The 224516-nt window shown below is 69.8% G+C and carries 212 protein-coding genes, 5 tRNA genes, 4 pseudogenes and 1 riboswitch (1 of these 222 cut by a window edge); of the genes and pseudogenes, 73 read left to right on the plus strand and 148 right to left on the minus strand.

The genetic code is table 11. The features are described from left to right. The 11 genes from KA711_03365 to KA711_03415 form a co-directional block, all read right to left on the minus strand. Positions 1–236: the 5' end (the start) of a hypothetical protein gene (locus tag KA711_03365; protein ID MCM0608022.1), read on the minus strand. It extends 14182 nt beyond the left edge of the window; only the first 236 of its 14418 coding nucleotides appear in the window; its start codon is at positions 234–236; its stop codon lies beyond the left edge, outside the window. 230 nt (positions 237–466) lie between these two features. Then, positions 467–1609 carry an HD domain-containing protein gene (locus KA711_03370; protein MCM0608023.1) on the minus strand — a complete coding sequence of 381 codons (1143 nt, stop codon included), beginning with the start codon at positions 1607–1609 and terminating at the stop codon, positions 467–469. A gap of 149 nt (positions 1610–1758) precedes the next feature. Then, positions 1759–3000, minus strand: coding sequence for a hypothetical protein (locus KA711_03375; protein MCM0608024.1), 1242 nt, complete (start codon positions 2998–3000; stop codon positions 1759–1761). Positions 3001–3008: 8 nt separating this feature from the next. Further along, positions 3009–3776: a type II secretion system protein gene (locus KA711_03380; protein MCM0608025.1), complete on the minus strand. Its 768-nt coding sequence runs from the start codon at positions 3774–3776 to the stop codon at positions 3009–3011. Then, entirely contained in the window at positions 3755–4336 is a 582-nt protein-coding gene (locus tag KA711_03385) for a prepilin-type N-terminal cleavage/methylation domain-containing protein (protein MCM0608026.1), read from the minus strand. The genes KA711_03380 and KA711_03385 overlap by 22 nt, the downstream gene beginning before the upstream one ends. Positions 4337–4446: 110 nt before the next feature. Further along, on the minus strand, positions 4447–5601 hold the full coding sequence (locus tag KA711_03390; protein ID MCM0608027.1) for a type II secretion system F family protein: 1155 nt from the start codon (positions 5599–5601) through the stop codon (positions 4447–4449). Further along, positions 5598–7430, minus strand: coding sequence for a Flp pilus assembly complex ATPase component TadA (gene tadA / locus KA711_03395; GenBank protein ID MCM0608028.1), 1833 nt, complete (start codon positions 7428–7430; stop codon positions 5598–5600). Before tadA ends, KA711_03390 begins: the two co-directional genes overlap by 4 nt. Next, positions 7427–8092: a hypothetical protein gene (locus KA711_03400; protein ID MCM0608029.1), complete on the minus strand. Its 666-nt coding sequence runs from the start codon at positions 8090–8092 to the stop codon at positions 7427–7429. Before KA711_03400 ends, tadA begins: the two co-directional genes overlap by 4 nt. Continuing rightward, complete coding sequence (pilO2, locus tag KA711_03405; GenBank protein MCM0608030.1) at positions 8082–9425, minus strand: type 4b pilus protein PilO2; 1344 nt, start codon at positions 9423–9425, stop codon at positions 8082–8084. The genes KA711_03400 and pilO2 overlap by 11 nt, the downstream gene beginning before the upstream one ends. Continuing rightward, positions 9422–11188 carry a hypothetical protein gene (locus tag KA711_03410; protein MCM0608031.1) on the minus strand — a complete coding sequence of 589 codons (1767 nt, stop codon included), beginning with the start codon at positions 11186–11188 and terminating at the stop codon, positions 9422–9424. Before KA711_03410 ends, pilO2 begins: the two co-directional genes overlap by 4 nt. 16 nt (positions 11189–11204) lie before the next feature. Then, on the minus strand, positions 11205–12032 hold the full coding sequence (locus KA711_03415) for a TcpQ domain-containing protein (GenBank protein ID MCM0608032.1): 828 nt from the start codon (positions 12030–12032) through the stop codon (positions 11205–11207). A gap of 313 nt (positions 12033–12345) precedes the next feature. On the opposite strand from KA711_03415, the gene KA711_03420 reads away from it, so the two are divergent. The 4 genes from KA711_03420 to KA711_03435 all read left to right on the plus strand — a co-directional run bounded on the left by KA711_03420 (position 12346) and on the right by KA711_03435 (position 15455). Beyond that, positions 12346–12663, plus strand: a complete 318-nt coding sequence (locus tag KA711_03420) for a hypothetical protein (protein MCM0608033.1) — start codon at positions 12346–12348, stop codon at positions 12661–12663. Between the two features lie 21 nt (positions 12664–12684). After that, on the plus strand, positions 12685–13194 hold the full coding sequence (locus KA711_03425) for a hypothetical protein (GenBank protein MCM0608034.1): 510 nt from the start codon (positions 12685–12687) through the stop codon (positions 13192–13194). Beyond that, a complete protein-coding gene (locus KA711_03430; protein ID MCM0608035.1) occupies positions 13191–13721 on the plus strand; it encodes a lytic transglycosylase domain-containing protein in 531 nt (176 codons plus the stop codon). The genes KA711_03425 and KA711_03430 overlap by 4 nt, the downstream gene beginning before the upstream one ends. A gap of 168 nt (positions 13722–13889) precedes the next feature. Further along, positions 13890–15455, plus strand: a complete 1566-nt coding sequence (locus KA711_03435) for a hypothetical protein (protein MCM0608036.1) — start codon at positions 13890–13892, stop codon at positions 15453–15455. Between the two features lie 214 nt (positions 15456–15669). Here KA711_03435 and KA711_03440 read toward each other — a convergent pair whose 3' ends face one another. The 38 genes and pseudogenes from KA711_03440 to rpsL all read right to left on the minus strand — a co-directional run bounded on the left by KA711_03440 (position 15670) and on the right by rpsL (position 41218). Next, positions 15670–16587: a M48 family metallopeptidase gene (locus tag KA711_03440; protein MCM0608037.1), complete on the minus strand. Its 918-nt coding sequence runs from the start codon at positions 16585–16587 to the stop codon at positions 15670–15672. 11 nt (positions 16588–16598) lie between these two features. Continuing rightward, positions 16599–17373, minus strand: a pseudogene (locus KA711_03445) (1-acyl-sn-glycerol-3-phosphate acyltransferase). 16 nt (positions 17374–17389) lie between these two features. Then, positions 17390–18406 (minus strand): D-glycero-beta-D-manno-heptose 1,7-bisphosphate 7-phosphatase, encoded by a 1017-nt coding sequence (gene gmhB / locus KA711_03450; protein ID MCM0608038.1) that lies wholly within the window; start codon positions 18404–18406, stop codon positions 17390–17392. A 1705-nt stretch (positions 18407–20111) separates the two neighbouring features. Then, complete coding sequence (glyQ, locus tag KA711_03455; GenBank protein MCM0608039.1) at positions 20112–21044, minus strand: glycine--tRNA ligase subunit alpha; 933 nt, start codon at positions 21042–21044, stop codon at positions 20112–20114. A 121-nt stretch (positions 21045–21165) separates the two neighbouring features. Then, entirely contained in the window at positions 21166–21564 is a 399-nt protein-coding gene (gene rplQ / locus KA711_03460; protein ID MCM0608040.1) for a 50S ribosomal protein L17, read from the minus strand. A gap of 158 nt (positions 21565–21722) precedes the next feature. Continuing rightward, positions 21723–22724 (minus strand): DNA-directed RNA polymerase subunit alpha, encoded by a 1002-nt coding sequence (gene rpoA / locus KA711_03465; GenBank protein ID MCM0608041.1) that lies wholly within the window; start codon positions 22722–22724, stop codon positions 21723–21725. Between the two features lie 164 nt (positions 22725–22888). Beyond that, on the minus strand, positions 22889–23512 hold the full coding sequence (gene rpsD / locus KA711_03470; protein ID MCM0608042.1) for a 30S ribosomal protein S4: 624 nt from the start codon (positions 23510–23512) through the stop codon (positions 22889–22891). A gap of 228 nt (positions 23513–23740) precedes the next feature. Further along, a complete protein-coding gene (gene rpsK / locus KA711_03475; GenBank protein MCM0608043.1) occupies positions 23741–24145 on the minus strand; it encodes a 30S ribosomal protein S11 in 405 nt (134 codons plus the stop codon). 51 nt (positions 24146–24196) lie between these two features. Further along, positions 24197–24562 carry a 30S ribosomal protein S13 gene (gene rpsM, locus KA711_03480; protein MCM0608044.1) on the minus strand — a complete coding sequence of 122 codons (366 nt, stop codon included), beginning with the start codon at positions 24560–24562 and terminating at the stop codon, positions 24197–24199. Between the two features lie 15 nt (positions 24563–24577). Then, positions 24578–24691, minus strand: coding sequence for a 50S ribosomal protein L36 (gene rpmJ / locus KA711_03485; protein ID MCM0608045.1), 114 nt, complete (start codon positions 24689–24691; stop codon positions 24578–24580). Between the two features lie 33 nt (positions 24692–24724). Next, a complete protein-coding gene (gene infA / locus KA711_03490) occupies positions 24725–24943 on the minus strand; it encodes a translation initiation factor IF-1 (GenBank protein MCM0608046.1) in 219 nt (72 codons plus the stop codon). 2 nt (positions 24944–24945) lie between these two features. Next, the gene (gene secY, locus KA711_03495) at positions 24946–26256 is read right to left on the minus strand and encodes a preprotein translocase subunit SecY (protein ID MCM0608047.1); all 1311 of its coding nucleotides are present in this window, start codon (positions 26254–26256) and stop codon (positions 24946–24948) included. Positions 26257–26294: 38 nt separating this feature from the next. After that, the gene (gene rplO / locus KA711_03500) at positions 26295–26729 is read right to left on the minus strand and encodes a 50S ribosomal protein L15 (GenBank protein MCM0608048.1); all 435 of its coding nucleotides are present in this window, start codon (positions 26727–26729) and stop codon (positions 26295–26297) included. Then, positions 26729–26926, minus strand: a complete 198-nt coding sequence (gene rpmD / locus KA711_03505) for a 50S ribosomal protein L30 (protein ID MCM0608049.1) — start codon at positions 26924–26926, stop codon at positions 26729–26731. The genes rplO and rpmD overlap by 1 nt, the downstream gene beginning before the upstream one ends. A gap of 20 nt (positions 26927–26946) precedes the next feature. Further along, positions 26947–27465, minus strand: a complete 519-nt coding sequence (rpsE, locus tag KA711_03510) for a 30S ribosomal protein S5 (protein MCM0608050.1) — start codon at positions 27463–27465, stop codon at positions 26947–26949. A 28-nt stretch (positions 27466–27493) separates the two neighbouring features. Continuing rightward, the gene (gene rplR, locus KA711_03515; protein ID MCM0608051.1) at positions 27494–27856 is read right to left on the minus strand and encodes a 50S ribosomal protein L18; all 363 of its coding nucleotides are present in this window, start codon (positions 27854–27856) and stop codon (positions 27494–27496) included. Between the two features lie 11 nt (positions 27857–27867). Then, a pseudogene (rplF, locus tag KA711_03520) lies at positions 27868–28403 on the minus strand (50S ribosomal protein L6). A gap of 13 nt (positions 28404–28416) precedes the next feature. Then, positions 28417–28812 carry a 30S ribosomal protein S8 gene (gene rpsH / locus KA711_03525; GenBank protein MCM0608052.1) on the minus strand — a complete coding sequence of 132 codons (396 nt, stop codon included), beginning with the start codon at positions 28810–28812 and terminating at the stop codon, positions 28417–28419. 27 nt (positions 28813–28839) lie between these two features. Further along, complete coding sequence (gene rpsN / locus KA711_03530; protein MCM0608053.1) at positions 28840–29145, minus strand: 30S ribosomal protein S14; 306 nt, start codon at positions 29143–29145, stop codon at positions 28840–28842. Positions 29146–29164: 19 nt separating this feature from the next. Next, entirely contained in the window at positions 29165–29752 is a 588-nt protein-coding gene (gene rplE, locus KA711_03535; protein MCM0608054.1) for a 50S ribosomal protein L5, read from the minus strand. A 2-nt stretch (positions 29753–29754) separates the two neighbouring features. Then, the gene (rplX, locus tag KA711_03540) at positions 29755–30084 is read right to left on the minus strand and encodes a 50S ribosomal protein L24 (GenBank protein MCM0608055.1); all 330 of its coding nucleotides are present in this window, start codon (positions 30082–30084) and stop codon (positions 29755–29757) included. Between the two features lie 12 nt (positions 30085–30096). Beyond that, positions 30097–30465, minus strand: a complete 369-nt coding sequence (gene rplN, locus KA711_03545) for a 50S ribosomal protein L14 (GenBank protein ID MCM0608056.1) — start codon at positions 30463–30465, stop codon at positions 30097–30099. A gap of 194 nt (positions 30466–30659) precedes the next feature. Continuing rightward, positions 30660–31175: a peroxiredoxin gene (locus KA711_03550; protein MCM0608057.1), complete on the minus strand. Its 516-nt coding sequence runs from the start codon at positions 31173–31175 to the stop codon at positions 30660–30662. Positions 31176–31288: 113 nt separating this feature from the next. Continuing rightward, a complete protein-coding gene (gene rpsQ, locus KA711_03555; GenBank protein ID MCM0608058.1) occupies positions 31289–31552 on the minus strand; it encodes a 30S ribosomal protein S17 in 264 nt (87 codons plus the stop codon). Positions 31553–31560: 8 nt separating this feature from the next. Then, entirely contained in the window at positions 31561–31785 is a 225-nt protein-coding gene (gene rpmC, locus KA711_03560) for a 50S ribosomal protein L29 (GenBank protein MCM0608059.1), read from the minus strand. Positions 31786–31796: 11 nt separating this feature from the next. Continuing rightward, complete coding sequence (rplP, locus tag KA711_03565; GenBank protein ID MCM0608060.1) at positions 31797–32213, minus strand: 50S ribosomal protein L16; 417 nt, start codon at positions 32211–32213, stop codon at positions 31797–31799. Positions 32214–32215: 2 nt separating this feature from the next. Next, positions 32216–33094, minus strand: a complete 879-nt coding sequence (gene rpsC, locus KA711_03570; GenBank protein ID MCM0608061.1) for a 30S ribosomal protein S3 — start codon at positions 33092–33094, stop codon at positions 32216–32218. Positions 33095–33097: 3 nt separating this feature from the next. Next, the gene (rplV, locus tag KA711_03575; GenBank protein ID MCM0608062.1) at positions 33098–33433 is read right to left on the minus strand and encodes a 50S ribosomal protein L22; all 336 of its coding nucleotides are present in this window, start codon (positions 33431–33433) and stop codon (positions 33098–33100) included. Positions 33434–33444: 11 nt separating this feature from the next. Beyond that, on the minus strand, positions 33445–33720 hold the full coding sequence (rpsS, locus tag KA711_03580; protein MCM0608063.1) for a 30S ribosomal protein S19: 276 nt from the start codon (positions 33718–33720) through the stop codon (positions 33445–33447). Between the two features lie 11 nt (positions 33721–33731). Further along, positions 33732–34556 (minus strand): 50S ribosomal protein L2, encoded by an 825-nt coding sequence (rplB, locus tag KA711_03585; GenBank protein ID MCM0608064.1) that lies wholly within the window; start codon positions 34554–34556, stop codon positions 33732–33734. Then, on the minus strand, positions 34556–34891 hold the full coding sequence (rplW, locus tag KA711_03590; GenBank protein MCM0608065.1) for a 50S ribosomal protein L23: 336 nt from the start codon (positions 34889–34891) through the stop codon (positions 34556–34558). Before rplW ends, rplB begins: the two co-directional genes overlap by 1 nt. Before the next feature lie 67 nt (positions 34892–34958). Beyond that, positions 34959–35594: a 50S ribosomal protein L4 gene (gene rplD, locus KA711_03595; protein MCM0608066.1), complete on the minus strand. Its 636-nt coding sequence runs from the start codon at positions 35592–35594 to the stop codon at positions 34959–34961. A gap of 2 nt (positions 35595–35596) precedes the next feature. Further along, positions 35597–36265 carry a 50S ribosomal protein L3 gene (rplC, locus tag KA711_03600; protein ID MCM0608067.1) on the minus strand — a complete coding sequence of 223 codons (669 nt, stop codon included), beginning with the start codon at positions 36263–36265 and terminating at the stop codon, positions 35597–35599. 165 nt (positions 36266–36430) lie between these two features. Next, the gene (rpsJ, locus tag KA711_03605; protein MCM0608068.1) at positions 36431–36742 is read right to left on the minus strand and encodes a 30S ribosomal protein S10; all 312 of its coding nucleotides are present in this window, start codon (positions 36740–36742) and stop codon (positions 36431–36433) included. Positions 36743–36751: 9 nt separating this feature from the next. After that, a complete protein-coding gene (tuf, locus tag KA711_03610; protein ID MCM0608069.1) occupies positions 36752–37942 on the minus strand; it encodes an elongation factor Tu in 1191 nt (396 codons plus the stop codon). Positions 37943–38042: 100 nt separating this feature from the next. Then, positions 38043–40148, minus strand: coding sequence for an elongation factor G (gene fusA / locus KA711_03615; protein MCM0608070.1), 2106 nt, complete (start codon positions 40146–40148; stop codon positions 38043–38045). Between the two features lie 78 nt (positions 40149–40226). Continuing rightward, on the minus strand, positions 40227–40697 hold the full coding sequence (gene rpsG, locus KA711_03620) for a 30S ribosomal protein S7 (GenBank protein MCM0608071.1): 471 nt from the start codon (positions 40695–40697) through the stop codon (positions 40227–40229). 143 nt (positions 40698–40840) lie between these two features. After that, positions 40841–41218, minus strand: coding sequence for a 30S ribosomal protein S12 (gene rpsL / locus KA711_03625; protein MCM0608072.1), 378 nt, complete (start codon positions 41216–41218; stop codon positions 40841–40843). A 128-nt stretch (positions 41219–41346) separates the two neighbouring features. Here rpsL and KA711_03630 point away from each other — a divergent pair, with 128 nt between their 5' ends. After that, positions 41347–41760, plus strand: a complete 414-nt coding sequence (locus KA711_03630) for a putative toxin-antitoxin system toxin component, PIN family (protein ID MCM0608073.1) — start codon at positions 41347–41349, stop codon at positions 41758–41760. Positions 41761–41806: 46 nt separating this feature from the next. Here KA711_03630 and rpoC read toward each other — a convergent pair whose 3' ends face one another. The 22 genes from rpoC to KA711_03740 all read right to left on the minus strand — a co-directional run bounded on the left by rpoC (position 41807) and on the right by KA711_03740 (position 64006). After that, entirely contained in the window at positions 41807–46036 is a 4230-nt protein-coding gene (gene rpoC, locus KA711_03635) for a DNA-directed RNA polymerase subunit beta' (GenBank protein MCM0608074.1), read from the minus strand. Positions 46037–46057: 21 nt separating this feature from the next. Continuing rightward, positions 46058–50179, minus strand: a complete 4122-nt coding sequence (gene rpoB / locus KA711_03640) for a DNA-directed RNA polymerase subunit beta (protein ID MCM0608075.1) — start codon at positions 50177–50179, stop codon at positions 46058–46060. A 313-nt stretch (positions 50180–50492) separates the two neighbouring features. Beyond that, positions 50493–50870 carry a 50S ribosomal protein L7/L12 gene (gene rplL / locus KA711_03645; GenBank protein MCM0608076.1) on the minus strand — a complete coding sequence of 126 codons (378 nt, stop codon included), beginning with the start codon at positions 50868–50870 and terminating at the stop codon, positions 50493–50495. A 51-nt stretch (positions 50871–50921) separates the two neighbouring features. Then, positions 50922–51443 carry a 50S ribosomal protein L10 gene (gene rplJ, locus KA711_03650; GenBank protein ID MCM0608077.1) on the minus strand — a complete coding sequence of 174 codons (522 nt, stop codon included), beginning with the start codon at positions 51441–51443 and terminating at the stop codon, positions 50922–50924. Between the two features lie 267 nt (positions 51444–51710). Next, positions 51711–52412 (minus strand): 50S ribosomal protein L1, encoded by a 702-nt coding sequence (gene rplA, locus KA711_03655; protein ID MCM0608078.1) that lies wholly within the window; start codon positions 52410–52412, stop codon positions 51711–51713. Positions 52413–52416: 4 nt separating this feature from the next. After that, the gene (gene rplK / locus KA711_03660) at positions 52417–52851 is read right to left on the minus strand and encodes a 50S ribosomal protein L11 (protein MCM0608079.1); all 435 of its coding nucleotides are present in this window, start codon (positions 52849–52851) and stop codon (positions 52417–52419) included. A 71-nt stretch (positions 52852–52922) separates the two neighbouring features. After that, complete coding sequence (gene nusG / locus KA711_03665; protein ID MCM0608080.1) at positions 52923–53501, minus strand: transcription termination/antitermination protein NusG; 579 nt, start codon at positions 53499–53501, stop codon at positions 52923–52925. Between the two features lie 26 nt (positions 53502–53527). After that, entirely contained in the window at positions 53528–53914 is a 387-nt protein-coding gene (secE, locus tag KA711_03670) for a preprotein translocase subunit SecE (protein ID MCM0608081.1), read from the minus strand. A gap of 116 nt (positions 53915–54030) precedes the next feature. Then, a tRNA-Trp gene (locus tag KA711_03675) sits at positions 54031–54106 on the minus strand. 17 nt (positions 54107–54123) lie between these two features. Then, entirely contained in the window at positions 54124–55314 is a 1191-nt protein-coding gene (tuf, locus tag KA711_03680; protein ID MCM0608082.1) for an elongation factor Tu, read from the minus strand. A 58-nt stretch (positions 55315–55372) separates the two neighbouring features. Next, positions 55373–55447, minus strand: a tRNA-Thr gene (locus KA711_03685). Between the two features lie 92 nt (positions 55448–55539). Beyond that, positions 55540–55613: transfer RNA gene (locus KA711_03690), tRNA-Gly, on the minus strand. Between the two features lie 38 nt (positions 55614–55651). Continuing rightward, positions 55652–55737: transfer RNA gene (locus tag KA711_03695), tRNA-Tyr, on the minus strand. A 35-nt stretch (positions 55738–55772) separates the two neighbouring features. After that, on the minus strand, positions 55773–56516 hold the full coding sequence (locus tag KA711_03700; GenBank protein ID MCM0608083.1) for a uracil-DNA glycosylase: 744 nt from the start codon (positions 56514–56516) through the stop codon (positions 55773–55775). A gap of 7 nt (positions 56517–56523) precedes the next feature. Further along, positions 56524–57321 (minus strand): indole-3-glycerol phosphate synthase TrpC, encoded by a 798-nt coding sequence (trpC, locus tag KA711_03705; GenBank protein ID MCM0608084.1) that lies wholly within the window; start codon positions 57319–57321, stop codon positions 56524–56526. A gap of 23 nt (positions 57322–57344) precedes the next feature. Further along, entirely contained in the window at positions 57345–57854 is a 510-nt protein-coding gene (locus tag KA711_03710; protein MCM0608085.1) for a hypothetical protein, read from the minus strand. Between the two features lie 16 nt (positions 57855–57870). Beyond that, entirely contained in the window at positions 57871–58908 is a 1038-nt protein-coding gene (gene trpD, locus KA711_03715; GenBank protein ID MCM0608086.1) for an anthranilate phosphoribosyltransferase, read from the minus strand. Between the two features lie 12 nt (positions 58909–58920). Further along, entirely contained in the window at positions 58921–59928 is a 1008-nt protein-coding gene (gene ltaE, locus KA711_03720) for a low-specificity L-threonine aldolase (GenBank protein ID MCM0608087.1), read from the minus strand. Next, positions 59925–60494: an aminodeoxychorismate/anthranilate synthase component II gene (locus tag KA711_03725; protein ID MCM0608088.1), complete on the minus strand. Its 570-nt coding sequence runs from the start codon at positions 60492–60494 to the stop codon at positions 59925–59927. The genes ltaE and KA711_03725 overlap by 4 nt, the downstream gene beginning before the upstream one ends. A 79-nt stretch (positions 60495–60573) precedes the next feature. Beyond that, the gene (locus tag KA711_03730; protein ID MCM0608089.1) at positions 60574–62061 is read right to left on the minus strand and encodes an anthranilate synthase component I; all 1488 of its coding nucleotides are present in this window, start codon (positions 62059–62061) and stop codon (positions 60574–60576) included. Between the two features lie 157 nt (positions 62062–62218). Continuing rightward, positions 62219–63325, minus strand: coding sequence for a saccharopine dehydrogenase NADP-binding domain-containing protein (locus KA711_03735; protein ID MCM0608090.1), 1107 nt, complete (start codon positions 63323–63325; stop codon positions 62219–62221). A 135-nt stretch (positions 63326–63460) separates the two neighbouring features. Continuing rightward, positions 63461–64006 (minus strand): hypothetical protein, encoded by a 546-nt coding sequence (locus tag KA711_03740; GenBank protein ID MCM0608091.1) that lies wholly within the window; start codon positions 64004–64006, stop codon positions 63461–63463. A 185-nt stretch (positions 64007–64191) separates the two neighbouring features. Between KA711_03740 and KA711_03745 the strand changes: the two genes are divergently transcribed. Then, entirely contained in the window at positions 64192–64626 is a 435-nt protein-coding gene (locus KA711_03745) for an Lrp/AsnC family transcriptional regulator (protein ID MCM0608092.1), read from the plus strand. Positions 64627–64644: 18 nt separating this feature from the next. Here the strand turns inward: KA711_03745 and rpe are convergent, their stop codons facing one another. Next, entirely contained in the window at positions 64645–65307 is a 663-nt protein-coding gene (gene rpe / locus KA711_03750) for a ribulose-phosphate 3-epimerase (protein ID MCM0608093.1), read from the minus strand. Positions 65308–65344: 37 nt separating this feature from the next. Here rpe and apaG point away from each other — a divergent pair, with 37 nt between their 5' ends. After that, positions 65345–65734 (plus strand): Co2+/Mg2+ efflux protein ApaG, encoded by a 390-nt coding sequence (gene apaG, locus KA711_03755; GenBank protein MCM0608094.1) that lies wholly within the window; start codon positions 65345–65347, stop codon positions 65732–65734. 158 nt (positions 65735–65892) lie between these two features. On the opposite strand, the gene KA711_03760 is transcribed toward apaG, so the two are convergent. Both KA711_03760 and KA711_03765 read right to left on the minus strand, forming a co-directional pair. Beyond that, positions 65893–66990: a sensor domain-containing diguanylate cyclase gene (locus tag KA711_03760; GenBank protein ID MCM0608095.1), complete on the minus strand. Its 1098-nt coding sequence runs from the start codon at positions 66988–66990 to the stop codon at positions 65893–65895. 47 nt (positions 66991–67037) lie between these two features. Next, positions 67038–67586, minus strand: a complete 549-nt coding sequence (locus KA711_03765; GenBank protein MCM0608096.1) for an Lrp/AsnC family transcriptional regulator — start codon at positions 67584–67586, stop codon at positions 67038–67040. 159 nt (positions 67587–67745) lie between these two features. On the opposite strand from KA711_03765, the gene KA711_03770 reads away from it, so the two are divergent. From KA711_03770 to KA711_03790, 5 genes are all read left to right on the plus strand, one after another. Next, positions 67746–71327 (plus strand): indolepyruvate ferredoxin oxidoreductase family protein, encoded by a 3582-nt coding sequence (locus KA711_03770; GenBank protein ID MCM0608097.1) that lies wholly within the window; start codon positions 67746–67748, stop codon positions 71325–71327. A 17-nt stretch (positions 71328–71344) separates the two neighbouring features. Next, complete coding sequence (locus tag KA711_03775) at positions 71345–72181, plus strand: NUDIX domain-containing protein (protein ID MCM0608098.1); 837 nt, start codon at positions 71345–71347, stop codon at positions 72179–72181. A 154-nt stretch (positions 72182–72335) separates the two neighbouring features. Further along, positions 72336–73460, plus strand: coding sequence for a TRAP transporter substrate-binding protein (locus KA711_03780; protein MCM0608099.1), 1125 nt, complete (start codon positions 72336–72338; stop codon positions 73458–73460). Positions 73461–73565: 105 nt separating this feature from the next. Next, positions 73566–74186 carry a TRAP transporter small permease subunit gene (locus KA711_03785; GenBank protein MCM0608100.1) on the plus strand — a complete coding sequence of 207 codons (621 nt, stop codon included), beginning with the start codon at positions 73566–73568 and terminating at the stop codon, positions 74184–74186. Beyond that, entirely contained in the window at positions 74183–76324 is a 2142-nt protein-coding gene (locus KA711_03790) for a TRAP transporter large permease subunit (protein ID MCM0608101.1), read from the plus strand. Before KA711_03785 ends, KA711_03790 begins: the two co-directional genes overlap by 4 nt. A 94-nt stretch (positions 76325–76418) precedes the next feature. Here KA711_03790 and KA711_03795 read toward each other — a convergent pair whose 3' ends face one another. After that, the gene (locus KA711_03795; protein ID MCM0608102.1) at positions 76419–76928 is read right to left on the minus strand and encodes an Rrf2 family transcriptional regulator; all 510 of its coding nucleotides are present in this window, start codon (positions 76926–76928) and stop codon (positions 76419–76421) included. A gap of 159 nt (positions 76929–77087) precedes the next feature. On the opposite strand from KA711_03795, the gene nhaR reads away from it, so the two are divergent. Continuing rightward, complete coding sequence (gene nhaR / locus KA711_03800) at positions 77088–78011, plus strand: transcriptional activator NhaR (protein ID MCM0608103.1); 924 nt, start codon at positions 77088–77090, stop codon at positions 78009–78011. Between the two features lie 22 nt (positions 78012–78033). Here nhaR and glk read toward each other — a convergent pair whose 3' ends face one another. Then, entirely contained in the window at positions 78034–79083 is a 1050-nt protein-coding gene (glk, locus tag KA711_03805; protein MCM0608104.1) for a glucokinase, read from the minus strand. A 231-nt stretch (positions 79084–79314) separates the two neighbouring features. On the opposite strand from glk, the gene KA711_03810 reads away from it, so the two are divergent. The 6 genes from KA711_03810 (at position 79315) to KA711_03835 (ending at position 90310) form a co-directional block, all read left to right on the plus strand. Next, positions 79315–81219 carry a glucokinase gene (locus KA711_03810; protein ID MCM0608105.1) on the plus strand — a complete coding sequence of 635 codons (1905 nt, stop codon included), beginning with the start codon at positions 79315–79317 and terminating at the stop codon, positions 81217–81219. Between the two features lie 36 nt (positions 81220–81255). After that, positions 81256–81350, plus strand: a riboswitch (S-adenosyl-L-homocysteine riboswitch). Between the two features lie 19 nt (positions 81351–81369). Continuing rightward, positions 81370–84126 carry a methionine synthase gene (gene metH, locus KA711_03815; GenBank protein ID MCM0608106.1) on the plus strand — a complete coding sequence of 919 codons (2757 nt, stop codon included), beginning with the start codon at positions 81370–81372 and terminating at the stop codon, positions 84124–84126. A 188-nt stretch (positions 84127–84314) separates the two neighbouring features. Beyond that, positions 84315–86069, plus strand: coding sequence for a DUF1800 domain-containing protein (locus KA711_03820; protein ID MCM0608107.1), 1755 nt, complete (start codon positions 84315–84317; stop codon positions 86067–86069). Positions 86070–86155: 86 nt separating this feature from the next. After that, complete coding sequence (locus KA711_03825) at positions 86156–87658, plus strand: DUF1501 domain-containing protein (protein ID MCM0608108.1); 1503 nt, start codon at positions 86156–86158, stop codon at positions 87656–87658. Between the two features lie 268 nt (positions 87659–87926). Further along, positions 87927–88907 (plus strand): hypothetical protein, encoded by a 981-nt coding sequence (locus tag KA711_03830; GenBank protein ID MCM0608109.1) that lies wholly within the window; start codon positions 87927–87929, stop codon positions 88905–88907. Between the two features lie 29 nt (positions 88908–88936). After that, a complete protein-coding gene (locus KA711_03835) occupies positions 88937–90310 on the plus strand; it encodes an MATE family efflux transporter (protein MCM0608110.1) in 1374 nt (457 codons plus the stop codon). A 7-nt stretch (positions 90311–90317) separates the two neighbouring features. On the opposite strand, the gene KA711_03840 is transcribed toward KA711_03835, so the two are convergent. The 8 genes from KA711_03840 to KA711_03875 form a co-directional block, all read right to left on the minus strand. Beyond that, complete coding sequence (locus tag KA711_03840; protein ID MCM0608111.1) at positions 90318–90698, minus strand: hypothetical protein; 381 nt, start codon at positions 90696–90698, stop codon at positions 90318–90320. Between the two features lie 20 nt (positions 90699–90718). Further along, on the minus strand, positions 90719–90883 hold the full coding sequence (locus KA711_03845; protein ID MCM0608112.1) for a hypothetical protein: 165 nt from the start codon (positions 90881–90883) through the stop codon (positions 90719–90721). A gap of 42 nt (positions 90884–90925) precedes the next feature. Then, the gene (locus KA711_03850) at positions 90926–92464 is read right to left on the minus strand and encodes a tryptophan 7-halogenase (protein ID MCM0608113.1); all 1539 of its coding nucleotides are present in this window, start codon (positions 92462–92464) and stop codon (positions 90926–90928) included. 107 nt (positions 92465–92571) lie between these two features. Then, positions 92572–95388 carry a TonB-dependent receptor gene (locus KA711_03855; protein MCM0608114.1) on the minus strand — a complete coding sequence of 939 codons (2817 nt, stop codon included), beginning with the start codon at positions 95386–95388 and terminating at the stop codon, positions 92572–92574. Between the two features lie 544 nt (positions 95389–95932). Next, positions 95933–96463 (minus strand): class IV adenylate cyclase, encoded by a 531-nt coding sequence (locus KA711_03860; protein MCM0608115.1) that lies wholly within the window; start codon positions 96461–96463, stop codon positions 95933–95935. A gap of 14 nt (positions 96464–96477) precedes the next feature. Then, the gene (locus KA711_03865) at positions 96478–97122 is read right to left on the minus strand and encodes a DsbA family oxidoreductase (protein ID MCM0608116.1); all 645 of its coding nucleotides are present in this window, start codon (positions 97120–97122) and stop codon (positions 96478–96480) included. A gap of 25 nt (positions 97123–97147) precedes the next feature. Further along, positions 97148–98029, minus strand: a complete 882-nt coding sequence (locus tag KA711_03870) for an ABC transporter permease (protein ID MCM0608117.1) — start codon at positions 98027–98029, stop codon at positions 97148–97150. A gap of 51 nt (positions 98030–98080) precedes the next feature. After that, entirely contained in the window at positions 98081–98749 is a 669-nt protein-coding gene (locus tag KA711_03875) for an arylesterase (GenBank protein ID MCM0608118.1), read from the minus strand. Positions 98750–98903: 154 nt separating this feature from the next. On the opposite strand from KA711_03875, the gene KA711_03880 reads away from it, so the two are divergent. Further along, positions 98904–99164 (plus strand): hypothetical protein, encoded by a 261-nt coding sequence (locus tag KA711_03880; protein ID MCM0608119.1) that lies wholly within the window; start codon positions 98904–98906, stop codon positions 99162–99164. 572 nt (positions 99165–99736) lie between these two features. Here KA711_03880 and KA711_03885 read toward each other — a convergent pair. After that, positions 99737–100795: a hypothetical protein gene (locus KA711_03885; protein MCM0608120.1), complete on the minus strand. Its 1059-nt coding sequence runs from the start codon at positions 100793–100795 to the stop codon at positions 99737–99739. 292 nt (positions 100796–101087) lie between these two features. On the opposite strand from KA711_03885, the gene KA711_03890 reads away from it, so the two are divergent. Continuing rightward, entirely contained in the window at positions 101088–101276 is a 189-nt protein-coding gene (locus KA711_03890; protein MCM0608121.1) for a LysR family transcriptional regulator, read from the plus strand. A gap of 90 nt (positions 101277–101366) precedes the next feature. Here KA711_03890 and istB read toward each other — a convergent pair whose 3' ends face one another. From istB to KA711_03905, 3 genes are read right to left on the minus strand one after another with little or no spacing between them, the layout of a single operon-like run. Next, on the minus strand, positions 101367–102128 hold the full coding sequence (gene istB / locus KA711_03895; GenBank protein ID MCM0608122.1) for an IS21-like element helper ATPase IstB: 762 nt from the start codon (positions 102126–102128) through the stop codon (positions 101367–101369). 13 nt (positions 102129–102141) lie between these two features. Next, a complete protein-coding gene (gene istA / locus KA711_03900; protein MCM0608123.1) occupies positions 102142–103602 on the minus strand; it encodes an IS21 family transposase in 1461 nt (486 codons plus the stop codon). Then, a complete protein-coding gene (locus tag KA711_03905) occupies positions 103595–104017 on the minus strand; it encodes a hypothetical protein (GenBank protein MCM0608124.1) in 423 nt (140 codons plus the stop codon). The genes istA and KA711_03905 overlap by 8 nt, the downstream gene beginning before the upstream one ends. A 735-nt stretch (positions 104018–104752) precedes the next feature. Here KA711_03905 and KA711_03910 point away from each other — a divergent pair. From KA711_03910 to KA711_03925, 4 genes are all read left to right on the plus strand, one after another. Next, positions 104753–105541, plus strand: coding sequence for a hypothetical protein (locus tag KA711_03910; GenBank protein ID MCM0608125.1), 789 nt, complete (start codon positions 104753–104755; stop codon positions 105539–105541). A 126-nt stretch (positions 105542–105667) separates the two neighbouring features. Further along, complete coding sequence (locus KA711_03915) at positions 105668–105964, plus strand: tyrosine-type recombinase/integrase (protein MCM0608126.1); 297 nt, start codon at positions 105668–105670, stop codon at positions 105962–105964. Then, positions 105961–107853, plus strand: coding sequence for a tyrosine-type recombinase/integrase (locus tag KA711_03920; GenBank protein ID MCM0608127.1), 1893 nt, complete (start codon positions 105961–105963; stop codon positions 107851–107853). The genes KA711_03915 and KA711_03920 overlap by 4 nt, the downstream gene beginning before the upstream one ends. Positions 107854–107935: 82 nt before the next feature. Next, positions 107936–108706: a hypothetical protein gene (locus KA711_03925; GenBank protein MCM0608128.1), complete on the plus strand. Its 771-nt coding sequence runs from the start codon at positions 107936–107938 to the stop codon at positions 108704–108706. Between the two features lie 277 nt (positions 108707–108983). On the opposite strand, the gene KA711_03930 is transcribed toward KA711_03925, so the two are convergent. Beyond that, positions 108984–109445, minus strand: coding sequence for a hypothetical protein (locus KA711_03930; protein MCM0608129.1), 462 nt, complete (start codon positions 109443–109445; stop codon positions 108984–108986). Positions 109446–109447: 2 nt separating this feature from the next. Next, positions 109448–109738, minus strand: a complete 291-nt coding sequence (locus KA711_03935; protein MCM0608130.1) for a DUF4258 domain-containing protein — start codon at positions 109736–109738, stop codon at positions 109448–109450. A 415-nt stretch (positions 109739–110153) separates the two neighbouring features. On the opposite strand from KA711_03935, the gene KA711_03940 reads away from it, so the two are divergent. Beyond that, positions 110154–111383 (plus strand): fatty acid desaturase, encoded by a 1230-nt coding sequence (locus KA711_03940; protein ID MCM0608131.1) that lies wholly within the window; start codon positions 110154–110156, stop codon positions 111381–111383. 47 nt (positions 111384–111430) lie between these two features. Here the strand turns inward: KA711_03940 and KA711_03945 are convergent, their stop codons facing one another. Beyond that, entirely contained in the window at positions 111431–112219 is a 789-nt protein-coding gene (locus KA711_03945) for a transposase (protein ID MCM0608132.1), read from the minus strand. A 159-nt stretch (positions 112220–112378) separates the two neighbouring features. On the opposite strand from KA711_03945, the gene KA711_03950 reads away from it, so the two are divergent. Continuing rightward, positions 112379–114115: an IS1634 family transposase gene (locus tag KA711_03950; GenBank protein MCM0608133.1), complete on the plus strand. Its 1737-nt coding sequence runs from the start codon at positions 112379–112381 to the stop codon at positions 114113–114115. 405 nt (positions 114116–114520) lie between these two features. Here KA711_03950 and uvrA read toward each other — a convergent pair whose 3' ends face one another. Further along, positions 114521–117433: an excinuclease ABC subunit UvrA gene (gene uvrA, locus KA711_03955; GenBank protein ID MCM0608134.1), complete on the minus strand. Its 2913-nt coding sequence runs from the start codon at positions 117431–117433 to the stop codon at positions 114521–114523. A gap of 110 nt (positions 117434–117543) precedes the next feature. Here uvrA and KA711_03960 point away from each other — a divergent pair, with 110 nt between their 5' ends. Beyond that, a complete protein-coding gene (locus KA711_03960) occupies positions 117544–118506 on the plus strand; it encodes a CysB family HTH-type transcriptional regulator (GenBank protein MCM0608135.1) in 963 nt (320 codons plus the stop codon). Here KA711_03960 and KA711_03965 read toward each other — a convergent pair. The 8 genes and pseudogenes from KA711_03965 to KA711_04000 all read right to left on the minus strand — a co-directional run bounded on the left by KA711_03965 (position 118503) and on the right by KA711_04000 (position 126843). Continuing rightward, positions 118503–119558 carry a sulfate ABC transporter ATP-binding protein gene (locus KA711_03965; protein MCM0608136.1) on the minus strand — a complete coding sequence of 352 codons (1056 nt, stop codon included), beginning with the start codon at positions 119556–119558 and terminating at the stop codon, positions 118503–118505. The genes KA711_03960 and KA711_03965 overlap by 4 nt on opposite strands. A 33-nt stretch (positions 119559–119591) precedes the next feature. Beyond that, positions 119592–120494, minus strand: coding sequence for a sulfate ABC transporter permease subunit CysW (cysW, locus tag KA711_03970; protein MCM0608137.1), 903 nt, complete (start codon positions 120492–120494; stop codon positions 119592–119594). Next, complete coding sequence (cysT, locus tag KA711_03975) at positions 120491–121330, minus strand: sulfate ABC transporter permease subunit CysT (protein MCM0608138.1); 840 nt, start codon at positions 121328–121330, stop codon at positions 120491–120493. Before cysT ends, cysW begins: the two co-directional genes overlap by 4 nt. A gap of 7 nt (positions 121331–121337) precedes the next feature. Beyond that, positions 121338–122336: a sulfate ABC transporter substrate-binding protein gene (locus KA711_03980; protein ID MCM0608139.1), complete on the minus strand. Its 999-nt coding sequence runs from the start codon at positions 122334–122336 to the stop codon at positions 121338–121340. Positions 122337–122536: 200 nt separating this feature from the next. Next, a pseudogene (locus KA711_03985) lies at positions 122537–122826 on the minus strand (DUF1775 domain-containing protein). Positions 122827–122834: 8 nt separating this feature from the next. Beyond that, the gene (locus tag KA711_03990; protein MCM0608140.1) at positions 122835–125207 is read right to left on the minus strand and encodes a TonB-dependent receptor; all 2373 of its coding nucleotides are present in this window, start codon (positions 125205–125207) and stop codon (positions 122835–122837) included. A 141-nt stretch (positions 125208–125348) separates the two neighbouring features. Then, on the minus strand, positions 125349–125750 hold the full coding sequence (locus KA711_03995; protein ID MCM0608141.1) for a DUF2946 domain-containing protein: 402 nt from the start codon (positions 125748–125750) through the stop codon (positions 125349–125351). Positions 125751–125826: 76 nt separating this feature from the next. Beyond that, positions 125827–126843: a sulfate ABC transporter substrate-binding protein gene (locus KA711_04000; GenBank protein MCM0608142.1), complete on the minus strand. Its 1017-nt coding sequence runs from the start codon at positions 126841–126843 to the stop codon at positions 125827–125829. A gap of 233 nt (positions 126844–127076) precedes the next feature. On the opposite strand from KA711_04000, the gene KA711_04005 reads away from it, so the two are divergent. Further along, positions 127077–129290: a PhoX family phosphatase gene (locus KA711_04005; protein MCM0608143.1), complete on the plus strand. Its 2214-nt coding sequence runs from the start codon at positions 127077–127079 to the stop codon at positions 129288–129290. 50 nt (positions 129291–129340) lie between these two features. On the opposite strand, the gene KA711_04010 is transcribed toward KA711_04005, so the two are convergent. The 14 genes from KA711_04010 to KA711_04075 form a co-directional block, all read right to left on the minus strand. After that, a complete protein-coding gene (locus KA711_04010; protein ID MCM0608144.1) occupies positions 129341–129946 on the minus strand; it encodes a c-type cytochrome in 606 nt (201 codons plus the stop codon). 2 nt (positions 129947–129948) lie between these two features. Then, complete coding sequence (locus KA711_04015) at positions 129949–130371, minus strand: DsrE family protein (GenBank protein MCM0608145.1); 423 nt, start codon at positions 130369–130371, stop codon at positions 129949–129951. Positions 130372–130397: 26 nt separating this feature from the next. After that, entirely contained in the window at positions 130398–132152 is a 1755-nt protein-coding gene (gene soxB, locus KA711_04020; GenBank protein MCM0608146.1) for a thiosulfohydrolase SoxB, read from the minus strand. A 70-nt stretch (positions 132153–132222) separates the two neighbouring features. After that, complete coding sequence (soxX, locus tag KA711_04025) at positions 132223–132888, minus strand: sulfur oxidation c-type cytochrome SoxX (protein ID MCM0608147.1); 666 nt, start codon at positions 132886–132888, stop codon at positions 132223–132225. Between the two features lie 18 nt (positions 132889–132906). Beyond that, the gene (soxA, locus tag KA711_04030; protein MCM0608148.1) at positions 132907–133719 is read right to left on the minus strand and encodes a sulfur oxidation c-type cytochrome SoxA; all 813 of its coding nucleotides are present in this window, start codon (positions 133717–133719) and stop codon (positions 132907–132909) included. A gap of 113 nt (positions 133720–133832) precedes the next feature. Beyond that, positions 133833–134144 carry a thiosulfate oxidation carrier complex protein SoxZ gene (gene soxZ / locus KA711_04035; GenBank protein ID MCM0608149.1) on the minus strand — a complete coding sequence of 104 codons (312 nt, stop codon included), beginning with the start codon at positions 134142–134144 and terminating at the stop codon, positions 133833–133835. A 43-nt stretch (positions 134145–134187) separates the two neighbouring features. Then, a complete protein-coding gene (gene soxY / locus KA711_04040; GenBank protein MCM0608150.1) occupies positions 134188–134646 on the minus strand; it encodes a thiosulfate oxidation carrier protein SoxY in 459 nt (152 codons plus the stop codon). Between the two features lie 40 nt (positions 134647–134686). Further along, entirely contained in the window at positions 134687–135787 is a 1101-nt protein-coding gene (locus KA711_04045; GenBank protein ID MCM0608151.1) for a c-type cytochrome, read from the minus strand. Then, positions 135771–137198, minus strand: a complete 1428-nt coding sequence (gene soxC, locus KA711_04050) for a sulfite dehydrogenase (protein MCM0608152.1) — start codon at positions 137196–137198, stop codon at positions 135771–135773. Before soxC ends, KA711_04045 begins: the two co-directional genes overlap by 17 nt. Positions 137199–137769: 571 nt before the next feature. Further along, complete coding sequence (locus KA711_04055) at positions 137770–138150, minus strand: heavy-metal-associated domain-containing protein (protein MCM0608153.1); 381 nt, start codon at positions 138148–138150, stop codon at positions 137770–137772. 68 nt (positions 138151–138218) lie between these two features. Next, positions 138219–138881, minus strand: a complete 663-nt coding sequence (locus tag KA711_04060) for a hypothetical protein (GenBank protein MCM0608154.1) — start codon at positions 138879–138881, stop codon at positions 138219–138221. A gap of 130 nt (positions 138882–139011) precedes the next feature. Then, positions 139012–139404 carry a hypothetical protein gene (locus KA711_04065; GenBank protein ID MCM0608155.1) on the minus strand — a complete coding sequence of 131 codons (393 nt, stop codon included), beginning with the start codon at positions 139402–139404 and terminating at the stop codon, positions 139012–139014. A gap of 41 nt (positions 139405–139445) precedes the next feature. Then, the gene (locus KA711_04070) at positions 139446–139871 is read right to left on the minus strand and encodes a BLUF domain-containing protein (protein ID MCM0608156.1); all 426 of its coding nucleotides are present in this window, start codon (positions 139869–139871) and stop codon (positions 139446–139448) included. A 14-nt stretch (positions 139872–139885) separates the two neighbouring features. Then, entirely contained in the window at positions 139886–140626 is a 741-nt protein-coding gene (locus tag KA711_04075) for a GTP cyclohydrolase I (GenBank protein ID MCM0608157.1), read from the minus strand. A 112-nt stretch (positions 140627–140738) separates the two neighbouring features. On the opposite strand from KA711_04075, the gene rsmB reads away from it, so the two are divergent. The 5 genes from rsmB to KA711_04100 all read left to right on the plus strand — a co-directional run bounded on the left by rsmB (position 140739) and on the right by KA711_04100 (position 145907). After that, entirely contained in the window at positions 140739–142109 is a 1371-nt protein-coding gene (gene rsmB / locus KA711_04080) for a 16S rRNA (cytosine(967)-C(5))-methyltransferase RsmB (protein ID MCM0608158.1), read from the plus strand. 75 nt (positions 142110–142184) lie between these two features. Then, positions 142185–142745 carry a DUF4390 domain-containing protein gene (locus KA711_04085; GenBank protein ID MCM0608159.1) on the plus strand — a complete coding sequence of 187 codons (561 nt, stop codon included), beginning with the start codon at positions 142185–142187 and terminating at the stop codon, positions 142743–142745. Further along, positions 142742–145045 (plus strand): HAMP domain-containing protein, encoded by a 2304-nt coding sequence (locus KA711_04090; GenBank protein MCM0608160.1) that lies wholly within the window; start codon positions 142742–142744, stop codon positions 145043–145045. Before KA711_04085 ends, KA711_04090 begins: the two co-directional genes overlap by 4 nt. A gap of 5 nt (positions 145046–145050) precedes the next feature. Beyond that, positions 145051–145779, plus strand: coding sequence for a response regulator (locus KA711_04095; protein MCM0608161.1), 729 nt, complete (start codon positions 145051–145053; stop codon positions 145777–145779). Between the two features lie 52 nt (positions 145780–145831). Further along, positions 145832–145907: transfer RNA gene (locus KA711_04100), tRNA-Phe, on the plus strand. A gap of 53 nt (positions 145908–145960) precedes the next feature. On the opposite strand, the gene KA711_04105 is transcribed toward KA711_04100, so the two are convergent. From KA711_04105 to KA711_04120, 4 genes are all read right to left on the minus strand, one after another. After that, positions 145961–146824, minus strand: coding sequence for a nucleotidyl transferase AbiEii/AbiGii toxin family protein (locus KA711_04105; GenBank protein MCM0608162.1), 864 nt, complete (start codon positions 146822–146824; stop codon positions 145961–145963). Further along, the gene (locus tag KA711_04110) at positions 146821–147426 is read right to left on the minus strand and encodes a type IV toxin-antitoxin system AbiEi family antitoxin domain-containing protein (protein ID MCM0608163.1); all 606 of its coding nucleotides are present in this window, start codon (positions 147424–147426) and stop codon (positions 146821–146823) included. The genes KA711_04105 and KA711_04110 overlap by 4 nt, the downstream gene beginning before the upstream one ends. Positions 147427–147787: 361 nt before the next feature. Continuing rightward, entirely contained in the window at positions 147788–148309 is a 522-nt protein-coding gene (locus tag KA711_04115; protein ID MCM0608164.1) for a type II toxin-antitoxin system YhaV family toxin, read from the minus strand. Further along, on the minus strand, positions 148306–148635 hold the full coding sequence (locus KA711_04120) for a type II toxin-antitoxin system PrlF family antitoxin (protein MCM0608165.1): 330 nt from the start codon (positions 148633–148635) through the stop codon (positions 148306–148308). The genes KA711_04115 and KA711_04120 overlap by 4 nt, the downstream gene beginning before the upstream one ends. Positions 148636–149149: 514 nt before the next feature. Between KA711_04120 and KA711_04125 the strand changes: the two genes are divergently transcribed. The 3 genes and pseudogenes from KA711_04125 to KA711_04135 all read left to right on the plus strand — a co-directional run bounded on the left by KA711_04125 (position 149150) and on the right by KA711_04135 (position 150917). Beyond that, positions 149150–149407, plus strand: a complete 258-nt coding sequence (locus tag KA711_04125) for an XRE family transcriptional regulator (GenBank protein ID MCM0608166.1) — start codon at positions 149150–149152, stop codon at positions 149405–149407. Then, positions 149407–150559 (plus strand): annotated as a pseudogene (locus KA711_04130) (type II toxin-antitoxin system HipA family toxin). The gene KA711_04125 and the pseudogene KA711_04130 overlap by 1 nt, the downstream one beginning before the upstream one ends. A 43-nt stretch (positions 150560–150602) precedes the next feature. Beyond that, the gene (locus tag KA711_04135) at positions 150603–150917 is read left to right on the plus strand and encodes a DUF59 domain-containing protein (GenBank protein ID MCM0608167.1); all 315 of its coding nucleotides are present in this window, start codon (positions 150603–150605) and stop codon (positions 150915–150917) included. Between the two features lie 26 nt (positions 150918–150943). On the opposite strand, the gene KA711_04140 is transcribed toward KA711_04135, so the two are convergent. Then, complete coding sequence (locus tag KA711_04140; GenBank protein MCM0608168.1) at positions 150944–151924, minus strand: aldo/keto reductase; 981 nt, start codon at positions 151922–151924, stop codon at positions 150944–150946. Positions 151925–152189: 265 nt separating this feature from the next. Here KA711_04140 and KA711_04145 point away from each other — a divergent pair, with 265 nt between their 5' ends. The 3 genes from KA711_04145 to KA711_04155 all read left to right on the plus strand — a co-directional run bounded on the left by KA711_04145 (position 152190) and on the right by KA711_04155 (position 155175). Beyond that, positions 152190–153107 carry a PliI family lysozyme inhibitor of I-type lysozyme gene (locus tag KA711_04145; protein MCM0608169.1) on the plus strand — a complete coding sequence of 306 codons (918 nt, stop codon included), beginning with the start codon at positions 152190–152192 and terminating at the stop codon, positions 153105–153107. Between the two features lie 109 nt (positions 153108–153216). Next, the gene (locus KA711_04150) at positions 153217–153906 is read left to right on the plus strand and encodes a histidine phosphatase family protein (protein MCM0608170.1); all 690 of its coding nucleotides are present in this window, start codon (positions 153217–153219) and stop codon (positions 153904–153906) included. 60 nt (positions 153907–153966) lie between these two features. After that, the gene (locus tag KA711_04155; protein MCM0608171.1) at positions 153967–155175 is read left to right on the plus strand and encodes an FAD-dependent monooxygenase; all 1209 of its coding nucleotides are present in this window, start codon (positions 153967–153969) and stop codon (positions 155173–155175) included. Between the two features lie 87 nt (positions 155176–155262). Here the strand turns inward: KA711_04155 and KA711_04160 are convergent, their stop codons facing one another. Continuing rightward, a complete protein-coding gene (locus KA711_04160) occupies positions 155263–156081 on the minus strand; it encodes a carbon-nitrogen hydrolase family protein (GenBank protein ID MCM0608172.1) in 819 nt (272 codons plus the stop codon). A gap of 179 nt (positions 156082–156260) precedes the next feature. Between KA711_04160 and glnE the strand changes: the two genes are divergently transcribed. The 4 genes from glnE to KA711_04180 are packed head-to-tail and all read left to right on the plus strand — an operon-like array spanning position 156261 to position 161287. Next, on the plus strand, positions 156261–159071 hold the full coding sequence (gene glnE / locus KA711_04165) for a bifunctional [glutamate--ammonia ligase]-adenylyl-L-tyrosine phosphorylase/[glutamate--ammonia-ligase] adenylyltransferase (GenBank protein MCM0608173.1): 2811 nt from the start codon (positions 156261–156263) through the stop codon (positions 159069–159071). Further along, positions 159064–159669, plus strand: coding sequence for a hypothetical protein (locus KA711_04170; GenBank protein MCM0608174.1), 606 nt, complete (start codon positions 159064–159066; stop codon positions 159667–159669). The genes glnE and KA711_04170 overlap by 8 nt, the downstream gene beginning before the upstream one ends. Beyond that, positions 159666–160586 carry a DMT family transporter gene (locus KA711_04175; GenBank protein MCM0608175.1) on the plus strand — a complete coding sequence of 307 codons (921 nt, stop codon included), beginning with the start codon at positions 159666–159668 and terminating at the stop codon, positions 160584–160586. Before KA711_04170 ends, KA711_04175 begins: the two co-directional genes overlap by 4 nt. A gap of 38 nt (positions 160587–160624) precedes the next feature. Then, positions 160625–161287, plus strand: a complete 663-nt coding sequence (locus tag KA711_04180; protein MCM0608176.1) for a glutathione S-transferase family protein — start codon at positions 160625–160627, stop codon at positions 161285–161287. Between the two features lie 77 nt (positions 161288–161364). Here KA711_04180 and KA711_04185 read toward each other — a convergent pair whose 3' ends face one another. Then, positions 161365–162228, minus strand: a complete 864-nt coding sequence (locus KA711_04185) for a ferritin-like domain-containing protein (GenBank protein MCM0608177.1) — start codon at positions 162226–162228, stop codon at positions 161365–161367. A 107-nt stretch (positions 162229–162335) separates the two neighbouring features. After that, positions 162336–163271, minus strand: a complete 936-nt coding sequence (locus KA711_04190) for a MerR family transcriptional regulator (protein MCM0608178.1) — start codon at positions 163269–163271, stop codon at positions 162336–162338. Between the two features lie 599 nt (positions 163272–163870). Here KA711_04190 and KA711_04195 point away from each other — a divergent pair. The 8 genes from KA711_04195 to KA711_04230 are packed head-to-tail and all read left to right on the plus strand — an operon-like array spanning position 163871 to position 170856. Next, positions 163871–165190: an FAD-dependent oxidoreductase gene (locus KA711_04195; GenBank protein MCM0608179.1), complete on the plus strand. Its 1320-nt coding sequence runs from the start codon at positions 163871–163873 to the stop codon at positions 165188–165190. 38 nt (positions 165191–165228) lie between these two features. Then, positions 165229–165966 carry a DUF1365 domain-containing protein gene (locus KA711_04200; protein ID MCM0608180.1) on the plus strand — a complete coding sequence of 246 codons (738 nt, stop codon included), beginning with the start codon at positions 165229–165231 and terminating at the stop codon, positions 165964–165966. A 29-nt stretch (positions 165967–165995) separates the two neighbouring features. After that, on the plus strand, positions 165996–167234 hold the full coding sequence (locus tag KA711_04205; GenBank protein ID MCM0608181.1) for a class I SAM-dependent methyltransferase: 1239 nt from the start codon (positions 165996–165998) through the stop codon (positions 167232–167234). 2 nt (positions 167235–167236) lie between these two features. Then, entirely contained in the window at positions 167237–167782 is a 546-nt protein-coding gene (locus tag KA711_04210; protein ID MCM0608182.1) for a chalcone isomerase family protein, read from the plus strand. Continuing rightward, positions 167779–169038, plus strand: coding sequence for an MFS transporter (locus tag KA711_04215; protein MCM0608183.1), 1260 nt, complete (start codon positions 167779–167781; stop codon positions 169036–169038). The genes KA711_04210 and KA711_04215 overlap by 4 nt, the downstream gene beginning before the upstream one ends. Next, the gene (locus KA711_04220; GenBank protein ID MCM0608184.1) at positions 169035–169589 is read left to right on the plus strand and encodes a DUF3833 domain-containing protein; all 555 of its coding nucleotides are present in this window, start codon (positions 169035–169037) and stop codon (positions 169587–169589) included. The genes KA711_04215 and KA711_04220 overlap by 4 nt, the downstream gene beginning before the upstream one ends. Positions 169590–169592: 3 nt before the next feature. Continuing rightward, a complete protein-coding gene (locus KA711_04225; protein MCM0608185.1) occupies positions 169593–170411 on the plus strand; it encodes an SDR family NAD(P)-dependent oxidoreductase in 819 nt (272 codons plus the stop codon). A gap of 13 nt (positions 170412–170424) precedes the next feature. Continuing rightward, positions 170425–170856, plus strand: coding sequence for a nuclear transport factor 2 family protein (locus KA711_04230; protein MCM0608186.1), 432 nt, complete (start codon positions 170425–170427; stop codon positions 170854–170856). A 34-nt stretch (positions 170857–170890) separates the two neighbouring features. Here the strand turns inward: KA711_04230 and KA711_04235 are convergent, their stop codons facing one another. The 9 genes from KA711_04235 to KA711_04275 all read right to left on the minus strand — a co-directional run bounded on the left by KA711_04235 (position 170891) and on the right by KA711_04275 (position 180010). Then, entirely contained in the window at positions 170891–171379 is a 489-nt protein-coding gene (locus tag KA711_04235; GenBank protein ID MCM0608187.1) for an energy transducer TonB, read from the minus strand. Between the two features lie 88 nt (positions 171380–171467). Continuing rightward, entirely contained in the window at positions 171468–172433 is a 966-nt protein-coding gene (corA, locus tag KA711_04240; protein MCM0608188.1) for a magnesium/cobalt transporter CorA, read from the minus strand. Positions 172434–172471: 38 nt separating this feature from the next. Next, positions 172472–173734, minus strand: a complete 1263-nt coding sequence (locus KA711_04245) for a class I SAM-dependent RNA methyltransferase (GenBank protein MCM0608189.1) — start codon at positions 173732–173734, stop codon at positions 172472–172474. Positions 173735–173737: 3 nt separating this feature from the next. After that, positions 173738–175246: an RNA polymerase factor sigma-54 gene (locus KA711_04250; protein MCM0608190.1), complete on the minus strand. Its 1509-nt coding sequence runs from the start codon at positions 175244–175246 to the stop codon at positions 173738–173740. A gap of 108 nt (positions 175247–175354) precedes the next feature. Continuing rightward, on the minus strand, positions 175355–176134 hold the full coding sequence (gene lptB, locus KA711_04255; protein MCM0608191.1) for an LPS export ABC transporter ATP-binding protein: 780 nt from the start codon (positions 176132–176134) through the stop codon (positions 175355–175357). Then, entirely contained in the window at positions 176131–176760 is a 630-nt protein-coding gene (lptA, locus tag KA711_04260) for a lipopolysaccharide transport periplasmic protein LptA (protein ID MCM0608192.1), read from the minus strand. Before lptA ends, lptB begins: the two co-directional genes overlap by 4 nt. 95 nt (positions 176761–176855) lie before the next feature. Beyond that, complete coding sequence (locus tag KA711_04265; protein MCM0608193.1) at positions 176856–177509, minus strand: thiol:disulfide interchange protein DsbA/DsbL; 654 nt, start codon at positions 177507–177509, stop codon at positions 176856–176858. 111 nt (positions 177510–177620) lie between these two features. Continuing rightward, a complete protein-coding gene (locus KA711_04270) occupies positions 177621–178262 on the minus strand; it encodes an SPOR domain-containing protein (protein ID MCM0608194.1) in 642 nt (213 codons plus the stop codon). After that, complete coding sequence (locus tag KA711_04275; GenBank protein ID MCM0608195.1) at positions 178259–180010, minus strand: arginine--tRNA ligase; 1752 nt, start codon at positions 180008–180010, stop codon at positions 178259–178261. The genes KA711_04270 and KA711_04275 overlap by 4 nt, the downstream gene beginning before the upstream one ends. A gap of 134 nt (positions 180011–180144) precedes the next feature. Between KA711_04275 and KA711_04280 the strand changes: the two genes are divergently transcribed. Both KA711_04280 and KA711_04285 read left to right on the plus strand, forming a co-directional pair. After that, positions 180145–181503 (plus strand): protein kinase, encoded by a 1359-nt coding sequence (locus tag KA711_04280; GenBank protein MCM0608196.1) that lies wholly within the window; start codon positions 180145–180147, stop codon positions 181501–181503. 130 nt (positions 181504–181633) lie between these two features. After that, positions 181634–181879, plus strand: coding sequence for a hypothetical protein (locus KA711_04285; protein MCM0608197.1), 246 nt, complete (start codon positions 181634–181636; stop codon positions 181877–181879). Between the two features lie 10 nt (positions 181880–181889). Here KA711_04285 and KA711_04290 read toward each other — a convergent pair whose 3' ends face one another. Continuing rightward, positions 181890–182798: a LysR family transcriptional regulator gene (locus KA711_04290; GenBank protein ID MCM0608198.1), complete on the minus strand. Its 909-nt coding sequence runs from the start codon at positions 182796–182798 to the stop codon at positions 181890–181892. Positions 182799–182946: 148 nt separating this feature from the next. Here KA711_04290 and KA711_04295 point away from each other — a divergent pair, with 148 nt between their 5' ends. Next, complete coding sequence (locus tag KA711_04295) at positions 182947–185151, plus strand: malate synthase G (protein MCM0608199.1); 2205 nt, start codon at positions 182947–182949, stop codon at positions 185149–185151. Positions 185152–185196: 45 nt separating this feature from the next. Here KA711_04295 and KA711_04300 read toward each other — a convergent pair whose 3' ends face one another. Continuing rightward, a complete protein-coding gene (locus KA711_04300) occupies positions 185197–185868 on the minus strand; it encodes a GntR family transcriptional regulator (protein MCM0608200.1) in 672 nt (223 codons plus the stop codon). A gap of 148 nt (positions 185869–186016) precedes the next feature. Between KA711_04300 and KA711_04305 the strand changes: the two genes are divergently transcribed. Both KA711_04305 and KA711_04310 read left to right on the plus strand, forming a co-directional pair. After that, positions 186017–187771: a thiamine pyrophosphate-binding protein gene (locus KA711_04305; GenBank protein ID MCM0608201.1), complete on the plus strand. Its 1755-nt coding sequence runs from the start codon at positions 186017–186019 to the stop codon at positions 187769–187771. Continuing rightward, positions 187768–189348 (plus strand): AMP-binding protein, encoded by a 1581-nt coding sequence (locus KA711_04310; GenBank protein MCM0608202.1) that lies wholly within the window; start codon positions 187768–187770, stop codon positions 189346–189348. The genes KA711_04305 and KA711_04310 overlap by 4 nt, the downstream gene beginning before the upstream one ends. 81 nt (positions 189349–189429) lie before the next feature. On the opposite strand, the gene KA711_04315 is transcribed toward KA711_04310, so the two are convergent. Genes KA711_04315 through modA form a run of 3 tightly spaced genes read right to left on the minus strand, consistent with a single transcriptional unit; the run spans position 189430 to position 192087 of the window. Continuing rightward, positions 189430–190581 carry an ABC transporter ATP-binding protein gene (locus KA711_04315; GenBank protein ID MCM0608203.1) on the minus strand — a complete coding sequence of 384 codons (1152 nt, stop codon included), beginning with the start codon at positions 190579–190581 and terminating at the stop codon, positions 189430–189432. 23 nt (positions 190582–190604) lie between these two features. Continuing rightward, positions 190605–191273: a molybdate ABC transporter permease subunit gene (gene modB, locus KA711_04320; GenBank protein ID MCM0608204.1), complete on the minus strand. Its 669-nt coding sequence runs from the start codon at positions 191271–191273 to the stop codon at positions 190605–190607. A gap of 16 nt (positions 191274–191289) precedes the next feature. Next, positions 191290–192087, minus strand: coding sequence for a molybdate ABC transporter substrate-binding protein (modA, locus tag KA711_04325; GenBank protein MCM0608205.1), 798 nt, complete (start codon positions 192085–192087; stop codon positions 191290–191292). Between the two features lie 89 nt (positions 192088–192176). Between modA and KA711_04330 the strand changes: the two genes are divergently transcribed. The 3 genes from KA711_04330 (at position 192177) to KA711_04340 (ending at position 195083) form a co-directional block, all read left to right on the plus strand. Next, positions 192177–192545: a LysR family transcriptional regulator gene (locus tag KA711_04330; GenBank protein ID MCM0608206.1), complete on the plus strand. Its 369-nt coding sequence runs from the start codon at positions 192177–192179 to the stop codon at positions 192543–192545. A gap of 550 nt (positions 192546–193095) precedes the next feature. Further along, positions 193096–194223, plus strand: a complete 1128-nt coding sequence (locus KA711_04335; protein MCM0608207.1) for a hypothetical protein — start codon at positions 193096–193098, stop codon at positions 194221–194223. Between the two features lie 11 nt (positions 194224–194234). Then, a complete protein-coding gene (locus KA711_04340) occupies positions 194235–195083 on the plus strand; it encodes an alpha/beta hydrolase (GenBank protein ID MCM0608208.1) in 849 nt (282 codons plus the stop codon). 203 nt (positions 195084–195286) lie between these two features. Here the strand turns inward: KA711_04340 and KA711_04345 are convergent, their stop codons facing one another. The 3 genes from KA711_04345 to KA711_04355 all read right to left on the minus strand — a co-directional run bounded on the left by KA711_04345 (position 195287) and on the right by KA711_04355 (position 199122). Further along, positions 195287–196978: an ABC transporter ATP-binding protein gene (locus KA711_04345; protein ID MCM0608209.1), complete on the minus strand. Its 1692-nt coding sequence runs from the start codon at positions 196976–196978 to the stop codon at positions 195287–195289. A 112-nt stretch (positions 196979–197090) separates the two neighbouring features. After that, complete coding sequence (locus KA711_04350) at positions 197091–198161, minus strand: ABC transporter permease (GenBank protein MCM0608210.1); 1071 nt, start codon at positions 198159–198161, stop codon at positions 197091–197093. Between the two features lie 22 nt (positions 198162–198183). Further along, positions 198184–199122, minus strand: a complete 939-nt coding sequence (locus tag KA711_04355) for an ABC transporter permease (GenBank protein ID MCM0608211.1) — start codon at positions 199120–199122, stop codon at positions 198184–198186. Between the two features lie 57 nt (positions 199123–199179). Between KA711_04355 and KA711_04360 the strand changes: the two genes are divergently transcribed. From KA711_04360 to KA711_04375, 4 genes are all read left to right on the plus strand, one after another. Next, complete coding sequence (locus KA711_04360) at positions 199180–201120, plus strand: bicyclomycin resistance protein (GenBank protein MCM0608212.1); 1941 nt, start codon at positions 199180–199182, stop codon at positions 201118–201120. 82 nt (positions 201121–201202) lie between these two features. Further along, on the plus strand, positions 201203–203044 hold the full coding sequence (locus KA711_04365; GenBank protein ID MCM0608213.1) for a bicyclomycin resistance protein: 1842 nt from the start codon (positions 201203–201205) through the stop codon (positions 203042–203044). Between the two features lie 62 nt (positions 203045–203106). Beyond that, positions 203107–204906 carry a bicyclomycin resistance protein gene (locus KA711_04370; GenBank protein MCM0608214.1) on the plus strand — a complete coding sequence of 600 codons (1800 nt, stop codon included), beginning with the start codon at positions 203107–203109 and terminating at the stop codon, positions 204904–204906. Between the two features lie 151 nt (positions 204907–205057). Continuing rightward, on the plus strand, positions 205058–207160 hold the full coding sequence (locus KA711_04375; GenBank protein MCM0608215.1) for an acetoacetate--CoA ligase: 2103 nt from the start codon (positions 205058–205060) through the stop codon (positions 207158–207160). 197 nt (positions 207161–207357) lie between these two features. On the opposite strand, the gene KA711_04380 is transcribed toward KA711_04375, so the two are convergent. The 3 genes from KA711_04380 to alr all read right to left on the minus strand — a co-directional run bounded on the left by KA711_04380 (position 207358) and on the right by alr (position 210555). Continuing rightward, the gene (locus KA711_04380) at positions 207358–208875 is read right to left on the minus strand and encodes a carotenoid oxygenase family protein (protein MCM0608216.1); all 1518 of its coding nucleotides are present in this window, start codon (positions 208873–208875) and stop codon (positions 207358–207360) included. Continuing rightward, positions 208872–209324, minus strand: coding sequence for a DUF2141 domain-containing protein (locus KA711_04385; GenBank protein MCM0608217.1), 453 nt, complete (start codon positions 209322–209324; stop codon positions 208872–208874). The genes KA711_04380 and KA711_04385 overlap by 4 nt, the downstream gene beginning before the upstream one ends. 133 nt (positions 209325–209457) lie before the next feature. Then, a complete protein-coding gene (alr, locus tag KA711_04390; protein MCM0608218.1) occupies positions 209458–210555 on the minus strand; it encodes an alanine racemase in 1098 nt (365 codons plus the stop codon). Positions 210556–210694: 139 nt separating this feature from the next. On the opposite strand from alr, the gene lplT reads away from it, so the two are divergent. The 4 genes from lplT to KA711_04410 all read left to right on the plus strand — a co-directional run bounded on the left by lplT (position 210695) and on the right by KA711_04410 (position 214640). Further along, complete coding sequence (gene lplT, locus KA711_04395) at positions 210695–211972, plus strand: lysophospholipid transporter LplT (GenBank protein ID MCM0608219.1); 1278 nt, start codon at positions 210695–210697, stop codon at positions 211970–211972. Between the two features lie 3 nt (positions 211973–211975). Then, positions 211976–212845, plus strand: a complete 870-nt coding sequence (locus KA711_04400) for a DMT family transporter (GenBank protein MCM0608220.1) — start codon at positions 211976–211978, stop codon at positions 212843–212845. Between the two features lie 101 nt (positions 212846–212946). Next, positions 212947–213447, plus strand: coding sequence for a glutathione peroxidase (locus KA711_04405; protein ID MCM0608221.1), 501 nt, complete (start codon positions 212947–212949; stop codon positions 213445–213447). Positions 213448–213449: 2 nt separating this feature from the next. Continuing rightward, on the plus strand, positions 213450–214640 hold the full coding sequence (locus tag KA711_04410; GenBank protein ID MCM0608222.1) for an aspartate/tyrosine/aromatic aminotransferase: 1191 nt from the start codon (positions 213450–213452) through the stop codon (positions 214638–214640). A gap of 13 nt (positions 214641–214653) precedes the next feature. On the opposite strand, the gene KA711_04415 is transcribed toward KA711_04410, so the two are convergent. After that, on the minus strand, positions 214654–215586 hold the full coding sequence (locus tag KA711_04415; protein MCM0608223.1) for a LysR family transcriptional regulator: 933 nt from the start codon (positions 215584–215586) through the stop codon (positions 214654–214656). A 130-nt stretch (positions 215587–215716) separates the two neighbouring features. Here KA711_04415 and KA711_04420 point away from each other — a divergent pair, with 130 nt between their 5' ends. After that, on the plus strand, positions 215717–215968 hold the full coding sequence (locus KA711_04420) for a hypothetical protein (GenBank protein MCM0608224.1): 252 nt from the start codon (positions 215717–215719) through the stop codon (positions 215966–215968). A gap of 73 nt (positions 215969–216041) precedes the next feature. Here the strand turns inward: KA711_04420 and KA711_04425 are convergent, their stop codons facing one another. After that, positions 216042–217091, minus strand: coding sequence for an ornithine cyclodeaminase (locus tag KA711_04425; protein ID MCM0608225.1), 1050 nt, complete (start codon positions 217089–217091; stop codon positions 216042–216044). Positions 217092–217225: 134 nt separating this feature from the next. On the opposite strand from KA711_04425, the gene KA711_04430 reads away from it, so the two are divergent. Next, positions 217226–217651 carry an Lrp/AsnC family transcriptional regulator gene (locus KA711_04430; GenBank protein MCM0608226.1) on the plus strand — a complete coding sequence of 142 codons (426 nt, stop codon included), beginning with the start codon at positions 217226–217228 and terminating at the stop codon, positions 217649–217651. Between the two features lie 68 nt (positions 217652–217719). Next, complete coding sequence (locus tag KA711_04435) at positions 217720–218676, plus strand: ABC transporter permease (protein ID MCM0608227.1); 957 nt, start codon at positions 217720–217722, stop codon at positions 218674–218676. Positions 218677–218740: 64 nt separating this feature from the next. Here KA711_04435 and KA711_04440 read toward each other — a convergent pair whose 3' ends face one another. Further along, positions 218741–219154 (minus strand): hypothetical protein, encoded by a 414-nt coding sequence (locus KA711_04440; GenBank protein MCM0608228.1) that lies wholly within the window; start codon positions 219152–219154, stop codon positions 218741–218743. A gap of 219 nt (positions 219155–219373) precedes the next feature. Here KA711_04440 and KA711_04445 point away from each other — a divergent pair, with 219 nt between their 5' ends. After that, the gene (locus KA711_04445) at positions 219374–219733 is read left to right on the plus strand and encodes a phage holin family protein (protein ID MCM0608229.1); all 360 of its coding nucleotides are present in this window, start codon (positions 219374–219376) and stop codon (positions 219731–219733) included. Positions 219734–219767: 34 nt separating this feature from the next. Here the strand turns inward: KA711_04445 and KA711_04450 are convergent, their stop codons facing one another. Continuing rightward, the gene (locus KA711_04450) at positions 219768–221336 is read right to left on the minus strand and encodes a M48 family metalloprotease (protein ID MCM0608230.1); all 1569 of its coding nucleotides are present in this window, start codon (positions 221334–221336) and stop codon (positions 219768–219770) included. Between the two features lie 146 nt (positions 221337–221482). On the opposite strand from KA711_04450, the gene moaC reads away from it, so the two are divergent. Continuing rightward, positions 221483–222007 (plus strand): cyclic pyranopterin monophosphate synthase MoaC, encoded by a 525-nt coding sequence (gene moaC, locus KA711_04455; protein ID MCM0608231.1) that lies wholly within the window; start codon positions 221483–221485, stop codon positions 222005–222007. Here the strand turns inward: moaC and KA711_04460 are convergent. Both KA711_04460 and KA711_04465 read right to left on the minus strand, forming a co-directional pair. Next, positions 222004–223767, minus strand: coding sequence for an O-antigen ligase C-terminal domain-containing protein (locus KA711_04460; protein MCM0608232.1), 1764 nt, complete (start codon positions 223765–223767; stop codon positions 222004–222006). The two genes, moaC and KA711_04460, sit on opposite strands and share 4 nt — an antisense overlap. A gap of 250 nt (positions 223768–224017) precedes the next feature. Next, positions 224018–224455 carry a prepilin-type N-terminal cleavage/methylation domain-containing protein gene (locus tag KA711_04465; GenBank protein MCM0608233.1) on the minus strand — a complete coding sequence of 146 codons (438 nt, stop codon included), beginning with the start codon at positions 224453–224455 and terminating at the stop codon, positions 224018–224020. Positions 224456–224516: the final 61 nt, after the last annotated feature.

Genomic DNA, 224516 nt, shown 5'->3' on the forward strand with positions numbered 1-224516 from the left:
ATCAGCTCAAAGGCCTCGGCCTCGCGGTCGGAGAATACGATCTTGAAGGCGGGATTGAGCGCCGCCTGCAGGGCCGCCCCCTTGAGCAGCATCTGCTCGCCGCCCCGCAGCAGCAGGATGATGTCGGTGCCGGCGATCTGGACCCTCTCGACGCGCGAAGAGGCGATCGGCAGCACCAGCGCGAGGTCGGTGCCGGAGGTGGGGACGGTGAAAACGGTGATCTTGCTGGTGCTCATGGCTTCTTCGACTCGGCTTGGGCCCTTGTGAGGACGGCTTTCAACAACAGGCGGCATTCCAGCGAGGGCCAGCGGCGCACCCATCGGGCTTGTGCGGGAGATGCATCTCGCTTGCGGCAGGCAAATGGCGCTTGCCGCGGACCCGGGAATGGAGCCTTAGCGATCGGGGACTACAGATGGATCATTGCATGGTCCATGACGGGGCTGGAGGCGGCCGTTCGCAGCTTGCATCAGGACAGCGGCGAAACACTACTCGGAATGGCCGTCGCCCGCCCGTGGGCGGGGCCGGCCACCCAGCGGGTGGCCTCTTCGACGGGCGCCTCGGCGGGCAGGGAATCGAAATGTACCTTGACGCGGATGAGGCTGGCCAGGCTGCGGTCGACCGCGGCCACGACCTCGGGGTCGAAATGGCGGCCGGCCTCGTTGGCGAGGTGCTGCAAGACGGTGTCCAGGCCCCAGGCGCGCTTGTAGCGGCGCTCGCTGGTCAGGGCGTCGAAGGCATCGGCCACGGCGACGATGCGTGCGCTCAGCGGTATGTCCTTGCCCGCCAGGCCCAGGGGGTAGCCGCCGCCGTCCCAGCGCTCGTGGTGATGCAGGGCCACTTCGGCGCCCACGGCGAAGACCTCGCCCTCCTGCTCGCGCAGGATTTCGTAGCCGAAGATGGGGTGTTGCTTCATCAGGCCCCACTCGTGTTCGTCGAGAAGACCGGATTTCCTCAAGATGGCCTCAGGAATGCCGATCTTGCCGATGTCGTGAAGTGGGGCTGCCAGCAGGATGAGGCTTTGGAAATGCTGCGATTGACCGCAGGCCTGCGCCAGAACCGCCGCGTAGTGGGCCATGCGCACCGTGTGGTAGCCGGTTTCCTCGTCGCGGAAGGCGGCCATCCGCTCGAGGCAACGCAGGGCCTGCAGGTCTTCGTTGGACACCGACGCCGGCATCGGCCGGGCGTACTGCCAGGCGCTGGCCTCGCCCCAGGAGGCGCCGATGCCGCTGAGCCTGGCTTCGACCCGGTCGACGATGGTCGAGGGCGAGGCCGGCAGGCGGATGACCTCGGCCGCGCCGGCCCGGGCGGCCACGACCTCCAGCTCGGATTGCGCACTGCCGGTGATGAGAACGTACTGCGTGGGCGCCAGGGGGCGCTGGCCGCGAGCCTGCTTGATGAGCTCCAGGCCGTCGAGATCGGGCATCTGGTAGTCGGTGAGGACCAGATCGGGCTCGATCTGGACGCAGTGCTCCAGGGCCTCGGTCGGGTTGTGGAAGGTCAGCACCCGGCGGGCGGGATCCTTGCCGAGGATGCGGCGGAACTGCTGCAGCACAACCTCGTTGTCGTCGATGACGACGATGGTCTGCGGTTGGGCGGCAGGTTGCGACATGGTGAGCGATCTAATCGTTGTATGGTATTGAACCACACAAAGTGTAGTTCCATAGCCATCAGTAACGATTGTCGTATCGCAAACGACGCCGGCTCAGGCGTGAGTTAGCGCACAGTTGGTGTCCAGTTGGTGCCCAGTTGGTGCCCAGTTCACTGGGGGCGGAATGTGCTGACAGAAATGGTTCCACCCACGATGACGCTGCCGCACTGCAGGTTAGACATCAAAACGAGTGCACCCTGAGGTGGCACCGGCAACTGCAGCGAGGCGCTGCGCGTGGTACCGACGGGGGCGCTGGAGAGGTCTTCCATGCGCGCAAGCTCCAGGTTGGAGCCCTGCTCTACAGCCATGAGTGAGTACTTACCTTGACACGCAGGGTCGCTGCTGAAGCCGCCGCTGGCGGAGACCAGCCAGGTCCGGTCGGTGGTGGTGTTGGTGATCACCTTCTGCCCCACAAAGGGTCCCCCCGTCTCGGGGACCCACTGCCCCCCGGTGGCCACCGGGGGCAGGAGCGCGAGCAAGCCGCCGCCCCGGGACTGGCAGGTGAGCAGACGCCCGGTGCCGGCCTCCTCGACGATGAGCCCGAGCGTGGTGCAGGCGTCACCGGCGCTCGACGAGCCCGGGGCTGTCGACGCCCGCAGGCCCGCGATGGCGCCCGTCATCGTGCCGCCGGCCCGCGGCAGCATGGCGGCCAGGTCGCTGCTGCTGTAGCCCCCCATCACCGCCAAGATGGCGGGCTGGCTGCCCAGGGGGTTGGGCACGGTCTTGTCGACCGGGTTGGGCTCGTTCGGGTCATCCGGGCCGACGAGCAGGTCGCCGGGTTGGGCGAGCGTGGAGTAGCCCACGGGGGCCCGCAACAGGCTGGCCGCCTGGGCAGCCAAGACCACATCGGCGCCGCCCGAGGCCAGAGAGGATTTCAGCGGCCCATTGCTGTAGACCATCCACTCGATGTTGGTGAGCGAGGGGTTCGCGGGCACCGGCACGACGGTCACCTGCACCAGGACGCCGTTGTCCATCAGGCCCGGCACGACGCTGGAAAAGCCCGCGGGCAGCAGCTTGGCGGCCTCCAGCTCGCCCACCAGCGGCGCCATCAGGTCGACCACGGCGCTGCCCGACGGGGCCGGGCAAGGCGCAAGCGGCGACCCTTGGCGCTGGACCGCGCAGGCGTCGATCTCCGTGCGCCGCTGCAGCACGTAGGAGCGCATGGCCTGGTCGACCTGGGCGATGACCGAGGCCACCCGCTGCGCGGCATGCGCCCTGACGGTCTGCACCGCCACCGTGGCGGCCGCTGCCGTCAGCACCGCGGCGATGCCCACCGCGATCATGGCCTCCAGCGTCATGGAGCCGCGGCTGCGCCGGGGCGCGGCTCGGGGCAAGGGGGCGGCGCGCGACATGGTGCCGCTCAGCGGGTGTAGTAGGCGATCACCGCTGCGGTCCCGGTGCCGCAGGCGGTGCCGAGCAGGCTCAGGTTGAGCCCGGTGGTCCTGGACCGCACCTGGGTCGGCGAGTCATCCAGCGGATCGAGGTCGGAGGACATCACGTCGATGCGGTAGGCACCGATCAGCGCCGCGCCCACAGAGCGGCAGGTGCCCGCCGGCAGGTTTTTGCTGATGATTGTGATGAAGGCCCCGTTCACCTCATCGGGCTCGACCGCGATTTCACCGCCGTAGAGGTTGTTCAGCGTCGGAGTGGGCGTGCCGAACCCGGCGGTCACCATCGCCTTGGGAAAGCAGTTGTTGTTCACGGCCACGGCGGTGGATGCCGGGCCGCTGCCGGGCGCCCCCAGGTAGCCGGGGTCACGCGCGTAAAGCGACCGCAGGCAGTTCGCGGCCGTGTCCAGCACGCGGGCTTCTTGTGCACCCTTGGCTGCGAGGTACGTGGTGTAGCCATAGGTGGCAATGGTGATCAGCACCGAGATGACGCCGATCACGACCAGCATCTCAAGCAGCGTGACACCTCGATCTTGCAGCAGGTGGCCCGAGCCGGGCGGCTTGTTCGTCCTCATGGTCGACTCCATCAAGAGCGGTGGGCAGGCCGCGCCTTGCAGGGCGAAGGCCTGCCCTTTTTGAACAAAGCGGTCGCCCTTAGCGCGCCGCCCAGCGTACTGGGCAGGCGCAACAAGGAGCCTTGAAGTGAAAGCTTCTGCGATCAGCGCGTGAAGGTTGCCCACACACGAGCTGCCGAACCGGAACCGCAGGTCGTACCGACGGTCCCCTTGTTGGCGGCAGCGTCGCTTGAACCCTTGACGCTGGACACGGCCAAAGTATTGTCTTTGCTAACCTCGATCACAGAAGCACCCACCAGCGATGTGGCGAGTGCGCGGCAGACGTCAGCAGGCAACGTAAGCGTTTTGATCGTGAAAGTTTCGCTGCTGGTGCCGGACGCAACAACCTCAATGGCGCCGCCATAGTTGTTCTTGACGGCGGCGCCAGCGGTACCAATGCCGGTGACATTCATCCGCGGGAAGCAGTTGTTGTTGGCAGCGACTACTTCGTCCACACCGGTGAAGGTGGCGTTGTTGGAATACAGCGTCCGCACACACTGGGCTGCGGTGTCGATGATGCGGGCTTCCTGCGCGCCCTTGGCCGCGATGTAGGTCGAGTAGCCGTAGGTGGCGATGGTGATCAGCACCGAGATGACGCCGATGACCACCAGCATTTCCAGCAGGGTGACGCCGCGGGCCCGGGCCTTGTCCAGACCCCGACGGGCCGTCTTGAACACGTTCTTCATTTCAATCTCCTGGCATTCAAGAGGCTTCAGCGCAGCCCCCGTCGCGCGGACACACCCTTCTTGGCTCTCCAACCGGGCCGCCGGTGTGTCCGGCGGCGGCCCGGCAACGCTCAGCGGGCGGCTGCCGGGGCTGGCTGCCCCGAGAAACCGCCCATGGAGTTCATGTTGATCTTCACGGTCTGCAGCACGAGGCTGAAGACCACCCAGATGATGACGACGCCCACCACCCCGAGCACCAGGCTCTGGATGGCCTTGGCGCCGCGGCGGATGGACTTGGAGGCGCGGTCCAGCGCCTGGTCGGCGCGCGACGAGATGGCGGCCTCGGGCGTGCCGTAGCGGCCCACCAGCAGCAGGGCGTCCACCGTTTCGCGGTCGAGCAGGCCCACATCGAAGGCGTCGATGGGCCGGGCCGGGTGCAGCACGAATCCGTCAAGCACGCGGTCGATGTAGCTGGCCAGCCAGGGGTCTGAGAGCGCCCGGATGGCGCCGAGCGCGTCAGACGGCTTGGGCCGCGACTCCAGCTGCGCCGCCAGGCCCTTGAGAAAGGCCGCCGCCCGGTAGGCGCGGTAGATGGCGTAGGGCGCCACCCAGCGGTCGCACCAGCGCCGCGCCGGGCCCTGCCAGTTGGCCAGCGACCACAGGAAGGCCACCCCGGCGATGACGCTGACGACGACGATCGGCAAGGTCCAGCCCTTGATGAAGCCGGCCAGGATGATGAGCGCCGTCTGGTCCGCGGTGCGGATCCTCGGGTCGATCATGGGGCCGATCATGTCCACCATGGTGGGCACGCCAAAGGCCAGCAGGCAAAAGCCGAGGAAGGCGTAGACCAGCGGCATGGACAAGAGACGCCAGGCCTCGTCGCGCAGCGTGCGCTCGTCCTTGGCCAGGGTGTTCAGCACGCGCAGGCCGTCGACCAGGCGACGCCCGCCTTCAAAGGCCGAGAGCAGGGCCACGTCGCCCGGCGGCGCCAGGTGCGCCAGGGCCACCGAGACGCTGTGGCCCTGCTCCATGCGCAGCACCACGTGGCGGAAGCCCTGCGCCAGCGGGCTGCCGCGGCGCTCCAGGATGTCGGCATGGGCCAGCAGTGCGTCGCGCGGGTGCGCGCCGTTGGCGATGACGTCGATGAGGTCTTCGTAGATCTCGTGGCGCACGGCGGCAAAGCGCCGCCGCATCCCGGCGCCGGCGGCGGACTGGCGCAGCGCGCGCCAGGTGGCGCCGGGGCCGCCGGCCAGCAGCAAGGCTGGTGAGGTGCTGAGGCTGCTCATTCGCCGGCCCGCCCGAGTTGCTCTTCGACGGTGTCGATGGCCAGCACGCCTTCCACGACGTGGTACAGGGCCACCTCGGCGATGGTCTTGCCCAGCGTGACCGGCTCGTCGAAGCGCGCCGCGCGCTGGGCACGCCAGTCGTTGGCGGCGTCGATGAGCTTGGCGTCGGCGATGAGCTCGCGCTGGCGGGCCGTGGGCTCCAGGGTCTCGGCCACCACGATGACGCCCTTGGCCCCGGCGCGGCAGTGCGGGCAACCGTGGCGGTTGCGCACGAAGAAGCGGTCGGGATCGAGCTGCAGCGTACGGTAGGCGTCGAGACGGGCGGCCAGCGCGGGATCGCTGCCCCAGGCCTCGCGGGCCGGGATGCGGCAGTGCGGGCACAGGCGCGGCAGCAGCTTCTGGTAGACGATGCAGGCCAGCATGTCGGGGCCGGCCACGGCTTCGGGCAAGAGGCCCATCAGGCGGCTGGTGAGGCGGTCGATGGCGCCGAAGGCGCTGGGCGCGTGCAGCGTGGCGTAGAGCTTGTGGCCGGTGAGGTTGAGCTCCTGCCAGACGTGGGCGGTCTCGGCGTCGCGGATCTCGCCGAGCACGATGAGGTCGACGTCCATGCGCATCAGGCTGCGCAGCGCGGGCACGAAGGGGTTCTCGGCCGCGGCCGATTCGGCCGAGCGCGGCACCGGGAACTGGCTGACGTTGAGGATGCGGCCCTCGGGCGGGTCTTCCACGGTGGCGGCGAACTGCCGGCCGGCGACGATGCCGGGGTGGGTGGCCAGCAGGGCCGTCATGGAGGTGGTCTTGCCGCTGCCGGTTTCGCCGACGAAGAGCACGCTGCCGCCGGGGCCGTGGCCGTGGCGCACCAGCAGATCGATCTGGTCGGGCAGGTAGCCGAGCTGGACGAAGTCGTTGGAGGCCAGGGCCTTGCCGTCGTAGTTGAGCAGGCGCAGCACGGCGTCGAAGCCGTAGCGCTCGGGGGCGCTCTGGAAACGCAGCTCGGCCGAGCGCACGCTGGGCGGCATGCGGATGAAGCCGGCCTGCCGGAAACCGGGCTGGAAGGCCCCTTCGCCACGCGCCACGCTGCGGCCGTCGCACTTGGCGTACAGCGCGCCCACCAGCTGGTAGGCCTCGCGCGGGTTGAGGTACTCCTGGATGACGATCTCGCCGTCGACGCGGAAGCCGACGTAGCTGCGCTCGGACTCGGCACCGGCCACGGCGCTGTCGCGCACGCGGATGTGGATGTCGGAGGCGTTGAGCTGGATGGCGCCCAGGATCCAGGCCTCGATGTGGCGGTCGAACACCGTGCCGGCGGTCTTCTCGCGCCGCTCGGCCACGTTGGTGGGGCGCGCGGTGAGCTCGCTGAGCGCACCGACCTCGATGAGGTGTTCGGCCGTGATGTCGACCTTGTGCCGCGAGCCCAGGGCCAGGCGGAAGGCCTGCAGCGCCACCGTGCCCCTGACAGTGGGCAGGTAGACGAGCACGCCCTGGCGGCGCGAGCGGCTGCCGCGGGCCCGCGGCAGCAGCAGGCAGACCATGGCACCGGCCATCAGCTCACGTTCGGCCGGCGAGAGCAAGCCGCGCGTGTCGGCCGTGTCGCCGAACAGGCCCAGGTGGACGGGTACGCGGCGGCGCAGCTCGTCCAGGCTGGCGATCGGCTCGGCTGGGGCGTAGGCCGGCAACGTGGCCGCGGCGTCGCTCGGGTCGTCAGCGGCTGCGGCGGCCGCAGCGGCCGTGGCGACCGCGGGCGCGTCGGCGCGGGGCGGCGTTCGCCCCGGTCGCCAGGCGCCGGGCTTGAGCGAGCGCAGGCCGGAGGTGAATTGGGTGCGCCAGGTCATGGCTGGAGCGTGGCCCGCGGTTCCGGGCCCGGGGTGGTGGCCGCAACACTGAGCGCAGCGGCCGGCGTGGCGCCCGCGAAGTCGAGCACGACGGTTGCGGTGCCCGTGCGCCGGTTGGCCTCTTGGGTGGTGCGCGTCATTTCGACCCGGCCCTCGGCCGGCAGGATGGCCCGCAGCGTCCAGCCGCTGGCGCCGAGCGGCTGGCCGGCCCGCGCCAGGCTGTGGTCGACGTCTTGCCAGCGGACGACGGCGACCTCGCGGCCGGGGCGGCCCAGGATGGCCACCAGCCGGGGCTGCTTGGAGCCGGCCGCCCCATCGCGCGGTGCGAGGGCGGCCTCCAGCACGATGCCGCCCTGGGGCAGCGGGCCCGGCGAGGCTTGCAGCGCGGCGCGCACCGCGGGAGTCAGCTCGGGGGTGGAGGCGGGCGCGCGCCGCTTGCGGTCGGCTTCGATCAGGGCGCGCAGCGCATCAACCCCTGCAGGCGAAGCGGCTGCGGGCGTGGCGGGCGCGGAAGCCGCCGGGGCCCCGGCGGGGGCACGACCGGCCGAGGCCGCGGACGCGGGCGCGGGCTGCGCCAGGGCCTGCAGCGGCACCAGGAAAGGGGCCAGGATCAGCAAGCAGGCGGCCACCGTGCGGCGGGCCTTGCGGGTGTCACTGGACATAGAAGTCTCCTGCAATGCGTATCGTGGGCACAGCGCCGCCGCCGGCGCCGCCGAGCAGCGGGCCGCCGGTAGCCGGGAAGCTGAGGCTCACGCTGGTGGCCGAAAAGCTGGCCGGCCACAGGCCCAGCACCTGCGTCAGCCGGTCCAGGGGGCCGACGAGCGTCCAGCCGCCGACCTTGAGGCTGCGGTCTCCTGCCTCGGAAAACTGCGAGCCAGCGCCGCCTTCTGAGCCCAGGGGCACGGGGGTGCTGAGCGAGGCGTCGAGGCCGAACTCGCGCAGGAGCTGGAACTGCGAGCCGACGATGGCCATGAACTGCGGGAAGGACTGGACCTGGCTGGTGTTCACCGTGGCCGCCATCGGCTGCAGCCGGGCGCGCGTGGTCAGGCCCCGCAGGTCGGACGACAGCGTGATGTCGGCATCGTCGATCGGAAAGTTGGTGCGGAAGTCAAGGAAGGTGGCGGTGCCTTCGCGCGTCCACTGCAGCTCGCAGCTGCCCGTGCCGCCGGGGACCACCTTGCAGTGGACTTCCTTGAGGCTCCAGCCGCGCACGTCCAGCGGCGTGCGCGCGACCGTGCCCAGCACCTCGGAGACGACCGTGTCCACGGGCACGAGCGGGCGGGCCTGCAGGGCCGTGCGCACGCGGGCGGCGCGCTGGGTGACAGGGTTGGAGGTCAGCCGCGCTTGTTCTTCGTCGCGGGCGGCCTGGGCCTTCTCGTGCCATTGCCAGCCGCCCACCAGGGCCAAGACGGCGGGAATGGCCACGATCAAGGTGCGCTGCGCGGCCGGCATGGGCGGCAGGGCCTGCAAGGTCCCGCTGTCCCAGGCCTGCGGCACGACGGGCAGCTCCAGCAGGTGAAGCTGGATCCCTTCGGGCAGCGCCTGCTCCACGCCGTGGAGCCCGGGCTCCGCGCACACGGTTTGCAGGCCGTGCAGATCAAGCTGCCGCGCCAGCTCGCGCAGGATGGCCTCGGGGGGGCCGACAAGGTCCAGGCCGGGCGCCGGGCGCCCCTGGAGCGCGACCACGAGCGACCACTGCGCGTCCGTGATGCGGAAGACATAGGCAGCGGAGTCGCTGCGCATCCGGGCCAGGGCCGAGGCGAAGGCAACGAGCTTGGCCGCCGGCTTGACGCCGCGCGGCAGCCGCGCAAAGCCGGTGACGCTGTGGGGATCGGCATCGGGGGCCGGATGGACCACATAGCGCTGTGAACGCTGCGCCAGGCCGCGCTGGCGGATCTCGGCCGCGGTCATCGGCCGCTGGCTATAGACCCAGTCAAGCCCGAAGACCAGGCCGACGCCGTGCCAGTCGAGAAGCTGGGTGGCGCTGCGGTTCATCGCGGGTTGGCCACCGTGGCGCGCATGATGATGACCAGGCGCTCCCGCGTCGTGCGGCCGCGCGCCGAGGTGCCGATGACGCCGCGGGGGTCGAGCGCGTTGCGCTGGCCTTCGTCGTTGGTGAACTCGTAGGCCTGGAAGGCGACGTACTCGCCGGAGCGCAGGATCACGGGGTTCTGGCTCGTCATGTACGAGACGTTCGGCGACTGCACCGTCTGGTTGCCGGACGTGAAGGTGTTGAGCGAGTCGAGGTTGGAGATCGACAGCACCATGTCGACGAGGATGCGGTCGCCGGACAGCATGGACGGGATGACCCGGAACACGAAGCCGGTGTTGACGACGGACTGCGTGATGCCGGGCTGCGTCACCACCGTGGTGCCGCCGGAGGAGGTGGAGCCGCCGGACGTGGTCTGCGACACGTAGGACAGGCTCTGGGCCTTCTGGAAGGTGACGGGGAAGTTGTTGCGCGTGAGCTGCTGCCCGGCATGCAGCGTGCGGGCGTTGCCGATGCGGGCAATGGCCGAGGCCAGGGCGGTGCCGATGTCGGCCGAGTTGTTGAGGACGACCCCGCCGCCTTGGGAGGAAGCCAGGGACTGCGGCGACAGCAGCCGCATGCTGACGTTCGGGTAGGCCGAGAGGATGTTGCGGAACACGCCGTCCCAGGCAAGGCCGAAGTCTTCGGACTCCTCGGTGGAGACGGACATCACGCGCACGTCCAGCACCAGCATCTTCGAAAGCATGGTGTTGTGCTCGTCGACGATGCGGGCCACGCGGTCCAGCGTGGCGCGTGTGTCGCGCACCAGCAGCGAGCTGGTGGTGCTGGAGTAGACGGCCGAGCCACCGGCCGTGAGCACGGTGCGCACCTTGCACTCGAGCGAGGCCCAGCTGCCGACGCCGCCGGACCCGTTTTGCGAACCGCCGGACCCGCCGCCGGCGCCGCTGCCGCCGGCGCCACTGCCGCCCGAGCCGGCACCGCACTGAGACTGGTTGACGTTGCCGCCACTGCCGCCGCCCGCGGGGGCCGACGAGGAGCCGCCGGGCCCGCCCTGGCCGCCGCTGCCACCCAGGGGCCCTACCGCAAAGGGAACCGATTCGAACTGCGCCGGCAGGTCTTCGATCTGGAAGGAACGGCTGATGAAGCGCGAGAAGTGGATCTCGCCGCCCTCGTAGGCCCACTCCACCCCGGCCATGGCCGACAGCGAGGACAGCACCTCGCGCACCGAGCCCACCAGGTTGACCTCCAGCCGCGGCAGCTGCGCGAAGGCGCCGTCGAGCGTGGCCTCGGCCCGCAGGGCCTCGGTGCGCACCGGTGACACGCCGGTGCGGTCGCCCGAGCCTGCCGCGCCCTGCGCGGAGACCGGGCCCGAACCCTCGGTGCGGCGGGTCAGGTCGGGATCCAGCCGCACCGGCAGGTGGAGCTGGCTGGACAGGACGCGGGCGATCCGGGGCAGCGACACCGGCTCGTTGCCGAACTGCAGGGTGATGGGGCTGTCGAAAACGGGCGGCAGGGTCGCCTCTTCGCGCACCGAGGCCCCGGTGGAGATGGAGGCCCGGGTGACGAAGGGCACGTCATCGCGCCGGAAGCTGGCGACAGCCGGTGGGCCGTTGCGCGGATCGACCACCGGTGCCGGGGCCGCGGCGGGCGGGATCGGCAACTGGTTCTGGCCTTCGATGGCACGTCGCTGGGGCGCCGAGGTGCAGGCAGTCAGCCCGTACGACAAGGCCAGCACAGCGATGGCGGCAAGGGAGGGTGAGACGCGCATGGATCGACTCATGGGGTCAACGAGCGTTCGCCAACATGACACGCACGACGTTGTTGCGGTAAGCGACGATCGCCAGTGGCGTGTCGGCTTGCGCCAGGGTCTTGGACAACTGCTCGAGGGCTTGCCACAGGTTCCCCTTGAACACGGCGTCGGCGTTGACGGCGACGGTCTGCGGCGCGTCCCAGACAACCTGCACGCAGGCAGGCGCCGCCCAGCGCTCCAGGGCCTTGCGCAGCGAACCGTCGGAGCGGAAGACGTGCCACTCGCGGGGGGCCTCAGGGTCGATGCTGGGCCGGCGCAGCACGCGCACCTCGCGCGCCGGCACGTCGACGACGGCCGTCATGCCGTCGAAGCGGCGCACCACGTCATCCATGACTCGCAGCCAGTCGGGGCCGGCCGCCCATTCGGTGATGGCTTGCTGCGGCACGCAGGCGGCCGCTCGGACGTTGTACTCGGGGGGTACCAGCGTGCGCAGCGCGTCCGCCAGAGTGCGGTCGACGCCGGACTGCCGGACGGGACGCTGCACGGGCGCGCCGACCACCGCGACCCGGCGCAGCGGCACCGTTCGCGGCACCGCCTCGGACGGCCGGGCGGGCTCGGCCTCGATGGCGAGCCAGAAGTCGATGCGCCGGCCGGCCGTGTCGATGCGGGCGTTGACGCCCTTGCCGGCGAGGGCCGAGGCCAGCAGGCGCTGCCAGTCGGCCCCGGCGTTCCAGCGGACCTGAAGTGTTGCGAGTTGGCGACGGACGCCCGGGCTCACCACCACCTGGAAGCCGTCCGGCACGAGAGTGGCCATGGCCAGCGCAAGGTTGCCCGCTCCGGCCTTGGTGATGGGCGGCGACAAGGCGACGGCGCCAGGGGGCGCATCGCCGAGGTAGACCAGGGGCTGCTCGGAAGCAGGCTTGGCGCTCTCCGACGGCCCGACGTCGGCCGCCGAAGCGCCCGCCGCGAAGGCCAGAAGGACCCCCCCCAGGCCGAGCGCCGCCGCGACCGTGGCCGGCCCTCGCCCAGCGCCCGGCAGGGGCTTGGATGTCGGCCTCGGCCCGTGGGCGGAGAAGCGGTGGCAGCGAAAAAGTGCTTTCAATTCAGTGATTTGCTGATGTAAGCTCAAAACACACTTTAACCACACATCAATCGTTTGGCAATGGGGATTGCAGATGAATGCGATGCAGCGAGCTAAGCGCCTCGAATCGATGGCCCGTCCGCTGGAGCACGGCAGCACCGACGCGAATCCACCTGGAAAGGGGTTGGCCTCGGGTTCAGGCCTTGAACAGAATGGCCGCCCTGGTGGGCTCGTGGTGGTGGCGCCCTTGCGCGGGGCGCAGTCCACGCAGCCCAGGCAACAAGGTCCACGCAATTGGGCCTACCGCTTGCGGGCCGGCCTGGTGGTGGTGCTGGCGCTCGTCGGCCTGATCATGCTGGCCACGCAGGTGTCCATGGTTGTGGTTCCGGCGCAACAAGCGGCCACCCCTTGATGCGACGGCAATGGAGTGCGGATGGGTCTGGACACCTTTGTTGTGGCGATGTCGCAGTTCCTGAGCACCTGGCACGCCTGGCTGCTGGTGCTGCCGGGCACCGTGCTGTCGCTGGGTATCCTGCTCACCGGTGCCCGGATCGGGCTGGTCGGCGGGCTGCACGTGCTGGGCTGGGCTGGGCTGGTCGTGCTGACCCTGCTGTTCTCCGTCTATGAGCCCACCCCGGGTGGCGGCATCGGACTGCGGTCGCCGCCGCTGGTGGCCATCACCATCGTGCTGTTCATCCCCTTGCTGCGCAGGGTCGGCGCGGCGGTGGCGGGCGCCGCGACCTTTCTGAGTGCGTTGACGGTCGACTTGGTGATGAACTGGTCGCACCTGCATCGGGGGGTGATCACGGCAGAAAACGTGATGAGCTCGATCGGCGCCGGCGGCTGGCTGGAGCGGCTGTGGCTGGATCCGCTGGTGGTCGTCATCGCAGCCCTGGCCCTGGGAGCCGCCCGGCCGCAGCCGATGGAATGGAGCCGGACTTGAGGCTCAGGGCCCGTCGACTGCTGGCGGCGCTGGGCTTTGCAGCCCTGGCCGGAACGGCGGGGGCCGACACGCTGCGGGTGCCGCAGTGCCTTTGGAGCGCCGCGGTGCACCACAACGTGCCGCCCCTGGCGCTGTGGGGGATGGCCGCGGTCGAGAGCGACTTCCGGGCCGATGCCGAGAACCGCAACCGCGACGGCAGCCTCGACCTGGGCATCGCCCAGGTCAACTCCGTCCACTGGCCCCGGTTGAGGGCTTACGGCATCGACCCGCACGCCCTGCGCGAGCCCTGTCTGAACCTCTACGTGCGGGCCTGGCTGTACCGCGAGAAGATCGTGCGCCACGGCAACACCTGGCAGGCGGTGGGAGCCACCCACTCCGAGACACCGCCCCTGATGGCGGCCTACGCGCAGCGCGTGGCCAACCGCATCTCGCGCGCCTGCGGCCGGTCGATGGAGGCCTGCCGCGTCGCCAGCCTGACGTTGCCGGCCGAGCCCGCGGACGACCCGAGCCCGGGATCAACCCGCTGACCCGCACGCCGGCCCGCTCATCGGCCCCAGCGGGGCAGGGGCATGGCTCAAGTTCCGTGGCAGGCGACCGAAACCACTGCGAACGCGTGTTTTCGGTCATGACCCCCATCGGATAGGTATCGATCAGCCATGAAACAAAAGGCCCCCCACTTCGGTGCGATCGCCCGCATGGGCGTGCGCTCCCAGATCATTGCGCTGGTCACAGGCGCTCTCGTTGCCGTGGCCGCGGTCGCCAGCGTGGCGTACCTCGATGCCAAGTTGGCATTCGGCACGGCGCAGCAGGCTTTCGTGGCCAAGGACGTGACGGCCGACATCCTGCCGCCGCCCCTGTACCTGATCGAGCTGCGGCTGGTGCTGTCGCAGGCGGCGGAAGGCTCGCTGACACCCGCCAAGGCGCAAGACGAGTTCGGCCGGCTGCAGAAGGAATACCTCGCGCGGGTGACGCACTGGCAGGAAAACCCGCCCTACGGCCTTGAACGCGAACTGCTGGGTGCGCAGCACCAGGCCGGGCTGGACTTCCTGAAGTCGGCGGCCGGGGTGCTCGATGCCGTCAGCCGAGGCGCGGACCCGCAGGGCATCAAGACCGCGCTGGAGGGTGCGCACGAGGTCTACAGCCGGCACCGCGAGGGCGTCGACGCCACGGTGAAGTCGTCCCTGGCCTTCGCCGACCACGCCATGGCCGAGGCCGCCGACGTCAAGGCGACCACACCCTGGAAGATCGGCGGCGGGCTGCTCGTCGCCGGCCTGCTGCTCGCGGGCCTGGGGCTGACCGTCCTGCGCGCCATCTGGTCCAACCTGGGCGGCGAACCCCGGGACGCAGCCGCGGTGGCCATGGCGGTGGTCAGCGGCAATCTGTCGACGCCCATCGCCATGCTGCCCGGCGACCAGCACAGCCTCATGGCGCAGATGAAGACCATGCAGGACAGCCTGGCCGGGCTGGTCTCGCGGGTGCGGTGCAACGCCGAGAGCGTGGCCACCGCGAGCCAGCAGATTGCGCAAGGCAGCACCGATCTGTCGGCGCGCACGGAGCAACAGGCCTCGGCGCTGAAGCAGACGGCCGTGGCCATGGAGCAGCTCGGCGCCACCGTGAGCCAGAACGCGGACAACTCGCTGGAGGCCAACCAGCTGGCCCGCACCGCGTGCGAGCGCGCCGTCAAGGGTGGCAGCGTGGTCGCCGACGTGGTGGGCACGATGCGGGCGATCAACGAGTCTTCGGGGCGCATCAGCGACATCATTGCCGTCATCGATGGCATTGCCTTCCAGACCAACATCCTGGCCCTGAATGCGGCCGTGGAGGCGGCGCGTGCCGGTGAGCAGGGTCGGGGCTTCGCGGTGGTGGCCTCGGAGGTGCGCAGCCTGGCGCAGCGCAGCTCGACCGCGGCCAAGGAGATCAAGTCACTGATCACGGCCAGCGTGGAGCAGGCCGAGCGGGGCGCGGGCCTGGCCGACCAGGCCGGCAACACCATGCAGGAGGTGGTGGAGGCGATCCGCAAGGTGACGGACATCATGGCCGAGATCAGCACGGCGAGTTCCGAGCAGCGCCTGGGCGTGGCCCAGGCCAACGGCGCCGTCAACGACATGGATGCCGCCACGGAGCGCAATGCGTCCCTGGCCGAAGAAAGTGCGACGGCGGCGCAGAGCCTGGCGGATCAGGCGAGGGCGCTGGTTGGCACGGTGGCGGCTTTCCGCGTGGACAACGACCCGCGCGCACGGGCCGAGCCGGCTCTGTCGTAGCCCCTGGCCCTTGCGGCCGGGTGCCGCAGGCGGCTGGAAAAAAACCGGGCACGCGGCCTCCCAGCCCCGTGCCCGCCAAGCCCGCACGGGCCGTGCCCGGCCCCGCGTGATGACAGCGGGGACCAGTGTCGCGGCAGTGCGGCGGCGCGCCATCCACCGTTCGGTGGATGGCACAGCACGCCGAAACCCTGAGGGGCGCGCGGGCCGGTCTGTCTCAGCCGTCCAGCAGCGGCAGCACCTCGTGCCGCAGCGCACCGCGCGCCTGCTCGTAGCCCGGCAGCGCGGTCCGCACCACCGCCCAGAAGGCGGGGGAGTGGTTCATCTCGCGCAGGTGGGCCAGCTCGTGCGTGACCACGTAGTCGATGACGGGCATCGCGAAGTGCACGAGCCGCCAGTTCAGGCGGATGCGGCCGTCGGCACTGGCGCTGCCCCAGCGCGTGGCGGCCGAGCTGAGCGACAGCCGGGTCATGCGCACACCCAACCGCTCGGCGAACACGGCGCAGCGCTCCTCGAAGATGCGCCGCGCCTGGCGCTGCAGCCAGCTCTGAACGAGGTCGCGGACCTGCCCGGGCGCCGCGTGCTGCGGCAGGCCCAGGTGCAGCGTCAGGCGCGGCACGCCCGGCAGGGTGGCGGCGTCGGTGTGCAGCACGGCACCGGCCACGCGCGGGTCGAGCACCAGGATCACCGACTCGCCCAGAAAGGGCAGCTGCCCGCCCTCGCGCCACTCGACGCGGTGGGCCCGCACGCGCGCGGCGCGCTCGCGCTGCTCCTGCAGCTTGCGCAGGATCCAGGCCGCCTTCTCGCGCAGCGCCGACTCGATCTCGGCCTGGCCCAGCCAGCGCGGCGCGCTGACGCTCAGCCCCTCGGACCCGACGACGAAGCCGATGCTGCGGCGGCGCGAACGCCGCAGCTCGTAGGCCACGCGGTGGCCGGCGAGCAGGGCCTCGCGGTGGGCCCGCGGGTGCGGGTAGGCCGGGGCCTGGGCGGGTGCCAGCGGCGGGGGCGCGGGCCGCGGACGTTCGGGGTGGCTCGGGGTGCTCTGGGGCGCAACGGCGGGCGGCGGGGCCTCGCCGAAGAGCGAAAGCTGCTCGGGCGGGGCGTGCGCTGCAGGGGTGGCCGGGCCACGGGGCATGGCCGCGGATTCTAGGTTCGGTCCGATTTCACGGACATGGCGTACGCCTCGGGGTCGAGCCGGCGCATCTCGGCCTCGATCCAGGCCTCGACCTCGCGCATCAGCTCCTCGGGCTCGCGGCCGGCGCTGTCGATGGGTCGGCCGATCGACACGTCGACCACGCCCGGCCGCAACAGGAAGCTCTTGCGTGGCCAGCAGCGCGCGCTGGTGGCTGCGATGGGGACGATGGGCACGCCGGTGGCAATGGCCAGCCTCGACGCGCCCGCCTTGTAGACGCCCTGGCTGGCCGCGCTCGCTGCGCGTGCCCTCGGGGAACATGATGACCCAGATGCCTTCGGCCGCCAGCCGCCGGCCCTGCTCGGCCACCTTGTTCCAGGCCTCGGCACGCCTGCTGCGGTCGATGTGGATCATGTCGAGCCGGCCCATGGCCCAGCCGAAGAAGGGCACGTAGAGCAGCTCGCGCTTGAACACGTAGGCCAGCGGGTGCGGCATCAGCGTGGGGTAGAAGAAGGTCTCCCAGGTGCTCTGGTGCTTGGAGGCCAGCACCACCGCGCGGCGGTGCTCGGCCGCGGTGGGCAGGTGCTCCAGGCCCTGCACGCGGACACGGATGCCGCAGATCACACGCGCGCCCCAGATCGCCATGCGCAGCCACTGCATCGTGATCCAGTACAGGCGCTCGCCGCGCAGGAAGATCGACATCAGCAGCGACAGGATGGCCCAGGGCACCACGGTGGCGGCCATCCAGGCGATGAACAGCAGCGAACGCAGGGCCCAGAGCAGCTTCATGCGGCGGCAGCGGTGCTCAGGCGCCTGGCGCAGCGACGGCAGCGTCGGGCGCATGGTCGCGGTGCAGCAGGTGGTCGACAAAGGCATCGAGGCTGGCGTGCACGCGCGAGCCCGGCACCTGCGCCTGCAGGCTGTGCAGCGCCTCGGGCAGCAGGCCGGCGGCGCGGCCGCTGCGCACCAGGTGGGGCTCGCAGCCGGCATCGGCGGCGGCGACGAGATCGCGGGCGGTGTCGCCGACCATCGGCACCTGGGCCAGGCCGACGCCGTAGCGGCGGCCGATCTCCAGCGGCATGCCCGGCCTGGGCTTGCGGCAGGCGCAGTCGTCCTCGGGCGTGTGCGGGCACAGGAAGATCGCGTCGAGCCGGCCGCCCGCACGCTGCAGCAGGCGGTTCATGTGGGCGTGCACGGCGTTGACGGCACTCATGTCGATCATGCCGCGGCCGATGCCGCTCTGGTTGGTGGCCACCACCACGTGCCAGCCGGCGTGGTTGAGCCGCGCCACGGCCTCCAGGGCCCCGGGCACGGGCACCCACTCCTCGGGCGCCGTGACGTGGCCCTCGCGGAACTGGTTGAGGATGCCGTCGCGGCCCAGGATCACGAGCTTGAGGCTGTGCATGGCGCGGGCTCCTAGGCCGCGAGGCGCGAGAGATCGGCCACGCGGTTCATCGCGCGCTGCAGCCTGCCCAGCAGGGCCAGGCGGTTGGCGCGCAGCGCGGCGTCGTCGGCGTTCACCATCACGGCGTCGAAGAAGGTGTCGACCGGCGCCTTGAGCTGCGCCAGGGCCTGCAGGCTGGCGGTGTAGTCGCCGCGCTCGAAGGCGGCGTCGGCCTGCGGCGCCACCGTGCGCAGCGCCGCGGCCAGGGCCTGTTCGGCGCTCTCGCGCAGCAGCGCAGCATCCACGACATCGGGCACGGCGCCCTCGGCCTTCTTGAGGATGTTGCCCACGCGCTTGTTGGCCGCGGCCAGCGCGGCGGCCTCGGGCAGGGCGGCGAAGGCGCGGACGGCGGCGAGGCGGCGCGGGATGTCGCCCCAGCGCGCGGGCTGCAGCGCCAGAACGGCGTCGACCTCCTGCGCGCTGGTGCCCTGCTCGCGCAGCAGGCCGACGAGGCGGTCGATGATGAAGTTCAGCAACTCGTCGCGCGCCGACGTCTGTGCCAGGGGGAAGGCGGCGAAGGCGGTCTTGAGCAGCGCGGGCACGGCCAGAGGCAGGTCGCGCTCGATGAGCATGCGGATCACGCCCAGCGCATGGCGGCGCAGCGCGAACGGATCCTTGTCGCCCGTGGGCCGTTCGCCGATGGCGAACAGGCCCACCAGCGTCTCGAGCTTGTCGGCCAGCGCGACGACCACGCCCGCCTCGCCCCGCGGCAGGGCGTCGCCCGCGAAGCGCGGCTTGTAGTGGTCCTCGATCGCGAAGGCGACGGCCTCGGACTCGCCGTCGTGGCGCGCGTAGTAGCCGCCCATGATGCCCTGCAGCTCAGGGAACTCGCCCACCATGTCGGTGAGCAGGTCGGCCTTGGCCAGCAGCGCGGCGCGGTCGGCCTGCGCGGCCAGGGCCTGGCCGCCGAGCTGCGCACCGAGGCCGCGCGCGATCGAGCGCACGCGCTCCACCCGCTCGCCCTGGCTGCCCAGCTTGCCGTGGTACACCACCTGGGCCAGTTGCGGCACGCGGCTGGCGAGGGTGCGCTTGCGGTCCTGGTCGAAGAAGAACTTGGCGTCGGCCAGCCGCGGCTTGACGACGCGCTCGTTGCCCTGCACCACCCGGCTGGTGTCGGCCGGGCGGATGTTGCTCACCACCAGGAAGCGGTTGGTGAGCCGGCCGGCCTCGTCGAGCAGCGGGAAGTACTTCTGGTTGGCCTTCATCGTGAGGATGAGGCACTCGGGCGGCACGGCCAGGAACTCGGCCGGGAATTCGCACACCAGCACGCTCGGCCGCTCCACCAGCGCCGTGACCTCGTCGAGCAGCGCCTCGTCGTCCACGGGCTGGGCGCGGTGCAGCGCGGCGGCTTGCTGGAGCTGGCGTTCGATCTCGGCGCGGCGCTGGGCGAAGCCGGCGATCACCGCGCCCTGCTCGGCGAGCTGGCGCTCGTAGTGGTCGGCATCCTGCAGCACGATGGGGTCGACCAGGGCCTCGAACCGGTGGCCGTGGGTCTGGCGGCCGGCCTGCAGGCCCAGGGCCTGCACGGGCACGACGTCGGCCCCATGCAGCGCCACCAGGCCGTGGGCCGGGCGTACGAAGTGCACGCTGGTCCAGCCGTCGGCCCGCTGGTACTGCATGAGCTTGGGAATGGGCAGCCGGGCGATGGCCTCGTCGAGCGCCGCCTGCAGCCCGGCGGCCAGCGTGGCGCCGGGCACGGTGCTGTCGAGGAACAGCGCCTCGGCCTTGCCGTCGCTGGCGCGGCGCAGCGCCGGCACGGCGCTGGCGTCGGCGCCCAGCGCGGCCAGCTTCTTGAGCAAGGCGGGCGTGGGCGAGCCGTCGGCGGCCAGCGCCACGGCCACGGGCATCAGCTTGACCGACTGCGCGCGCGCGCTCGCCACCGCGTGCACGGCGCTGATGTGCGCGGCCAGTCGGCGCGGGCTGGCGAAGACGTTCAGTGCGGCGTGCTCGCCGGCCAGGCCCGCGGCCTTCAGGCCCGCCAGCAGCGCGGCACCGAAGGCCGCGCCGAGCTTCTTCAAGGCCTTGGGAGGCAGCTCCTCGACAAAGAGTTCGACGAGCAGGTTCTTCGTGGTGCCCGCCATGCTCAGGCCGCCTTCCGGGCCCGTTGCGCCAGGACCTCGTCGGCCCAGGCGCGCGGCGCCAGCGGGAAGCCCAGGCGCGCACGGCTGTCGAGGTAGCTCTGCGCGACGCTGCGCGCCAGATGGCGGATGCGTCCGATGTAGGCGGCGCGCTCGGTGACGCTGATGGCGCCGCGGGCATCGAGCAGGTTGAAGCTGTGCCCCGCCTTGAGCACCTGCTCGTAGGCCGGCAGCGCCAGCTGCTGCTCCATCAGGTCGCGGGCCTGCCGCTCATGGGCGCCGAAGGCGCCGAGCAGGAACCCGACGTCGGCATGCTCGAAGTTGTAGGTGCTCTGCTCGACCTCGTTCTGGTGGTAGACGTCGCGGTAGAGCAGCCGCCGGCCATCGGGCGACTCGGTCCAGACGAGGTCGTAGACGTTCTCCACGCCCTGCAGGTACATGGCCAGACGCTCCAGGCCGTAGGTGATCTCACCGGTGATGGGCCTGCAGTCGATGCCGCCGACCTGCTGGAAATAGGTGAATTGCGTCACCTCCATGCCGTTGAGCCAGACCTCCCAGCCCAGGCCCCAGGCGCCGAGCGTCGGGTTCTCCCAGTCGTCCTCGACGAAGCGGACGTCGTTGACCCTGAGGTCGAATCCCAAGGCCTTGAGACTGCCCAGGTAGAGATCGAGGATGTCGGCCGGCGCCGGCTTGAGCACCACCTGGTACTGGTAGTAGTGCTGCAGGCGATTGGGGTTGTCGCCATAGCGGCCGTCCTTGGGGCGGCGGCTGGGCTGCACGTAGGCGGCCTTCCAGGGCTCGGGGCCGAGCGCGCGCAAAAAGGTGGCGGTGTGGCTGGTGCCGGCGCCGACTTCCATGTCGTAGGGCTGCAGCAGTGCGCAGCCTTGGGCGTCCCAGTAGCTCTGGAGCTGGAGGATGATCTGCTGGAAGGTGAGCATCGGGGACAAGGCCGGTGTCAGGCGCGGCTCGGCAGTTTACGGGCGGCGGACGTGAAAACGCCGAAGCGGTGAGGCTCCGGCGTGCGGCGGCAAGCGGGTGGCGCCACCGGGGCGCGGGCCCTCACTCAGCGGCTTCGGCTGTGCCTTCGGCGGCCACCGGCTCGGGGCGGTCCACGAGCTCGACGAAGGCCATGGGTGCGTTGTCACCGACGCGGAACCCCATCTTCAGGATGCGCGTGTAGCCACCCGGGCGCGCCTTGTAGCGCGGACCGAGCTCGTTGAACAGCTTGCTCACCACGTCGCGGTCGCGCGTGCGGTTGAAGGCCAGGCGGCGGTTGGCCAGCGTGGCGTCCTTGCCCAGCGTGATGAGCGGCTCCACCACGGCCCGCAGCTCCTTGGCCTTGGGCAGCGTGGTCTTGATGGCCTCATGCTTGATCAGTGAGTTGGCCATGTTGCGGAGCATGGCCAGGCGGTGCGAGGTGGTGCGGTTGAGCTTGCGGGGGCCGTTGCGGTGGCGCATGGTGCGTTCCTTTCCTTATGAATTGCCCACGGCCGGATCAGGTACCGCGGGGTGCACGTTGCTCTTGGCCAAGCGAACGCCGGGAATCCGGCTTCGCCGGGCCCTCGGCGTTGCCCCCTTGAGGGGGGGCGGCCGAAGGCCGTAGGGGGTGGGCCGATTCAGCGCTTGTCCAGGCCCTGCGGGGGCCAGTTCTCCAGGCGCGCGCCAAGCGTGAGCCCGCGCGAGGCCAGCACTTCCTTGATCTCGTTGAGGCTCTTGCGGCCCAGGTTCGGCGTCTTCAGCAGCTCGGTCTCGGTGCGCTGGATCAGGTCGCCGATGTAGTAGATGTTCTCGGCCTTCAGGCAGTTGGCCGAGCGCACGGTGAGCTCGAGCTCGTCAACCGGGCGCAGCAGGATCGGGTCGATATTGGCGCCACCGGATTTGTCACGCTGCACGGCACCCAGGGTGTCGCCGATGCTGGTGCCCGGGTCGATCTGCGCAAAGAAGGCGAGCTGCTCGACGAGGATGCGCGCGCTCTGGCGGATGGCCTCCTCGGGGGCGATGGCGCCGTTGGTCTCGATCTCCATCACCAGCTTGTCGAGGTCGGTGCGCTGCTCGACGCGAGCGTTCTCGACGGCGTAGCTCACGCGCTTGACGGGCGAGAACGAGGCGTCCAGCACGATGCGGCCGATGCCCTTGGTGGGCTCGTCGCCGTAACGGCGCAGGTTGCCCGGCACGTAGCCCCGGCCCTTTTCGACCTTGATCTGCATGTCGAGCTTGCCGCCCTGGCTCAGGTGGGCGATGGCGTGCTCGGGGTTGATGATCTCCACGTCGTGGGGCGTCTGGATGTCGCCGGCCGTCACCGGGCCCTCGCCTTCCTTGCGCAGCACCAGCGTCACTTCGTCGCGGTTGTGCAGGCGGAAGACCACGCCCTTGAGGTTGAGCATGATGTGGACGACGTCTTCCTGCACGCCGTCGATCGCCGAGTACTCGTGCAACACGCCGGCAATGGTCACCTCGGTCGGCGCGTAGCCCACCATCGACGACAGCAGCACGCGGCGCAGTGCGTTGCCGAGGGTGTGGCCGTAGCCGCGCTCGAAGGGCTCGAGTGTTGCCTTGGCGCGATGGCCGCCGAGCGGCTCGACCTGGATGGCCTTGGGCTTCAGAAGGGTGGTTTGCATGAGCTCTGTAGTGTTCCTGTCAAGACCCTCGGCTCGTTACACCGATAAGGCTGTAGGACCGCGCCGGGCGGGGTGTGGGCCGCTTCGCGCCCGGCGCGCGAAGCACGGCGGGACCGTCGCACCCCGAGGCGGCAAGCCCGCGGAGCGCACGGTCCCAGACGGGGTCAGCGCGAGTACAGCTCGACGATCAGCGCTTCCTTGATCTCCTGGCCGTACTGGTCACGGTCGGGGACCTTCTTGAACGTGCCTTCCATCTTGGTGGCGTCGACCGAGACCCAGTCGGCCAGGCCGATGCCTTGCGCAAGCTTGAGCGCATCGACCACGCGCAGCTGGTTCTTGGCCTTCTCGCGCAGCGCGATCACGTCGCCCGGCTTGACCATGTACGACGGGATGTTGACGACCGCGCCGTTGACGGTGAGCGCCTTGTGGCCGACGAGCTGGCGCGCCTCGGCGCGGGTGCTGCCGAAACCCATGCGGTAGACGACGTTGTCGAGGCGGCTCTCGAGCAGGGCCAGCAGGTTGGAGCCGGTGTTGCCTTTGCGGCGCTCGGCCTCCGCGAAGTAGCGGCGGAACTGGCGCTCCAGCACGCCGTACATGCGCTTGACCTTCTGCTTCTCGCGCAGCTGCATGCCGAAGTCCGAGGTGCGGCTGCCGCTGGTGCGGCCGTGCTGGCCGGGCTTGCTGTCGAACTTGGCCTTGTCCGTGATGGAGCGGCGGGCGCTCTTCAGGAACAGGTCGGTGCCTTCGCGGCGGGAGAGTTTGGCCTTGGGGCCGAGCAGACGTGCCACTTGCGGGTCCTCTTGGTTCGAATCTGACGCGGCAGCTCGCCGGCCTCGCGGCCGGCGGCCCGCGCGAGTCGGCGGCACGGAGGGCACGCCGACGGTGGGCTTGGTGGTGAACGGCGAAGGGCGAACCCTTCAGAGTAGCCACCGGCTTGCACCCGCTGTTGTCAGCGGACTGTGCTCACCGGCGCGGGAAACCTTCTATTGTACGGCGTCGGACAGGCCGAAGCCGGGTCAGATCCTGCGGCGCTTCTGGGGGCGGCAGCCGTTGTGCGGGATCGGCGTCACATCGCTGATGCTGTTGATGCGGATGCCCAGCGAGGCCAGCGCGCGCACGCTGCTCTCGCGGCCGGGACCGGGGCCCTTGATGCGCACGTCGAGGTTCTTGATGCCCTGTTCCTGCGCGGCGCGGCCGGCCACCTCGGCCGCCACCTGGGCTGCGAACGGGGTGCTCTTGCGCGAGCCCTTGAAGCCCTGGCCACCGCTGGAGGCCCAGGCGAGCGCGCCACCCTGGCGGTCGGTGATCGTGATGATCGTGTTGTTGAACGACGCATGCACGTGCGCGATGCCGTCCGCGACGTTCTTGCGGATCTTCTTGCTCACGCGGCGCGCGGCGGTGTTGACGGGTGCCTTGGCCATGTTCTCGACTCTTTCAGTGTGCGGTTGCGCAGGCGTTGTGGATCGCGGCGATCACTTCTTCAGCGCAGCGGCACTCTTCTTCGGGCCCTTGCGGGTGCGGGCGTTGGTGCGCGTGCGCTGGCCGCGCACGGGCAGGCCGCGGCGGTGACGGAAGCCGCGGTAGCAGCCCAGGTCCATCAGGCGCTTGATGCTGATCGACAGCTCGCGGCGCAGATCGCCTTCGATCGTGATCTTGCCGATCTCGTCGCGGATCTTCTCCAGATCGGCGTCGGTCAGATCCTTGATCTTCTTGCTGTACGGGATGCCGACGTTGTCGCAGATCTTCTGCGCCGTCGTGCGGCCGATGCCGTAGATCGACGTGAGGCCGATCTCGGTGTGCTTGTGCGGGGGGATGTTGATGCCGGCGATGCGTGCCATGTCGTTTCCTCTCGATCAACCCTGGCGCTGCTTGTGGCGCGGGTCGGTACAGATCACGCGCACCACACCCTTGCGGCGGATGATCTTGCAATTGCGGCACATCTTCTTGACGGAAGCGGCGACTTTCATGGTCTTCTCCTAGGCCCGATCTTGCGATTCGGTTTACTTGGCCCGGAACACGATGCGTGCCCGGGTCAGGTCGTACGGCGTCAGCTCGACGGTGACCTTGTCACCGGGCAGGATGCGGATGTAGTGCATGCGCATCTTGCCGCTGATGTGCCCCAGCACCACGTGGCCGTTCTCGAGCTTCACGCGGAAGGTGGCGTTGGGGAGGTTTTCCAGGATCTCCCCCTGCATCTGGATGACGTCGTCCTTGGCCATGTTCAGCTGGGCTTGAAGTTGGCCTTCTTGAGGAGCGAGTCGTACTGCTGGCTCATCACGTAGCTCTGCACCTGGGCCCAGAAGTCCATGGTGACGACGACGATGATCAGCAGGCTGGTGCCCCCGAAGTAGAACGGCACGCTGTATTTGAGCACCAGGAACTCCGGCAGCAGGCACACGGCGGTGATGTACACGGCGCCGGCCAGCGTGAGGCGGCCGAGGATCTTGTCGATGTACCTTGCCGTCTGGTCGCCCGGGCGGATGCCGGGGATGAAGGCGCCGCTCTTCTTGAGGTTGTCGGCGGTCTCGCGGCTGTTGAACACGAGGGCCGTGTAGAAGAAGCAGAAGAACACGATCATCGCGGCGTACAGCATCACGTAGATCGGCTGCCCGGGCGACAGCGCCGCCGAGAGGTCCTTCAGCCACCGCATGCCGTCGCCCGTGGCGAACCAGCTCACGACCGTGGCCGGCAGCAGGATGATGGAGCTGGCGAAGATCGGCGGAATCACGCCGCTCATGTTGAGCTTGAGCGGCAGGTGCGAGCTCTGGCCGCCGTAGACCTTGTTGCCCACCTGGCGCTTGGCGTAGTTGACGAGGATCTTGCGCTGGCCACGCTCCACGAACACCACGGCGAAGGTGACGAAGATCACCAGGGCGATGATGAGCAGGCAGGCCGGAATGCTCATTGCTCCCGTGCGCACCAGCTCGAACAGACCCGCGATCGCCGAGGGCAGACCGGCGATGATGCCGGCGAAGATGAGAATGGAGATGCCGTTGCCGATGCCGCGCTCGGTGATCTGCTCGCCCAGCCACATGAGGAACATCGTGCCGGCGACCAGACTCACCACGGTGGTCATGCGGAAGCCGGAGCCGGGGCTCATCACCGTGCCAGCCGCGCCCTCCAGCGCGAGCGCGATGCCCAGCGCCTGGAAGATGGCCAGCACCAGCGTGCCGTAGCGGGTGTACTGCGTGATCTTGCGCCGCCCGGCCTCGCCTTCCTTCTTGAGCGCCTCCAGGGTGGGCACGACGTAGGTCATCAGCTGCATGATGATGCTGGCGCTGATGTACGGCGTGATGCCCAGGGCGAACACCGAGAAGCGCGCCAGCGAGCCGCCGCTGAACATGTTGAACATGTTCAGGATGCCGCCGCTCTGGCCGGCGAACAGCTGCTGCATCGCCTGCGGGTCGATGCCCGGCACGGGAATGTGCCCGCCGATGCGATAGACCACCAGCGCAAGCAGCAGAAAGATGATGCGGCGACGCAGGTCGCCGAACTTTCCGCTCTTGGCCAGCTGGTTGGCGGATGTGACCACGGGTACGGGATTCCTTCTCTGAAGAGGGGCGTGAACCTTCAGGCCGCGATCGAGCCGCCGGCGGCCTCGATGGCGGCCTTCGCACCGGCAGTGGCGCCGATGCCCTTGAGCACAACCTTGCGGCCGAGCTCGCCCGACTTGATCACCTTGACCGTCTTCACGCGCTGGCCCACGAGGCCGGCGGTCTTCAGCGTCAGCAGATCGACTTCTTCGCCCTCGAGCTTGTCGAGGTCGGCCAGGGTGACCTCACCGTTGTACAGGAGCTGCGCGCTCTTGAAGCCGCGCTTGGGCAGGCGGCGCTGCAGCGGCATCTGGCCGCCTTCGAAGCCCACCTTGTGGTAGCCGCCGGCACGGCTCTTCTGGCCCTTGTGGCCGCGGCCAGCGGTCTTGCCCAGGCCCGAGCCGATGCCGCGCCCGACACGGCGCCGCCCCTTCTTGGAGCCGTCCGCCGGCTTGATCTTGTTCAGTTCCATCAGAGCACCTGCACGAGGTAGTCGACCTTGTTGATCATGCCGCGCACGGCCGGCGTGTCTTCGAGCACCTTGGTGCTGTTCAGCTTGCGCAGGCCCAGACCGCGCACGGTGGCGCGATGCGACTCTCGCGTGCCGGCGATGCTGCGCACGAGCTTGACGGTGACCGTCTTCTTTTGCGACGAGCCATCGGTGGTCATGTCGGTTCTCCTTGGCCGGCTCAGTTGAAGAGCTCTTCGACCGTCTTGCCGCGCTTGGCGGCGATCTCGCCCGGCGTCGACAGGCGCTTGAGTGCGTCGAGGGTGGCACGGACCATGTTGTACGGGTTGGTCGACCCGTGGCTCTTGGCCACGATGTCGGTGACGCCCATGACCTCGAAGACGGCGCGCATCGGGCCGCCGGCGATGATGCCGTCGCCGGGCTTGGCCGGCGCCATCAGCACGCGGGCCGCGCCATGCTCGCCCTCGACCTTGTGGTGGATCGTGCCGTTCTTCAGCGCGACCTTGATCATGTTGCGGCGGGCCGACTCCATGGCCTTCTGCACCGATACCGGCACTTCCTTGGCCTTGCCCTTGCCCATGCCGATGCGGCCGTCGCCGTCGCCCACCACGGTGAGGGCCGCGAAGCTGAGCGTGCGACCACCCTTCACGACCTTGGTGACGCGGTTGACCGCGATCATCTTTTCCTTGAGCCCGTCGTCGTTGCCTTCGGCCTGGGCGCGGGGAGTGAACTTAGCCATCTTGGATATTCCTCTGCTCAGGCGCTCGTCAGAACTGCAGGCCGGCTTCGCGCGCGGCCTCGGCCAGCGCCTTCACGCGGCCGTGGTACTGGAAGCCCGAGCGGTCGAAAGCGACCTTCTCGATGCCGGCGGCCTTGGCCTTCTCGGCGATGCGTTTGCCCACCAGCGTGGCGGCAGCGACGTTGCCGCCGGTGCCGGTGAGCTGTTCGCGCACTTCCTTCTCGGCGGTGCTCGCGCTGGCCAGCACCTGCGTGCCGTCGCCCGAGAACACGCTGGCGTAGATGTGCAGGTTGGAGCGGTGCACGGCCAGCCGCGCAACGCCCTGATCGGCGATGCGCAGCCGGGTTTGGCGCGCCCGGCGCAGGCGTTGTTCTTTCTTCGTGAGGCTCATGGCGCGGCTCCTTACTTCTTCTTCGTCTCTTTGAGCACCACGCGCTCATCGGCGTAGCGGATGCCCTTGCCCTTGTAGGGCTCGGGCGGACGGAAGGCGCGGACTTCCGCCGCCACCTGGCCCACGGCCTGGCGGTCAGCCCCGCGGATCACGATCTCGGTCTGCGTCGGGCAGGCCACCTTCACACCGGCGGGCATGTCCTTGACGACCGGGTGCGAGAAGCCGATCTGCAGGTTCAGCTTGTCGCCGGCAGCCTGGGCGCGGAAGCCCACGCCCACGAGCGTCAGCTTCTTCTCGAAGCCCTTGCCGACGCCGCCTTGACCATGTTGTTGACGAGCGCGCGCATCGTGCCGCTCATGGCGTCGGCGGCGGCGCTGTCGTTGGCGGGCGCGAACATCAGCTTGCCGCCGTCGTTCTTGACGGTCACCAGCGGGCTCATGGGACGCACCAGCGTGCCTTCCTTGCCCTTGACGGTGATGCTGTCGGCCGAGATCGCCACGTCCACGCCTTGCGGCACGGCGATCGGCATCTTTCCTACGCGGGACATTCTTCGGCTCCCCTTATGCGACGTAGCAGAGGACTTCGCCGCCGACACCGGTGGCGCGCGCCTTGCGATCGGTCATCACGCCACGCGGTGTGGTGACGATGGCCACACCCAGGCCGTTCATGACCTGCGGGATGGCGTCGCGGCCCTTGTAGATGCGCAGACCAGGACGGCTGACGCGCTCGATGCGTTCGATCACCGGGCGGCCGGCGTAGTACTTCAGGGCGACTTCGAGCTCGGACTTGCCAGCCTCGCTCTTGACGGCGAAGCCGTCGATGTAGCCCTCGTCCTTGAGAACCTGCGCGATCGCGACCTTCAGTTTCGACGACGGCATCGTGACGGCCGCCTTCGCCACGCTTTGCGCGTTGCGGATGCGGGTCAGCATGTCGGCGATGGGATCACTCATGCTCATGAATATTGCTCCTGCTCTTCGCCGCGCTTACCAGCTGGCCTTGACCATGCCGGGGATGTCGCCCTTGAACGCGAGTTCGCGGATCTTGTTGCGCGCCAGGCCGAACATGCGGAAGGTGCCCCGCGCGCGGCCTGTGAGCGCGCAGCGGTTGCGCAGGCGCGTCGGATTGGCGTTGCGCGGCAGCTTCTGCAGCTCCAGGCGGGCGGCGTAGCGCTCCTCGTCGCTCTTGGTGGCGTCGTTGGCGACACCCTTGAGCTCGGCGTACTTCTTCGCGTACTTGGCGACCAGCTTCTCGCGCTTTTGCTCGCGCTGCTTGACGGACAGTTTGGCCATGGTTCTTCCTCGGTCGCCTTCAGTTCTTGAACGGGAACTTGAACGCTGCGAGCAGCGCCTTGCACTCGTCGTCGTTCTTGGCGCTGGTCGTGATGCTGATGTTCATGCCGCGAATCGCGTCGATCTTCTCGTACTCGATTTCCGGGAAGATGATCTGTTCCTTGACCCCGATGTTGTAGTTGCCGCGGCCGTCGAAGCTGCGGCCGCTGATGCCGCGGAAGTCGCGCACGCGGGGCAGCGCCACCGTGACGAAGCGGTCCAGGAACTCGTACATGCGGATGCCGCGCAGCGTGACCATGCAGCCGATGGGCACGCCGTCGCGGATCTTGAAGCCGGCGATGGCCTTCTTGCTCTTGGTGACCACGGGCTTCTGGCCGGCGATCTTGGTGAGGTCGCCGACGGCGTTGTCCATCACCTTCTTGTCGCTCACCGCCTCGGACACGCCCATGTTGAGGGTGATCTTCTCCAGGCGCGGCACTTGCATCACCGAGGTGTAGCCGAACTTCTTCATCAACTCGGGGACGATCTTCTCGCGGTAGATCGCCTGCAGGCGCGCGCTCTTCACCGCGTCGGCCTTCCCGGCAGGGACAGCTTGGGTCTTCGCCATGATTACGCCTTGATCTCTTCGCCGCTGGACTTGTAGACGCGGTAGCTCTCGGGCTTGCCATCCTTGCCAGGGCGGCTCTTGATGCCGACGCGATCGGCCTTGCCGGCGGCAGCGTTGTAGATGGCGACATTGCTCTGGTGGATCGGCATGGTCTTGTCGATCACGCCGCCGGTCGTGCCCTTCAGCGGATTGGGCTTGGTGTGCTTCTTCACGACGTTGACGCCATCGACCACGATGTGGTCGTCGTCGACGCGGCGCGACACCGTGCCGCGCTTGCCCTTGTCGCGACCGGTGATCACGATGACCTGGTCGCCCTTCTTGAGCTTGTTCATGTCAGAGCACCTTCACAGAACTTCGGGGGCCAGCGACACGATCTTCATGAAGCGCTCGGAGCGCAGCTCGCGCGTGACCGGGCCGAAGATGCGCGTGCCGATGGGTTCGAGCTTGGCGTTGAGCAGCACGGCGGCGTTGCCGTCGAACTTGATCAGCGAGCCGTCCTGGCGGCGCACGCCCTTGGCGGTGCGCACGACGACGGCACTGTAGACCTCGCCCTTCTTGACACGGCCCCGCGGCGCGGCTTCCTTGATGCTGACCTTGATGACGTCGCCGATGCCGGCGTAGCGCCGCTTCGAGCCGCCGAGTACCTTGATGCACATGACGGACTTCGCGCCCGTGTTGTCGGCCACGTCAAGCCGCGATTGCATTTGGATCATGTCGTATCCCGACTTCGGCACGCCGCGGCACATGGTGTCAGGACACCGCCGCCCGCATGCCCAGTCTCGGGCCCGTGTTGGGGTTTGAGGCCGGTGCCGCCGCGCTTCTGATGAGCACGCCGCCGCCGGCGAAGCCTTGCAGTATCACACAAAAGCGAAGGCTGCGTCAAGCAGCCTGCTGCCAGCAGGTGGGGTCAGCTCTTCAGGGCGCGGGCCTGCGCCAGCAGCGTGGCGGCGTCACTCACCTCGAACTTGCCCGGACCCTCGACGTTGAGCGCCTTCACGACGCCATCGGCCACCAGCATCGAGCAGCGCTGGATGCGCACGCCCATGCCGCGCGCCGTGAGGTCCAGCGTCAGCCCCGTGGCCGCGGCGAAGGTGGCGGAGCCGTCGGCCATCATGCGCACCTTGCCGGCGGTCTTCTGGTCGCGGCCCCAGGCGCCCATGACAAAGGCATCGTTGACCGAGACACACCAGATCTCGTCCACACCGGCCGCCTTGAACGCCTCGGCGTGCTCCACGAAGCCCGGGACGTGCTTGGCCGAGCAGGTGGGCGTGTAGGCGCCGGGCAGGGCGAACACAGCGATGGTCTTGCCGGCCGTGGTCTGGGCAATGTCGAAGCTGTTGGGGCCGAGCGAGCAGCCGTTGCCCTCGACCTCGATGAACTCCTGCAGGCTGCCCGCGGGCAGCTTGTCTCCGACTTTCAGCATGGGGTCTCCTTCTCGGTGGCGTCCGCGCGGGGCGGGCATGAAAAAACCGGAAGCGCGAGTGTCCGCGTTCCGGTTGGTCGGGGCAGCCGCGAGGGCTTCGCGGCCGGGTTTCGTCAGACGAGCCTGGCCTTCTCGACCAGGCGCGTCACGGTCCACGACTTGGTCTTGCTGATCGGTCGGCCTTCGGAGATCTCGACCACGTCACCGAGCTTGTACTCGCCCTTCTCGTCGTGGGCGTGGTACTTGCTGCTGTGGCCGACGATCTTGCCGTACAGCTCGTGCGCCGTGCGGCGCTCGACCAGCACGGTCACCGTCTTGGCGCGCTTGTCGCTGACGACGCGGCCGATCAGGGTGCGGCGGTTCTTGGCTTGGATCAGGGTCTCGCTCACTTGGCGACCTCCGTCGCGGCGGCCTTGGCGGCAGCTCGCTTCTTCTCGGCGATGATGGTCTTCACCCGGGCCACGTCGCGCTTCACATTGCCGAGCTGGGCGTGGTTGGTGAGCTGTTGCGTCGCCTTCTGCATGCGCAGGCCGAAGTGGGCCTTCAGCAGCTCGGCGACTTCCTTCTCGAGCGCCGCGATGTCCTTGGCGCGCAGTTCAGATGCCTTCATGGTGGGCTCCTTCAGGTGCCGACCTGGCGCGCCACGAAGGTGGTGCGCAGGGGCAGCTTGGCGCTGGCGAGCTGGAAGGCCTCGCGGGCAAGCTGCTCGGGGACGCCGTTGATCTCGTACAGGACCTTGCCCGGCTGGATCTCGGCCACGTAGTACTCGGGGTTGCCCTTGCCGTTGCCCATGCGCACCTCGGCCGGCTTCTGCGAGATCGGCTTGTCGGGGAAGATGCGGATGAAGATGCGGCCGCCGCGCTTGATGTGGCGGCTGATGGCGCGGCGGGCGGCCTCGATCTGGCGCGCCGTGATGCGGCCACGCTCGGTGGCCTTGAGGCCGAACTCGCCGAACGAAACGGCTGCGCCACGGGTTGCAATGCCCGTGTTGCGGCCCTTGTGTTCCTTGCGGAACTTGCGACGTGCGGGTTGCAGCATCGTCAGTCTCCTTGGGTGGGACCGCCGGCCGGGGCGGCCTTGCGGACGCGCTTCACGGCAGGGGTCTTCGGCGCGTCGCCGGCAGGCGTGGCGGCAGCCGGGGCGGCATCGGCACGGGGGGCGCGATCGACACCACCGGCGGGGGCACCGGGGCGGCCACGGCCGGCACCCGGGCGGCCATCAGGGCGCGGGCCACGGCGGTCGCGGCGCTCGTTGTCGGCGTCGGTCTTGGGCAACTGCGGGGCCTCGCCGTTGGCCAGGCGGTCACCGCGGTAGACCCAGACCTTCACACCGATGACGCCGTAGGTCGTCTTGGCTTCGGAGAACCCGTAGTCGATGTCGGCGCGCAGCGTGTGCAGCGGCACGCGGCCTTCGCGGTACCACTCGCAGCGGGCGATCTCGATGCCGTTCAGGCGGCCCGACGACATGATCTTGATGCCCTGGGCACCCAGACGCATGGCGTTCTGCATCGCGCGCTTCATGGCGCGGCGGAACATGATGCGCTTCTCGAGCTGCTGCGTGATGCTGTCGGCGATCAGCTGGGCATCGACCTCCGGCTTGCGGATCTCTTCGATGTTGACCGCCACCGGCACGCCCAGGCGCTTGGCCAGCTCGGCCTTGAGGTTCTCGATGTCCTCGCCCTTCTTGCCGATCACGACACCCGGCCGCGCCGAGAAGATGGTGATGCGGGCGTTTTTGGCCGGACGCTCAATCAGGATGCGCGAGACTGCGGCGCTCTTGAGCTTGGTCTTGAGGTAGTCGCGGACCTTCAGGTCTTCGGCCAGCATCGTGGCGAAGTTGCCCTTGCTGGCGAACCAACGGCTCTGCCAGGCGCGCGTGACGGCGAGGCGGAAACCGGTCGGGTGGATCTTCTGTCCCATGAATCAGTTCCCCACGGTCACGTAGATGTGGCAGGTGCCCTTGCTGATGCGCGCGCCGCGGCCCTTGGCCCTTGCGGAAAATCGCTTCAGCACGGCGCCCTGCTCGACGTAGATGCTCTTGATGCGCAGCTCGTCGATGTCGGCGCCGTCGTTGTGCTCGGCGTTGGCCACGGCAGAATCGACCGCCTTCTTGATGATGCCGGCGGCCTTCTTCTGCGTGAACGACAGGATGTTCAGCGCCTGGTCGACCTTCTTGCCGCGAATCATGTCGGCCACCAGCCGGCCCTTGTCGGCCGACAGGCGCACGCCACGAACGATGGCCTTGGTTTCGGTTGCCATGGTGCGGCTCCTTACTTCTTGGCCTTCTTGTCCGCGGGATGACCCTTGAACAAGCGGGTGAGGGCGAACTCGCCGAGCTTGTGGCCGACCATCTGGTCGGTCACGTACACCGGCACGTGCTGCTTGCCGTTGTGCACAGCCACCGTCAGGCCGATGAACTCGGGCAGGATGGTGCTGCGGCGCGACCAGGTCTTGATCGGCTTCTTGTCCTTGATGGCGGCGGCCTTCTCGACCTTGGCCAGCAGGTGGTGGTCCACGAAGGGACCCTTCTTGAGCGAACGGGTCATGGCTTACGACCTCACTTCTTGCGACGCGAGACGATCATCGTCTGCGTGCGCTTGTTGTTCCGCGTGCGGTAACCCTTCGTCAGCGTGTTCCACGGCGACACCTGGGGCTGCGCCTCGCCGGTGCGGCCTTCGCCGCCGCCGTGCGGGTGGTCGATCGGGTTCATCGCGACGCCGCGGACGGTCGGGCGGATGCCCTTCCAGCGGATGGCACCGGCCTTGCCGTACTGGCGCAGGCTGTGCTCCTCGTTGCTGACCTCGCCGATCGTGGCGCGGCAGTCGATGTGGATCTTGCGCACCTCACCCGAGCGCAGCCGAACCTGGGCGTACACGCCTTCGCGCGCCATCAGCGTGACGCTGGTGCCGGCCGAGCGGGCGATCTGCGCCCCCTTGCCGGGCAGCATCTCGACGCAATGGATCGTCGAGCCCACAGGGATGTTGCGGATGGGCAGCGTGTTGCCGGCCTTGATCGGCGCCTCGGCCCCGCTCAGCAGCGTGGCACCGGCTTCGACGCCGCGCGGGGCGATGACGTAGCGGCGCTCGCCGTCGGCGTAGCACAGCAGCGCGATGTGGGCGGTGCGGTTCGGGTCATATTCGATGCGCTCGACCTTCGCCGGGATGCCGTCCTTGTTGCGCACGAAGTCGACGACGCGGTAGTGGTGCTTGTGGCCGCCACCCTTGTGCCGCATCGTGATGTGGCCGTTGTTGTTGCGGCCGGACTTCTGCTTCTGCGGCTCGAGCAGCGTGGCCTCGGGCTCGCCCTTGTGCAGGTGCTTGTGCACCACCTTCGTCACGGCACGGCGGCCGGGCGACGTGGGCTTGACTTTGACGATGGCCATTACGCGGCCTCCCCGGAGAAGTTGAGCTCCTGGCCCGGCTTCAGCGCGACATACGCCTTCTTGACGTGGTCGCGGCGGCCGATGGCACGCCCGAAGCGCTTGACCTTGCCCTTTTGCACGGCGGTGCTGACCGAGGCGACTTCGACCTTGAACATCAGCTCGACGGCGGCCTTGATCTCGGGCTTGGTGGCGTCGCGCAGCACCTTGAACATCACCTGGTTCTGCTTCTCGCCGATGCGGGTGGCCTTCTCCGAAATGATCGGAGCGACCAGCACCTGCGCCAGGCGGCCTTCGTCGAACTTGCGCTCGGCGGGCGTCGGGTTGATGCGGCTCATTGGGCCCCCTTGGCGCTGCGCGCCGTCCCCCCGAGGGGGAATTCGCACTTGAAGCGGTTCTGCGTGCTCATGCGAGCATCTCCTTGAGCTGCTCGATCGCGCCCTTGGTGACCAGCACCTTCTTGTAGAAGACGAGGCTCAGCGGATCGGCGTAGCGCGGCTCGACGACGAGCACGTTGGCGAGGTTGCGGCTGGCCAGCGCGACGTTGTCGTCGATCTGGTCGGCGATCACCAGCACCGAGTTCTTGTTGTCCGTGCCCAGGCCCATGGCCTTGAACTTGGCGGCCAGCAGCTTGGTCTTGGGGGCTTCGAGGCTGATGCCGTCGACCACCGCCAGGCGACCATCACGGGCCAGCTGCGAGAGGATGGACGCCATGCCGGCGCGGTACATCTTCTTGTTGACCTTCTGCGAGAAGTTCTCGTCAGGGCGGTTCGGGAAGATGCGGCCGCCGCCACGCCACAGCGGCGAGCTCGTCATGCCGGCGCGGGCGCGGCCCGTGCCCTTCTGGCGGAACGGCTTCTTGGTGGAGTGCTTCACCTCGCCGCGGTCGAGCTGGGCGCGGGTGCCCTGGCGCGCGTTGGCCTGGAAGGCAACAACCACCTGGTGGACAAGCGCCTCGTTGTAGTCGCGTGCGAACACGGTGTCGGGCGCATCGACCTTGGCGGTGGCCTGGCCCTGGTCGTTCAGGAGTTCGAGTTGCATGGTCAGGCCCCCTTCTTCGCGCGGACCTTCACGGCCGGGCGCACGACCACATGGCCGTTCTTGTGGCCCGGGACGGCACCGCGCACCAGCAGCAGCGAACGCGCCTCGTCGACACGCACGATGTCGAGGTTCTGCACGCTGACCGTCTCATCGCCCATGTGGCCGGTCATCTTCTTGCCCGGGAACACGCGGCCCGGATCCTGCGCCATCGAGATCGACCCCGGCACGTTGTGGCTGCGGCTGTTGCCGTGCGACGCGCGCTGAGAGCTGAAGTTGTGGCGCTTGATGGTGCCCGCGAAGCCCTTGCCCAGCGAGGTGCCCTGCACGTCGACCTTCTGGCCGGCGGCGAAGATGGTGACCGGGACCACGGCGCCAGGCTGGTGCTGCCCGGCGACTTCGGCGGTGACGCGGAATTCCTTCAGCACCGTGCCGGCCTCGACGCCAGCCCTGGCCAAGTGGCCGGCCTCGGGTTTGCTCACGCGGCTGGCCTTGCGGCTGCCGAAGGTGACCTGCAGCGCGTTGTAGCCGTCGGTGGCGGCGGTCTTGACCTGCGTGACGCGGTTGTTGGACACGTCGAGCACCGTCACGGGGATGGCGTCGCCATCGTCCGTGAAGATGCGCATCATGCCCACCTTGCGGCCCAGCAAGCCGAGCTGTTCGCTCATGCTCATGCGTCTTCCCCAGCGCCAGCCCTTGCGGCGGGCGCCTTGTTCACGATCCCGACATCGATTGGTCGGGGCGGATAATCTGTCCGAAGGCCGGAGCCGACGGCAGAAAAGCCTGCGAGTATAGCAATTGCGGAGGGATCCGCAACGCCGCCCTCGCGGGCGGCTGCGTCATTGCAGCTTGATTTCGACGTCGACGCCCGCGGGCAGATCGAGCTTCATCAGGGCGTCGACCGTCTTGTCGGTCGGGTCCACGATGTCCATCAGGCGCTGGTGCGTGCGGATCTCGAACTGGTCGCGGCTCGTCTTGTTGACATGCGGCGAGCGCAGGATGTCGAAGCGCTGCATGCGCGTCGGCAGGGGCACGGGGCCCTTGACGATGGCACCGGTGCGCTTGGCGGTGTCGACGATTTCGAGCGCGCTCTGGTCGATGAGCTTGTAGTCGAAGGCCTTGAGGCGGATGCGGATCTTCTGCTTGGACATGTCCGCCCCTTATTCGATGATCTTGGCCACGACGCCCGAGCCCACCGTGCGGCCACCCTCGCGGATGGCAAAGCGCAGGCCCTCTTCCATGGCGATCGGCGCGATCAGCTTGACCGTGATGGCCACGTTGTCGCCCGGCATCACCATCTCCTTGTCCTTCGGCAGCTCCACCGCCCCCGTCACGTCCGTCGTGCGGAAGTAGAACTGCGGACGGTAGTTGTTGAAGAACGGCGTGTGCCGGCCGCCCTCTTCTTTGGAGAGCACGTAGATCTCGGCCGTGAAATGCGTGTGCGGCTTGATGCTGCCCGGCTTGCACAGCACCTGACCCCGCTCCACCTCTTCACGCTTGGTGCCGCGCAGCAGGATGCCCACGTTGTCCCCAGCCTGCCCCTGGTCCAGCAGCTTGCGGAACATCTCCACGCCCGTGCACGTCGTCTTCAGCGTCGGCTTGATGCCCACGATCTCGATTTCCTCGCCAACCTTGATCACGCCGCGCTCCACCCGACCCGTGACCACCGTGCCACGACCCGAGATCGAGAACACGTCCTCCACCGGCATCAGGAACGCGCCGTCAATCGCACGGTCCGGCGTCGGGATGTAGCTGTCCAGCGCGTCGGCCAGCCGCATGATGGCGCCTTCGCCGAGCTCGCCCTTGTCGCCTTCCATCGCCAGCTTGGCGCTGCCCTTGACGATCGGCGTGTCGTCACCCGGAAAATCGTACTTGGACAGCAGCTCGCGCACTTCCATCTCGACGAGCTCCAGCAGCTCCGCGTCGTCGACCATGTCGCACTTGTTCAGGAACACGATGATGTACTTCACGCCCACCTGGCGCGCCAGCAGGATGTGCTCCCGCGTCTGCGGCATCGGGCCGTCAGCGGCCGAGCACACCAGGATCGCACCGTCCATCTGCGCCGCGCCCGTGATCATGTTCTTCACGTAGTCGGCGTGCCCCGGGCAATCCACGTGCGCGTAGTGACGGTTGGCCGTCTCGTACTCCACGTGCGCCGTGTTGATCGTGATCCCCCGCGCCTTCTCCTCCGGCGCCGCATCAATCTGGTCGTAGGCCTTGGCCTCGCCGCCAAACTTGCTCGCCAAAACCGTCGTGATCGCCGCCGTCAGCGTCGTCTTGCCGTGGTCCACGTGACCGATCGTGCCCACGTTCACGTGGGGCTTGGTGCGCTCGAACTTACCCTTGGCCATTGCTGGTTTCCTTGCAGAAAGAACGTTGCCAGTGCGTGTTTAAGGTCTTCGCGCATCGCCGGGCCACTGGCAGCCCGACCCCGTGGCCGAAGACCGTTGATCAGTTCTTGCCGCGCGCCGTGATGATGGCGTCGGCGACGTTCTTGGGCGCTTCGGCGTAGTGCTTGAACTCCATCGTGTAGGTCGCCCGGCCCTGGCTCATGGAGCGCAGCGTGGTGCTGTAGCCGAACATCTCGGACAGCGGCACCTCGGCCTTGATGACCTTGCCACCGCCGGGCATGTCGTCCATGCCCTGCACCATGCCACGGCGAGACGACAGGTCGCCCATCACCGAGCCGGCGTAGTCTTCCGGCGTCTCCACCTCGACGGCCATCATCGGCTCCAGGATCACCGGCTGGGCCTTGCGGCAGCCGTCCTTGAAGCCGATCGACGCGGCCATCTTGAATGCGTTTTCGTTCGAGTCCACCTCGTGGTACGAACCGAAGGTGAGCGTCACCTTCACGTCCACCACCGGGTAGCCGGCCAGCACGCCGTTCGGCAGGGTGTCTTCGATGCCCTTCTTGACCGCGGGAATGAACTCACGCGGCACGACGCCGCCCTTGATGGCGTCGACGAACTCGAAGCCCTTGCCCGGCTCCTGCGGCTCGACCTTCAGCACGACGTGGCCGTACTGGCCCTTGCCGCCCGACTGGCGCACGAACTTGCCTTCGACATCGGCCACCGACTTGCGGATGGTCTCGCGGTAGGCCACCTGCGGCTTGCCGACGTTGGCTTCCACGCCGAACTCGCGCTTCATGCGGTCGACGATGATCTCCAGGTGCAGTTCGCCCATGCCGGAAATGATGGTCTGGCCCGACTCTTCGTCGGTGCGCAGGCGGAACGAGGGGTCTTCGGCAGCCAGACGGCCCAGCGCGATGCCCATCTTCTCCTGGTCGGCTTTGGTCTTGGGTTCGACGGCCTGGCTGATCACCGGCTCCGGGAAGATCATCTTCTCGAGCGTGATCACCGATTCCGGGTCGCACAGGGTTTCGCCCGTGGTGACGTCCTTCAAGCCCACGCAGGCTGCGATGTCACCGGCCAGGATCTCCTTGATCTCTTCGCGCTGGTTGGCGTGCATTTGCAGGATCCGGCCGATGCGCTCCTTCTTGCCGCGGATCGGGTTGAAGACCGAGTCGCCGCTCTTGAGCACGCCCGAGTAGACGCGCACGAACGTCAGCTGACCGACGTAGGGGTCGGTCATCAGCTTGAAGGCCAGTGCGGCGAACTTCTCGTTGTCGTCGGCGTTGCGCGTGATCAGCTTGTCGTCTTCGTCGGTGCCCGGCACGGGCGGCACGTCCACAGGCGACGGCAGGAAGTCGATCACGCCGTCGAGCATGCGCTGCACGCCCTTGTTCTTGAATGCGGTGCCGCAGAACATGGGCTGGATCTCGGCCGCCAGCGTGCGCGAGCGGATGCCGGACTTGATCTCCTGCTCGGACAGGTCGCCCGACTCCAGGTACTTGTTCATCAGGTCTTCGCTCGACTCGGCAGCCGCTTCGAGCATGTTCTCGCGCCACTTCTGGGCATCGGCCTGCAGCTCGGGCGGGATCTCCTTGAACTCGAACTTCATGCCCTGCGAGGCCTCGTCCCAGTAGATCGCCTTCATCTTGATGAGGTCGATCACACCGGTGAAGTTCTCTTCCGAACCGATGGGGATGACGATGGGCACCGGGTTGGCCTTCAGCCGCGCCTTCATCTGGTCGTGGACCTTGAAGAAGTTGGCGCCGGTGCGGTCCATCTTGTTCACGAAGGCCAGGCGCGGCACCTTGTACTTGTTGGCCTGGCGCCAGACGGTCTCGGACTGCGGCTGCACGCCGCCCACGGCGCAATACACCATGCAGGCGCCGTCGAGCACGCGCATCGAACGCTCGACCTCGATGGTGAAGTCGACGTGCCCGGGCGTGTCGATGATGTTGAAGCGGTGCTCAGGGAAGGACATGTCCATGCCCTTCCAAAAGCAGGTGGTGGCGGCCGACGTGATCGTGATGCCGCGCTCCTGCTCCTGCTCCATCCAATCCATGGTGGCCGCACCGTCGTGCACCTCACCGATCTTGTGGTTCACACCGGTGTAGTACAGGATGCGCTCGGTGGTGGTGGTCTTGCCGGCATCGATGTGCGCGCTGATGCCGATGTTGCGGTAGCGCTCGATGGGGGTCTTGCGGGCCATGAACTTTCTCCAAATGCAGGGGCCGCCGACGGGCTAGTACTAACCCGATGGGCGGCCGGAACGCAGGATGCGGCGGGTTTAGAAGCGGAAGTGCGAGAACGCCTTGTTCGCTTCGGCCATGCGGTGCACTTCGTCGCGCTTCTTGCACGCGCCGCCACGGCCTTCGCTGGCCTCGAGCAGTTCGTTGGCCAGGCGGGCGGCCATGGACTTCTCACCGCGCTTGCGCGCGCTTTCTTTCAGCCAGCGCATCGCCAGTGCCTGACGGCGAACCGGGCGCACTTCCACGGGCACCTGGTAGTTGGCGCCACCGACACGGCGGCTCTTGACCTCGACCATCGGCTTGATGTTGTTCAGCGCGACCATGAAGACCTCGAGCGGGTCCTTGCCGGCCTTCTGCTCGACCTGATCGAGGGCGCCGTAGATGATGCGCTCGGCGACGGCCTTTTTGCCCGACTCCATGATGACGTTCATGAACTTCGAGAGGTCGACGGACCCGAACTTCGGGTCGGGGAGGATCTCGCGCTTGGGGACTTCGCGACGGCGTGGCATGGCACTCTTCCTTTTCGGGGTTCAGTCGGCTGCCACGGCGTGGCGGCCACGGAGCAGCATCAGGCCGCTCCACTTACTCGGCAGGCCGTTCGCCTGCCGCGGGGGCGAAGGCCGGTCAGGCCTTCTTCGGACACGAAGGCCGGTCAGGCCTTCTTCGGACGCTTCGCGCCGTACTTCGAACGCGACTGTTTGCGGTCCTTGACACCTTGCAGGTCAAGGCTGCCACGAACGATGTGGTAGCGCACGCCGGGCAGGTCCTTCACGCGGCCGCCGCGCACCAGCACCACACTGTGCTCCTGCAGGTTGTGGCCTTCGCCGCCGATGTACGAGATGACCTCAAAACCGTTGGTCAGGCGCACCTTGGCCACCTTGCGCAACGCCGAGTTGGGCTTCTTCGGGGTCGTGGTGTAGACCCGGGTGCAGACACCGCGTCGCTGCGGGCTGTTCTGCATGGCCGGCGACTTGGACTTCGTGGTCTCGACCTGGCGGCCGTGGCGCACGAGTTGATTGATGGTCGGCATGAACGCTCTTTCTCTTTTCGAGACGGTAACTCGGTGGCGTCGACGCTCTGCGATTGGAGCGGCGAACGAAAGTGCACCCTGACCCGCGGCCAAAGCGCGAAAAGCCCGCGAGTATAGTGCGTCCGCCCATGCCCGACAAGCCGCTGGCCGTGATCGACACCCAGGTGCTGCTGGACTGGCTGTTGTTCGCCGATCCGTCGGTGACACGCTGGGTGACTGCGATCGAGCGGGGCGAGGTCTGCTGGATCGCCTGCGTGGCGATGCGCACCGAGTTCGCGCACATGGTGGGCCACCCACGATTCGCGCGCTGGCAGCCAGAGAGTGAGCGAGCGCTTTCCATCTTCGACCGCCATGCCGAGATGCAGCCCGACCCGGCCGCCAGATCGTCCTGGCTGCGCTGCCGCGATGCCGACGACCAGGTGTTCATCGACCTGGCCCTCGCGCACCGAGCGCGCTGGCTGCTCACCCGCGACAAGGCGCTGCTGAGTCTGGCCCGTCCCGCCCGGGTGCTGGGCGTCGAGATCCTGAAACCCCAGCCATGAGAAAGGGCGGCCGAAGCCGCCCTTTGTGCTGCGAGGGAACGCCCCGTCAGTCGGCCGAGCCTTCGCCCGCAGCCGTGGCCGCGTCCACACCTGCCAGTTGCACGGCAGCCAGTTCCTCGGCCTCCTGCATGGCGATGGCGCGGCGCTCCGACTCGTCCATCTCTTCCTTGACCTTGCGGGCCTGGTGGAAAGCCATGCCGGTGCCCGCGGGGATCAGGCGGCCGACGATGACGTTTTCCTTCAGGCCACGCAGCTCGTCGCGCTTGCCCATGATGGCCGCCTCGGTGAGCACGCGGGTAGTCTCCTGGAACGAGGCCGCCGAGATGAAGCTGTCGGTCGACAGCGAGGCCTTGGTGATGCCCAGCAGCACGTCGGCGTGCGTGGCCGGCAGCTTGCCCTCGGCGCGCATGCGGTCGTTGGTGTCCAGCAGCTCCGAGCGCTCCACCTGCTCACCAGCGATGTAGCCGGTGTCCCCGGTGTTCACGATCTGTACCCGGCGCAGCATCTGGCGGACGATCACTTCGATGTGCTTGTCGTTGATCTTCACGCCCTGCAGGCGGTAGACGTCCTGCACCTCGTCAACGATGTAGCGCGCCAGTTCCTCGATGCCCAGCAGGCGCAGGATGTCCTGAGGATCCGCCGCGCCGTCGACGATGAGTTCGCCGCGGTTCACCACCTGGCCCTCGTGCACCAGGATGTTCTTCTCCTTGGGCACCAGCACCTCGTGGACGCGGCCCTCGGGATCGGTGATCTGCAGGCGGTTCTTGCCCTTGGTCTCCTTGCCGAAGCTCACCGTGCCGGTGATCTCGGCCAGGATGCCCACGTCCTTGGGCGATCGGGCCTCGAACAGCTCGGCCACCCGCGGCAGGCCGCCGGTGATGTCGCGTGTCTTCTGGCCTTCCATCGGAATGCGGGCCAGCACCTCGCCGGGGGTGAGGTCTTGCCCGTCACGCACCTGGATCAGCGCGCCGACCGGGAAGCCGATGGTCACTGAATGGTCGGTGCCCGGGATCTTGACCTCGCTGCCCGCGGCATCCATCAGCTTGACCTGCGGGCGCACGACCTTGGCCGCGCCGCGGCGCTTCGGGTCGATGACCACCAGCGTCGACAGGCCCGTGACCTCGTCGACCTGCTTGGCCACCGTCACGCCTTCCTCGACGTTCTCGAACTTCGCCCGGCCGGCGAACTCGGTGATGATCGGCCGGGTCAGCGGGTCCCAGTTGGCCAACACGGTGCCGGCCTTGACGGGCTGGTCGGCCTTCGCGGTGAGTGTGGCGCCGTACGGCAGCTTGTGACGCTCACGCTCGCGGTGGTGGTTGTCGAAGATGACGACCTCGCCCGAACGCGAGATGACGACCAGGTCGCCCTTGCCGTTGGTCACGTAGCGCATCGTGGCGTTGAAGCCGACGACGCCATCGCTCTTGGCCTCCACCGCGTTGGCCACCGACGCGCGCTGCGCGGCACCGCCGATGTGGAAGGTGCGCATCGTCAGCTGCGTGCCGGGCTCGCCGATGGACTGCGCGGCGATCACGCCGATGGCCTCACCCACGTTCACCAGGCCGCCACGGCCGAGATCCCGGCCGTAGCACTTGGCGCAGATGCCGAAGCGGGTGTCGCAGGTGAGTGCCGTGCGCACCTTGACCTCGTCCACACCGGCGGCCTCGAGCGCGTCGATGGTGTCCTCGTCCAGCATCTCGCCGGCCGGCACCATGACCTCCTGTGACTCGGGGTGCAGCACCTCGGTGGCCGTGACGCGGCCGAGGATGCGGTCGCGCAGCGATTCGATCACCTCGCCGCCTTCGACCAGCGCCCGGCGGTTCATGCCGTTCTGAGTGCCGCAGTCGTCTTCCGTGACGACCAGGTCCTGGGTCACGTCCACCAGACGGCGCGTCAGGTACCCTGAGTTCGCTGTCTTCAGCGCCGTGTCCGCCAGGCCCTTGCGGGCGCCGTGCGTGGAGTTGAAGTACTGCAGCACGTTCAGGCCTTCACGGAAGTTCGCCGTGATGGGCGTCTCGATGATCGAGCCGTCGGGCTTGGCCATCAGGCCGCGCATGCCGGCGAGCTGGCGGATCTGCGCCGCGCTGCCGCGGGCACCCGAGTCGGCCATCATGTAGATGGAGTTGAACGACTCCTGGTCGACTTCCTTGCCGTGGCGGTCCTGCACCTTCTGCTTGGACAGCTGGGCCATCATGACCTTGCCGACCTCGTCGCCGGTCTTGCCCCAGATGTCCACGACCTTGTTGTAGCGCTCGCCGGCCGTGACGAGACCCGAGACGTACTGCTGCTCGATCTCCTTCACTTCCTTTTCGGCGCGCTCGATCAGACCCGGCTTTTCCTTCGGCACCAGCATATCGTCGATGGCGATCGAGATGCCGGCGCGCGTGGCCAGCCGGAAGCCGTTCTGCAGCAGCTTGTCGGCGAAGACCACCGTCTCCTTCAGGCCGCACTTGCGGAAGCTGACGTTGATCAGCTTGCTGATCTCCTTCTTCTTGAGCGCCTTGTTGATGTTGGCGAACGGCAGGCCCTGGGGCAGGATCTCGGACAGCAGCGCGCGGCCCACGGTGGTGTCGACGAGCTTGGTCTCGGGCGTGAACTCACCCGTGGCCTTGTCCTTGACCCACTCGGTCATGCGCACACTGATCTTGGCCGTGATCTCGACGACGCCGTTGTCGAGCGCGCGCTGCAGCTCCAGCAGGTCGGCGAAAACCATGCCTTCGCCCTTGCCGTTGATGCGCTCACGCGTGGCGTAGTACAGGCCCAGCACGACGTCCTGGCTCGGCACGATCGAGGGCTCGCCCGAGGCCGGGAACAGCACGTTGTTGGACGCCAGCATCAGCGTGCGGGCTTCCATCTGCGCCTCAATGGACAGCGGCACGTGCACGGCCATCTGGTCGCCGTCGAAGTCGGCGTTGAAGGCCGAGCACACCAGCGGGTGCAGCTGGATGGCCTTGCCCTCGATCAACACCGGCTCGAAGGCCTGGATGCCGAGGCGGTGCAGCGTCGGGGCGCGGTTCAGCAGGATCGGGTGCTCCTTGATCACCTCTTCCAGGATGTCCCACACCACCGGCGTGCCGCTCTCGACTTCCTTCTTCGCGGCCTTGATGGTGGTGGCGATGCCCATCGCCTCCAGCCGGCTGAAGATGAAGGGCTTGAACAGCTCGATGGCCATCAGCTTGGGCAGGCCGCACTGGTGCAGCTTGAGCGTGGGGCCGACGACGATGACCGAACGGCCCGAGTAGTCGACGCGCTTGCCCAGCAGGTTCTGGCGGAAGCGGCCGCTCTTGCCCTTGATCATGTCGGCCAGGGACTTGAGCGCGCGCTTGTTGGCGCCCGTCATCGCCTTGCCGCGGCGGCCGTTGTCCAGCAGCGAGTCCACCGCTTCCTGCAGCATGCGCTTTTCGTTGCGCACGATGATTTCCGGCGCCTTCAGCTCCAGCAGCCGCGCCAGGCGGTTGTTGCGGTTGATGACGCGGCGGTAGAGGTCGTTCAGGTCGCTGGTGGCGAAGCGGCCGCCGTCCAGCGGCACGAGCGGGCGCAGGTCCGGCGGCAGCACCGGCAGCACGTCCATCACCATCCAGTTGGGCTTGATGCCACTCTTCTTGAAGGCCTCGAGCACCTTCAGGCGCTTGGAGTTCTTCTTGATCTTGAGCTCGGAGCCGGTCATGTCGTTGCGGATCTTGTCGATCTCCGCATCGATGTCCATTTCCTCGAGCAGCTTCTTGATGCCCTCGGCACCCATCAACGCGACGAACTCGTCACCGAACTCGACGCGCTTGGCCTCGAAATCGTCCTCGGTCATGATGCTGAACTTCTTCAGCGGCGTCATGCCCGGGTCGACCACGACATACGCCTCGAAGTACAGCACGCGCTCAATGTCGCGCAGCGTCATGTCGAGCACCAGGCCCAGACGCGACGGCAGCGACTTCAGGAACCAGATGTGCGCGCACGGCGCGGCCAGGTCGATGTGACCCATGCGGTCGCGGCGCACTTTGGTCTGCGTGACCTCGACGCCACACTTCTCGCAGATCACGCCGCGGTGCTTGAGGCGCTTGTACTTGCCGCACAGGCACTCGTAGTCCTTGATCGGACCGAAGATCTTGGCGCAGAACAGGCCGTCCCGCTCAGGCTTGAAGGTGCGGTAGTTGATGGTCTCGGGCTTCTTCACCTCGCCGAACGACCAGCTCCGGATCTTCTCCGGGGACGCCAGGCCGATCTTGATGGCATCGAAATGCTCATCCGGGGTGAACTGCTTGAAAAGGTCGAGTAGTCCCTTCATGGCTTTCTCCGTCCTTCCTGATTAGTTGCGCTCGAGTTCAATGTCGATGCCAAGGGAGCGGATCTCCTTGACCAGGACGTTGAACGACTCCGGCATGCCGGCTTCGATGGCGTGCTCGCCCTTGACAATGCTTTCGTACACCTTGGTGCGGCCGTTCACGTCGTCGGACTTCACCGTCAGCATCTCCTGAAGGATGTAGCTGGCGCCGTAGGCCTCGAGCGCCCAGACCTCCATCTCGCCGAAGCGCTGCCCGCCGAACTGCGCCTTGCCGCCCAGCGGCTGCTGGGTCACCAGGCTGTAGGGGCCGGTGGAGCGGGCGTGCATCTTGTCGTCGACGAGGTGGTGCAGCTTGAGCACGTGCATGTAGCCCACGGTGACCGGGCGTTCAAAGGCGTCGCCCGTGCGGCCGTCGTGCAGGACGGCCTGCGTGCGGCTCTCGGTGAGGCCCTTGCGCACGCGCAGCTCCTCCGGGTAGGCGAGCTTGAGCATGGCTCGGATCTCCTGTTCGGCCGCACCGTCGAACACCGGGGTGGCGAAGGGCACGCCGTGCTGAAGGTTGTGCGCCATCTCGAGAACCTGCGCATCCGACAGCTCCTCAAGGCGCTCGCCCTTGCCGCCGCTCTTGTTGTAGAGCTCATCGAAGAACCTGCGCAGCTCCGCCACCTTGGCCTGCTGCTGGAGCATGTCGCCAATGCGCTGGCCGATGCCCTTGCCGGCCCAGCCCAGGTGCACCTCAAGAACCTGGCCCACGTTCATCCGCGAGGGCACGCCCAGAGGGTTGAGCACGATGTCGCACGGTGTGCCGTCGGCCATGTAGGGCATGTCTTCGACGGCGACGATCTTCGACACCACACCCTTGTTGCCGTGGCGGCCGGCCATCTTGTCGCCAGGTTGCAGGCGGCGCTTGACGGCGAGGTAGACCTTCACCATCTTCAGCACGCCGGCAGGCAGTTCGTCGCCCTGCGTCAGCTTCTTGCGCTTCTCCTCGAAGGCGAGGTCGAAGGAGTGGCGGGTCTGCTCGTTGGCGTTCTTGATGCTTTCGAGCTGGTTGGCCACGTCGTCGTCGGCCGGGCGGATGTCGAACCAGTGGTACCTGTCGATGCTGGCCAGGTACTCCTCGGTGATCGTCGTGCCCTTGGCGATCTTGTTCGGGCCGCCGTTGGCCGGCTTGCCCACCAGCAGCTTCTCGATGCGGTCGAAGGCGTCGGCCTCAACGATGCGCAGCTGGTCGTTCAAGTCAAGGCGGAAGCGCTTGAGCTCGTCATCGATGATCTGTTGCGCGCGCTTGTCGCGCTGGATGCCCTCGCGGGTGTAGACCTGCACGTCGATCACGGTGCCGCTGGTGCCCTGGTCGACGCGCAGGCTGGTGTCCTTCACGTCGGACGCCTTCTCGCCGAAGATGGCACGCAGCAGCTTCTCTTCCGGCGTCAGCGTGGTCTCGCCCTTGGGCGTGACCTTGCCCACCAGCACGTCGCCGGGGTTGACCTCGGCGCCGATGTAGACGATGCCCGACTCGTCCAGGCGGGCCAGTTGCTGCTCGCTCAGATTCGGGATGTCGCGGGTGATCTCCTCGCTGCCCAGCTTGGTGTCGCGGGCCATCACCACCAGCTCCTCGATGTGGATGCTGGTGTAGCGGTCGTCGGCGACGACGCGCTCGGAGATGAGGATGGAGTCCTCGAAGTTGTAGCCGTTCCAGGGCATGAAGGCCACCAGCATGTTCTGGCCGAGTGCGAGCTCGCCCAGGTCGGTGCTGGCGCCGTCGGCGATCACGTCGCCCTTGGCCAGCGCGTCGCCGCGCTCGACGATCGGGCGCTGGTGGATGTTGGTGTCCTGGTTGGAGCGCTGGTACTTGATGAGGTTGTAGATGTCGACGCCGACCTCGCCGGCCACCGTCTCCGCGTCGTTCACGCGGATCACGATGCGGTTGGTGTCCACATAGTCCACCACGCCGCCGCGGCGCGCCGTGACCACGGTGCCCGAGTCGACCGCGGCCACGCGCTCCACGCCCGTGCCCACCAGCGCCTTCTCGGGGCGCAGCGTCGGCACAGCCTGACGTTGCATGTTGGCGCCCATCAGCGCGCGGTTGGCGTCGTCGTGCTCCAGGAAGGGCACGAGCGAGGCCGCCACCGACACGATCTGCGCCGGTGCGACGTCCATGTACTGCACGCGCTCGGGGCTCAGCAGCACCGACTCGCCCTTCTCCCGGGCGCTGACGAGCTCGTCGATCAGCTTGCCGTCCTTGTCGAGGCCGGCGTTGGCCTGGGCGATGACGTACTTGCCTTCTTCGATCGCCGAGAGGTAGTCGATCTGGTTCGTGACCTTGCCATCCATCACGCGCCGGTAGGGCGTCTCCAGGAAGCCGTACTCGTTGAGCTGCGCGAACAGGGCCAGCGAGTTGATCAGACCGATGTTCGGGCCTTCCGGCGTCTCGATCGGGCAGACACGGCCGTAGTGCGTGGGGTGCACGTCGCGGACCTCGAAGCCGGCGCGCTCCCGTGTCAGGCCACCCGGGCCCAGGGCGGAGACGCGCCGCTTGTGCGTGATCTCGCTCAGCGGGTTGGTCTGGTCCATGAACTGGCTGAGCTGGCTCGCGCCGAAGAACTCCTTTAGCGCGGCGCTGATCGGCTTGGAGTTGATGAGGTCATGAGGCATCAGGGCCTCGGTCTCGGCCTGCCCCAGGCGTTCCTTGACGGCCTTCTCGATGCGCGCCAGACCACTGCGATACTGGTTCTCGGCCAGCTCACCCACGCAACGCACACGGCGGTTGCCGAGGTGGTCGATGTCGTCGACGTCGCCGTTGCCGTTGCGCAGATCGACAAGGATCTTCACGACGTCGAGGATGTCGTCGTTGGACAGCGTCATCGAGCCTTCGGGCGTGTCACGACCGACACGCGCGTTGAACTTCATGCGGCCGACGCGGCTCAGGTCGTAGGTGTCGGCGCTGTAGAAGAGGCGGTGGAAGAGGGCCTCCACGGCGTCTTCGGTCGGCGGCTCACCGGGGCGCATCATGCGGTAGATGGCCACCCGGGCCGCCAGCTGATCGGCCGTCTCGTCGGACGCCAGCGTCTGGCTGATGTAGGCGCCCTGATTGAGCTCGTTCGTGTAGATGCACGGGATCGACTGGATTCCTGCCGCGCGCAGCTTCTTCAGCAGGCTGTCGGTGAGCTCCTCGTTGGCCTTGGCGACGATCTCGCCGGTATCGCCATCGACCACGTTCTTGGCCAGCACGCGGCCGACGAGGAAGTCTTCCGGCACGCTCAGCCACTTGGTGTCGGCCTGCTCCAGCGTGCGCACGTGGCGGGCGGTGATGCGCTTGTCCTTCTCGACGATGACGTTGCCGTTCTTGTCGGTCAGGTCAAAGCGGGCGACCTCGCCCTTGAGGCGCTCGGGCACGAACTCCAGCTGCGCGCCCGTGTCCATCAGGCGGAAGTTGTCGTTGACGAAGAAGTGCGCCAGGATCGACTCGGGGTTCAGGCCGATCGCCTTGAGCAGGATCGACACCGGCATCTTGCGGCGGCGGTCGACGCGGAAATAGAGGATGTCCTTCGGGTCGAACTCGAAGTCCAGCCACGAGCCGCGATACGGAATGATCCGCGCGCTGAACAGCAGCTTGCCCGAGCTGTGCGTCTTGCCCTTGTCGTGCTCGAAGAACACGCCGGGGCTGCGGTGCAGCTGGCTGACGATGACACGCTCGGTGCCGTTGACGATGAAGGAGCCGTAGTCCGTCATGAGCGGCACTTCGCCCATGTAGACCTCTTGCTCCTTGATCTCCTTGACCGCCTTCGCCGGGTGCGATTCACGGTCGTAGATGATCATCTGCAGCTTGGCGCGCACGGCGGCGGCAAAGGTCAGCCCGCGCTGCTGGCACTCGCGCACATCGAACGCCGGGCGTGCGATGTTGTATTCGATGAACTTCATCTCCACGAAGCCGTTGTGGCTCGTGATCGGGAACGCGGAGAGGAACGCAGCCTGAAGACCCTCGGGCTTGCGCTTGGCCGCAGGCACGTCCTTCTGCAGGAAGGCGACGTAGCTGTCGCTCTGCATGGTGAGCAGGTACGGCACCTTGAGCACGCTCGCGCGCTTGCCGAAGCTCTTGCGGATGCGCTTGCGCTCGGTGTAGGTGTAGGGGGTTGCTTGCGCCATTGAACTCTCCGTGTCGAGGGCGTGCGTCTGGCCTAGACGCAAGCCCACCGGCGACTGGCGACTCGAACATTGCGTTCGAGGCTTGGTGGCAGGCCACTACCTGCCGCTGGCGGACAACCCCGGCGTTGCACCGGAGTCCGACCAAACCCGTTCCCTGCAGTCGATTCAGAGAACACTGTGTAACCCGGCGCAGCCGGGTTACACGCTGCTCTCGAAAGGCCTGGGCCGCACCAAGCGGCCGCCGTGGATCCGGCTTTGCCGGGCCACTGGCGGCGCCCCCTTGAGGGGGAGCGCCGCAGGCGCTTCGGGGGTGTTACTTCACTTCCGCCTTGGCGCCGGCTTCCACCAGCTTCTTGAGGGCGGCCTCGGCGTCGGCCTTGGCGATGCCTTCCTTCACGGCCTTGGGCGCGCCGTCGACCAGGTCCTTGGCTTCCTTCAGGCCCAGGCCCGTGAGCTCACGCACCGCCTTGATGACGCCGACCTTGTTGGCACCGGCTTCGAGCAGCATCACGTTGAACTCGGTCTTCTCCTCGACCGGGGCGGCAGCGGCGCCACCACCACCGGCCACCGGGGCGGCCATGGCGGCGGCGGACACGCCGAACTTCTCTTCGATGGCCTTGACCAGGTCATTGAGTTCCATGACGGTCATGCTGTCCATCGCGGCCAGGAAAGCGTCTTTGTCGAATGCCATTTTGTGATCCTGTGAAACGTTGATTGATTGAACGGTTGGTGCGATCCGGCCTCAGGCGGCCGGCGCCTCGACGGCGGCTTCCGCACCGCCGCCCTTCTTCTCGGCCACGGCCGCCAGCACGCCCGCCATGCGCTGGATGGGCGACTTCAGCAGGCCCGCCACCTGGGCGATCAGCACTTCGCGGCTCGGGATGGAGGCCAGGGCCTTCACACCGTCCGCATTCAGCGCCTTGCCGGCATAGGCGCCGCCCTTGACGACCAGCTTGTCGTTGGTCTTGGCAAAGTCGGCAATGACTTTCGCCGCGGCCACGGCGTCTTCGGAAAAGCCGTAGATCAGCGGCCCGACCATGGCACCCTGGGCCACCTCGAACGGCGTGCCGGCGACGGCGCGACGGGCCAGGGTGTTCTTCAGCACGTGAAGGTACACACCCTTGGACCGCGCATCGACGCGCAGCTTGTTCAGGTTTTCCACGGTGAGGCCACGGTACTCGGCCAATGCCAGGGTCTGGGCACGTGCGGCCTGCGCCGTCACGTCCGTGATCACGGCCGCCTTCTCGTTGCGATTGAGACTCAAGGTCTGCTCCTCACACAAAAACGTGCAGCCTGGGTGTCGCCACCCTTGCCGCACACCGGTTTCAGCAGCCATCCGTTCACAGGTTCTCGAACCACGTTCAACAGCCTCTTCACGGCGGGACCGCCATCTGCGCTGGAGATTAAGGAAGGCCCCTCGCAGGGCCCGCCACCAGCGGTCTTGGATGACCCGCAGTCCCTCGCGAGGCTGCGGCCCACCACTCCTTGCCGACCTGTGCGCCTTGCGGGCGCACCGGCCGGGTTGTTCTCGTCAGGCCTGCGCGGCGATGGTCTGGGTGTCCACGCGGACCCCCACGCCCATCGTCGACGACACAGCAACCTTGCGCAGGTAGATGCCCTTGCTGCTGGCCGGCTTGGCCTTGTTCAGCGCGTCGATCAGGGCGCGCAGGTTGGAGGTCAGTTTGTCGGCGTCGAAACTGCGGCGGCCGATCGTGCCGTGCACGATGCCCGCCTTGTCGACGCGGAACTGCACCTGGCCGGCCTTGGCGTTGCGCACGGCTTGCGCGACGTCGGGCGTCACGGTGCCGACCTTCGGGTTCGGCATCAGGCCGCGCGGGCCGAGGATCTGACCCAGCGTACCGACGACGCGCATCGTGTCGGGCGACGCGATGACGACGTCGAAGTTCATGTTGCCGGCCTTGATCTCGGCGGCCAGATCGTCCATGCCGACGATGTCGGCGCCGGCGGCCTTGGCCTCCTCGGCCTTGGCACCCTGGGCAAACACGGCCACACGCTTGGTCTTGCCGGTGCCGGCGGGCATGACGACGGCGCCACGCACGACCTGGTCGGACTTCTTGGCGTCGATGCCCAGTTGCACGGCCACGTCGATGGACTCATCGAACTTGGCGGTGGCGTGCTCCTTCACGAGCGCCAGCGCGGCGTCCAGCGGGTACAGCTTGGTGCTGTCGACCTTGCCCTGCTGGGCCTTGGCCTTCTTGGTGAGCTTGGTCATGGCGTCAGACTCCTTCGACGACGATGCCGATGGAACGGGCCGAGCCCGCAATGATCTTCACGGCGCCTTCGAGGTTGGCGGCGTTCAGGTCCTTCATCTTGATCTTGGCGATCTCTTCGAGCTGCTCGCGCGTGACCTTGCCAACCTTGTCGAGGTGCGCCTTGCCGGAACCCTTCTCGATCTTGGCGGCCTTCTTCAGCAGCGCGGTCGCGGGCGGCGACTTGATGATGAAGGTGAAGCTCTTGTCGGCGAAGGCGGTGATGACCACCGGCAGCTTCATGCCGATCTCGTAACCCTGCTGCGTCTGCGCGTTGAACGCCTTGCAGAACTCCATGATGTTCAGGCCACGCTGGCCGAGCGCGGGGCCGATCGGGGGCGAGGGGTTCGCCTTGCCCGCCGGGACTTGCAGCTTGATGAAGCCGACGATCTTCTTTGCCATGACTGGCTCCTATACCGAGTGCGAACGCCGTTGCGGGCCCATCCCGCCGCGGCTCCTCGTCCGTTGAAAACTCAAACCTTCTCGACCTGCGCGAAGTCGAGCTCCACGCCGGTGGCGCGGCCGAAGATCGTGACGCTGACCTTGACCTTGCTCTTCTCGTAGTTGACCTCTTCGACCGCACCATTGAAGTCGGTGAAGGGGCCTTCCTTGACGCGCACCAGCTCGCCCACGGTCCACTCGACCTTGGGCTTGGGCTTGTCCACGCCTTCCTGCATCTGGTTGACGATCTTCGCCACCTCGGCGTCCGAAATCGGCGCCGGGCGGTTCTTGGCACCGCCGATGAAGCCTGTGACCTTGTTCGTGTGCTTCACGAGGTGCCAGGACTCATCGGCCATCTCCATCTCGACGAGCACGTAACCCGGATAGATGCGGCGCTCGGTGACCGTCTTCTTGCCGTTCTTGAGCTCCACCACTTCTTCGGTGGGCACCAGGATGCGGCCGAACTTGTCCTGCATGCCGGCGCGGTCGATGCGCTCGCGCAGGTTGCGCTCGACGGCCTTCTCCATGCCGGAGTAGGCGTGCACGATGTACCAGCGCTTGTTGCTGGCGGCGGCCGGCGCCGTGGCGGGGGCTTCGTGGGACTCGGTCATCGTCGTCTCTTCTCGTTGCACCGGACTCAGTTGCGCCAGCCGAGGATCAGGCCATAGAGCACCCACTCCAGCGTCTTGTCGGTCAGCCACAGGAACAGGGCCATCACGAACACGAATGCGAACACGTAGCCCGTCATCTGCAGGGCCTCCTTGCGGGTGGGCCAGACGACCTTCTTGGTCTCGCGGACGGCGTCGCGGCCGAAGGCGGCGAGTTGCTTGCCGCTCTCGGAGGTGAAGAACACCGCCACCGCAGCAGCCAGCAGCACCAGCAACGCGACCACGCGCACCCACAGGCTTTGCTGCGCAAGGCCGTAGAAGGCGCCGATCGAGCCAACGAGCAGCACGGCGGCGGCCGCGAGCTTGGCCTTGTCGGCGCCCGTGGAGACGGTTTCGACTTCGGTTTGGGTGGACATGGAAACGGTTCTCGTCAGCGCCCGCGATCGGTGCCTTGCATCAGGCGCAAAACCCGCAGGGCGCGGGCCTTGCGGGTTGGTGGGCTCGGACGGGTGTCCGGCGGCCCTGGTTCAGGTGGCAGGGGCGGAGGGAATCGAACCCCCGACCTTCGGTTTTGGAAACCGGCGCTCTACCAATTGAGCTACACCCCTGCGGAAAACGTGGGCCCTTATTCGATGATCTTGGCCACGACGCCCGAGCCCACCGTGCGGCCACCCTCGCGGATGGCAAAGCGCAGGCCCTCTTCCATGGCGATCGGCGCGATCAGCTTGACCGTGATGGCCACGTTGTCGCCCGGCATCACCATCTCCTTGTCCTTCGGCAGCTCCACCGCCCCCGTCACGTCCGTCGTGCGGAAGTAGAACTGCGGACGGTAGTTGTTGAAGAACGGCGTGTGCCGGCCGCCCTCTTCTTTGGAGAGCACGTAGATCTCGGCCGTGAAATGCGTGTGCGGCTTGATGCTGCCCGGCTTGCACAGCACCTGACCCCGCTCCACCTCTTCACGCTTGGTGCCGCGCAGCAGGATGCCCACGTTGTCCCCAGCCTGCCCCTGGTCCAGCAGCTTGCGGAACATCTCCACGCCCGTGCACGTCGTCTTCAGCGTCGGCTTGATGCCCACGATCTCGATTTCCTCGCCAACCTTGATCACGCCGCGCTCCACCCGACCCGTGACCACCGTGCCACGACCCGAGATCGAGAACACGTCCTCCACCGGCATCAGGAACGCGCCGTCAATCGCACGGTCCGGCGTCGGGATGTAACTGTCCAGCGCGTCGGCCAGCCGCATGATGGCGCCTTCGCCGAGCTCGCCCTTGTCGCCTTCCATCGCCAGCTTGGCGCTGCCCTTGACGATCGGCGTGTCGTCACCCGGAAAATCGTACTTGGACAGCAGCTCGCGCACTTCCATCTCGACGAGCTCCAGCAGCTCCGCGTCGTCGACCATGTCGCACTTGTTCAGGAACACGATGATGTACTTCACGCCCACCTGGCGCGCCAGCAGGATGTGCTCCCGCGTCTGCGGCATCGGGCCGTCAGCGGCCGAGCACACCAGGATCGCACCGTCCATCTGCGCCGCGCCCGTGATCATGTTCTTCACGTAGTCGGCGTGCCCCGGGCAATCCACGTGCGCGTAGTGACGGTTGGCCGTCTCGTACTCCACGTGCGCCGTGTTGATCGTGATCCCCCGCGCCTTCTCCTCCGGCGCCGCATCAATCTGGTCGTAGGCCTTGGCCTCGCCGCCAAACTTGCTCGCCAAAACCGTCGTGATCGCCGCCGTCAGCGTCGTCTTGCCGTGGTCCACGTGACCGATCGTGCCCACGTTCACGTGGGGCTTGGTGCGCTCGAACTTACCCTTGGCCATGTCTGGAGCTCCTGGCTGAAAACCGAACGAGAGAAGAAAAACTGCGGAAGCAGGAAACTGGTGCCCATGGCGGGAATCGGACCCGCGACCTCTCCCTTACCAAGGGAGTGCTCTACCACTGAGCCACATGGGCATCGTCACGGGCCTGTCGGCCTGGGGTGCGCGGCCATGTGACCGGCAGGCCCGTAACGACGACTTGAGAAACGCTGCGTGGACCAAAGCTCCTGGAGCGGGAGACGGGAATCGAACCCGCGTCATTAGCTTGGAAGGCTAAGGTTCTGCCATTGAACTACTCCCGCGACGCCGCCAGAACGAGACCGGCGCGACCGGGACTCTCTGGTGGAGGAGGCTGGATTCGAACCAGCGTAGGCGTAAGCCAACAGATTTACAGTCTGCCCCCTTTAGCCACTCGGGCACCCCTCCGGAGAGCCCGTGACTATAGCATGCCGGTGCTGCGGTCAAGCAGCCGGCGGCAGCGCCCAGCGCACGGGCGGCTGCCCTGCCGCCTGCAGAAGGCGGTTCGCCTGGCCGAAGTGCCCGCAGCCCACAAAGGGCTGCGGCGGCCGCCGCGCCGCCAGGGGCGAGGGGTGGTTTGCAAACAGCGTCACCACCGTCCGGCGTTCGGTCGGGCAGGCCCGGGTCCAGTGCTGCTGCGCGTGAGCGCCCCACAACAGCACCACGAGGGACCGGCCACGCTCCAGCAAAGCCTGGCATATCATAGAAGTAAGCGATTGCCAACCCAATGCGGCATGGCTCCCGGCCCGGCCTTCCTCGACCGTCAGCGTGGTGTTCAGCAGCAGCACACCCTGTTCCGCCCAGGCACGCAGCGAGCCGTGCCCGGGTGGTGCCAGCCCCAGATCGCGCTGGAGTTCGGCATGGATGTTGCGCAAGCTCGGCGGCACGCGGCAGTCCGGGGGCACCGAAAACGCCAGGCCCTCGGCCTGGCCCGGCCCATGGTACGGATCCTGCCCCAGAATCAGCACCCGGGTTGCGGCGCAGGGCGTGAGCTGCAGTGCCGCCAGCGGATCCGCCGGGTAGACCACGGCACCGGCGGCGATGCGGGCGTCGACGGCGGACAGCGTGCTGCGGCCCGCGTCGCTGTCGCGCCAGCGCTGCAGCAGCGGCGCCCAATCGCCGTAGAACGCCAGCGAGCCCGTCAGCCGGGCGGCGAGCGAGCCCCGCAGCGGGTGGCCGGCCGCCATGGCCGCGTCAGGCGAACAACGCGGAGAGCGCGGCGCCCGGATCGGGCGCGCGCATGAGGGCCTCGCCGACGAGGAAGGCCTGGACACCCGCCTCGCGCATGCGGCGCACGTCGGCCGGGGCAAGGATGCCGCTCTCGGTGACGAGCAAGCGGTCGTCAGGCACCCGGGCCTGCAGGTCCAGCGTCGTCTGCAGCGAGACCTCGAAGGTCTTGAGATTGCGGTTGTTGATGCCCACCAGCGGTGTCTTCAGCCGCAGCGCGCGCGCCAGCTCGGCCTCGTCGTGGACCTCCACCAGCACGTCCAGGCCCAGCGCGTGGGCGCAGGCTTCGAGCTCGGCCATCCGGGCGTCGTCGAGGCAGGCGGCAATCAGCAGGATGCAGTCGGCCTGCCAGATGCGCGCCTCGTAGACCTGCAGTTCGTGGACCATGAAATCCTTGCGCAGCACCGGCAGTGCGCAGGCGGCGCGCGCCTGCTCGAGGAAGGCCGCCGAGCCCTGGAAATGGCGCTCGTCGGTGAGCACGCTCAGGCACGCGGCGCCGCCCGCCGCGTAGGAGGCGGCGATCTCGGCCGGCACGAAGTGCTCGCGCAACACGCCCTTGCTCGGGCTGGCCTTCTTGACCTCGGCGATGACCGCAGGCCGCCCTGCGCCCACGCGGGCGCGCAGCGCCGCGGCGAAGCCGCGCTCACCCCCCGCGCGGGCGGCGGCCTCGGCCCGGGAGCGCCAGTCGGCCAGCGGCTGGGCGGCCAGGGCAGCCGCGATCTCGGCGTGCTTGACCTCGACGATGCGCTGCAGGATGTCGGACATGGGGCGATTGTCGCCGGCGGCCTTCAGACGCGCGGGCCCGTGCGCTCGACGCCGAGCCGCTGGGCCAACACGTCGGCCAGCGCGCTGATCTGCGCGATGGGCGTCGGGCCGCGCGCTGGGCGGTCGAGCAGCCGGGCGACACGGCCACGCTGGCGGTGGCGCAGGTCGATGGCCACATGCGTGCGGCGCTCGCCCGCGGCCGTCGCGATGCTCCAGCCGTCGCCGTCCAGCACGACGGCCTCGCCGCGCTGCCCCATCGGTTCGACGCGGCGAGCGGCGAAGTCCACGCGCCAGCCCGCACCCGGGCGCCGCCACAGACCGTGCAGCACCAGGCCCGCGAGCACCGCGGCCATGGCCAAGGCGGCCAGGGTGTCGCGCCAGGCCCAGTCGCTGCGGTAGGCCAGCACGCCGAGCGCCGTGCCGGCCAGGCCGAGCACGGCGCCGGTCGGGTGCGGCTCCAAGCGTGCCAGCGTCAGCACGGCCTGGCGCTGCGCCGCGGCCACCAGTTGCGGCAATGCCAATTCGGTCTTCATGCTGGCGTCCGGCGCATCAGGCCGCCGGCCGCAGGCGCTGCGTGCAGGCCACGAACTGGCTGAGCCTGGCCCTGGCCTGGCCCGAGGCCACCGCCTCGCGCGCGCGCTTCACGCCTTCGGTGACGCTGGCCGCCGTGCCGGCGCAATACAGCGCAGCCCCAGCGTTGAGCAGCACGATGTCGCGCACCGGACCCTCCTCGTTGGCCAGCGCGCGCTGGATGCAGGCCACGCTCTCCTCCTTGTTGGCCACCTTGAGCACGCGGCTGTCGTAGACCGGCAGGCCGAAGTCGCTGGGGTGCACGGTGTACTCGCGCACGCTGCCATCCTTGAGCTCGCCCACCATCGTCTCGCCCGACAGCGAGATCTCGTCCATGCCGTTCATGCCGTAGACCACCATCACGTGCTCGCTGCCCAGGCGCTGCAGCACGCGAACCTGGATGCCCACGAGATCGGGATGGAAGACGCCGAGCAGCTGGTTGGGCGCGCCCGCGGGGTTGGTGAGCGGGCCCAGGATGTTGAAGAAGGTGCGCACGCCCAGCTCCTTGCGCACCGGCGCCGCGTGCTTCATGGCCGCGTGGTGGTTGGGCGCGAACATGTAGGCGATGCCGGTCTCGGCCAGGCACTCGGCCACCTGCTCAGGCATCAGCATGATGTGGGCGCCCAGCGCCTCGACCACGTCGGCCGAGCCGCTGGTGCTGCTGACGCTGCGGCCGGCGTGCTTGGCCACGCGCGCGCCCGCGGCGGCGGCCACGAACATGCTGGCGGTGCTGATGTTGAAGGTGTGCGAGCTGTCGCCGCCGGTGCCGACGATGTCGACCAGGCCCGTGCGGTCGGCCACCGGCACGGGGGTGGCGAACTCGCGCATCACCTGGGCCGCGGCGGCGATCTCGCCCACGGTCTCCTTCTTCACGCGCAGGCCCATCGACAGTGCGGCAATCATCACCGGGCTCATCTCGCCGCTCATGATGCGGCGCATCAGCGCCAGCATCTCGTCGTGGAAGATCTCGCGGTGCTCGATGACGCGCGTGAGCGCCTCGGTGTCGGTGATGCTCATGGGGCTGGCTCCTCAGTGCAGCGCGGCGCGGATGATGGGCAGGGCGCGTTCGATGTCCTCCCGGCTCACGTCCAGGTGCGTGACCAGGCGGATGCGGTACAGGCCCGTGCAAAGCACGCCTGCGGCCCTGAGGCGCTCCACCAATCCCGCGGCCTTGGCCGGCGCCACGTCGACGAACAAGATGTTGGTCTGCGGCGTCGCCACGCTCACGCCGTCCAGGCCCTGCAGGCCCTCGGCGAGCCGCCGCGCGTTCGCGTGGTCTTCGGCGAGACGCTCGACATGGTGCTCCAGCGCATGCAGCGCCGCCGCGGCCAGCACGCCGGCCTGGCGCAGGCCGCCGCCGAGCATCTTGCGCACGCGGTGGGCGCGATCGACGAGCTCGCGCGAGCCCACCAGTGCCGAGCCCGCCGGCGTGCCCAGCCCCTTGCTGAAGCACACCGAGACGCTGTCGAAAGGCGCCGCCAGCTCGGCCACGGGCCGGCCGCTGGCCACCGCGGCGTTGAACAGGCGCGCGCCGTCCAGGTGCGTGGCCAGGCCGCGGCCGTGCACCAACGCGCAGGCCTGCTCGACGTAGGCCTGCGGCAGGATCTGGCCGCCCCAGGTGTTCTCCAGCGTCAACAGGCGAGAACGCGCGAAGTGAGCGTCATCGGGCTTGATGTTGGCCTCGATGTCGGCCAGCGGGATGGACCCGTCGGCCTGCTGCGCCAGCGGCTGCGGCTGGATGCTGCCCAGCACCGCGGCGCCGCCGCCCTCCCAGCGGTAGGTGTGGGCCAGCTGGCCAACGAGGTATTCGTCGCCGCGCTGGCAGTGCGCCATCAGGCCGCAGAGGTTGCTCATGGTGCCGGTGGGCAAGAAAAGGGCCGCCTCCTTGCCGAGCAGCGCCGCGATGCGCGCCTGCAGCGCGTTGACGCTGGGGTCGTCGCCAAACACGTCGTCGCCGAGCTCGGCGCGGGCCATCGTGTCGCGCATGGCCGGCGTGGGCCGCGTGACAGTGTCGCTGCGCAGGTCGATGGGCTTCACCGCACGTGCTCCAGGAAGTTCTTCAGCATCGTGTGGCCGTGTTCGCTGAGGATGCTCTCGGGGTGGAACTGCACGCCCTCCACCGGCAGGCCTCGGTGGCGCAGGCCCATGATCTCGCCGTCGTCGGACTCGGCCGTGACGAGCAGATCCTGGGGCAGCGACACGCGCTCGATGGCCAGCGAGTGGTAGCGGATGACCTCGAAGTGCTCCGGCAGCCCGGTGAACACGCCCTGCCCGTCGGTGCGGATGGTGCTGGCCTTGCCGTGCATCGGCACCTGCGCGCGCACGACCCGGCCGCCCAGCGCCGCGCCGATGGCCTGGTGGCCCAGGCACACCCCCAAGAGCGGCAACCGGCCGGCGAAGTGGCGGATGGCCTCGATGCAGATGCCGGCCTCGGCCGGGCTGCAGGGGCCGGGCGAGAGCACGAGATGGTCGGGCTTGAGCGCCGCGATGCCGTCGACGGTGATCTCGTCGTTGCGGAACACGCGAACCTCCTGGCCGAGCTCGCCGAAGTACTGCACCAGGTTGAAGGTGAAGCTGTCGTAGTTGTCGATCATCAGCAGCATGGCCGGGCCCCCCGTCGGGCAGCCCCAAGGGGGGCCTGCGCCCCCTCGGGGGGCAGCGAACTCAGTGAGCGTGGGGGCATCAGAACCCCTCCTCGACCAACTCCGCGGCGCGGATCAGCGCGCGCGCCTTGTGCTCGGTTTCCTTCCACTCCAGCTCAGGCACCGAGTCGGCCACCACGCCGGCCGCGGCCTGCACATACAGGGTATGGTCCTTGACGATGCCGGTGCGGATGGCGATCGCCAGGTCCATGTCGCCGGCAAAGCTGACGTAGCCGCAGGCGCCGCCGTAGATGCCGCGCTGCACCGGCTCGAGCTCGTCGATGAGCTCCATGGCCCGCACCTTGGGCGCGCCGCTGAGCGTGCCGGCCGGGAAAGTGGCGCGCAGCACGTCGAGCTGGCCCACACCCGGCTTGAGCCGGCCCTCGACGTTGCTGACGATGTGCATGACGTGCGAGTAGCGCTCCACCTCGAAGGCCTCGGTCACCTTGACGCTGCCGGTGACGGCGATGCGGCCGATGTCGTTGCGCGCCAGGTCGATCAGCATCAGGTGCTCGGCGCGCTCCTTCTGGTCGGCGCGCAGTTCGGCCTCCAGTCGCGCGTCCTCTTCGGGGGTGGCGCCGCGCGGGCGCGTGCCGGCCAGCGGGCGGATGGTCACCTTGCGGCCGCCGCCGGCGGACTCGGGCGCGCGCTCCTCGCGCACCAGGATCTCGGGGCTGGCGCCGACGATGTGGAAGTCGCCCATGTCGTAGTAGTACATGTAGGGCGACGGGTTCAGCGAGCGCAGCGCGCGGTACAGCGACAGCGGGCTCTCGGTGTAGCGCTTCTTCAGGCGCTGGCCGATGACGACCTGCATGCAGTCGCCTGCCGCGATGTAGGCCTTGGCGCGCTCCACGGCCTGCATGAGTTGCTCTTTCGAGGTCTCGCGCTCGACCGCGTACGAGGCGCCACGCTTCACGGCCGGCGCCGTGACGCTGTAGCGCAGCCGGTCGGCCAGCTCGCCCAGGCGGCGGCGCGCGCGGTGGTAGGCCTCGGGCTGGCCGGGGTCGGCCCAGACGATGAGATACAGGCGCCCCGACAGGTTGTCGATCACCGCCACCTCTTCCGTGAGCAGCAGCTGCAGGTCGGGCGTGCCGATGCCGCCGGGCTTGTGCACTTTGGCCAGCTTCGGCTCGATGTGACGCACGGTGTCGTAGCCGAAGTACCCGGCCAGCCCACCGCAGAAGCGCGGCAGGCCGGCGGCGATGGCCGGCTTGAGCCGCTCCTGCCAGCGCTCGACGAACTCGAGCGCGTTGCCTTCGTGCCGTTCGACGACGGCGCCGTCGGTCACGACTTCGCACACGCGCCCGGTGGCGCGCAGCAGCGTGCGCGCCGGCAGGCCGATGAAGCTGTAGCGCCCGAAGCGTTCGCCGCCCACCACGCTTTCGAGCAGGAAGCTGTGTCGGGCACCGCCGGCCAACTTGAGGTAGAGCGACAGCGGCGTCTCCAGGTCGGCAAAGGCTTCCTGGATGAGCGGGATCCGGTTGCAGCCCTGGCGGGCGTGGCTCTGGAACTCGAGTTCGGTGATCATGTCGGCAACTCTCGTCGTTATGGGGCCTGCAGCAGACCCGGCGGCATCGGCAGGGTCAGACCGAGCGGCGCCAGGGCCAGGCTCCCCGGCTGCTGGAGCCGGTGCGCTTGGCCGCTGTCTTGACGAGGGCGAACATGAGAAACAACACGAATTCAGTTTAGCCGATGCTCTCGACCTGCCGGCTCTGCTGGTAGGCCGCACCGAAACGGTTGGCCAGGAAGTCCGGCAGCGCCACCTGCTCCTGGCGGATGAAGCCCTGATGCGGCAGCCTGCCTTCGCGGAACAGGTCGACCGCCGCGCAGATGCCGGCGGCGGTGGTGATCTGGATGGCCGACAGCGGCGCCGTGTCGGAGCGGTCGGCGAAGATCTTGCGCGCGAACACCTCCTGCACCAGGCTGCCGCCGCGCAGTCCGCTGACGGTGACGAACACCAGCACGACATCCTGCATGGTGCTGGGGATGCTCTTGCGCAGGATGGCCTTCAGCGTCTCGGTGTCCTGGCTGAGCTGCAGCTCTTCGAGCAGCATCTTCATCAGGTCGCGGTGCCCGGGGTAGCGCACGCTCTTGTAGTCGAGCGTCTGCACGCGGCCGGCCAGCGTGTCGCACAGGGTGCCCAGGCCGCCGCTGGTGTTGAAGGCCTCGTACTCGGTGCCGTCGAGGCTGAAGTGCTCCAGGCCCTCCAGCGGCAGCACCTCGATGTTGCGGCCACCGCGGATGGCCTCGCAGGGGTGGCAGTACTCGTTGATGAGGCCGTCGACGCTCCAGGTGAGGTTGTACTTGAGGGAGTTGGTCGGGAAGGCCGGCAGCGCGCCGACCCGCATCTTCACCTCGTGCAGGGTGTCGAAGCCCTGCGCGAGGTGGTGGGCGACGATGCCGATGAAGCCTGGCGCCAGACCGCACTGCGGCATGAAGGCCGTGGGCGCGCCGTCGGCCAGCTGCTGGATGGCGCGCGTGGCGGCCACGTCTTCGGTGAGGTCGAAGTAGTGCACGCCGGCCTGGCGCGCAGCGGTGGCCGCGGTGGTGGCCAAGTGGTAGGGCAGTGCGTTGACGACCGCGTCCTGCCCGCTCAGCACGGCCCGCACGCCGTCCACGTCGGCGGTGTCGGCCCTGCGCGTGGCCACACCCGCGCAGCCTGGATCGGCGCTGATCCTGGCCAGCGCCGCGGCACTGCGGTCCACCACCGTGACGGCGTAATCGCCGCTGCCGTGAAGAAGCCGGGTGATGGTCTGGCCGATGTGGCCGGCGCCGAGCAGGGTGATGCGCATGGTTTCCTCCGAGGTGAACGAGCCGGAACTGCCGGGCAGTCTAGGCAGCGTTCATGTCGAAAGAAACGGTACGATCGTCGAAACAACGGGGTTCTTCATCGAATCGACGAGATGCACCCGACGAATCGTCACCCTCTACAGCAAGCCTTCGGCCTTGAGCTTCTTGCGGTACTCGCGGGCCTCGGCACGGCGCGCCTTCGTGGCGTCGGCCTCGTAGGCCTCCACGGCCTGCTGGCGCAGCAGCAAGGCTTCTTTCAGCGCGTCCTTGAAGCGCTTCTGGGTGTAGGTGTTCTCCGTGCCGATGTAGACGCTCTTGCGCTGCGGCGTGCGGCCAAAGCGCGGGATCAGCACCGCGAGGCTGCAGTCACGCAGGTCGGAACCCAGCCGTTGTCGCACGATAGGACCGGAGATGCCCACCGGCAGGGCGCTGCGCTTGTTGACACTGGGGCCCCGCTGCAGCAAAGACGGGGCCGGCAGTTCGGCAATGCGTTTGAGCAGCTCCTTGGTGGCCAGCCGCAAGGACTGGGCGGCACCGCTGCCGTCGTTGGTATGGTCCGAGTAGAGCTTGGTGCCACCATAGCGGAGTTGCCAGCCGTGGGTGGCGCGGTGGTCGATGCGCTGGATGCTCTGCGGCACCTCGAACACATGACCGCTGAAGATGGTGACGGTGCGCGTCTTCACATGAGGCCCCTGGATGTTTACCGGTCGAGTCTCCCCCTGAAAGGAAACGGGGCGCTCTGCGGCGCCTCGGCGAAACGCGACTGCGCTCCGGGCGAGGCCGTGCAGTTGCGGTGGAGCCGCGAATGTATTCCATGCCGGAAACGCGCTCCCTCCCGAGCTTCCCGCTCTGTGGCAGATCTGACACGATGCGGATCGACGACCTTGACCGCCGCCTGATCGCCCTGCTTCAAGGCGACGCCAGGGCGTCCGCAGCCGATCTTGCGCGCCGGCTCGGCGTCGCCCGAACCACGGTGCTGGCGCGCGTGGCCAGGCTCGAGCGCCAGGGCGTGATCATCGGCTACACCGTGCGCCTGGCCCATGACGGCGACGGTGCCGGCGTCGAGGCCTACGTCGGCATCAGCGTCTCGCCGCGCAGCGGTGCCGGCGTGACAGCGCGGCTCGCCACGCTGCCCGAGCTGCGCCAGCTCAGCAGCGTCAGCGGCGAGTTCGACTACCTCGCCCTGCTGCGCGCCGACAGCACGACGCGCCTGGACGCCCTGCTCGACGAGATCGGCGGCTTCGAGGGCGTGCTCAAGACGACCACGCACGTGGTGCTGGCACGGCGCATCGACAGGCTCTAGACCGGTGTTCCGGCCTCGTCAGCGCGCCAGCTCGGCGCGCATCGCGTCGATCACCGCCTTGTAGCTGGGCTGGTCGAAGATGGCACTGCCCGCGACGAAGGTGTCGGCGCCGGCAGCGGCTACACGGCGGATGTTGTCGACCTTGATGCCGCCGTCGACCTCGAGCCGGATGTCGCGGCCGGACTGGTCGATCAGCTTGCGGGCCTGCTCGCACTTGCGCAGGGTGTGCTCGATGAAGCCCTGGCCGCCGAAGCCGGGGTTGACGCTCATCAGCAGGATCACATCGAGCCGGTCGATCGTCCACTCCAGCACGTCCAGCGGCGTGGCCGGGTTGAACACCAGCCCGCACTGACGGCCCTCGGCCTTGATCAACTGCAGCGTGCGGTCGACGTGCGTGCTGGCATCGGGGTGGAAGGTCACGATGTCGGCGCCGGCCCTGCAGAAGGCCTGGGCCAGCGCATCCACTGGCTGCACCATCAGGTGCACGTCGATCGGCACCGCCGTGTGGGCGCGCAGCGCCTGGCACACCATGGGCCCGAAGCTGAGATTGGGCACGTAATGGTTGTCCATCACGTCGAAGTGGATCCAATCGGCCCCGGCCTCGATCACGGCGCGAACCTCCTCGCCGAGACGGGCGAAGTCGGCACTGAGCAGGCTTGGGGCGATGCGGTGGCGGGGCATGTCGGGCATTCTAGGAGGGGCTTCCTAGAATCGCGCCATGATCAAAGCCCCCCGCGCCCGCGCCGTGTTCAGCTGCAGCGTGCGCGTGCAGTACCTGCCCGAGCAGTCGCAGGAGCCTGACGGTCCCTACGCGTTTGCCTACACGGTCACCATCCGCAACAGCGGCGCCGTCGCCGCGCAGCTGGTGGCGAGGCAGTGGGTCATCACCAACGCCCGCGGCCAAGCCGAGGAGGTGCGCGGCCTGGCTGTGGTCGGCCGCCAGCCGCTGCTCAAGCCCGGCGAGCAGTTCGAATACACCAGCTGGACCCGCATCGACACGCCGCACGGCACGATGCGCGGAACCTTCTTCTGCATGAGCGAGGACGCCCACCCCTTCGACGTCCCGGTGCCCGAGTTCACGCTGGTGCACCCGAACGCGCTGCACTGACGGCGTCAACGGGGCGGCGGGGCCGGCGGCTCGTCCTCATCGTCGCGGCGCTTGCGGCCCGAGAACATCGTCCACCAGACGGCGAACAGCAGCAGCGAGAGCGCGATCAGCGCCTCCAGGATCAGCAGCCACATGGCGGTCGCGATGCGTGGACGGCGTCAGGCTGAAACGACGATGCGGCCGCTGCCCTGCGCCTTGGCTTCGGCCAGCGCGGCGGCGGTCCGTTCGAGCGTGCGCTCCATCGGCTCGCCCGCCATGTGCTCGGCCAGTCCCGCTGAGAGCGTCACGCCCACGGTGGCCGCACCGTGGACGATGCGCAGCGCCTCGAGCCGCCATTGCAAGCGCTCCAGGCCGCCACGGGCCAGCGCGGCGCGGGTGTCGCTCATCATCAACAGCAGCTTATCCCCACCCCAGCGCGCCAGCACGTCCGACACCCGCACCTGGCGCTGCGCCTCCTGGGCCAGCGCCGAGAGCACGGTGTCGCCCACCGCATAGCCGTGGGCCTCGTTCACCGGCTTGAAGCGGTCGATGTCGAGCAAGGCCAGGCAGAAGCTCTGGCCGCTGCGGATGCAGCGCTGGTGCTCCTGAGCCATGAGCCCGAGCATGTGGCGCCGGTTGATGAGGCCGGTGAGCTCGTCACGCGTGGCCGACTCGCGCAGCCTCGCCAGCGCCTGCGCCAGCTCGGCCCGTTGCTGCCGCGCGCGGTGACGGATGCGCGACAGCCGCCCGGCCAGCAGCGACACCGCCGGCATCATCGTGGCCACCAGCAGGAAGTGGCCAACCTCGATGACCAGCGGGTACAGCCGCGGCTGCGTCACCGTCATCACCGCCATCGCGCTGCCGAACAGCAGCACGGCGTACACGCTGAGCCAGCGCATCTGCCGCGGCGACACGACGAACATGCCGAACATCAGCACCACCATCACCACCGGGAAGACCGCGCCCCGGCCCGCGCCGAGCAGCGTGTAGGCCACAGCGCCACTGGAGAGCGCGAACAGGATCTGCGGCACTGTCAGCGATGGCTCTGCCCAGCGCCGCGACAGCCCGCTGCGGATGAGCACGAAGAACGCCAGCATGCCGCCCAGCGTGACCGCCGACCACAGGGCCACGGGCCGCACCGGCGCCACGCCGACGGCAGCGAAGTAGTGCATGGCCACCACGCCGGTGGCCATCAGCACCAGCGCAAGCCCCGCCTGCGCCAGCCGCACGCGTTGCACCGGGTCAGTGGTCAGGAGGGCGTCCAGCAGCGGCTTCATGGCGGGCGGCGAGCGTAGCACCGCGGCGCGGTGCGGCGCCCCGGCGTTCAGGCCGATGGCCGCAAGTGCTGCAAGGGCAGCGCGCCGCCGGTCTTGACCTCGCCGAGGCTGAAGCGGGTGTGCAGGTCCTTCACGTTGGGCAGCTTGAACAGCACATCCAGCGCCAGGCGCGAGAAAGCGTCGAGATCGGTGGCCACCACGTGCAGCTCGAAGGTGCCGGTGCCGCTGATGTAGTGACAGCCCAGCACCTCGGGCCGCGCGCGGATGGCGTCTTCGAGCGCGCGCGTGCTCTCACTGTTGTTGCGCTCGCAGTCCAGCCGCACAAAGGCCAGCACGCCCAGGCCGAGTTTGCGCCGGTCGAGCTCGGCACGGTAGCCGGTGATGTAGCCCTGCTCCTCGAGCCACTTCACGCGTCGCCAGGTGGGCGCGGCGCTCAGGCCGATGCGGGCGGCGAGCTCGGCGTTGGTCAGCCGAGCCTCGGCCTGCAGCTCGGCCAGGATGGCCAGGTCGTAGCGGTCGAGGGTCGCGCCCGGCTCGTCCACGCCAACCTCGGTTGCGGCAAGGGTTACCCCCAATTTCGGCTTCTTCGGCGTCATGGCTCCTCCTGGGGCTGCAACGAAGCATAAAGCTTGCGCACAAGGCCCAGCCGCGGGGGAAAAACGCAAGGACATGTGCGACCGATCTGCCTACACTGCCGCGCAGGCCCGGAGCTGCTGGAACACCCCGGCACCACCCCCGGGCGTGGAGACGCACGCATGAACGCTCCCTTGCCCGAACACGTCCGCAAGGCCCTGCAGGCCGCCACGCTCGACGACAAGTACAGCCTGGCCAGCGGCCGCGCCTTCATGAGCGGCGTGCAGGCGCTGGTGCGGCTGCCGATGCTGCAGCGCCAGCGCGACGTGCTGGCCGGCCTGAACACCGCCGGCTTCGTGAGCGGCTACCGCGGCAGCCCGCTCGGGGGCTATGACCAGGCGCTGATGGCCGCCAAGAAGCACCTGGCGCAGCACCACGTCGTCTTCCAGCCCGGCGTGAACGAGGAGCTTGGCGCCACGGCCGTGTGGGGCACCCAGCAGCTCGACCTGTACCCGCAGACGAAGAAGTACGACGGCGTCTTCGGTATCTGGTACGGCAAGGGCCCGGGCGTGGACCGTTGCTCCGACGTCTTCAAGCACGCCAACATGGCCGGCACCAGCCGCCACGGCGGCGTCATCGCCATTGCCGGCGACGACCACGTGGCCAAAAGCAGCACCGCAGCGCATCAGAGCGACCACATCTTCAAGGCCTGCGGCCTGCCGGTGTTCTTTCCGAGCGGCGTGCAGGACATCCTCGACATGGGCTTGCACGCCATCGCCATGAGCCGGTTCTCGGGCCTATGGAGCGGCATGAAGACCATCCAGGAGGTGGTCGAGAGCAGCGCCAGCGTCGTCGTCGACCCCGAGCGCGTGAAGCTCGTGCTGCCGGAGGACTTCGCGATGCCGCCGGGCGGCCTGCACATCCGCTGGCCCGACGCGCCGCTGGAGCAGGAGGCGCGGCTGATGGACTACAAGTGGTACGCCGCGCTCGCCTATGTGCGCGCCAACCGGCTCAACCACGACGTCATCCGCACGGACCGCGACCGCTTCGGCATCATCGCCAGCGGCAAGGCCTACAACGACACGCGCCAGGCGCTGGCCGACCTGGGCCTTGACGACTCCACTTGCCGCGCCCTCGGCATACGCCTGCACAAGGTGAACGTGGTGTGGCCGCTGGAGGCCACCATCACGCGCGACTTCGCCACGGGCCTGCAGGAGATCCTGGTGGTGGAGGAAAAGCGCCAGGTCATCGAGTACCAGCTCAAGGAAGAGCTCTACAACTGGCGCCCCGACGTGCGCCCCAACGTGCTGGGTAAGTTCGACGAACCCGAGGGGGACGCCACTGGCGGCGAATGGAGCATGCCCAACCCGAGCGAGAACGGGCTGCTGCGCGCCAAGGCCGATCTCTCGCCCGCGATCATCGCCAAGGCCCTGGCCAGGCGACTCAAGAAGCTCGGCGTGCCGGAAGACATCGAGCGCCGCATGGCACAGCGCCTGACGGTGCTCGACGCACGCGCGCGCGAGCTCGCCGTGCTCAAGACCGACACCGGCGACCGCGCTCCCTGGTTCTGCAGCGGCTGCCCTCACAACACCAGCACGCGCGTGCCCGAGGGCAGCCGCGCCGTGGCCGGCATCGGCTGCCACTACATGGCCGTGTGGATGGACCGCAGCACCAGCACCTTCACGCAGATGGGTGGCGAGGGTGTGCCCTGGGTCGGCCAGGCGCCGTTCACGACCGAGAACCACGTGTTTGCCAACCTCGGCGACGGCACCTACTTCCACAGCGGCCACCTGGCCATCCGCCAGAGCATCGCGGCCGGCGTGAACATCACCTACAAGCTGCTCTACAACGACGCGGTGGCCATGACCGGCGGTCAGCAGGTGGGCGAGCGGCCCGAGGGCCACAGCGTGCTGCAGATCCAGAAGAGCCTGGTCAGCGAGGGCGTGAAGAAGCTCGTGATCGTCACCGACGAACCGGCCAAGTACCAGGGCGCGGCGCTGGAGGCCGGCGTCACCGTGCACCACCGCGACGAGCTCGACCGCATCCAGCGCGAGCTGCGCGAGGTCCCCGGCACGACGGTGCTGATCTACGACCAGACTTGCGCCACCGAGAAGCGCCGCCGCAGGAAGCGCGGCAAGATGGTCGACCCGGCCAAGCGCGTCGTCATCAACGAGCTGGTCTGCGAGGGCTGCGGTGATTGCTCGGTGCAAAGCAATTGCCTGAGCGTGGAGCCGCTGGACACCGAGTTCGGTCGCAAGAGACGCATCAACCAGAACTCCTGCAACAAGGACTTCTCCTGCGTCAAGGGCTTCTGCCCGAGCTTCGTCACCGTCGAGGGCGGGCAGCTGAAGAAGCCCAGGAAAGAGAAGAAGGGCACGCTCGACGGCCTGCCGGCACTGCCCGAGCCGGCGCTGCCGCTGTCCGTGGGTGGCAGCGAGCGCGCATGGGGCATCGTGGTGGGCGGCGTCGGCGGCACCGGCGTCATCACCATCGGCCAGATCCTGGGCATGGCTGCACACCTCGAGGGCCGGGGTGTGGTCACGCAGGACGCCGGTGGCCTGGCGCAGAAGGGCGGCGCCACCTGGAGCCACATCCAGATCGCCAACCGCTCCGACGCCATCCACACCACCAAGGTCGACACCGCACAGGCCGACCTCGTGATCGCCTGCGACAGCATCGTCGGCGCCAGCAAGTACACCCTCACGGTGATGCAGCACGGCCGCACCTACGTGGCGCTCAACACCCACGGCACGCCGACAGCCGGCTTCGTGAAGAACCCGGACTGGCAGTTTCCCGGCAGCAACTGCGAGACCGTGCTGCGCGCCACCGTCGGCGAGGGCCTGGTGGGCGCCTTCGATGCCGAGCAGGTGGCCGAGCAGCTGCTCGGCGACAGCATCTACACCAACCCGCTGATGATGGGCTACGCCTGGCAGCAGGGGCGCATCCCGCTGAGCCTGGCCGCCATCCTGCGCGCCATCGAGCTCAACGGCGTGCAGGTCGAGAACAACAAGGCCGCGTTCGAATGGGGTCGGCGCTGCGCCCACGACCTGGCCTCGGTCACCGCCCTCTTCAAGGCGCAGCAGGTGATCCAGTTCGCCAGGAAGCCGTCGCTGGACGAGCTGCTCCAAACTCGCGTGGCCTTCCTCACCGGCTACCAGGACGCTGCCTACGCGCAGCGCTACGCCGGCTTCGTGGAGAAGGTGCGCGCGGCCGAAGCGCCGCTGGGCGGGGGCACGCCGCTGGCCGAGGCCGTGGCGCGCTACCTCTTCAAGTTGATGGCCTACAAGGACGAGTACGAAGTCGCGCGGCTGCACACCGACGCGGCCTTCACGGCCAAGATCGACGCGATGTTCGAGGGCGACTACAAGCTCGTGCACCACCTGGCGCCGCCGCTGCTGGCAAAAACCAACGAGAAGGGCGAGCTGGTGAAGCGCCCTTACGGCCCCTGGATGCGCACGGCCTTCGGCCTCCTGGCCAGGCTCAAGAGCCTGCGCGGCACGGCGCTTGACGTCTTCGGCCGCACCGAGGAGCGTCGCACGGAGCGCGCGCTCATCGCCCGCTACGAGTCCACCGTCACCGAGCTGCTGAAGACGCTCGCCGCAACCAACCGCACGCAGGCGGTGGAGATCGCGCGGCTGCCGGAGGACATCCGCGGCTTCGGCCACGTGAAGCTGCGCCACCTCAAGGCCGTGGAGCCGCGCTGGGACGCGCTGATGCAGCGCTGGCGCGCAGGACCCGTGGGCGACGGGCGCCGCGCCTTTTGAGCGCCAGGCCCGGGGCCATTCCGGCGCTGGCAGCGGCCCGCCGCGCCGTGCGACCGCGCCGCGCGGTCTGGCTGGACGGCGAGCGCGTGGGCTGCGTGGCCGAGCCGCACCTGCCCTTGCTGGCGGCCGAGGTCGGGGCGTTCGAGGTCGGCGCCCAGCGCGTAGACATCGTGCTGCCGCCAACAGAACGCCAGGCCCAGTTGGCCCGGCTGCACCACGGCTGGCACGCCCAGGGCGCCATCGTCGGCTGGCGCGACGAGCCCTACGCCCTGGCGCCGCTCGACGGCCCGGCCGCCGGCACGCCGCGCGTGGCCATCGAGCGCGCGGCGTCGCGCTTCTGGGGCAGCCTCACCTTCGGCGCGCATGCCAACGGCTTTGTGCGCGGGCCCGATGGGCGGGCGGCCGCGCTGTGGATCGCGCAGCGTTCGTCCAGCAAGCCCACCGACCCGGGCCTGTTCGACAACCTGGTGGGTGGCGGCGTGCCGCTGGGCCAGCGGCCGGCCGAGACGCTGGTGCGCGAGGCCTGGGAGGAAGCCGGCCTCGCGGCCGACCTGGCCACGCGCGCCACGCCGGTGCGCGTGCTGCGCATCGAGCGCGACATCCCGGAAGGCCTGCAGCGCGAGCGGCTTTACGCCTTCGACCTCGAATTGCCTGCGGGCCTGACACCACAGAACCAGGACGGCGAGGTGCAGGGCTTCCGCCTGCTGGCCCTGCAAGACGCCCTGGCACTGGCCCTGGGCGAGGCCATGACGGTGGACGCGGCGCTCGTGACGCTGGACTTCGCGTTCCGTCACGGCGTGCTGCCGGCCGCGCTGGCCGAGTCCTGGCGATCTTTCCTCGCCAGTCCATGCTGATTCCGCCTTGCCGGCAGCTCTGCAAGTGCTGTCGGCGCGACGCCTGGGGGAAACCCCCGGTTGCCGCAACGCGTCCGGGCGGTGACAGTCCCGCAGTTCAGCGCGTGTCCTGGACATGCCCGAATCAAGAACCCCGCCACCCGGAGACCACCCCATGAGCGACCCCTCCACCGCGGCCAAGCGCCGTGGCTTCCTGAAGACTGCCGCGGCCGGCGCCGTCGGCTCGGCCGCGATGGCCGCGCCGATGGTGTCGATGGCCCAGACCACGACCTTCCGCTTTCAGAGCACCTGGCCGGCGCGGGACATCTTCCACGAGTACGCCAACGACTTCGCCAAGAAGGTCAACGACATGGCGGGCAACCGCCTGAAGATCGAGGTGCTGCCCTCGGGCTCGGTGGTGCCGGCCTTCCAGTTGCTCGACGCGGTGAACAAGGGCACGCTCGATGGCGGCCACGGCGTGCTGGCCTACCACTACGGCAAGGCCAACGCGCTGGCCCTGTGGGGCAGCGGCCCGGCTTACGGCATGGACCCGAACATGGTGCTCTCGTGGCACTACTACGGCGGCGGCAAGGCGCTGCTGGAGGAGATCTACAAGTCGCTGAACATCGACGTGGTCTCTTTTGTCTATGGCCCGATGCCGACGCAGCCGCTGGGCTGGTTCAAGAAGCCCATCGCCAAGGTCGACGACCTCAAGGGCCTGAAGTACCGCACCGTCGGCCTGGCCATCGATGTGTTCAAGGAGCTGGGTGCTGCCGTCAACCCGCTGCCCGGCGGCGAGATCGTGCCGGCGCTGGACCGCGGCCTCATCGACGCGGCCGAGTTCAACAACGCCACCTCCGACCGCATCCTGGGTTTCCCCGACGTGGTGAAGAACTGCATGCTGCAGAGCTTCCACCAGAGCGGCGAGCAGTTCGAGATCCTGTTCAACAAGGACAAGTACAACGCCCTGCCCGCCGAACTGAAGTCGGTGATCGACTTCGCCGTGCAGGCGGCCAGCGCCGACATGTCCTGGAAGGCCATCCAGCGCAACAGCCAGGACTACATCGAGCTCAAGACCAAGGACAAGGTCAACTTCTTCAAGACGCCCGACGCCGTGCTGCGCGCGCAGCTGGCGGCCTGGGACAAGGTGACGGCCGCCAAGAGCGCCGAGCAGCCGATGTTCAAGAAGGTCATGGACAGCCAGCGCGCCTACGCCGAACGCGCCGGGTCGTGGCAGAACGACTACATGGTCGACTTCAAGATGGCCTGGAACCACTACTTCCGCGCCCGCAAGAGCTGAAGTCTCTTTCCGCCCGGCACCCGGGGGCCACCGTTGCCGCAAGGCCGGTGGCCCTCGGGCCGTCTGAGCCTTACCTGACTGTTTCCTGAATCACCGGATCACACCATGCAATCGCTGCTGCTGCGGGTCGATCGGCTGTCCACCGGGCTGGGCCAGTTCTTTGCCTGGCTCATCATCCTGCTCACGCTCATGATCACCTGGGAAGTGTTCTCGCGCTACGCGCTGAACAGCCCGCACGACTGGGCGCTCGACGCCCAGGTGATGATGTACGGCACCCTGTTCATGATGGCCGGCGCCTACACGCTGGCCAAGAACAGCCACGTCCGAGGCGACGTGCTCTACGGCTTCTTCCGCCCGCGCACGCAGGCCACGCTGGACCTGATCCTGTACGTGCTGTTCTTCCTGCCCGGCATCGTGGCGCTCACCTGGGCGGGCTGGACCTTCGCGCAGGAGTCGCTCGCCATCCGCGAAAGCACCTTCAGCGCCACGCCGCTGCCGCTGTACCCGTTCAAGTTCGTCATCCCGGTGGCCGGCGGCATGCTGCTGCTGCAGGGTCTGGTGGAGATCGTGCGCTGCGTGCAGTGCATCCGCAGCGGCGAGTGGCCCTCGCGCGAGCAGGACGTCGAAGAGGTCGACGTCGAAAAGCTCAAGGCCATGGTGCACGTGAAGGACGAGGACATCCAGGCGCTGGACAAGTTCGTCGCTCCGCAGGGGGGCACGAAGTGAAGATCCGCAAGGAACTCTGGTTCGGCTTCATCCTGATGGCCCTCATCATCGCCGGCACGGCGGTGATGCTGCTGTCGGCCGACAAGATCACCAGCGGCCACCTCGGCCTGATGATGCTGGCGCTGGTGGTGGTGGCCATCATGCTGGGCTTCCCCACGGCATTCACGCTGATGGGCATGGGCATGATCTTCACGTGGATCGCCTACGAGGAGAACACCAGCAAGACGCTCACCCTGATGGTGCAGAGCGCGTTCAAGGTGATGGGCAACGACGTGCTCATCTCGATCCCGCTGTTCGTGTTCATGGGCTACCTGGTCGAGCGGGCCAACCTGATCGACAAGCTGTTCCGCAGCCTGCACCTGGCGCTGGCGCGCGTGCCGGGCTCGCTGGCGGTGGCCACCATCTTCACCTGCGCGGTGTTCGCCACGGCCACCGGCATCGTGGGTGCGGTGGTCACGCTGATGGGCCTGCTGGCGCTGCCGCAGATGCTCAAGGGTGGCTATGACGTGCGCGTCTCGGCCGGCGCCATCACCGCCGGCGGCTGCCTGGGCATCCTGATCCCGCCCAGCGTGATGCTGATCGTCTACGGCGCCACGGCGGGCGTCTCGGTGGTGCAGTTGTACGCCGGGGCGTTTTTCCCGGGGCTGATGCTGGCGGGGCTGTACATCATCTACGTGATCCTGCTGGCCAAGCTCAAGCCCAACCTGATGCCGCCCCTGACGGCGGCGCAGCGCTTCGTGCCGCTGCTGCCCGCCGTGCAGCCGCTGGCCGACCGGGGCGCGAAGCTGGCGCTGCCGGCGCTGCTGGGCAGCGCCTTCGGCACGGCCGAGGCCGGCACACGGCAGGTGCTGCGCAAGCAGCTGTTCATCGCCTTGCTGCCGCTGGCGGTGTTTCTGGTGGTGGCCTTCACGAGCTGGCACCTGAACACGCGGCCCGGCGCGGCCCCCGCGCCGGCACCCGTGACCACGGGCGATCTGGCCACGCCTGCAGGCAGCGGTGATCTGGCCGAGCCCGCCAGCGCGGGTGGGCTGCAGGAGCCGCCCAGCAGCGAAGGGGGCCTGAAGGAGCCGCCGGCCGCTGGCGGCCTGGCCGAGCCGCCAGCGGCCGGCGGCGTGCAGGAGCCTCCCGGCGCGGCCGGCATGCAGGAGCCCCCGGGGGCCGCCCCCGCCGCCGAGGCCCCGCGCGAGCGCAGCGAGCCCACGCGCGGCTTCTGGATCGGGCTGGGTGTCGGCGCCGGTGCCCTGCTGCTGTTCTACGGCCTGCTCAGCTTCCAGCGGCTGGAGGTGTTCAAGATGCTGCTGGGCAGCTTCTTCCCGCTGCTGCTGCTCATTCTGTCGGTCCTGGGTTCCATCGTGCTGGGCCTGGCCACACCCACCGAGGCCGCCGCCGTGGGTGCCTTCGGCGGCTACCTGCTGGCCGCCGTCTACGCGGTGCTGGGCAAGGGGGCGGGCGGGCGACGGCGCATCTTCGGGCTGTGGCTGCTGCTGTGGTCACCGGCGATCGCGGTGCTCACGTGGTTCCTGCTGCACGAAGAGGGCTTCGGTGCGCCGCCGGTGCCGCTGTGGCTGGGCAGCGTGGCCGCGGTGGGCGTGCTGGGTTGGGTGTTCGCGGCCTACCGGCAGTCGGGCCTGCAGACCGAGGTCAAGGAGTCGGTGCTGCTGACGGCCAAGACCAGCGCCATGGTGTGCTGGCTGTTCGTGGGGAGCGCCATCTTTTCTGCCGCCTTCGCGCTGCTCGGCGGCCAGGAGCTGGTCGAGAAGTGGGTGATGTCGCTCAACCTGAGCAAGACCGAGTTCCTGGTGCTCAGCCAGGTGATCATCTTCATCCTCGGCTGGCCGCTGGAGTGGACGGAGATCATCGTGATCTTCATGCCCATCTTCATCCCGCTGCTCGACAACTTCGGCGTCGACCCGCTGTTCTTCGGCCTGCTGGTGGCGCTGAACCTGCAGACGGCCTTCCTGAGCCCACCGGTGGCGATGGCGGCCTTCTACCTGAAGGGCGTGAGCCCGCCGCACGTGACGCTGAACCAGATCTTCGCGGGGATGATCCCGTTCATGGGCATCCAGATCATCGCCATCGTGCTGCTGTACAACTTCCCGGCGATCGGGATGTGGCTGCCGGAGGTGCTGTACCGGTAGCGCGCCCGTGAAGACGGCCCGCGCGTCGAAAGCGACGGGCGGGCCTGGCGGACCGGGGGCAAGCGGGCCCCCGGGAAGGGCGGACGGCGGCCGCTCAGCTGCCCAGCGAACGCGCCAGCGCGAACACCGAGTTCGGCGCCGTCGTGCGCACCGGCTTGACCGCCGGTTGCGGCGCAATGGCCCGGCGCGCGGGGCGGGCCTCGACGCTGATGCCCGAGTCCTTCTGCTCCTGCACCAGGCTGGCCAGCGTGATCGTGGCCATGTGCTCCAGCATGGTGGCGTTCAGGCGCTGCCACAGCGCGCGGCTCATGCCCAGGCTGCGCTCTTCCTCGCCCTGGCTCTCCAGCGGCTCGTCGACGGCCGAGACGATATCGGCCACCGTGATGCGCTCGGCGGGCCGGCCCAGCGTGTAGCCGCCACCGGGGCCGCGTGTGCTCTCGACGAGGCCGTCCTTGCGCAGGCGACTGAACAGCTGCTCCAGGTAGGACAGCGAGATCTGCTGGCGCTGGCTGATGGTGGCCAGGGCCACGGGCCCAGCCGGCTCGCGCAGGGCGAGGTCGATCAGCGCGTTGACGGCAAAACGGCCCTTGGTGCTCATGCGCATGGGGTGTGCTCCTTGTGAAGCGCAGCGGGCTGTCGCAAGCCCTGGTGTGACACGACAACACTGAATGTAGGGTCAGGTTTTATTCGCGTAAATTCGATAATTGAATAAGTAAACTTCGTAAAAAACGCATCGTTCCACGGAACCTCCAGCCGAGTCTGCATGAACTTCAAGCACCTGCACTACTTCTGGGTGGCCGCCAAGGCCGGTGGCGTGGTGAAGGCCGGGGAGCAGTTGCACACCACGCCGCAGACGCTGTCGGCGCAGATCAAGCTGCTCGAAGACCGGCTCGGCCGGCGCCTGTTCCGCAAGAGTGGCCGGCAGCTCGAGCTCACCGAAGACGGCCGCGTGGCGCTGCGCTACGCCGACGAGATCTTCGCGCTCGGCGGCGAGCTCGAGACGGCCCTGCGCGAAAAGCGCGGCACACGCGAGCAGGTGCTGGAGCTGCGCGTCGGCCTGGAAGACGTCGTGGCCAAGTCGGTGGCCTACAAGCTGCTGGAGCCGGCGCTGGGCCTGGCCGAGCCGATCCGGCTGATCTGCACCGAAGGTGGCTTCAACGAGCTGATGGCCCAGTTGGCGCTGCACCGCGTCGACCTCGTCATCGCCGACGAGCCGCTGACGCGCAAGCTCAGCGTCAAGGCCTTCAACCACAAGCTGGGCAGCTCGACGGTGACCTTCTTCGCCGCGCCCGGGCTGGCGGCGCGGCTGCACCAGCCCTTCCCGGAGTGCCTGGACGGCGCCCCGATGCTGGTGCCGGCAGGCAGCTCGGCGGTGCGGCCGCAGTTCGACGCCTGGCTCGAGCGCGAGCGGCTGCACCCGCGCGTGGTGGCGGAGTTCAGCGACGGCGCGCTGATGAAGGCCTTTGGCCGCCAGGGCCGCGGCGTGTTTCTCTCGCCCAGCGTTGTCGAGGAGGAGACGGTGGCGCAGTACGGCGTGCAGGTGATCGGGCGCTGCGACGAGATCAGCGACGACTTCTACGCCATCACCGCCGAACGGCGCATCACCCACCCCGGTGTGGCCGCCATCACGCAGGCGGCGCGCGCAGAGCTGTTCAGCGGGGCCCGCGGCGGGGTGGCGACGGGCTGAAGCCGCCGTCACGCGCCTGCCGTCACTCGGCCGAGGATCCCTGCGCCAACGACGCGCCCGCGCCGGTGAGCGCGGCCATGGTGTCCGTGATCAAGTGCGTGGGGATGGCCTGCAGGAAAGGGCGGAAGCGGCCCTTGGCCTCGAAGCGCTCGCGGAACGACGAGCGGAAGAAGCGTTCGCCCAGGCGCGGCACGATGCCGCCGCCCACATAAAGACCGCCACGGGCGCCGACGGTGAGCGCGACGTTGCCGGCGAAACCGCCCAGCAGCGCGCAGAACAGGTCGAGCGTACGGCCACACGGCGCGTCGCTGCCGGCGATGCCGCGCTCGACGATGTGCTCGGCGCTCAGCGTGTCCGCCACGCGCCCCTCCACCGCGGCGATCGCGCCGTGCAGCACCGGCAAGCCGATGCCCGACAGCAGCCGCTCGGCCGAGACGTGTGCGAACTCGCGCCTGGCCGCCGCGAGGACGGCGCTCTCCAGATCGTCGGCCGGCGCCAGGGTGGCATGTCCGCCTTCCCCCGGCACCGCCACCCACGCGCCCCGGTGCGGCAGCAGGGCCGCCACGCCCAGTCCTGTGCCGGGCCCCACCACCGCCAGCACGCCGCCGGGGGCGGGCCGTGGCGTGCAGCCGACCGGGCGCAACTGCGACGGCTCCAGGCAGGGCAGGGCCAGGGCCAGGGCCTCGAAGTCGTTGAGCACGTCCAGGCGGTCGAGCCCGAGCTGGGCGCGGGCATCGCGGCGCGAGAAACTCCAGCCGCTGTTGGTGAGCGTGATGCGGTCATCGGCCACCGCTGTGGCCACGGCCCAGGCGGCGGCACCCGGCGCCTCGAAGCCGTTACCGAGCTGCTCGCGCAGCTCGGCCAGGTAGGCCAGGGCGGCCTCTGTCGGCCCCGCGTGCGCCGCGCACGGCAGACTGCGAACGTGCGCCACGCCGGTGCCCGGACGGGCCATCCAGCCGAAACGCGCGTTGGAGCCGCCGATGTCGGCCACCAGCCAAGGAGCCGGCGGCACCTGGGCGTGCCGGGGCGAATGCCCCGCGGAACGCCCCGCGCCGGGATGGAGATCGTTCATGGACGGCTTCGCAACAAAGGAATGGCGCGCGGACGGTAGCAAAACTACATCTATTGAACAAGCGGACAGCTTCCATCGAGCGCCCATGCGACAGCTTGACACCGATCGAATCGGGTTGACCCTGTAGTGAAGCTACAGCTTCGGCACCCAGACTTCAAGCTGCCGTCAAGCCCCCGACCTCACGCACAATCCGGTCCATCCGGCCCATCCGGCCCCGGACGGCCCCGCCGCATGACCGCCCCCTTCGACAGCCCGCGCCTGCTCGCCGACATCGGCGGCACCTACGCCCGCTTCACGCTGGAGAGGGCGGCCGGCCAGTTCGAGCATACGGCCTCGCTGCTGTGCGCGGAGCACGCCGACTTTCACGCCGCCGTCAGCGCCTACCTGCTGGGCCTGCCGCCTGGGCTCGCCGAGCGCATCGAGCACGCCGCGATCGCCATCGCCAACCCGGTGGAAGGCGACGAAGTGCGGATGACCAACTACCACTGGCAGTTCTCCATCGAGCAGATGCGCCAGCGCCTGGGCCTGCTGACGCTGGTGGTGGTGAACGACTTCACGGCGCTGGCGATGTCGCTGCCGCGCCTGGCGCCGCACCACCGCCGCCAGGTCGGCGGCGGGCTGTCGCGCGAGCGCAGCGTGCTGGGTGTGCTCGGCGCCGGCACGGGCCTGGGCGTCAGCGGCCTCATCCCGGCCGCAGAAGGCTGGGTGGCGCTGGGCACCGAGGGCGGCCACACCAGCTTTTCGCCCCGCGACGAGCGCGAGATCGCGATCTTGCGCTACGGTCTGGCGCAGTACTCGCACCTGTCGCACGAGCGGCTGCTGTCGGGGCCGGGGCTGGAGCTGATCCACCGCGCGCTGCGCGCTCACGCAGGCCTGGCCCCGCAGGCGCTGGCCGCGCCCGAAATCACGCGGCGCGCGCTCGAGGGCCAGGACGCCCTGTGCGCCGAAACGCTGCAGGCCTTCTGCGCTGTGCTGGGCAACGTGGCGGGCAACCTGGCTGTGACCCTGGGGGCGCTGGGCGGCATCTACATTGGCGGCGGCATCGTGCCGCGGCTGGGCAGCTACTTTGACCGCAGCCCGTTCCGCGCCCGCTTCGAGGACAAGGGCCGCTTCTCCGACTACGTCAAGGGCATCCCGACCTACGTGGTGACCGCCGAGCACGCCACCTTCGTCGGCGCCTCGGCCATCCTCGCGGCGCAGCTGCGCACCCTGCAGGCCGAAAACGGCTCGCCGGTCCTCGGGCAGATCGAGCGCGCCCGCGACAGCCTCTCACCGGCCGAGCGACGTGTGGCCGACCATGTGCTGGCGCACCCGCGCGCCGCCCTGGGCAACCCCATTGCCGAGATCGCGCGTGCGGCGCAGGTCAGCCAGCCGACGGTGATCCGCTTCTGCCGGAGCCTGGGCTGCGAAGGCCTGTCGGACTTCAAGCTGCGACTCGCCTCGGGCCTGAGTGCCACGGTGCCGATCACGCACACGCAGGTCACCGGCGAAGACAGCATGCTCGAGCTCGGTGTCAAGGTGCTGGGCAATACCGCGAGCTCGATCCTGGCGCTGCGCGAGCAGCTCAACCGCGAGACCCTGGCCACCGCCATCGAGCTGCTGGCTGGCGCGGCGCGCATCGAGTTCTTCGCGGTGGGCCACTACGGCGTGGTGGCGCTCGACGCGCAGTTCAAGTTCCTGCGTTTCGGCGTGCCCTGCGGCAGCCACACCGACGTGCGCCTGCAGCCGCTGGCCGCGGGCGTGCTGAAGCCCGGTGACGTGGTGGTGGCGATCAGCAGCAGCGGCCGCATCGACGACCTGCTGGCGGTGGTCGACACCGCTCACGAACGCGGCGCCAAGGTGCTGGCCGTCACCGCCAGCCAAAGCCCGCTGGCGCGCAAGGCCGACGTGGCGCTGATCGTCGACCACGTGGAAGACGTGGCCACCCACGTGCCCATGGTCAGCCGCATCCTGCACCTGCTGGTGGTCGACATCCTGGCCGTGGGTGTGGCCATGCGCCTGGGCGGCGACGCGGCGCTGCCGCAGGGCCCGGCCGCCGAACTCGACGAGGCCACCGCGCCGACCGGAGCACGCCCGGTGGCACCGGGGGTGAGCACGGCGCGGCCTTTGGCGGGACTTACTTCACACAGCCGCTGACCGCGCCGCTTCGGCCGCGCTCCTAGAATCCGTTTCCGCTTCGAGGAGCGCTGCGACGGGCCCCGCTCCCGCCAGGCTCGAGGTGGCGGCCGCCCGCACGGCCGCGGTTCAAGCAACGGCGCTCGATCTCCCCGCCCGGAGTCGAGTTGCATGAACGCGAAAGCCGTCCCCATCCTGCCGCAAGAGCCCCATGCTCCTCCGCCGATGCGCCTGTCGGGCCTGGAGCCGGTGGCCATCGGTGCAGGCACGCTGTTCGTCAACATCGGTGAACGCACCAACGTCACCGGCAGCCGCGTGTTCGCCAAGATGATCCTCGAAGGCCGCTTCGAGGACGCGCTGGCCGTGGCGCGGCAGCAGGTGGAAAACGGTGCGCAGATCATCGACGTCAACATGGACGAGGCCATGCTCGACAGCGCCGCGGCCATGGAGCGCTTTCTCAAGCTGCTGGCCAGCGAGCCCGAGATCGCGCGGGTGCCGATCATGATCGACAGTTCCAAGTGGAGCGTCATCGAGGCCGGCCTGAAGTGCATCCAGGGCAAGGGCATCGTCAACAGCATCTCGCTCAAGGAAGGCGAAGCCGAGTTCCGGCGCCAGGCCACGCTGGTGCGGCGTTATGGCGCCGCCGCCGTGGTGATGGCCTTCGACGAGAAGGGCCAGGCCGACACCTACGCGCGCAAGACCGAGATCTGCGCGCGCGCCTACCGCATCCTGGTAGAGGCGGTCGGCTTCCCGCCCGAAGACATCATCTTCGACCCCAACATTTTCGCCATCGCCACCGGCATCGAGGAGCACGACAACTACGCCGTCGACTTCATCGAGGCCACGCGCTGGATCAAGCAGCACCTGCCGGGGGCCAAGGTCAGCGGCGGCGTCAGCAATGTGAGCTTCAGCTTCCGCGGCAACGACCCCGTGCGCGAGGCCATCCACACGGTGTTCCTGTACCACGCCATCCGCGCCGGGCTGGACATGGGCATCGTCAACGCCGGAATGGTGGGCGTGTACGACGATCTTGAGCCCGAGTTGCGCGAGCGCGTGGAGGACGTGGTGCTGAACCGCCGCTGCGATGCCGGCGAGCGCCTGATCGAGATCGCCGAGCGCGCCAAGGGCCTGGCCCGTGACGACAGCGCGCGCCTGGCCTGGCGCGCCGGCACGGTGGAGGAGCGCCTGAGCCACGCCCTGGTGCACGGCATCAACGAGTTCATCACCCCCGACACCGAGGAGGCCTGGCGCGCCGTGCAGGCGCGCGGCGGGCGGCCGCTGCACGTGATCGAAGGCCCGCTGATGGCGGGCATGAACGTCGTCGGCGATCTCTTCGGCGCCGGCAAGATGTTCCTGCCGCAGGTCGTGAAAAGCGCCCGCGTCATGAAGCAGGCGGTGGCCCATCTGCTGCCCTACATCGAGGCCGAGAAGAAGGCCGTGCAAGACGCCGGTGGCGATGTGAAGCCCAAGGGCAGGATCGTCATCGCCACCGTCAAGGGCGACGTGCACGACATCGGCAAGAACATCGTCACCGTCGTGCTCCAGTGCAACAACTTCGAGGTCGTCAACATGGGCGTCATGGTCGCGTGCCAGGACATCCTGGCCAAGGCCAAGGTGGAGGGCGCCGACCTCATCGGCCTGTCCGGCCTGATCACGCCCAGCCTTGAGGAGATGCAGCATGTCGCCGCCGAGATGCAGCGCGACGATTACTTCCGGCTGAAGAAGATCCCGCTGCTCATCGGCGGCGCCACCACCAGCCGCGTGCACACGGCGGTAAAGATCGCCCCGCACTACGAGGGCCCGGTGGTCTACGTGCCGGATGCGTCACGCAGCGTGGGCGTGTGCAGCGAGCTCCTGAGCGACGAGCGCGCCGCGAAGTACATCGCCGAACTGCGCGCCGACTACGACAAGGTGCGCGAGCTGCACGCCGGCCGCAAGCAGACGCCGCTGGTGACGCTGGCCGCCGCGCGGGCCAACAAGGCGCAGCTCGACTGGGCGGCCTACGCGCCGCCGAAGCCGCGCTTCATCGGTCGGCGCGTGCTGCGCAATGCCGATCTCGCCGAGCTCGCCGCCTGCATCGACTGGGGACCCTTCTTCCAGACCTGGGACCTTGCCGGCCGCTTCCCCGACATCCTGCGCGACGAGGTGGTGGGCCACGAGGCGCAGCGCGTGTTCTCCGAAGGCAAGCGCATGCTGCAGCGGCTGATCGAGGGCCGCTGGCTGCAGGCCCACGGCGTGGTGGCGCTGCTGCCGGCCGCGACGGTGGACGACGACGTCATCGAGGTCTACACCGACGAGTCGCGCAAAGAGGTGGTCTTGCGCTGGCAGCCCCTGCGCATGCAGACCGAACGGCCGGTGGTGGAGGGCATGCGCCGCCCCAACCGCAGCCTGGCCGACTTCGTGGCACCCGCGGGCGGCCCGCCCGACTACATCGGCCTGTTCGCCGTGACGGCCGGCCTGGGCGTGGACAAGAAGGAACAGCAATTCCTTCAAGACCACGACGACTACAGCGCCATCATGCTCAAGGCCCTGGCCGATCGTCTGGCCGAAGCCTTTGCCGAGCGGCTGCACCAGCGCGTGCGCACGGAGTTCTGGGGCTACGCGCCCGACGAGGCGCTCAGCAACGAGCAGCTGATCGCCGAGGCCTACCGCGGCATCCGCCCGGCACCCGGCTACCCGGCCTGCCCCGACCACCGCGTCAAGCGCGCGATGTTTGAGGTGCTGCAGGCGCACGATATCGGCATGGGCCTCACCGAGAGCCTGGCGATGACGCCGGCCGCCAGCGTCAGCGGCTTCTACCTGGCCCGCCCCGAGGCGCGCTACTTCAACGTGGGCCGCATCGGAGACGACCAGTTGGCCGACTACGCGGCACGCGGCGCGCTGCCCGAGGCCGAGGCGCGGCGTGCGCTGGCACCGTTGCTGCCATGAAACCCCTGCCTGCCGGCCGGCGAAAAGGGGATTTCACTTCAGCAATGCGCGCCAAGCTAAAGCGCGAGAATCGAGCTCAAGCTTCTGCGGCTGGCTGCCGAAGAAGCGTCGTTCACTGACGCGCGCGCCCCCCGAAGCCGCGCGGCTTGTCCCGGGAGATGTTGATCGTGCGCCTCACCTTGCTTGCCATGCCCCGCAGGCACGTGCTGGCCCTGCTTGCCGCACTGACGGTCTCCGCCTGCGGCAGCGGCGGCGTGGCCAACCAGACCGACCCTGGCAGCCCTCCGCCTGCCAAGCCGCTGCAGCCGCCTCCGGTGGTCGCGCCGTCCGTCACGCGGGCACAGGCGGCGCGCTTCCTCACCCAAGCCAGCATGGGCCCCACCGAGGCCGAGATCACGCGCGTCGTGAACCTTGGCTACGCCGGCTGGATCGACGCCCAGCTTGCGCTGCCGGCCACCTCGCACCGCGCGTACTGGGAGGTGCGCGACGCCGCCATCCGGGCCGCCACGCCCGGGAGCACGGCGGGCCAGGACCAGGTGTACGAAAGTTTCTGGAAGCAGGCCGTCACTGGCGAGGACCAGCTGCGCCAGCGGGTGGTCTGGGCGCTGTCGCAGATCTTCGTCATCTCCTTGGCCGACAGCAACGTGGGTGGAAACCCGCGTGCCGTGGCCGCCTGGCTCGACATGCTCGGCGAACAGGGCCTGGGCAACTATCGGCAGCTGCTGGAAAGCGTGTCGCGCCACCCGATGATGGGCCTGTACCTGTCGCACCTGCGCAACCAGAAGGCCAACCCGAACACCGGCCGTGTGCCCGACGAGAACTACGCGCGCGAGGTGACGCAGCTGTTCTCCATCGGCCTCGTGGAGCTTAACGAGGACGGCACACCGCGCCTGACCGGCGGCAGCCCCACGGACACCTACAGCAACGCCGACATCAGCGGCATCGCCCGCGTGTTCACCGGTTGGAGCTGGTCCTGCCCCAACGGCACCGACAACACCTGCTTCATCGTCGGCATCGTCGACGGTGTGTCGGACCCCGACCGTGGCATCAAGCCGATGCAGGCCTTTCAGCAGTTCCACAGCATCGAGGAGAAGCGCTTCCTGAGCGCCGTGATCCCGGCCCAGACCACGCCCGACCCGCACAGCAGCCTGCGCGTCGCGCTGGACACCCTGGCCAACCACCCGAACGTCGGCCCGTTCATCGGCCGTCAGCTGATTCAGCGCCTGGTGACGAGCAACCCCAGCCCCACCTATGTGCGCGACATTGCACGGGTGTGGGCCAACAACGGCCAGGGCGTGCGCGGCGACCTGCGCGCCGTGGTGCGCGCCATCCTGCTGCACCCCGAGGCCCGCGGGCCGGCCACCGACACCAGCGGCAAGCTGCGCGAACCGGTGCTGCGGCTGGCGGCCGCGATGCGTGCGCTCGGCTTCCAAAGCGACACCGGCTGGTGGCGCGTGGGCAACACCGACAATGCGGCCACCGCGCTGGGCCAGACGCCGATGCGTGCGCCGTCGGTGTTCAATTTCTACCGCCCGGGTTACATGGCACCCGGCACCAGCAGCGCCGCGCGCGGGCTGGCGGCGCCGGAGCTGCAGATCGCCTACGAAACCAGTGCCGCCGGCTACGTCAACTACATGCGCGATGCCGTTTCGGCGGGTGTCGGCAGCAGCAACACCCTGAACGGCGTCACGCGCCGCGACATCCAGGCCGACTTCAGCGCCGAGATCGCGCTGGCCAACGTCCCGGCGGCCCTGGTCGATCGCGCGTTCTTGAGGCTGTTGCCGCACGTCACGGTGTCCGATGAGCTGCGCAACGACATCGTCGCCGCGGTCGGCTCGATCGCGCTGCCCACCAGCGGCAGCACGGCCACGGCGCTGCGCAACCGCGTCAACACCGCCCTCTTGCTGACGCTGGTCAGCGCCGAATTCCAGGTGCAGCGATGAGTGCCGACAGCCGCTACCGTTCAGTTCCCGTGCTCGACGCCGCGCAGCGCGGCGGCCGCCGCGTGTTCCTGCGCCAGGCCGGGGCGATGGGCGTGCTGGCCGGTGCGGGCGCGCCGCTGGCCTTGAACCTTCTGGCCGCCAGCCACGCCGCTGCGCAGAGCGCCACCGACTACCGCGCCATCGTCTGCGTGTTCCTGTTCGGCGGCAACGACAGCTTCAACATGGTGCTGCCCACCGACAGCAGCAGCTTTGCCGCCTACACCAGCACGCGCAACCAGGCGCCCGACTCGATCGCGCTGCTGGCGCCGGGCACGGCACCGGTCACCAGTGCGGCGGCGGGATCGCCGGCCCGGCTGGGTGGCGTGCTGCCGATCAAGCCGATCGATGCCCAGGGCCGCAGCTTTGCGCTGCACCCGTCGATGGGCGCGCTGGTGCCGCTGTTCGACACCCAGCGCCGGCTGGCCGTTCTGCCCAACATCGGGCCGCTGATCCTGCCCACGAGCAAGGCGCAGTTCTCGCAGGTCGCGCACCCCAAGCCGGCCCGGCTGTTGTCGCACAACGACCAGCAGAACACCTGGCAGGCCCTGAGCCCGGAGGGAGCGATCATCGGCTGGGGCGGGCGCATCGGCGACCTGCTCGCCAGCGGCAACACCACCGCGGCCTTCACCACCGTCTCTGCCGCAGGCAACGGCGTGTTCCTGTCCGGCCAGGTGGTGCGCCAGTACCAGATAGGCACCAATGGGCCGACGCGGGTGGCGGCCGACTCGGCCGGTCGTGTCTACGGCTCCACCGCGGTGACCACGGCGCTGGAGCGCATCGTCTCGCGCAGCCGGGGCGGCCACGTGTTGGAGGCCGACCTCTCGGTCGTGGCCAAGCGCGCCATCGAGGCCGAGCTGCTGTTGCGCAACTCTCTGGCTGCGCAGGACGCAGCCCCGTTCGGCACACCCGTCACCAGCGGCACCTACAACGCCGCCAACGACCCGCTGCTGCGCTACACCAACCCGGTCACCGGCGCGGTCGGCGTCAACAACCTGGCGCAGCAGTTCCAGGTGGTGGCACGCATGATCGACGCCAGCCGCCGCGGCGCAACGGGGGTGCGGCGCCAGGTGTTCTTCGTCAGCCTGGGTGGCTTCGACACCCACGACTTCCAGAACCGCGACCACACCGACCTCTTGGCCAGGCTGGCGCACGCGATGGTCTACTTCGACAGCGTGCTCGGCAGCCTCGGGGCGCAGGGCGGCGTCACCACTTTCACGGCCAGCGACTTCGGGCGCACCTTCACCAGCAACGGCGACGGCACCGACCACGGCTGGGGCTCGCACCAGTTCGTGATGGGCGGCGCGGTTCGGGGCGGCAGGCTGTTCGGCCAGTTCCCCGTGCTGGCCACCAAGAACGCCAACAACAGCAACTTCGACGGCAGCCCCGACCAGCTGGCCAACGGCAACCTGCTGCCCAGGACCAGCGTCGACCAGCTCGGCGCCACGCTGGCGCGCTGGATGGGCGTGTCGGAAAGCGGCGTGCAGGACATCTTCCCGAACCTCGCGAACTGGAACGTGTCGGCGCGCGACCTGGGCCTGTTCAACACCTGACGGCGGCCTCGGCCGCGCGCCGCGCGGGCGGATCGGCACGCCCGCGGCTTCTGGCCGAGCGGCACCCGGAACACCCGGTTGAGGTGCGGCGCCCGGACGCCTGCCGCCAGGCCCCGCCCCGGCCAGGCCCACCGTCTGAACGCCGCGCAGCGCGACGGCGCGCGCCCGTGCTGCCCCGGCGCGCCCGAAGGCGCAGCGGTCGACACCCGCAAGAATCCGGTCATCGGCCCGGCCTGCACGGCCCGCCTTCACGCAAGGAGACCCCCCGATGAACCTGCACGACCCGATGCGCCGCCGCCTGCTGGCCGCCGGCACGCTGCCGGCGTGGGGCTTGGCCGCGGGCTGCGCCACGCCCACGTCGCAGCCCTCATCGCAGCCCTCATCGCAGCCCGCCCCGCCACCCGCGCTGCCGAGCGTGCCCGTGGGCCGCGTCGAGCGGCTGCCCGGCCTGGCCTCGCGCCACGTCGCACCGCGCCCCGTGGACGTCTGGCTGCCGCGCGGCTACGACGGCACCCGGCCGCACGCCGTGCTGTACATGCACGACGGCCAGATGCTGTTCGACGCCCACACCACCTGGAACCGGCAGGCCTGGGAGGTGGCGCCGACGGTGCAGCGGCTCATCGACGCCGGGGCGCTGCGCGACACGATCGTCGTCGGCGTGTGGAACACCGGCCCGACGCGCTTTGCCGAGTACTTCCCGCAGGGCTTCATCGAGCACGTGCCCGAAGGAGCGGCGCGGCAGGTGCTGATGGCGCGCGGCTACGCCAGCCGGCCGCCCCTGGCCGACGCCTACCTGCGATTTCTTGTCACCGAGCTCAAGCCCGCCATCGACGCGCGCTACCGCACGCGACCCGGCCGCGAGCACACCGCCGTGGCCGGCAGCAGCATGGGCGGGCTGATCTCGCTGTACGCGCTGTGCGAGTACCCGCAGGTGTTCGGCGGCGCGGCCTGCCTGTCCACGCACTGGATCGGCGGCTTCGAGCGCAACGCCGAGATCCCGGCCGCCGGCCGCGCCTATCTGCGGCGCCGGCTGCCGGCACCCGGGGAACACCGCCTCTACATGGACCGCGGCACCGCCGAGCTCGACGCGCTGTACGACGAGGCGCAGGCGCAGGTCGACGCGCTGATGCGCGAGCGGGGCTTCGGGCCGCCGCACTTCGTGACCCGCGTGTTCGAGGGCGAGGGCCACAACGAGCGGGCCTGGGCCCGGCGCCTGGAGATCCCGCTGCGCCACCTGCTGGGCGCCTGATGGCACCGCGGTCTGCGGCCCTGCAGCGGATGAGCCCGTCTGCACGCTCGCACTCCTCTCCCCGGCTCGCGGCCCTGGCGGCGCCGCTGCTGCTGGAGCTGCTGCTGGCCTTGCTGGCGGGCATCGTGGGCACGGTGCTGGCGGCGCGCCTGTCCGATGCGCACGGCGCCGGCTTCGCGCTGGCGCACCACGTGTTCGGCACCCTGTTCCTGCTGTTCCGCATCGTGGGCGCCGGGGCCGGCGTGGTGCTGACGCAGGCGCTGGGCGCCGGCCGCCGCGACGAAGCCGACGCCGTGGCGCGTGCGCTGCTCGGCGCCAGCACCTGGATCGGCCTGGCGGTGGCCCTGCCCGCAGCGCTGGCCGCCGCGCCCTTGATGCGGCTGATGAACGCGCCGCCGGAGGTGCTGCCGCTGGCCACGACGCTCTTGGTGGCGCTGGCGCCGGTGCTGGTGCTCGACGCCTGGTGCGCCAGCCTCACCACCGTGCTGCGCAGCCACCTGCGCGCGCGCGACACGCTGGCCGTGATGACCGCGATGCAGGGGCTGCAGCTGCTGCTGATGGGGCCGCTGATGCTGGGCTGGGGCCCGTGGCCCGACGACTGGGCGCTGGGCCTGCCGGGCTTTGCGCTGGCGGTGCTGCTGTCGCGCCTGCTGGCGATCGGGCTGCTGCTGGCCTTGTGGCGGGCGCGGCTGGGCCTGGTGCCGCAGCCGGCCGACGGGTGGCGCTGGCGGGCGCCCGAGCTGCGCGCGGTGGCGCGCATCGGCCTGCCCGGCGCGGCCGAGAACGCGGCCTACCGGCTGGCCTTCCTGGTGAGCGTGGCGGTGGTGGGGCAGATGGGCGCGGCGGCGCTGGCCACGCACGCCTACGCGCAGCAGGTGATCATGGTGGTGCTGCTGTTCGGGCTGGCCACGGGGCTGTCGGTGGAGGTGATCGTGGGCCACCGGGTGGGCGCCGGCCGGCTGCACGAGGCGCACGCGCTGGTCAAGCGCGCGCTGGCGCGCGGCCTGGCGGTGAGCGTGGCGGTGGCCACGGCGGCGGCACTGCTGGGGCCGTGGCTGATGCCGCTGTTCACGCAGGACGCCGCCATCGCTGCAGCGGCGGTGACGCTGCTGTGGTGGACCGTGCTGCTGGAGCCCGGCCGCACCTTGAACCTCGTCGTCATCAACGCGCTGCGCGCTGCGGGCGACGCACGCTACCCGGTGCAGGTGGGCGCCGTCAGCATGGCCGTGGTGCTGGCCGGCGGCAGCTGGCTGCTCGGCCACGTGCTCGGCTGGGGCCTGGTGGGCGTGTGGATCGCCTACGCGGCCGACGAGTGGCTGCGCGGGCTGCTGATGTGGCGGCGCTGGGTGCGGCTGCAGTGGGTGCCGATGGCGCGGGGGAGTCGGAGGCGGTTGGGGCGCTGAGTGGGCGTCAGCGCGGCGGAATGCTGCGGACCAGGAACTTCTCCACACGGGTCCAGAAGTCGATGCGGTTCGCCGGCTTGTCATGGGCGGCACGCGCCGATCCTGCGCACCCCAGGCCAGCAGCACGGCGCGGCGGCCTGATGCGGTTGACGGCGCCCGGCAGCCGCCGGTCCACCTCGGCCTGCAGCGCCTTCATGCCCTCGTCCCGCAACCGCGTGACCTCGCCGTCGCCCTGGAGGCGGATGCCCAGCACCCACTCATCGTTGGCCACGAACTCGGGCACCAGCTCGAAACCAGCCACGGCCAGCAGCGGCTTGTCGGAGAGCCGCCCGGTGCGCGGGTCCAGCCTGTGCAGCACCTGGGTGCGCCGGGCATCGGGCGCGGCCACGTAGAAGGTGCCGTCGGAGCCTACGACATCGCCACCGAGCGCCCCGACGGCGCGAGCTTGACATCGGCCACCGGCGAGTCGGCGAAGAACGCCTCGGCTGGCACCGGCACCGGCGCCTGCGCCTGCGCGTTCCACACCGGCAGCATCAGTACGGCCACCCAGCCCACCCACCGGCTCATGTCCATGCCTTTGCTCCGCAAAGCCTCGTCACGATGAAGCCGCCCCGCTCAACGCAGCGGCGCCGCCTTGCAGTGCCGAGCGATGTAGTCCTCGTGCGTGGGCATCAGCTCCACACACTGGGCGATGACGCCCTCGACGCTGGCCAGGTACGCGGCCGTCTCGTCCTCGTCGATGAGCGCCGCCAGCGGGTGCGCCTGCGCCGGCTTGAGGCCCTGGCCCTCGAAGACCTGCAGCCAGGCGACCTCGGCGAACAGTTCGCCGGCCTCGCGGAAGATGCGGCCGCGGCTGCGGTAGAGGTTCATGCGCCGCGTGAGCGAGGCCGGCACGTCCATCGTGCGCACGTGGCGCCAGAACGGCGTGTCGTCGCGCTCGGTGAGGTGGTAGTGCAGGATCAGGAAGTCGCGGATAGTCTCGAACTCCATCCGGTTCTGGCGGTTGAACTCGTCGATGTCGGCCTGCACGAAGGCGCCGTCGGGCCAGAAGCTGATCAGCCGCGCGATGCTGGCCTGGATCAAGTGGATGCTGGTGCTCTCCAGCGGCTCCATGAAGCCCGAGCTCAGGCCCACGGCCACGACGTTGGCGTTCCAGCCCAGGCGCCGCATGCCAGTCGTGAAGCGCAGCGGCCGGGGCGCGGCCAGCGCTTCGCCGGGCAGGTGGGCCATCAGCAGCGCGGTGGCCTCGTCGTCGCTGATGAAGCGGCTGCAGTAGACATGGCCGTTGCCGATGCGGTGCTGCAGCGGGATGCGCCACTGCCAGCCCGCCGTGCGCGCGGTGGCGCGGGTGTAGGGCGTGATCGGGTGCACCGACGCGCAAGGCACGGCCACGGCGCGGTCGCAGGGCAGCCAGTGCGTCCAGTCCTCGTAGCCGGTCTTCAGCGTCTGCTCGATCAGCAGGCCGCGAAAACCCGAACAGTCGATGAACAGCTCGCCCTCGACGCGCTGACCGTTGTCGAGCGTGACGGCCGAGACGTGGCCTTCGCGGCCGGCCGCCTGCGTCTGCGCGACCTCGACGATCTTGCCCTCGATGCGCTGCACACCCCAGCCCTCGGCCAGCTTGCGCAGGTGCCGTGCGTACAGCGAGGCGTCGAAGTGAAAAGCGTGCGCGATCTCGGCCAGCGGCGAGTTGCCCAGGCTGGCGTCGGCGCGCATGAACTTGTTCGCCTTGGCCGCGGCGCGGGTGATCGAGTAACGCTCCAGCTCACTGGCACGGCCGGCGGCGCGCAGGCGGTTCCAGTACTGGTCGAAGCCCACCGTCCAGAGGTCCTGCCCGATGCGGCCGAAGCCGTGCATGTAGACCTCGCCCAGGCGGCCCCAGTCGACGAACTCGATGCCGAGCTTGAAGCTGCCCTGCGTCTCGCGCAGGAACTCGTCTTCGTCAATGCCCAGCACGGCGTTGAAGCGCTGGATCATCGGGATGGTGGCCTCGCCGACGCCCACGATGCCGATCTCGTCGCTCTCCACGAGGCGGATGCGGACGCGGTGCGCAGCCTCGCCGATGCGCAGCACCTTGGCCAGCGCGGCCGCGGTCATCCAGCCGGCGGTGCCACCGCCGACGATGACGACGTCCTTGATGAGGGTGTCTTGCATGGTGCTGCGATGCTAGACGCCAGACCCTGTTGGAAGAAGGCCCCGGCCACGCGGGTGGCAGGGGCCTTCGGGGGCTTCCGCGCGTCAGCGCGCGGCGGTGCGGTCGATCAGAACTTGTAGTTCAGGCCGACCTGGTAGTACTTGCCGTCCCTCTTGTTCTCGACCTGGTTGGACAGCACGTTCGGGTCGCCGCCGCGGTAGCGGATGAAGGGCGTGTTGTCGGCATTGCTCATCTCGCCGCGGATCGACAGGCCCTTCAGGGCGCCGCTCTGGAACTCGTAGCCGACCTGGACGTCGGTGATCGTCTCGCCCTTGATGTAGGTCAGGCGGCGGTCGCCCGCGAAGTCGGCCACCTCGCCGACGAAGTCCGAGCGCTTGCGCGCGGCCACGCGGGCCGAGAAGCCCCACTTCTCGAAGTAGACCGCGTAGTTCGTCACCCGCTCCGACAGGCCCGGCAGCGGAATGTTCGGCGTGGCCACTGAGTCCACCGACACCCCCTGGGTGGGGATGTTGATGCTGCTGGAGGTGTCAGAGTGGTTGACGAAGAACCCGAAACCGTCGAGCGCGCTGCTCACCATGTTCAGCGGGAAGTTCGCGGACAGCTCGATGCCCGAGATACGGCCGCCCGAACCGTTGACCGGCTGCGTGAAGCTGCCGATCAGGATGTCGGTCACGCCCGGGGGCGCCGGCGGGATCACAGCGCCCGGCGGCAGGAAGCGCCGGAAGTCGTAGTTGCGGTCGGTGACGCTGACGATGAAGGTCTTCAGGTCCTTGTAGAAGCCGGCGATGCCAATGTAGGCCTTGCTGCCGAAGTACTTCTCGTACGACAGGTCGATCTGGTTGGCGCGGAATGGCTCGAGCTTCGGGTTGCCGCCGCTACCGGTGAAGCGGTTCTCGTTGGCGTTGAAGTCGAAGGTGCGGCTGGCGCGCATGTCGTCGACCTTGGGCCGCGCCATCACCTGGGCCAGGCCCAGGCGCACGATGCCTGCGTTGCCGAGGTCCCAGTTCAGGTTCAAGCTCGGCAGCACATCGGTGTAGGTGGTGCCCTCGGTGAACTCCGGTGCCGGGCACACAAAGTCCGAGGTGCAGGTGCGGCGGTCGACGTTGAAGGCGCGCGAGCTCTGGTCGGTCTGCACGAACTGCAGGCCGACGTTGCCGCGCAGGCCGGCACCGAACAGCTGGCTGTCGATGTCGCCCTTGGCGTAGAAGGTATTGACCTTCTCTTCGACAAACCAGTCCTTGTTGAAGATGTCGGCGTTGAGCTTGCGCTCGACGCGGTAAATCGAGCCGACCGACTCCGACGAGTCGAACGACGCCACGCTGATGGTGCCGCCGCCCGGCATGGGGATCGCGGTGGTGGCGCTGCCCGGCACCGAGGCCGAGCCCAAGCCGGTGGTGTCACCCAGGATCACCAGGCGGCCTTCGGTGAACGAACGCTCCTTCTCGCGCTTGGATGCATGCACGCCACCTTCCACCGAGACCAGCGGGCCCCAGCTGACGTCGGTCTTCAAGGCCAGCCTGAGGCCGTTGATCACGTCCTCGACCTTGGGCAGCTTGCTGTACCCGGCCTGCGGCTGCGCGGTGCCACCCCCCCAACCCTGCACATCGGTCAGCCGGATGATGCTGCGGTCGGCGTAGTTGAGCCCGGGCGTGAATCTGGCGGTGTTCGTGAAGCGGACCGTATCCAGCTGCGCCGTGCCCAGCGTGCTCTGCGCCGTGCCGGCGGTGGTCTCGATGATGCCGCCGCGCCGCTCGGCCTTGCTGTGGCTGAGGTCGGCGATCGCCGTGAAGCCGCCCACCTTGAACTGCGTGTTCCAGCCGATGGACAGGTTCTCGTCCTTCGTGCTCTCGCTGTCGTTGCGCACGACGGCGCGCACGTTGTTGAAGACGCCGGTCGTGACGTCACTGCCGCTGGTCGTGGCTTCGGTCAGCACGCCCGCGACGTCGTAGTTGAAGGTGCCGTTCCAGGAGTCGTTCAGCGGCGCCTGGAAGCCGGTCGTCGTCTTGACCTTGTCGAAGGTGCTGTGGAAGACGTCCAGCGTGGTGTTGAAATCCTTCGATGGGCGGTACTGCAGCGTGGCGGCGACGCCGTCGCGCTTGCGGTTTTCCTGGTCGGCGAAGATGCCGAAGCCGTTGTACGGAACGTTGAGCTCGGGGTTGGCCGGGTTGCCGTTGAGGCGTGCCTTGCCACCGCCCCAGCTGTCGAAGCGTGCCGTGGAGCCGCCCTGCTCGTCGAGCCGCGCGAAGCCGATGGCCACACCGAGCTTGCGGTCCAGGAACTGGTCGACGTAGCTGATGGCGAAACGGTCGCCGTCGCCTTCGGTGCCGGCGCCGCCGACGTTGAGTTTGTTCTTGCGGTATGACAGCGCCACCTGGCGATTGGCAAAGTCGAGCGGCCGCACCGTCTGCATGTCGACCGTGCCCGACAGGCCCTGCCCGACGAGGGCGCCTTCCGGCGTCTTGTAGATCTTGACGCCACCGAGCAACTCGGCCGGGTACTGGTCGAACTCGACGCTGCGGCTGTCGCCGGTGCTGGCCTGTTCACGGCCGTTCAGCAGACTGGTGGCGAAGTCAGGCGGCGTGCCGCGGATGCTGATCTGGCTGGCGCGTCCGGCCGTGCGCTGCGCCGAGACACCCGGCAGGCGCGAGACGCTTTCGGCGATCGAGATGTCAGGCAGCTTGCCCAAGTCCTCGGCCGAGATCGCCTCGACGATCTGGTCGGCGTTCTTCTTGACGTTGATCGCACTCTCAATGCCGCGGCGAATGCCGGTGACGGTGACCACCGCGGGCGTCTCGGTGGCGGCCGGCGCAGCCTGCTGCGCCTGTGCGGCACCACCGCTGGCCAGCACGGCGGCCACGGCAGCGGCCACGGGGGTGGCTCGCCACAGCACGGCCGGGGTGCGGGCGGAGAGGGACTTCTTCATGGGTGTCTCCTGAGAGCTTCTTGGAGGTGGGGTGCGGGCCGGCCACCCGGGCTGGGAGGGGGCTGCCGTCCGCTGCCGCCGGAACGGGAACACGCTTGCGGACCCGAACTTTGTATCAAAACTAGATCATCCGTACCCCTGCGGAAACCCTAGATCGGTGCGCACGGCCCGGCCCCATGGTGCGCTTGATCGGCGATTTACCCAGAACGACGCGGCCTTCAGCGCCGAAGACACGCACCGAATTGGGGATTGTCCAAGCCATGTCCTGTCAACTTGTAGCCAAACTACAGAAGTTTGTCGGGGCGCGCCGCTGTGGCTGCACCGGCCCTCGCCCGACTGGCGCGACCAGATCCTGTGCTTCGTGATGGCCGTCCGATGGGCCGACGGCGACCCGGCCCACAGCGACCAGGACGCGGGCGAGCATCGCCCTGGCTACCGCTGGCACGCCGACGACACCCAGCCGCTGCAGGCGGCCAGCGTCCAGCTGGGCGGGCTTGGCGACCTGGCCACCGACAAGCCGGTGGCCCGACGCCGCTGCGCGCGATCAGGCCCGGGGCGGCGCGGCGGCCAGCAGGTCGAGGTAGGCGCCGGCCACGCGCGGCGCCTGGGCCAGGCCCAGCGCCTGCATCAGGGCCTCGGCCTCGGCCACGCCGTCGGCATCGGGCTCGCCCTCGCGCAGCACGACCTCGAGCTCCATGAAGTCGCCCAGGCCCTCCACCGCATCGAGGTGGATGCGCGTGCGCCCGGCCATCAGCACGCTGCGCTGCTTGCGCACGCGCCCGAGCAGGCCGAGGCCGCGCGCCAGCGCCTCGCGGCAGGCCGCGCCGTCGGCCAGCGGCACGCGCACGTAGTCGCTGCCCTTGGCCGCCGTGTCGTCGCTGCGCTGGTAGTGGATGAGCTCGGCGCTGCCGTCGGCAAACTGCCGCAGCTTCAGCCGCCCGCGGCCGGCCGGCAGCACAAAGAAGCTGTCGTCCTGCCCGAGCCGCTGCTCGGGCGCCGTGGCCAGGGCCAGCGCCCGCTGGCGCAACGCGGCCGGGTCGGCCACGCGGGCCTTGATCTCGATGTTGCGCGGCATGGCGTCGCAGGCCTTCAGTCGGCGGCGGCCAGGCGGCGGCGCAGCGCGTCCTCGAACACCTCAGGCGGCTGGCCGCCCTGGATGAGGAAGCGGCGGTCCAGCACCACCGAGGGCACGCTGCGGATGCCGGCGGCCTGCCAATCGGATTCGGCCTCGCGCACCTCGGGCGCGAAGCAGTCGCGGTCGTCGATGACGGCGGCGGCCTCGGTGGCATCCAGGCCCGCGGCACCGGCGGCCTCGAGCAGCACCTCTCGCGCGGCGGGGTTGCGGCCTTCGCCGTGGTACGCCTGCAGCAGCGCGCGCTTCATCGCGCGCTGCGGCGCCGGGCCCTGCAGGCCGGCCCAGTGCAGCAGCCGGTGGGCGTCGAAGGTGTTCCACACGTGGGCGCGCTCGCCGAACGCAAAGCCCAGGGCCGCGCCGCGCGCGCGGATGTTCTCGCGGTTGGCCGCCAGCTGCGCATCGCCCAGGCCGTACTTGGCCTTGAGGTAGGCCGCCGCATCGGCGCCCTCGGGCGGCATCTGCGGGTTCAGCTCGAAGGGCTGGAAGTGCAGCTCGATGGCCTCGGCCTCGGGGCCTAGGGCGGCCAGTGCCTGCTCCAGACTGGCCAGGCCGATGGCGCACCAGGGGCAGGCCACGTCGGAGATGAAGTCGATGCGCATGGGGTGGCGGCGGTGGCGAGGGGTGTCAGCGGCTGCGCGACAGGCGCGGATCGAGCAGATCGCGCAGCCCGTCGCCCATCAGGTTGAGGCCCAGCACGCTGAGCATGATGGCCGCGCCCGGCCACACCGCCAGCAGCGGCGCCTGGAACATCTGCGTCTGCGCCTCGGCCAGCATGCGGCCCCAGCTGGGCTGCGGCGGCTGCGTGCCCAGGCCCAGGAAGCTCAGCGCCGCCTCGGCCAGGATGGCGGTGGCAAAGCTGATCGTGGCCTGCACGATGAGCACGCCGCCGATGTTGGGCAGCACGTGGTCGCGCGTGATGGCCAGGGGGCCCAGGCCGGCGGCGCGTGCGGCCGTCACGTACTCGCGCGTCCAGATGGCCTGCGCGCTGCCGCGCGCAATGCGCGCGAACACCGGGATGTTGAAGATGCCGATGGCCACGATGCTCATCAAGAGGCCCGGCCCGTAGATGGCCGTCAGCATGATGGCCGTGAGCAGCGCCGGGAAGGCGAAGGTGAAGTCGCTGGCGCGCATCACCAGCTCGTCGAAGCCGTTGCGGCCTGCCGCCTGCGCGGCGGCGGCGGCGCAGCCCAGCGCCACGCCGATCACGAGGCCGATGCCCACGGCCACCACGCCGACGACGAGGCTGTTCTGCGCTCCCACCATGAGCTGGCTCACGATGTCGCGGCCCAGGCTGTCGGTGCCCAGCGGGTGCGCAGCCGAGGGCGGGGCCAGCTTGTTGGGGATGTCGATCTCGGCCACCGGGTGGGGCGCCCACAGCAGCGACAGCAGGGCCACCAACACCAGCGCCCCGCTGAGCACGGCGCCGACGGCGAAGCTCTTGTGGCGCCAGGCGCGGGCCCAGAAGCCGCGGGGCGGCGGGGTGGCGTCGATCACGGCCGATGGCATGGCCGCGAGTGTAGGCAGCGCGGCCGGATGGGCCGGGTTCGCGCCACCGCTTCAGCGCGACAGCAGCCCGGCGGCCTGCAGCGTGCCCAGAAGCCCGCGCGCAAAGGCCTCGTAGCCGGCGGCGTTGCCGTGGATGGCGTCGCTCTTCAGGCGCTTGTCGGCCAGCACGGTGCTCCAGCCCTGGGGGTGCAGCGGCACGCCGGCTTCGGTGGCGATGTCGGCGTACAGCGGGTGGTCGTCGAGCGAGCCCGTCAGGTGCGCGGCCAGCGTGGGCTGCGGCACGGCCACCAGCAGCGCCTGCGCGCCGGCCCCGCGCACGGCGGCGAGTGTGCGGCGCAGGTTGTCGCGCAGCGCACCCTCGTCGCCACGGCGGAGCAGATCGTTGCCGCCGATGGAGACGATCACCAGCGCCGGCCGGTGCTCGGCCAGCAGCGCGGGCAGCCGCTGCAGCGCCTGTGCCGAGGTGTGGCCCGGCACGCCGGCATTCACCACCGCCCAGCCCGTGAGGCCGGCCAGCACCGCGGGGTAGGCGGCCTCGGGCGGGGCGCCAGTGCCGAAGGTGATGGAGTCGCCCAGGGCCAGCACGGTGGCGCCGGGGGGCACGGGGGTGCCGCGCGCGGCGGCGGGCTGCTTGCTGCAGGCGCTGAACGACGCCGCGAGCGCTGCTGAGACAACCCAACGGACCGCACCGTCCAAGAAATGCCTGCGGTGCAAGAGCATGCCTTCTCCGTCCTCTGCACATGGCGACGGCTTGGCTGGAACGGTTGGCCGCATGAAGTCGATTGTCGGGCGTTCAAGCATGGATCGTAGGCGGCGCGCGCAACAGCTCGGCCGCAAGCGCGTGTGTGTTGGAATCGCAGCCGGGAGATAGGCGATGCCACTCAGTTGGAACGAAATCCGCGATCGCGCCACGGCTTTTGCGCACGAATGGCAGCACACCAAGGACGAAGACGCCGACGCCAAGAGCTTCTTGGATGCGTTCTTTGGGGTGTTCGGCGTTCGCCGCCGCAAGGTGGCGAGCTTCGAAAAGCGCGTCAAGAAGTTGGACGGCCGTGGCGGCTATGTCGATCTCCTCTGGAAGGGCACCTTGCTCATCGAGAAGAAGAGCCGCGGCAAAGACCTGGCGAGGGCCTAACAGCAGGCACTGGACTACTTCCCGGGCATCAGTGACGACGACCTGCCGCGCTGGGTGCTGGTGTCGGACTTCTGGCGATTCGAGCTGCACGACCTCGAAGACGACAAGGCCACCGCTTCACGCTGAGTGAGCTGCCTCAAGGGGTCATCCTGTTCCACTTCATCGCGGGCTGCACGCCGCAGCGTGTCGTTGGGCGCAGCAATTGCTGAGACAGGATGGCAACTCGTTTACCTGTAAAGCTCCACGCTACGCGCAGCAGGAGGTTCAAGAAGGCTGCAGCCGTTGTCGAGACTGGCGCGCAATCGCGCAGAAGTTCCTGCACAGGCCACCCTGGGCACCGATTCCCGGCCTCTGCCTTCGATGGCCCGGCCCGCAGACGCGAACTCAGCGCCACGTCCGCTCTCTGCGGGCACCACCTGCTGGTCAAGACCCTTACCAGCCGATCGACGCGATCCGAAGCTGTCGGATGACCGACCCGGCCCCTTCACGTTCCGCATCTATGGAGCAGCCGTTCGTGGCCACCGGCAGTCGGCCAGGACCAGACGCTCGTCGACCCCAACCTCAACGTCAGCTCAGGCGATCAAGGCTGTCAGTGAAGCGGAGGCCGGCGCTGCGCGCCGCAGAATCGAGGGCCTCAGCGCCCGCGATGGCGTCGGGAAGAGGTCTGCGTGACAGGTTGGTTGAGCGCCATTTGCGACCGTGGGACGCCTGCAGCGCGCGCCCAGTCCTCGGCTTCGTGCGGCGCGCAGTCCCAGTCTTTGCCGAACAGCGCCGGGCCCTGCTCGCACATCCGCAGGGCGCAACACGCCGAAGCGGGGTGGCCCGTATTCGCTAGGAGCGTGGGCGGCAGAAATCCAGCCCCGCGCCGGGGCGGCCAAAGCCACTGGCGTAGACGCGTCGCGCAGCGCGGGCTTGACGCCCGCGCCAGCGGCGCAACACCCGCCAGCGGCTTTGGCCGCCCCGGCCCTTCGGGTTGGGCCGATTTCGGGGCCCATGCGGCGTTGCCACGCTGGCCCGGGCGCACAGCCCGGGCTGCGCGCGGCGCCTGGCCTGGGCCCCGAAGTCGGCCCAACGCGGGGCTGGATTTCTGCCGCCCACGCCCCTAGGCGTTCCGCCGACAACACTGCCAGCGCCTTGAGGCGCCCGCTCTTGACCAAGGGGACGGCCGCAGCCGACGGCAGGACCGCGTACGCCAGCCGGCCGCCGACGAGATCGTTGATGGGGCTGTCCTTGTATGGAACGTGTAGGGACTTGAAGCCCAGTGCACGAGCCAGCCGCTCGGCCTGCAGATGCGGCGTGCTGCCCTCGCCCGGCGAGGGGTAGGCCACGGGCTCGGCGGCGGCCTTCGCCTTGCCTGCGAGGTCCGAAAGCGACGCCACGTCGCTGCTGGAGGGCACCAGCACGAGCCAGTGGTCCAGCAGCAGCCGCCCTACCGGCGTGAGGTCCTTGAAGAGCGCCAGCGGTGTCCGACCCTGGCTGACGAAGGCGTGGGTGATGGAATCACCCGAGCAACCGCTGACGTTGAGCGTGTGTCCATCGGCCGCCGCGGCGGCCACGGCTGCGGTGGCGATCGTGCCGCCCGCGCCAGGGCGGTTCTCAACCACCACCGGCTGCCCCAGCGAGGAGGCCATAGCTTCGCTCAGCAACCGCGTCACGACGTCTGGAGAAGAGCCCGGTGGCGCGCCAATGAGCACGCGCACGGGCTGAGTCGGGAATGAGGCCGCTGCAATCGACGTTGCCAACAGAGTAAGCGTGAGACCCCATCGAACTGACTGGGAGAGACGACGTCGGGCATGGGGAACGGAACGCATGGTGTGAGTCGTGAATTCGGGTTGGCCAATGCCGCGGGCTGTGGCCATGAATGGCAATGCTTACTTCTGTTAACCTAACTTCAGCAATTTGCTGAAGGCGTGAAAGTGCGCGATGGGCATCCACAAGCTGCGCGGTCTTGAGTACCTGGTGGCGGCGGTCGACAGCGGCAGCTTCAGCGCCGCGGCCCGTCGCCTCGGGGTGGCGACACCTTCGGTCCACCGCCTAGTGCAGGCCCTGGAGGCCGAGCTGGGCGTCTCACTGATTGATCGCTCTGTGTGGGCGCCGGTGCGAACGTGTTGAGTTCTGGCCGGTTTCGAAATGCTGAGGGGATCGCGGAGGGAGTGGCGTGATGCCGGCGCTGACGCGGCACGCAGTGGATGCCGGCGTGCTTCAGATCTCGGCGTGTGACTGGCCGCGGTAGCTCTTGCCTTCGATCACGACGGTCTCGACGTGGTGCAGCAGCCTGTCCAGGAGTGCCGAGGCCAGGGTCGCGTCGTTGTTGAAGATCCCGGCCCATTGCTTGTACGGGCGATTCGTTGTCAACAGCGTGGTGCCGCGCTCGTAGCGGTGGCTGATGATCTGGAACAGGCAGTCGGCGCCGAACTTGTCGATGGGCAGGTAGCCCAGCTCGTCGATGCACAGCACCTCGGGCTTGACGTAGGCTGCCAGCGCCCGCTTGAGGCCGCCGGCGGCCTGCGCGGTGGCCAGCGTGTTGATGATGTCGATGGCGCCGGTGAACAGCACCGAGTGCCCGCGCTGGCACGCTGCATAGCCCAGGGCCGTCATCAAGTGGCTCTTGCCCAGGCCGACGCCGGAGATGAACACCACGTTGGCGTGCCGGGCCACGAAGTCCAGGTGGAACAGGTTCTGTATCTGCGGCCGGTTGATCTTGGTGGGCCAGTTCCAGTCGAACTTGTCGATGGTCTTGAGCACGGGGAAGCGGGCCTGGCGGATGCAGCGCTGCACGCGTCGGTCCTCGCGCTGGGCGGCCTCGCCGTTGAGCAGCTCGGCGAAGTAGGCCAAGTGCGACCACTGCTTGTCGGCGGCGGCCTTGGCCAGTGGCTGGTAGTTCTCGCGCATGAACGGCAGGTTCAGCGCGGTGAGCTTGGCCTGCGCGGACAGGGCATCGGGGTGGGCGTGGCGTGCTCGCATGGTTGTCGCTCCTTCACTCACGGTCGTAGATGGACAGGTCGGGCGCGGGGATCTCGATGTCGAGCAGGTCGGCACTGCGGGTGAGCTGCAGGGCGGCGGGCTCGGCCCCGATGCGCCGGCGCGCGGCCAGGATGTGGGCGATGTACTCGGCGCTGAAGGCCTGCAGCTCCAGACCGTCGTCGATGGCGCGCTCGACGGCCTCGCGGCCGTGCATCTCGGCCAGGGCGAGGATCTGGCGCAGGTGCACCCGGGCGTTCACACGCCGGGCCTCCAGGCCCTCGCGGTAGGCTTGGGCGCGCGGCGACAGGGCCAGGAACTGCACCAGCAGGCGTTGCTCGCGGGCGCTCTTGCGCTGCTGGGCGAGTTGCTGGGCGTGCTCGGCAAGCTCGAAGTCCTTGTTGCGCTGCATGCTTCGCGCGTGGAGCGCGACGAGTTGGTCGTGGGCATAGATGCACAAGCGGTCGGCCCAGGCCTTCAGGGTCAGGCGTTGACCCACATGGCGCGAGGGCACGGAGTAGGTGTTGGAGTCCAGCGCGACGCGGAACTGCTTGTTGACGCTTGCCGTGCGCACGCGTGCGAGGTCGAACCCGACGGGGTTGAGCCGCTTGAGGCGGGCGCGCTCTTCCTCGAACATGTCCACGGGTCGGCGCTGGGTGGCGCCGTGCACGCGCACGTCGGCCACCGTGTCCACCCACAGCTGCGCGGCGGGCTGCACGGCGCTGAAGTCGATGAACTCCTGGCCGGCCAGGAAGTTCTTCTTCACGTAACCCACGCCGTTCTCCACGCGTCCCTTCTCCCAACCCGAAGCCACGTTGCAGGGGGTGATCTGGAAGCCCCAATGGCGCGAGAAGTCGAGGTACTTGGGGTTGAACACCGGCGCCTCACCGACCAGGCGCTTGAGCACGGCGGACTTCAGGTTGTCGACCATCAGCCGCGCGGGCACTGAACCGAAGGCGGCGAAGGCGTTCTCGTGGCAGGCCAGGAAGAACTCCATCTCCTGCGACACGGTGAACTCCAGGTACATGCGCCGGCTGTAGCACAGCACCATCACGAAGAAGCTCAGGCGCCGGCGCGTGTTGCCCACGGCGACGGTGCCGAACTCACCCCAGTCGAGCTGCGCGCACTCGCCCGGCTCGAAGTCCAGCTTGAGGAAGGCCGGCCGCTGTCGCGGGCGGATGCGGTGCACGTAGTCCTTGACGATGGTGATGCCGCCGCCGTAGCCGGCCTCGAGCAGCCGCTGGTAGATCTGCTGGGCGCTGTACGGGTGGGCGTCGAGCCAGCGCACGATCTGGCCCTTGAAGGCGTCGAGCTTGCTGGCGCGCAGCACGGCCTTGCGCGCTCGGAACTGTTCGGCCTGCGCCCACCGGGCGACGGTGCGTACATCCAGGCCCAGCGCTCGCGCGGTCTGCGCCACCGTGAGTTGCTGGCGCACCAGGTGGTCACGGATGCGGCAGTAGGTCTCGTAGTCAACCACGGCGCGCTCGAGCCTGCTGCAGCAGCGCGGCCAGGCTCACGGGCTGGCCGCCGGTGTTGGCCCCGGCAACGCCCGGTGGACGCGGCGCCGGGCGCTGCGCCGCCACGGTCCCCGGCAGGGCCAGCACCTGGTACAGCGGCGAGCGATAGGCGATGAGATCCAGCTCGATGAGCTGCTGGCGTGCCGCGGCGAACTGCTCGTCACTCAGGTGCAGCCGCCGGGCGAGCGTGGCCGAGCCGTAGTAGCTCAGGCCCTGGGCATCGGACACCGTGACCAGGAACAGGTACAGCGCCGCCGAGCGGGCCTCACAGCGGTCGATGAAGTGCTGCTGCACGAGCGCCTGGTCAACCCAGCTGAACTGCTCGGGGACCTGGCGCAGCCGCTCGGGCCGAAGTAGCTGCTTGATGGCCTTCACCGCACCTCCCGTTGATCACGTCGCGCCCAAGTTGTACGAGGCGCCGGGTGGTGCTGGCCATGTCATCTTGTAGCGCCGGCTGGAACAGATGGGCCACAAGCCCCGCCAGCAAAGGCGATTCGGCGATCAAGAGATCTTGTAACGCCACGGTCGGGGGCGCCCCGGGAGCCTCGACACGATTGGCCGATTCCTCAATCGAATCAGGCACTTGCAGCGGCAAGAGATCTTGTAACGCCCGCGGCGGGCGCACCCGGTCGCAGCTGTAGCCGGGATGCGCGGCGCGCCAAGCCTGGACGCGGGCGACGTGCACGGGGCCGCTGAAGTAGTCGCGGTTGGATGGCTTGGACAACCAGGCGGCCTGGCTGGCTGCCTTGCTCGCGCGCCGGCAATCGACGGCGCAGCAGTAGCGCTGACGTTCACCGCTGCGATGGTCGGGGAGGAAAAACTCCCCGCACGACATGCACTTGCGCTGTCCCGCCTTGGCCATCGTCGCTCCCCAACGAACCCGTCGAGCGCGACAACCACCTCGAGCGAACACTCGTCGGCGCAGAGTCTGAAGAAGAAGGAGAACGGAGCTGAAGAAGACCGTCAGAGACGGTGATCCGAAGAAGACGGATCAGCAAGAACACGCACGTTCAGACCGGCTGAAAGAAGACAAATTCAAGCCGGCGCCCACACTCTGGGCAGCCCTTGCGACCGAACCCCTACGCCGCGGCCTACGTTGACCGTGCGCGCGTGCTGCTGTCCGAGCTGCGCGAACTCGACGCGAGCCTGCACGACCAGAGCAGCGCGCCCCAAGGCACCATCTCGTTAGCGGCCGACAATATGGTGCGAGAGTACCTGATGCCCGACCTGTTGGCGGCGTTCCACGTGCGCTTTCCCGACATCGAGGTGCAGGTACTGGAGGCTGGCTCGGTGCGAGACCTTGCACGCCTCGGCACGGACCTGCTGATGCAGTCGGGCTGGCCGCCGCACCAGGATGCGGTGCTGCGTACGTTGACAGAGACTCGCTGGCTGATCGTCGCCACTCCGGCTTACTGGTCTCGCCAAGGTCAGCCGAAGCTGCCATCGGATCTGGCCCGTCATGGCTGCGCGCTTTACCGCACCCCTTCTGGCGAGGTGCTCAGGCGCTGGCTGTTCGAGCGCGACGGCCAGAAGCAGGCGGTGGACGTGGAAGGTTGGCTCGTCAGCGACAGCCGCAGAGTGCTCGATGGACCGCTTCTGGCTGGACAGGTGGTGGCGCGGGTCAACGATCTGTCGATACGTCGCGAACTCACTGAAGGCGGCTTGCAACCGGTGCTGTTGGACTGGACCGGCCTGCATGCGCCGCCCATCAGCCTGGTCGCCAAACGTTCGCTGACGCGCCAGCCCCGCGTCCGCGCCTGGATCGACTTCGCGGCGGAGTACACCGCAGAGCTGGCCCGCGAGCGGCTTCCCGGAGGTCTGCCGACCGTACGGCCTTCGGAGCGGCCCGAATGGTGGAAGCGACGCGTGTCGGCCGGTCCCCGAAGTACCCGCTCGTAGCCTCGCGCAGCACGAAGGGAGGCATGTTGCTGGCATGCGTCCGACCAAACCCGAATGGCTGCTTTGTGTCGTTCCCGTCAGTGGAACAAATGACGGCTCGGGTTCGGTCGCGGCGTCGAACGACCGCTGACCAGCGACACAGCCGTTTTCGTGCGTCGCCTGGCGCCGCATGACGAACCCATCGGCGTGGACGCCATCCGACGCATCGTCCGCGATGCCTTCCGGCGCGTAGGCATCCAGGATGGCCGCGGCCATGCGCTGCGCCACACCGTCGCCTGTCGGATCGTCAACCAGGGCGGCTCGATCAAGGAGGTGGCCGACGTGCTGCGGCACCGGTCGTTGAACACCTCGATGATCTACGCCAAGGTTGACCATGGCGCGCTGTCTCGCGTCGCGCTGCCGTGGCCCGGGAGCGCGACATGAGCGCCCGTGTCAGCCTGCAGGCCAGGGTCGAGCAGTACCTGGCCGAGCGACGCCTGCTGGGCTTCAAGCTCGACAACATGGCGCACCGACTGGCGAGCTTCGCGCGCTATGTGGCCAACGCCGGCCATGCCGGACCGCTCACCGTCGATCTGATGGCGGACTGGGCGCGCCAGGCCAAGGCCGGCCACGGCGACCGCGCCACCTTGGCGCGTCGGCTGAAGATGCTGCGGCCGTTCACGGCTTGGTTGCGCCAGTTCGACCCTGCCACCGAGGTGCCCGACGAAGCCGTCTTCGGTCGATTGCCAGGGCGGATGACGCCGCACGTCTACCGTGAACCCGAGATCGTCGAGTGGCTGGCCGCGGCCAGGCAGCTCGGGCCCCAGGGTGGACTGCGCCCGGCGGTGATGGAGACGCTGCTCGGGTTGGTCGCCTGCACAGGGCTGCGCATCTCCGAGGCGCTGGGCCTGCTCGATGCCGATGTCGACCTGCGCGTCGGCTTGCTGACGGTCCGGCAGAGCAAGTTCGGCAAGACACGCTTGGTGCCGCTGCATCCGAGTGCCGTCCACGCATTGGAGCGCTACCGAGATCAACGCGCGCGCCATGTGAGCACAACGCCTGAGCGGCCGTTCTTCGTTGCCAGCCGCGGGCAGTTGCTGGGGCAGCCCGTCGGGGATCGCCAGGTCCACCGCGTCTTCGGTGATCTGCGCCGCCAACTGGGATGGGTCGATCGAGGCAGCCATGGCATGCCGTTCCTCGACCACTTGGAACAAGACCGCGGCAACACGGTGCGCACCCGCAATGCCCGGCTGGCGGCGATGCGCGCGTTCCTGAAGTTCGCCGGGCACCGCGACGTCAACGCGCTGCACATCGTCGAACAGGCCCTGGGCGTGCCGATGAAGCGCTACGAGCGGCCGATGCTCGGCTTCCTGTCGCGCGAGGAGATGCTGGCGATCATCGGCAAGCCGGGTTCAAGCTGGACCAGCCAGCGCGACCATCTGCTGCTGCACATGCTCTACAACACCGGTGCCAGGGTGTCGGAGATCATCGGCGTGCGGCTGGCCGATGTCGTGCTGGAAGGTGCGGCCTGCGTGCACCTGCATGGCAAGGGGCGCAAGCAACGGACGATGCCGCTGTGGCGCTCGACGGTGAAGGCAGTTCGATCATGGTTGAGGTTCAACCCGGACCTGCTGCCAGCCTCGACGCTGCTGCCCAACCGGGATGGGCACACGATGACAAGGAACAACGTCGCGCAGCGCCTGGCGCTGGCAGTGGTGGCGGCGACTCCGAAGGTGCCCAGCCTGCGTGACCGGCACATCTGCCCGCACACCATCCGCCACACGACGGCCATGCATCTGCTGCAGTCGGGCGAGCCGATCGATGGCATTGCCCTGTGGCTTGGTCACGAGAGCCCGACGACGACGCATCAGTACACGGAGGCCAACCTGGCTCCCGACTCAAGCCCCTTGAGCCTCTTCGACTTCGGCATCCTGTGCTCGACGATGCACAACGCCTGGGTGCGTTGCACCTGTGGTCGCTTGGAGAGCCGCTACCGCTACAGCGCCGGCTTCGTCTACAACAACTACCCCTGGCCCCTGCTGCGGAGCGACAAGCACGACCGGGCTTTGGCCCAGACCGCACAAGCCGTGCTCGACGCGCGCTTGGCGCAGGCCGGCCAGACCTTGGCCGCCTTGTACGACCCAGACACCATGCCACCCGCGCTGGTGAAGGCCCACCGCGAGCTGGACCGCGCCGTCGATGCCGTCTACCTGGCCGAGTTGCCGCCTGGCATGAAGACCAAACCCAAGCTCGCGGGCGACGCCGAGCGCGTGGCGTTCCTGTTCAGCCTGTACCAGCACCTCACCGAGCTGGCCGCGCCGGCCGAGCAGTGAGTGGCACGGTCCGTCGCGCACGACGCCGCAGGCCGCGATAACCCGGAAGCGGGTTTTCCCGCAATCGCGAACAATCACACCCATGGAAGCGCAGCGCATCCGCATCGCCTTGCACGACGAGTCTGCCGGCTACGCCGTGTCGCCGGCACGCGTGCCGCTGGCCGTGCTGCGCGCCTTCGCCAAAGACGTCGACGAACTTCTGCGCGGTGATGCCGGTGATCTGCCGGCCCGCGAGCTGGAAGTCGCCGTGGTCGATGGCTCGCTGGCGATCGAGACCCAGCCCACCGCCAACCCCGGGCTGGTGCAGGACCTGCGCCTGCTGGCGAGCTCGTCCTTGATCAACGGCATGAACGGCAAGCGCAGCGCGGTGGTGGAACGCTGGCAGCGTGCCGCCCGGTCGACGCGGCAGGTGCGCTATGAGGTCACTGCAGCGTGGCTGCCCCGCTCGGTGGTGATCAGCGCCGACAGCGACTTCCACACCGACGACGCCGACCAATGGGTGCGTGTCGAACGCTACGTGCAGGGCGAGGTCTTTGAACTCGGCGGCCTGAACAACGTGAACGCCCACCTGCGCCTGGCCGATGGTTCGACCATGCTGGTGAGCGCGGCCCGCGATGCTCTGAGCAAAGACCCGAAGAACCGCCTGTTCAAGCAGGCGCTGGTGCGCATCGTCGCGGACTACAACGTGCAGACCCGCGAGCATCGCAACGCGCAGCTGCTGGGCTTCGAGCCCCAGGACAACCGGGTCGACAAGCAGGCGGTCGCGCGCATGCTGGCCCGGGGCCGGCAGGCCTGGGCCGATGTGCCCAGCGCCGCCGACTGGGTGGAAGACCTCCGGGGCAACGAAGCTTGAGCGCGTTCCTGGTCGACACGAGTTTCCTCATCACCCTGGCGGACGACTCGAATCTGTGGGGTCAGAATCTGTGGGGTCACAAATCTGTGGGGTCAAAGATCTGTGGGGTCAAGTCTCCCATCTCTCTTCCTTCCTCAACCCTCTCTGAGCCTTGGCGATCAGGCGGCTCACATGCGACAACGACAGGCCGCTGTGTCGCGCCCACTGTGTCATGGTCACGCCAGCGATCGTGTGGGCCTGCCGCAGTCGCTGAACCGGGGGCGGCGTTGAGCCGCGCTCAGGCCTCGGCCTCTTCGGTGGGTTCGGCCTTTGCCTGCCACCCCCGCCGAGGCGTGGTCTTCAGCACCAGCCGCTGGTGGATGAGCCGCTCCACGTCGTTCACGCGCTGCATCACGCGCGCGATGGTCTCGTTGCCGTCGTGCCGCTCGCTCCACAGCAGCCGCAGGTGCTTGTCGGCCAGCAGCGGGATGCGGCTGCGCTTTTCCCATAGCGCCACGCTCTGCTCCGACACGCCCAGCAATCTTCCCAGCGAGGCCTGCGACAGCAGCAGATGCTGGCGCAGGTAGCGGAACTCGGCGCCGGTCAGATGGCCCGGTTTGCGTACCAGCGTCGCGCAAATGGAGTAGATCAGGCCATCGAGGTCGTGGATCGCCGTGGCATCACCGTAGGGGGTCTTTCGCGTCTCGTAACCGTTGGCCAGCCAGACGTTCCGCAGTCCTCCGTCATCGAATTTCAACATCGTCACTCCTTCAGGTCGATCACCGTGACCACAACGACCCCGGGGTGTTCGTCGCTCACCGCGGCCACAGCCGCCAGCTCGCGCCCGGCCACGTAGTGCTCCATGCGGCACACCAAGGTACCGAGCCGAGCATCCGGCTCGGCCGGCCTGCGCAAACGCCCATTCCGCAAGACCTCGAGCACCAATGCCATGCCGATATGCCGCTGCTTCATTCGCAGCCGGCAGTGCACGGTCACGAAGACGCTGGCCGCATCAAGGCTGCGCTTCCGGATCAGCGCCTGCAACTGCGCCATCGAGAGGCTGTGCATCGAAGCCATAACCTATAAAAAGTATAGGTGACCCCGCGGCGATGCGCTACAGCATCGCGTCCCGCGCCGCCACGTCCTCGGGCGTGCCCGAGCCAGGGTCAGGTCTCGCCTGTTGCCGGAGCGGAACTTGGGGTCAGGTCTCTCCTGTTGCCTAACCACCCGCCACAGGCACATGGCGACAAAGTCTGACGGCGCAGACGCCGGAGCGCTGAACGGACTGCTCGCGCACTGGTCCGCTCGCTGGGGCTGCGGCCGGGGCCGCCGCCGCCAACGCCATCGACCCCACACCCGGCCCCATGGCCCGGCTGAACCCCCTTCTGACGCCAGGGTAGTCCTGCACCGTCTCCGCCTACCCGAAGAATGTGGCGGCAAGATCGCGCGAGAAAATCTGGAGAACCCCATGGCCTTGCACACCGGGGCGCCGAAGGCGCCGGCTGGCGGTCTCGACCCCTCGCCCACGGCGCAGCCCGGCATGACGGACGAAACCTGGGAAGGCGCGCAGGTGCGCGGCCACGTGCGCCCGGTCTCGGGCTACACGCGGGCCGACCTGGTGCGTGCGCTGGCGCGCTTCCGCCAGCTCGACACCGCCCTGGGCGTGCGCCTGCTGGTGGTGGACCTGCTGATGATCGCCGGCGGCTTCGCCCTCGTGCTGCTGGCCGATGCGCTGTGGCTGCGCGTGCTGGGCTCGCTGCTGGTGGGCTTCAAGCTCGGCGCCGTCTACACGCTGGCGCACGACGCCGTGCACGGCAACCTCGTGCGCGGCGCAGCGCTCAACCGCTGGATCGCCACCTTCTGCTACTGGCTCACCTTCCACAACTACCGGATCCGCCAGTACGACCACCTGCAGCTGGGCCACCACCCGCACCTCAACGGGCCGCAGCACGACGCCTGGCGCCCGCTGAGCCCGCAGGAGTTCGCGGCCGTGTCGCCCCTGCGGCGCGCCTGGGAGCGCTTCCTGCGCGCGCCCATCGTCGTCTCGTTCTTCGCCTACGGCGTGGCCGAGCGCTGGTGGCGCGCCGAGTTCTTCCTGCCGGCGCCGATGCCGGCGCGGCACAAGCCCGAGGCGCGCTGGCTGCAGGCCGCGGTGGTGGCCTGGATCGGGGTGCTGGTGGCGCTGGGCGTGGCCTCGGCGCAGTGGCGCGGCAGCCCGGTGTGGCTGGAGGTGCTGCTCGTCTTCGGCGTGCCGGTGTTCCTGTTCCAGACGCTGCAGGGGATGGTGCTGTACGTGCAGCACACGCACCCCGACGTGCCCTGGTTCGGCCCCGGCGATGCCCTGATCGAGCGCTTCGGGCCGGAGTCGCTGACGGTGCACGTGCAGGCGCCGCGCATCCTGGGCGCCGGCACGCACGACATCCTTGAGCACCCGGTGCACCACGTCGTGCCGGCCATCCCCTGCTACCGGCTGCACGCGGCGCAGGCCGAGCTCAGCCGGCTGCTGGGCGCGCACGCGCTGCGCACGCACCTGTTCGCCTTCCGGCGCCTGGCCCAGGTGATGCGCACCTGCAAGCTCTACGACTACGAGCACCACCGCTGGACCGACTTCGCCGGCCGGCCGACGGCCACGACCCAAGCCGCCGCGCTGCTCGCCGAGCGGGCGACGGCGCCGGCTCACCCCCCGCTGGCGGCCTGAGCGTCGCGCGGGTCAGGCGGACGCCCTTCAGCAGAGGGAGTTAGGGGTCAAGTCTCCCATCTCTCTTCCTTCCCCACCCCACTCTCTGCCTTGGCGATCAGGCGGCTCACGTGCGACAACGACAGGCCGCTGAGTCGCGCCAACTGTGTCATGGTCACGCCAGCGATCGTGTGGGCCTGCCGCAGTGCCTCGGCACGATCTCCATCGCACTTGGCGAGGTGCTCGTGCCAATCGAAAACAACCAGCGGGCGCCGCTGCGTGCGCGGGATCGGGCGTGCAGCCAGGCGCTGCGGTTCGGCCTGTGCCTGCATGCGATGAACGAAGTTTTCGTCACCCAGATAGATCTGGCCGCGCAAGGCCGTCTGCCAGAACTGGGCGTCTTCGGCCTTAGCGCCATCTACCAAGGCGCGGTAACGTCTGATCGCCAGCTGTCGATCGCGCGCCGTGGTGACTGGTCGGCCGATGAGGTAGCCATGCAGGCCGTCGGTGTCCAGCCAACTTGGCGTGGGCGTCAAGCCCAGGTGGGCGCGGCAGCTCGACCACTCCCAGTTCGCGGGCTCTGCCACCAAGTTGGCCGCCACCGGGTTGCGCTCGATGTACCGACACAAGGAGAGCAGGTACGCGTCGCGATTGACCAAGATGGCCTTGAAGCGCCCTTGGAACAGGTGCCCTACAAGGCCGTGGCGTCGATTGAACGCCTGTGTATACACCCCATTGAGGTGCCGCATGAAGCGCGAGAGATTCGACTGCCTCGTATGCACCACGAGGTGATAGTGGTTGCCCATCTGGCACCACGCCAACACCTCGGCGTCGAATCGTTCGGCCGCCTGCGCCAGCACCTCTAACCTGAAGTTCCCCGCCCCAACGTAAGGCGTGGCTGAGCCAAGTATCTGTCACGACTCACAATTTCGGCCCTTCCGGGCCTTTTTTGTGCCTGACTGTGTAGTCACTAAAAAGTGTTGCTTCTGTGCGCCTTCTGAGGCAGAATTGCCAGCATGGCATCCCGCACAGGAACCGCTCACGTCGTCACCACCAAGCGGGCGTACAAGGACAAGGTCTACTTCACCCACCTGCTGCGCCGCAGCTACCGCGAAGACGGCAAGGTCAAGAACGAAACCCTGGGCAACCTGTCCCACCTGCCCGATGCGCTGATCGACATCATCCGGCGCTCGCTGCAAGGCGAGACCTTCGTTCCCGCCTCCCAGGCCTTCGAGGTCGTGCGCTCGCGCGCCCATGGCCACGTGCAGGCCGTCGCTGTGGCCATGCAGCGCCTGGGGCTGGCCTCGGTTGTCGCGTCGCAGCCCAGCCGTGAACGCGACTTGGTGCTGGCCATGGTGGCCTCGCGCATCGTGCAACCCGACACCAAGCTGGCCACCTCCAGGCGCTGGCACAGCTCGACCCTGGCCGAGGACTTCGGCGTTGCTGACGCCACCGAGGACGATCTGTATGTCGCCATGGATTGGCTGCTGACGCGCCAGGACGCCATCGAGAAGAAGCTCGCCGCACGTCACCTGCGCGAGGGTGCATTGGTGCTGTACGACTTGTCTTCGAGTTACTTCGAGGGCAGCACCTGCCCGTTGGCCAAGCGGGGCTACAGCCGCGATGGCCGGCCCGGCACGTTGCAGGTCAACTACGGGCTGCTCACCGATGCGCGTGGCTGCCCTGTGGCGGTCTCGGTGTTCGAGGGCAATACGTCGGACAGCCTGACCTTCCTGCCCGCCGTGCAGCGTGTGCGCGAGCGCTTCGGCCTGGCGCAGGTGGTGATGGTGGGCGACCGCGGGATGGTGTCGCAAAAGGCCATCGACGAGCTTCGCGGCCAAGGCGGCATCGACTGGATCACAGCGCTCAAGAGCGTCTCGATCCGCTCCCTGGTCGAGCAGGGCCATTTGCAGCTGGGCTTGTTCGATCAGCGCAACCTGGCCGAGATCACGTCGCCCGACTATCCCGGCGAGCGCCTGGTAGCCTGCCGCAACGACGCCCTGGCCAGGCTGCGGGCGCACAAGCGTGAGAGCCTGCTGCAGTCCACCGAGGCCTTGCTGGGCCTGGTCAAGGCCAGCGTGGATGCGGGCCGGCTCACCGGGCAGGACAAGATCGGCGTGCAGGTGGGCAAGATCATCAACCGCCACAAGGTGGCCAAGCACTTCGAGCTGAGCATCGGAGATGCGGCGTTGAACTGGGCGAGAAGGCAAGACGCCATCAACGCCGAGGCGGCGCTGGACGGGCTGTATGTCATTCGCACCTCACTGGACGCCAAGCGCATGGGCGCACCGGATTGCGTGCGCAGCTACAAAGCCCTGTCCAACGTGGAGCGGGCGTTCCGATCATTGAAGACGGTGGACCTGAAGGTGCGGCCCATCCACCATCGGTTGGCCGACCGGGTGCGCGCGCACATCCTGCTGTGCATGCTGGCGTTCTACGTCGAGTGGCACATGCGCGAGGCCTGGCGCGAGCTGATGTTCGCCGACACCGATCAGGCCGCCAAGGCCACGCGCGATCCAGTAGCGCCAGCCATGCGCTCGGCTTCGGCAAGCGCCAAGGCTGCATCGAAGGTGCTCGAGGACGAGCAGCCTGCGCATAGCTTCGCAACCCTGATGGCAGAGATGTCCACCCTCGTGCGCAACACCTGCCGCGCACCGAGCGCTGGCGCAGATGCGCCAACCTTCGAGGTGCTCACCACCGCCACGGCACACCAACAGCGCGCCATGGCGCTGATACAGGCCATCCAGCCGTAGTCAGAAAACCAAACCCGAAATCCATCGCAAGTGGTTGATGGAAAAGGGCAATTCGGCTCGGGTGTGGGGGAACTTCAGTCTAACTGGCGAGACCGATCGAAATCGTCGCGATAGATCGGCTCACGCCTGTCGCCGCGTGACGTGACGTGGTACACGGCCCCGGGAAACTCGATGCGAAGCGGGCGGCTCATGGATGGTGACTTTACGGGAAATGGGAGACCTGACCCCATCTATGTCACCCCATCTATGCGTGCATCTACGGAAAATGGGAGACCTGACCCCCATTTATGTGACCCCCATTTATGACCCCCATTTACGCATTTATGTGTTTATGCACATCTATGGGAGATGGGAGACCTGACCCATGTCGACATGTCGATTTATAGGTGACTCCGTAGCAATGCGCTACAGCATCGCCCTCAGAAACCGCCCCGTATGGCTGCCCAGTTCCTCGGCCCGCGCCGCCACGTCCTCCGGCGTGCCCGCCACCACCACGCGCCCGCCGCCCGAACCGCCTTCGGGCCCCATGTCGATCAGCCAGTCGGCCGTCTTGATGACGTCGAGGTTGTGCTCGATGACGACGATGGTGTTGCCGGCGTCGCGCAGCTGGTGCAGCACCTTCAGCAGCAGCGCCACGTCGTGGAAGTGCAGGCCGGTGGTGGGCTCGTCCAGGATGTACAGCGTGCGGCCGGTGTCGCGCTTGGAGAGCTCCAGCGCCAGCTTCACGCGCTGTGCCTCGCCGCCGCTGAGCGTGGTGGCCGCCTGCCCCAGGCGGATGTAGCCCAAGCCCACGTCGAGCAGCGTCTGCAGCTTGCGCGCCAGCGTGGGCACGGCGCTGAAGAAGGTGTGCGCGTCCTCCACCGTGAGGGCCAGCACCTGCGTGATGTGCTTGCCCTTGTAGAGCACCTCGAGCGTCTCGCGGTTGTAGCGCGCGCCCTGGCACACGTCGCAGGGCACGTACACGTCGGGCAGGAAGTGCATCTCCACCTTGATGACGCCGTCGCCCTCGCAGGCCTCGCAGCGGCCGCCGCCGCTGGCCGCCGGCACGTTGAAGCTGAAGCGGCCGGCGCCATAGCCGCGCTCGCGCGCCATCGGCACCTCCGCGAACAGCTCGCGGATGGGCGTGAAGAGGCCCGTGTAGGTGGCCGGGTTGCTGCGCGGCGTGCGGCCGATGGGGCTTTGGTCGACGTTGATGACCTTGTCAAAGTGCTCCAGGCCCTCGATGCGGTCGTGCGGCGCCGGCTCGGTGTGGCTGCCGTAGAGCTTGCGCGCCACCGCCGCATAGAGCGTGTCGTTGATCAGCGTGCTCTTGCCCGAGCCGCTGACGCCCGTGACACACGTGAACAGGCCCACGGGGATGTCGATGTCCACGCCGCGCCCACCCGGCTCGCCGCGCAGGTTGTTGCCGCGCGCGCCCAGCACCTGCAGCCGCAGCGGCGCCGCACCAAAGCCCATGCCGGCACGGCGGCGCGGCACCTCGATGCGCAGCGCGCGCGCCAGGTACTGCCCGGTGAGCGAATCGGGGTTGGCGGCCACCGCCTCGGGCGTGCCCTGGGCCATGACGCGCCCGCCGTGCACACCGGCGCCCGGGCCCATGTCGACCACGTGGTCGGCGCTTCGGATCATGTCCTCGTCGTGCTCCACCACGAGCACGCTGTTGCCGATGTCGCGCAGGTGCTTGAGGGTGCCGATGAGGCGCTCGTTGTCGCGCTGGTGCAGGCCGATGCTGGGCTCGTCGAGCACGTACATCACACCGCTCAAGCCACTGCCGATCTGGCTGGCCAGGCGGATGCGCTGGGCCTCGCCGCCGCTGAGCGTGTCGGCGCCGCGGTCCAGGCTCAGGTAGTTCAGGCCCACGTCGTTGAGAAACCGCAGCCGGCTCTCGATCTCGCGCACGATCTTCTCGGCGATCTCGGCCTTGGCGCCGATGAGCCTGAGGCCGCGGAAGTAGGCCAGCGCCTCGGCCAGCGTGGCGTGCTCGATGGCGTAGATGGGCAGACCCTTGTGCGGGCCCTCCCCGTTGCCGGCGTGCTGCAGGAACACATGCCGCGCCTCGCGCCGCAGGCGGCTGCCCTGGCACTGCGGGCAGGACTTGACGGCCTGGTAGCGCGACAGCTCCTCGCGCACGGAGGACGAGTCGGTCTCGCGGAAGCGGCGCTCGAAGCTCGGGATCACGCCTTCGAAGGGGTGGCGGCGCTTCACGCTGCGCGCCTTGCCCCGGCTGCCGGAAGCGCCTGCACCTTGGGCGCTGTAGATGAACTCGATGGCCTCGTCGCCGCTGCCGTGCAGCACCAGCTGCTGCACCGCTGGCGGCAGCTGCTCGAAGGGCGTCTCGACGTCGAAGCCGGCGTGCCGCGCCACGGCCTCGAGCAGGCTGTGGGTGTAGCTGTTGCGGCGGTCCCAGCCCTTGATGGCGCCGCTGGCCAGGCTCAGGCTGGGGAAGCCGACCACGCGCTCGGGGTCGAACACCGTCACCTGGCCCAGGCCGTCGCAGGCCGGGCAGGCACCCACGGGGCTGTTGAAGCTGAACAGGCGCGGCTCCAGCTCGGGCAGCGAGTAGCTGCACAAGGGGCAGCCGAACTTGCTGCTGAAGCCATGCGCCTTGCCGCTGTCCAACTCCAGCGCGATGGCCCGCCCATCGGCGATGCGCAGCGCGGCCTCGAAGCTCTCGGCCAGGCGCTGCTTCATGTCGGGCTTGATCTTCAGGCGGTCGATGACGACGTCGATGTCGTGCTTGTCGGCCTTCTTCAGCGCTGGCAGCGACTCGGCCTCGACAATGACGCCGTCGACGCGGAAGCGCACGTAGCCGCGGCTTTGCATGTCGGCAAAGAGCTCGCTGAACTCGCCCTTGCGGTCGCGCGCCACCGGGGCCAGCACCAGGAGCTTGGTGTCTTCGGACAGCGCCAGCGCGGCGTCGACCATCTGGCTCACGCTCTGCGCGGCCAGCGGCAGATCGTGATCCGGGCAGTAGGGCGTGCCGGCGCGCGCGAACAGCAGGCGCAGGTAGTCGTGGATCTCGGTGATCGTGCCCACCGTGCTGCGCGGGTTGTGGCTGGTGGCCTTCTGCTCGATGCTGATCGCGGGCGACAGGCCCTCGATGACGTCGACATCGGGCTTGTCCATGAGCTGCAGGAACTGCCGCGCGTAGGCCGACAGGCTTTCGACATAACGGCGCTGTCCCTCGGCGTACAGCGTGTCGAAGGCCAGGCTGCTCTTGCCGCTGCCGCTCAGGCCTGTGATCACCACCAGCGCGTGCTTGGGGATGTCGAGGTCGAAGTTCTTGAGGTTGTGCGTGCGCGCGCCCCGGACGCGGAGCATTGGCGGCTCGGTCGTGGCATAGGGAGGGCGGCGCTCGGGGGGCATGGCAGGCGTAGGCAAACCCGGCATCATATCGACGCCCGACTCTTCGGGCGCCCTGCCCCACCCCGGTGAACTTCCAGCAACTCCGCGCCGTCCGCGAAACCGTTCGCCAGGGTTTCAACCTCACGCTCGTGGCCGAGGCGCTGCACACCTCGCAGCCGGGTGTGAGCCGCCAGCTCAAGGAGCTGGAAGACGAGCTCGGCGTGCTGCTGTTCCGCCGCGCCGGGCGGCGGCTGCTGGGCCTCACGCCCCCCGGCGAAGCGCTGCTGCCGGTGGTGGAGCGGCTGCTCCAGGACGCCGAGAACCTCAAGCGCGCGGGCGCCGACTTCGCCGCCAGCGACCACGGCCTGCTGAAGGTGGCCGCCACGCATTCGCAGGCGCGTTATGCGCTGCCCGGCGCGGTGCGCGACTTCAGGGCCAGCCACCCGGGCGTGACGCTGCACCTGCAGCAGGGCTCGCCGCGCCAGGTGGCCGAGGCGGTGCTGTCGGGTGCGGCCGATCTGGGTGTGGCCACCGAGGTGCTGGCCGACTTTCCCGGCCTGCTCGCCCTGCCCTGCTACCGCTGGACACACGCCGTCGTCGTGCCGCGTGGCCACGCGCTGGCGGCCGAGGCCGCCGCCGGCCGCACGCTCACACTGGCGCGGCTGGCGCAGTGCCCGCTCGTCACCTACGAGGCGGGCTACACCGGCCGGCGCCAGATCGACGAGGCCTTCGCGCGGGAGGGCCTGGCGGCCGACGTGGTGCTGCAGGCCATGGACGCCGACGTCATCAAGACCTATGTCGAGCTGGGCATCGGCGTCGGCGTGATCGCCGCGATGGCCTTCGACGAGGCGCGCGATGGGGGCCTCGCGGCCCTGGACGCGCGCCACCTGTTCCCGATGCAGACCACCCGCGTGGCCGTGCGGCGCGACGCCTTCCTGCGCGGCTACGTGTTCGACTTCATCGAGGCCTTCGCGCCCACGCTCACGCGCGCACTGCTGCAGCGGGCGCTGGCGGCGCCGGTAGGCGACGCCACCGACTTCGAAATCTAGGCCGGCGCGCGAAAACTCGTCACGCGCCGCGGCTTCAGCCACAGCTGCTGGCCGCGCTGGAGGCCCAGGCGCTGGCGCAGCGCGTGGAACTCCTCGCGCGGCAGCTCCACGTCGAGCCAGTGGCCTTGGCCGGCGGCGTCGGTGCGCTGGAACTCGATGCGCGTCTGCGCGCCCACCGTCAGCGTCTGGCTCAACGTGGCGGCCCAGGCGCCCTCGGCGGGCTCGCCGACGATCTCCAGCTCATGCGGGCGCACATAGACGGTGTCATGCGCCCCAGAACGGGCGAGCTCGCCGCCGCCCGGCGCGTGTTCGCTGCGGCCGTGGAACAGGTTCACGTCGCCCAGGAACTGCAGCACAAAGGGCGTGGCCGGGCGGTCGTACACCTCGTCGGGCTCGCCCACCTGCTCGATGCGGCCCTCGTTCATGACGACGATGCGGTCGGCCACTTCCATGGCCTCTTCCTGGTCGTGCGTGACGAACACGCTGGTCACGTGCACCTCGTCGTGCAGGCGGCGCAGCCAGCGGCGCAGCTCCTTGCGCACCTTGGCGTCGAGCGCGCCGAAGGGCTCGTCGAGCAGCAGCACCTTGGGCTCCACGGCCAGCGCGCGGGCCAGCGCGATGCGCTGGCGCTGGCCGCCGGAGAGCTGGTGCGGGTAGCGGTCGGCCAGCCAGTCCAGTTGCACCAGCGTCAGCAGCTGCGTCACCTTGCTCTTGAGCTCGGCGTCGTTGGGCCGGCTGACCTTGGGTCGCACGCGCAACCCAAAGGCCACGTTCTCGAAGATCGTCAGGTGGTTGAAGAGGGCGTAGTGCTGGAACACGAAGCCGACGTTGCGATCGCGCACGTCGGTGGCGGTGGTGTCCTCGCCGTGGAACAGCACCTCGCCCGCGTCGGGCACCTCCAGCCCCGCCATGATGCGCAGCAGGCTGGTCTTGCCCGAGCCCGAAGGCCCGAGCAGCGCCACCAGCTCGCCCGAGGGGATGGTGAGGTTCAGGTGGTCGCAGACGACGGTCTTGCCGAAGGCTTTGGTGAGATTGCGGACTTCGATGCTCATGAGGGCGGGCCTGGTTTCATTCCGAGCGGGGTGTCATTCGGCACGGTCGTGGGCTTCGCGCTTCTGCCCCTTGACACGCTGTTCGACGATGTACTTCAGCACCAGCGTCACCAGGGCCAGCAGCGCCAGCAGCGAGGCCACCGCAAACGCCGCCGCTAACTGGTATTCGTTGTAGACGATCTCGATGTGCAGCGGCATCGTGTTCGTCTGCCCGCGGATGTGGCCGGAGACCACGCTCACCGCGCCGAACTCGCCCATCGCCCGCGCGTTGCACAGGATCACGCCGTACAGCAGCGCCCACTTCACGTTGGGCAGCGTCACGCGCCAGAAGATCTGCCAGCCGCCGGCACCCAGCACACGCGCCGCCTCTTCCTGCTCGATGCCCTGGGCCTGCATCAGCGGTATCAGCTCTCGGGCGATGAAGGGCAGGGTGACGAAGACGGTGGCCAGCACGATGCCGGGCAGCGCGAAGATCACCTTCATGTCGTTGTCGATCAGCCAGGCGCCGAACCAGCCCTGCAGCCCGAACACCAGCACGTAGATGAGACCGGCGATCACCGGGCTCACGCTGAAGGGCAGGTCGATCAGCGTCAGCAGCACGTTCTTGCCGCGGAACTCGAACTTGGCGATCGACCAGGCCGCGGCCAGCCCGAAGGCCAGGTTCAGCGGCACGCTGATGGCCGCGGCGATGAGCGTCAGCCGAACAGCCGACAGCGCATCGGGCTCGACGATGGCCGCGAGGTAGACGTCCCAGCCCTTCTTCAGCGCCTCGTAGAACACGGTGACCAGCGGGATGAAGAGGAACAGCGTCATGAACGCCAGCCCCAGGCCGATGATCAGCCGGCGCACCCAGGGCGCCTCGGTGGTGGCGGCGCGCAGCACGCGCGGGCGCACGACGGCGGCCGCGGGCCCCGGCGCCACGGTGGCGGTGTTCATGCAATGCCCCCTTGCCGCCGCCGCGCCCAGGCCTGCAGCGCGTTGATGATGAGCAGCAGCACGAAGCTCGTCACCAGCATCACCACGGCAATGGCGGTGGCGCCCGCGTAGTCGTACTGCTCGAGCTTGGTGATGATGAGCAGCGGCGTGATCTCGCTGATCATGGGCATGTTGCCGGCGATGAAGATGACGCTGCCGTATTCACCCAAAGCGCGCGCGAAGGCCAGCGCAAAGCCCGTCAGCAGCGCCGGTGCCACGATGGGAAAGACCACCCGGCTGAAGGTCTGCCAGCGGTTGGCGCCCAGCGTGGCGGCCACCTCCTCGAGCTCGCGGTTCACGTCTTCGAGCACCGGCTGCACCGTGCGCACCACGAAGGGCAGGCCGATGAACACCAGCGCCACCCACACGCCGATGGGCGTGAAGCTCACCTTGAACGGCAGCCACTGGCCCAGCGTGCCGTTCTGCGCCCAGATGGCGGTGAGCGCGATGCCGGCCACGGCAGTGGGCAGCGCAAACGGCAGGTCCACCAGCGCGTCGACGATGCGCTTGCCGGGGAAGCTGTAGCGCACCAGCATCCACGCGATGAGCAGGCCGAACACGGCGTTGAGCGCCGCCGCCAGAAAGCTGGCGCCGAAGGTGAGCCGGTAGCTCGCCATCACGCGCGGCGTGGTCGTGGCATCGAGAAACTGCTGCCACGTCATCGTGAAGGTCTTCAGGAAGGCCGCCGACAGCGGGATCAGCACGATCAGGCTGATGTAGAGCAGCGCGAAGCCCAATGCCAGGTCGAAACCCGGCAGCACGGTGTGGCGCTTGAGGAGGGCGCGGGAGAGGATCACCAATGCCTCACCGGCCCTTGGCGGCGAGGATGACCTGGTCGTAGTGGCCGCCGTCGTTGAAGTGCTCGGTCTGCGCCTTCGTCCAGCCGCCGAAGACCTCGTCCACCGTGAAGGTGTTCACCTTCGGGAACTGCTTTGCATAACGCGCCAGCACCTGGGCGTTGCGCGGGCGCAGGTGGTGCTTCGCGGCAATCTCCTGGCCTTCGGGCGTGTACAAGTACTGCAGGTAGGCCTCGGCGAGCCGGCGCGTGCCGCGCCGGTCGACCACGCGGTCGACCACGCTCACCGGGTTTTCGGCCAGGATGGTGCGGCTCGGGTAGACGAGCTCGAAGTTGTCGCCGAACTCGCGCGTGATCAGCGGCGCCTCGCTCTCGAAGGTGACGAGCGCGTCACCCAGGTTGCGCTGCGCAAAGGTGGTGGTGGCGCCGCGGCCGCCGCCGTCGAGCACCGGCACGTTGGCGAAGATGCGCGTCACCAGTGCCTTGGCCGCGGCGTCGCTGGCGCCGCCCTTCACGCCCGCGCCCCAGGCCGCCAGGTAGGTGTAGCGGCCGTTGCCGCTGGTCTTGGGGTTGGGGATGATGACCTGCAGGCCCGCGCGGCCGAGGTCGCTCCAGTCGCGGATGTTCTTCGGGTTGCCCTTGCGCACCAGGATGACGGTGATGCTGGTGGTGGGGCTGGCGTTGTTCGGCAGCCGCGTCGCCCAGTTCGCCGGCACCAGGCCACCCCGCGTGTGCAGGATGTCGATGTCGTTGTGCTGGTTCATCGTGATGACGTCGGCCTCCAGGCCGTCGGCCACGCTGCGCGCCTGGCGGCTGCTTCCGCCGTGGCTCTGGTTCAGCGTCAGGTCCTGGCCGGTCGTCTTCTTCCAGTGCGCGGCGAAAGCGGCGTTGAAGTCCTTGTAGAACTCGCGGCTCACGTCGTAGCTGACGTTGAGCAGGCTGGTGGCCGACTGGGCACGCGCGGCAGGCAGTGCCAGGGCCAGCGGCAGGGCCGCGGCAGACAGCATATGACGACGGGAAAACACGGGAGGCGCCAGTCTTCAGTGAAACAAGGAGCGCGACTCTAGGCAGCCCCCTTGCATCGCCCAACGAATTCAAACGACATTGCACATTCGAAAATCGCATGTGGATGGCTACACCACCGCCCACCCTCGTGATCGTCGGCGGCGCCGCACCGACCTTGGCTCAGCCCAAGACGCAGGCAGGCTCAGTGGCGGTGTGCCTGCGCGTCCTCGGCCGGCAGCACCTCCAGCAGCGCCGCCGGTGCCTTCAAGCCGGCCCCGGCTGGGCCGGCAGCTGGCCGCGCAGCACGAACTCGTCGTGGTGCGCATCGGCCAGCGTGGCCGTGCCCTCGCAGCCGTGGCTCACGCGCAGCGTGGCCTTGTAGGGCTTGCCGGCCTGGGCCTGGGCTTCTTCGAGCGTGACATGGGCCGAGGCCGGGCCCGCGCTGGCGGCCGCCAGCGAGATGCAGAGAAGGCTGAGGTGGATGGGCGTCATGGCTTTGCTCACTGGTCGAACTTGCGTTCCGCCACGACGGTGCGCAGTGGGTAGGGGTGGAAGTTCCAGTACAGCTCGTTGCTGAGGTTGTCGATGCCCAGCGCAGCGCTCCATTGCCGCGTGGCCTGCCAGCGCAGACACAGGTCGGCCACGAGGAGCTTGCTCGCGCCTTGGTAGCGCGCGCCGTTCGGATCGCTGTTGTCGAGGCTGTTGAACTGCTGCCCGCCGTAGCGAACACCCAGGGTGCCGCTGAGTGCCTCGGTCGGCCGCCAGGTGGCCACGGCGTTGGCGCGCCAGCGTGGCACGCGCGGTTGCCACTTGCCCACGCTGGCCGGGAAGCGGCTGTTGGCGGTGATGATGGAATCGGCGAAGGTGAGGCTGCCGCTCAGGTCGAGCCGGCGCACGCCCAGGTCGCGGGCCGACGCCGCCAGCTCCAGGCCCTGGGTGCGGATGCGCTCGACGTTCTGGACGTTGGTGACGTTGGGCGTGACCGTGGTGTTGGTCTGGCTGTACAGCGCGTCACGCGTGGCCTCGGTGAACAGCGTGGCGCGCAGCGTGGCGCCCGGCTGCCAGGCCCACTCGCTGCTGAGCTCGGTGGTCCACGAGTCCTCGGGCTTGAGGTTCGGGTCGCCGTTGCTCAGCGCACCGGTGCTGGCGTTGACGCCGCCCTGGAACAGCTCGCTCACGGTGGGGAAGCGCAGCGCCCGGCCGCTGGACAGCTTCAGCGACCAGTCGTCACGCGGCTGCCAGCCCACGGCCAGCTTGGGGCTGGCGGCGGCCTCGCGGCGCGTGGGGTGGGCAAAGGCACCGGCGCCGCTGGTCGTCAGGCCGCGTTCGGCCTGCCACTGCTCCAGCCGCAGGCCCAGCACCGCCTTCCAGTCGGTGGCAAAGGCCCAGGCGTCCTGCGCCCACAGGCTGGTGAGCGAGGTGTTGCCCTCAAAGCGCGAGGCGGGGTTGCCGGCCGCTGGCGCGCCGGCCAGCCAGTCCGCCGTGGTGGAGACCTGGTTGCGCAGCTGGTGCGCGTCGCGCTGCAGGCCGAACTCGATGATGTGGCGGCCGGCGTCCCCACCGCTCGCCCCACCGGGCCGCCAGGTGCCCTTGGCGGCCAGGCTGTGCCAGCCGGTGCCGGCCTGGTCGGTGATGCGGCCGCCGGCCGGGTTGGCGGCCGTGGCCGCGGTGGCGGCCACCGGCGCCCAGGCGCGCACCTCGTCGCGGGCGTAGTCGTACCGGCTGGCCGCGAGCTGCCCGTCGAACACCCCGCGCGTGGTCTGGCGCAGCGCCAGGCCGTGCATCACGTGCTGCAGCCGCTCGCGCGTGCGGCCGAAGTCGGCGGCGCTGAGCGTGTAGCCGCGGCCGTCGATGCGGATGGCGCGCGTGCCGCCCACGCTGGTGGGGAAGTTGTCGGGCCGGATGTCCACGCGCTGGCCGCTGCCGTCTTGCAAAAAGCTCTCGGGCTGGCGCTCGACGCTGTTGTCCCAGAAACCCAGCGTGTAGCTGGCGCGCAGCGTGGGCTGCAGCCGCCAGGCCAGTTTGAGCTTGGCGTGGTCCTGCAGCGTGCGGGCCTGGCTGCTGGTGCCGATGAGCAGCCCGTCCTGGTTGAAGCGGTTCTTCTCGGCCACGGCGCCCGTCACGGCCTCGGCGCCGGCGGCCGGGGCCGCGATGCTGGGTGCGCGTGTGGCGTAGACGAGCGGGTGGCTCTCGCTGTCCTGCCGGCTCAGGTTGAACCACCAGGCGACGTCGCCCGCGCGGCTGCCGATGCTGGCGCTGGCCTGGCCGCCGCCAAACCGGCCATCGGTGCCGTAGGCGTCGTAGCGCTGCGAAAAGCCCGCCACCTTGGCGTAGGGCTCAAAGCGCGTGGGCATGCGCGTCACGTGGTCCACCACCGCGCCCACGCTGTTGCCCGGGTAGGCGGCGCTGAAGGGGCCGTAGAGCACGTCCACGCGCTCGATCTCCTCGGGCGTGACGAGGCCCCAGCGCGGCGTGAAGCTGGCCCCGTTGCCCAGCAGGTTGCTCAGCAGGATGCCGTCGGCAACCACCCGCGAGCGCGCGCTGTTGCCGGTGCCGCTGGCGCGCGTGGACAGCACGGCGTGGTCGTAGTCGCCGATGTAGCGCTTGCGCACCAGCAGGCTCGGAAAGTACTTCAGCGCATCGGCGCTGTCGGTGGCATTGATGGTGGCGTCGATCTCGGCGCCGCTGATGCCTTCGATGGTGGTGGGGATCTGCGTGGGCAGCGAGCCCAGACGGTTGGCGGTGACGCTGACGATGCCGGCGTTGCGGCTGTTGGCGGTCGGGGCGTCGATGACGTCGGCGGCGCGACTCTGCCGCTGCGCAGGAACAGGCAATGCAAGGCACAACAGGCAGGCCCGCGTGGTGGCCCGCAATGGAAAACGAACACGCACGGAAAAACTCCTGAAGCCCGCCGCGCTTTTGCCCAGAGCATGGGCTGGCGGCAGGACGAACCCAGAGGGCCTCGCATCGCAGCCACCCAAAGGGCAGGCGCGACGGGGCCGGCGACGAGGGGTTCAGCCCAGGAGCGGAGGGCCGCGCGGCTGCGCGCTGCGCCACGTGTGCGCAGTGTGTGGCGCCGTCAGGAAGCGGGTCGGCACGTACGCCGGCCCGGCCGGGGCCACGCGCCAGGCCAGGGCCGGTGCCGGCATGGGCGGCGCGTCGTGCTGCAGCCGGCACAGCGGGCAGTGCTCGGTGTGCCCGGCCTTCGAACCCGGCTCGGCGGCATTGGCCGGCGCGCCAGGCTCGGCCAGACTCACCCAGCGCAGACCCTGCGGCGTGCAGATCTCGGCCCGGTAGGTGTCATCGGCCACCACGGCCGCCAGCAACTGCGAGACCGTCGGCAACAGGCTCACCGCAAAGATCGCGACCAGCGCGATCCAGTGCGGCAAGGGCGAGTGACGGCGCTTCCCAGTCATGGCGGCGCGCGTGTAGGCGCATCACGCTGCGGGTTCGGGGCACGGCCCTCGACTCGGGCCAGGCGCCTGTCGCGACTCACTTGCGCGTGAAGATGCGGTCGAACACGCCGCCGTCGTTGAAGTGCGTCGCCTGCGCCTTGGTCCAGCCGCCGAACACCTCGTCGATGGTGAACAGGTTGACCTTCAGGTTGAAGGTGCTGGCGTACCTGGCCGCCACCTGCGGGTCGCGCGGGCGGTAGTAGTGCTCGGCGGCCAGCGTCTGGCCCTGCGGTGTGTACAGAAACTCCAGGTAAGCCTGCGCCACGGCACGCGTGCCCTTGCGGTCGACGTTCTTGTCGACCACGGCCACGGGCGGCTCGGCCAGGATGCTCAAGCTGGGCACGACGATGTCAAAACGCGTCGGGCCGAGCTCCTTCACGGCCAGGAAGGCCTCGTTCTCCCAGCTCAGGAACACGTCGCCCACGCCGCGCTCGGCAAAGGTGGTGAGCGAGCCGCGCGCGCCGCTGTCGAGCACCGGCACGTTCTTGTAGAGGTCCGCGACGAACTTCTCGGCGCGGGCCGGGTCGTTGCCGTACTTGCGCAGCGCAAAGCCCCAGGCAGCGAGGTAGTTCCAGCGCGCGCCGCCGCTCGTCTTGGGGTTGGGCGTGATCACGCTGATGCCGGGCTTGACGAGATCGTCCCAGTCCTTGATGCCCTTGGGGTTGCCCTTGCGCACCAGGAACACGATGGTGCTGGTGTAGGGGCTGGCGTTGTGCGGCAGGCGCTTTTGCCAGTCGGCCGGGATCAGCCCGGCCTTGGCGTGCAGCTCGTCGATGTCGTAGGCCAGCGCCAACGCCACCACGTCGGCGTCGAGGCCGTCGATCACGCTGCGCGCCTGGCGGCCGCTGCCGCCGTGGCTCTGGCGCACGGTGACGGTGTCGCCGGTGCGGGCCTTCCAATGCTCGGCGAAGGCTTTGTTGAAGTCGACATACAGCTCGCGCGTGGGGTCGTAGCTGACGTTGAGCAGGTTGACGGTCTTCTGCGCGAAGGCGGCCGGGGCGGCGGCCGTCAGCAGGGTGGCCAGCCAGGCCAGAAGCAGGAATCGAAGGCGCATGGCGTGAGGAGTCAGAAGAAGGGTTGACCATGCTAGGAACGGCACCCTCGATCACCAACGAAGCTTTGGGCACTTGCTGATGCGGTGGGCGCAGCAGCGCCCGCGGATCGCGCCTGCTCGGTGACTCTGGAGTGACAACCGCGTCGGCTGTCGGAATTTCGTCCCCGTCACGGCACGTTCATGAAGGCGGGCAACGATCAGGCACTTTCCGACCACCATCTGCCGAGGCCCGCATGGACACCAGCCGCACTTCGTCAACCGACTTCGTAGATCCCGACGATCTGCCCAACAACACCAGCGCCAACGCCCACTTCGGCGAGGTGCTGGACCGGGGCCTGAACCGCCGCGGCCTGCTCAAGGGCGGCCTGGGTGGCGCGATGGCCGCCATGTTCGCGCCGGTGGCGCTCACGGCCTGCGGGGGCGACGACGACGTGGTGGTGAGTCCGCCTGCGCCGCCCACCGAGACGCTGCTGGGCTTCGGCGCCGTGGCGCGCACGCTGGCCGACACCAACACCGTGCCCGCCGGCTACACGGCCCGCGTCATCTGGGCCTGCGGCGACCCCATCGCCACCGGCGTGCCGGCCTACAAGAACGACGGCACCGACACCAACTACGCGCAGCGCATCGGCGACTGCCACGACGGCATCCAGTATTTCGGGCTCAACGCTGCCGGTGCGCGCGACGACAGCGCCAGCAGCCGCGCGCTGCTGGCCATGAACCACGAGTACATCACCCCGGTGGTGCTGCACGCGGCGGGCCCGAGCGCGCGCCCGCGCCCGGCTGCGGAGGTCGACATCGAGATCGACTGCCACGGCGTCAGCGTCGTCGAGGTGGCCAAGGACGCGGCCGGGGTGTTCCAGATGGTGCCCCAGGGCAGCCTCAACCGCCGCATCACCGGCCGCACGCCGATCGAGCTGTCGGGACCGGCGCGCGGCAACGCGCTGTTCGTCACCAAGTACTCGACCGGCGGCACCCGCACGCGCGGCACGCTCAACAACTGCGGCAACGGCAAGACGCCCTGGGGCACGCTGCTGACGACCGAAGAAAACTGGAGCGGCTACTTCGCCCGCGCGGCCGGCGACCAGGCGCTGCGCAGCGCCAAGGTCAATGCCAGCTTCGCGCGCTACGGCCGCAGCGTCACCGCCACCACCTCCGCCAGCAGCCGCTACGGCTGGGAAACCGGCGGCACCGGTGACGACTACGTGCGCTTCGACACCAGCGTCACCGGCACCAGCACCGACGGCAGCGACGACTACCGCCACGAGTGGTTCTGCCAGGGCTTCATGGTCGAGATCGACCCCTACAACGCCACCAGCACGATCAAGAAGCGCACCGGCCTGGGCCGCCTGGCGCACGAGAACGGCGCCTTCGGTCTGCCGCAGGCCGGCAAGCCGCTGGCGGTGTACATGGGCTGCGACTCGCAGAACGAGTACGTCTACAAGTGGGTGTCCACGGCCACCTGGAATCCGGCCGACGCCAACGCCTCGGACCGCATGGCCATCGGCGACAAGTACCTCGACGCCGGCAAGCTGTACGTGGCGAAGTTCAACGACGACGGCTCCGGGCAGTGGATCGAGCTGAGCATCACCACACCGGCCATCGTCGCCGCCAGCTTCGGCTTCACGGAGCAGGCCGAGATGTACATCCACACGCGCATCGCCGCCGACGCCGTGGGCGCGACCAAGATGGACCGGCCGGAGTGGGTGGACGTGCATCCGACCACCGGCGAGCTCTACATCACGATGACGAACAACAGCAGCCGCCGCACCGTGCCCACCGGCACGCAGACGCTGGTGGACGCCGCCAACCCGCGCGCCTATGTCGATGTGCGCGGCGGCACGACCACGCAAAACGGCAACGTCAATGGCCACATCGTGCGCTTCAAGGATGCCAACCCCGAGTCCACCAGCTTCACCTGGGACGTGTACCTCTTCGGCGCCGAGGCCGCGGCCGATCCGACCTACATCAACCTCTCGGGCCTGACGAACGACAACGATTTCTCCAGCCCCGACGGCCTGGCCTTCACCAAGAGCACGGGACTTTGCTGGATCCAGACCGACGACGGGGCCTACGTCGACGTCACCAACTGCATGCTGCTGGCCAGCGTGCCCGGCACGCTGGGCGACGGCGAGACGAAAACGCTGAACTACGGCGGCGGCGTCAGCGTCACCACGCGCCTGGGCAAGAAGCCGACGGCGGCGACGCTCAAGCGCTTTTACGTCGGCCCCTTCGACTGCGAGGTCACCGGCCTGTGCGAGGCGCCGGACGGCAAGACCATCTTCATCAACATCCAGCACCCGGGCGAGGGCACCGCGGCGGCCGACCTGGGCAACCCTGCCAAGTACACGAGCCAGTGGCCCAGCAACGTGGGCTATGGGGCTGGCAAGCGCCCGCGCTCGGCCACGGTGGTGATCACCAAGAACAACGGGCAGCGCGTGGGCACCTGATGGCGCTGGGGCGCTCCGGGCCACTTCGGCGGCGCCGTTGTGGCCCGCGCCTACTTGAGGCCGCTGATGTAGCTGGCGACCGCCTTGGTCTCGAGCTCGGTGAGCTTGCTGGCAATGGTGTGCATCACCGCGTTGTCGTTGCTGCGCTCGCGCTGGTTGAACTGGCGCAGCTGGCGCTCGGTGTAGGCCGCGTGCTGGCCTGCCAGCCGTGGCAGCTGTGCCGTGCCCTGGCCGTTGGCGCCGTGGCAGCCGGCGCAGGCTGGCACGCCCGCGTAGGGGTTGCCGCGGGCGTAGATGAAGCGCCCCACGAGCGCCAGCTCGTGGTCTTCGATGGCGTGCTGGTGCACCGGGCGGGACTCGTAGAACTGGCCCAGCGCCAAGAAGTCCGAGGACGTGAGTCCTTCGACCATGGGCTGCATCTGCGCACTCTTGCGGCGGCCGCTGGCGTAGTCGGCAAGCTGCCGCGCCAGGTACTGCGCGTTCTGCCCGGCCAGGCGCGGAAAGAGAGAGCTTGAGCTCTCACCGTCGACGCCGTGGCAGATGAAGCACTTGCCCTCGACGATCTCCTGCGCGCGCTTGAGGTCGGCGGCGGCGGGAGCCGGCGCGACGAGCACGGCCAGGGCGGCGATGGCCGGCGCGGCAAGGCGGTGGGCCATGCTCAGGGCTTGATGTAGGCCGCACCCGCCTTCTGCAGCCGGGCGAGGCGCACCACGCCGCTGGGCGTGAACTCGGCCTCCTGAATGAACTGCTCTTTTTTCAGGCTGCGGTTCCTCAGCGTGATCTCGCAAATCTCGAACCGCACACCGCGCGCCACCAGGGCCGCAACGGGGCCGGCGTAGGGGCTGCCGGCCGGATCCTTGGCGCCTTCCATCAGGAAGTCCACGCCCTGGGCGTGCGTGACCACGGTGATCTTCGCCGTCGGGTCGACGTCCAGGTGGTTGCGGATGTTGCGCAGGCCCTTCAGGCCCTGCGCCGCGGCGTCGTCGATGTGGTAGACGACGGGGTCTTGCGCCAGGGCGTAGCCCGGTGCCGTCAGCGCAGCGGCGACGGCGGCGCTGACCATGAAGCGGCGAAAGAACATGGTGATCTCCTCGGTTGGGACGCGCATCATGCCAAGCCCGGGTTGCCCTGCATGCCCAGGAGCCGCGGCGTGTTGATGCTGCGCGCCTTGACGCGGCCACCCGGGTTGCGGCCCTGGTCCTTCAGCCAGGTCTCCACCAGGTCCCAGACCATGGGGTGGCCGGCCCGGGTGGCCTCTTCGGCCACCGGGGCCCAGCCGGCCACCTTGTAGGTCTTGCCCGCCTCCAGGGGCCGGCCCTTCAGGCGCAGGTCGGTGATGCGGCCGCCCATCTCTGCGCCGGGATCGCAGGTGTAGGTGAGGCCACCCACGCGCACCATGTCCCCGCCCTGCTGGTAGTAGGGGTCGGGGTTGAACAGGTTGTCGGCCACGTCCTCGAGCACGGTCTTGATCATCTCGCCGCTCATCTCGGTGACGGTGGCGTACGAGTAGGTGGTGGCCAGCTGGTCCATCATCAGCTCGCGCGTGATGGTCTCGCCGGGCAGCAGGCTCGTGCCCCAGCGGAAGCCGGGCGAGAAGGCGATGTCGGCGCCGCGCACGTCCATCAGCGCGTCGCAGATCAGCTGGTCCCAGCTGCCGTTGAAATTGCCGCGGCGGTACAGCAGGCCGTCGGTCACGGCGAGCTTCTCCGACAGCTTGGCCTCGAACGGGGCGCGGATGCGCGTGATCAGCGCGTCCATCTCGGCATCGGGCCTGAGCATGTTCGCGAACACCGGCAGCAGCCGCCAGCGGTGCTTGGCGATCTTGCCGTCCTTCACCTGGAAGTCCATCACGCCCAGGAACTTGCCGTTGCTGCCGGCGTTGGTGACGAGCGTGGTGCCGCCCGGGCTCTTGACGGGCACGGCCACGGGCACGCCGTCGTGCGTGTGGCCGCCGAAGATGGCGTCGATGCCGCGCACGCGGCGGGCCATCTTCAGGTCGACGTCCATGCCGTTGTGGCTGATGACGACGACCAGTTGCGCGCCCTGGGCACGCGCCTCGTCGACCGTCTTCTGCATGTTCTCGTCCTGGATGCCGAAGGCCCAGTCGGCCACCATGTAACGCGGGTTGGCAATCGGCGTGTACGGGAAGGCCTGGCCGACGATGGCCACCTGGACGCCGTTGATGGCCTTCATCGTGAAGGCCTTGAACACCGGGTCGCCGAAGTCGGTGGTCTTGACGTTCTGGGCGACGAAATCGATCTTGCCGGCGAAGTCCCGCTCGACGATCTGCGTCACGCGCTTCATGCCGAGCGTGAACTCCCAGTGGCCGGTCATCACGTCCACCGTCAGGGCCTTGCAGGCGTCGACCATGTCCTGGCCGTCGGTCCACAGCGCCGTGGCGCTGCCCTGCCAGGTGTCGCCGCCGTCGAGCAGCAGCGCGCCAGGGCGGCTGGCCTTCATGCGCTTGACGAGCGTGGCCAGGTGCGCGAAGCCGCCCACGCGGCCATAGCGCCGCGAGGCGCGCTCGAAGTCGATGGCGGTGTAGGCGTGCGCCAGCGCCGTGCCCGGGCGCACGCCCGCAGCCTTGAGCAGCTGCTCGCCCACCAGGTGCGGGATCTGCCCGCGCATGCCGCCCACGCCGAGGTTGACGCTGGGCTCGCGAAAGCGGATGGGCTTCAACTGCGCGTGGCAGTCGGTCATGTGCAGCAGGCTCACGAAGCCCGGCCCGGTGCCCAGCGGCGGCAGGTCGTACAGCGCGTCCTCGGCCCGGGCGGCGTCGGCGTCCTCATGGGCCGCCAGGTTCATGCCGGCCACCGAGGCGGCGGCCAGCACCTGCATGAATTCGCGCTTGCTGAGGCTCATGGTTTATCAGTGACTGCTGATGTTTTGATGCTGAAAAAGCCCGGCATCGCCGGGCTGGGCAGGCGCGGGCCTACTGGTTCACGGGCGACTTCGGATCGAGCAGCAGCGCCATCACGTGCGCAATCTGCTTTTCGTCGAGGATGCCCATGTGGCCGAAGCGCGGCATGTTGGAACAGGCGTTGTAGGTCTTGCTGTTCCAGATCTTCATCCAGGTGTACTCGATGATCGACTGCGAGGTCGGCGCGAGGACGTCGCGCACGCCGCGGTTCTTGCCGTAGTTGACCAGGCTGGGTCCGATGGTGCCGAAGCTGACCTCTTCCTTGCTGATCTGGTGGCAGTTGTAGCAGCTGCCGCCGTTGGCGCTGGTGGCGGTGGAGCTGTCGGTCCAGGTCAGGCCGCGGCCGTTCTGGGCGATGCGCTCGCCCTCGCGCCAGTCACCGAGGTAGAGACCGCCGGTGGGCCACTTCACGGTGCTCTTGGCCTGGGCCATCACCTCGTTGGCCACGGGCTCGGCGGGCTCCTTGTCGGATGAGCAGGCGCTCTGGCCGAGGTCCTGGCGGATGCGCTCGGCCTTGGCGATGCCCTGGTCGCGGAACGCGGCAACGATCAGCCGGTTGGCCTCGGCGTCGAGCTCGGCGGCACTGGGCAGCGCCGTCGGCGCCGGGCCGCTGGCACAGGCGGCCAGCAGCAGGGCGGCGGGCACGGCGGCGATGAGGAGGGGGGTCTTCTTGGTCATGGTGTGGCGGCTCCCCGATCAGCGTTTGATGGCCGGCGCAATGGACTGCGCGCCCTTGGCGTTGACGCCCATGTAGGTGGCCAGTGCCACGGTGATGTCGCTGCCGAAGCCCGGGAACGGGAAGCGCATCTGCCGGAAGCAGTCGTTCAGCCGCAGCTGCATGCCCCACATCTGGCCGTTGCTCACCCGGTAGGCCGGCCAGGCGGCGAAGCCGATGCCGTCACCGGGATTCTTGGTGAGGTCGGGCAGGTCCTGCAGGCGGATGCGGATGTCCTTCTGCGAATGGCAGGCCGCGCAGCTGAAGTCCATCGGGCCGGCGCGGAAGAAGAACACGCGCTTGCCGATCTCGTAGCTCTTCTTCTCTTCGGGGTGGGCCTGGGACAGGTTGAAGCGCAGGCCGCGCGACTCGGTGGCGATCCAGGTGGCCAGCGCCGTGACGTTGGCCATCTCGCCGCGGCCGAAGGGGGTGCGGGCGATCTCGGCGGCGTTGAAGCCCTGAATCGTCTCCATGCAGGAAACGAGGCGAGATTCGAGATCCTGCACCCGGCCCGTGTCGGCAAAGTAACGCGGCAGTTCCACGAACACGCCCTTGACCACGCCCGGGCCCTTGCCGAGATCGCACTGCTCCAGCGAGGCGCCTTTCGGGCCGCGCTTCTGTGCCCAGAGTTCGCGGCCTTTCATCTCGAACAGCTCGGCCGGATTGCCGTCCTCGAGCATCTTGCGGTACTCGGCGATGCCGTCGGCGGTGGAGCGCTGCTGCGCCAGCGCCGGGGCCAGGGCCGCCAGGGCCGCGGCGGCGACGACCGCCCGTGCGCGGAGGGACTTCTTCATGCGCGGGGTCTCCGGGGTTGGACTCTTCGGCTGCGACCCGCCTGCGCGGGCCTGCGCCTGAGTATGGTCATCCGGCGTGCCGCTGCACACCCGGGCATGTACCGGGTGCCGTATCAGGACACGGTCGCTTCGTCGGTGCGTTTGTCGCCCTTGTTGTCGAGCCAGTTCACGGTGATCTTGTCGCCGGCCTTGGCGCCCTTGACGTTGAACTGCAGGAACGGGTTCTTCGCGATCGACGGGCCCCACTGGGCCTGCATCACGACCTTGCCGTTGTGGCTGGCGCTGACCTCCTGGATGAACCACGCCGGAACGAGCGCGCCGGCCGCGTCGCGGCGCTGGCCGGTCTCCATCTCGTGGCTCATGAGGACGCGGACGGTGGCCTTGTCGCCGGCCATCTGGGCGCGGATGCGCATCGGGTCTGCCATGGTCTTTCTCCTTGAATCGCGGGGGGGTGGATCGAGGCAGGGCTCAGCCGCCGCAGCCGCCGAGCGTGACCTTGATCTCCTTGCCGGCGAAGAGCACGCGCCCGTCGCCCATCATGGCCACGGCGTAGACGTTCGACGACTGGCCCATCTTCACGCGTGTGTTGAAGCTCGCGTCGACGGCGTCGGTCACGTCGAAGGCCGCCGCCAGCACGCTGGGGTTCTTCTCGACGAGGATCATCATGCGCCGGACGCCCGGCAGCGTGGTGCTGCAGCCCACCGGAACCACGGCGCCGTTCTCGGCGATGTCGGGGCCGGTGATCGTGACGTCCTTGCTCTCGGCCGGTGCGCTGCCGCCGAAGGCCTTGGCCGCATCGGCCATGGTCTTGGCGTCGAACGCGGCCTTGGGCCAGGCGGCATGGGCGGTGGCGGGCAGCAGGCCGGCGGCGGCCAACAGGCCGGCGACGTGGGCGCTGGTCGACATCATCTGGCGACGGGTGGTCATGGTCATCTCCTTCACGTGTATCGGGTGCGACGCCGGGGCGTCAGGGCTTGGCGCCTTCCGCCAGCCATTTTGCGATGGCCTGGGCGTCGGCGTCGGGGAGGGCTTGTGCCGGCATCGGGATCGCGCCCCACACGCCCTGGCCGCCCTGGAGGATCTTCTCCCTCATGTAGGCCAGGGCATCCGCGCGGCCCGCGTGCTTGCGGGCGATCTCGCGCAGGCCGGGGCCGACGACCTTGTTGTCGACGCCGTGGCAGGCCAGGCAGTTGTGCTGTCGGGCCAGAGCGAGCGCGGCCTGCGTGGCGGCGCTGGGGCCGGAGTTGGCGGCGGGGGCACCGGCGGCCGCCGGGCGGGCTGCGCTGCCCGGGGGCCGGGTGGTGTCGGCGCCGACCTGCGGGCCCACCAGGCGCTGCTGCTCGGCGAGGTTGCCGTGCGCGTTGCGCGCGAAGTCCGGCAGGAAGCTCGCGACCTGGGGCTCAACCGCGCAGTGGCTCATGCAGGCCGTGGCGCGCACGTCGGGCTTGCCGCCGTTGCCCATGGTGCGGCCCGGCCACAGGCCGTGGTCGGTGGTCATGCCCTTGCGGTTGGGCATGCGGGCCTGCACCTCGGCGATGTTGGCGTCGGACATCACGAAGTTGTCCGGGACCACGCCGCCCAGGTTCAGCATGAAGGCGGTGACGGCGTAGACATCGTCGGTGCTCAGCGACTTGGGCGCGTTCCAGGGCATGGCGCGGTGGATGTAGTCCCACAGCGTGGAGACCGTGGACAGCTTCATCAGCGTGGTGCGGCCCGGGAAGCTGCCGTCACGCAGCCGCGCGACGCGGCCGCTCTGGATGTCGGCCGCCGTCGTGCCGCCCACCAGCGGCGAGAAGACCTCGTTGCTCTCGCCGAAGATGCCGTGGCAGGACGCGCACTGCGCCTCCCAGACCACCTGCCCGCGCGACACCGAGCCGCTGCCTTTGGGCAGGCCCTTGAAGTCGGGCCGAACGTCGATGTCCCAGGCCCGCACCTCCATCGGGGTGGCGGCGCGGCCGATGCCGGGGAAGGCCGCGCTCTGGGCCCACACCGCACCGGCGGCCAGCAGGGCCATCGCGGCCACGCCCAGGCGCACCAGCGGTGCGCGACGCTCACGAGAGCTGGACATTCTTCACCTCACCGCCTTCCTGAACGAGCCAGGTCTGGATCGCGTTGTTGTGATAGATCGAGCGCGTGCCGCGCACGGCCCGCAGCTGGCGGTAGGTGGGCTGCACGTAGCCCGTGTCGTCGGTGGCGCGGCTTTGCAGCAGGGCGGGCTGGCCGTCCCACACCCAGGGCAGCGTGAAGCGCGTGAGGCACTTGTCCATCACCGGGCCTTGCAGCGTGGCCCGCCGCCAGTTGCGCCCGCCGTCGACCGAGACATCGACCCGGCGCACCTTGCCACGGCCGCTCCAGGCCAGGCCCGTGATCGTGTAGTAGCCCTTGTCGAGCAGCACCTGGCCGCCGCTGGGCGTGGTGACCACGCTCTTGCACTCCTGGATGCCGCTGTACTGGCGGTGCAGGCCGTCGGGCATGAGGTCGATGTAGTGGATGGCCTCGTCCTTGGTGGCCCAGGGCTGGTCGCCGACCTCGATGCGGCGCAGGTACTTCACCCAGCTCACGCCCTGGACGCCCGGCACCACCAGGCGCAGCGGGTAGCCGTTTTCGGGGCGCAGCATCTCGCCGTTCTGGCCGTAGGCCACGAAGACCTCGCCGTTCTCGATGAGCTCCATCGGGATCGTGCGCGTCATGCTCGAGCCGTCGGCGCCCTCGGCCAGCACGTAGCGGCCGCGTCGGTAGTCCGCCCCGGCCATGTCGAGCAGAATCTTCAGCGGCACGCCGGTGAACTCGCTGCAGCTGATCATGCCGTGGCTGTACTGGCAGGTGGGCACCGCCACGTTGCCCCACTCCATGCCGCTGTTGGCGCCGCACTCGATGAAGTGAAAGCGGCTCACCGAGGGCAGCCGCATCAGCTCGTCCATCGTGAAGACCATCGGCCTCTTCAGCATGCGCTCGTCGGAGCCGTTGAGCATCAGGCGGTGCCGGCTGGGGTCGATGTCCCACCAGCCCTGGTGATGGCGCTCGAAGTGCAGGCCGCTGGGCGTGACGATGCCGAACAGGCTCTGCAGCGGCGCGAAGCTCACGCTGGCCTGCCTGGTCTGCGTCAGGCCCGGGCTCTGGCGGCGCTGCACGTTCTTCTCGTACGGGCTGGGCTTGCCGTAGCCGTCCGTGACGACGCCCTGGCCCAGGCCCGTGGTGTGCGCCGGCAGCTTGAGGATGTTCGGGTCGCCGCCGTCGGCCGGCACCGGGTTGGCCTGCGCCGTGGCACGGCTGGCGACCGCCGTGCCGCCCGCGGCCACGGCCGCCGCGAAGGCGCTGCGGATGAAGTCGCGCCGGCCCTCCCGGGCCTCGCGGAACACCGCGCGCACGCCCTCGGCGCCGATGAAGTTCTCGGGCGCCTTGATCAGGCGCCCGGGCTGTCGATGGTTCGGCTGGGGGTCGTGCACGGCAGGCCTCGTTGGCGCGGACAGTTTTAGCATCCGGATATAAGCAATTATGAATATACAGGTCGCACTCTTGCACGAAGCTGCGCGACTTCGCTTCCGGACTTAACCCTCTGCGGTGCCGCGCAGCAGGTTCGCCCCGCGTGCGGAGCCCGTCGTTCGCCCGTCGATCGCCCTTCAGCCCTGCGTCCAGCCAGGGCTGCACGAACGCGAACCAGGCGCCTCCCAGGCCAAACAGCAGCACCGAGATCCCGTACACGCGCGCCGAGCGTCGGCGCTGCGCCATGCAGGCCTGGCGCAGCGCCGGGTCCAGCGGGCAGGGCGCGTGCCGCTGCTGCCACTGCGCCGCGCCCCCCAGCGCCAGCATGCAGCGCGCCGCCGCCGAAGACCCACGCCGCTGTGCTCGCTGAGCCAGACGATCGGCGGGAACACCGTCACCAGCGTCGCCAGCGCCGCGCACCGGCGCCCAGCGTCACCAGCAGCGCCGGCAGCGCGCAGCACACCAGCGTGGACGTGCCGGCGAACAGCGCCAGCCACGACGTGGCCCGCCGCGCCGTTGCTCGGCGCTGCCTCGCTGCCCGGGCCGGCGGCGTCGAGGCCGGCCACCTCAGCGCCCCTGGCGCGGGGCGCGCGTCTCGGCGCGGATCTGGGCCACCGTCTGCGCCACCGTCTCGGTGGCGACGACCTCGTAGCCGGCTTCGCGCACCTCGCCGGCCACGCGCTCGGCGTTCAGCGTCTGGCCCGGCCGCGGCTCGACGGCGACGACCTTGTTGCGCAGGTCGATGAACACCGGGCCGGCCTCGGGCAGGGCCTTCAGACGCTTCTCGATGCCCTGGGCGCAGAACGAACAGACCATGCCGTTGACCTGCAGCTTCAGGCTTTGCGTGGCCTGCGCCAGCGCAGCGCCGGCCGGCAGCCACAGGGCGACGGCCAGCACGGCCAGGGCGCCCAGGCGGGCGGGGTTCGAGGGACGGGAACGTGCTTGCATGGAGCATCTCCTTCAAGGATGAATGCGGATGTCAGGAAGACGTGAGGGGCGGCACAGCGCGGCGGCTGTCAGTACGCCCACATCAGGTTGAACTGCGTGCCTTCGCGGTTGCGGCCGAGTTCGACGAACACGCCACGGTGGATCAGCCGCAGCATCGGCGTGACTTCGTCGCGCGAGCCGGTGGTGGTGCGCGTGCGCCGCGACTCGACGAGGAGCCAGGGCTGCACCTGCTCGTAGTCGACCTCGTAGAACGAGAAGCCGGCGCGCACCCAGGCGGTGTCGTGGCGCAGCCCGCTGCCCCGCTTGGGCTCGACGCCGGCACCGGCGTACAGCCGCGTGGTCTCGACGTCGGCCATCACCGCGGGCGACCAGAAGCCGCGCGACCCCGCCCAGCCGTGGCCGCGCGCCTGGCCGACCGCACCCACGAACCACAGGTTGGCCTGCGCGTGTGGCAGGTTCCAACGATGGACGAGGCGCGTGTACGTCAGGGCCAGCGACTCCCGCTCGTGCATGCGGGCGTGAACCCCGGCGTGCACAACCGGCTCGTGCCAGCGGGCGGCCATCGCGCCGAAGGCGTCGCGGCCGGTGACGGCGTAGTTGACGGCGGCATCGCGCTCGCCGCTGCTGTGGGTGTCGATCATCGCCATGACGCTGCCCTCGCTGGCCATCGGCAGCGCATGGGCCGCCGGTGCGAACGCAAGGGCCAGTCCGGAGACGGCGGAAGCGCCCAGCCGTCGCAGACGGCCAGGCTGGGCAGGATGGCGCATGGAGAAAACGGGCCTGGGAGCGTGGGCGGCCCGGTGCGGGTTCAGGAAGGCGGCGCAGGAGGCGGCACGCAGCGGTGCCGCCGGGGCTCGACCTTCAGCCCCGGGGGGGCCTGAACAGCAGCTCGAGCGCGCCTTCGGGGGCGGCGCCCCGCGCCGCCAGGTGCAGCGCGTTGCCCAGGGGGGCGGGCGACGCCGGGCTTGCGTCGGGCGCAGCGAAGACCGGTGCGCAGAACAGGCAGAGCCCGCAGGCGCCGCCGTGGTCTTGGGCGTCGCTGGCAGAGCCCTCATCCGCGGCGCCATGGCAAGGCGGCAGGCCCGCGCTGACGGCCGGCGCCGGCCACGCGGTGCCGGGGCTGGCCATCATGTCGGCGGCAGCCCACGCGCGCAGAGGCATCAGCGCCACCAGCAGCCACAGGCAGGCCAGCACCCACGCCGAGCGGCGGGGCCGGCTGCGGAGGCTGTGCGGGGCCATTGGCAGAACGTTCACAGGCAAAAGCGTAGCAAAGCCGGCACGAACAGGGGCGCCGATCAGGACTGGCCCACGATCGAGGCCGTGGCCATCAGCTCGTCGAACAGCGCCAGGCTCACGCGGCCGGACACCGCGAAGGGGTCCAGCATGGGCATCGCCGAGTACTTCAGCAAGAGCGTCGGGTTCAGACGCGACAGGTTCACCTGGCCCATGGTCCAGCCGGCGAAGCGGCGCTCGCCGACCTCCTCATAGGTCATGAGCTCCACCTGCGTGTGGCGCGGATCGGCGGCGATGCGGTTGTAGAGCTGGTTGACGGCGCTGCGTCCGCCCTCGAGCACCTGCAAGAAGATGCCCTCGCTGAAACAGAGCACGCCGGTGATGCCGAGGCCCGGGTTGTTGGCCTTGCTCTTCTTGAGGATGGCCACCAGTTCGAGCTGGTCGACCGAGGCGACGGCACGGCTGGCGTAGACGAGTCGGACGAGCATGGGGTGAACTCCGTTCAGGCCTGTTTGCGCGACAGCAGCGACAGGAACTCCCGCCGCAGGTTGGCGTCCTTCAGGAAGGCGCCGCGCATGACGCTGTTGACCATGGCGCTGTCGGTGTCCTTGACGCCGCGCCAGTGCATGCAGAAGTGGTCGGCTTCCATCACCAGGGCCAGGCCGTCGGGGCGCACACGCTCCTGCAGCTCGTTGGCGAGCATGGTGACGGCCTCTTCCTGGATCTGCGGCCGGCTCATCACCCAGTCGGCGATGCGCGCGTACTTGCTCAGGCCGATCAGGTTGCTGTGCTCGTTGGGCAGGATGCCGATCCAGACCTTGCCGAAGATCGGGCACATGTGGTGGCTGCAGGCGCTGCGCACGGTGATGGGGCCCACGATCATCAGCTCGTTCAGGCGCTCGACGTTGGGGAACTCGGTGACGCTGGGCATGGGCTGGTAGCGGCCGCGGAACACCTCGTCGACGTACATCTTGGCCACGCGCTTGGCCGTCTCGTGGGTGTTGTGGTCGCTCTCGGTGTCGATGACCAGCGCCTGCAGCACCTCCTGCAGCTTGGCCTGGACCTCGGCCTTGAGCTCGCTGAGCTCGCCCTCGCGCACGTGGGCCGAGATGTTGTCGTTGGCGTGCCAGCGCTGGCCGGACTGCACCAGGCGCCAGCGGATGCGCTCCGACGCCGGCAGCGCGGCGAGTTCCTCCTCGCTGCGGAAGATCCGCGGCGGGACTTGCTTGAGGGTCGTGGCCATGGCGGGGCGGGACGGCGTGTCCCGGGCTGGGGGAGGAGTGCGACATTCTGCGCCCGGAATGTCAACTTTGCTTGACGCACTGCCCTGACGCCGAAGTGCCTAGACTCCGTCGATGACCAGCCCCCACGGCCCGCCGCTGGCCCGCCTGCTCGAGGCCACCGCCGATGCCGTGGCCGCGGTGCGCGGCGGCCGGTCGCTCACCGAGGTCCTGGCGCGTGTGCCGGCCGAGTTGCGGCCGGGCGTGCAGGCACTGGCCTTCCACGCGCTGCGCTGGCTGGGCAGCGCCCTGGGCCTGCGCGAACGGCTGGCGCCCAAGGCGCCGCCGCCACCCGTCGATGCGCTGCTGCTGGTGGCGCTGGCGCTGTTGTGGCCCGCGGACGAGGCCGACACCCCGCCGCCCTATCCCGAGCACACGCTGGTCGACCAGGCCGTGGCCGCCATGCAGCAGCGGGCCCCGGCGGCCGCGGCCTTCGCCAACGCGGTGCTGCGCCGCTTCCTGCGCGAGCGCGATGCGCTGGTGGCGGCGGTGAGGCATGCGCCGCTGGGCGCCTTCAACCACCCCCTGTGGTGGATCGAGCGGCTCAAGCGCGACTGGCCCGGGCAGTGGCAGCCGCTGCTGCAGTCGGCCAACCGCAAGCCGCCCATGACCCTGCGCGTGCACGCCCGCCGCGGCAGCGGCACGGCCTACGTGCAGCGGCTCGCGGCCCTGGGCCGCGGCGCCACGCTGCTGGACGACCCGCCCTGGCAGGCCCTCGGTCGCGGCCAGGCCGTGGTGCTGGACGAGCCCTGCCCGGTGGCGGCCCTGCACGGCTTTGCCGAGGGCGAGGTCTCGGTGCAGGACGCCGCCGCACAGCGCGCCGCGCCGCTGCTGCTGCACGGTGGCGACGGCGCCGCCCCGCTGCCGCCCGGCGCCCGTGTGCTCGACGCCTGCGCGGCGCCCGGCGGCAAGACCGCGCACCTGCTGGAGCTGGCCGAGCTCGAGGTGCTGGCGCTGGACAGCGACCCAGTGCGCCTGGCGCGGGCGCAGGACACGCTCAAGCGCCTGCAGCTGAGGGCCGAGCTGAAGGCCGGAGACGCCCGTCAGCCCCGCACGTGGTGGGACGGCCGGCCCTTCGACGCCATCCTGCTGGACGCGCCCTGCACCGCCAGCGGCATCGTCCGCCGCCACCCCGACGTGCGCTGGCTGCGCCGGGCCGACGACGTGCACGCCCTGGCCCAGGTGCAGGCCGAGCTGCTGGAGGCGCTCTGGCCGCTGCTCAAGCCCGGCGGACGCCTGCTGTACGCCACCTGTTCGGTGTTCCGCGACGAGGGATCGCGGCAGATCGACGCATTTCTGCAACGCCCGCGGCCCGGCGCCCCCCGGCTCGAGAGCGCTTCGCCGGGCCATCTGCTGCCCACCCCCGACAATGCACCGAAGGGAGTCCCGGCCCGCGGCGCCATGCTGCAGGACGGATTCTTCTACGCACTGATGCACAAGACCTAGAGCCGCCTCGCCACACGCCGCGCCATGCCAGCCACGCCCGGGCTTTGTCACGCCACGCCGCAGGGCCCCGGCCGCATGCGGGGTGCCGGGCTGGGCCGGTGGCTGGCGTGCGGCCTGGCGTTGCTGCTGGCCTTGACCGTCCTGCCCGTGGCGGGGCAGGGCGTCGAGCTGCTGACGCTGCGGGCTGCGCGCAGCGACGGCGCCATCGGGCTGGAGTTCAGCGCCCGCGTGGCCTTGCCACGCGCGGTCGAAGACGCCCTGCAAAAGGGCGTGCCGATCTACTTCGTGGCCGAGGCCACGCTGATGCGCAACCGCTGGTACTGGCGCGACCAGCGGGTGGCCCGCGTCACGCGCTCGTGGCGGCTGGCCTTCCAGCCGCTCACCGGCGCCTGGCGCGTCAGCCTTGGCGGCCTGAACCAGAGCCACGCCTCGCTCGAAGAGGCGCTCAGCGCCGTGTCGCGCAGCGGTGGCTGGCGGCTGATCGAGACCGAACGGCTGGACAAGGACGCCAGCTACTACCTCGAATTCAACTACCGGCTCGACAGCTCGCAGCTGCCGGGCCCGATGCAGTTCGGCCTCGGCGGCGGCAGCGACTGGGCCGTCGGCGTGTCGCGCACCCTGCGCATCGACGCATGACCTCCTCCCAGCGCTGGTCCTGGCTCGTCAGCGGCGTGGCCACGGTCGGGGCGCTGCTGGTACTGGCCTTCGTGCTGGGCTTCGCCACACCCGAGAGCCGCTTCCACGAACGCGGCTTCGTCTGGCTGTTCTGGGTCAACGCCGTCGTCGCCGCGTTGCTGGCGCTGGTGGTGCTGCTGGTGGCGCTGCGCCTGCTGATCCGGCTGCAGCGCGGCAAGTTCGGCAGCCGGCTGCTCATCAAGCTGGCCGGCATCTTTGCCCTGGTGGGCGTGCTGCCGGGGGTCGTCATCTACACCGTCAGCTACCAGTTCGTCTCGCGCAGCATCGAGGCGTGGTTTGATGTGCGGGTGGCCGGCGCCCTCGACGCCGGGCTGGCGCTGGGCAAGGGCACCCTGGATGCGCAGGCCCTGGACCTGCTCACCAAGACCCAGGTCGCGGCCGGGCGCCTGGGCGAGGCCGGCGCCGGGCTGTCGCCGCTGGCGCTGGAGCGGCTGCGCGAGCAACTCGGCGCCAGCGAGGTGAGCCTGCTGGGCGCAGGCGGTGCGGTGTTGCTCACGGCCGGCGGCGCCACGGCCCTGGGCCCACCCGAACGCCCGGGTGCGGCGCTGCTGCGGCAGGCGCGCGCCGAGGGGACGGCCCGCGCCGTCGAAGGCCTGGACGACGAGGCGTTGACCGACCCTGCGCAAGGCCCGCGCGTGCGCGCGCTGGCGCGCGTGCAGCGCAGCCAGGTGGCGCTGTCGCCGGGCGAAGAGCGCTTCTTGATGGTGACGCAGCCGATCCCGCGGGCTCTGGCAGCCAATGCGCTGGCGGTGCAGGCGGCGTACAGCGAGTACCAGCAACGCGCGCTGGCCCGTGACAGCCTGCGCCGCATGTACGTCGGCACGCTCACGCTGACGCTGGTGCTGGCCGTGTTTGCTGCCGTGCTGCTGGCCATCGTGCTGGGCAACCAGCTGGCCCGGCCGCTGCTGCTGCTGGCCGACGGCGTGCGCCAGGTGGCGGCCGGCGACCTGACCGAGAAGCCCGTCTTCAAGAGCGCCGACGAACTCGGCGGCCTGACCCGCAGCTTCGCCGACATGACCGCGCAGATGGCCGACGCACGCGGGCAGGTGCAGCGCGGCATCGGCGCGCTCGAGGCCGCGCGTGGCCGCCTGCAGACCATCCTGGACACGCTGACCGCCGGCGTCATCGTGTTCGACCGCGACGGCCGCATCGACACCGTCAACCCGGGCGCCACGCGCATCCTGAAACGCCCGCTCTCGGTATGGCGGGGGCGCCGACTGTCCGAGCTGCCGGAGCTGCAGACTTTCGCGCTGGCCGTCGAGCAGCGCTTCGAGCTGCTGGCCACCAGCCCCGAGCTCGGCGAGCGCGACCAGTGGCAGGAGAGTTTCGAGCTGCAGCGCGGCGACGGTGCGCTGCTGAGCCTGCTGGTGCGGGGTGCCGTGCTGCCCGGCGAGCAGCGGCTGATGGTGTTCGATGACATTTCCGAGGTTGTCTCCGCCCAGCGCAGCGCCGCGTGGTCGGAGGTGGCGCGCCGCCTGGCGCACGAGATCAAGAACCCGCTGACGCCGATCCAGCTGTCGGCCGAGCGGCTGGAGCACCGGCTCGGCCCCAGGCTCGAAGGCCCCGACCAGGCGCTGCTGACGCGCAGCGTGCACACCATCGTGAGCCAGGTCGACGCGATGCAGCGGCTGGTCAACGAGTTCCGCGACTACGCCCGGCTGCCCGCTGCGCGGCTGGCGCCGCTGGACCTGAACACCCTGGCGCAGGAGGTGCTGGCGCTCTATGGCCAGGCCCAGGACAACGGGCTTCTGGTGGCTGACCTCGAGCCCGGGCTGCCGTGGATCCACGGCGACGCGACGCAGTTGCGCCAGGTGATCCACAACCTGGTGCAGAACGGCCTCGATGCCGTGGTCGACCGGCCCGACGGCCAGGTCGAGCTGGTCACGCGCAGCGCCCGCGGCGAAGACGGCGCGCTGCGGGTGGTGCGGCTGGCGGTCGTCGACAACGGCCCGGGATTCGCGGACAAGGTGCTCAAGCGCGCCTTCGAGCCCTACGTCACCACCAAGACCAAGGGCACGGGCCTGGGCCTGGCGGTGGTGAAGAAGATCGCCGACGAACACGGCGCCCGGCTGCGGGCGGCCAACCTGCACGCGGGCGACGAGCCCGACGCGCCGGTGACGGGGGCGCGCGTTTCGCTATCATTTTCCCGGTTCGCCGAGGCAGCGCCGGCCCTGCCCGGCCCGGGCCGACCCGCCATCATCAACGCAACGGGTGCGGACGGCAGCCCCCAGACACCCTAGGACTCATGGCAACCATCTTGGTCGTGGACGACGAGCTCGGCATCCGGGCGCTTTTGTCCGAGATCCTCACCGACGAGGGACACACGGTCGAGTTGGCCGAAAACGCCGCCGAGGCGCGCCAGGTGCGCGAGTCGCTGCGGCCCGACCTGGTGCTGCTCGACATCTGGATGCCCGATGTCGACGGCGTGACGCTGCTCAAGGAGTGGTCGTCGGGCGGCCAGCTCACGATGCCGGTGATCATGATGAGCGGCCACGGCACCATCGACACTGCCGTCGAGGCCACCAAGGTCGGCGCCAGCGCCTTCCTGGAAAAGCCCATCACGCTGCAGAAGCTGCTGCGCGCCGTTGATCTGGCCCTGGTCAGGCCCGGTCAGCGGGCGCTGGCCGGCGCAGCCCCGCCAGTACTGCCGGCGGCGACGCGGCCGCTGCAGCGGGTGGGCGGCTTTGTCGCCGACGACCCGGTGCCGGGGTCGGGCCCGCCCCCCACGCCCGCCGCAGCGGTGGCGGGCGCGCCGCATGACGGCCTGCGCGCCGAGCAGATCTTCAACCTCGACCGGCCGCTGCGCGAGGCGCGCGACGCCTTCGAGAAGAGTTACTTCGAGTTCCACCTGGCCAAGGAAGGCGGGTCGATGACGCGCGTGGCCGAAAAAACCGGCCTGGAACGCACGCACCTGTACCGCAAGCTCAAGCAGCTGGGCGTGGACCTGGCCCGCAGCAAACGCGGCGCCGCCTGAAGCCGGGCGCGCGGCGTGCCCGCGCTATACTGTCGGGCTTGGTTCACGCCAGGGCCTGGTAGCTCAGTTGGTAGAGCAGCGGATTGAAAATCCGCGTGTCGGTGGTTCGATTCCGCCCCAGGCCACCACCAAACACTCGTTTGCATCAGAAGAGGGACACAGCGTGCTGTTGTCCCTCTTTTCATTTCAAAGAGGACTTCGCCGCTAGCCTTAACACTGGTTCCAAGGCCGCCCGCAGTCGAACCACGATGGCAGCCAGGGGCTCGGGGGCGAGTTCGTTCTTCTTGAGGAATGCCTGCCACAGTGCCTGCCGTGATGTGTCGAGCGCGAACTCGTCGGTCATGCCGACCGGCAGTGCGGCTGGTACGGCCATGCCGCGCCGCTCGAAAGTGGCCTTCACCGCTTGCGCCTGCAGATCGATGTCCAGGGATTCGCGCTCCAGCAGCACCGACAGGTCGAGGTAATCCTTCATCCGACTGTTGGTCATGCCCAGAAGCGCGATGGCGTGGAGCTTTTCCGCGATGACGGTGTAGACGGGATAGGTGCGCAGGCGAGGCGCAGGCAGGTCATCCAGCAACACCGGATAGATCGAGTCCACCGGAGCCGGTGTGACCGCATCGCCGAAGCCGACGTCGATCTGCATCTTGCATCGCGCCTTGGCCAGCTCGCCGCCGATGAGGATGCGCGCCCCGGCGTATCCGGCGTCCTTGCGAATTTCTTCGGCGACGACCGAGGCCGGGTCAAACTCGATGCCGTCGTCCACGGCAACGCTGGCGATGTCACGGAAGGTCTGGGCCACGGATTCCAGATCGCTCGCGCCGAAGCCCAGCAGGTCGGCATCGCGCGTGGCCCGGTGCGGCATGTCGTACCAGAGCGTGAACAACAGCGCGCCCTTGAGCAGGAAGCGATCCGCGTGCTCGGATTGGCAGAGGCGATAGAGGATGCGCTCCAGCGCGAAACGCACCAGCACCTGATTGAAGTCCACGCCCTGCGCTTTGGCGACGTTGAGCAGGCGGGCGCGCACGGAAGCCGCGACGTTGCTCATTCGAAGGCCTCCAGGTAGGGGCGCATCACGTTGGCCACGCGGCAGACCTTCGCGTAACGCCACAGGTCGTCCGCCGTTGCCTTGCGCTTGGCGCGAACGTCCTTCAGCGCCTCCAGCGCCACGTCCAGGCCGATTTTGTTGCGGTGCTTGAAGCAATCCACGACCGTCTTGGCCGCGCCGTACACCCGCAGCTTCACCCCGTCGCGCAGGTGCTCCTCGACGCCCGCCGTGTAGACGTCACCGGTCATCTGAACCATCTTGACCGGCGGATAGTCGATCCGGGGCGCGTGGCTACCGCGCGGCATGGCGATCCAGATCTGGCGCGGCAGTTGTGTGGTCAGTTCGTGGAATTGCAGCGCCGTGAGCAGGCAGAACACGGCCTGCGGCACCTTGGTGGCGACGTTCACGAGACTTTCGAATTCCGATCCCTGCGCATCCGGCAGGCGGTACAGCCCGCGTCCAACCCTTTCCAGAACGCCAGCGGCGGTCAGGCGCGTCAGGACGACCCGGGGTGCATCGATGGCGTCCAGATCGCTGGCGCGCAGCAGCCCCTTCTGGTTGGCCAGATCGAGGACGCGCTGGGTATGGGTGTCGGCGAGCATGGTAGGAGCATGTTCCGTTTATTCGTCCAATGCAAGATTTCGACGAAAAAAAGGAACAGCTTCATACAGCCGTGCCCGGTTCCATTTTTGGAGATCGAACCGCAGACCGTCGCAGCCCGAACCAGCGAGGAAGTGCGCGGGGGCGCTCGCTTTTTCCCCGGACTTCCGCATGGTGTCCAATCACGCCCATGGTATCCCTGCTTCTACAGCAGGGAGGTTTCCTGTAGTGGGGAACTGCACCACCACCCCATTTCTGCGGGTTTGCGAGGAAGTGGTCGGAATCGGTAGGGGTCCAGTTCGAGCGTTGCTCCTGCCTACCCAACCCGATACGGCGAACCGCATCGCTCGGCAGGTCGAGGAATCAAGGACGTGCGCGTGCGCCGCCTGACGCCAGTCGGACAAGGCGCTCCGACTCGGCACGTGCTTCGGCCAGCAACTGCCCCCAGTCCGACGGCGGGCGACCACTGTCGAGCATCCTGCGAAACACCCGGTAGGCCTCGTCGGCGCTCTCGTAGGCCCGCAACGTGCCCTCGTCGTTGACCCAGGCGAACACGATCACCTTGGCCTGCGCGTGGAACCGGAAGAACAGCCGATGCTGCTGGAAGAACCTGGCCCGGAACCAGTGCTTGTTCTCGTCGCCGAGCGTGTTGCCCTGGCGGTACTCCGGCCGGGCAGGGTCCTGCGGAATCACCTCGACCGCCAGCTTGGCAATGGCAGCCAGGCGCTTGGCGGCGTTCTTCTTGACGTAGCCGGCCCGGTCCTTGCGCTTGAGCGCCTCGACCTGTGCGGTCAGGGCCTCGAGTTGGTCAAGAAAGATCGGGTGGGCGAAGAGGGTCCAGCCGTTGACGACCAGCGGCCTGACCTCGCCCGTTCGGCCGCTCATTCATCGTCCGCCGGCAGCGGCGCGCCCAGATCGACCTCGACACCGCCGACCAGCGCCTGGATGCGCTGAGCCAGGCCCGCATCCACGGCCTGGAGCCGCTCGGGGTGCTCGGCCAGGTCCCGGGCGAGGAAGCCGAGGAACGGCACCAGTGCAGCATCGTCACTCTCGCCGGCGGCCGCGCGCGTGAGCACGACCTCGCCGTCAGGACGGATCGTGTAGTGGATCTTGTCGCGCTTGCCCAGGCGCAAAGCCCGGCGCACCGTTTCAGGCACGGTGGTCTGGTAGCGGTCGGTCAGCGTCGATTCGACTTGCATGGTGGCGGGCATGGCGTTTCTGCAGCTGGGATGCTCGGCGCAAAGAGTAATGCATGTGCATGTCTTTTTCAATGCATATGCATTGTCTGTCTGACATCGCACCGGCAGCGATGCCAGAGACCAGGGCCATGACCAGTAGTCGCCTCGATACCGCTGATGCCCGCGGAGTGCGCAGCATCACCGCGCATCTCCGAGCCTGGAAGCAGTGCAGTTCCCATCGCGATAGGCGTGCCCCACCCAAAATCTTTTTTGTACATCAAGGACTTGCAGATGAAGGCGGGCTCCCAGGGGTTGCCATTTTTGCTGCCCAGGGGCGTTTTCTGCAAATCCCTGCAAGTCGTCCCGCGGGACGGGCGCAGAGATGTGGTGAGCGCCCATCGGAGGCAAGTCTCGCTGAGTGCCGCGAGGAACGCGCCAGCTGACGGGCGTGTCATGTGCACAATCCCAAACACAAACAACTCAGTGACTGTGATTGCATACTCGATGTGTTGACGGTCTTGCGCCGAAATAGCTGGCACGCCTGCGCATGGCCCGGCGGATTCGGCAGGCGGACGCCGCCACCCGGGCTGGGCTCTCCCGCTCGACAGCCGTGCTGCTTGAAAAGGGAGACCTCAGCCGCGCCCAGGCCCAAATCCTTCGCTACCTGGAGGCGATTGCGCCGGGGGTGAGCCTGCTGTCGCTCCTGAAGGAGGACGACCCGTCGCTGCAGGCGCTGGCCGCTCGCGAGACCACCCAGCGTGTCCGCGCCTTGAGCAAGACCGAGCTGGAACGTCTGGCCTTCTGATGGCGCGCAAAGAGTCCTTCGAGCTGGACCCGGTGAGCCTGGCGTTCGCGGGCCGTGAGGGCATCAAGGGCAAGGTGCTTTTCCCGGTCAACGGGCGGGGCGAGTTCGGTGGCATTCGAGACGCCGCCCCGACGCCTGGGGACGCCGCGTCATCGAGGCCCGGCTGAAGGTGCCCGCCAACAGCCTGATGGAAGTGCAGTACCTGCTGCACGCCGGAGGCGACCGCGTGGGTGCGCTGGACGTGCGGGAGACGCGCAGGAGTCCCGATTCGCCGTCCGCCTGCGACATGCACGCGCTGCAGTACGTGCTGCAGGCAGCAGAAGACGTCGAAAACGGCGCCCCCGTGCCGGCCAACCTCGAGAACTTCCTGGGCGCCGGGCCCTCGGCGGGCGGTGCGCGGCCCAAGGCCGCTGTGCGCGACGACGAGGGCGCGCTCTGGCTGGCCAAGTTCCGGCCAAGGGGGATCGCTTCGACGTGGCGCGGGCAGAGACCTGCGCCCTGGAACTTGCACGCCGCTGCGGCCTGGCCGTGCCCGAGGTGCGCTGCCTGGACCAGGGTGGTCGACCGGTCATGCTCATCCGCAGGTTCGACCGCTGCTGGGTCCCCGCGAACGAGCCCTTGCCGGAAGGCGCTTTGCAGGACACCCGGCCTGGCGACGGTCGGGTGGCAGGGCGGCTGCCCTTCGTCAGCGGTCTCACGTTGGTGGCTTGCAGCGAGCCCGAGTCGCCGGATAAGGCCTACGCGGACCTGGGCCGCGCCATCCGCCGGTACGTCCATCCCACCATGGTGAGGGCCAACGCCGAGGAGATGTTTGCGCGCATGGTGCTCAACATCTTCGTCACCAACGACGACGACCACTTGCGCAACCACGGCTTCGTGCGCAACCCGCGGCTCGGCGGCTGGGTGCTAAGCCCCCTGTACGACGTGGTGCCTCGCCCCGTCTTGGCCCGCGAGCGCCGGCTTCACCTCGGGGTGGGGGAGCAGGGCAAGCTCGCCACCCTGGACAACGCCCTGAGCCACTACGCCGCTTTCGTGCCGGAGCGCCCGAGGGCGGTGGGCATCATGCGCCGGGTCTGGGGCGGGGTGCGGCAGTGGAAAACCTGCTTCGAAGAGCACGGGGCGGCCGGCGGCGGCCACGAGGCTGCGGCTTGACCTGGATCAGCCCGCCGTCAGCGGCCGAGCGCATCATGCGGCCGTGGCGGCGAAGTTCATCCCCATCCAGCCGGCGGCTGTGGCAGTTCTTGTGCCGGTCGTGCCCGAGCCCGCGCTGGTCGGTCCGGCCGAGACCCTCCAGCGCGTGCTGCACGGCCTGCAGGGCGTGGTCGACCGCGAGGGCGTGAACCTGGTCGAGCGGCACTGGATCCGCTCGCTGAGCGTGCAGGACGGCGAGGCCGACCTGACGCTGACGCTGTCGCCCCGCAGCGGCGAGGCGCGCGAGTTGATGGAGCGCAGCTTCGGCGTGCTGCGCCGCCTGCTGCCCGACACCGACGTCTACGTGCACCACGCCTGAGCCTGCGCCGCAGGCTTAGTCAGTGGTCACTCCGCCAATGGCGCCGTGATGGCGTCGATGCGCGCCATCACCTCGGGCGTCAGCCGGTCCAGCAACGCCAGCGCGCCCAGGTTCTGCCGCAGCTGATCCAGCTTCGAGGCACCGGTGATCACGGTGGACACGTTCGGGTTCTTCGCCACCCAGGCCAGCGCCAGCTGCGCCAGCGTACCGCCCAGCTCGGCCGCGATCGGCTGCAACTGCGCCACCGCGGCGTTCTTGGCGGCGTTGGTCAGGCCATCGCGCAGGAAGGCCATGTTCTCCAGCGCGCCGCGGCTGCCCTCGGGGATGCCGGCCTGGTACTTGCCGGTGAGCAGGCCGCTGGCCAGCGGGCTCCACGTCGTCAGGCCGAGGCCAAGGTCGCCGTAGAAGCGCGCGTACTCCTGCTCGACGCGCTTGCGGTGGAACAGGTGGTACTGCGGCTGCTCCATCAGCGGCTTGTGCAGGTGGTGGCGCTCGGCAATCTCCCAGGCGGCGCGGATGTCGGCGGCCGGCCACTCGCTCGTGCCCCAGTACAGGGCCTTGCCCTGGGTGATGAGCTCGCTCATCGCCCACACGGTTTCTTCGATCGGCGTGTGCGGGTCGGGGCGGTGGCAGTAGATGAGGTCGATGTGCTCGAGCTGCATGCGCTTGAGCGAGCCGTCCAGCGCCTGCATCAGGTACTTGCGGTTGAGCGTGTCCTTGCGATTGACGGCCTCACCCTGGCGGTCGAGCCCCCAGAAGAACTTGGTGCTGACGACGTAGTTCAGGCGCGGCCAGGCGAGCTTCTTCAGCGCTTCGCCCATGATGGTTTCGCTCTTGCCGCCGGCGTAGACCTCGGCGTTGTCGAAGAAGTTGATGCCGGCGTCGAACGCCGCGGCCATCATCTCGACCGCCTGCCCGGTGTCGACCTGGTTGTGGTAGGTCACCCAGGAGCCCAGCGAGAAGGTGCTGACACGGAGGCCACTGCGGCCGAGGCGGCGGTATTGCATGGTGTTCGGTGGCCGAGAGTGCGTGGGAAGGGCCGCGAGCGTAGCGGGTTGCAGGGCGGAGCGGAAGCTTCCCGGCGCGCTGAACGTCAAGCCACCGACGCTGGACGCGCCGGTGTTCGAGCGCATGGGCATCTCGATGAGCCCGCCGAAGCGCCACTGCCCTACAGTGGCGCTCGGCCCTGATCACCTGAAGCGCCTGGCGGGAGGGCCAGGCCGCTGCTGATGCCGGCCGCCCCACCCGCTGCGCCCCAACAGGTTCATCACGATGAAGGCACGCGCCCGCTCCCTGCCCGCGACCGCCGCCGCGCTGGTGTTGCTCGGCAGCCTGGGCGCAACCCGCGCCGACACCGTCAACGCCCGCTGCGACATCTATCCCAAGGGCTCTGACACCGTCTCCAAGGTGGTGGCCTGCACCTACTCTCAGCGCCAGGGCCACGTGGCCATCGACCGCGCCGACGGCGTGCGCCACGAACTCAGCCCGCAGGGCGCGATCGGCCACTACATCGACGAGAAGGGCAAGAAGGCCATCCGCAGCCAGGGCCTGGGCAGCAAAGGCCAGATCTACCGGCTGGCCGGGGAGTCGATCTTTGTCTACTGGGACACCGCCGGCATGCCCGGCGGCACCGAGGCCAAGCCCGCAGATGCCAGGTCCGGCAAGTTGCCGCCCGCCGCACCGCCGCCGGTGCCGTTCGACCAGACGCTGAAGCTGCAGGGCATCAGCTTTCGTGTCGCCAGCGCCAACAGCGGTTCGATCAACGAATTGAAGATCGTGCCCAGCGGGCTGAGGATCGACAACGCGCCTGTCGTGCGCGCCATCGAGGGCCAGATCACCCGCGCCGAGGTGGCCGACCTCAACGCCGACGGCTCGCCCGAGGTGTATGTCTACATCAGATCGGCCGGCTCGGGCTCGTACGGCACGCTGGTTGCGTTCAGCGCCAACAAGCGCAAGTCGCTGAGTGAGATCCACCTGCCGCCGGTCACCGACAACGCCCGGGCCGCCCGGGGCTACATGGGCCACGACGACTTCGCAGTGGTCGAGGGCACGCTGGTGCGGCGCTTTCCGGTCTACAAGGACGGAGACCACAACGCCGCACCCAGCGGCGGTGTCCGCCAGTTGCAGTACAAGCTCAGGCCCGGCGAGGCGAACTGGCAGCTCAAGCTCGACCGCGTGGTCGAGTATTGAGCGGCGTGCCGGCAAGTCCATCGGTCGCGCCCACCGATGAGGCGGTGCAGGCCACGGCCGGTCGCGGCGGCGACAGCGGGTGCGGGGGCGTTCATCAAGAATGCATGCCATGGGCATGCTGCATCTCGTGCGCCACGGCCAGGCGCGTTTCGCCAGCGACGACTACGACCGCCTGAGCGAACTCGGCCAGCGTCAGTGCCACGCGCTCGGCCGCTGGTACGCCGCGCGCGGCCAGCGCTTTGGCGCGGTCATCACGGGCACGCTCACGCGGCACCGGCAGTCGCTGGCGGCGCTGGCCGAGGGCCTGGGCGCGCTGCCGGCAGCCACCGAGTTTGCGGCACTCAACGAATACGACAGCGAGGCGATGCTGCGCGCCGCGCTGGCGGAACCGACGCTGGCGCCGCCCGGGCCCCTGCCCGCACCGACCACCGCCGATGGCTACCGCGCGCATTTCCGCCTGCTGCGCCAGGCGCTCGCGGCCTGGACGGCCGGTACGCTGAACGTGCCCGGCATGCCAGCGCACGCCGAATGGCGCGCCGGCATCGCCACCGTGCTCGAGCACGTCCGCACGCAGACCGAGGGCGACGTGCTGCTGGTGAGCTCCGGCGGCCCCATCGCCTCCGCCACCGCGCTGGTGGTGGGCGCTGGCGGCGACGCCTGGGTGGCCTTGAACCTGCGGCTGCGCAACAGCGCCCTCACCGAGTTCGCCCTGAGCCCCCGACGGCCGGTACTGCACAGCTTCAACACGCTGCCGCACCTGCACACACCCGAGCAGGCCGATTGGGTGACTTACGCCTAAGCCTTAGCCTGAGCCTGCGCCTGACGGCTGCGCGCCAGGGCCGGCTCGGATAATGGGCCGATGAACCCGCTGCAGATCGCCGTCGTGGGCGCGGGCCCGGTGGGGCTGGCGCTGGCCTTGCTGGCCGCGCGGCGGCTGCCGCAGGCGCGCATCGCGCTGTTCGATGCCCGGCCGCTCGACCGCGACGGGGCGGCCGATCCGCGCACGCTGGCGTTGTCGCTGGGCAGCGTGCAGTTGCTTGAGCGGCTCGGCGCCTGGCAGCCCGAGGCGGCAGCGCCCATCTTCCGCGTGCACGTGTCGCAGGCGCCGGCCGGCATCACGCTGGGTGGGCTGCTGGGCCGCGAAGCGGCAGCCGTCACGCTCGACGCCGCCGAGCTGGGCGTGCCGCAACTCGGCGCCGTGCTGACCTACGGCGCGCTGTGGGCGCCGCTGCAGGCCGCCTGGCTGGCCGCGGCGGCGGCCGCGCCGCAGCGCCTGGCCACGCGCTTTGGCACGCCGGTGGCGGCGCTCAAGCCGCTGGCCGACGGTGTGGAGGTCGACGCCGGCATCGCCGAGCGCTTCGACCTCGCCGTGGTGGCCGAAGGCGGGGTGTTCTCGGAGCAGGCGCGCAAGGCCCTGGTGGCCGACTACGGACAGACGGCCTGGGTGGGCACGGCCCTGCTGTCACGGCCCGCCCAGGGCCAGGCCTTCGAGCGCTTCACGCCCGACGGCCCGCTGGCGCTGCTGCCGCTGCCGGCGGCAGCCGACGGCGTGCCGCGCGCCGCGCTGGTGTGGTGCGTGCCGACGGCCACCGACCCGGTGGCGCCGCTGGCCGAGGCCCAGCGCCTGGCGCTGCTCAACAGCCGGCTGCCGGCCGAAGCGGGTGCCGTCGTCGCGCTGTCGCCGCTGAAACGCTTTGCGCTCGGCCTCAACGCCGAGCACTCGCTGGTGCAGGCCCGCACGGTGCGCATCGGCAACGCCGCGCAGACGCTGCACCCGGTGGCCGGCCAGGGCCTGAACCTGGGCCTGCGCGATGCCTACGCGCTGGTGGACGCGCTGGCCGATGCGGCGCAGCGCGGCCGCGCGCTCGACGCCGCCCTGGCCCGCGTGGCCTTCGCCCGTGCGCCCGACCGCTGGAGCCTGATCGCCGCGACCGACTTCCTGGCGCGCAGCTTCACCTGGCAAGTGCCCGGCGCGGCGGCGCTGCACGGCCTGGGCCTGGCGGCGCTGCAGGCGCTGCCGCCGGCCAAGGCGGCGCTGGCGCGGCAGATGATGTTCGGCTGGCGCTGAAGGCCCGCGCTCAAGGTGAACCGGCGTCGCCCGGCGCCCTGACGCCCGCGCGGGCTCGGGCTGGGCGCAGCCCGGCCCTGGGAGCACTCAGAGCCTGCGGTGCCGCAACGCCGGCAACTGCGTGCGCACGGCGTTCAGCCGCGCCGGCTCGATCTCGGCGCTGACCCAGCCCTCGCCCTCGGGCAGCTGGTCCAGGATCTCGCCCCAGGGCCCCACGACCATGCTGTGGCCCCAGGTGCGGCGCCCGTTGGCGTGCGTGCCGCCCTGCGCCGCGGCCAGCACGTAGCACTGGTTCTCGATGGCGCGCGCGCGCAGCAGCAGCTCCCAGTGCGCCTCGCCCGTGGTGTGGGTGAAGGCGGCCGGCACGCACAGCAGGTCGCAGGGCGGCTGCATCAGCGCGCGGTAGAACTCCGGGAAGCGCAGGTCGTAACACACCGACAGGCCCACGCGCAGCTTGCTGCCATCCGGCAGCGGCCCGGCCTCCAGCGCCACCGGCGCCTGCCCGGCCTCGAGCACGCGGCCCTCGTCGTAGCGCTCGCGCCCGTTGTCGAAGGCGAACAGATGCACCTTGTCGTAGTGCGCCACCGCGCGGCCGTCGGGCCCGTAGACGATGCTGCGGTTGAGCACGCGGCCCTCGGCGGCACCGCGCACCGGCAGTGTGCCGGCCACGAGCCACAGGCCGAGTTCGGCCGCCAGCGCGGCCAGGAAGTCCTGCATCGGGCCGCGTCCGGCGTCTTCGGCCAGCGCCAGCTTGTCGCTGTCGCGGTGGCCGATCAGGCAGAAGTACTCCGGCAGCAGCACCAGGCCCGCACCGGCTGCCGCGGCCTGGCGCACCAGGCGCTCAGCGGCGGCGCGGTTGGCCGGCCACTCGGGCGCGGACACCATCTGCACGGCAGCGACTCTCATGTCTCGATCGTAGACGGCCCAGTCACAGATCCCCCGGGGCGGAGTGGGCGAAGGCATTGCGACTAGTCTCCGGCTGTCTCTTTGATGCGACGTGCAGACGCCGCGGCAGGCACCGGCCGGTTGTGCACAGGCCCCTGAACAACGCCGCCCGGCCCGATCAGGACGAGGGAAGTACCGCGATGTTGTCCAGCCCCCCGGCGCTGCAGGCGCTGGCCGCGCACAGCCGCTATGTGCAGCGGATCCGCCGCCGTTATGCGGCCGAGCTGCCCTGGCTGCCGGCCGGTGGCGCGCCTGACGCCACGGCCATCGTGGCGCTGGTGCAGCGGCTGCGGGACACCGGGCGCGAACTCCCAGCCGCGCTGCGCGTGGCGCGCCAGCTGGTGATGGAGCGCCTGGCGGTGCTCGACATCGAACAGGCCGCTCCGCTGGACACCGTCACCGGCTGCATGACCGATCTCGCCGAGGCCACGCTCGACATCGCGCTGGCCGCCGCGCGCGCCGAAGCCGACGCCCGCCACGGCCCCGCGCTCGGCCCCGACGGCCGGCCGGTGGATCTGTGGATCGTCGGCATGGGCAAGCTCGGCGCGCGCGAGCTCAACGTGTCCTCCGACATCGACCTTGTCTACGTCTACGAGGACGACGGCCACACGCCGGGCGACGCCGACGGCCAGCGCGCGGTGAGCTTCCACGAGTACTTCGCCTTCGTCGCCAAGCGCCTGTACGCACTGATCGGCGACAGCACCGAGGACGGCTTCGTCTTCCGCGTCGACCTGGCGCTGCGCCCCAACGGCCTGAGCGGCCCGCCCGTGGTGAGCCTGGCGATGCTGGAGGAGTATTTCCAGGTGCAAGGCCGCGAATGGGAGCGCTTTGCGTGGCTGAAGAGCCGCGTGGTGGCGCCGCGCGCGGCCGTGGCCAGCGGCCGTGCGACGGCGCTGCGCAGCCTGGTCACGCCCTTCGTCTACCGCCGCTACCTGGACTACGGCGTGTTCGAGGGTTTGCGCCAGCTGCACCAGAAAATCCGCGACGAAGCCCACCGCCGCGCCGCCGGCCGGCCCGAGCGCGCCAACGACGTCAAGCTGTCGCGCGGCGGCATCCGCGAGATCGAGTTCATCGTTCAGCTCATGCTCGTGGTGCGCGGCGGCCAGTTCCCCGAGCTGCGCACGCGCAGCACGCTCCGGGGCCTGCAGCGCCTGGCCGAGCGCGGACTGATGCCGGCCGAGACGGCCGAGCGGCTGGCCGCGGGCTACACCTTCCTGCGGCGCGTGGAGCACCGCATCCAGTTCCTCGACGACCAGCAGACCCACCTGCTGCCGGTGAACGACGAGGACCTCGGCTGGATCGCCGAGAGCCTGCGCGCCGGCTGCACCGCGGCGGCGGCGGCGCTGGCCAATCCGCTGGCGGGTCGGCCCTGCTGCGCGCTGCTCGATCACCTGGGCAGCGTGCGCGAGTTCGTCGCCGCCGAGTTCGACACCCTGCTGCGGCCCGGCGCGGACGGTGCCGCAGCCGACGGCGGCGCCGCGCGCGGCGGCTGCCGCAGCTGCGGCACAGGCCCGCTGCCGGTGGACAGCGACAAACTGCTCGAGCGCCTGCCAGCCGGGCTGGGCACCCGGCTGCGCAGCTGGTGCGCCACGCCGCGCGTGCAGCAGCTGCGCGACGACAGCCGCCTGCGCCTGGGCCGGCTGATGCAGCGCGCCGGCCGTGCCATGGCCGAGGGCCGCTGCAGCGAAGCCGCAGCGCTGCGCTTCGTCGACTGGGTCGAGCCGCTGCTGCGGCGCGAGAGCTACCTGGCCCTGCTGGCCGAGCGGCCCGAGGTGCAGCTGCGCCTGCTGCGCCTGCTGGGCCTGGCACGCTGGCCGATGCAGTACCTCATGCGCCACCCGGGCGTCATCGACGAGCTGGCCGACCAGCGGCTGGCGCACCAGCGCTTCGACGCCGCCGCCTTCCGCACCGAGCTCGCCGCGCGCCGCGCCGCCTGGCAGCGCAGCGGCGAGGACGACGAGGGGAAGCTGCTCGACACGCTGCGCCACGCGCACCACGCCGAGGTTTTCCGCACACTGGTGCGCGACGTCGAGGGCGAGCTGACCGTCGAGCAGGTGGCCGACGACCTGAGCGCGCTGGCCGACGCCGTGCTCGAGGAGGCGCTGCGATGGAGCTGGGCGCTGCTCAAGACGCGCCATCGTGCCGAGCCCGGCATCGCCGTCATCGCCTACGGCAAGCTCGGCGGCAAGGAGCTCGGCTACGGCAGCGATCTCGACGTGGTGTTCCTGTACGACGACGGCGAGGTCGACGACGCCACGGCGCAGCGTGCGCAAGAGGTCTACGGCGCCTACGTGCGCAAGCTGATCACGTGGCTGACGCTGCGCACCGGGGCGGGCGAGCTGTTCGACATCGACACGGCGCTGCGGCCCAACGGCAACTCGGGGCTGCTCGTCACCAGCCTGGCGGCCTTCGAGCGCTACCAGTCCGGCCGTGGCAGCAACACCGCCTGGACCTGGGAGCACCAGGCGCTCACGCGCGCCCGCTTCTGCGCCGGCAACCCGGCCGTGGCGGCGCGCTTCGAAGCCGCGCGCCGCGCCGTGTTGACGGCGCCACGCGACGTGCCGGCGCTCAAGGCCGAGGTGCTGGCGATGCGCGAGAGGATGCGCGCGGCGCGCCCGGTGCGCGAAGGGCTCTTCGACGTGAAGCACAGCGCGGGCGGGATGGTCGACGTCGAGTTCGCGGTGCAGGCGCTGGTGCTGGCCCACGGCGGCACACACGCGGCGCTGCTCGACAACGCCGGCAACATCGCGCTGCTGCATCGCGCCGAGGCCGCCGGCCTGCTGCCCGGCGGGGTTGGCCTCGCCGCAGCCGACGCCTACCGTGAGCTGCGCCGCGCACAGCACCGCGCGCGGCTCGACGAGCGGGCGACGCAGTTCGAAGGCGAGGCCGCCGCCGCGTTGGCCCCGCAGGCCGAGGCCGTGCGGGCGCTGTGGAAGGCCGTGTTTGGCTGAACCCGCGGTGGCGCCCCGCCGGCCCGACACCCGGGGGTGGATCGTGGTGGGGGCCGTGCTGGCCGTGGGCTCGCTGCTGGCCTGGCCGCTGCCGGCAGCCAGGCTGGACTGGCAGCCCGGACTCGCGCTCACCGAGCCCTGGCGTGCCCTCACCGCCGCCTTCGTGCACTGGAGCGAAGGCCACCTGCTCGCCAACCTGGGCGCCGCCGCGCTGGTGACGGCCTTCGGCTGGGCTGCCGTGCTGCCGCGCGCGGCGGCATGGGCCTGGCTGGCGGCTTGGCCGCTCACGCACCTGGGCCTGCTGCTGCGGCCCGAGCTGGCGCACTACGGGGGCTTGTCGGGCGTGCTGCACGCCGGCATGGCGGTGGCCACCCTGTGGCTCGTGGTCCACGCACGCGGTGTGCGCCGCGGCGTGGGCGCGGCCATGCTGCTGGGCCTGGTCATCAAGCTGCTCAGCGAAAGGCCCTGGGCCGAAGTGCTGCAGCAGGCCAGCGGCTGGGACATTGCGCTGGCGCCAGTGGGTCACACCACGGGCGCAGTGGCCGGCTTCGTCTGCGCGGCCGCGGCCCTGGTCTGGCACCAGAATCGCGGCCCATGATCACATCCCGCAAAGCCACGCTCGACGCCGTCGCCCTGGTCACGCTGGTGGTCTGCTGCGCCACCTGGGGCCTGAGCCAGGTGGCCGCCAAGGTCTCGCTGGCCGAGGTGCCGCCGCTGCTGCAGAGCGGCGTGCGCTCGCTGGGCGCGGCGCTGCTGCTGTTGGCCTGGGCCCGCTGGCGCGGCCTGGCGGTGTTCGGGCGCGACGGCACGGGGCTGCCGGGCCTGGCGGCCGGCGTGCTGTTCGCGCTGGAGTTCGCGTGCATCTTCATCGGGCTGCAGTACACCAGCGCCTCGCGCATGGCGGTGTTCCTGTACCTGGCGCCCTTCGTGGTGGCGCTGGGCATGCCGCTGATCTCGCGCCAGGAACGGCTGGCACCGGCGCAGTGGGCTGGGCTCGTGGTGGCCTTCGGTGGCGTGGTCTGGGCCTTTGCCGAGGGCTTCGTCTCACCGGCCGTCGGGCCGCGCCAGTGGCTCGGCGACCTGCTCGGCATCGCCGCCGCCGTGCTCTGGGGCGCCACGACGCTGGTGCTGCGCGCCACCCGGCTGTCGACCGCGTTGCCCGAGAAGACGCTGCTGTACCAGCTGGTGCTGTCGGGCGTGGCGCTGACCGCCGCTTCCCTGGCCCTGGGCGAGCCCTGGCCCTCCCGGCTGAGCGCCACGGTCGCCTGGGCGCTGGTGTTCCAGGTGGCCGTCGTCACCTTTGCCAGCTACCTGGCCTGGTTCTGGCTGGTGCGCCACTACGTGGCCACCAAGGTGTCGGCGTTCACGCTGCTCACGCCCGTGTTCGGGCTGCTGGCCGGCGTGGGGCTGCTGGACGAGCCGCTGACGCTGCGCCTGGGTGTGGCGCTGGTGGCAGTGTGCGCGGGCATCTGGCTCGTCAACCGCGCGACAGCCCCGGCACCGCGCGCTGCCTAGACTGCGCAACCTCGAAAGCCACCGACGGAGACGACCCCATGATCACGCTGTGCGGCATGACGCTGTCCAACTACTATGGCAAGGTGAAGCTGGTGCTGCTTGAAAAGGGCCTGCCGTTCACCGAGGAGGTGGTGCCGACGCGCTCCCGGGACGAGGCCATCCTGGCCGCGTCGCCGCTGGGCAAGATCCCGTTCGTGCGCCTGCCCGACGGCAGCGCGCTGTGCGAGAGCCAGGTGATCTGCGACTACCTCGAAGCGGCCCACCCGAGCCCACCGCTGGTGCCGGCTGACGCCCTGGCCGCCGCCAAGGTGCGCGAGCTGTGCGCCTTCATGGAGCTGTACGTCGAGCTGGTGGGCCGCGACCTCTATGCCCAGGCCTACTTCGGCGGCACGGTCGACGACACCACGCAAGCGCGGGTGAAGAAGCAGCTCGAGCGCAACCTGGCAGCGCTCAAGCGCTTGGCCCGCTTTGCACCCTACGCCGCGGGCGAGACCTTCACGGTGGCCGACTGTGCGGCCTATGCCACGCTGCCCACGGTGGCCGGCGCCACCAAGGCCGTCTACGGCGACGACCTGGTGGCCGCCGCCGGCATCGACTGGAAGGCGCACCTCAAGCTGATGGGCCTGCGGCCCTCGGTGCAGCGCGTCAACGCCGACCGCAAGCGCGACCAGGAGGCCGCGGCCGCAGCGCGTTCCGCCTGAGCGGCCCCAGGGCCGGGCTGCGGCGAGCCGGCCCCCCGCGGGTCAAGGTGCCCGCCGAAGCCGGATCAACTTGAAGCTCAGGCGGCCGATGGCGCCGCCGCGGCACGCAGCGCCAGCTGCGCCGCCACTTCCTTGCGGAAGCGGTTGAGCTCCTGCACGCTGGCGAAGCTGCGCTCCATCAGCAGGCCCATGTTGTGCAGGATGCGCTCGACGACCTTGTTCTCCCACACGGCGTCGAACTGGATCTGCTTGTCGAGCCACTGCTCGAGCCAGGCCGGATCGGGCAGACGGCTCTGGATGGTGTCGCGCGGGAAGAGCTGCGCGTTGACGTGCAGGTTGGTCGGGTGCAGCGCCTGGGCCGTGCGGCGCGCGCTGGCCATCAGCACGCCCACCTTGGCAAACGCCGCGCGCGCCTCGTCACCGAATCGGTTGAGCGCGCGCTTCATGTAGCGCAGGTAGGCGCCGCCATGACGAGCCTCGTCGCGCGCCAGCGTCTCGTAGATGGCCTTGATCACCGGCTCGGTGTGCCACTCGGCGGCGCGGCGGTACCAGTGGTTGAGGCGGATCTCCCCGCAGAAGTGGAGCATCAGCGTTTCGAGCGCCGGCGCGGGATCGAACTCGAAGCGCACCGCGTGCAGCTCCTGCTCCGTCGGCACGAGATCGGGCCGGAAGCGGCGCAGGTACTCCATCAGCACCAGCGAGTGCTTCTGCTCCTCGAAGAACCACACGCTCATGAACGCCGAGAAGTCGCTGTCGTCGCGGTTGTCGCGCAGGAACATCTCGGTGGCCGGCAGCGCCGCCCACTCGGTGATCGCGTTCATCTTGATGGTCTGCGCCTGCTCTTCGCTCAGACGGCCGGCGTCGAAGCGGTCCCAGGGGATGTCGGACTCCATGTTCCAGCGCACGGCTTCGAGCTGCTTGAAGAGTTCGGGGTAAAGCATGGGCGAACGCGGTGGCGCGACGTCGTGGCAGAGGGTCGAGATTCTAGGGATGGGATCCGCGTCAAGCTGCCGACACCGGGCCGATGGCACCGCGGGCGCTCGGGCGTTCAGGCGGACTCGCCTGCCCGCCGCAGTGCCGCCGGCACCTCGACCAGCGACGAAAACGGCTCCACGCCGGCCACCGGCCGACGGTGCAGCACCGGGGCACCACCGCCGGCCCACAGCCGCACGCCGGCTGGCAGCTTGACGCGCAGCTCAGCCAGGCCGTCGACGATCTGGTTCGGGTTCATGCAGCCGGTGAAGCTGAGCGCAACGATGTCGCTGTGCAGCGCGCTGGCGGCCAGCGCGATGTCCCACAAGGGCGTCTGCGTGCCCAGGCTGACGCAGCGGCAACCCTCCAGCGCCAGCACCGCCTCGGCCATCAGCAGGCCCAGGCCGTGCGGCTCGCCAGGGAAGGTGGTCAGCAGCACCCGCGGCGGCGCGGCGCTGACGGGCTCGGGCACGCTGGCGATGGCGGTGCGCAACACCACCTGCACGGCCTCGGTGTAGAGGTGCTCCTCGAAGACCTCGAGTTGACCGCGGAGCCAGGCGTCGCCCACAGCGGCGTTGAGCGGCCCCACCACCTCGTTGACGAAGCGCGCCACGCCCACCCGCGACAGCAGCCGCGACAACTGGCTGCGCAGGCGCGGCACCTCGTGGTTGCGGATCAGCGCCAGATGCTCGCGCAGGTCGTCGGCGCCCAGGGCCAGCTCCGACGCCCGCAACGGCTGGTCCACCGTCTGTTCGCTGATGGCCTGCAGCTGCTCCAGCGGCTGCGTGACGACGCGGCCCGGGCGGTGTCCGGCGTCGAGCAGCCGCTTGATGATGCGAAGCTTTTCGACGTCAGCCAGGGTGTAGGCACGCTCGCCCAGCGCATCGCGGCCGGGGTTCGGGAAGCCATAGCGGCGCTCCCAGACGCGCAGCGTGTCCTTGCTCAGGCCGGTGTCGCGCTCGACGGCAGCGATCGACAAAGTGATGGCAGCCTGGCGGGCGCGGTCGTTCAAGGAGTCCCCCAACAAACGCACATCCTGCGGCGCCTACGGCCGGCGCCACTCTTGCGTCCTGGACAAATGGCCCACGACGGGCCTGAACTCGGCAGATGAAGCAAGGCCGACACGCTTTGAACAAGACAAATGTCCGAAGTGCCGGATCCTGCCACAGTTGGGCCTGGGGCTTTCCAAGGGTTTACACAGCGGCCCGAATGGGGTTGAATACCGCTTAGTCATGGAACGACTGTATAGTTATTGTTTTGGCGCAGCTCCGCTCACCCCAGCAGCTGCCCTTGCGCGAAGGCCCTCATGACCACAACGCCCCGAACCCGTTTCCGTCATCGCCTGCATCGGCCGTGCCGCCGGGGATCGCTGCTGACAAAAGTTTTTTGTGCGTGGCACCCGGGGGAGGTGGAACTTTCCCGACGACTGACCCTCTCAATCAGCACCCCGGTGCTCGAGCGGTGCCGGGCAGTCCACGTTTCCCTGTCGTGCGGACGGCCGGCCAAGCCGGCTGCAATCCCCGGGCGGTTCTCCTCCTCCTCCCTCCCTCCCTCGTTCGCCCGGGGGCGCCGCACGACAGCTTTCTTTCGCCGGCTCGGCGGCGCTGTGGCATGAAGCGCGTCGCCGTCATCGGCTCCGGCATCGCCGGTCTTGGGGTGGCCTACACGCTGGTGCGCGACGCCGGTCACCCGACGCAGGTCACCCTGTTCGAGGCCGGCCCCCACTTCGGCGGTCATGCCAACACGGTCGACGTCACGCTCGATGGCATCACGCACGGTGTCGACACCGGTTTCCTGGTCTTCAACGAGCGCACCTACCCGAACCTGATCCGCCTGTTCGCCGAGCTCGGCGTCGAGACGGCGCGCTCGGACATGTCGTTTTCGGTGCAGGCGCGCCAGGACGGCCTGGAATGGAGCGGCAGCAACCTCGGCACGGTGTTCGCGCAGAAGCGCAACCTGCTGCGTCCGCGCTTCCTGGGCATGCTGGCGGACCTGCTGCGCTTCAACAAGCTCAGCACAGACATCGCCCGGCGCGACGCCGAAGCCGAGCTGCAGGAGCCCATCGGTGACTTCCTCGACCGCCACCGCTTCGGCAGCGCCTTCCGGGAGTGGTACTTCCTGCCAATGATCGGCTGCATCTGGAGCTGCCCAACCGACCAGATGCTGCGCTTCCCCATCGGCACGATGATCCGGTTCTGCCACAACCACGGCCTCATCCAGGTGAGCCGCCGGCCCCAGTGGCACACGGTGACCGGCGGCTCGCGGAACTACGTGCAGCGCATGCTGGGCTCGATCGCCGACGCACGGCTGAACACCCCGGTTCGACAGGTGCGTCGGCTGCCCCCGGCCAGCGGTGCCTCGGGCGTGATGGTGGCCACCGACCAGGGCAGCGAGCGCTTCGACGAGGTCGTGATGGCCTGCCACGCCGACCAGTCGCTGGCGCTGCTGGCCGATGCCACGGCCGACGAGCAGCGCGTGCTCGGCGCCATCCGCTACCACCCCAACCGCGCGGTGCTGCACACCGACGTCTCGGTGCTGCCGCGGCGCCGCCGGGCCTGGGCGGCCTGGAACTACGCACGCGCTGCCGATGCCGGCCGCGAGCAGGCCGCCGTGTGCCTGCACTACCTGATCAACCGGCTGCAGCCGCTGCCCTGGCGGCAACCGGTGATCGTGTCGCTGAATCCCGACCCGGCCCACGAGCCCGACTCGCGGCACGTGCTGCGCGAGTTCGCCTACGCGCATCCGGTGTTCGATCGGGCCGCGGTGGCCGCTCAGCGTGAGTTGCCCGGCATCCAGGGCCGATCGCGCCTGTGGTACTGCGGGGCCTGGGCGCGCTACGGCTTCCACGAAGACGGCCTGATGTCGGCGCTGTCGGTGGTCGAGGGGCTGCGCGCGCGCTGGCGCGCGGCGGATGGGAAGGCCGCCGCGTGAGCGACACGGCCGGCCCCAGCCTGACAAAGGCCGTGCCGATGCTCGGCCGCGGCGTCGTGCTGCACCGGCGGCTGCGGCCGCGCGTCAACGCGTTCCGCTACGGCACCTACTTCCTCATGCTGCCGATGCACGCGATGGCGCCCGAAGGCGTACCGGGGCTGCCGCGCAACGGCTTCGGCTGGCTGTCGTTCCACGACGCCGACCACGGCGACGGCCGCAGCGACGCGCGCGCCTGGCTCACCGAGCTGCTGGCCGGCGAGGGCGTGCACGACGCCGACGGCGAGATCTGGCTGCACACCTACCCGCGCGTGCTGGGCTACGTGTTCAAGCCGGTGAGCTTCTGGCACTGCCACCGCGCCGACGGCTCGCTGGCGGCCGTGGTGGCCGAGGTCAACAACACCTTCGGCGAACGCCATTGCTACCTGCTCACCGGGCCTCAGCTGGCCTGGGGGCGCGAGCTCACGGCGGAAAAGGTGTTTCATGTCTCGCCGTTCTGCAGCGTCCAGGGCCGCTACCGCTTCCGCTTCATGCGCACCGCCAGCCGCGTGGTGGCGCGCGTCGACCACGACGACGACGCTGGTGCGCTGCTGCAGACCAGCGTCTCCGGCACGCTCGAGCCCATCACGCCCGCGACGGTGCGGCGCGCCTTCTGGGGCCATCCGCTGATGACGCTCGGCGTCATCGCTCGCATCCACTGGCAGGCGCTGAGGCTGTTCGCCAAGCGTGTGCCCTTCTTCAGCAAGCCCACGCCGCCCGAGCGTTTCGTCACGCGCTAGGGCCCGTTTTCTTCCGGATCGTCGACGCCATGAGCCTGTCCACCACCTCCACCGCCGGTCGCTTCGAATTGCCCGCCACGGCCCCCGCCGCGGCGCGTGCCGTGCTCAGCCTGCTGCAGGGTCTGCAGCAGGGCACACTGGACCTGCAGTTCCCCGACGGCAGCCAGGCCCGCCTGGGCCACGGAGCCGAACCCCGCGCGGCGATGCGCCTGCTGGACTGGCAGGTCTGCGGCGCCGCATTGAAGAGCGGCGACATCGGCTTTGCCGAGAGCTGGATCGCCGGCCACTGGAGCAGCCCCGACCTGGTGGCGCTGCTCAAGCTCTTCATCGCCAATCGCGACGCCGTCGAGCAGGTGATCTACGGCACCTGGTGGGGTTCGCTGGCGCACCGACTCAAGCACCTGCTGAACCGAAACTCGCGCCAGGGCAGCCGCAAGAACATCCACGCGCACTATGACATCGGCAACCCGTTCTACCGCCTGTGGCTGGACGAGACGATGAACTACTCCAGTGCGCTGTTCGACGGCAACCTGGCCCAGCCGCTGCCCCAGGCACAGAGGGCCAAGGTGCGGCGCGCGCTCGACGAGTGCGGCCTGCAGCCGGGCCAGCGGCTGCTGGAGATCGGCTGCGGCTGGGGCGCCCTGGCCGAGACGGCGGCGCTGGACTTCGGCGCCCGCGTCACGGGCGTGACGCTGTCGACCGAACAGCTCGAGTACGCGCAGCAGCGCCTGGCCGCGGCCGGCGTCGCCGCGCAGGCCGACCTGCGGCTGCAGGACTACCGCGACCTCAACGACGAGCCCTTCGACGCCATCTGCTCGATCGAGATGTTCGAGGCCGTGGGCCGCGAGTACTGGGAGAGCTACTTCGCCACGCTGCGCCGCCAGCTCAAGGCCGGCGGCCGCGCGTGCATCCAGAGCATCACCATCCGCGACGATCTGTTCGAGCGTTACGTCAAGAGCACCGACTTCATCCAGCAGTACATCTTCCCGGGCGGGCTGCTGCCCAGCCGCAGCGCGTTCAAGACGCAGGCCGAAAGAGCCGGTCTCGTGGTGATCAACGAGCGCTGCTTCGGCACCGACTACGCCGAGACGCTGCGCCGCTGGCGCGTGGACTTCCTGGCCCAGGACGGCCCGCTGCGCCAGCTGGGCTTCGACACTCGATTCATGCGCATCTGGGAGTTCTACCTGGCCTACTGCGAGGCGGCGTTTGCCACCGGCAACACCGACGTCGTGCAATTCACGCTGGTCAACCCGGCACTCAAGGGCTGACCATGCGGCGCCGCCACTGCCTCGTCGCCCTGGCCGCCGCCGCTGCAGGGGCGCCGCACACCTGGACCCAGGCCGCGGCGGTGCCGCCCGAATTGGCGGCCGCCTTGCCCGGCGCCACGCTGCAGGGCAGCGGACGCCTGCGCTTCTTGGGCCTGGCGATCTACGACGCCCGGCTGTGGCGCGGCGCCGCGCCGCTGGGCGCCGACTGGACGGCCGCACCGCTGGCCCTGGAGCTGATCTACCTGCGCAATCTGGTGGGCCGCCAGATCGCCGAGCGCTCCCTCAAGGAAATGCGCCGCCAGCGCGAAATCAGCGACCACGAGGCGGCGCGCTGGCTGGCCGCCATGGTGCAGATCTTCCCCGACGTGAAGGAAGGCGATCGCATCACCGGCTTCCTGCTGCCTGGGGTGGGTGCACGATTTGCCATCAACGGCGCCGTCAAGGGCGAGGTGCGCGAGCTTGAGTTTGCGCGGCTGTTCTTCGGCATCTGGCTGTCCGAGCAGACCTCCGAGTCGACGCTGCGCCGCGGCCTGCTGGGCCTGGCATGACCGCGCCCGCCTGGCGCGGCGGCTGGGCCCAGGGGCTGACCTACGGCGGCCTGGGCCTGCCGCTGGCCTTCGTGGCGCTGCCGCTGTACGTGGTGCTGCCCAACCACTACGCCACGGCGTTTGGCATCCCGCTGGCCACGCTGGGTGCGCTGTTGCTGGCGGCGCGCCTGGTCGATGCCATCGCCGACCCCGTGATCGGGCGCCTGGCCGACGGCTGGTTCACCAGGCCGGCAGCCGTGGTGATGGCGGTGGCAGCCGCCGCCGCGCTGGTGCTGGCGATCGGCTTCCGGGGCCTCTTTTTCCCCCTTGTAGAGGGCACGACGGCGCTGCTCGTGTGGTGCGCGCTGGTGCTGTGCGTCACCTACCTGAGCTACAGCGTGCTGGCCGTGGTGCACCAGGCCTGGGGCGCACGGCTGGGCGGCGACGAAGGACAGCGCGCGCGCATCGTGTCCTGGCGCGAAGGCCTGGCGTTGGTGGGCGTGCTGGTGGCCAGCGTGCTGCCCTCGGTGGCCGGGCTGGGCGCCACGACGGTGGTGTTCGCGCTGCTGTTGGCCCTGGGCGTGGCGCTGCTGGCACGCGCACCGCAGCCGGCGCTGGGCCGCGTGCCGGCCGCGCCACCCAGCTTGGCCGAGCCGCTGCGCGTCGGCGCGTTCCGCCGCCTGCTGCTGATCTATCTCGTCAACGGCGTGGCCAGCGCCATCCCGGCGACGCTGGTGCTGTTCTTCATCAGCGACCGATTGCAGGCCAAGGCCCTGGAGCCGCTGTTCCTGGCCAGCTACTTCGCCGCCGGTGCCCTGAGCATGCCGCTGTGGGTGCGTCTGGTGGGCCGGATCGGGCTGGCGCGCGCCTGGCTGGCCGGCATGGTGCTGGCCATCGTGGCTTTTGTCTGGGCGGCGCTGCTGGGCGAGGGCGACGTGCTGGCCTACACCCTGGTGTGCATCGCCAGCGGCGTGGCCCTGGGCGCCGACCTCACGCTGCCCGGCGCGCTGCTGGCCGGCGTGGTGCAGCGCGCCGGCCACAGCGAGCGCCTGGAGGGCGCCTACTTCGGTTGGTGGAACTTCTGCACCAAGCTCAACCTGGCGCTGGCCGCCGGTGTCTCGCTGCCCCTGCTGCAGGCCTTCGGCTACGAACCCGGCAGCCGCAGCCCCGAGGCGCTGCAGGCGCTCACCCTGGCCTACTGCCTGCTGCCCTGCGTGCTGAAGCTGGCCGCCACCACGCTGCTCTGGACCCTGTGGATCCGCAAGGAGGAACCATGAACACCCGAACCCCCGACCCGCTGCGCCGAGGCGCACTGGCCGCATTGCTGGCCAGCACGGCGCTGGTGCTGGGCTGCGCCAGCCCGACGCCGGCCGACTACGCCGCCGAGAAGCCCGTGCTCGACCTGAAGACCTACTTCAACGGCGAGCTCGTCGCGCACGGCATCTTCACCGACCGCAGCGGCAAGGTCGCGCGCCGCTTCATCGTGCAGATGACAGGCACCTGGAACGGCAACCAGGGCGTGCTCGACGAGCGCTTCATCTACAGCGACGGCAAGACCGAACGCCGCGTCTGGCGGCTCACCGACCTCGGCAACGGCCGCTGGGAAGGCCGTGCCGACGACGTCGTGGGTGTGGCCACCGGCGTGAGCTCCGGCAACGCACTGAACTGGCGCTACACGCTGGCCCTGCCGGTGGACGACAAGGTCTACGATGTTCAGTTTGACGACTGGATGTACCTGGTCGACGACAAGGTGATGCTGAACAAAGCCGAGATGAGCAAGTTCGGCATCCGGCTCGGTGAAGTGACGCTGTCGTTCACCAAGAAGTAGCCCATGCCCTTGAACCCCCGCATCGACACCTGGACCGGCCGCGTGGTCTGGATGGTGGGCGCGTCCACCGGCATCGGCCGTGCCACCGCGGCGCGCCTGCATGCGGCCGGTGCGCGGGTGATCGTCTCGGCGCGCAAGAAGGACGCCCTCGACCGCTTCGTCGCCGAGCACCCGGGCGCCGAGGCCATGGCGCTGGACGCAACCGACGAGGCCGCGATGCGCGACGCCGTGGCGCAGATCGTGGCCCGCCACGGCCGCGTCGATCTGGCCTGCTACTGCGCCGGCATGTACACGCCGATGCGCGCGCAGGCCTTCGACCTGGCCATCGCCAAGGCCCACATGGCCGTCAACTACACCGGCGCCCTGGTGATGCTGGACGTGCTGCTGCCGCAGCTGCTGCGGCAGGCCCGCGGGGCCACGGACGCGCCTGGCGGCGTGGGCGCTGGCGCGGCCGGTGGGCACATCAGCCTCGTCAGCAGCGTGGCCGGCTTCCGCGGCCTGCCCAAGTCACTGGCCTACGGGCCGACGAAGGCGGCGCTGATCAACCTGGCGGAGACCCTGTACCTGGACCTTGCGCCCGAAGGCGTGGGCATCTCGGTCATCAACCCCGGTTTCGTCGAGACGCCGCTGACGGCGGGCAACGATTTCCGCATGCCGGCGCTCATCACGCCCGATGCAGCTGCCGAGGCCATCGTGCGCGGCTGGGAGGCGGGGGACTTCGAGATCCACTTCCCAAAGCGCTTCACGTTGTTCCTCAAGGGCCTGCGCCTCCTGGGCTACGGGGCCTACTTCGCCGCCGTGCGGCGCTCCACCGGCCTGTAAGGCCCGCCGCCCGATGCCCGCACCGGCCGACCTCAAACCCTTCGTGGCCTACTTCGAACAGCTCAAGCGCGAGGACCTGCCGCAACTCGGCCGCTTCTACGCCGCCGACATCCGCTTCAAGGACCCCTTCAACGAGGTCGTCGGCGTGGAGGCCGTGGCCGGCATCTTTCACCACATGTTCGACTCGCTCGACGAGCCACGTTTCATTGTGCGCGACGTCGTCGTGCAGGGTGAGCAGGCCTTCCTCGCCTGGGACTTCGTGTTCCGCATGCGGCGCTTCAAGCGCGGTGAACAGCGCGTCCGCGGCGGCTCGCACCTGCGCTTCGGCGCCGACGCCCGCATCACCGAGCACCGCGACTACTGGGACGCCGCCGAGGAGCTCTACGAGAAGCTGCCGGTGCTGGGCGGGCTGATGCGCTGGCTTAGGCGCAGGGCCGCTTCCTGATGCATCGCCATGCGGGACCGGCGACCGCCGTCGCTCACCTGTCGCGCTGTCCTTCGGTGAGCGTGTGGGTCTGGAACTGGCCCGACTTGTCGACGAAGTAGGTCTCGATGAACTTCGCCTTTCCGCCACCGGCCGCCAGCTTGACCGGTGCCGGGTAGGGGCTGGCCTTGCGGATCAAGGCCAGGATCCAGGGGCTGACTTCGTCGGCCGCCGGCCGCCGGATGACCCCCACGTCGACCACGTTGCCCTGCGCGTCGAGCTCGATCTCCACCATCATCACGCCATGCAGCAGCGGGGGTAGCTTGCCGCGGTGCACGCGCATGGGAAAGCAGTTGTAGAGGTGGCGCGCGGCGTCGATGCGGAACTCCCGCTCGACTTCCTGTTGCGAGGGCTGCGGCTCCTTGCACGTGGGCGCCGGGACCATGCTGAACTGGGCCTGGGCCGCAGGCGCCAGCAGCACGGCGGCGGCGGCCGTCACGGCCAGGGCCAGGGCGCGCCTGGCGGCGCGCCGAGACTTCTTCATCGGGGCGGGTACTGGGTGACGCATCGGCACTCCCTGTCGATCGCTGGGTTATACCGCCGTTCGCTTTCAGCACCCGGCCCTGCGCCTCTCAGCGCAGCCAACCCTTGCGCCGGAAGTAGATGATGGGCGCGGCCACCGACAGCGCCATCAGCCCCAGCGCGAACGGGTAGCCCCAGGGCCAGGCCAGCTCGGGCATGCGCGCGAAGTTCATGCCATAGACACTGGCGATCAGCGTCGGCGGCAGCAGCGCCACGCTGGCCACCGAGAAGATCTTGATGATCTTGTTCTGGTTGATGTTGATGAAGCCCACGGTCGCGTCGAGCAGGAAGTTCATCTTGTCGAACAGGAACGCGGTGTGGCTGTCGAGGCTGTCGATGTCGCGCAGGATCTGGCGTGCCTCCTCGAACTGCTCGGCGCCCAGCATGCGGCTGCGCATCATGAAGCTGAGCGCGCGCCGCGTGTCCATCACGTTGCGCCGGATGCGGCCGTTGAGGTCTTCCTCGCGGGCGATGGCGGCCAGCGCCTCGGCGGCGGCGCGGTCGTCGACGTCCTGGCGCAGCACGCGCGCGCTGACCCGCTCGAGGTTGTCGTAGATGCCTTCCAGCGCGTCGGCCGAGTACTCGGCGTCGGCGTCGTAGAGCTTGAGCAGCACGTCCTTGGCGTCCTCGATCAGCGCCGGGATGCGGCGCGCACGCAGCCGCAGCAGCCGGAACACCGGCAGGTCCTCGGCGTGGATCGAGAACAGCACGCCCTGATGCAGGATGAAGGCCACGCGCACATTGCGCGCCGGGCCCTCGTCGTTGTCGATGAGGAAGTCGGAGCGGATGTGCAGCTCGCCGTTGTCCTCTTCGTAGAAGCGTGCCGACTCCTCGAGGTCATCGTCGACGGCGTCCTTGGGGATCGTCAGGCCGAAGCGCCCCTCCACCCAACGCGTCTCGTCGCCGCTGGGGGCCTCCAGGTCCACCCACACCGGGCGGGCGCGGGCCAGCGCATCGGTGCTGTCGATCTCCTCCTGGAAGAGCCGACCGTGGGTGAGCGAGAAGACGTTGAGCATGGGCGGCGGGATCATAGGCCCGAGCCGCGCCGTCGGGCTCAGCCGGGTCGAGCGCCGCGGCCCGGCCCGGCGCCGGCCGTGATGTCGAAGCGGAACAGGCGGCACTCGATGGCGCCGTTGAACAGCGGCACGCGGCGCGACTCCTTCATGCGCACCAGGCCGGGCAGCTTCATGTCCGGGCTCAGCAGCCAGGCGGTCCAGCCCGCGTGGTGGCGCTTCCAGTGCGTGGCCAGGCCGCCGAAGAACTCGGCCGAGCTGCCGCCGCCCTCGAAGCCCTCGCGGCCCGGCCGGGCCGCGTGTTCAAGCCCCCGCGAGACCACTTGGCCCGTGCCGACGCCGGATCCCTTGGGCGCGATGCGCTCGCCGTACGGCGGGTTCATCAGGATCGTGCCCTGCGGCGACGGTGGCGGGCGCTGCTGCGCATCCGCCGTCTTGAACTCGATGGCGCCGGCCACCCCGGCGCGCTCGGCGTTGCGGGTGGCGAAGTCGGTCATGCGAAAGCTCACATCACCGGCAAACACCGGCACCGACGGCGCGTGCACGCGCGCGCGGGCCTGCTGCTGCATCGCCGCCCAGGCCGCGCGCAGCGGCGGCGTGGCAAAGGGCCGCTGACGCTCGAACGCAAAGGGGCGCTGGCCGCCCGGCGCGATGCCGCAGGCCAGCTGTGCCGCCTCGATGGCGATGGTGCCGGCGCCGCAGCAGGGGTCGAGCAGGGGGCCATCGGCCGCGCGGCCCTGCCAGCCGATGGCGGCCAGCATCGCCGCGGCCAACGTTTCCTTCAGGGGCGCCTCGCCGGTGGCCTCGCGCCAGCCCCGCTTGAACAGCGGCTCACCCGAGGTGTCGGCGTACAACGTGGCGTGGTCGGGGCCGACGAACAGGGCCACCGGCAGGTCGGGCCGGTGGGTGTCGACGCTCGGGCGCGCGCCGTGGCGCTCGCGCAGCGCATCGCAGATGGCGTCCTTGATGCGCAGCGCGGCGAAGTTCAGGCTCTTCAGTGGGCTCTTCATGGCCTGCACGTCGACACGCAGCGAGTGCTCGGGCGTGAGCCAGCGCTCCCAGTCGACGCGCCGGGCCAACGCGTACAGATCGTGCTCGTCGCGGTAGGGCCCGTCGGCCAGCGGCAGCAGCACGCGCGTGGCCAGGCGGCTTTCGAGGTTGAGGCGCATCGCCGCGGACTCGTCGCCCTCGGGCGCGTCGACCCAGACGCCGCCGCGCGCGGCCTCGCAGCGGCCTCCGGTGATGACCGCGGCCTCGTCGGCCAGCAGGCGCTCGACACCGCCGGCACAGGGCAGGAACAGCATTTCTCAGGCCTGCCTGCGCAGCCCGGCGGGCGCGATCTTCAGCGCCTCGCGGTACTTGGCCACGGTGCGGCGCGCCACCTGGATGCCCTGCTCCTCGAGCATGGCGCTGAGCTGGTTGTCCGACAGCGGCTTGCCGGCGTCCTCGGCGCTGACGAACTGCCGGATCAGCGCCCGTACGGCGGTGCTGCTGGTGTTGCCGCCAGCGTCGGTGGACAGGCTGGAGCCGAAGAAGTGCTTCAGCTCGAAAGTGCCCTGCGGCGTGTTCATGTACTTGGCCGTCGTCACGCGCGAGATGGTGCTTTCGTGCAGGCCCAGCTCGTCGGCGATCTCGCGCAGCACCAGCGGCTTCATGGCAATGGGGCCGTGCTGCATGAAGCCCTTCTGCCGCTCGACGATGGCCTGGCTGACACGCAGGATGGTGTCGAAGCGCTGCTGGATGTTCTTGATGAACCAGCGCGCCTCCTGCAGCCTGGACGAGAGTCCCGGATTGGCATGGCCGCCGCGCAGGCCCTTGGCGGCCTGCGCATACAGGTCGTTGATGCGCAGCCTGGGCATGACGTCGGCATTGAGCGTCACGGCCAGGCCGCGGCCGGTCTTGCGCACGATCACGTCGGGCACGATGACGTTGGCCTCGGCGGCGGTGTACGGCCGGCCGGGCTTGGGCTCGCAGCGACGGATCAGCTCGTGGGCCTCGCGCACGGTGTCTTCGTGGCTGCCGGTGAGCGCGGCCAGCCGCCGGTAGTCGCGCCGCGCCAGCGGTTCGAGATACTGCTCGGCGATGCGCAGCGCCACCTGGCGCGCCGCGCCGTGCGGCAGGGCCTTGAGCTGCAGCTTCAGGCACTCGGGCAGCGAGCGCGCGCCGACGCCGGGCGGGTCCAGGCTCTGCAGCATGCACAGGCCGATGCGCAGCCGGTCGACCAGCTGCTCCCGCGCCCCGGGGTCGTCCAAGCCCAGCATCTCGGCCAGGCGTTCGGCCACTTCCTCCAGCGGGTCGGCCAGATAGCCGTCGGCGTCGAGCGACTCGATGAGCACCGCCACCGCGGCCAGGTCCTCCGGCTGAAGACGCAGGCCCACGAGCTGGGCGCGGAGGTGATCCTGCAGGCTGCCGGCAGCGGCTCGCCGGTCGTGCGCCTCGCCGTCGTCGTCGCCCTCGCCCGCGGCGACGCTGCCCGAGGGGATCTCGCGAATGCCGTCGAAGTCATCGCCCTCGGTGCCGTTCTCCCAGTCGTCGCGCAGCGCGGTGCCGAACTCCTCGGCCCCGAGCTCAGCCGCGCCCTCGGCCGGCTCGGCGTCGGCCTCGGCCGGGCGGTCGGCGCTTTGCCGCTCCGGCGGCGTCTCGTAGGGTGTGGCGGGCGTGTCCTCCTCGAGTTCGAGGAAGGGATTCTGGTCGAGCAACTGCCCGACCTCCTGCTGCAGCTCCAGCGTCGACAGCTGCAGCAGCCGGATGGACTGCTGCAGCTGTGGCGTGAGCGCCAGATGCTGCGACTGCCGCAGCTGCAGCGTCGGCTTCACGAGCGGCTCCTGGCCGAGCCCACGTGTGCACCCGGCGCTGCCGGACGGCAGCGAGAGCCACCCCGGGGGGTGGCGAAGGCGCGTAGCGACAAGCCTCCGGGCCCCATCTCACATCTTGAAGTGTTCGCCGAGGTAGACCTTGCGCACCTCGCTGTTGGCGACGATCTCGTCGGGCGTGCCCTCGGCCAGCACGCGGCCCTCGCTGATGATGTAGGCACGGTCGCAGATGCCCAGCGTCTCGCGCACGTTGTGGTCGGTGATCAGCACGCCGATGCCACGCGATCGCAGGAAGCCGATGATCCGCTGGATCTCCATCACCGCGATCGGGTCGACGCCCGCGAATGGCTCGTCGAGCAGGATGAAGCGCGGCGTGGTGGCCAGGGCGCGCGCAATCTCCACGCGCCGCCGCTCGCCGCCCGACAGGGCCGGCGCGGGCGAGTCGCGCAGCTTCTCGATCGACAGCTCGTGCAGCAGTTCCGACAGCCGCCGCTCGATCACCGCTTCAGCCAGCGGCCGGCCGTCGGGGCCGAGCTGCAGCTCCAGCACCGCGCGGATGTTCTCGGCCACCGTCAGCTTGCGGAAGATGCTGGCCTCCTGCGGCAGGTAGGACAGCCCCAGGCGCGAGCGGCGGTGGATCGGCAGGTTCTGCACCTCGGCGCCGTCAATGCGGATGACGCCGTCATCGGCGCGCACCAGGCCCACCACCATGTAGAAGGTGGTGGTCTTGCCGGCACCGTTGGGGCCGAGCAGGCCCACCACCTCGCCGGCCGCCACCGCCAGGTGCACGTCTTTCACCACCACCCGCGGCCCGTAGCTCTTGCGCAGGCGCTCGGCCTGCAGCCGGCTGGTCGTGGCCTGGGGCACGGGCGGGGCGGTGGTTTCGCTCACCGCGGCGCGGCGGCGGGCCGCTCTCCGAGCTGGCGGCTGGGCTGCAGCGGCGGCACCGGCACGGCCGGAGCCGAGGCCGGCGGGTCGGCACGCGGGCTCAGCACAGCACGCACGCGGCCACCCGGGTTGGTGGCGGTCGCGGCGCCGCCCTCGACCCGGAAGACCTCGGCCGTGTTGTCCCAGAGGATGCGCTCGCCGATGATCTCGTCGGCCACCGTGCCGCCGCGCAGCCGCCACACGGCGCCGTTGCCCAGCAGGCGCAGCGTGTCGGCACGGCCGTCGAACTCGATCCGGTCGGCCGTGCCCTCGACCGTCTCGTCGACGCCGTCGCGCTTCTGGCGCCAGCTGGCCGGCCGGCCGGCGCTGCCCGAGGCGCTGGCGGCGCGGAAGCCGTCGGGCAGCGTGCGCAGCTCCACCCGTTCGGCCCGCAGCAGCATGCTGCCCTGCGAGACAACGACGTTGCCGGTGAGGACCAGCACCTGCCGCTGCAGGTCGAGCACGGCGTCGCGGGCGGCCTCGACGACCATGGGCTGTTTGCGGTCGGTGCGCTCGGCCCAGGCCGGCCCGGCCACGAGCAGCACGCCGGCAAGCAGGAACGCGATGGACGGGCGGGGGGGCGACATCATTGCGGCATGAAACTTGCATTCAGTATAGCCACAGCTTAGCCCCCGGCCCGGCAGGGGCCGAAGGCTGCGTGGCCTGCCGCCGCGCCCCAGGGCCGTCAGGGCCTCTGACGCGCCAACTGGATCAGGAAGTCGACCACCTGCAGCACCCGCTCTTGGCTGCCTGCCAAGGAGGCCGCAGTGTAGAAGCGGCCCTGCACGCCAACCGCAGGCACGCCGTCGATCTTGTAGGCATCCGTCAACTGCTTGGCCCGCGTGGCCTTGGTGCTGACGCTGAAGCCCTTCATGGCCTGCACCAGCCTGTCGCCGTCGACGCCGTTGTCCCTGGCGAACTTTGCGACGTCGCCTTCGCTGTTGAGTCGCTGGCCCTGCTGGTGCACGGCGTTGAAGACCTTGCGGTGCAACGCGGGCAGCACCCCGATCTCTTCCATCGCGTAGAACAGCCGGGCATGGAACTGGTGGGGCGCCATGAAGCTCACCGGGACTTGCCGGAAAGCCACGTCGGCGGGCAGCCGCTTGACCCAGGCCTCCAGGGCGGGCTCGAAGGCATAGCAATGGGGGCAGCCGTACCAGAAGAACTCCACCACCTCCACGGCCTTGCCGGCCGGCAGACTCAGGGGTGCGGGCGAGCCGAGCCGGACGTAGTGGGTGCCTTCGCGGGGCGAGCCCTGCGCCCGGGCTGCCCCGTGCAAGGCCAGGCTCAGGCCGGCGCTGGCGGCCGCGATGCGCTTGGAAAAGTCACGCCGTTGCATGGAAGGAAGCCTTTCGTCGGAATGCTGTGTCGGGAGGATGACGGCAGCGGCGATGGAGTGCCGCGGGGACCGGCCGGTTCCGTGCAGGAAGCGGCGTGTTGGTGAAGGGGTTCAGGGCTTTTCGACGCGCACGATCTGCGCCTCGATGCCGGCGTCGACGAGCTTTTGCTGTTCGGTGTCGGCCTCGGCGCGCGTGCCGAAGGGCCCGATGCGCACGCGCCAGACCGTGCGGCCCGCCTGTTCGCGCTCGCTGACGCGGGCCGTCCAGCCACCCAGTCCGAGGTGGGCCTTCTGCTGCTCGGCATCGTCGGCGCGCGTGTAGGCACCGGCTTGCACGAAGAATACGAACGGCTCCGCCGCCGCGGCGGCCGAGGCCGGCGACAGCGCCGTCTTGGGCGCAGCGGCGGGGCTCTGCCCGGCCAGGATGGCCGCCGGGTCGCGCACCGGCGGCACGGGCGCGGCAGGCGCTGCCCCGACCGCAGAAGCCGCCCCTGCCGGCACCGAGGAGGCCGCTCGTGAGGCAGTGGCTGCGCTGGCAGCCCGCTGCGCCGCCGCGCCACCGAGCGCGGCATTGGGGTCCCAGCCCCGGTTGCGCGCGGCCTCGGTCTGGTCCTGCTCGGCCGTCCGCTGCGGCACCTTGTCGATGAAGGGCATCGGCGCCTTGGTGATGTACAGCGCCACGGCCAGCGCCAGCACCAGGCCGATCAGCAGCCCGACCACCAGGCCCAATGTGAAGCCGCCCTTCTGGTTCATGCCACAGCTCCCTGGGGGGGCGACTCGCGGTGCATGGCCCGGGGCGCGGACACGCCCAGCACCGCCAGCGCGTTCTTCAGGACCTGCGCGGTGGCCGCCAGCAGGGCCATGCGCGCACGCGCCAACGGCGCGTCGTCGACGAGGAAGCGCTCGGCGGCATAGTAGGCGTGGAAAGCGGCGGCCAGGTCGCGCAGGTAGAAGGCCACATCGTGCGGCGCGAACTCGGCCGCCGCACACGACAGCATTGCCGGGTACTCGGCCAGCCTCAGCATCAGCGCAGCCTCGCTGTCGGCGGTGAGCAGGGCCAGGTTCGCCGCGGCGACGTCGCGCTCCAGGGCCTGCCGATCGCCGGCCGCGATGCCGCGCCCGGCGGCGTACTGCGCCAGCACCGAGCAGATGCGGGCGTGCGCGTACTGCACATAGAAGACCGGGTTCTCGTCGTTGGCCTTCAGCGCCAGGTCGATGTCGAACACGAACTCGGTGTCGGACTTGCGGCTGATGAGGAAGAAGCGCACCGCGTCGCGGCTGGTCCAGTCGATCAGGTCGCGCAGCGTCACGTAGCTGCCGGCGCGCTTGGAGATCTTCACCTCCTGGCCACCGCGCATCACCGTGATCATCTTGTAGAGCACGTAGTCGGGGTAACCGGCGGGGATGCCCGCACCCGCCGCCTGCAGCCCGGCGCGCACGCGCGCCACGGTGCCGTGGTGGTCGGTGCCGTGCACATTGATGACCTTGGTGTAGCCACGCTCGAACTTGGCCAGGTGGTAGGCCACGTCAGGCACGAAGTAGGTGTAGCTGCCGTCGGACTTGCGCATCACGCGGTCCTTGTCGTCACCGCAGTCGGTGGTGCGCAGCCACAGCGCGCCGTCCTTCTCGTAAGTCTGGCCGCTGGCCACCAGGCGCCTGACGGTGTCCTCGACGCGCCCGTCGGCGTACAGGCTGCTCTCGAGGTAGTAGTGGTCGAAGCGCACGCCGAAGGCCTGCAGGTCAAGATCCTGCTCGTGGCGCAGGTAGGCCACGGCGAACTGGCGGATGCCGTCCAGATCGGCCACGTCGCCGCTGGCCGTGTAGGCCCGGTCGTCGGCGGTCACCGACTTGCGTGCCGCAAAGTCCGCGGCGATGTCGGCAATGTACTCGCCGTTGTAGGCCGACTCGGGCCAGTCGGCGTCGCCAGGCTTGCGGCCCTGCAGCCGCGCCTGCGTGCTGGTGGCCAGGGTTCCGATCTGCACGCCGGCGTCGTTGTAATAGAACTCGCGCAGCACCTCCCAGCCCTGGCTCTGCATCAGGTTGCAGATGCAGTCGCCGAGCGCGGCGTTGCGGCCGTGGCCCACATGAAGCGGGCCGGTGGGGTTGGCCGAGACGAACTCCACCATCACGCGCTGGCCCTGGTGGCGGGCGCTGGTGCCAAAGCACTCGGCGGCGGCCAGCACCTCGGCCACGACGGCCTGCTTGGCCGCAGGCAGCAGGCGCAGGTTGACGAAACCGGGGCCGGCGATCTCCAGCGACTGCACCCAGCGCTGCACGGCCGGCTGCTGCTGCAGGCGCTGCACCAGTTCGGCCGCGATCTCGCGCGGGTTCTTCTTGAGGGCGCGCGCCAGCCCCATGGCGCCGGTGATGGCCAGGTCGCCGTGGCTGGCCTGCCTGGGGTTCTCGAACGTGGCGTCGGGCGCGGCCTGGCCGGTGCCGGCCACCAGCTGCGCGAACACCGTCTGCAGCGCGTCGCGCAGGGCCTGCGTGGCTTCGATCATGGGGCGGGATTCTACGGGGGGGCGTCGAACTGGCGGCTCCACGGCCGCCTGTTCAGCGCTTCGCGCGCCGCCCGCGCGGGCAGCATCGGCAGCCTGTGTCGTCCCGTCACGCCCTCCCCGCCCTGGCCCTGGCCCTGCCCACGGCCACGCCCGACGCCGGGCCGGCCGCCGACCCGGGGCTGCCGTCGCGCATCGGCAAGTACGTGGTGCAGGCCAAGATCGGCGAGGGCGCCACCAGCGAGGTCTTCCTCTGCCACGACCCCTTCAACAACCGCAAGGTGGCGGTCAAGCGCGTGCGCAGCCACGGCCTGGCCGACAGCCGCGAGCAGCACTTCCAGCAGCGCTTCTTCGCCGCCGAGGCCGCGCTGGTGGGCCAGCTCCAGCACCCCAACGTCGTGCAGATCCTGGACGCGGTGGCCGATCCGGAGACGCCCTATCTGGTGATGGAGTACGTCGACGGCGTGACGCTGCGCCGCTTTGGCCGCGCCGACCGGCTGCTGCCGGTGCAGCAGGTCATCGAGATCGGCTTCAAGTGCGCGATGGCGCTGGGCTACTGCTTCCGCCAGGGCCTGATCCACCGCGACGTGAAGCCGGCGAACCTGCTCGTCAGGCTCGACGGCGAGCGCATCGCCGACGTCAAGGTCACCGACTTCGGCAGCGTCTTCAACACCGCCGCCGACCAGACCCAGGTCTACCGCGTCGGCAGCCTGGCCTACATGTCGCCCGAGCAGCTCGACGGCGACGCGCTGGACTGTCGCGCCGACATCTACTCGCTGGCCGTGGTGCTGTACCACCTGCTGGCCGGCCGGCCGCCCTTCGACGCACAGCAGCAGGCGGCGCTGATGCACCAGATCTACCACGTCCAGCCACCGCCGCTGGAGGCGCTGCGCGAAGGGCTGCCCAAGGCCCTGGTGGACCTGGTGGAGCAGTGCCTGGCCAAGCACCGCGAACTGCGCCCCGCCAGCTGGGACGCGTTCGCGCACGCCCTCAGCGCGGCCGGGGCCGAGTGCCGGGGCAGCGCGGTCGATGGCCGCGGCGTGCAGCAGGAGGTGCTGGACTCCGAGCGCTTCACGCTGCTTCGCGGCCTGGAGTTCTTCGCCGACTTCGGTGACGTCGAGCTCTGGGAGGTGGTGCACCGCGCTGCCTGGCTCCGCCACGGCCACGGCGACGCGCTATACCGCAAGGGCGAGGAGGGCTCGAGCTTCCACATCGTCACCCAGGGGCGGGTGGACGTCTACCGGGACGGGCGCAACGTCGCCAGCCTGGGCGCCGGCAGCACGGTGGGGGAGATGGCCTACCTCGCGCCGAACCCGGCGCTGCGGCGGCACACGGTGGACATCCTCGTGTCCCAGCCCGCCACCACCCTGTCGTTCACGCCCGACAGCCTCGAGCGGCTGGGCCTGTCCACCCGGCACCGCTTCGACAAGGCCTTCATCAAGGTGCTGGTGCGCCGGCTGCACGAGGCGCAGGAGGCGGCGGCGCAGCGGCGTTGAACGCTGCGCCGGCACGCCGGCTGTCGCAGGGCCGCAGTGGACTGCACCGCGCCGGTCTGGTGCAATGGCTGCCGTTCGGGCCATGGATGGCCCACCCGTCAAGGAGTGCCCTGTGTTCAAGCCCTGCCTGATGGCCGCCTGCGTCGGCCTGCTGATGTCCACCAGCGCCTATGCGGGTGACTGCGCCAAGACGGCCGACGAGAAGAAGCTCGCTGGCGCGGCGCGCGCCAGCTTCATCAAGAAGTGCGAGAAAGACACGGCGCCCACACCAAGCGCGGCCTGCGAGAAGAGCGCCACCGACAAGAAACTGGCCGGCGCCGCCAGGACCAGCCACATCCGCAAGTGCATGGCCGACGAGGCGGCCAAGAAGCCCTGAATCCGGCCGTTCAGGCGGCGGCCCAGTAACCGGGGTCGCCGAAGCTGTGCTTCACGAAGTCGATCCACAGCCGCACACGCAGCGGCAGGTGGCGGCGTTGCGCAAACACGGCGTAGATGCCGTTGGGCGGCGCGGCGTAGGCTTGCAGCAGCGGCACCAGGCGGCCGGCGGCGATGTCGCCCTCGACCTCCCAGGTGCTGCGCCAGGCGATGCCCAGGCCCTGCACGCACCAGCGGTGCAGCACCTGGCCGTCGCTGCAGTCGAGCCGCCCACTGGGCCGCAGGTGCGTGAGCTCGCCGTCCACCAGGAAAGCCCAGCCGCGCGTCTGGCTGGCGTCGCTGCTCAGCGTCAGGCACTGGTGCCGGGTGAGTTCGGCCGGTGAAGCCGGCGTGCCGGCACGCGCCAGGTAGTCGGGCGCGGCCACGCACAGGCGGCGGTTGTCGGCCAGCCGCAGGCTCACCAGGCTGCTGTCGGGCAGGTCGCCCACGCGGATGGCGCAGTCGAAGCCCTCGTTGACGATGTCGACCACGCGGTCCGAGAGGTTCAGGCTCAGGCTGACCTCGGGGTGCTGCGCCAGGAAGCCCGGCACCAGCGGCGCCACGTGGCGGCGGCCGAAGCCGGCCGGCGCCGTGATGCGCAGGTGGCCACTCGCCTTCACGCCGCCGGCCGTGACACTGGCCTCGGCATTGCCCAGGTCGGCCAGCAGGCGCTGGCAGTGCTCCAGGAAGGCGCTGCCCTCGTGCGTGAGCGTGATGCGGCGCGTGGTGCGCACCAGCAGCTTCACGCCCAGGCGCTCTTCGAGCGCGTCGATGCGGCGGCCGATGACCGCCGGTGCCACGCCCTCGGCCAGCGCGGCGGCCGTCAGGCTGCCCTTGGTGGACACGGCCACGAAGGATTCGATCTGCTTGAGGCGGTCCATCGCAGAGCTGATTATGCGTGCTGGACGCACGAATAAATGCCTTCAAGCCCACTTAATCATCCGAGAGTTGCTGAATACAGTTCGTGCCATCGCCCTGAAAGCCGTCCTCTTCGACGCCTGCGGCACCCTGTCCGACTGGAGACCTGCCATGCGCACGCCCATCCATTCCCTGCACGTCGACGCCGCGCTGGCCGCCTTCGTCAACGACGAGGTGCTGCCCGGCACCGGTGTCGACCCTGCTGCCTTCTGGGCCGGCTTCGACGCCCTCGTGCGCGACCTGGCGCCCAGGAACGCCGCCTTGCTGGCCGAGCGCGACCGCCTGCAGGCCGAGCTCGACGCCTGGCACGAGGCGCACCCGGGTCCGATCGGCAACATGCCGGCGTACAAGGCCTTCCTCAAGCGCATCGGCTACCTGGTCGAGGCACCCGCCGACGTGGCCTGCACCACCGCCCACGTCGACGACGAGCTCGCCCGGCTCGCCGGCCCGCAGCTGGTGGTGCCCATCCTGAACGCCCGGTACGCCCTCAACGCCGCCAACGCGCGCTGGGGTTCGCTGTACGACGCGCTGTACGGCACCGACGTGATCCCCGAGTCGGGCGGCGCCGAGAAGGGCACCGGCTACAACCCGGTGCGCGGCGCCCGGGTGATCGACTACGCGCGCCGGGTGCTGGACCAGGCCGCGCCGCTGGCCGGCGCCTCGCACCGCGACGCCGCCGGCTACCGCGTCGAGGGCGGCCGCCTGGTGGTGGCACTCAAGAACGGCGGCAGCACCGGCCTGGCCGATCCCGCCGGCTTTGCCGGCCACCAGGGCGACGCCGCGGCGCCGAGCGCGGTGCTGCTGCGCCACCATGGCCTGCACCTGGAGATCCGCATCGACCGCAACCACGCCATCGGCAAGACCGACGCGGCCGGCGTCGCCGACCTCGTGGTCGAGGCGGCGCTGTCGACCATCCTCGACCTCGAGGACTCGGTGGCCGTGGTCGACGCCGCCGACAAGGTGCTGGCCTACCGCAACTGGCTGGGCATCCTGCGCGGCACGCTGGTGGAGGAGGTCACCAAGGGCGCGCGCCGCTTCACCCGGCGGCTGGATGCCGACCGGGCCTACACCGGCGCCGACGGCCGGCCGCTGGTGCTGCACGGGCGCTCGCTGCTGTTCGTGCGCAACGTCGGCCACCTGATGACCCACCCGGCCATCCTGTGGGGCGACGGCAAAGAGATCCCGGAAGGCATCCTCGACGCCGTCATCACCAGCACGATCGCGCTGCACGACCTGAAGCGGCTGGGCACGCCGGGCCTGCACAACTCGCGCACCGGCAGCGTCTACGTCGTCAAGCCCAAGATGCACGGCCCGGCCGAGGTGGCCTTTGCCGGCGAGCTGTTCGGCCGCGTCGAGCAGCTGCTGGGGCTGCCGCAGGACACCGTCAAGCTCGGCATCATGGACGAGGAGCGGCGCACCAGCGTCAACCTGCGCGCCTGCATCGCCGCGGCGGCCAGCCGCGTGGCCTTCATCAACACCGGCTTCCTCGACCGCACCGGCGACGAGATCCACACCGCCATGCGCGCCGGCCCGATGGTGCGCAAGCCGCGCATGAAGATGGCCAACTGGCTGCGCGCCTACGAGTTCAACAACGTGCAGATCGGCCTGGCCTGCGGGCTGCGGGGCCGCGCGCAGATCGGCAAGGGCATGTGGGCCATGCCCGACCTGATGGGCGAGATGATGAAGGACAAGGTCTCGCACCCGCAGGCCGGCGCCAACACCGCCTGGGTGCCGAGTCCGACGGCAGCCACGCTGCATGCGCTGCACTACCACCAGGTGGACGTGACCGCGCTGCAGCAGAGCATGGAGGCCTTCGCGCGGCGCCCCGACGCGCCGCAGATCGAGGCGCGTCTGCTCGACGCCATCCTGCAGGTGCCGGTGGCGCTGGTGCCCTTCTGGACGCCGCCGGAGGTGCAGCAGGAGCTGGACAACAACGTGCAGGGCATCCTGGGCTACGTCGTGCGCTGGGTCGACCAGGGCGTGGGCTGCAGCAAAGTGCCCGACATCAACGGCGTGGGCCTGATGGAAGACCGCGCCACGCTGCGCATCAGCAGCCAGCACATCGCCAACTGGCTGCGCCACGGCGTGGTGACGGCCGAGCAGGTGCACGCCAGCTTCCGCCGCATGGCCGCGGTGGTGGACGGCCAGAACGCCGGGGACCCGCTGTACGAGCCCATGGCCGGACACGGGGACACCAGCTGCGCCTACCGCGCCGCGCTCGACCTGGTGTTCCTGGGCGAGCAGCAGCCCAGCGGCTACACCGAGCCGCTGCTGCATGCGTGGCGGCTCAAGAAGAAGGCGGCGCAGGCGGGCTGAAGCCGCTGCCCGGGCCGCCGCTGAGGCCGCTGCCCTGGCCGCCGCTCAGGGCGCTGCGGGTGCCTGTGCCCGCAGCCGCGCCAGCATGTAACCCGCCGCCTGCGTGAGGTGCTCGCGCGCCAGCGCCTCGGCACGGCCGCCGTCGCCCGCGGCCACGGCGGCCAGGATGGCGGCGTGCTGGTCCCAGATGTCGCGCGGCTGCTTGTCGCGCACCAGCACCTCGGCCATGGCGCGCTGCAGCTGCGTCCAGTGCGCGGCCAGGGCCGGCGCGATGAGCGCATTGCCCGACAGCGCGTACAGGAAGCGGTGGAAGGCCTGGTCCGCGGCCACCATGGCGGGCAGGTCGCCCGCGGCCACGGCGGCGCGCCCGGCGGCCACCAGCGCAGCGCCTTCGTCCGCCGCGCGGGCGGCGCCGCGTTCGGCGGCGCGCCGCGCGGCCAGGCCCTCGATCACCGCGCGCAGCTCGTAGACCTGCTCGATCTCGTCGGCCACCAGCGGCGCCACCTCCAGGCCGCGGCCCGGCGCCTCGCGCAGCACGCCCTGCTCGCGCAGCAGCAGCAGCGCCTGCTGCACCGGCTGGCGCGACACGCCCAGCTGCTGCGCCAGCTGCTCCTGGATCACGCGGCTGCCGGCGGGCCAGCGGCCGGTGGCGATCTCGTCGAGCACGGCGTCGCGCACCTGCTCGGCCAGGGAAGGAGCCACGGCCATCGACTTCATGCCGGGGAGTGTACGCCGACCGCCTCTTGCTGAACTCTGAATTCAGAGTTCTAATCCTCGCCATCCAAGGTTCCACGGTCCGTGGTTCCCGTAACCCGTCCCCAACCTGCGCCCACCGACCCCCGGGCGCCCACCGCCGGAGGGCCCGATGGCCGAGAACCCGCACCGCAGCGTCGCCGAATGGGTGGCGCGTTTCCTCGTCGCCCGTGGCGTGGACCGCATCTACGGCCTGCAGGGCGGCCACATCCAGCCCATCTGGGACTGGCTGCACCGCCTGGGTGTGAGGATCGTCGACGTGCGCGACGAAGGCGCGGCCGTGCACATGGCGCACGCGCACGCCGCGCTGAGCGACGCCCGCGGCCCGGGCGGCGTGGGCGTGGCCATGGCCACCGCCGGCCCGGGCGTGACGAACTGCGTCACCGCCCTCACCAACGCCCACCTCGAGCGCGTGCCGGTGCTGCTGATCGGCGGCTGCCCGCCGCGCCCGCAGGACGACCTGGGCCCGCTGCAGGGCATCGCCCACGCCGACATCCTGGCGCCGGTGACGCGGCAGTCGCGCACGCTGCGCACCGCCGACCAGATCGTGCGCGACCTCGACAAGGCCTGGGCCCTGGCCCTGGGCGACGGCGGCGCGCCGGGGCCGGTGTACCTGGAGATCCCCACCGACGTGCTGCGCGAGACCGTGCCCGCCGCGGTGGTGCTGGAGGAGCACCTGCGCCCGCAGCACCGCCCGCCGCTGGCGCCCGATGCGGGCCTGGTGGCGCAGGCCGCGGCCGTGCTGCGCGCGGCCCGGCGCCCGCTCGTCGTCACCGGCCGCGGCGCCCGCGCCTCGGCCGGCTGCGCGGCGGCGCTGCACCGGCTGCTCGACGCAACGGGCGCCGTCACCCTGGACACCCAGGAAAGCCGCGGCCTCGTCGACCCCGGCCACCCGGCGGTGGTGGGCGCCGTGCGCGCCCGCGCCATGCAGGAGGCCGACTGCGTGCTGGTGGTGGGCCGCAAGCTCGACTACCAGATGGCCTACGGCTCGCCCGCCGTCTTCAAGGCGGCGCGCTTCCTGCGCATCGCCGACCACGCCGACGAACTGCGCGACAACCGCCGCGGCGAGGTGGAGCTGCTGGCCGACCCGGCCCTGGCGCTGGCCGCGCTGGCGCAGGCCGTGGGCGAGCCGGCGCCCGGGCTCGACCGCGCCTGGGCCGGCGCGCTGCGCGCCGAGCACGACAAGCGGGCCGCGAAGCACGTGCAGGCCATGGCCACCGCCGCCAACGGGGCCGACGGCCACATCCACCCCAACCGCATCTTCGCGGCGCTGCGCGGGCAGCTGGCACCCGACGCGATCACCATCGCCGACGGCGGCGACCTGCTGAGCTTTGCGCGCATGGGCCTGGAGACACGGCACTACCTCGATGCCGGCGCCTTCGGCTGCCTGGGCGTGGGCACGCCCTACGCCGTGGCTGCGGCGCTGCTGCACCCGGGCCGGCAGGTGGTGGCCATCACGGGCGATGGCGCCTTCGGCATCAACGCCATGGAGATCGACAGCGCGCAGCGCCACGGCGCGCGCTGCGTGTTCATCGTCAGCAACAACGCGGCCTGGAACATCGAGCGGCTGGACCAGGAGGTGAACTATGGTGGCCGCGTCGTGGGCACCACGCTCGCGTACAGCGACTACGCCGCGATGGCGCGCGCCTTCGGCCTGCACGCCGAGCGCGTGACCGACGCCGAGCGGCTGCCCGGGGCGATTGCCGACGCGCTGGCGCACGCCGCCCGCACCGGCCCGGCGCTGATCGACGTGGTGACGACGCAGCACGCGCTGTCATCGGATGCCGGCAAGGGCCTGGGCTGGGTGCCCGACCGCCAGGCGCTCACCGCCTGGGACGAGGCCGAGCAGGCGCGGAGGCTCACGTGAACGCCCCCGCGCTGCTGTCGCTGTCGGACTCGGTGGCCGCCCACGCGCGCACGCAGCCCGCGCAGCCGGCGGCACGCGACTCGCGGCGCGCGCTCAGCTGGGCGCAGTGGGACGAGCGCGCCAGCCGGCTGGCCAACGCGCTGCTGGGCCTGGGCCTGGCCAAGGGCGACCGCGTGGCGCTGCTCGGGTACAACGCGCTGGAGTGGCTGGAGCTGTACGCCGCGCTGTCGCGCGCCGGGCTGGTGGCGGTGCCGATCAACTTCCGACTCGCCGCGCCCGAGGTGGCCTACATCGTGCAGCACGCCGAGGCTCGGGCCTTCATCGTGCAGGACCGGCTGCGCAGCGTGGTGGAAGGCCTGCGCGGCGATCTGCCGGTGCCGCCGCAGGCCTGGGTGCTGTGGGGCCACGGCGCGCGGCCCGGCTCTGGCCACGAGGGCTGGCAGGACTACGAGGCGCTGATCGCCGCCGCATCGCCCGCGCCGCCCGCCGTCGCGGTGCAGCCCGGCGACCTGTTCGCGCTGATGTACACCTCGGGCACCACCGGCCGCCCCAAGGGCGCGATGCGCAGCCAGGGCGGCAACGCGCTGATCGCGCTGTGCACGGCGCTGGAGTTCGGCCTCACGCGCGACGACACGGGCCTGCTGGTGATGCCGCTGTGCCACGCCAATTCGCTGTACTTCGGCGTGACGTTTGCGATGCTGGGCGCGCAGATCGTCGTCGACGACCGCGCGAGCTTCGACCCCGAGGCGCTGCTGGCCACGCTCAGCCGCGAGCGCATCAGCTTCACCTCGCTGGTGCCGACGCACTACGTGATGATGCTCGAGCTGCCCGAGGCCACGAAGGCGCGCCACGACCTGGCGCGCGTGGGCAAGCTGCTCATCTCGTCGGCCCCGGCGCGGCGCGAGACCAAGCTCGGCGTGATGCAGCTGTTTCCCAATGGCCGGCTGTTCGAGCTGTACGGCTCCACCGAGGCCGGCTGGGTGACCGTGCTGCGGCCCGACGAGCAGCTGGCCAAGCTCGGCTCGGTGGGGCGCGAGTGGGCCGGCACCGGCGCCATCCGGCTGCTGGGCGCCGACGGCACCGAGGTGGCCGACGGCGAGGTCGGCGAACTCTTCTCGCGCACACCCTGGGTCTTCGACGGCTACTGGCGCAACCCCGCCAAGACGGCCGAGAGCTTTGCCGGCGCCTGGTGCTCGGTGGGCGACCTGGCCCGGCGCGACGCCGACGGCTACATCCACCTCGTTGACCGCAAGAGCCACATGATCATCAGTGGCGGCGAGAACATCTACCCGTCGGAGGTCGAGGCCGTGCTGGCGCAGCACCCCGCCGTGCAGGACGTGGCCGTGGTGGGCCTGCCCGACACGAAGTGGGGCGAGACCGTGTGCGCCGCCGTGGTGCCGCGCCCGGGCGCGCCGGTCGACCTGCAGGCGCAGCTCGACGTGCTGTGCCGCGAGCGGCTGGCCGGCTTCAAGCGCCCGCGCGCCTGGCGGCTGATCGCACCCGAGGCGCTGCCGCGCACGGCCACGGGCAAGGTGCAGCACCGCCTGCTGCGCGAGCGGCTGCTGCAAGGGGCTTGAGCCCTGCGGCGGGCTCGGGGCGAGCTGGGGCTGCCTCCGTTCGGGCCGAGCCTGTCGCACGCCCGGATGCGCCCCGGGCCCTCAGGCGCGCAGCGGCATCAGGTGCACCTGCGCGAGGTCGAAAACCACCGCCAGCGCCTGCCCGGCCTGCAGGCCGCGCCGCTCGCGGCCCGACAGCGTCAGCATCAGCGGCTGGCCGCCGGCCACCGCCAGCGTCAGGGTGGCCATGGTGATCTCGCCCTGGTGGCGCACGGCGTCCACGCGCGCCGCGAAGTGGCCGCCCTGGCCTGCGGTGTGCACGTCGGCCAGCGTGATCGCATCGCCCGGGATCACGAAGGTCACCGCGCGGTCGCGCGACATGCGGCCCTTGTCGCGCACGCGCAGGCGCACGGCCGCGTCGCCCGTGGCCGCATCGCCCCAGCGCAGCCAGCCCCAGCCGGGATCGGCGCCATCGCCGCCCTCCCACCAGCCGGGCCAGCGGTTGGCGATGCCCACCAGGTCGGCCACGCGGGCCGTGCGCGGGGCGCGGTGCACGAGCTCGGGCGTGCCGCTTTGCAGCACCCGGCCGGCGTCCATCACCACCAGGCGGTCGGCCAGCAGCCGGGCCTCGTGCAGGTCGTGCGTCACCAGCACGATGGGCACGGCCAGTTCGCGGCGCAGGTCGGCGATCAGGCGGTACAGGCCCTGGCGGGCCATCATGTCCACGGCCGAGAAAGGCTCGTCCAGCAGCAGCAGCTTCGGCGCGCGCGCCAGCGCGCGGGCCACCGCCACGCGCTGCTGCTGCCCGCCCGAGAGCTGCGCCGGCCGGCGGTGCATCAAGCCGTCCGTCAGCCCCACGTGGGCCAGCCAGCGCGCGGCCTCGCGCTCGCGCTCGGCGCGGGGGCGGTGCAGCAGCGACAGCGCCACGTTGCCCAGGGCGCTGAGGTGCGGCATCAGCGCGTAGTGCTGGAACACCAGGCCCACGTGGCGCTGCTGCGGCGGGCGCCACAGGGGCTGCGCGCCGTGTTCCCCGGCATCACCCCCGATGTCGCACCAGGTCTCGCCGCCCACCTGCACCCGGCCCTGCTGCGGCTTCATCAGCCCGGCGGCCACGCGCAGCATCGAGGTCTTGCCGGCGCCCGAGGGGCCCACCAGCGCCAGCAGCTCGCCCGGCGCGGCCTCGATGCGGCCGTGCAGCGGCATCGGCCGCTGCTGCTCGACCTCGAGCACCAGGCCCTGGGCGGCGGCGTCCATCACCGGCGCGCTCAACGTCGCACTCAACGTCGCGCTCCAGCCGACAGCCGCGCCGTGGCGAAGAACGACGCCGCCACCGCCAGCAGCGACAGCAGCAGCAGCACCAGCGCCATGCGGTCGGCGCTGTGCAGGTCGAAGGCCTGCACGCGGTCGTAGATGGCGATGGCGATGGTCTGGGTTTCACCCGGGATGCTGCCGCCCATCATCAGCACCACGCCGAACTCGCCCAAGGTGTGCACGAAGGTCAGCACCATGGCCGAGAGGATGCCGGGCCAGGCCAGCGGCAGCTCCACGCGCCACAGCGTCTGCCACCCACCCAGGCCGCTGCAGGCGGCGGCCTCGGCCAGATCACGCGGGATGGCCTCGAAGGCACGCTGCACCGGCTGCACCATGAACGGGATGTTGACGATGACGGACGCCAGCACCAGCCCGCCAAAGCTGAAGGTGAGCGGCAGGCCGAGCCCGTTGAACACGCGCCCCAGCGGCGAGGCGCCGCCGAAGGCCACCAGCAGGTAGTAGCCCAGCACGGTGGGCGGCAGCACCAGCGGCAGCACCACCAGGGCCTCGATCCAGGCCTTGCCGCGCCAGGGGGTGCGTGCCAGCCAGCGGCCCAGCCACAGGCCCAGCGGCAGCAGCACCAGCAGCGTCACCGCCGCCAGCTCCAGGCTCAGGATCAGCGCCTGCCAGTCGATCATGCAGCAGCACCCGTCAGGCGCCCGGCGGCGTGTAGCCGTGGCGCCGCCACACGGCGTGCGCCGCGGGCGCGAGCACGAAGTCGTGGAAGGCGCGCGCCGCCGCGGGGGCACCCTGGATCAGCGCCAGCCGCTGCGTCAGCGGCGCGTGGAAGCTCGCGGGCATCACGGCCGCGGTGCCGGCCGCCGCCACCGCCGGCACCAGCGTGAGGGAGTGCGCCACCAGCCCGCCCTGGGCCGAGCCCGAGAGCGCGAACTGCACCGCCTGCGACACGTTCTCGGCGATCACCAGGCGCGGCCGGGCGAGATCCCACAGGCCCGCGTGCTGCAGCGCCTCGCGCGCGCGCTGGCCGTAGGGCGCGTGCTCGGGGTTGGCGATGGCCAGCCTGCTCACGCGGCCGTCGCGCAGCGCCGCACCCAGGCCGCGCAGCTCGGCATCCACCGGCAGCGGCGAGCCGTGCGGCGCCAGCAGCGCCAGGCGGCCCAGCGCATAGACGCGGCCACGGTCGGCCGCGCCGCCCAGCGTGCGGCCGGCCTCGGCCACGCGGAACACCGTCTCCTCGTCGGCCGAGACGAACAGGTGAAAAGGGGCGCCCTGCAGGATCTGCGCGACGAAGTTGCCCGAGGAGCCAAACACCCGGCGCAGCGCTCCGCCGCCCGCGCGCTCGAACTGGGCCGCCAGCTCCTCGATGGCCGGCTTGACGTTGGCCGCCGCGGCCACGGTGGCGGGGGCCTGCGCCACGGCGCGGCCGGGCGCCAGCGCGGGCAGCGTGGCGGCCAGCGGCAGGCCCAGCAGGGTGCGGCGGTCGATCATGGGCGGCTCCGCTTGATATCTTCTGTGATGGATATCGCTGTACGAGTATATCGACGCCGCCGCGGCCCGGGCCGCGACACAATCGCGGCATGGCCGACACGCCCGCCGCCACCGACGCCCCGCGAGCCCGCGTGCGCGTGCACCTGGGCCCGGAGCTGATGCTGGGCCCGGGCAAGGCCGAGCTGCTGGAGGGCATCGCCGCCACCGGCAGCATCGCCGAGGCCGGCCGGCGCATGGGCATGAGCTACCAGCGCGCGTGGTCGCTGGTGAGCACGCTCAACGCCGGCTTCGCCGAGCCGCTGGTGGAACGCCGGCGCGGCGGCAGCGGCGGCGGCGGTGCCCGGCTCACGCGCGGCGGCGAACGCGTGCTCGAGATCTACCGCGCCATCGAGCACGACTGCCAACGCGCGGTGGACAAACGCGCCGCGGCGCTGGCTGTGCTGCGGGACGGGGGCTGAGGGCCAGCGCGACGACGGCGGCGGCGCTGGCGCCCAACCCCAGGCGGTGCCGGCTCACAAACTTGCGAAGCAGGTAGGCGGCCCGCGGGCGCTGTGCCGCCACCGGGCGGCCGTCGCGCCAACGCCCTGCCCGGTGCGCGTGCGAGCGCGACAAGGAGCTTGAACTCTGCCGTGGTCAAGGCAAGCGCGCGCTTGGGCCACGGGCTTCGTGCACTGGTACAACCTGGAGCATCGTCACAGCGGCATCCGATACGTCACGACGGCACAGCGCCACGCAGGCCAGGATCGGGAAGTCCTGCGAGCCCAACATCAGGTCTACATCCGGGCCCGCCAGGACAACCCGCGGCGGTGGTCAAGTGCCACGCGCAACTGGTCGCACATCGACACCGTGACCCTTAACCCAGAACGAACGGAGGTGGTCACCGCTGCGGTCGCGCGCGGCAATGGCAGCCCTTTGGCCGCTTGATGACGCGACAAGTAGCTTGACGCGCGCCGGTCGCGGGACTTAGCCCGGAGGCGCTATGCTCCCCAAGACGCGCAACGCGGCGGAGTGGTCGCCGAAAACTTCAGCATTGTCATGAATGATCCATTTGCAAACTTCGGCATGAAGACGGTGATCGCCAACCTTGGGTTCGGCTGGCGCAGCCCGATGCGCACCCTGGCTTGCCTGGTGGGGCTGGCGGTGGCCGGCTGCGGAGGCGGCGGCGGCGGCGGCGGGCCGCCTCCAATCGATCCCGCTCCGACGTCGGTCGAACGCCAGATCCTGGCAACCACCACGGACAACAGCATCCTGGCGATCCCGGCTTCAGGGGAGAGTCCCCACTGGGCGATCAATCCGTCTCCCACGGTTGCGGCGAAGGGTCGCCTGCTGGTGTTCCTTCCCGGCACCCTGGGCAAGCCGGGCCAGTACACCTACATCCTCCGGGCCGGTGCATCACGCGGGCTGCACGCCGTGGGCATCAATTATCAGAACCAGACGGCCATGGGGGCGCTGTGTCAGTTCAGCCCCGACCCGACCTGCTTTTGGAGTGCGCGCAACCACGTGATCTTCGGGACGGGCGCGCCCGTTCCCAACCAGACGTTGGTGTCACCAGCTGATTCCGTTGTGAATCGGCTGGCCAAGTTGATCCTGTGGCTGGACACTCAACACCCCGCAGAGGGTTGGGGACAGTACCTGCTCGCCGACAAAACCATCGACTGGAGCAAGATCGTCTTGGCCGGTCACTCGCAAGGCGGAGGACATGTGGGCGTGCTTGCCAAGAGCGTGTCCCTGTCCCGAGCCGTGTACTTCTCCTCCCCGGAAGACTGGAACGGGTTCACCGACAGCCCGGCGAACTGGACTCTGGTTCGGCCCAATGTCACACCCTCAACGAAGCAATACGGGTTCGGGTCGGATCGCGACACCCTGGTCCCCAACGCACATGCATTCGCTCACTGGGACAACCTGGGACTGGCCCGACCTGCGGCCGGACCGCTTCCTGTCGAGGACGCGAGCGGGGCGCTGCAGAGCTCTCGGCAGCTGCGCACCGGGCTTCCGGCGAATCCCGACAGCGCGGCGCTGGGACCGGCGCTTCGTGACCATGGGATCACCGTCCTGGACACCTCCACGCCTGTGGCCGCCTCGGGCAAGCCGTTGTTCGATGTGAATGGAGTCTGGTCTTATCTGTGCTTCGACTAGGAGCCTGGGCCATGTCCTTGATTCGCTTCGCCGCAGGCTGCGCCGTCCTCTACGGCCTCGCAATGCCCACGGGCGCTCAGGAGACCTTGACGCTCAAGCGCTCGGACTCGAAGGACGTGGCAGTCTCGGCCTACTTGCCCAAGGGAGTGGCTTGCAACGGCTGGGCCGTCATATCGCCCGGCGCCGGTGGCTCTGAGACGGGTTACCGCTACCTGGGCGAAGCGCTTTCCTCCTTGGGCTATCTGGCCGTGGTTGTGGGGCACCAGGAGAGCGGCCGTCGCGCAGTTCTCGAAAACGTTCGCGAGAGCGGCCTCCGGGCCGGTCTTGAGGAGCTGATCACCGAACCCGAGGCCTACCGTGCCAGGTTCCAGGACATTGCCGCTTCCGGGCAATGGGCCCGGGCCCGTTGCGCGTCCAGCATGTCCATCCTCATCGGTCACTCGATGGGGGCCGCCACCACCCTGATGGAGGCGGGTGCAAAGAACAAGGTCGGCATCCAGGGCAGTGACTCGTACAGCGCCTACGTGGCGATCTCGCCGCAAGGTGCCGGGATCATCTTTCCCGCCGGCGCCTGGGAGGGCATCACGAAGCCCGTTCTGATGCTCACGGGAACCCGCGACAAAGAACTCGGGGGGGCCTCGTGGGAGGTGCGGACCGAGCCATTCAGCAACATGAAACCCGGCTGCAAGTGGCTCGGCGTCCTTGACGGTGCGACCCACATGAACTTCGCGGGCTTTGGCGCATCGCGCAAGACTGAGGCTCGCACGGTCCAGGCGATCGGCGCGTTCCTGGAAGGCGTCACCCGCGGTGATTGCAGCCTGGGAGGCCGGATCGCGGGCGTCGAACTCACTCGAAAGTGAAGACGGCGGGCCCCCTGGCAAGGGCCGAGCGTTTCTGCCGCGAATCGAGGTTCAGCCCGGGTGCGCCCCTCCTCGGCCTCGTAAAGCAGACATCGGCCGGGCTGGGCCCCTGGCCGCTCGCCCCCATCCTCATGGCCGCGGCCTGAGTGCACGCCCGATGCAAGGTCAAGCCTGCGCCAGGCATGGAGAGTCCTCGGGACTGTTCAAGTCTGCGCGGAGTACCCCCGCGGAATTGCCGCCAGCAGCCGCTTGGTGTAGTCCTGCTTGGGCGCCGCCAGAATCTGCTCCGCGCTGGCCTGCTCGACCACCTGGCCGTCCTTCATCACCAGCACCTCGTCAGAGATGAAGCGCACCACCGCCAGGTCGTGGCTGATGAAGACGTAGCTCAGGCCGAACTCGTCCTGCAGGTCGCGCAGAAGATTCAGCACCTGGGCCTGCACGCTCACGTCGAGCGCGCTCACGGCCTCGTCGAGCACCAGCACCTCGGGGTTGAGCGTGAGGCAGCGCGCAATCGCCACGCGCTGGCGCTGGCCGCCCGAAAACTCGTGCGGGTACTTGCCGAAGGCGCGGCCGTCCAGGCCCACCTTCTCGAGCAGCGTGCGGGCGCGCTGCTCGCGCTCGGCGAGATCCTTGCCGATGCTGTGGATGGCCATGGGCTCCACCAGCGTCTGGCCGATGGTGAAACGCGGGTTCAGGCTGGCATACGGGTTCTGGAACACCACCTGGATGCGGCGGCGCATCACCTGGCGCTCCCTGTCCGACAGCTTCAGCAGGTTCTGGCCGTCGAAGATGACCTCGCCGCTGGTGGGCTCGTGCAGGCGCAGCAGGGTCAGGCCCATGGTCGTCTTGCCGCTGCCGCTTTCGCCCACCACGCCCAGGGTGTGGCCCTTGCGCAGCTGGAAGTTGACGTTCTGCACGGCCTTGAACTCGCGCTTGCCGAACAGGCCCTGCTTGAGCCAGAAGCTCTTGGCCAGGCTCTTGACTTCCAGCACCACGGGCGCGTTCGGGTCCTTGGCCTTGGCCTGCGGCTGCGCAGGGCGGCCCGCAGTCCCTGGAGGATGACCGCGCTGCGCGGCCATGTGGTCGTCGATCACCATCAGCCGCGCCGGGTTGCCCTCCAGGCTGGGGCGGCAGGCGAGCAGGGCCTTGGTGTAGGCGTCCTGCGGGCTCTCGAAGATCTGCTTCACGGGCCCTTGCTCGCGGATCTGGCCGTGGCGCATGACCACCACCTTGTCGGCGATCTCGCCCACCAGGCCCAGGTCGTGGCTGATGAACAGCACGCTCATCTGGTGGCTGGTCTTGAGCTTGCCGAGCAGCTCGAGGATCTGGCGCTGGATGGTGACGTCCAGCGCCGTCGTGGGCTCGTCGGCGATCAGCAGCTTGGGCTCGCAGGCCAGGGCCATGGCGATCATCACGCGCTGTTGCTGGCCGCCGGACATTTCGTGCGGGTAGGCCTTCAGGCGCCGCGCGGGCTCGGGGATGCCGACCTCGTTGAGCAGCTCCTCGGCACGCTTCCAGGCCGCAGCCTTGCCCAGGCCCATGTGCTTCATCAGCGGCTCGCACAGCTGCGCGCCGACGTTGAGCACCGGGTTCAGCGAGCTCATCGGATCCTGAAAGACGCAGGCGATCTCCTTGCCGCGCATCTTCTGCAGCGCGCCGAGGCCGAAGCCCAGCAGATCGGCGCCCTTCCAGAGGATGCGGCCGGTGCGCTCGGCGTTGTCGGGCAGCAGGTTCAGCACGCTCATCGCGGTGACGCTCTTGCCCGAGCCCGATTCGCCCACCAGGGCCACGGTCTGGTTGGCGTCGATGTCGAAGGACACGCCCTTCACGGCCTCGGCGCGCACGCCCTTGCCCATGCGGAAGGCGACGCGCAGGTCTTGAATCGAAAGCAACATCAGCAGCTCCAGGACAGTCGGCCAAGCGGCCGCCGCGGAACCGGCTTCGCCGGGCCGCTGGCGGCGCCCCCTTGAGGGGGAGCGGCGCAGCCGCTACGGGGGTGGTCCATGTTCATTCCAAACCACGCAGCTTGGGGTCGAGCGCGTCACGCAGCGCATCGGCCATCAGCGAAAACGCGGTCACGAACACCGCCATGAAGAGCGTGGCCGCGGCCAGCTGCCACCAGTGGCCCAGGATCAGCTCGCTCTGCGCCTCGGCCAGCATGGTGCCCCACGACACCTGGTCCACACGCACGCCCAGGCCCAGGTAGCTGAGGATGACCTCGGCCTTGATGAAGGCCACCGTGAGCAGGCTCATGCGCACCAGCACCACGTGGCTCACGTTGGGCAGGATGTGCTTGAACATGCGGCTCATGCTGCTGGCGCCGATGGCCTCGGCCGAGCGCACGTACTCGCGGCTGCGGTGCTTGATGAACTCGGCGCGCACCTGGCGGTACATGCCCGTCCAGCCCGTGAGCGCCAGGATGATGACCACGCTGCCCACGCCGCGCCCCACCACCGCGGCGAAGGCAAAGATGAGCAGGATGTTCGGGATGCTCTCGAAGACGTTGTAGACCCACTCCAGGAAGTCGGCGATCTTGCCGCCGAAGAAGCCGCCGAAGGCGCCGAGCAGCACACCGATCGTGGTGGCCGCGATGGCCGCCGCCAGGCCCACGAAGACGCTGATCTCGGTGCCCTTGATGGCCTTGGCCAGCACGTCGCGGCCCAGGCGGTCGCCGCCCAGCGGCAGCGTCTCGGCCTTGGGCACCTCGGCCGTCTGGAACTGCTTGGCACGCTCGTCCCACTCGGCATAGCGCGGAGCCAGCGGGTCCACGGCCGAGAGGTCGACGTTGGGGCCCTGGGGCACCTCGATGGCGCCCGTGGCCTGCTTGGGCGCCGGCCCCATGAAGCTGGGCGGCGCACTGGGCACGCCGACCTCGGCCTGCCAGTTCTTGGCCACCAGGCCCAGGGCGGCGAGCACGATGAGCACGAGGAAGGCGAGGACGACGATCGCGCTGCCCAGGCCTACCCGGTCGGCCCGGAAGCGGCGCCAGGCCGCGGCCCAGACGCTCTCGCTCTTCTGCAGCTCGGTGCCGGCGGCGCCGTCGGCCGACTGCGTGGTGATGTGGGCTGCGGTGTTCATGCCATTGGCTCCATCAGCGCCATCACTTCAGCACGACCCGCGGGTCGGCGACCTTGTAGGCCAGGTCGGTGAGCAGGTTGATGAACATGGTCAGCACGGCGAGGTAAATGGTGACGGCCTGGATGACGGGGAAGTCGCTGCGGTTGACGGCCAGCAGCACCTCGCGGCCGATGCCCGGGATGGAGAAGAACACCTCGATCAGGAAGCTGCCGACGAAGATGCCCGGCAGCAAGAGGCCGATGTTGGTGAGGATGGGAATCGTGGCGTTGCGCAGCACGTGCCGGAACAGCACCGTGTTCTCCGTCAGGCCCTTGGCGCGCGCGGTGCGCACGTAGTCCTGGCCCAGCTCATCCAGGAAGAAGCTGCGGTACAGCCGCGTCTGCGGCGCCAGGCTCACCAGCAGTGCCAAAAACACCGGCAGCGGCACGTAGGTGGCGAGGTTGGTCCAGAGCTTGTCGCTCCAGCCCTGCACCGGGAACCAGCCGAGCTGGAAGGCGAACACATACTGGCCCACGATGACGTAGACCAGGAAGCTGATGGACAGCGCCACCGTGGTGATGACGGTCAGCGTGCGGTCGGTCAGGCTGCCGCGCTTGTAGGCCACGTACATGGCAATCGGGATCGCCAGCAGCACCTCGAGGACGAGGATGGGCACCATCACGGTCAGCGTCGCCGGCAGCCGGGTGGCGAACAGGTTGCTCACGGCCTCGTTGGTGGCCCAGCTCTTGCCCCAGTCGAAGGTGACGATCTGCTTGACGAAGATCCACAGCTGGACCCAGATGGGCTCGTCCAGGCCCAGGGTCTGGCGGATCGCGGCGATCTGCTCCGGGCTGGCGTTGAGGCCGCCCAGCACCTCGGCCGGGTCGCCGCCGAAGTACTTGAAGAGGAAAAACACCAGCAGGATGACGCCCGCAAGTGTCGGGATCATCTGCCAGAGGCGACGTATCAGGTAGGCAGCCATCGGATCGGTTCTCCAGCCGGCAGCGTCGCTCGTGGCGTACCAGCCCGGGTTTTCGGAATGCGCGAGTGTAGGGTGGGCTCCAGGGCCACTCCTCGGGTGATTTCCCCCCGGGCGGCGAAGCAAGCCACGCTTGGCGCATGCCCGGCGCGCCCTAGACTTCGGTGCGTGAAAGCACTGCTCTGGATTTTCTTTCTGGCTGGTCTGGCCGCAGGCTTAGGGCCGGCCACCGCGCAGCATCGGGAGCAAGCCTCCGGCATGACCGCCGCGCCCAAGACCGTCCGCGTGACCTTCCAAGCACCCGAGACCGGCTTCGACCCGCCGCGGATTTCCGACGTCGTCTCCGCCGCGGTGATCGCCAGCCTCTTCGACGCGCCCTTGACCTACGACCTGCTGGCGCGCCCGGTCCGGCTCAAGCCGAACACCGCGACCGCGCTGCCCGAGGTCTTTGATGACCACACACGCTTTGTCTTCCGCATCAGGCCGGGCATCCTGTTCACCGAGCACCCCGCCTTCAAAGGCCAGCCGCGCGAGCTGACTGCGCACGACTACGTCTACAGCATCAAGCGCTACTACGACCCCATCACGCGCAGCCCGACGCTGTTCCATTGGGAGAACGCCGGGCTTCTGGGGCTGTCGGAGCTGCGCAAGAAGGCGCTGGACGGCGGCCAGCCCTTCGACTACGACACCGGTGTCGAAGGCATCCGTGCGCTGGACCGCTACACCTTCGAGGTGCGCACGGCACAGCCCGCGCCGCGGCTGCCGTATCTCTTCGCCACGCCGCCGGTATCGGGCGCCGTGGCGCGCGAGGTGGTGGAAAACCACCCGCGCGACCAGATGACGCCCCCGGTGGGCACTGGCCCGTTCCGCCTGGCGAGCTGGACGCGCAGCGCGCGCATCGTGCTGGAACGCAACCCGCTGTACCGGCACGGCGTGCACAACGAGACCGCCAGCGAGCCCGATGGCCGGGTAGACCCGCTGCGGCGCGAGATCGCCGAGACCTTCCGCGGGCGCCAGCTGCCGATGGTGGACCGGGTGGAGATTTCCATCATCGAGGAAGCCCAGCCGCGTTGGCTGGGCTTCCTCAACGACGAGCTGGACCTGCTATGGGTGCCGCCGGAGTTCATCAGCCAGGCCGCGCCCAACAGCCAGGTGGCGCCCAACCTGGCGCGGCGCGGCGTGCAGATGCGGCAGTACGTGATCCCGATCACCCGGCACGTGTACTTCAACATGGAGCATCCGCTGGTAGGCGGGTACACGCCCGAACGCGTGGCGCTGCGGCGCGCGCTGGCACTGGCCTACCACGCCGATCGCGAGATCGCGCTCGTGCGCCACGGCCAGATGGTGCCGGCGCAAAGCCTGCTGCCGCCGGGCGTGAGCGGCTACGACCCGACGCTCAGGAGCGAGATGGCCCAGTACAGCCCGGCGCGCGCGAAGGCCCTGCTGGACCTCTACGGCTACCTGGACCGCAACGGCGACGGCTGGCGCGAGCAGCCCGACGGCAGCCCGCTGGTGCTGGAGCTCACCACCGAACCCAGCCAGCAAAGCCGCGCGCTGCAGGGGCTCTGGAAGAAGGCGATGGACGCGGTGGGCGTTCGGATGAATTTCCGCGTCGGCGTCTGGCCCGAGAACATCAAGGCCAGCCGGGCTGGCCGGCTGATGATGTGGACCACCGGCTGGAGCGCGGCCATCCCCGACGGCACCTACTTCATGGACCTGCTGTACGGCAAGAACAAGGGCCAGGCCAACTACGCCCGCTTCGACCTGCCGGCCTTCGACGCGCTGCACCTGCGCCAGCGCGTGATGCCCGACGGCCCCGAGCGCGACGCGCTGATCCAGCAGGGCATGAAGATCGCGCTGGCCTACATGCCCTACGTGGCCAGCGGCCACGACGTGCAGACCTGGCTGGTGCAGCCGCGCGTGCGCGGCTACGTGCCGCACCCGTTCATCCGCGACTTCTGGCGCCATGTGGACGTGGTGGTGGACACTGCAGCCCCCTGAGATCGCAGGAGCTCTAAGCATGAAGCTGTTTTCGCTGCTCGGTGCGCTGGCGCCGACCGTGACCCGCTGCCGGGCCCTGGCCATGCCCATGGCCCTGGCCCTGGCGCTGCCCTTGGCGCTGCTGCCTGCTGCCGAAGTGCAGGCCCAGCGCAGCGCAGCCGCCGATGGCAAGAAGGTGCTGCGCTATGCCTTCCGCATCGCGGAGACGAACTTCGACCCGGCGCAGATCACCGACCTGTATTCGCGCACGGTGGCAGCGGCCTTCTTCGAGGCGCCTTTCGAGTTCGAGTACCTGGCCAAGCCCGCGCGCATGCGGCCGGCCACTGCGGCCGGCATGCCGGAGATCAGCGAAGACTTCAGGACCTTCACGATCCGCATCCGCCCGGGCATCTACTTCGCCGACCACCCGGCCTTCAAGGGTCAGAAGCGGGAGCTGGTGGCCGAGGACTACGTCTACAGCCTCAAGCGCCACTACGACCCGCGCTGGAAGAGCGGCAACCTCTACATCCTGGAGAACGCCAAGATCCTGGGGCTCTCGGAGTTGCGGCGCAAGGGGCTGGACGAGAAGAAGCCCTTCGACTACGACACTCCGGTGGCAGGCCTGCGCACGCTGGACCGCTACACCTTCCAGATCAGGCTGGCGGAGCCGGCGCCGCGGTTCATTCTGAGCAACTTCACCGACGGCTCCTTCACCGGCGCGCTGGCGCGCGAGGTGGTGGAGTTCCACGGCGACAAGATCGGCGAGCACCCGGTGGGCACCGGCCCCTACGTGCTGGCGGACTGGAAGCGCAGCTCGCGCATCGTGCTGGCGAAGAACCCGAACTTCCGCGAGCTGTTCTACGACGAGAACCCGCCCGCGGGCGACAGCGCCGAGGCCAGGCGCCTTCAGGCCATCGCGCAGCAGTTCAAGGGCCGTCGGCTGCCGCTGGTCGACGAGGTGCAGATCTCGATCATCGAGGAGAACCAGCCGCGCTGGCTGGCTTTCCTGAACGAGGAGCACGACCTGCTGGAGGAGATGCCCGCCGATTTCGCCAACACCATCATGCCCAACAACCAGCTGGCGCCCAACCTCGCCCGCAAGGGGCTGCGGGCGGTGCGCTACGCGCGGGCGGATGTGGCCGTCTCGTACTTTGCGATGGAACACCCTGTCGTGGGCGGTTACGAGCCGCACAAGGTGGCGCTGCGTCGCGCCATCGCGCTGGCGGTGGACGTGGACCGCGAGATCCGCATCGTGCGACGCGGGCAGGCCATCCCGGCGCAGGGGCCGATCGCGCCGAATGTCTTCGGCTACGACCCGCAGTTCAAGTCGGTGATGAGCGATCACAGCTACGGCCGCGCCAAGGCGCTGCTGGATCTGCACGGCTACCTCGACCGCAACGGCGACGGCTGGCGCGAGCAGCCCGACGGCAGCCCGCTGGTGCTGGAGTACAGCACGCAGCCGGACCAGCAAAGCCGCGCCCTGATCGAGCAGTGGAACCGCAACATGCGCGAGATCGGCATCCAGATCACCTTCAAGACCGCCAAGTGGCCGGAGAACCTCAAGAGCAGCCGCGGCGGCCAGCTGATGATGTGGGGCGTGGGCTGGAGCGCAAGCCAACCCGATGGCGACACCTTCCTGGCGCTGGGCTACGGCCCGAACAAGGGCCAGGCCAACCATGCCCGCTTCAACCTGCCGGCCTTCAACAAGCTCTACGAGCAGCAGCGCGGGATGCCCGACGGCCCCGAGCGCAAGGCCGTGATGCAGGACGCAGCGCGGCTGATGATCGCGTACATGCCCTACAAAGTGCATGTGCACCGCGTCTTCACCGACATCGCGCAGCCCTGGGTGACGGGGTACCACCGCAACATCTTCGTGCGCGACTTCTGGAAGTACCTGGACATCGACCTGCAGGCCCAGGGGCAGCGCCGCGGGGCCGGGCTGTGAGAGGCCTGAAGCGACGCGACACACTGGCGCTGGTCGGCGGCGCCGCCGGGCTGTCCGCAGGCCTGGGTGCGCTGGGCGCCCTGGGTGCAGGCCCGGCAGCGGCCCGGGTGGGATCGGCCCGCCGTGGCGCCACGGCGGACCAGCGCGTGCTGCGCTATGCCTTCCCAATTGCCGAGACCGGATTCGACCCGGCGCGCATCAACGACGTCTACTCGCGCACCGTCACCGCACACATCTTCGAGGCGCTGTACACCTACGACCACCTGGCTCGCCCGCCGCGCGTGGTGCCGCTGACGGCCGCGGCAATGCCCGAGCACAGCGAGGATTTCCGCACCTGGACCTACCGTGTTCGGCCGGGCATCTTCTTCGCCAGGGACCCGGCCTTCAAGGGCCAACCCCGGGAGCTGGTGGCCGAGGATTTCGCCTACGCGCTGAAGCGCTACATGGACCCGGCCACCAAGAGCCCGCTGACGGCCAGCATCGCGAGCCTGAAACTGCTGGGCCTGAACGAGCTGCGCAAGCAGGCGCTGGACGGCAAGCAGCCTTTCAGCTACGACCGTCCGATCGAAGGCCTGCGTGCGCTGGACCGCTACACGCTGCAGTGCAGGCTGGCCGACCCGGACCCACGCTTTTACGAGTACATGGCCACCAGCGACCTCTTCGGCGCCGTGGCGCGCGAGGTGGTGGAAGCCTACGGCGACAAGATCGCCGAGCATCCGGTGGGCACCGGCCCCTTCAGGCTGGTGAGCTGGCGGCGCAGCTCGCAGATCGTGCTGGAGCGCAACCCCGACTACCGCGAGCGCCTGTGGGAAGCCCAGCCCGCCGCGGACGATGCCGAGGGCCAGGCCATCGCGGCCAAGCTGCGCGGCCGTCGCCTGCCGCTGCTGGACCGGGTGGAGATTTCCATCATCGAGGAAACGCAGCCGCGCTGGCTCAGCTTCGTCAACGGGCAGCAGAACCTGATCGACCGTGTGCCGCCGGACTTCATCAACGTGGCGATGCCCGGGCGCGCGGTGGCGCCGAACCTGGTCAAGCAGGGCATCCGCGGCAAGTTGACGCTGGTCAGCGACATCGTGCTGACCTACTTCAACATGGAAGACCCGGTGGTCGGCGGGCTGGAGCCGCACAAGGTGGCGCTGCGCCGCGCGATCAGCCTGGGCACGGACATCGAGCGCGAGATCCGGCTGGCCCGGCGCGGCATGGCGATCCCGGCACAGAGCCCGGTGCTGCCGCACCTCAGCGGCTACGACCCGGCCTTCAAGAGCGAGGCCAGTGAATACAACCCGTCGCGCGCGAAGGCCCTGCTCGAACTGCACGGCTGGCGCGACCGCAACGGCGACGGCTGGCGTGAGCAGCCCGACGGCAGCCCGCTGCGGCTGCGCCTGGCCACACAGCCGGACCAGACCAGCCGCCAGCTCGACGAGCTGTGGAAACGCAACATGGACGCCATCGGCATCCGCATCGAGTTCCAGACCGCGAAGTGGCCCGAGAACCTGAAGGCCGCGCGCGCCGGCAACCTGCAGATGTGGGGCGTGGGCAGCAGCGCCAGCGGCGGCGACGGCCTGGGCATGCTGACGCGCTACCACGGCCCGCAGGCCGGCAACCAGAACCTGGCACGCTTCCGCTTCCAGCCCTTCGACGAGATCCACGAGCGCATGAAGGTGCTGCCCGACGGCCCCGAGCGGCTGGCGCTGTTCGAGCAGGCCAAGCGCATCGCCATCGCCTACATGCCCTACAAGCTGCACTGCCACCGCTTCGTGGCCGACATGATGTGGCCCGAGGTGCAGGGCTACCGTCGGCCGGTCTACTGGAACGAGTGGTGGCACATGATCGACGTGGACCCGGCGCTGGCGCAAGCCTGACGGCGCCCGGCGCGCAGCGACCCCGCACCGCCTGCGGCAACCACGGACGATGAAGCGCCGCGACACGCTGGCCCTGGGTGCGCGGCTGGCTGCGGCACCCGCTGCAGGAGCTGCGGTTCCTGCACGCGGACATTCAGACGGACCCCGAGCGATGACGACTGCACTGCCCGTTCCCCGACTCACCCGCTACCGCGCCTGGCTGGCCGCCGAGCACGGCCTGCGCTTCGACGACTACGAATCGCTCTGGCGCTGGAGCACCACCGAGCTCGACGCCTTCTGGGGCTCGCTGTGGCGCTGGTTCGACATCGAGTCGCCCACGCCGACCGCGCCCGGCGCGGCCGTGCTGGCCGACGCGCGCATGCCCGGCGCGGTGTGGTTCCCCGGCACGCAGCTGAGCTTCGTGCGGCAGGTGCTGCGCCACGGCCCCGCGGCGCACGCGGCCGGCCACCCGGCCGTGGTGTGGCACACCGAGCAGATGGCCGAGATCGGCTCGGCGCCGGCCGAGCTGCCCTGGCCCGAGCTGCAGCGCCGGGTGGCGGTGTTCGCCACCCGGCTGCGCGCGGCCGGCGTGCAGCGCGGCGACCGCGTCTGCGCCATCCTGCCCAACCGGCCCGAGGCCATCGTGGCCTTCCTGGCCACCGCCAGCCTGGGCGCCATCTGGAGCATCTGCAGCCCCGACATGGGCCCGGTGGCCGTGCTCGACCGCTTCCGCCAGATCGAGCCCGTGGTGCTGGTGGCGACCGACGGCCAGGTGTGGGGCGGCGTGGCGAGCGACCGCCGTGCCGTGCTGCACGAGGTGCTGGCCGGGCTGCCCAGCGTGCGCCACCTCGTCTTCCAGGCCGACGTCGACCCCGGCGCCGACGCGGCGGACTTCGCGGCGCCGCACCGCCGCGCGCACCGCTGCGCCGACTGGACCGCGGGCGAGCCACCCGCCGGCTGGGCGCCCGAGTGGCTGCCCTTCGACCACCCGCTGTGGATCGTCTACAGCAGCGGCACCACCGGCCTGCCCAAGCCCATCGTGCACGGCCACGGCGGCGTGATGCTCGAGATGATGAAGGGCGGCGCCCTGCACAACGACGTCGCGCCCAGCGTCGAGTTCGGCGAGCGCTTCCACTGGTTCAGCAGCACCGGCTGGATCATGTGGAACGCGCAGCTGGGCGCGCTGCTGGGCGGCACCACCGTCTGCCTGTACGACGGCAACCCGGGCGGCCCCGTGGCGGGCAGCGGCCGGCCGGCCGACTGGGGCACGCTGTGGCGCTTTGCCGCGGCGGCGGGCGTCACCTGGTTCGGTGCCGGCGCGGCGTTCTATGCCAGCTGCCTGAAGGCCGGCGTGGTGCCGCAACAGCAGGCCGACCTGTCGCGCCTGCGTGCCGTGGGCAGCACCGGCAGCCCGCTGTCGGACGAGGCCTACGCCTGGCTGTGGGCGCACATGCCGCGGCCCGGCGGCCAGCGCATGTGGATCAACCCGATCAGCGGCGGCACCGACTTCGCCGGTGCTTTCGTCGCCGGCAACCGCGAGCTGCCGGTGCACCAGGGGCAGATGCAGTGCCGCAGCCTGGGCGCCGCGGTCGAGGCCTGGAGCGAGGACGGCCGGCCCCTGCTGGGCGAGGTGGGCGAGCTGGTGTGCACGAAGCCGATCCCGTCGATGCCGCTGTACTTCTGGGGCGACGAAGGCGGCCGCCGTTACCACGACAGCTACTTCGACATGTTCCCCGGGGCACCCGGTCGGTCTCCCGTCTGGCGCCATGGCGACTGGATCCGCCTCGTGCCGCACCCGGAAGACGGCGCCGTGGGCGCGGTGATCTACGGCCGCAGCGACGCCACCATCAACCGCCACGGCATCCGCATGGGCACGGCCGAGCTGTACCGCGCCGTCGAGGCCGAGCCCGAGGTGCTGGACAGCCTGGTGGTGGACCTGGAGTTCCTGGGCCGCGAGAGCTGGATGCCCCTGTTCGTGGTGCTGCGCGAGGGGCTGGTGCTCGACGAGGCGCTGGTGGCGCGGCTGAAGGGCGCCATCCGCACGGCACTGTCGGCGCGCCACGTGCCCAACGAGATCGTGCAGGTGGCGGCCATCCCGCGCACGCTGTCCGGCAAGAAGATGGAGCTGCCGGTGAAGAAGCTGCTGCTCGGCGCCGACCCGGCCCGGGTGATGAACCGCGACGCGATGGCCAATGCCGAGTGCGTGGCCTGGTTTGTGGCCTACGCCGGGCGGCTGGGCGCGGGGGGTCGGCCTGGGCCCGCCCTGGGCGGGTGACGAAGGCTTGCGGCAGCGGGACCGCGCCTCGGGCCGGGCGGCAGAGGCGATGTCAGGCTGACGGCCCAATGTGATGCCCTCCGCGGCTACGCGGCGGAGCCCCTCTTGCGCAGGCTTGCGCCGACAGTTGAAGAGGCTCAGGCGAACGCCCGCCTGGCAGGCTCGGGTTGATGGCCCGAGCCCAGTGGGCCGCGATGTCAGGCCGCCGCGAAGTTGCCGTGGAATCCCAGCGGCAGCGCATAGGGCAGCACGGCCTGGGCCACCGGGCCGTCTTCGACGCGCGCGGCATCGAGAAGGTTCAGCACCGTGGCCTGGCGCTTCGCGTCGAAGGTGGTGCCCAGCAGCCAGGCGTCGAGCTCGCCGCGGCCCCCGGGCTTGGGCACGAACACGTGTTCCTCGGCGATGGCGTTGCGGCCGTAGTCGAAGCGGCGCGTGCGGCCCGTGGCGGTGTCGAGCAGCTGCACGCCGTGGAAGACCGACAGCGCGCGCGGCGCGCCCCAGTCGGCGGCGAACACGATGTGGCGCGCCGCCTCGCCCACGCGCTGCGGGTGGATGCGCGGGAACTCCACGCCGCCCTCGCTGCCCGGCAGGCGCTCCACGCGCGCGCGGCCGGTGGTCATGTCCAGGCGCGCCAGGCACACCTCGGCCGGCCCGTCGTCGTGCGGCCGCCCGGCCATCAGCGCCACGGCGCCCTCGTCCATGAAGCGCGCATCGGCCGCGCCCACGTAGCTGAGCACGATCTCGCCGTCGGCCGTCTCGTGCGCGTTGCCGATGTGGAACAGCATCTGCGGCGGCAGCTCGAACACGCGCTGCGTCGTCACGTCGTCCTTCTGCATCACCAGCACGCGCAGCGGCTCACCGGGGCTCATGGCAAAGCGGCGGCGGCCGCCCTCGGTGGGGGCCCTGAAGTCCAGCTTCAGGGGCGGCAGTGGCAGCACGAGGTGGCGCGCCGTGACGGCCATGTCGTGCGCCATGCCACCCGGAAACGGCGAGGCCGTGAGCTGCACCTTCACGAGGCGGCCGTCGGGGGCGATGTGCCAGGTGACGATCCGGTCGCCCACGTTGCCGATGTTCCACAGGTGGCCCTGGGCATCGAGCTTGGGGTGGGCCGAGAACGGCACCTGGGCGAGCTCAGGCCGCCAGGCCACGGGGCCCTGGGTGGACAGATCCTCCGGGCTCAGGCCGTAGGCCGAGCCGCCTTCCCACATCGCCAGCACGCGGCCGGCGTGCTCGATGGCGCTGGTGTTGGCGCTGTTGAAGCTGTCGGGCCCGCCCGCGGGCGGCTGGCCCGGGAAGGACGTGCCCAGCGCATTGACGACGAAGCGGCCCGCGGCCTGCTCCTGGCGCAGCTTGACGGTGCGCACCAGCCGCCCGCGGTGCACGACGCGGCCGTCGCCGATGCGGAACTGCTGCACCATGCCGTCGCCGTCGAACCAGTGGTGGTAGCGCTGGCCGCCGCGCTGCAGCAGCGCCGGGCCGTTGCGGTAGAAGCGGCCGCGCAGCGCGGCCGGCCAGCGGCCGATGAGCTGCGCCTCGGCGTCGCGGTCGCCGGTGCGGTCGTCCACGCCGAGCAGCGGCGTGAGCAGCGGCTGCTTCGCGGCGGCCGCGGCAAAGTCGGCGGCGCTCGCCGCCGCGCGGGCCTCGCGGCCCAGCAGCAGCGCCGGTGCGGTGGCGGCGGCCAGCACCGCCTGGATCAGCCCGCGCCGCGTGCTCACGTCGACATCCTCACCACGATGACGCTGCCGTCGAGCTTGACGCGGCCCGTCTCCCAGCTCGGGCCGAAGGTGCCCGGCGTGCCCGACGAGCCCCAGGGCTCGGTGGGCAGGCCCACGATGTTGGCGCCCATGCGGCCGTCGCTGTCCAGGTCCTGGAACAGCGTCAGCGCCACCTCGGTGCTGCCGGCCATGCCGCAGAGCTGGAAGCGCATCGTGGCGCCCTCGCCCGCCGGCAGGCGGAGCTGGGCCAGCGGCTTCTTGCGGTAGCTGTCGGCGCTGCCGAAGGCGGCCACCATGAGCTGGCCCTGGTTCGGGCGCACGTTCTGCACCTCCACGGTGGCGCAGCCGTCCTGCGCCTGCGCGGGCGGCGCGGTGGCCAGCAGCGCGGCGCCCAGCAGCGACAGCGCGGCGGTGGAGATCACGGCGGACAGGGCGGCGGCGGACTTCATGCGGGGCTCCATCGGGTGTTGATGGACGACATCGTGGCCCGGGCGCCGGCCGCCCGCCGCCGTGCCGCGACGGACGTACGGCCCTCGTCGCGAAACGCCGCCTCCGCGGCGCGAACGGCGCCCGCGCGGCGCCTCAGTCGGCCGTGCGCACCGGCACGCGCGGCGCCACCGCGCACATCAGCTCGTAGCCGATGGTGCCGGCGGCGTGCGCCACCTCGTCGATGGCCAGCACCGCGCCGCCCGGCCCGCGGCCCCACAGCGTGACGCTGCTGCCGATGCCGGCCCCGGGGCAGGTGCTCAGGTCCACGGCCAGCATGTCCATCGACACCCGGCCCACGGTGCCCGTGCGCACGCCGTCCACCAGCACCGGCGTGCCCGTGCCGGCGTGGCGCGGGTAGCCGTCGGCGTAGCCGCAGGCGGCGATGCCGATGCGCTGGGCACGCTCGGCGGTGTAGCGGCTGCCATAGCCCACGGTGTCGCCGGCCTGCAACTGCTGGGTGGCGATGAGCCGCGTGTGCAGCGTCATCGCGGGCTGCAGGTCCCAGTCGGCAAAGCTGCGCTCGGGAAAGTCCGGCGCGCTGCCGTAGCTCAGCACGCCCGCACGCACCCAGTCGTTGTGCAGCCCCGCGTGCGCGCCGTGGCGCAGGATGGCCGCGCTGTTGGACAGGCTGCGCTCGCCCGGCAGATCGGCCGTCACCTCGGCGAACGCAGCGAGCTGGTGGGCGATGCCCCGCGGCGCGTCGGCATCGGCGAAGTGCGTCATCAGGCTCACCTCGTCCACCTGCGGCAGCGCGTTCAGCCGCGCCCAGGCGCTGCGATAGGCCTGCGGCGCGAAGCCCAGACGGTTCATGCCGCTGTTCATCTTGAGGAACACGCGGTGCGGCTCGTGCGTCTTGTGCGCGGCCAGCCAGTTGATCTGCTCGCTGCAGTGCACCACGTGCCACAGGCCCAGGCGCGAGCACAGCTCCAGGTCGCGCGGCTCGAAGCAGCCCTCCAGCAGCAGCACCGGCCCGCGCCAGCCGCACCCGCGCAGGCGCTCGGCCTCGGCCAGGTCGAGCAGCGCAAAGCCGTCGGCGGCCTTGAGCCCCTCGAAGCTGCGTTCGATGCCGTGACCATAGGCGTTGGCCTTGACCACCGCCCACACCCGCGCGCCGGCGGCCTGGCGCCGTGCGACGGCCAGGTTGTGGGCCAGTGCGGGCGGGTGCACGAGGGCTTCGATGGGGCGGGGCATGGCGTCACAAGGGCGTGGAACCCCCATGCTATAACCCGCCCGCCTTCAGGGCCGGGCGACGCTTCCGGACCGGCGACGACACGGAGACATCGGCGAGAGCCGCCTGCATCATGGCGGCGCCAGCGCGGCGCGCGACACGATGAAAAAAGGCTTCTCGACCATCATGTCGGCGCAGTTCTTCAGCTCGCTGGCCGACAACGCGTTGCTGGTGGCGGCCGTGGAGCTGCTGCGCACGGCCCAGGCCCCGGCCTGGCAGGTGCCGGCGCTGGCGCCGATGTTCGCGTTCTTCTACGTCGTGCTCGCGCCTTTTGTCGGGGCCTTCGCCGACAGCATCCCCAAGGGCCGGGTGATGTTCATCAGCAACGCATTCAAGATCGTGGGCTGCCTGATGATGCTGTTCGGCAGCCACCCGCTGCTGGCCTACGCGGTGGTGGGGCTGGGCGCGGCGGCGTATTCGCCGGCCAAGTACGGCATCCTCACGGAGCTTCTGCCGCCCTCGCAGCTGGTCAAGGGCAACGGCTGGATCGAGGGCCTCACGGTGGGCTCCATCGTGCTGGGCATCCTGCTGGGCGGGCAGCTCATCGGCCCGCACATCTCGCCGCTGCTGCTGGGGCTGGATCTGCCGCTCGTCGACACCGCCATCGACACCGGCCCCGAGGCCGCCATCTGCGTGATCGTGCTGCTGTACCTGGCAGCCACGGGCTTCAACCTGTACATCCCGCGCACCGGGGCGCCGCTGATCCCGATGGACGGCGTGCTGCACCTGGTGAAGGACTTCTCGCGCTGCAACAGCCGGCTGTGGGCCGACAAGCTGGGCCAGATCTCGCTGGCCACCACCACGCTGCTGTGGGGCATCTTCGGCAACCTGCGGCTGATCGTGTTCGCCTGGGCCGCGGCGGCGCTGGGCTACACCACGGCGCAGGCCTCCAACCTGGCCGGCGTGGTGGTGATCGGTTCGGTGGTGGGCGCCGTGGTGGCCAGCTTCATCACCAAGCTCGACCGCGCCACCAACGTCATCCCGCTGGCCATCAGCGTGGGCTTCCTGATGATCGGGCTGGTCTACATCCACACGCTGGCGCAGGCGGTGCCCTTCCTCATCGTGATGGGGGCGATCTGCGGCTTTCTCATCGTGCCCATGAACGCGCTGCTGCAGCACCGCGGCCACAACCTGATGGGCGCCGGCCGCTCGATCGCGGTGCAGAACTTCAACGAGCAGGCCTGCATCCTGGGCCTGGGCGCGCTGTACGTGGTGATGACGCGCTTCGGGTTGTCGGCCTTCGGCGCCATCTTCGTGTTCGGCTTGCTGGTGGCCGTGACGATGGAGCTGATCCGGCGCTGGCACCGTCACAACACGGTGCAGCACGCCGACGAGGTCGAGCGCCTGCTGGACATGGCGCGCACGGACAGGCACCACTAGCCGATGCGCCGCACCTTGCTGTGGCTGCCGGTGGCGGCCCTGATGGTGAACGCCTTCACCTGGGGCGTGAGCTGGTGGCCGTTGCGCCAGCTCGAGGCCCAGGGCCTGCACCCGCTGTGGGCCACGGTGCTGATCTACGCGCTGGCGGTGGCGCTCATCGTGGCCTTGCGCCCGGCGGCCGTGGCGCACCTGCTGAAGACGCCGGTGCTGTGGGTGCTGGTGCTGGCCGCCGGCACCACCAACGCCACCTTCAACTGGGCCGTGACCATCGGCGACGTGGTGCGCGTGGTGCTGCTGTTCTACCTGATGCCCCTGTGGGCGGTGCTGCTGGCGCGGCTGCTGCTGGACGAGCGGCTCACGCCGCTGGCGATGGCCCGCGTGGCCATGGCACTGGCCGGCGCCGCGGTGGTGCTGTGGCCGCAGGGCGGCGGCCTGCCGCTGCCGCAGAGCCTGCCCGACTGGCTGGGCGTGATCGGCGGCTTCGGCTTCGCGCTCAACAACGTGATGCTGCGGCGCGAGGCCCACCAGCCCGAGGCGGCACGGGCGCTGGCAATGTTCTTCGGCGGGGCCGCGGTGGCCGGCGTGCTGGCCGCGGCGCTCAGCGCCCAGGGCTTGGTGGCCCTGCCGCCGGCCCCGGCCTGGGGCTGGGTGGCCGGCTCGGTGGTGCTGGCGGTGTTCTTTCTGGGGGGCAACCTGGCGCTGCAGTACGGCGCGGCGCGGCTGCCGGCCAACGTGACGGCGGTGGTCATGCTGACCGAGGTGCTGTTCGCCAGCGTCTCGGCCGTGCTGCTGGGGGCCGGGCGGATCACGCCGACGCTGGCGCTGGGCGGGGCGCTGATCCTGGGCGCTGCCTTGCTCTCGGCCCGCCGCTGACAGCACCGCAAGGGCGCGCGGCGCCCGCGTCGGCATGAGGGCCGGGCGCGGCGATAGGATGCCGGCCTCGCCAGCCCTGGCCCGCGCGGGCCCAAGCCGCCATGTCCTCGACCGTCTACGACTTCGAAGCCCTGTCCATCACGGGCGAGAAGAGCCACCTGTCCAGCCAGCGCGGCAAGGTGCTGCTGATCGTCAACACCGCCAGCGCCTGCGGCTTCACGCCGCAGTTCGGCGGCCTCGAGAAGCTCTGGCAGGACTATCGCGAGCGGGGCCTCGTCATCGTGGGCTTCCCGAGCAACGAGTTCGGCGGCCAGGACCCCGGCAGCAACGACGAGATCGCCAGCTTCTGCCAACTGAACTTCGGCGTGAGCTTCCCGATGATGGCCAAGGTCAAGGTCAACGGCGGCGAGGCGCACCCGCTGTGGCAGTGGCTCAAGGCCGAGGCGCCGGGCGTGCTGGGCACCGAGGGCATCAAGTGGAACTTCACCAAGTTCCTGGTCGGCCGCGACGGTCGCGTGAGAAAGCGCTACGCCCCGAACGACGCGCCCGAGAAGCTGCGCGCCGACATCGAAAAGGCCCTGGCCGAGAAGGCGCCGCAATGAGCCTGTTCAGCCACGTGGAGCCCTACGCGGGCGACCCCATCCTGAGCCTGAACGAGGCCTTCCAGAAGGATCCGCGGGCCGACAAGGTCAATCTGTCCATCGGCATCTACTTCGACGACGCCGGCCGCATCCCGGTGCTGGACTGCGTGAAGCAGGCTGAAGCGCAGATGCTGGCCGAAGGCGGCGCCAAGTCCTACCTGCCCATCGAAGGCTCGGCCGCCATGCGCAGCGCCGTGCAGGGCCTGCTGTTCGGCGCCGAGCACCCGGCCGTCAAGGCCGGCCGCGTGGCGACGCTGCAGACCGTGGGCTCCAGCGGCGGCCTGAAGGTCGGTGCCGACTTCATCAAGCGCTGGCTGCCCGCGAGCGGCCTGTGGGTGAGCGACCCGACCTGGGACAACCACCGCGCCATGTTCGAGGGCGCGGGCGTGCCCGTGAGCACCTACCCGTACTACGACGCGGCCACCGGTGGCGTGCGCTTCGCCGAGATGTGCGCCGCGCTCGATGCGCTGCCCGCCGGCAGCATCGTGCTGCTGCACGCGTGCTGCCACAACCCGACCGGCGTGGACCTGAGCGCTGCGCAGTGGGCCGAGCTCGTGCCGCTGCTCCAGCGCCGCGGGCTCATCCCTTACCTCGACATCGCCTACCAGGGTTATGGCGAGGGCATCGAAGAAGACGCCTGGGCCATCCGCGCCGTGGCCGACGCCGGCCTCACGGCGTTTGTGGCCAACTCCTTCAGCAAGAGCATGAGCCTGTATGGCGAGCGGGCCGGCGCACTCAGCGTGGTGTGCGAGACGCCCGACGAGGCCGAGCGCGTGCTCGGGCAGATGAAGGCCACCGTGCGCCGCAACTACAGCAGCCCGGCCATCCATGCCGCCGGCATCGTGAGCCGCGTGCTGGGCGATGCAACGCTGCGCGCCGCCTGGCACGCCGACGTGGCCGCCATGCGCACGCGCATCCAGGCCATGCGGCGCTCGCTGCACGGCGTGCTCAGCGCCAAGCGCCCGGGGCGTGACTTCGGCTACATCCTCAGCCAGCGCGGCATGTTCAGCTACACCGGCCTGGGCGCGGCGCAGGTGGACCGCCTGCGCGAGGAGTTCGGCGTCTACCTCGTGCGCTCCGGGCGCATCTGCGTGGCGGGGCTGAACACCGGCAACGTGGAGCGCACGGCCACGGCGATGGCGGCGGTGCTGTAGCGGCAACAGCGGCTCAGCCGCCCGCGGCCTGCCGCACCTGCTGCCGCAGCCAGCGGTGCGCGGCGTCGGCATCGCGGCGCAGGTGCCAGACCATCTCGACGTGCACCGGGTCCAGCGCCAGCGGGATCTCGCGCACGGCCAGCGACTCGGCCACGCCGGTGGCGCCGATGAAGCTCTCGGGCAGCACCGCCAGCAGCTCGCTGGCACTGACGACGCGGCCGGCGGTGGCGAACTGGTTCACCGTCAGCACGATGCGGCGCTTGTGGCCGAGTGCGGCCAGCGCCTGGTCCACCAGCCCGAAGGGCCGGCCCGAGAAGCTGACGAGCAGGTGGTGCGCCGCGACGAAGTCGGCCAGCGCCAGGGGCCGGCCGGCCAGCGGGTGGCCCTGCCGCATCACGCACACATAGCGCGTGTCGTACAGCCGCTGGTGGCGCAGGTGCGCGGTGTCGCCCTGGGCCACCAGGCGCGTGATCAGCGCCGGGAAGAAACCCACCGCGAGATCGGCCTCGCCGCTGTCGAGCAGCGCCGTGGGGTCGCGCGTGGTCAGCGGCAGCACGCGCAGGTTGGCGCGCGCGCCGGTGGCCTCGATCACCTGCACCAGCGGCGGCGCCAGGAGCGAGGCGGTGGAGTCGGCCATGGCCAGGTGGAACTGGTGTTCGTCGCGCGCGGGGTCGAAGTCGCCCGGGGCCAGGCTCTGGCGCAGCGCCGCCAGCGCGTCGCGCACGGCGGGCCACAGCGCCTCGGCGCGCGGCGTGGGGCGCACGCCGTGGGCGGCGCGCTCGAACAGCTCCTCGCCCAGGTGCTCGCGCAGGCGCTTGAGCGCGTGGCTCACGGCCGGCTGGGTCATCGCCAGCGTGGCCGCGGCGCGCGTCAGGCTGCCCTCGGCCATGGTGGCGTCGAACACGCGCAGCAGGTTCAGGTCGAGCGTGCGGAAGTTGGGCGCCATGCCAGGTTCAAGAGATATATGTTCTGTTTATACCTTACATGGACAACATTCAGTTGAATGGCATTGGGGTTACCACTAATCTCTCGCCCATCGAACTGCCGATCGCAGCTTCACCCGAAAGGCGAACGCCATGACCACCGTCACCGTCCACACCCCCGCCCACGTCGCCGAGCCCCGCGGCGCCCGCGTCGCCGTGGCAGCCGTGCTAGCGCTGCGCGAGGCCTACGCCAGCTTGCGCCAGGGGATGGCCCGGCATCACGCCTACCGCAGCCGCATGGCCGAAGCGGCCCGCGTGCGGGCGATGGCCCGCGAGGTGGCCCGCCACGACCCGCGCGTGGCCGCCGAGATGCTGGCCGCGGCCGACCGGCACGAGCGGGGCTGATCGAGCCTGCCCGCGCGCACGAAAGGGCCGCCCAAGGGCGGCCCCTTTCGTTGCAGAGCGTGCGCTGACTTCGTCAGGCCGCTTTCAAGGCCGAGCGCTTGGCCGGCGCCGGCAAGAGTTGCGCGTACAGATCCTTGGGGTCGGCCAGCGCCGGGATCAGCGCCAGCGGCTGCCCCAGCCCCAGCTCGGCAGCCAGCTGCTGCACCAGGCGCAGCGCCGAGTAGTCCTCGAGCGCAAAGCCGACCGAGTCGAACACCGTGATCTCGTCGGCCCGCTGCCGCCCCGGCGCCTGGCCGGTGAGCACGCGCCAGAGCTCGGTGACGGCAAAGTGTGCCGGCATCTGCTGCAGGTCGCCCTCGATGCGCGTCTGCGGCTCGTACTCCACGAACACGCTCGCGGCCTCCAGCACGCCGGGGTGCAGCTCGGTCTTGCCGGGGCAGTCGCCGCCGACGGCATTGAGGTGCATGCCGGGCTCCAGCATGTCGGGCTCGATGATCACGGCGTTGCGCTTGTCGGCGGTGATGGTGGTGACGATGTGTGCGCCGCGCACGGCCTCGGCGGTGCTGGCGCAGACCGTGAGCGCCAGGCCGGGCACGGAACGCAGGTGGCGCACCAGCTTGGCCGTGGCGGCGGGGTCGGTGTCAAAGAGGCGCAGCTCGCGCACACCCAGCCCGTGGTGGAAGGCCAGGGCCTGGAACTCGGCCTGTGCGCCGTTGCCGATGAGCGCCATCGTCCGCGCACCCGGCCGCACCAGCGCCCGCGCCGCCACGAGCGAGGTGGCGGCCGTGCGCAGCGCCGTGGTGAGTGTGAGCTCACTCAGCAGCAAAGGCTGGCCGGTGGTCACGTCGGCCAGCACGCCGAAGGCCATCACCGTGGGCAGGCCGACGGCGCCGTTGCCCGGGTGGCCGTTGACGTACTTGAAGCTGTAGCGCTCGGCGTCGGCCACGGGCATGAGCTCGATGACGCCCAGCCGCGAATGCGCGGCCACACGCGGCACCTTGTCGAACTCGGGCCAGCGGCAGAAGTCGGCGGCGATGGCCTCGGCCAGGCGCTCCAGCACCGCGGGCAGGCCGTGCGCGGCCACGATGTGGGCGATGTCCTGGGGGGCGAGGAAGGTCGTCATGGGGCTGGTGCTTGAAGGGGCCTTGCGGCGACAGAAGGATTCTTCGCGGCCCGGCTGGCAAGCAGAAGCGCCAGAAGTGCGTCTGATGCGTCAAGCTTCTGCCATTTCAGCAGCGACGGCTGCCACAATGCATCATGGACTCGACCGACCTGCAACTGATCGCGTTGCTGCGCCAGAACGCCCGCGCACCCGTGGCCGAGCTTGCGCAGCGGCTGCGCGTCTCGCGCGGCACGGTGGCCAACCGCATCCGCAAGCTCGAGGACGAGGGCGTGCTCGTGGGCTACACGGTGCTGCTGCGGCCCGACGTCGAAACGCAGCGCATCACCGCCTGGATGAGCATCACGGTGGAGGGCAACCAGACGCGCGAGGTGATCGCCCACCTGCTGGGCGAGCCCGGCGTGGCCGCGCTGCACGACACCAACGGCCGCTGGGACCTGCTGGCGGAGCTGCGCGCACCCCACCTCGGCGAGCTGGCCGCGGTGCTGGAGCGGGTGCGGCTCATCAGAGGCATCGCCGGCACCGAGACCAGCATCCACCTGCAGACCTACAAGCTCACCTGAGGGCCTGTGCAGCCCTGCATCGCGCCCGCGCCGGCGGGGCACGCGGCCCTCGGGCATCATCGCCGCCGATGGGCCCCTTCCTGCTGCGCCGCCTGGTCACCTTCATCGCCACGCTGGCTGTGGCCTCGGTGGTGGTGTTCGCGGTTCTGGAGCTGCTGCCGGGCAACGCCGCGCAGGTGATCCTGGGCGACAGCGCCACGCCGGAGTCGCTGGCGGCGATGGAAGCCCAGCTGGGCCTGGACCGCCCCGCGCTGGCGCGCTACGCGCAGTGGCTGGGCGGTTGGCTGGGCGGCGAGACGGCGACCAGCCTGAGCTACGGCGTGCCCACGGCCGAACTCATCGCGCAGCGGCTGCAGGTGACGCTGCCGCTGGCGCTGATCGCCATGCTCATCACCGCCGTCGTGGCGTTGGTGCTGGGCGTCTACGCAGCCTCGCGCCACAACAGGCTGGGCGACGTGGGCGTGATGGCGGCCAGCCAGATGGGCATCGCGATTCCGAACTTCTGGTTCGCGATCCTCTTGATTCTGCTGTTCGCGGTGCACCTGCAGTGGGTGGACGCGGGCGGCTTCCCTGGCTGGCACGCGGACGACGGCGGTGGCTTCTGGCTCGGCCTGCGCGCGCTCGTCCTGCCGGCCATCGCGCTGGCCGTGGTGCAGGCGGCCATCCTCGCGCGCGTCACGCGCTCGGCCGTGCTCGACGTGCTGCTGGAGGATTTCGTTCGCACCGCGCGCGCCAAGGGCCTCACGCAAGGCCAGGCGCTGCGCCGCCATGTGCTGCGCAACGCGATGATCCCGGTGCTCACGGTGGGCGGGCTGCAGTTTGCCAACCTCATCACCGGCACCATCGTCGTGGAGAGCGTGTTCGTGCTGCCAGGCATCGGCCGGCTCGTGTTCCAGGCCATCGCCAACCGCGACCTCGTGGTGGTGCGTGACGTGGTGATGCTGCTGGCGGCGCTGGTGATCGTCGTCAACTTCGTCGTCGACCTGCTGGTGGCCTGGATCGACCCCAGGCTGCGCACGAACTGAGCAGAAAAAAAGCCCGCGCCTTGCGACGCGGGCCCTGCAGCAGCGCTGCCTCAGGATCGGGTGATCACTTGAGGTGCTTGCTGATCTCCTTGGTCATCGCGAACATGCTGATCGGGCTGGTGCCGACCACGGCCTTGAGCTTGGCGTCCGCGTTGATCATGGTCTTCTTGACCTTGTCCTGCAGGCCGTTCTTCTTGATGTACTCCCAGACCTTCTTGGTCACGTCGGTGCGCGGCAGGGCCTTGTCGCCAATGACGGCAGCCAGCGCGGCGCTGGGCGTCATGGGCTTCATGAAGGCGGCGCTGGGGGTGCGCTTCTTGGCCGGCGCGGCCTTCTTGGCCGGCGCGGCAGCCTTCTTGGCCGGGGCGGCGGCCTTCTTGGCGGGCGCCGCCTTCTTGGCCGGGGCGGCCTTCTTGGCCGGCGCAGCCTTCTTGGCCGGGGCGGCCTTCTTCGCGGGAGCTTTCTTCGCAGTTGCCATGTGGGTGTTCTCCATCAGTGGATGAGGGATGCCGCTTGCGGTGCGGGTGCGATGAACCGCGCGAGGCGCGCTTCATGAACCCATCTCATGATCGTCAAACGAGCGAGCGCGATGGTAAGGCCTCTCACGAGGGAGTAGAAGCGCTTTTCCTAGGTAAAAGCCTCGTTCCGCCCCGTGGAGCGCCTCGTCGCGGCATCCGCGCCACGGTATCGTCGCGTCATGAAGCTGATCGCGCGTTGGTTGCTGCTCGCCGCAGCGCTGCTGCTGGTGGCCCACCTCTACGCCGGCGTCACGGTGGCGAGCTTCGGCTCGGCCCTCATCGCCGCTTTCGTGCTGGGGCTGTTCAACACGCTGGTGCGGCCACTGCTGGTGCTGCTGACGCTGCCGGTCACCATTCTCACGCTGGGCCTGTTCCTCTTCGTGATCAACGCGCTGATGTTCTGGGCCGCCGCCTCGGTGCTCGACGGCTTCGGCGTCACCGGCTTCGTGGCCGCGCTGGTGGGCTCCTTGCTGTACAGCCTGTGCGGGCTGGTCATCGACGCCGCGGTGGAGCGCATCTTCAGCCGCCCGAGGGACTGAGCGCCCTGGCGCCGCGCGGGCGGTGGATGCGGGTTTACGGCGGCCCGCCGCGGGCCTCGAGCTGCAACTCGCGGCGCTGCGCCACCAGCTGGCGCAGCCGCACGTCGATGACCGAAGCCTCGATGAAGTCCTGCGGGCCGGCATCGTCGCGCGATGCCTGCTGCGCGACGCGGAATCGGTCGATGGCGCCAGGCAGATCGCCCAGCGCCGCGCGCGCCTCGGCGGCGGCGCGCAGCGACCGCAGCCGCTGGCCCAGGGCCTCGGCCGTGCCCGACAGCCGCTCCCAGGCGGTGGCGTCGTGCCGGTGCTCGGACAACCAGGTCTGCAGCGTCTCGGTGCTCGCGCGCAGGGCCTGGGCCTCGCTGCCCGGCCGCGCACGGTGCAGATCGAGCAGCAGCTGCGCCCGCATCAGCATCGGGGCACGCGCGGCGCTGCGCGGGGCGTCGGCCGGTGCCGGTGGCAGCGCATCCAGCAGCGCCAGCGCGCCGGGCGTGTCGCCGGCCGCCTGGCGGATCTCGGCGTGCATGAGCGCCAGCGCGCGCTCGGCATGAAGGTCGCGCCTGGGCAGCGTGGCGGCCATCTCCCGCGCCTCGGTGGCCTGGCGTTCGGCGCGCGCGGGGTCGTTCAGCCGCTGCGCCGCCATCGCCCCGGCCATCCGCGCCGCGATGCGCTCCACCACCAGCGGCGACGAGCTCTGGCCCGACAGCCGCGCCAGGCTCTGCGCCCCCGGGTCCATCAGCACGCGGGCGCGGGCCTGCATCAGCGCGTGCAGCAGCGTCGGCTCGGGCAGCGGCATCGGCGCGGCCAACACGCGCGTGCGGGCCTCGGTGATGCGGTCCATCGTGAGCGGGTGCGTGCGCAGGTAGGGGAAGCTGTTGTTGTCGTTGATGCGGCTGGCGAGGTCGAGCTTCTCGAACATCTGCGCCATGCCGGCGGGGTTGAAGCCGGCTTCGGCCAGCAGCCCGAAGCCGACCCGGTCCGCCTCGCGCTCCATGGCACGCGTGAAATTGAGCTGCGTCTGGATGGCCGCGGCCTGCCCGCCCATGATGGCGGCATTGGCGCCGTCGATGGAGGTGCCGCCGCTGCCGCGGCTGGCCGCCAGCACGCCCAGCAAGAACCCGGCCACCGCCAGCAGCGAGGCCTGCTGCTGCGGCGCGATGCTGCGCGCGATGTGGCGCTGGGTGACGTGCGTGAGCTCGTGGGCCAGCACCGAGGCCAGCGCATCAGGAGTGGAAGTCAGCGCGATGAGGCCGAGGTGCACACCGACATAACCGCCGGGCAGGGCAAAGGCGTTCACGCTGCGGTCGTTGACGAGAAAGATGTCCCAGGCAAACGCGGCGTCGACGTCGGGCTCGATGTCGCCGCGCGCGCGCGCGGCGCGCAGCAGCGGCGCATACAGCTGCTGCACGTAGTCGAGCAGGATGTGGTCGTCGAGGAAGGCGGGGTCGCGCCGGCCCTCGCGCAGGATGGCGTCGCCGATGCGGCGCTCCTGGTTGACGGAGAGGTCGGCCGAGGCGCCCTCGCCCAGGGCCGGCAGGCGCACGGCGTTGGCCGGTGCCGCGGCCGGCTGCGCCCAGGCCGGCGCGAGCGACGAGGCCGCCATCAACGCCGCCAGCGCAGCGGCGCCCAGGCGCGAACGGGTGGGCAGTGGGACTTTGGGGAGGGCCAGGTTCAACGGCGTCCTTCGCGGGCTCGGCCACGGGGGCCGCTGGCTATCATGACACCGCCCCGTTGCTGAACGTGAAGACCATGCCCCACCCCGACGAAACCCACGCGGCCGACCCGCCGCTGACACACTTCGACGCCCAGGGCCAGGCGCACATGGTCGACGTCGGTGCCAAGGCCGAGACGCACCGCGTGGCGCGTGCCACCGGGCGCATCCGCATGCTGCCGGCGACCTTCGCGCTGGTGGCCGCGGGCCAGGCCCGCAAGGGCGACGTCATCGCCGTGGCGCGCATCGCCGCCATCCAGGGCGCCAAGCGCACAGCCGAGCTGGTGCCGCTGTGCCACCCGCTGCCGATCACGCGCGTGGCGGTGGACTTCGAGCTCGACGCCGACGCCCATGCGGTGCAGTGCACGGTGCAGGTGGAGACCTTCGGCCGCACGGGCGTGGAGATGGAGGCGCTGACGGCCGTGCAGGTGGGCCTGCTCACGGTGTACGACATGCTCAAGGCCGCCGACCGCGGCATGGTGATGGACGGCATCCGCGTGCTGGCCAAGAGCGGCGGCCAGAGCGGCGACTGGGTGGCCGCACCCGCCCAGGACGGCGGCTAACGCGCATCCTGCACGAAGTCGCGCCACGCCGGCGTTGCATCGGGCGGGGGCTGGCACTGGAAGGCCGCGACGGCCGAAGCCGGGCTGGCGCAGGGCGCGAAGAAGCCGGCGGCATCCGGCCTGCGGAACTCGCGCAGCCGCGCCACCAGGTGGCGTGCCGCGGCGTCGTCGCCAGCGGCCGCCCGTTCGCGCGCCCAGGCCATCATGAAGCGCGTGTCGAGCAGGTAGTGGCTGGCCCGCGCCACGGCCGCCTCGCGGTCGTCGACGGGGACGTTCGAGGTGGCCGCGGCGTAGTCGGCGTGGTGGCCGAAGAACACGCTGCGCTGGCCGGCCTGCACGCGCTGCTGCAGCGGCGGCGCGCTGGGTGAGGCCTTGAAGATCTCGCTGACGCGGCGGTAGTCCCAGGTGCTCAGCGAGGCGCCCGACAGCAGCAGCAGCGCAGCGGCCATCAGCACCCAGGCCGCAGGGCGGCGCTCGGCCAAGGTGGCCGGGGGCGGCGCGGCATCGTCGGGGAGGCGCAGCGCCACCCCCAGCGCGAAGGCCGCCGGCAGCAGGAAGTAGCTGTACCAGAGCGGGTACTCCAGCAGGCTGTGCAGGCCTATCATGAGCACCACCAGCACGGCGCCACGGCGCGCCACCCCGTCGTCGCCCGGCTGCTGCCAGGCGCACAAGGCGGCGCGGCCGAAGGCCCCGAGCAGCAGCGCCAGCACCACCGTGGCCAGCGGCAGGCCGAGCTCCACGGCCAGGTGCAGCGGCAGGTTGTGGGCATGGTCGAAGAACGCGGTCGGGCGGGCCGGGAACGGCGTCAGCGTCCAGGCGAGATTGAACTGGCCCCAGCCGACGCCGAACCACGGCTGGGCGCGGATGAGCGCCAGCGTGTCGGCCCAGATGGCGAAGCGCGAGCTGGAGATGTCGGTCTCGGCCAGGCGCGCGGCGCCCCCGAAGGCCTGCTGCGTGCTGGCGGCCCACTGCGACATCAGCCACCAGGCCAGCGCATAGACCAGCGGCGCGGCCAGCAGCAGCAAGCGGCCCGGTCGCGCGGCGCGGCGGTCCAGCAGGCCCCACAGCGCCAGCAGCAGCACGCTGACCAGCCCCGTGCGTGAGGCCGTGAGCACCACGGCGAACACCATCGCCGCCAGCAGCATGCCGCCAGCCTGCCAGGGCAGGCGGCGCAGCTCCACGAGCACGACGATGGCGATGCAAGCCCACATCAGCACGCTGCTCAGGTGGTTGGGCTGGCGCAGGTTGCCCACGGCACGGCCCACCAGGCCCGAGGCCGCGATCCATTGCCCGTCGGCCCAGGCCGGCATGAACACCTGAATCAAGGAGATCCCCACGTTCAGCACGCCGGCCAGCAGCAGGCCCCAGCAGAACAGCGCGAACACATCGCCCACGGCCGGCCCGCCCGAGGCCACCCGCCCGGCCTGCAGCAGCAGCACCGCGGCGGCCAGCGTGCACAGCGACGACAGCGCCAGCGAGGAAGGCAGCGAGCCGGGCCCCCACGACCAGGCCACGGCGGCCATGAGCAGGCCGATGGCCAGCTCGGGCGCGCCCAGCCGCAATCGCCGCGCCGCGGGTGCCAGGGTGAGCACGAAGGCCGCCCACAGGCCGAAGGCGAGGGCCTGGTTGAGGAAGGTCGGGGAAGGGGCGACGTTGTAGGCGACGAGGGTGGGGACGGTGGCGGCGAGCAGCGCCGCAGCAGCGGCGAGTCTTCGCGAAGCCGCATCGCCGGGGTACAGCGCCAACGCAGGCTCCCTCATGAACACGCCTGATGCACGTCCCGGAAAGAGCCTACAGCTGCTGGGAGATCGTGTGCAGAACGCTGGAGGGCCACGGGCGCAAGCCTACGCCACTCGCCGAGTCGGCGCGTTCCACGGGTCGTGACGCCGAAGGCACCGCGCTGCGACCGCACAAACGACCGAAGGCGACCGGTTGGTCGCCTTCGGTGGCCGGCAGCTCAGCGCTGGGGGCCTGTGGACCCCCACTGCCGGCGCCGGGAGTCCCTCTTGCTCAGTTCTTGACGTAACCCGCGGTAACGCACTGACCGCTGTAGGTCCAGTTCAAGCGCTCACCACCGGCCACGGGGGTGAGGGTGCAGGTCTCGGTGGCGAGAATGCCTTTGTAGGCGCGCGGCGTCGCGGTGATCACGCCGTCAACAACGTCGATCTGGGAAAGCGCTCCGACCGTGCTGGTCGCGGGGGTGGGCGGCAGGCCGCCCGTGGTAGCACCCCCGTTGGCTGGAGCGTCCATCTCTGTCAGCGGCGTACCCGCCTGGAAGTTTTCGGCAACCGCCAACTTGAACGGGGCCATGGCCGCCACGATTTCGCTGTAGGCGGCGCGCTTCATGTAGTTCTGATAGGCCGGCAGCGCCACCGCCGCCAGGATGCCGATGATCGCCACGACGATCATGAGTTCGATGAGGGTGAAACCTTGCTGAACACGCTTCATGGACAGACTCCCGGAAAAAGGGTTGGGTGGAGGACACGCCCCATGAACGCAGGGGTCGTGC

Source organism: Ideonella sp. WA131b, assembly GCA_023657425.1.
In the GTDB taxonomy this organism is placed as follows: domain Bacteria; phylum Pseudomonadota; class Gammaproteobacteria; order Burkholderiales; family Burkholderiaceae_C; genus Rubrivivax.

What these genes read in the sequence shown, in the direction of transcription:
- rplV (MCM0608062.1), bottom strand. Translation starts at nt 33,433, where the DNA reads ATGGCAACCGAAACCAAGGCCATCGTTCGTGGCGTGCGCCTGTCGGCC.
- KA711_03965 (MCM0608136.1), bottom strand. Translation starts at nt 119,558, where the DNA reads ATGAGCATCGAAGTCCGCAATCTCACCAAAGCCTTCGGCAAGACCGTC.
- KA711_04105 (MCM0608162.1), bottom strand. Translation starts at nt 146,824, where the DNA reads ATGAGCAACGTCGCGGCTTCCGTGCGCGCCCGCCTGCTCAACGTCGCC.
- lptA (MCM0608192.1), bottom strand. Translation starts at nt 176,760, where the DNA reads ATGATGTCGCCCCCCCGCCCGTCCATCGCGTTCCTGCTTGCCGGCGTG.
- KA711_04265 (MCM0608193.1), bottom strand. Translation starts at nt 177,509, where the DNA reads ATGCAACGGCGTGACTTTTCCAAGCGCATCGCGGCCGCCAGCGCCGGC.
- KA711_03440 (MCM0608037.1), bottom strand. Translation starts at nt 16,587, where the DNA reads ATGCCCCGTGGCCCGGCCACCCCTGCAGCGCACGCCCCGCCCGAGCAG.
- istB (MCM0608122.1), bottom strand. Translation starts at nt 102,128, where the DNA reads ATGCGAGCACGCCACGCCCACCCCGATGCCCTGTCCGCGCAGGCCAAG.
- rpoC (MCM0608074.1), bottom strand. Translation starts at nt 46,036, where the DNA reads ATGAAGGGACTACTCGACCTTTTCAAGCAGTTCACCCCGGATGAGCAT.
- KA711_04085 (MCM0608159.1), top strand. Translation starts at nt 142,185, where the DNA reads ATGCGGGGTGCCGGGCTGGGCCGGTGGCTGGCGTGCGGCCTGGCGTTG.
- KA711_04445 (MCM0608229.1), top strand. Translation starts at nt 219,374, where the DNA reads ATGAAGCTGATCGCGCGTTGGTTGCTGCTCGCCGCAGCGCTGCTGCTG.
- rplL (MCM0608076.1), bottom strand. Translation starts at nt 50,870, where the DNA reads ATGGCATTCGACAAAGACGCTTTCCTGGCCGCGATGGACAGCATGACC.
- KA711_04145 (MCM0608169.1), top strand. Translation starts at nt 152,190, where the DNA reads ATGAAGGCACGCGCCCGCTCCCTGCCCGCGACCGCCGCCGCGCTGGTG.
- KA711_03855 (MCM0608114.1), bottom strand. Translation starts at nt 95,388, where the DNA reads ATGAAGAAGTCCCTCTCCGCCCGCACCCCGGCCGTGCTGTGGCGAGCC.
- KA711_04245 (MCM0608189.1), bottom strand. Translation starts at nt 173,734, where the DNA reads ATGCTGTTCCTGCCCTGTGCCGGCGGTGTCGAGCGCCTGCTGGCCGAC.
- KA711_03375 (MCM0608024.1), bottom strand. Translation starts at nt 3,000, where the DNA reads ATGTCGCGCGCCGCCCCCTTGCCCCGAGCCGCGCCCCGGCGCAGCCGC.
- KA711_04290 (MCM0608198.1), bottom strand. Translation starts at nt 182,798, where the DNA reads ATGGACCGCCTCAAGCAGATCGAATCCTTCGTGGCCGTGTCCACCAAG.
- KA711_04435 (MCM0608227.1), top strand. Translation starts at nt 217,720, where the DNA reads ATGGGCCCCTTCCTGCTGCGCCGCCTGGTCACCTTCATCGCCACGCTG.
- KA711_03745 (MCM0608092.1), top strand. Translation starts at nt 64,192, where the DNA reads ATGCGGATCGACGACCTTGACCGCCGCCTGATCGCCCTGCTTCAAGGC.
- rpsJ (MCM0608068.1), bottom strand. Translation starts at nt 36,742, where the DNA reads ATGTCCAAGCAGAAGATCCGCATCCGCCTCAAGGCCTTCGACTACAAG.
- rpsG (MCM0608071.1), bottom strand. Translation starts at nt 40,697, where the DNA reads ATGCCACGCCGTCGCGAAGTCCCCAAGCGCGAGATCCTCCCCGACCCG.
- KA711_03935 (MCM0608130.1), bottom strand. Translation starts at nt 109,738, where the DNA reads ATGGCGCAGTTGCAGGCGCTGATCCGGAAGCGCAGCCTTGATGCGGCC.
- KA711_04215 (MCM0608183.1), top strand. Translation starts at nt 167,779, where the DNA reads ATGACCGCGCCCGCCTGGCGCGGCGGCTGGGCCCAGGGGCTGACCTAC.
- KA711_04160 (MCM0608172.1), bottom strand. Translation starts at nt 156,081, where the DNA reads ATGAGAGTCGCTGCCGTGCAGATGGTGTCCGCGCCCGAGTGGCCGGCC.
- rpoB (MCM0608075.1), bottom strand. Translation starts at nt 50,179, where the DNA reads ATGGCGCAAGCAACCCCCTACACCTACACCGAGCGCAAGCGCATCCGC.
- KA711_04275 (MCM0608195.1), bottom strand. Translation starts at nt 180,010, where the DNA reads ATGATCGAAGCCACGCAGGCCCTGCGCGACGCGCTGCAGACGGTGTTC.
- KA711_03830 (MCM0608109.1), top strand. Translation starts at nt 87,927, where the DNA reads ATGAACCTGCACGACCCGATGCGCCGCCGCCTGCTGGCCGCCGGCACG.
- KA711_04405 (MCM0608221.1), top strand. Translation starts at nt 212,947, where the DNA reads ATGTCCTCGACCGTCTACGACTTCGAAGCCCTGTCCATCACGGGCGAG.
- KA711_03825 (MCM0608108.1), top strand. Translation starts at nt 86,156, where the DNA reads ATGGGCGTGCTGGCCGGTGCGGGCGCGCCGCTGGCCTTGAACCTTCTG.
- KA711_04205 (MCM0608181.1), top strand. Translation starts at nt 165,996, where the DNA reads ATGAGCCTGTCCACCACCTCCACCGCCGGTCGCTTCGAATTGCCCGCC.
- tuf (MCM0608082.1), bottom strand. Translation starts at nt 55,314, where the DNA reads ATGGCCAAGGGTAAGTTCGAGCGCACCAAGCCCCACGTGAACGTGGGC.
- trpD (MCM0608086.1), bottom strand. Translation starts at nt 58,908, where the DNA reads ATGAGCATCACCGACACCGAGGCGCTCACGCGCGTCATCGAGCACCGC.
- KA711_03780 (MCM0608099.1), top strand. Translation starts at nt 72,336, where the DNA reads ATGAGCGACCCCTCCACCGCGGCCAAGCGCCGTGGCTTCCTGAAGACT.
- rpe (MCM0608093.1), bottom strand. Translation starts at nt 65,307, where the DNA reads ATGCCCCGCCACCGCATCGCCCCAAGCCTGCTCAGTGCCGACTTCGCC.
- KA711_03880 (MCM0608119.1), top strand. Translation starts at nt 98,904, where the DNA reads ATGCCACTCAGTTGGAACGAAATCCGCGATCGCGCCACGGCTTTTGCG.
- KA711_03400 (MCM0608029.1), bottom strand. Translation starts at nt 8,092, where the DNA reads ATGTCCAGTGACACCCGCAAGGCCCGCCGCACGGTGGCCGCCTGCTTG.
- metH (MCM0608106.1), top strand. Translation starts at nt 81,370, where the DNA reads ATGAACGCGAAAGCCGTCCCCATCCTGCCGCAAGAGCCCCATGCTCCT.
- rpmC (MCM0608059.1), bottom strand. Translation starts at nt 31,785, where the DNA reads ATGAAGGCATCTGAACTGCGCGCCAAGGACATCGCGGCGCTCGAGAAG.
- KA711_03810 (MCM0608105.1), top strand. Translation starts at nt 79,315, where the DNA reads ATGACCGCCCCCTTCGACAGCCCGCGCCTGCTCGCCGACATCGGCGGC.
- KA711_03630 (MCM0608073.1), top strand. Translation starts at nt 41,347, where the DNA reads ATGCCCGACAAGCCGCTGGCCGTGATCGACACCCAGGTGCTGCTGGAC.
- KA711_03865 (MCM0608116.1), bottom strand. Translation starts at nt 97,122, where the DNA reads ATGCGCATCGACTTCATCTCCGACGTGGCCTGCCCCTGGTGCGCCATC.
- KA711_04000 (MCM0608142.1), bottom strand. Translation starts at nt 126,843, where the DNA reads ATGCGCCTTCGATTCCTGCTTCTGGCCTGGCTGGCCACCCTGCTGACG.
- KA711_03710 (MCM0608085.1), bottom strand. Translation starts at nt 57,854, where the DNA reads ATGAAGACCGAATTGGCATTGCCGCAACTGGTGGCCGCGGCGCAGCGC.
- KA711_04155 (MCM0608171.1), top strand. Translation starts at nt 153,967, where the DNA reads ATGAACCCGCTGCAGATCGCCGTCGTGGGCGCGGGCCCGGTGGGGCTG.
- rpsN (MCM0608053.1), bottom strand. Translation starts at nt 29,145, where the DNA reads ATGGCCAAACTGTCCGTCAAGCAGCGCGAGCAAAAGCGCGAGAAGCTG.
- KA711_03550 (MCM0608057.1), bottom strand. Translation starts at nt 31,175, where the DNA reads ATGCTGAAAGTCGGAGACAAGCTGCCCGCGGGCAGCCTGCAGGAGTTC.
- KA711_03700 (MCM0608083.1), bottom strand. Translation starts at nt 56,516, where the DNA reads ATGGCGGCCGGCCACCCGCTGCGGGGCTCGCTCGCCGCCCGGCTGACG.
- cysW (MCM0608137.1), bottom strand. Translation starts at nt 120,494, where the DNA reads ATGAACACCGCCACCGTGGCGCCGGGGCCCGCGGCCGCCGTCGTGCGC.
- tuf (MCM0608069.1), bottom strand. Translation starts at nt 37,942, where the DNA reads ATGGCCAAGGGTAAGTTCGAGCGCACCAAGCCCCACGTGAACGTGGGC.
- KA711_03925 (MCM0608128.1), top strand. Translation starts at nt 107,936, where the DNA reads ATGGAAGCGCAGCGCATCCGCATCGCCTTGCACGACGAGTCTGCCGGC.
- KA711_04225 (MCM0608185.1), top strand. Translation starts at nt 169,593, where the DNA reads ATGCCCTTGAACCCCCGCATCGACACCTGGACCGGCCGCGTGGTCTGG.
- tadA (MCM0608028.1), bottom strand. Translation starts at nt 7,430, where the DNA reads ATGACCTGGCGCACCCAATTCACCTCCGGCCTGCGCTCGCTCAAGCCC.
- KA711_03890 (MCM0608121.1), top strand. Translation starts at nt 101,088, where the DNA reads ATGGGCATCCACAAGCTGCGCGGTCTTGAGTACCTGGTGGCGGCGGTC.
- KA711_04185 (MCM0608177.1), bottom strand. Translation starts at nt 162,228, where the DNA reads ATGCTTTACCCCGAACTCTTCAAGCAGCTCGAAGCCGTGCGCTGGAAC.
- KA711_04150 (MCM0608170.1), top strand. Translation starts at nt 153,217, where the DNA reads ATGGGCATGCTGCATCTCGTGCGCCACGGCCAGGCGCGTTTCGCCAGC.
- soxY (MCM0608150.1), bottom strand. Translation starts at nt 134,646, where the DNA reads ATGACCACCCGTCGCCAGATGATGTCGACCAGCGCCCACGTCGCCGGC.
- rplC (MCM0608067.1), bottom strand. Translation starts at nt 36,265, where the DNA reads ATGAGCATGAGCGAACAGCTCGGCTTGCTGGGCCGCAAGGTGGGCATG.
- glnE (MCM0608173.1), top strand. Translation starts at nt 156,261, where the DNA reads ATGTTGTCCAGCCCCCCGGCGCTGCAGGCGCTGGCCGCGCACAGCCGC.
- KA711_04350 (MCM0608210.1), bottom strand. Translation starts at nt 198,161, where the DNA reads ATGAACACCGCAGCCCACATCACCACGCAGTCGGCCGACGGCGCCGCC.
- KA711_04425 (MCM0608225.1), bottom strand. Translation starts at nt 217,091, where the DNA reads ATGACGACCTTCCTCGCCCCCCAGGACATCGCCCACATCGTGGCCGCG.
- KA711_04420 (MCM0608224.1), top strand. Translation starts at nt 215,717, where the DNA reads ATGACCACCGTCACCGTCCACACCCCCGCCCACGTCGCCGAGCCCCGC.
- KA711_04375 (MCM0608215.1), top strand. Translation starts at nt 205,058, where the DNA reads ATGACGACTGCACTGCCCGTTCCCCGACTCACCCGCTACCGCGCCTGG.
- KA711_03420 (MCM0608033.1), top strand. Translation starts at nt 12,346, where the DNA reads ATGAATGCGATGCAGCGAGCTAAGCGCCTCGAATCGATGGCCCGTCCG.
- infA (MCM0608046.1), bottom strand. Translation starts at nt 24,943, where the DNA reads ATGGCCAAGGACGACGTCATCCAGATGCAGGGGGAGATCCTGGAAAAC.
- rpsE (MCM0608050.1), bottom strand. Translation starts at nt 27,465, where the DNA reads ATGGCTAAGTTCACTCCCCGCGCCCAGGCCGAAGGCAACGACGACGGG.
- soxX (MCM0608147.1), bottom strand. Translation starts at nt 132,888, where the DNA reads ATGACCAAGAAGACCCCCCTCCTCATCGCCGCCGTGCCCGCCGCCCTG.
- alr (MCM0608218.1), bottom strand. Translation starts at nt 210,555, where the DNA reads ATGCCCCGCCCCATCGAAGCCCTCGTGCACCCGCCCGCACTGGCCCAC.
- KA711_04440 (MCM0608228.1), bottom strand. Translation starts at nt 219,154, where the DNA reads ATGGCAACTGCGAAGAAAGCTCCCGCGAAGAAGGCCGCCCCGGCCAAG.
- KA711_04340 (MCM0608208.1), top strand. Translation starts at nt 194,235, where the DNA reads ATGTCCTTGATTCGCTTCGCCGCAGGCTGCGCCGTCCTCTACGGCCTC.
- rpsK (MCM0608043.1), bottom strand. Translation starts at nt 24,145, where the DNA reads ATGGCCAAGGCACCCGTCAACACCGCCGCGCGCCGCGTGAGCAAGAAG.
- apaG (MCM0608094.1), top strand. Translation starts at nt 65,345, where the DNA reads ATGATCAAAGCCCCCCGCGCCCGCGCCGTGTTCAGCTGCAGCGTGCGC.
- KA711_03835 (MCM0608110.1), top strand. Translation starts at nt 88,937, where the DNA reads ATGAGCCCGTCTGCACGCTCGCACTCCTCTCCCCGGCTCGCGGCCCTG.
- KA711_04450 (MCM0608230.1), bottom strand. Translation starts at nt 221,336, where the DNA reads ATGGCGGCCTCGTCGCTCGCGCCGGCCTGGGCGCAGCCGGCCGCGGCA.
- rplW (MCM0608065.1), bottom strand. Translation starts at nt 34,891, where the DNA reads ATGAGCCGCATCAACCCGACGCCCGCCGAGCGCAAGTTCGACGAAGGC.
- KA711_03370 (MCM0608023.1), bottom strand. Translation starts at nt 1,609, where the DNA reads ATGTCGCAACCTGCCGCCCAACCGCAGACCATCGTCGTCATCGACGAC.
- rplQ (MCM0608040.1), bottom strand. Translation starts at nt 21,564, where the DNA reads ATGCGCCACCGCAACGGCCCCCGCAAGCTCAACCGCACCACCTCGCAC.
- KA711_03425 (MCM0608034.1), top strand. Translation starts at nt 12,685, where the DNA reads ATGGGTCTGGACACCTTTGTTGTGGCGATGTCGCAGTTCCTGAGCACC.
- pilO2 (MCM0608030.1), bottom strand. Translation starts at nt 9,425, where the DNA reads ATGAACCGCAGCGCCACCCAGCTTCTCGACTGGCACGGCGTCGGCCTG.
- KA711_04345 (MCM0608209.1), bottom strand. Translation starts at nt 196,978, where the DNA reads ATGTTGCTTTCGATTCAAGACCTGCGCGTCGCCTTCCGCATGGGCAAG.
- KA711_03410 (MCM0608031.1), bottom strand. Translation starts at nt 11,188, where the DNA reads ATGCGCGTCTCACCCTCCCTTGCCGCCATCGCTGTGCTGGCCTTGTCG.
- rplO (MCM0608048.1), bottom strand. Translation starts at nt 26,729, where the DNA reads ATGGAACTGAACAAGATCAAGCCGGCGGACGGCTCCAAGAAGGGGCGG.
- KA711_03435 (MCM0608036.1), top strand. Translation starts at nt 13,890, where the DNA reads ATGGGCGTGCGCTCCCAGATCATTGCGCTGGTCACAGGCGCTCTCGTT.
- KA711_04120 (MCM0608165.1), bottom strand. Translation starts at nt 148,635, where the DNA reads ATGCCCGCCACCATGCAAGTCGAATCGACGCTGACCGACCGCTACCAG.
- nusG (MCM0608080.1), bottom strand. Translation starts at nt 53,501, where the DNA reads ATGACCGAGTCCCACGAAGCCCCCGCCACGGCGCCGGCCGCCGCCAGC.
- KA711_04360 (MCM0608212.1), top strand. Translation starts at nt 199,180, where the DNA reads ATGCGCGAGTGTAGGGTGGGCTCCAGGGCCACTCCTCGGGTGATTTCC.
- soxB (MCM0608146.1), bottom strand. Translation starts at nt 132,152, where the DNA reads ATGAGCCTCAGCAAGCGCGAATTCATGCAGGTGCTGGCCGCCGCCTCG.
- uvrA (MCM0608134.1), bottom strand. Translation starts at nt 117,433, where the DNA reads ATGCTCCGCGTCCGGGGCGCGCGCACGCACAACCTCAAGAACTTCGAC.
- KA711_04200 (MCM0608180.1), top strand. Translation starts at nt 165,229, where the DNA reads ATGCTCGGCCGCGGCGTCGTGCTGCACCGGCGGCTGCGGCCGCGCGTC.
- rpmJ (MCM0608045.1), bottom strand. Translation starts at nt 24,691, where the DNA reads ATGAAAGTCGCCGCTTCCGTCAAGAAGATGTGCCGCAATTGCAAGATC.
- KA711_03860 (MCM0608115.1), bottom strand. Translation starts at nt 96,463, where the DNA reads ATGCCGCGCAACATCGAGATCAAGGCCCGCGTGGCCGACCCGGCCGCG.
- soxZ (MCM0608149.1), bottom strand. Translation starts at nt 134,144, where the DNA reads ATGGCAGACCCGATGCGCATCCGCGCCCAGATGGCCGGCGACAAGGCC.
- KA711_04110 (MCM0608163.1), bottom strand. Translation starts at nt 147,426, where the DNA reads ATGCTCGCCGACACCCATACCCAGCGCGTCCTCGATCTGGCCAACCAG.
- KA711_04300 (MCM0608200.1), bottom strand. Translation starts at nt 185,868, where the DNA reads ATGAAGTCGATGGCCGTGGCTCCTTCCCTGGCCGAGCAGGTGCGCGAC.
- KA711_03870 (MCM0608117.1), bottom strand. Translation starts at nt 98,029, where the DNA reads ATGCCATCGGCCGTGATCGACGCCACCCCGCCGCCCCGCGGCTTCTGG.
- rplP (MCM0608060.1), bottom strand. Translation starts at nt 32,213, where the DNA reads ATGCTGCAACCCGCACGTCGCAAGTTCCGCAAGGAACACAAGGGCCGC.
- KA711_04295 (MCM0608199.1), top strand. Translation starts at nt 182,947, where the DNA reads ATGCGCACGCCCATCCATTCCCTGCACGTCGACGCCGCGCTGGCCGCC.
- KA711_04430 (MCM0608226.1), top strand. Translation starts at nt 217,226, where the DNA reads ATGGACTCGACCGACCTGCAACTGATCGCGTTGCTGCGCCAGAACGCC.
- secE (MCM0608081.1), bottom strand. Translation starts at nt 53,914, where the DNA reads ATGTCCACCCAAACCGAAGTCGAAACCGTCTCCACGGGCGCCGACAAG.
- KA711_04090 (MCM0608160.1), top strand. Translation starts at nt 142,742, where the DNA reads ATGACCTCCTCCCAGCGCTGGTCCTGGCTCGTCAGCGGCGTGGCCACG.
- KA711_04305 (MCM0608201.1), top strand. Translation starts at nt 186,017, where the DNA reads ATGGCCGAGAACCCGCACCGCAGCGTCGCCGAATGGGTGGCGCGTTTC.
- KA711_03770 (MCM0608097.1), top strand. Translation starts at nt 67,746, where the DNA reads ATGAACGCTCCCTTGCCCGAACACGTCCGCAAGGCCCTGCAGGCCGCC.
- moaC (MCM0608231.1), top strand. Translation starts at nt 221,483, where the DNA reads ATGCCCCACCCCGACGAAACCCACGCGGCCGACCCGCCGCTGACACAC.
- rpmD (MCM0608049.1), bottom strand. Translation starts at nt 26,926, where the DNA reads ATGACCACCGATGGCTCGTCGCAAAAGAAGACGGTCACCGTCAAGCTC.
- rpsH (MCM0608052.1), bottom strand. Translation starts at nt 28,812, where the DNA reads ATGAGCATGAGTGATCCCATCGCCGACATGCTGACCCGCATCCGCAAC.
- KA711_04385 (MCM0608217.1), bottom strand. Translation starts at nt 209,324, where the DNA reads ATGAAGTCCGCCGCCGCCCTGTCCGCCGTGATCTCCACCGCCGCGCTG.
- KA711_04070 (MCM0608156.1), bottom strand. Translation starts at nt 139,871, where the DNA reads ATGCTCGTCCGACTCGTCTACGCCAGCCGTGCCGTCGCCTCGGTCGAC.
- KA711_04415 (MCM0608223.1), bottom strand. Translation starts at nt 215,586, where the DNA reads ATGGCGCCCAACTTCCGCACGCTCGACCTGAACCTGCTGCGCGTGTTC.
- KA711_04115 (MCM0608164.1), bottom strand. Translation starts at nt 148,309, where the DNA reads ATGAGCGGCCGAACGGGCGAGGTCAGGCCGCTGGTCGTCAACGGCTGG.
- KA711_04460 (MCM0608232.1), bottom strand. Translation starts at nt 223,767, where the DNA reads ATGAGGGAGCCTGCGTTGGCGCTGTACCCCGGCGATGCGGCTTCGCGA.
- KA711_04400 (MCM0608220.1), top strand. Translation starts at nt 211,976, where the DNA reads ATGCGCCGCACCTTGCTGTGGCTGCCGGTGGCGGCCCTGATGGTGAAC.
- KA711_04210 (MCM0608182.1), top strand. Translation starts at nt 167,237, where the DNA reads ATGCGGCGCCGCCACTGCCTCGTCGCCCTGGCCGCCGCCGCTGCAGGG.
- rpsS (MCM0608063.1), bottom strand. Translation starts at nt 33,720, where the DNA reads ATGACCCGTTCGCTCAAGAAGGGTCCCTTCGTGGACCACCACCTGCTG.
- KA711_04095 (MCM0608161.1), top strand. Translation starts at nt 145,051, where the DNA reads ATGGCAACCATCTTGGTCGTGGACGACGAGCTCGGCATCCGGGCGCTT.
- KA711_04220 (MCM0608184.1), top strand. Translation starts at nt 169,035, where the DNA reads ATGAACACCCGAACCCCCGACCCGCTGCGCCGAGGCGCACTGGCCGCA.
- KA711_04230 (MCM0608186.1), top strand. Translation starts at nt 170,425, where the DNA reads ATGCCCGCACCGGCCGACCTCAAACCCTTCGTGGCCTACTTCGAACAG.
- soxC (MCM0608152.1), bottom strand. Translation starts at nt 137,198, where the DNA reads ATGCTAAAACTGTCCGCGCCAACGAGGCCTGCCGTGCACGACCCCCAG.
- KA711_04315 (MCM0608203.1), bottom strand. Translation starts at nt 190,581, where the DNA reads ATGGACGCCGCCGCCCAGGGCCTGGTGCTCGAGGTCGAGCAGCAGCGG.
- KA711_03930 (MCM0608129.1), bottom strand. Translation starts at nt 109,445, where the DNA reads ATGTTGAAATTCGATGACGGAGGACTGCGGAACGTCTGGCTGGCCAAC.
- KA711_03785 (MCM0608100.1), top strand. Translation starts at nt 73,566, where the DNA reads ATGCAATCGCTGCTGCTGCGGGTCGATCGGCTGTCCACCGGGCTGGGC.
- rplR (MCM0608051.1), bottom strand. Translation starts at nt 27,856, where the DNA reads ATGAGCCTCACGAAGAAAGAACAACGCCTGCGCCGGGCGCGCCAAACC.
- rplB (MCM0608064.1), bottom strand. Translation starts at nt 34,556, where the DNA reads ATGGCCATCGTCAAAGTCAAGCCCACGTCGCCCGGCCGCCGTGCCGTG.
- KA711_03735 (MCM0608090.1), bottom strand. Translation starts at nt 63,325, where the DNA reads ATGCGCATCACCCTGCTCGGCGCCGGCCACATCGGCCAGACCATCACC.
- rplD (MCM0608066.1), bottom strand. Translation starts at nt 35,594, where the DNA reads ATGCAACTCGAACTCCTGAACGACCAGGGCCAGGCCACCGCCAAGGTC.
- KA711_04365 (MCM0608213.1), top strand. Translation starts at nt 201,203, where the DNA reads ATGCCCATGGCCCTGGCCCTGGCGCTGCCCTTGGCGCTGCTGCCTGCT.
- KA711_04195 (MCM0608179.1), top strand. Translation starts at nt 163,871, where the DNA reads ATGAAGCGCGTCGCCGTCATCGGCTCCGGCATCGCCGGTCTTGGGGTG.
- rpsL (MCM0608072.1), bottom strand. Translation starts at nt 41,218, where the DNA reads ATGCCGACCATCAATCAACTCGTGCGCCACGGCCGCCAGGTCGAGACC.
- KA711_03765 (MCM0608096.1), bottom strand. Translation starts at nt 67,586, where the DNA reads ATGACGCCGAAGAAGCCGAAATTGGGGGTAACCCTTGCCGCAACCGAG.
- nhaR (MCM0608103.1), top strand. Translation starts at nt 77,088, where the DNA reads ATGAACTTCAAGCACCTGCACTACTTCTGGGTGGCCGCCAAGGCCGGT.
- rplN (MCM0608056.1), bottom strand. Translation starts at nt 30,465, where the DNA reads ATGATCCAAATGCAATCGCGGCTTGACGTGGCCGACAACACGGGCGCG.
- KA711_03820 (MCM0608107.1), top strand. Translation starts at nt 84,315, where the DNA reads ATGCCCCGCAGGCACGTGCTGGCCCTGCTTGCCGCACTGACGGTCTCC.
- KA711_04330 (MCM0608206.1), top strand. Translation starts at nt 192,177, where the DNA reads ATGGCCGACACGCCCGCCGCCACCGACGCCCCGCGAGCCCGCGTGCGC.
- KA711_03875 (MCM0608118.1), bottom strand. Translation starts at nt 98,749, where the DNA reads ATGCTCTTGCACCGCAGGCATTTCTTGGACGGTGCGGTCCGTTGGGTT.
- KA711_03850 (MCM0608113.1), bottom strand. Translation starts at nt 92,464, where the DNA reads ATGCAAGACACCCTCATCAAGGACGTCGTCATCGTCGGCGGTGGCACC.
- KA711_04235 (MCM0608187.1), bottom strand. Translation starts at nt 171,379, where the DNA reads ATGAAGAAGTCTCGGCGCGCCGCCAGGCGCGCCCTGGCCCTGGCCGTG.
- rpoA (MCM0608041.1), bottom strand. Translation starts at nt 22,724, where the DNA reads ATGCAAACCACCCTTCTGAAGCCCAAGGCCATCCAGGTCGAGCCGCTC.
- KA711_04125 (MCM0608166.1), top strand. Translation starts at nt 149,150, where the DNA reads ATGGCCCGGCGGATTCGGCAGGCGGACGCCGCCACCCGGGCTGGGCTC.
- KA711_04055 (MCM0608153.1), bottom strand. Translation starts at nt 138,150, where the DNA reads ATGCAAGCACGTTCCCGTCCCTCGAACCCCGCCCGCCTGGGCGCCCTG.
- KA711_04075 (MCM0608157.1), bottom strand. Translation starts at nt 140,626, where the DNA reads ATGGCCACGACCCTCAAGCAAGTCCCGCCGCGGATCTTCCGCAGCGAG.
- KA711_03980 (MCM0608139.1), bottom strand. Translation starts at nt 122,336, where the DNA reads ATGCTGTCTGCCGCGGCCCTGCCGCTGGCCCTGGCACTGCCTGCCGCG.
- lplT (MCM0608219.1), top strand. Translation starts at nt 210,695, where the DNA reads ATGAAAAAAGGCTTCTCGACCATCATGTCGGCGCAGTTCTTCAGCTCG.
- KA711_03950 (MCM0608133.1), top strand. Translation starts at nt 112,379, where the DNA reads ATGGCATCCCGCACAGGAACCGCTCACGTCGTCACCACCAAGCGGGCG.
- KA711_04015 (MCM0608145.1), bottom strand. Translation starts at nt 130,371, where the DNA reads ATGTTCTTTCGCCGCTTCATGGTCAGCGCCGCCGTCGCCGCTGCGCTG.
- KA711_03845 (MCM0608112.1), bottom strand. Translation starts at nt 90,883, where the DNA reads ATGGACATGAGCCGGTGGGTGGGCTGGGTGGCCGTACTGATGCTGCCG.
- rplK (MCM0608079.1), bottom strand. Translation starts at nt 52,851, where the DNA reads ATGGCAAAGAAGATCGTCGGCTTCATCAAGCTGCAAGTCCCGGCGGGC.
- KA711_04140 (MCM0608168.1), bottom strand. Translation starts at nt 151,924, where the DNA reads ATGCAATACCGCCGCCTCGGCCGCAGTGGCCTCCGTGTCAGCACCTTC.
- glyQ (MCM0608039.1), bottom strand. Translation starts at nt 21,044, where the DNA reads ATGCTCACCTTCCAGCAGATCATCCTCCAGCTCCAGAGCTACTGGGAC.
- fusA (MCM0608070.1), bottom strand. Translation starts at nt 40,148, where the DNA reads ATGGCCCGCAAGACCCCCATCGAGCGCTACCGCAACATCGGCATCAGC.
- rpsC (MCM0608061.1), bottom strand. Translation starts at nt 33,094, where the DNA reads ATGGGACAGAAGATCCACCCGACCGGTTTCCGCCTCGCCGTCACGCGC.
- KA711_03885 (MCM0608120.1), bottom strand. Translation starts at nt 100,795, where the DNA reads ATGGCCTCCTCGCTGGGGCAGCCGGTGGTGGTTGAGAACCGCCCTGGC.
- rplA (MCM0608078.1), bottom strand. Translation starts at nt 52,412, where the DNA reads ATGACCAAGCTCACCAAGAAGGCCAAGGCCCAGCAGGGCAAGGTCGAC.
- KA711_04045 (MCM0608151.1), bottom strand. Translation starts at nt 135,787, where the DNA reads ATGTCCAGCTCTCGTGAGCGTCGCGCACCGCTGGTGCGCCTGGGCGTG.
- KA711_03760 (MCM0608095.1), bottom strand. Translation starts at nt 66,990, where the DNA reads ATGAAGCCGCTGCTGGACGCCCTCCTGACCACTGACCCGGTGCAACGC.
- KA711_03920 (MCM0608127.1), top strand. Translation starts at nt 105,961, where the DNA reads ATGAGCGCCCGTGTCAGCCTGCAGGCCAGGGTCGAGCAGTACCTGGCC.
- trpC (MCM0608084.1), bottom strand. Translation starts at nt 57,321, where the DNA reads ATGTCCGACATCCTGCAGCGCATCGTCGAGGTCAAGCACGCCGAGATC.
- KA711_03725 (MCM0608088.1), bottom strand. Translation starts at nt 60,494, where the DNA reads ATGCTGCTGATGATCGACAACTACGACAGCTTCACCTTCAACCTGGTG.
- KA711_04465 (MCM0608233.1), bottom strand. Translation starts at nt 224,455, where the DNA reads ATGAAGCGTGTTCAGCAAGGTTTCACCCTCATCGAACTCATGATCGTC.
- corA (MCM0608188.1), bottom strand. Translation starts at nt 172,433, where the DNA reads ATGCTCAACGTCTTCTCGCTCACCCACGGTCGGCTCTTCCAGGAGGAG.
- rplX (MCM0608055.1), bottom strand. Translation starts at nt 30,084, where the DNA reads ATGAACAAGCTCAAGAAGGGCGACCAGGTCATCGTGATCACCGGTCGC.
- KA711_04010 (MCM0608144.1), bottom strand. Translation starts at nt 129,946, where the DNA reads ATGGCCCACCGCCTTGCCGCGCCGGCCATCGCCGCCCTGGCCGTGCTC.
- KA711_03390 (MCM0608027.1), bottom strand. Translation starts at nt 5,601, where the DNA reads ATGAGCAGCCTCAGCACCTCACCAGCCTTGCTGCTGGCCGGCGGCCCC.
- rsmB (MCM0608158.1), top strand. Translation starts at nt 140,739, where the DNA reads ATGACCAGCCCCCACGGCCCGCCGCTGGCCCGCCTGCTCGAGGCCACC.
- KA711_03995 (MCM0608141.1), bottom strand. Translation starts at nt 125,750, where the DNA reads ATGACTGGGAAGCGCCGTCACTCGCCCTTGCCGCACTGGATCGCGCTG.
- KA711_03730 (MCM0608089.1), bottom strand. Translation starts at nt 62,061, where the DNA reads ATGATCACCGAACTCGAGTTCCAGAGCCACGCCCGCCAGGGCTGCAAC.
- KA711_04355 (MCM0608211.1), bottom strand. Translation starts at nt 199,122, where the DNA reads ATGGCTGCCTACCTGATACGTCGCCTCTGGCAGATGATCCCGACACTT.
- rplE (MCM0608054.1), bottom strand. Translation starts at nt 29,752, where the DNA reads ATGGCGAAGACCCAAGCTGTCCCTGCCGGGAAGGCCGACGCGGTGAAG.
- soxA (MCM0608148.1), bottom strand. Translation starts at nt 133,719, where the DNA reads ATGAAGAAGTCCCTCCGCGCACGGGCGGTCGTCGCCGCCGCGGCCCTG.
- rpsM (MCM0608044.1), bottom strand. Translation starts at nt 24,562, where the DNA reads ATGGCACGCATCGCCGGCATCAACATCCCCCCGCACAAGCACACCGAG.
- KA711_03795 (MCM0608102.1), bottom strand. Translation starts at nt 76,928, where the DNA reads ATGCGCATGAGCACCAAGGGCCGTTTTGCCGTCAACGCGCTGATCGAC.
- glk (MCM0608104.1), bottom strand. Translation starts at nt 79,083, where the DNA reads ATGAACGATCTCCATCCCGGCGCGGGGCGTTCCGCGGGGCATTCGCCC.
- KA711_04285 (MCM0608197.1), top strand. Translation starts at nt 181,634, where the DNA reads ATGGCCGCCTGCGTCGGCCTGCTGATGTCCACCAGCGCCTATGCGGGT.
- KA711_03385 (MCM0608026.1), bottom strand. Translation starts at nt 4,336, where the DNA reads ATGAAGAACGTGTTCAAGACGGCCCGTCGGGGTCTGGACAAGGCCCGG.
- modA (MCM0608205.1), bottom strand. Translation starts at nt 192,087, where the DNA reads ATGATCGACCGCCGCACCCTGCTGGGCCTGCCGCTGGCCGCCACGCTG.
- KA711_04005 (MCM0608143.1), top strand. Translation starts at nt 127,077, where the DNA reads ATGGACACCAGCCGCACTTCGTCAACCGACTTCGTAGATCCCGACGAT.
- KA711_04175 (MCM0608175.1), top strand. Translation starts at nt 159,666, where the DNA reads ATGATCACATCCCGCAAAGCCACGCTCGACGCCGTCGCCCTGGTCACG.
- KA711_04270 (MCM0608194.1), bottom strand. Translation starts at nt 178,262, where the DNA reads ATGAACCAGAAGGGCGGCTTCACATTGGGCCTGGTGGTCGGGCTGCTG.
- KA711_04180 (MCM0608176.1), top strand. Translation starts at nt 160,625, where the DNA reads ATGATCACGCTGTGCGGCATGACGCTGTCCAACTACTATGGCAAGGTG.
- KA711_03940 (MCM0608131.1), top strand. Translation starts at nt 110,154, where the DNA reads ATGGCCTTGCACACCGGGGCGCCGAAGGCGCCGGCTGGCGGTCTCGAC.